This window comes from Micromonospora sp. CA-248260 (assembly GCF_050942205.1).
GTDB lineage: Bacteria > Actinomycetota > Actinomycetes > Mycobacteriales > Micromonosporaceae > Micromonospora > Micromonospora antibiotica.
Map to the genome: position 1 here is coordinate 6,416,967 of NZ_CP192021.1, position 226,439 is coordinate 6,643,405.

Annotated in this window: 207 protein-coding genes, 1 tRNA gene, 9 pseudogenes and 1 riboswitch (2 of these 218 cut by a window edge); of the genes and pseudogenes, 95 read left to right on the top strand and 122 right to left on the bottom strand. The window is 72.9% G+C overall.

The window, feature by feature from the left end:
- The 3 genes from ACQP2H_RS27845 to ACQP2H_RS27855 form a co-directional block, all read left to right on the top strand.
- On the top strand, positions 1-273 hold the 3' portion of the coding sequence (locus ACQP2H_RS27845; RefSeq protein ID WP_433229443.1) for a GNAT family N-acetyltransferase. Its footprint begins 177 nt before the window's first position; the window shows 273 of its 450 coding nt (coding positions 178-450); the start codon falls outside the window, past its left edge; the stop codon is at positions 271-273.
- Between the two features lie 119 nt (positions 274-392).
- The gene (locus ACQP2H_RS27850) at positions 393-773 is read left to right on the top strand and encodes a hypothetical protein (protein ID WP_219464840.1); all 381 of its coding nucleotides are present in this window, start codon (positions 393-395) and stop codon (positions 771-773) included.
- The gene (locus tag ACQP2H_RS27855) at positions 770-1,033 is read left to right on the top strand and encodes a type II toxin-antitoxin system RelE family toxin (RefSeq protein WP_219464841.1); all 264 of its coding nucleotides are present in this window, start codon (positions 770-772) and stop codon (positions 1,031-1,033) included. The genes ACQP2H_RS27850 and ACQP2H_RS27855 overlap by 4 nt, the downstream gene beginning before the upstream one ends.
- A 6-nt stretch (positions 1,034-1,039) precedes the next feature.
- Here ACQP2H_RS27855 and ACQP2H_RS27860 read toward each other — a convergent pair whose 3' ends face one another.
- Both ACQP2H_RS27860 and ACQP2H_RS27865 read right to left on the bottom strand, forming a co-directional pair.
- Positions 1,040-1,294: a Smr/MutS family protein gene (locus ACQP2H_RS27860; RefSeq protein WP_067315484.1), complete on the bottom strand. Its 255-nt coding sequence runs from the start codon at positions 1,292-1,294 to the stop codon at positions 1,040-1,042.
- 68 nt (positions 1,295-1,362) lie between these two features.
- Positions 1,363-1,557 (bottom strand): helix-turn-helix transcriptional regulator, encoded by a 195-nt coding sequence (locus ACQP2H_RS27865; protein WP_205789268.1) that lies wholly within the window; start codon positions 1,555-1,557, stop codon positions 1,363-1,365.
- Positions 1,558-1,786: 229 nt separating this feature from the next.
- Between ACQP2H_RS27865 and ACQP2H_RS27870 the strand changes: the two genes are divergently transcribed.
- Positions 1,787-1,966 (top strand): hypothetical protein, encoded by a 180-nt coding sequence (locus tag ACQP2H_RS27870; RefSeq protein WP_433229446.1) that lies wholly within the window; start codon positions 1,787-1,789, stop codon positions 1,964-1,966.
- A 31-nt stretch (positions 1,967-1,997) separates the two neighbouring features.
- Here ACQP2H_RS27870 and ACQP2H_RS27875 read toward each other — a convergent pair whose 3' ends face one another.
- Complete coding sequence (locus tag ACQP2H_RS27875; protein WP_088644718.1) at positions 1,998-2,366, bottom strand: tetratricopeptide repeat protein; 369 nt, start codon at positions 2,364-2,366, stop codon at positions 1,998-2,000.
- 92 nt (positions 2,367-2,458) lie between these two features.
- Positions 2,459-3,229 carry an ROK family protein gene (locus tag ACQP2H_RS27880; RefSeq protein ID WP_357538510.1) on the bottom strand — a complete coding sequence of 257 codons (771 nt, stop codon included), beginning with the start codon at positions 3,227-3,229 and terminating at the stop codon, positions 2,459-2,461.
- A 262-nt stretch (positions 3,230-3,491) separates the two neighbouring features.
- On the opposite strand from ACQP2H_RS27880, the gene ACQP2H_RS27885 reads away from it, so the two are divergent.
- The 3 genes from ACQP2H_RS27885 (at position 3,492) to ACQP2H_RS27895 (ending at position 6,446) form a co-directional block, all read left to right on the top strand.
- On the top strand, positions 3,492-5,129 hold the full coding sequence (locus ACQP2H_RS27885) for an ABC-F family ATP-binding cassette domain-containing protein (RefSeq protein ID WP_433229449.1): 1,638 nt from the start codon (positions 3,492-3,494) through the stop codon (positions 5,127-5,129).
- Between the two features lie 37 nt (positions 5,130-5,166).
- Positions 5,167-5,481, top strand: coding sequence for a hypothetical protein (locus tag ACQP2H_RS27890; protein WP_208568292.1), 315 nt, complete (start codon positions 5,167-5,169; stop codon positions 5,479-5,481).
- A 239-nt stretch (positions 5,482-5,720) separates the two neighbouring features.
- Positions 5,721-6,446: a methyltransferase domain-containing protein gene (locus tag ACQP2H_RS27895; protein WP_219464845.1), complete on the top strand. Its 726-nt coding sequence runs from the start codon at positions 5,721-5,723 to the stop codon at positions 6,444-6,446.
- 170 nt (positions 6,447-6,616) lie between these two features.
- On the opposite strand, the gene ACQP2H_RS27900 is transcribed toward ACQP2H_RS27895, so the two are convergent.
- The gene (locus ACQP2H_RS27900; protein ID WP_433229451.1) at positions 6,617-7,618 is read right to left on the bottom strand and encodes a LacI family DNA-binding transcriptional regulator; all 1,002 of its coding nucleotides are present in this window, start codon (positions 7,616-7,618) and stop codon (positions 6,617-6,619) included.
- A gap of 137 nt (positions 7,619-7,755) precedes the next feature.
- Between ACQP2H_RS27900 and ACQP2H_RS27905 the strand changes: the two genes are divergently transcribed.
- Positions 7,756-9,267 (top strand): alpha-N-arabinofuranosidase, encoded by a 1,512-nt coding sequence (locus ACQP2H_RS27905; RefSeq protein ID WP_433229453.1) that lies wholly within the window; start codon positions 7,756-7,758, stop codon positions 9,265-9,267.
- A gap of 60 nt (positions 9,268-9,327) precedes the next feature.
- Here the strand turns inward: ACQP2H_RS27905 and ACQP2H_RS27910 are convergent, their stop codons facing one another.
- On the bottom strand, positions 9,328-10,821 hold the full coding sequence (locus ACQP2H_RS27910) for an amino acid permease (protein WP_219464851.1): 1,494 nt from the start codon (positions 10,819-10,821) through the stop codon (positions 9,328-9,330).
- A gap of 410 nt (positions 10,822-11,231) precedes the next feature.
- Here ACQP2H_RS27910 and ACQP2H_RS27915 point away from each other — a divergent pair, with 410 nt between their 5' ends.
- Positions 11,232-12,917 (top strand): family 10 glycosylhydrolase, encoded by a 1,686-nt coding sequence (locus ACQP2H_RS27915; protein ID WP_433233702.1) that lies wholly within the window; start codon positions 11,232-11,234, stop codon positions 12,915-12,917.
- A gap of 171 nt (positions 12,918-13,088) precedes the next feature.
- Positions 13,089-13,631: a phospholipase gene (locus ACQP2H_RS27920; RefSeq protein ID WP_208568298.1), complete on the top strand. Its 543-nt coding sequence runs from the start codon at positions 13,089-13,091 to the stop codon at positions 13,629-13,631.
- Between the two features lie 125 nt (positions 13,632-13,756).
- Here ACQP2H_RS27920 and ACQP2H_RS27925 read toward each other — a convergent pair whose 3' ends face one another.
- Positions 13,757-16,633, bottom strand: a complete 2,877-nt coding sequence (locus ACQP2H_RS27925) for an ATP-binding protein (RefSeq protein ID WP_357538040.1) — start codon at positions 16,631-16,633, stop codon at positions 13,757-13,759.
- A 187-nt stretch (positions 16,634-16,820) separates the two neighbouring features.
- Positions 16,821-17,048: an FmdB family zinc ribbon protein gene (locus ACQP2H_RS27930; RefSeq protein WP_208568300.1), complete on the bottom strand. Its 228-nt coding sequence runs from the start codon at positions 17,046-17,048 to the stop codon at positions 16,821-16,823.
- A 56-nt stretch (positions 17,049-17,104) separates the two neighbouring features.
- Here ACQP2H_RS27930 and ACQP2H_RS27935 point away from each other — a divergent pair, with 56 nt between their 5' ends.
- The 3 genes from ACQP2H_RS27935 to ACQP2H_RS27945 all read left to right on the top strand — a co-directional run bounded on the left by ACQP2H_RS27935 (position 17,105) and on the right by ACQP2H_RS27945 (position 22,971).
- On the top strand, positions 17,105-18,469 hold the full coding sequence (locus tag ACQP2H_RS27935; RefSeq protein ID WP_433229456.1) for a lytic murein transglycosylase: 1,365 nt from the start codon (positions 17,105-17,107) through the stop codon (positions 18,467-18,469).
- 72 nt (positions 18,470-18,541) lie between these two features.
- The gene (locus tag ACQP2H_RS27940; RefSeq protein WP_208568329.1) at positions 18,542-19,558 is read left to right on the top strand and encodes a GNAT family N-acetyltransferase; all 1,017 of its coding nucleotides are present in this window, start codon (positions 18,542-18,544) and stop codon (positions 19,556-19,558) included.
- Between the two features lie 140 nt (positions 19,559-19,698).
- Complete coding sequence (locus ACQP2H_RS27945) at positions 19,699-22,971, top strand: lamin tail domain-containing protein (protein WP_433229457.1); 3,273 nt, start codon at positions 19,699-19,701, stop codon at positions 22,969-22,971.
- 56 nt (positions 22,972-23,027) lie between these two features.
- On the opposite strand, the gene ACQP2H_RS27950 is transcribed toward ACQP2H_RS27945, so the two are convergent.
- From ACQP2H_RS27950 to ACQP2H_RS27980, 7 genes are all read right to left on the bottom strand, one after another.
- On the bottom strand, positions 23,028-23,405 hold the full coding sequence (locus ACQP2H_RS27950; protein WP_308290920.1) for an XRE family transcriptional regulator: 378 nt from the start codon (positions 23,403-23,405) through the stop codon (positions 23,028-23,030).
- A gap of 1,236 nt (positions 23,406-24,641) precedes the next feature.
- Positions 24,642-25,625: a porphobilinogen synthase gene (gene hemB / locus ACQP2H_RS27955; protein ID WP_357019455.1), complete on the bottom strand. Its 984-nt coding sequence runs from the start codon at positions 25,623-25,625 to the stop codon at positions 24,642-24,644.
- 19 nt (positions 25,626-25,644) lie between these two features.
- Positions 25,645-27,225: a uroporphyrinogen-III synthase gene (locus ACQP2H_RS27960; protein ID WP_219464863.1), complete on the bottom strand. Its 1,581-nt coding sequence runs from the start codon at positions 27,223-27,225 to the stop codon at positions 25,645-25,647.
- Positions 27,222-28,190: a hydroxymethylbilane synthase gene (gene hemC / locus ACQP2H_RS27965; protein WP_219464865.1), complete on the bottom strand. Its 969-nt coding sequence runs from the start codon at positions 28,188-28,190 to the stop codon at positions 27,222-27,224. Before hemC ends, ACQP2H_RS27960 begins: the two co-directional genes overlap by 4 nt.
- Positions 28,187-29,572 carry a glutamyl-tRNA reductase gene (locus tag ACQP2H_RS27970; protein ID WP_363819622.1) on the bottom strand — a complete coding sequence of 462 codons (1,386 nt, stop codon included), beginning with the start codon at positions 29,570-29,572 and terminating at the stop codon, positions 28,187-28,189. The genes hemC and ACQP2H_RS27970 overlap by 4 nt, the downstream gene beginning before the upstream one ends.
- A complete protein-coding gene (locus ACQP2H_RS27975) occupies positions 29,569-30,339 on the bottom strand; it encodes a redox-sensing transcriptional repressor Rex (RefSeq protein WP_433229459.1) in 771 nt (256 codons plus the stop codon). The genes ACQP2H_RS27970 and ACQP2H_RS27975 overlap by 4 nt, the downstream gene beginning before the upstream one ends.
- 293 nt (positions 30,340-30,632) lie before the next feature.
- Positions 30,633-30,887, bottom strand: coding sequence for a glutaredoxin family protein (locus ACQP2H_RS27980; protein WP_208568308.1), 255 nt, complete (start codon positions 30,885-30,887; stop codon positions 30,633-30,635).
- A 711-nt stretch (positions 30,888-31,598) separates the two neighbouring features.
- Between ACQP2H_RS27980 and ACQP2H_RS27985 the strand changes: the two genes are divergently transcribed.
- From ACQP2H_RS27985 to ACQP2H_RS27995, 3 genes are all read left to right on the top strand, one after another.
- The gene (locus ACQP2H_RS27985; RefSeq protein ID WP_433229460.1) at positions 31,599-32,675 is read left to right on the top strand and encodes an ECF subfamily RNA polymerase sigma factor, BldN family; all 1,077 of its coding nucleotides are present in this window, start codon (positions 31,599-31,601) and stop codon (positions 32,673-32,675) included.
- A gap of 230 nt (positions 32,676-32,905) precedes the next feature.
- Entirely contained in the window at positions 32,906-33,769 is an 864-nt protein-coding gene (locus ACQP2H_RS27990; RefSeq protein ID WP_219464867.1) for a DUF5667 domain-containing protein, read from the top strand.
- A gap of 109 nt (positions 33,770-33,878) precedes the next feature.
- Positions 33,879-34,751: an HAD family hydrolase gene (locus ACQP2H_RS27995; protein WP_219464868.1), complete on the top strand. Its 873-nt coding sequence runs from the start codon at positions 33,879-33,881 to the stop codon at positions 34,749-34,751.
- 108 nt (positions 34,752-34,859) lie between these two features.
- On the opposite strand, the gene ACQP2H_RS28000 is transcribed toward ACQP2H_RS27995, so the two are convergent.
- From ACQP2H_RS28000 to ACQP2H_RS28020, 5 genes are all read right to left on the bottom strand, one after another.
- Positions 34,860-35,717 carry a lysophospholipid acyltransferase family protein gene (locus ACQP2H_RS28000; protein ID WP_219470394.1) on the bottom strand — a complete coding sequence of 286 codons (858 nt, stop codon included), beginning with the start codon at positions 35,715-35,717 and terminating at the stop codon, positions 34,860-34,862.
- Between the two features lie 239 nt (positions 35,718-35,956).
- Positions 35,957-37,030 carry an NAD-dependent epimerase/dehydratase family protein gene (locus ACQP2H_RS28005; protein ID WP_219464869.1) on the bottom strand — a complete coding sequence of 358 codons (1,074 nt, stop codon included), beginning with the start codon at positions 37,028-37,030 and terminating at the stop codon, positions 35,957-35,959.
- Between the two features lie 120 nt (positions 37,031-37,150).
- Positions 37,151-37,252, bottom strand: a complete 102-nt coding sequence (locus tag ACQP2H_RS28010; protein ID WP_007465623.1) for a 30S ribosomal protein bS22 — start codon at positions 37,250-37,252, stop codon at positions 37,151-37,153.
- A 233-nt stretch (positions 37,253-37,485) separates the two neighbouring features.
- Complete coding sequence (locus tag ACQP2H_RS28015) at positions 37,486-37,698, bottom strand: helix-turn-helix domain-containing protein (protein WP_091242358.1); 213 nt, start codon at positions 37,696-37,698, stop codon at positions 37,486-37,488.
- A gap of 179 nt (positions 37,699-37,877) precedes the next feature.
- The gene (locus ACQP2H_RS28020) at positions 37,878-38,798 is read right to left on the bottom strand and encodes a proline dehydrogenase family protein (RefSeq protein WP_357538051.1); all 921 of its coding nucleotides are present in this window, start codon (positions 38,796-38,798) and stop codon (positions 37,878-37,880) included.
- A gap of 135 nt (positions 38,799-38,933) precedes the next feature.
- On the opposite strand from ACQP2H_RS28020, the gene ACQP2H_RS28025 reads away from it, so the two are divergent.
- The 3 genes from ACQP2H_RS28025 to ACQP2H_RS28035 are packed head-to-tail and all read left to right on the top strand — an operon-like array spanning position 38,934 to position 40,952.
- A complete protein-coding gene (locus ACQP2H_RS28025; RefSeq protein WP_357538053.1) occupies positions 38,934-39,215 on the top strand; it encodes a hypothetical protein in 282 nt (93 codons plus the stop codon).
- Between the two features lie 2 nt (positions 39,216-39,217).
- A complete protein-coding gene (locus ACQP2H_RS28030; RefSeq protein ID WP_219464870.1) occupies positions 39,218-40,384 on the top strand; it encodes a glutathionylspermidine synthase family protein in 1,167 nt (388 codons plus the stop codon).
- Between the two features lie 19 nt (positions 40,385-40,403).
- The gene (locus ACQP2H_RS28035) at positions 40,404-40,952 is read left to right on the top strand and encodes a CGNR zinc finger domain-containing protein (RefSeq protein WP_208568315.1); all 549 of its coding nucleotides are present in this window, start codon (positions 40,404-40,406) and stop codon (positions 40,950-40,952) included.
- 160 nt (positions 40,953-41,112) lie between these two features.
- Here ACQP2H_RS28035 and ACQP2H_RS28040 read toward each other — a convergent pair whose 3' ends face one another.
- Both ACQP2H_RS28040 and ACQP2H_RS28045 read right to left on the bottom strand, forming a co-directional pair.
- Positions 41,113-41,919, bottom strand: coding sequence for a sugar phosphate isomerase/epimerase family protein (locus tag ACQP2H_RS28040; protein WP_219464871.1), 807 nt, complete (start codon positions 41,917-41,919; stop codon positions 41,113-41,115).
- Between the two features lie 76 nt (positions 41,920-41,995).
- On the bottom strand, positions 41,996-42,940 hold the full coding sequence (locus ACQP2H_RS28045; protein ID WP_357538056.1) for a Ppx/GppA phosphatase family protein: 945 nt from the start codon (positions 42,938-42,940) through the stop codon (positions 41,996-41,998).
- 73 nt (positions 42,941-43,013) lie between these two features.
- Between ACQP2H_RS28045 and ACQP2H_RS28050 the strand changes: the two genes are divergently transcribed.
- Positions 43,014-43,826 (top strand): hypothetical protein, encoded by an 813-nt coding sequence (locus ACQP2H_RS28050; protein ID WP_219464872.1) that lies wholly within the window; start codon positions 43,014-43,016, stop codon positions 43,824-43,826.
- An 18-nt stretch (positions 43,827-43,844) separates the two neighbouring features.
- Here ACQP2H_RS28050 and ACQP2H_RS28055 read toward each other — a convergent pair whose 3' ends face one another.
- Together ACQP2H_RS28055 and ACQP2H_RS28060 are read right to left on the bottom strand one after the other, a co-directional pair.
- On the bottom strand, positions 43,845-44,528 hold the full coding sequence (locus ACQP2H_RS28055; RefSeq protein WP_091242387.1) for a response regulator transcription factor: 684 nt from the start codon (positions 44,526-44,528) through the stop codon (positions 43,845-43,847).
- A gap of 21 nt (positions 44,529-44,549) precedes the next feature.
- Positions 44,550-45,833: a sensor histidine kinase gene (locus ACQP2H_RS28060; protein ID WP_219464874.1), complete on the bottom strand. Its 1,284-nt coding sequence runs from the start codon at positions 45,831-45,833 to the stop codon at positions 44,550-44,552.
- 211 nt (positions 45,834-46,044) lie between these two features.
- On the opposite strand from ACQP2H_RS28060, the gene phoU reads away from it, so the two are divergent.
- Entirely contained in the window at positions 46,045-46,698 is a 654-nt protein-coding gene (gene phoU, locus ACQP2H_RS28065) for a phosphate signaling complex protein PhoU (RefSeq protein ID WP_219464876.1), read from the top strand.
- Between the two features lie 70 nt (positions 46,699-46,768).
- On the opposite strand, the gene ACQP2H_RS28070 is transcribed toward phoU, so the two are convergent.
- Complete coding sequence (locus ACQP2H_RS28070) at positions 46,769-47,536, bottom strand: phosphoglyceromutase (protein WP_363819634.1); 768 nt, start codon at positions 47,534-47,536, stop codon at positions 46,769-46,771.
- Positions 47,537-47,687: 151 nt separating this feature from the next.
- Between ACQP2H_RS28070 and ACQP2H_RS28075 the strand changes: the two genes are divergently transcribed.
- Positions 47,688-49,028 (top strand): MDR family MFS transporter, encoded by a 1,341-nt coding sequence (locus ACQP2H_RS28075; RefSeq protein ID WP_357538060.1) that lies wholly within the window; start codon positions 47,688-47,690, stop codon positions 49,026-49,028.
- An 808-nt stretch (positions 49,029-49,836) separates the two neighbouring features.
- On the opposite strand, the gene ACQP2H_RS28080 is transcribed toward ACQP2H_RS28075, so the two are convergent.
- The 3 genes from ACQP2H_RS28080 to mshA all read right to left on the bottom strand — a co-directional run bounded on the left by ACQP2H_RS28080 (position 49,837) and on the right by mshA (position 52,744).
- On the bottom strand, positions 49,837-50,694 hold the full coding sequence (locus ACQP2H_RS28080) for a hypothetical protein (RefSeq protein ID WP_357538062.1): 858 nt from the start codon (positions 50,692-50,694) through the stop codon (positions 49,837-49,839).
- A 76-nt stretch (positions 50,695-50,770) separates the two neighbouring features.
- Complete coding sequence (locus ACQP2H_RS28085; RefSeq protein WP_208567910.1) at positions 50,771-51,286, bottom strand: YbjN domain-containing protein; 516 nt, start codon at positions 51,284-51,286, stop codon at positions 50,771-50,773.
- A 93-nt stretch (positions 51,287-51,379) separates the two neighbouring features.
- Complete coding sequence (gene mshA / locus ACQP2H_RS28090) at positions 51,380-52,744, bottom strand: D-inositol-3-phosphate glycosyltransferase (protein WP_219464879.1); 1,365 nt, start codon at positions 52,742-52,744, stop codon at positions 51,380-51,382.
- A gap of 182 nt (positions 52,745-52,926) precedes the next feature.
- On the opposite strand from mshA, the gene ACQP2H_RS28095 reads away from it, so the two are divergent.
- Positions 52,927-53,694 (top strand): SDR family oxidoreductase, encoded by a 768-nt coding sequence (locus tag ACQP2H_RS28095; RefSeq protein ID WP_219464880.1) that lies wholly within the window; start codon positions 52,927-52,929, stop codon positions 53,692-53,694.
- Positions 53,695-53,746: 52 nt separating this feature from the next.
- Positions 53,747-54,544, top strand: a complete 798-nt coding sequence (locus tag ACQP2H_RS28100; protein WP_357538067.1) for a class I SAM-dependent methyltransferase — start codon at positions 53,747-53,749, stop codon at positions 54,542-54,544.
- A gap of 405 nt (positions 54,545-54,949) precedes the next feature.
- On the opposite strand, the gene ACQP2H_RS28105 is transcribed toward ACQP2H_RS28100, so the two are convergent.
- Entirely contained in the window at positions 54,950-56,041 is a 1,092-nt protein-coding gene (locus tag ACQP2H_RS28105) for a UDP-N-acetylmuramate dehydrogenase (protein WP_363819639.1), read from the bottom strand.
- Positions 56,042-56,111: 70 nt separating this feature from the next.
- On the opposite strand from ACQP2H_RS28105, the gene ACQP2H_RS28110 reads away from it, so the two are divergent.
- The 7 genes from ACQP2H_RS28110 to ACQP2H_RS28140 all read left to right on the top strand — a co-directional run bounded on the left by ACQP2H_RS28110 (position 56,112) and on the right by ACQP2H_RS28140 (position 64,395).
- Positions 56,112-56,873 (top strand): maleylpyruvate isomerase family mycothiol-dependent enzyme, encoded by a 762-nt coding sequence (locus ACQP2H_RS28110; RefSeq protein WP_219464882.1) that lies wholly within the window; start codon positions 56,112-56,114, stop codon positions 56,871-56,873.
- 321 nt (positions 56,874-57,194) lie between these two features.
- The gene (locus ACQP2H_RS28115) at positions 57,195-58,502 is read left to right on the top strand and encodes an ABC transporter substrate-binding protein (RefSeq protein WP_357538071.1); all 1,308 of its coding nucleotides are present in this window, start codon (positions 57,195-57,197) and stop codon (positions 58,500-58,502) included.
- A gap of 96 nt (positions 58,503-58,598) precedes the next feature.
- The gene (locus ACQP2H_RS28120) at positions 58,599-59,585 is read left to right on the top strand and encodes a carbohydrate ABC transporter permease (protein WP_208567903.1); all 987 of its coding nucleotides are present in this window, start codon (positions 58,599-58,601) and stop codon (positions 59,583-59,585) included.
- Positions 59,582-60,415, top strand: a complete 834-nt coding sequence (locus ACQP2H_RS28125) for a carbohydrate ABC transporter permease (protein ID WP_204924754.1) — start codon at positions 59,582-59,584, stop codon at positions 60,413-60,415. The genes ACQP2H_RS28120 and ACQP2H_RS28125 overlap by 4 nt, the downstream gene beginning before the upstream one ends.
- Positions 60,416-60,535: 120 nt before the next feature.
- Entirely contained in the window at positions 60,536-61,915 is a 1,380-nt protein-coding gene (locus ACQP2H_RS28130; RefSeq protein ID WP_357538073.1) for a GH1 family beta-glucosidase, read from the top strand.
- Positions 61,916-61,934: 19 nt separating this feature from the next.
- Positions 61,935-62,942: a LacI family DNA-binding transcriptional regulator gene (locus ACQP2H_RS28135; protein ID WP_219464886.1), complete on the top strand. Its 1,008-nt coding sequence runs from the start codon at positions 61,935-61,937 to the stop codon at positions 62,940-62,942.
- A gap of 439 nt (positions 62,943-63,381) precedes the next feature.
- A complete protein-coding gene (locus ACQP2H_RS28140) occupies positions 63,382-64,395 on the top strand; it encodes a GNAT family N-acetyltransferase (protein ID WP_433229473.1) in 1,014 nt (337 codons plus the stop codon).
- A 36-nt stretch (positions 64,396-64,431) separates the two neighbouring features.
- Here the strand turns inward: ACQP2H_RS28140 and ACQP2H_RS28145 are convergent, their stop codons facing one another.
- Positions 64,432-65,250, bottom strand: a complete 819-nt coding sequence (locus tag ACQP2H_RS28145) for an EI24 domain-containing protein (protein ID WP_208567898.1) — start codon at positions 65,248-65,250, stop codon at positions 64,432-64,434.
- An 84-nt stretch (positions 65,251-65,334) separates the two neighbouring features.
- Between ACQP2H_RS28145 and ACQP2H_RS28150 the strand changes: the two genes are divergently transcribed.
- Positions 65,335-66,327 carry a helix-turn-helix transcriptional regulator gene (locus ACQP2H_RS28150; RefSeq protein ID WP_357538080.1) on the top strand — a complete coding sequence of 331 codons (993 nt, stop codon included), beginning with the start codon at positions 65,335-65,337 and terminating at the stop codon, positions 66,325-66,327.
- Positions 66,328-66,349: 22 nt separating this feature from the next.
- Here the strand turns inward: ACQP2H_RS28150 and ACQP2H_RS28155 are convergent, their stop codons facing one another.
- Positions 66,350-67,267: an SDR family oxidoreductase gene (locus tag ACQP2H_RS28155; RefSeq protein WP_208567896.1), complete on the bottom strand. Its 918-nt coding sequence runs from the start codon at positions 67,265-67,267 to the stop codon at positions 66,350-66,352.
- 76 nt (positions 67,268-67,343) lie between these two features.
- Between ACQP2H_RS28155 and ACQP2H_RS28160 the strand changes: the two genes are divergently transcribed.
- On the top strand, positions 67,344-68,021 hold the full coding sequence (locus ACQP2H_RS28160) for a nucleotidyltransferase domain-containing protein (RefSeq protein WP_219464889.1): 678 nt from the start codon (positions 67,344-67,346) through the stop codon (positions 68,019-68,021).
- Between the two features lie 48 nt (positions 68,022-68,069).
- On the opposite strand, the gene ACQP2H_RS28165 is transcribed toward ACQP2H_RS28160, so the two are convergent.
- From ACQP2H_RS28165 to ACQP2H_RS28190, 6 genes and pseudogenes are all read right to left on the bottom strand, one after another.
- Positions 68,070-68,627: an ester cyclase gene (locus tag ACQP2H_RS28165; protein WP_219464890.1), complete on the bottom strand. Its 558-nt coding sequence runs from the start codon at positions 68,625-68,627 to the stop codon at positions 68,070-68,072.
- 110 nt (positions 68,628-68,737) lie between these two features.
- A complete protein-coding gene (locus ACQP2H_RS28170; RefSeq protein ID WP_433229477.1) occupies positions 68,738-68,980 on the bottom strand; it encodes a hypothetical protein in 243 nt (80 codons plus the stop codon).
- Between the two features lie 109 nt (positions 68,981-69,089).
- A complete protein-coding gene (locus ACQP2H_RS28175; RefSeq protein ID WP_219464891.1) occupies positions 69,090-69,977 on the bottom strand; it encodes an alpha/beta fold hydrolase in 888 nt (295 codons plus the stop codon).
- Positions 69,974-70,288: a DUF2516 family protein gene (locus ACQP2H_RS28180; RefSeq protein WP_091242743.1), complete on the bottom strand. Its 315-nt coding sequence runs from the start codon at positions 70,286-70,288 to the stop codon at positions 69,974-69,976. Before ACQP2H_RS28180 ends, ACQP2H_RS28175 begins: the two co-directional genes overlap by 4 nt.
- A gap of 70 nt (positions 70,289-70,358) precedes the next feature.
- A complete protein-coding gene (locus ACQP2H_RS28185) occupies positions 70,359-71,114 on the bottom strand; it encodes a hypothetical protein (RefSeq protein WP_433229480.1) in 756 nt (251 codons plus the stop codon).
- A 248-nt stretch (positions 71,115-71,362) separates the two neighbouring features.
- A pseudogene (locus ACQP2H_RS28190) lies at positions 71,363-71,995 on the bottom strand (helix-turn-helix domain-containing protein); the annotation flags it as partial.
- A 117-nt stretch (positions 71,996-72,112) separates the two neighbouring features.
- Between ACQP2H_RS28190 and ACQP2H_RS28195 the strand changes: the two are divergent.
- The gene (locus ACQP2H_RS28195) at positions 72,113-72,913 is read left to right on the top strand and encodes an alpha/beta fold hydrolase (RefSeq protein WP_433229482.1); all 801 of its coding nucleotides are present in this window, start codon (positions 72,113-72,115) and stop codon (positions 72,911-72,913) included.
- A 63-nt stretch (positions 72,914-72,976) separates the two neighbouring features.
- Here ACQP2H_RS28195 and ACQP2H_RS28200 read toward each other — a convergent pair whose 3' ends face one another.
- From ACQP2H_RS28200 to ACQP2H_RS28215, 4 genes are all read right to left on the bottom strand, one after another.
- The gene (locus tag ACQP2H_RS28200) at positions 72,977-73,936 is read right to left on the bottom strand and encodes an asparaginase (RefSeq protein WP_219464895.1); all 960 of its coding nucleotides are present in this window, start codon (positions 73,934-73,936) and stop codon (positions 72,977-72,979) included.
- A gap of 183 nt (positions 73,937-74,119) precedes the next feature.
- A complete protein-coding gene (locus ACQP2H_RS28205; protein WP_357538087.1) occupies positions 74,120-74,947 on the bottom strand; it encodes a 3-keto-5-aminohexanoate cleavage protein in 828 nt (275 codons plus the stop codon).
- A 303-nt stretch (positions 74,948-75,250) separates the two neighbouring features.
- Positions 75,251-76,363 (bottom strand): YgfZ/GcvT domain-containing protein, encoded by a 1,113-nt coding sequence (locus ACQP2H_RS28210; protein ID WP_219464900.1) that lies wholly within the window; start codon positions 76,361-76,363, stop codon positions 75,251-75,253.
- Complete coding sequence (locus tag ACQP2H_RS28215; protein WP_219470400.1) at positions 76,360-76,764, bottom strand: Fur family transcriptional regulator; 405 nt, start codon at positions 76,762-76,764, stop codon at positions 76,360-76,362. Before ACQP2H_RS28215 ends, ACQP2H_RS28210 begins: the two co-directional genes overlap by 4 nt.
- Before the next feature lie 139 nt (positions 76,765-76,903).
- Between ACQP2H_RS28215 and ACQP2H_RS28220 the strand changes: the two genes are divergently transcribed.
- Positions 76,904-77,746 carry an aminotransferase class IV gene (locus ACQP2H_RS28220; RefSeq protein ID WP_219464902.1) on the top strand — a complete coding sequence of 281 codons (843 nt, stop codon included), beginning with the start codon at positions 76,904-76,906 and terminating at the stop codon, positions 77,744-77,746.
- A gap of 69 nt (positions 77,747-77,815) precedes the next feature.
- Here the strand turns inward: ACQP2H_RS28220 and ACQP2H_RS28225 are convergent, their stop codons facing one another.
- Positions 77,816-78,403, bottom strand: coding sequence for an FABP family protein (locus ACQP2H_RS28225; RefSeq protein ID WP_208567886.1), 588 nt, complete (start codon positions 78,401-78,403; stop codon positions 77,816-77,818).
- Positions 78,404-78,517: 114 nt separating this feature from the next.
- Positions 78,518-78,622 (bottom strand): small membrane protein MtfM, encoded by a 105-nt coding sequence (gene mtfM / locus ACQP2H_RS28230; RefSeq protein ID WP_067315095.1) that lies wholly within the window; start codon positions 78,620-78,622, stop codon positions 78,518-78,520.
- 12 nt (positions 78,623-78,634) lie between these two features.
- On the opposite strand from mtfM, the gene ACQP2H_RS28235 reads away from it, so the two are divergent.
- The 3 genes from ACQP2H_RS28235 to ACQP2H_RS28245 all read left to right on the top strand — a co-directional run bounded on the left by ACQP2H_RS28235 (position 78,635) and on the right by ACQP2H_RS28245 (position 81,552).
- Positions 78,635-79,009, top strand: coding sequence for a DsrE family protein (locus tag ACQP2H_RS28235; RefSeq protein ID WP_208567885.1), 375 nt, complete (start codon positions 78,635-78,637; stop codon positions 79,007-79,009).
- Positions 79,010-79,120: 111 nt separating this feature from the next.
- Positions 79,121-79,498 carry an SCP2 sterol-binding domain-containing protein gene (locus ACQP2H_RS28240; RefSeq protein ID WP_219464904.1) on the top strand — a complete coding sequence of 126 codons (378 nt, stop codon included), beginning with the start codon at positions 79,121-79,123 and terminating at the stop codon, positions 79,496-79,498.
- Entirely contained in the window at positions 79,498-81,552 is a 2,055-nt protein-coding gene (locus ACQP2H_RS28245) for an amylo-alpha-1,6-glucosidase (protein WP_219464905.1), read from the top strand. Before ACQP2H_RS28240 ends, ACQP2H_RS28245 begins: the two co-directional genes overlap by 1 nt.
- Before the next feature lie 180 nt (positions 81,553-81,732).
- Here the strand turns inward: ACQP2H_RS28245 and ACQP2H_RS28250 are convergent.
- Positions 81,733-82,568 (bottom strand): annotated as a pseudogene (locus tag ACQP2H_RS28250) (hypothetical protein).
- Positions 82,569-82,580: 12 nt separating this feature from the next.
- A complete protein-coding gene (locus ACQP2H_RS28255; RefSeq protein ID WP_308290922.1) occupies positions 82,581-83,081 on the bottom strand; it encodes a winged helix-turn-helix domain-containing protein in 501 nt (166 codons plus the stop codon).
- Between the two features lie 304 nt (positions 83,082-83,385).
- Here ACQP2H_RS28255 and ACQP2H_RS28260 point away from each other — a divergent pair, with 304 nt between their 5' ends.
- Positions 83,386-87,768 carry a S8 family serine peptidase gene (locus ACQP2H_RS28260; RefSeq protein WP_363819663.1) on the top strand — a complete coding sequence of 1,461 codons (4,383 nt, stop codon included), beginning with the start codon at positions 83,386-83,388 and terminating at the stop codon, positions 87,766-87,768.
- A 638-nt stretch (positions 87,769-88,406) separates the two neighbouring features.
- Here the strand turns inward: ACQP2H_RS28260 and ACQP2H_RS28265 are convergent.
- A complete protein-coding gene (locus tag ACQP2H_RS28265) occupies positions 88,407-88,646 on the bottom strand; it encodes a winged helix-turn-helix domain-containing protein (protein ID WP_433229486.1) in 240 nt (79 codons plus the stop codon).
- A gap of 306 nt (positions 88,647-88,952) precedes the next feature.
- Between ACQP2H_RS28265 and ACQP2H_RS28270 the strand changes: the two genes are divergently transcribed.
- Positions 88,953-89,435, top strand: coding sequence for a DivIVA domain-containing protein (locus ACQP2H_RS28270; RefSeq protein ID WP_433229488.1), 483 nt, complete (start codon positions 88,953-88,955; stop codon positions 89,433-89,435).
- Positions 89,432-89,680, top strand: a pseudogene (locus tag ACQP2H_RS28275) (hypothetical protein); the annotation flags it as partial. The gene ACQP2H_RS28270 and the pseudogene ACQP2H_RS28275, both read left to right, overlap by 4 nt.
- A gap of 170 nt (positions 89,681-89,850) precedes the next feature.
- Here ACQP2H_RS28275 and ACQP2H_RS28280 read toward each other — a convergent pair.
- From ACQP2H_RS28280 to ACQP2H_RS28300, 5 genes are all read right to left on the bottom strand, one after another.
- Positions 89,851-90,171: a DUF1416 domain-containing protein gene (locus ACQP2H_RS28280; RefSeq protein WP_208567878.1), complete on the bottom strand. Its 321-nt coding sequence runs from the start codon at positions 90,169-90,171 to the stop codon at positions 89,851-89,853.
- A 3-nt stretch (positions 90,172-90,174) separates the two neighbouring features.
- Entirely contained in the window at positions 90,175-91,023 is an 849-nt protein-coding gene (locus ACQP2H_RS28285) for a sulfurtransferase (RefSeq protein WP_208567877.1), read from the bottom strand.
- A gap of 204 nt (positions 91,024-91,227) precedes the next feature.
- A complete protein-coding gene (locus ACQP2H_RS28290) occupies positions 91,228-91,356 on the bottom strand; it encodes an Ms5788A family Cys-rich leader peptide (protein ID WP_357538098.1) in 129 nt (42 codons plus the stop codon).
- A 64-nt stretch (positions 91,357-91,420) separates the two neighbouring features.
- Positions 91,421-92,200, bottom strand: coding sequence for an LmeA family phospholipid-binding protein (locus ACQP2H_RS28295; protein ID WP_219464911.1), 780 nt, complete (start codon positions 92,198-92,200; stop codon positions 91,421-91,423).
- 163 nt (positions 92,201-92,363) lie between these two features.
- Complete coding sequence (locus ACQP2H_RS28300; protein WP_433229491.1) at positions 92,364-93,410, bottom strand: hypothetical protein; 1,047 nt, start codon at positions 93,408-93,410, stop codon at positions 92,364-92,366.
- 274 nt (positions 93,411-93,684) lie between these two features.
- On the opposite strand from ACQP2H_RS28300, the gene ACQP2H_RS28305 reads away from it, so the two are divergent.
- The 7 genes from ACQP2H_RS28305 to pstB all read left to right on the top strand — a co-directional run bounded on the left by ACQP2H_RS28305 (position 93,685) and on the right by pstB (position 100,866).
- On the top strand, positions 93,685-94,401 hold the full coding sequence (locus ACQP2H_RS28305) for a winged helix-turn-helix transcriptional regulator (RefSeq protein ID WP_088643167.1): 717 nt from the start codon (positions 93,685-93,687) through the stop codon (positions 94,399-94,401).
- Between the two features lie 164 nt (positions 94,402-94,565).
- The gene (locus ACQP2H_RS28310) at positions 94,566-95,456 is read left to right on the top strand and encodes a polysaccharide deacetylase family protein (RefSeq protein WP_433229493.1); all 891 of its coding nucleotides are present in this window, start codon (positions 94,566-94,568) and stop codon (positions 95,454-95,456) included.
- 48 nt (positions 95,457-95,504) lie between these two features.
- Complete coding sequence (gene mshD, locus ACQP2H_RS28315; RefSeq protein WP_433229495.1) at positions 95,505-96,428, top strand: mycothiol synthase; 924 nt, start codon at positions 95,505-95,507, stop codon at positions 96,426-96,428.
- A gap of 315 nt (positions 96,429-96,743) precedes the next feature.
- Positions 96,744-97,847, top strand: a complete 1,104-nt coding sequence (pstS, locus tag ACQP2H_RS28320; RefSeq protein ID WP_219464916.1) for a phosphate ABC transporter substrate-binding protein PstS — start codon at positions 96,744-96,746, stop codon at positions 97,845-97,847.
- Between the two features lie 45 nt (positions 97,848-97,892).
- A complete protein-coding gene (gene pstC / locus ACQP2H_RS28325) occupies positions 97,893-98,987 on the top strand; it encodes a phosphate ABC transporter permease subunit PstC (protein ID WP_219464917.1) in 1,095 nt (364 codons plus the stop codon).
- Complete coding sequence (pstA, locus tag ACQP2H_RS28330) at positions 98,984-100,072, top strand: phosphate ABC transporter permease PstA (RefSeq protein WP_208567871.1); 1,089 nt, start codon at positions 98,984-98,986, stop codon at positions 100,070-100,072. Before pstC ends, pstA begins: the two co-directional genes overlap by 4 nt.
- Positions 100,073-100,089: 17 nt before the next feature.
- Positions 100,090-100,866 (top strand): phosphate ABC transporter ATP-binding protein PstB, encoded by a 777-nt coding sequence (pstB, locus tag ACQP2H_RS28335; RefSeq protein ID WP_208567870.1) that lies wholly within the window; start codon positions 100,090-100,092, stop codon positions 100,864-100,866.
- A gap of 558 nt (positions 100,867-101,424) precedes the next feature.
- Here the strand turns inward: pstB and ACQP2H_RS28340 are convergent.
- Positions 101,425-102,318 carry an NUDIX hydrolase gene (locus tag ACQP2H_RS28340; protein WP_433229498.1) on the bottom strand — a complete coding sequence of 298 codons (894 nt, stop codon included), beginning with the start codon at positions 102,316-102,318 and terminating at the stop codon, positions 101,425-101,427.
- A gap of 234 nt (positions 102,319-102,552) precedes the next feature.
- On the opposite strand from ACQP2H_RS28340, the gene ACQP2H_RS28345 reads away from it, so the two are divergent.
- On the top strand, positions 102,553-103,521 hold the full coding sequence (locus tag ACQP2H_RS28345) for a Gfo/Idh/MocA family protein (protein ID WP_433229500.1): 969 nt from the start codon (positions 102,553-102,555) through the stop codon (positions 103,519-103,521).
- A 53-nt stretch (positions 103,522-103,574) separates the two neighbouring features.
- Here the strand turns inward: ACQP2H_RS28345 and ACQP2H_RS28350 are convergent, their stop codons facing one another.
- The 3 genes from ACQP2H_RS28350 to ACQP2H_RS28360 form a co-directional block, all read right to left on the bottom strand.
- On the bottom strand, positions 103,575-104,579 hold the full coding sequence (locus tag ACQP2H_RS28350) for an inorganic phosphate transporter (protein ID WP_208567867.1): 1,005 nt from the start codon (positions 104,577-104,579) through the stop codon (positions 103,575-103,577).
- Between the two features lie 4 nt (positions 104,580-104,583).
- The gene (locus ACQP2H_RS28355; protein WP_067311399.1) at positions 104,584-105,210 is read right to left on the bottom strand and encodes a DUF47 domain-containing protein; all 627 of its coding nucleotides are present in this window, start codon (positions 105,208-105,210) and stop codon (positions 104,584-104,586) included.
- Positions 105,211-105,329: 119 nt separating this feature from the next.
- Positions 105,330-106,331: a PPK2 family polyphosphate kinase gene (locus tag ACQP2H_RS28360; RefSeq protein ID WP_219464920.1), complete on the bottom strand. Its 1,002-nt coding sequence runs from the start codon at positions 106,329-106,331 to the stop codon at positions 105,330-105,332.
- 140 nt (positions 106,332-106,471) lie between these two features.
- On the opposite strand from ACQP2H_RS28360, the gene sigJ reads away from it, so the two are divergent.
- On the top strand, positions 106,472-107,428 hold the full coding sequence (gene sigJ, locus ACQP2H_RS28365; RefSeq protein ID WP_433229502.1) for an RNA polymerase sigma factor SigJ: 957 nt from the start codon (positions 106,472-106,474) through the stop codon (positions 107,426-107,428).
- A gap of 48 nt (positions 107,429-107,476) precedes the next feature.
- Here the strand turns inward: sigJ and ACQP2H_RS28370 are convergent, their stop codons facing one another.
- Complete coding sequence (locus ACQP2H_RS28370) at positions 107,477-107,983, bottom strand: DUF402 domain-containing protein (RefSeq protein ID WP_219464922.1); 507 nt, start codon at positions 107,981-107,983, stop codon at positions 107,477-107,479.
- 108 nt (positions 107,984-108,091) lie between these two features.
- On the opposite strand from ACQP2H_RS28370, the pseudogene ACQP2H_RS28375 reads away from it, so the two are divergent.
- Positions 108,092-110,317 (top strand): annotated as a pseudogene (locus ACQP2H_RS28375) (ATP-dependent DNA helicase); the annotation flags it as partial.
- A gap of 64 nt (positions 110,318-110,381) precedes the next feature.
- Here the strand turns inward: ACQP2H_RS28375 and ACQP2H_RS28380 are convergent.
- The gene (locus ACQP2H_RS28380) at positions 110,382-111,800 is read right to left on the bottom strand and encodes an AI-2E family transporter (protein ID WP_433229504.1); all 1,419 of its coding nucleotides are present in this window, start codon (positions 111,798-111,800) and stop codon (positions 110,382-110,384) included.
- A 114-nt stretch (positions 111,801-111,914) separates the two neighbouring features.
- Here ACQP2H_RS28380 and ACQP2H_RS28385 point away from each other — a divergent pair, with 114 nt between their 5' ends.
- Positions 111,915-112,262 carry a GroES family chaperonin gene (locus ACQP2H_RS28385; RefSeq protein ID WP_208567861.1) on the top strand — a complete coding sequence of 116 codons (348 nt, stop codon included), beginning with the start codon at positions 111,915-111,917 and terminating at the stop codon, positions 112,260-112,262.
- A gap of 158 nt (positions 112,263-112,420) precedes the next feature.
- Complete coding sequence (locus ACQP2H_RS28390; protein ID WP_208567860.1) at positions 112,421-112,588, top strand: hypothetical protein; 168 nt, start codon at positions 112,421-112,423, stop codon at positions 112,586-112,588.
- Positions 112,589-112,639: 51 nt separating this feature from the next.
- On the opposite strand, the gene ACQP2H_RS28395 is transcribed toward ACQP2H_RS28390, so the two are convergent.
- Genes ACQP2H_RS28395 through ACQP2H_RS28405 form a run of 3 tightly spaced genes read right to left on the bottom strand, consistent with a single transcriptional unit; the run spans position 112,640 to position 114,755 of the window.
- On the bottom strand, positions 112,640-113,905 hold the full coding sequence (locus ACQP2H_RS28395) for a glycosyltransferase (protein ID WP_208567859.1): 1,266 nt from the start codon (positions 113,903-113,905) through the stop codon (positions 112,640-112,642).
- Between the two features lie 8 nt (positions 113,906-113,913).
- Positions 113,914-114,540 carry a tetratricopeptide repeat protein gene (locus ACQP2H_RS28400; RefSeq protein WP_219464927.1) on the bottom strand — a complete coding sequence of 209 codons (627 nt, stop codon included), beginning with the start codon at positions 114,538-114,540 and terminating at the stop codon, positions 113,914-113,916.
- Positions 114,537-114,755, bottom strand: coding sequence for a hypothetical protein (locus tag ACQP2H_RS28405; RefSeq protein WP_219464929.1), 219 nt, complete (start codon positions 114,753-114,755; stop codon positions 114,537-114,539). Before ACQP2H_RS28405 ends, ACQP2H_RS28400 begins: the two co-directional genes overlap by 4 nt.
- Positions 114,756-114,770: 15 nt before the next feature.
- Between ACQP2H_RS28405 and ACQP2H_RS28410 the strand changes: the two genes are divergently transcribed.
- Entirely contained in the window at positions 114,771-115,907 is a 1,137-nt protein-coding gene (locus ACQP2H_RS28410; protein WP_433229507.1) for a hypothetical protein, read from the top strand.
- Between the two features lie 348 nt (positions 115,908-116,255).
- On the opposite strand, the pseudogene ACQP2H_RS28415 reads toward ACQP2H_RS28410, so the two are convergent.
- Together ACQP2H_RS28415 and ACQP2H_RS28420 are read right to left on the bottom strand one after the other, a co-directional pair.
- Positions 116,256-117,734, bottom strand: a pseudogene (locus tag ACQP2H_RS28415) (PrsW family intramembrane metalloprotease); the annotation flags it as partial.
- Positions 117,735-117,801: 67 nt separating this feature from the next.
- On the bottom strand, positions 117,802-119,067 hold the full coding sequence (locus tag ACQP2H_RS28420; RefSeq protein ID WP_433229509.1) for an FUSC family protein: 1,266 nt from the start codon (positions 119,065-119,067) through the stop codon (positions 117,802-117,804).
- A gap of 52 nt (positions 119,068-119,119) precedes the next feature.
- On the opposite strand from ACQP2H_RS28420, the gene ACQP2H_RS28425 reads away from it, so the two are divergent.
- A complete protein-coding gene (locus tag ACQP2H_RS28425; protein ID WP_219464935.1) occupies positions 119,120-119,755 on the top strand; it encodes an HD domain-containing protein in 636 nt (211 codons plus the stop codon).
- Positions 119,756-119,879: 124 nt separating this feature from the next.
- Here ACQP2H_RS28425 and ACQP2H_RS28430 read toward each other — a convergent pair.
- A pseudogene (locus ACQP2H_RS28430) lies at positions 119,880-120,047 on the bottom strand (DUF4031 domain-containing protein); the annotation flags it as partial.
- A gap of 35 nt (positions 120,048-120,082) precedes the next feature.
- Here ACQP2H_RS28430 and ACQP2H_RS28435 point away from each other — a divergent pair.
- Entirely contained in the window at positions 120,083-121,483 is a 1,401-nt protein-coding gene (locus ACQP2H_RS28435; RefSeq protein ID WP_357538120.1) for an FAD-binding oxidoreductase, read from the top strand.
- Positions 121,484-121,521: 38 nt separating this feature from the next.
- Here ACQP2H_RS28435 and ACQP2H_RS28440 read toward each other — a convergent pair whose 3' ends face one another.
- Both ACQP2H_RS28440 and ACQP2H_RS28445 read right to left on the bottom strand, forming a co-directional pair.
- Positions 121,522-122,028, bottom strand: coding sequence for a hypothetical protein (locus ACQP2H_RS28440; RefSeq protein WP_219464941.1), 507 nt, complete (start codon positions 122,026-122,028; stop codon positions 121,522-121,524).
- A gap of 116 nt (positions 122,029-122,144) precedes the next feature.
- Positions 122,145-123,986 carry a glycerol-3-phosphate dehydrogenase/oxidase gene (locus ACQP2H_RS28445; RefSeq protein ID WP_374197529.1) on the bottom strand — a complete coding sequence of 614 codons (1,842 nt, stop codon included), beginning with the start codon at positions 123,984-123,986 and terminating at the stop codon, positions 122,145-122,147.
- 539 nt (positions 123,987-124,525) lie between these two features.
- Between ACQP2H_RS28445 and ACQP2H_RS28450 the strand changes: the two genes are divergently transcribed.
- Positions 124,526-127,012 carry a S8 family serine peptidase gene (locus ACQP2H_RS28450; protein ID WP_433229512.1) on the top strand — a complete coding sequence of 829 codons (2,487 nt, stop codon included), beginning with the start codon at positions 124,526-124,528 and terminating at the stop codon, positions 127,010-127,012.
- 105 nt (positions 127,013-127,117) lie between these two features.
- On the opposite strand, the gene groL is transcribed toward ACQP2H_RS28450, so the two are convergent.
- The 3 genes from groL to ACQP2H_RS28465 form a co-directional block, all read right to left on the bottom strand.
- Positions 127,118-128,740, bottom strand: coding sequence for a chaperonin GroEL (groL, locus tag ACQP2H_RS28455; protein WP_208567850.1), 1,623 nt, complete (start codon positions 128,738-128,740; stop codon positions 127,118-127,120).
- 280 nt (positions 128,741-129,020) lie between these two features.
- Positions 129,021-129,779, bottom strand: coding sequence for a hypothetical protein (locus ACQP2H_RS28460; RefSeq protein WP_363819700.1), 759 nt, complete (start codon positions 129,777-129,779; stop codon positions 129,021-129,023).
- A gap of 495 nt (positions 129,780-130,274) precedes the next feature.
- A complete protein-coding gene (locus tag ACQP2H_RS28465; RefSeq protein ID WP_067305333.1) occupies positions 130,275-130,478 on the bottom strand; it encodes a cold-shock protein in 204 nt (67 codons plus the stop codon).
- A 223-nt stretch (positions 130,479-130,701) separates the two neighbouring features.
- Between ACQP2H_RS28465 and ACQP2H_RS28470 the strand changes: the two genes are divergently transcribed.
- Positions 130,702-131,232: a GNAT family N-acetyltransferase gene (locus tag ACQP2H_RS28470; protein WP_219464947.1), complete on the top strand. Its 531-nt coding sequence runs from the start codon at positions 130,702-130,704 to the stop codon at positions 131,230-131,232.
- Between the two features lie 544 nt (positions 131,233-131,776).
- Here the strand turns inward: ACQP2H_RS28470 and paaN are convergent.
- The 3 genes from paaN to thrC all read right to left on the bottom strand — a co-directional run bounded on the left by paaN (position 131,777) and on the right by thrC (position 136,056).
- A complete protein-coding gene (gene paaN / locus ACQP2H_RS28475; protein WP_219464949.1) occupies positions 131,777-133,450 on the bottom strand; it encodes a phenylacetic acid degradation protein PaaN in 1,674 nt (557 codons plus the stop codon).
- A 52-nt stretch (positions 133,451-133,502) separates the two neighbouring features.
- Positions 133,503-134,522, bottom strand: coding sequence for an N-acetyltransferase family protein (locus ACQP2H_RS28480; RefSeq protein ID WP_433229515.1), 1,020 nt, complete (start codon positions 134,520-134,522; stop codon positions 133,503-133,505).
- A 247-nt stretch (positions 134,523-134,769) separates the two neighbouring features.
- Positions 134,770-136,056 carry a threonine synthase gene (gene thrC / locus ACQP2H_RS28485; protein ID WP_357536368.1) on the bottom strand — a complete coding sequence of 429 codons (1,287 nt, stop codon included), beginning with the start codon at positions 136,054-136,056 and terminating at the stop codon, positions 134,770-134,772.
- 9 nt (positions 136,057-136,065) lie between these two features.
- Positions 136,066-136,201: riboswitch (SAM riboswitch) on the bottom strand.
- 291 nt (positions 136,202-136,492) lie between these two features.
- Between thrC and ACQP2H_RS28490 the strand changes: the two genes are divergently transcribed.
- A complete protein-coding gene (locus ACQP2H_RS28490; RefSeq protein ID WP_219464954.1) occupies positions 136,493-137,221 on the top strand; it encodes a hypothetical protein in 729 nt (242 codons plus the stop codon).
- Positions 137,222-137,276: 55 nt separating this feature from the next.
- Here ACQP2H_RS28490 and ACQP2H_RS28495 read toward each other — a convergent pair whose 3' ends face one another.
- Complete coding sequence (locus ACQP2H_RS28495; protein WP_219464957.1) at positions 137,277-137,726, bottom strand: DoxX family protein; 450 nt, start codon at positions 137,724-137,726, stop codon at positions 137,277-137,279.
- Between the two features lie 868 nt (positions 137,727-138,594).
- On the opposite strand from ACQP2H_RS28495, the gene ACQP2H_RS28500 reads away from it, so the two are divergent.
- The gene (locus ACQP2H_RS28500) at positions 138,595-140,409 is read left to right on the top strand and encodes a hypothetical protein (RefSeq protein WP_433229517.1); all 1,815 of its coding nucleotides are present in this window, start codon (positions 138,595-138,597) and stop codon (positions 140,407-140,409) included.
- Positions 140,410-140,485: 76 nt separating this feature from the next.
- Here ACQP2H_RS28500 and ACQP2H_RS28505 read toward each other — a convergent pair whose 3' ends face one another.
- The 4 genes from ACQP2H_RS28505 to ACQP2H_RS28520 all read right to left on the bottom strand — a co-directional run bounded on the left by ACQP2H_RS28505 (position 140,486) and on the right by ACQP2H_RS28520 (position 144,135).
- The gene (locus ACQP2H_RS28505; RefSeq protein ID WP_208567933.1) at positions 140,486-141,661 is read right to left on the bottom strand and encodes an ABC transporter permease; all 1,176 of its coding nucleotides are present in this window, start codon (positions 141,659-141,661) and stop codon (positions 140,486-140,488) included.
- Between the two features lie 77 nt (positions 141,662-141,738).
- Positions 141,739-142,425 carry an ABC transporter ATP-binding protein gene (locus ACQP2H_RS28510; protein WP_208567932.1) on the bottom strand — a complete coding sequence of 229 codons (687 nt, stop codon included), beginning with the start codon at positions 142,423-142,425 and terminating at the stop codon, positions 141,739-141,741.
- 28 nt (positions 142,426-142,453) lie between these two features.
- The gene (locus ACQP2H_RS28515; RefSeq protein ID WP_308290925.1) at positions 142,454-143,512 is read right to left on the bottom strand and encodes an efflux RND transporter periplasmic adaptor subunit; all 1,059 of its coding nucleotides are present in this window, start codon (positions 143,510-143,512) and stop codon (positions 142,454-142,456) included.
- Between the two features lie 77 nt (positions 143,513-143,589).
- Positions 143,590-144,135, bottom strand: coding sequence for a hypothetical protein (locus ACQP2H_RS28520; protein ID WP_208567841.1), 546 nt, complete (start codon positions 144,133-144,135; stop codon positions 143,590-143,592).
- A gap of 125 nt (positions 144,136-144,260) precedes the next feature.
- On the opposite strand from ACQP2H_RS28520, the gene ACQP2H_RS28525 reads away from it, so the two are divergent.
- On the top strand, positions 144,261-144,917 hold the full coding sequence (locus ACQP2H_RS28525; RefSeq protein WP_208567840.1) for a response regulator transcription factor: 657 nt from the start codon (positions 144,261-144,263) through the stop codon (positions 144,915-144,917).
- Positions 144,914-146,086, top strand: a complete 1,173-nt coding sequence (locus ACQP2H_RS28530; protein ID WP_357536372.1) for a sensor histidine kinase — start codon at positions 144,914-144,916, stop codon at positions 146,084-146,086. The genes ACQP2H_RS28525 and ACQP2H_RS28530 overlap by 4 nt, the downstream gene beginning before the upstream one ends.
- Positions 146,087-146,127: 41 nt before the next feature.
- Here ACQP2H_RS28530 and ACQP2H_RS28535 read toward each other — a convergent pair whose 3' ends face one another.
- The gene (locus tag ACQP2H_RS28535; RefSeq protein WP_357536374.1) at positions 146,128-146,358 is read right to left on the bottom strand and encodes a winged helix-turn-helix domain-containing protein; all 231 of its coding nucleotides are present in this window, start codon (positions 146,356-146,358) and stop codon (positions 146,128-146,130) included.
- Between the two features lie 244 nt (positions 146,359-146,602).
- Here ACQP2H_RS28535 and ACQP2H_RS28540 point away from each other — a divergent pair, with 244 nt between their 5' ends.
- From ACQP2H_RS28540 to ACQP2H_RS28550, 3 genes are read left to right on the top strand one after another with little or no spacing between them, the layout of a single operon-like run.
- On the top strand, positions 146,603-147,199 hold the full coding sequence (locus tag ACQP2H_RS28540; RefSeq protein ID WP_219464969.1) for a hypothetical protein: 597 nt from the start codon (positions 146,603-146,605) through the stop codon (positions 147,197-147,199).
- Positions 147,196-147,459, top strand: coding sequence for a DivIVA domain-containing protein (locus ACQP2H_RS28545; protein ID WP_219464972.1), 264 nt, complete (start codon positions 147,196-147,198; stop codon positions 147,457-147,459). Before ACQP2H_RS28540 ends, ACQP2H_RS28545 begins: the two co-directional genes overlap by 4 nt.
- Positions 147,447-147,707, top strand: coding sequence for a hypothetical protein (locus ACQP2H_RS28550; RefSeq protein ID WP_219464973.1), 261 nt, complete (start codon positions 147,447-147,449; stop codon positions 147,705-147,707). The genes ACQP2H_RS28545 and ACQP2H_RS28550 overlap by 13 nt, the downstream gene beginning before the upstream one ends.
- Positions 147,708-147,813: 106 nt before the next feature.
- On the opposite strand, the gene ACQP2H_RS28555 is transcribed toward ACQP2H_RS28550, so the two are convergent.
- Entirely contained in the window at positions 147,814-148,785 is a 972-nt protein-coding gene (locus ACQP2H_RS28555; protein WP_363819711.1) for an ABC transporter permease, read from the bottom strand.
- Positions 148,785-151,655, bottom strand: a complete 2,871-nt coding sequence (locus ACQP2H_RS28560; protein ID WP_219464974.1) for an alpha/beta fold hydrolase — start codon at positions 151,653-151,655, stop codon at positions 148,785-148,787. Before ACQP2H_RS28560 ends, ACQP2H_RS28555 begins: the two co-directional genes overlap by 1 nt.
- Before the next feature lie 368 nt (positions 151,656-152,023).
- Between ACQP2H_RS28560 and ACQP2H_RS28565 the strand changes: the two genes are divergently transcribed.
- The 7 genes from ACQP2H_RS28565 to ACQP2H_RS28595 are packed head-to-tail and all read left to right on the top strand — an operon-like array spanning position 152,024 to position 160,646.
- Positions 152,024-153,211 (top strand): hypothetical protein, encoded by a 1,188-nt coding sequence (locus ACQP2H_RS28565; protein ID WP_357536379.1) that lies wholly within the window; start codon positions 152,024-152,026, stop codon positions 153,209-153,211.
- The gene (locus tag ACQP2H_RS28570; RefSeq protein WP_363819717.1) at positions 153,198-155,948 is read left to right on the top strand and encodes a sensor histidine kinase; all 2,751 of its coding nucleotides are present in this window, start codon (positions 153,198-153,200) and stop codon (positions 155,946-155,948) included. Before ACQP2H_RS28565 ends, ACQP2H_RS28570 begins: the two co-directional genes overlap by 14 nt.
- Positions 155,945-156,415: a roadblock/LC7 domain-containing protein gene (locus ACQP2H_RS28575; protein WP_208567835.1), complete on the top strand. Its 471-nt coding sequence runs from the start codon at positions 155,945-155,947 to the stop codon at positions 156,413-156,415. The genes ACQP2H_RS28570 and ACQP2H_RS28575 overlap by 4 nt, the downstream gene beginning before the upstream one ends.
- Positions 156,412-156,885 (top strand): DUF742 domain-containing protein, encoded by a 474-nt coding sequence (locus ACQP2H_RS28580; protein WP_208567834.1) that lies wholly within the window; start codon positions 156,412-156,414, stop codon positions 156,883-156,885. Before ACQP2H_RS28575 ends, ACQP2H_RS28580 begins: the two co-directional genes overlap by 4 nt.
- Positions 156,863-157,621 (top strand): GTP-binding protein, encoded by a 759-nt coding sequence (locus ACQP2H_RS28585; RefSeq protein WP_363819721.1) that lies wholly within the window; start codon positions 156,863-156,865, stop codon positions 157,619-157,621. The genes ACQP2H_RS28580 and ACQP2H_RS28585 overlap by 23 nt, the downstream gene beginning before the upstream one ends.
- A 44-nt stretch (positions 157,622-157,665) precedes the next feature.
- Positions 157,666-158,277, top strand: coding sequence for a hypothetical protein (locus tag ACQP2H_RS28590; protein WP_219464978.1), 612 nt, complete (start codon positions 157,666-157,668; stop codon positions 158,275-158,277).
- 41 nt (positions 158,278-158,318) lie between these two features.
- The gene (locus ACQP2H_RS28595) at positions 158,319-160,646 is read left to right on the top strand and encodes an AAA family ATPase (protein ID WP_219464980.1); all 2,328 of its coding nucleotides are present in this window, start codon (positions 158,319-158,321) and stop codon (positions 160,644-160,646) included.
- A 658-nt stretch (positions 160,647-161,304) separates the two neighbouring features.
- Here the strand turns inward: ACQP2H_RS28595 and ACQP2H_RS28600 are convergent.
- The 5 genes from ACQP2H_RS28600 to ACQP2H_RS28620 form a co-directional block, all read right to left on the bottom strand.
- A complete protein-coding gene (locus tag ACQP2H_RS28600; RefSeq protein ID WP_208567931.1) occupies positions 161,305-161,817 on the bottom strand; it encodes a GNAT family N-acetyltransferase in 513 nt (170 codons plus the stop codon).
- Positions 161,818-162,160: 343 nt separating this feature from the next.
- A complete protein-coding gene (locus ACQP2H_RS28605) occupies positions 162,161-162,691 on the bottom strand; it encodes a DUF3263 domain-containing protein (protein WP_219464981.1) in 531 nt (176 codons plus the stop codon).
- A gap of 173 nt (positions 162,692-162,864) precedes the next feature.
- The gene (locus ACQP2H_RS28610; RefSeq protein WP_357536391.1) at positions 162,865-163,878 is read right to left on the bottom strand and encodes an ABC transporter permease; all 1,014 of its coding nucleotides are present in this window, start codon (positions 163,876-163,878) and stop codon (positions 162,865-162,867) included.
- Positions 163,875-164,885 carry an ABC transporter ATP-binding protein gene (locus tag ACQP2H_RS28615; protein ID WP_433229523.1) on the bottom strand — a complete coding sequence of 337 codons (1,011 nt, stop codon included), beginning with the start codon at positions 164,883-164,885 and terminating at the stop codon, positions 163,875-163,877. The genes ACQP2H_RS28610 and ACQP2H_RS28615 overlap by 4 nt, the downstream gene beginning before the upstream one ends.
- A 119-nt stretch (positions 164,886-165,004) precedes the next feature.
- Complete coding sequence (locus ACQP2H_RS28620) at positions 165,005-165,790, bottom strand: DeoR/GlpR family DNA-binding transcription regulator (RefSeq protein ID WP_208567828.1); 786 nt, start codon at positions 165,788-165,790, stop codon at positions 165,005-165,007.
- Between the two features lie 197 nt (positions 165,791-165,987).
- On the opposite strand from ACQP2H_RS28620, the gene ACQP2H_RS28625 reads away from it, so the two are divergent.
- Genes ACQP2H_RS28625 through nagA form a run of 3 tightly spaced genes read left to right on the top strand, consistent with a single transcriptional unit; the run spans position 165,988 to position 169,024 of the window.
- The gene (locus ACQP2H_RS28625) at positions 165,988-166,917 is read left to right on the top strand and encodes an SIS domain-containing protein (protein WP_219464984.1); all 930 of its coding nucleotides are present in this window, start codon (positions 165,988-165,990) and stop codon (positions 166,915-166,917) included.
- The gene (locus ACQP2H_RS28630; protein WP_433229525.1) at positions 166,914-167,915 is read left to right on the top strand and encodes an ROK family protein; all 1,002 of its coding nucleotides are present in this window, start codon (positions 166,914-166,916) and stop codon (positions 167,913-167,915) included. Before ACQP2H_RS28625 ends, ACQP2H_RS28630 begins: the two co-directional genes overlap by 4 nt.
- Positions 167,915-169,024, top strand: a complete 1,110-nt coding sequence (gene nagA, locus ACQP2H_RS28635) for an N-acetylglucosamine-6-phosphate deacetylase (RefSeq protein ID WP_433233710.1) — start codon at positions 167,915-167,917, stop codon at positions 169,022-169,024. Before ACQP2H_RS28630 ends, nagA begins: the two co-directional genes overlap by 1 nt.
- A 496-nt stretch (positions 169,025-169,520) precedes the next feature.
- On the opposite strand, the gene ACQP2H_RS28640 is transcribed toward nagA, so the two are convergent.
- Positions 169,521-171,017, bottom strand: coding sequence for a DUF4032 domain-containing protein (locus ACQP2H_RS28640; RefSeq protein ID WP_433229526.1), 1,497 nt, complete (start codon positions 171,015-171,017; stop codon positions 169,521-169,523).
- Here ACQP2H_RS28640 and ACQP2H_RS28645 point away from each other — a divergent pair.
- The 3 genes from ACQP2H_RS28645 to ACQP2H_RS28655 all read left to right on the top strand — a co-directional run bounded on the left by ACQP2H_RS28645 (position 170,929) and on the right by ACQP2H_RS28655 (position 173,705).
- Positions 170,929-171,699 carry a phosphatase PAP2 family protein gene (locus ACQP2H_RS28645; protein ID WP_433229528.1) on the top strand — a complete coding sequence of 257 codons (771 nt, stop codon included), beginning with the start codon at positions 170,929-170,931 and terminating at the stop codon, positions 171,697-171,699. The genes ACQP2H_RS28640 and ACQP2H_RS28645 overlap by 89 nt on opposite strands.
- Before the next feature lie 205 nt (positions 171,700-171,904).
- On the top strand, positions 171,905-172,420 hold the full coding sequence (locus ACQP2H_RS28650) for a peptidoglycan-binding domain-containing protein (protein ID WP_219464991.1): 516 nt from the start codon (positions 171,905-171,907) through the stop codon (positions 172,418-172,420).
- Positions 172,421-172,472: 52 nt separating this feature from the next.
- The gene (locus ACQP2H_RS28655) at positions 172,473-173,705 is read left to right on the top strand and encodes an APC family permease (RefSeq protein ID WP_363819739.1); all 1,233 of its coding nucleotides are present in this window, start codon (positions 172,473-172,475) and stop codon (positions 173,703-173,705) included.
- On the opposite strand, the gene ACQP2H_RS28660 is transcribed toward ACQP2H_RS28655, so the two are convergent.
- A complete protein-coding gene (locus ACQP2H_RS28660) occupies positions 173,706-175,496 on the bottom strand; it encodes an NAD-binding protein (protein WP_433229530.1) in 1,791 nt (596 codons plus the stop codon). It lies immediately after the preceding gene.
- A 111-nt stretch (positions 175,497-175,607) separates the two neighbouring features.
- On the opposite strand from ACQP2H_RS28660, the gene ACQP2H_RS28665 reads away from it, so the two are divergent.
- Positions 175,608-176,129, top strand: coding sequence for an MSMEG_6728 family protein (locus tag ACQP2H_RS28665; RefSeq protein ID WP_219464992.1), 522 nt, complete (start codon positions 175,608-175,610; stop codon positions 176,127-176,129).
- Positions 176,130-176,187: 58 nt separating this feature from the next.
- Positions 176,188-177,714, top strand: coding sequence for a hydroxysqualene dehydroxylase (locus tag ACQP2H_RS28670; protein WP_433229532.1), 1,527 nt, complete (start codon positions 176,188-176,190; stop codon positions 177,712-177,714).
- A 55-nt stretch (positions 177,715-177,769) separates the two neighbouring features.
- On the opposite strand, the gene adhE is transcribed toward ACQP2H_RS28670, so the two are convergent.
- Positions 177,770-180,343, bottom strand: a complete 2,574-nt coding sequence (gene adhE, locus ACQP2H_RS28675) for a bifunctional acetaldehyde-CoA/alcohol dehydrogenase (RefSeq protein ID WP_433229534.1) — start codon at positions 180,341-180,343, stop codon at positions 177,770-177,772.
- Positions 180,344-180,563: 220 nt separating this feature from the next.
- Between adhE and ACQP2H_RS28680 the strand changes: the two genes are divergently transcribed.
- Positions 180,564-181,532 (top strand): hypothetical protein, encoded by a 969-nt coding sequence (locus tag ACQP2H_RS28680; RefSeq protein ID WP_357536408.1) that lies wholly within the window; start codon positions 180,564-180,566, stop codon positions 181,530-181,532.
- A 444-nt stretch (positions 181,533-181,976) separates the two neighbouring features.
- The gene (locus tag ACQP2H_RS28685) at positions 181,977-182,420 is read left to right on the top strand and encodes an HNH endonuclease (RefSeq protein WP_219464999.1); all 444 of its coding nucleotides are present in this window, start codon (positions 181,977-181,979) and stop codon (positions 182,418-182,420) included.
- Positions 182,421-182,537: 117 nt separating this feature from the next.
- Here ACQP2H_RS28685 and ACQP2H_RS28690 read toward each other — a convergent pair whose 3' ends face one another.
- Positions 182,538-183,308, bottom strand: a complete 771-nt coding sequence (locus tag ACQP2H_RS28690) for an enoyl-CoA hydratase/isomerase family protein (RefSeq protein ID WP_433229535.1) — start codon at positions 183,306-183,308, stop codon at positions 182,538-182,540.
- Positions 183,309-183,423: 115 nt separating this feature from the next.
- Positions 183,424-185,811, bottom strand: a complete 2,388-nt coding sequence (locus ACQP2H_RS28695; RefSeq protein ID WP_363819748.1) for a M4 family metallopeptidase — start codon at positions 185,809-185,811, stop codon at positions 183,424-183,426.
- Between the two features lie 168 nt (positions 185,812-185,979).
- Between ACQP2H_RS28695 and ACQP2H_RS28700 the strand changes: the two genes are divergently transcribed.
- The gene (locus tag ACQP2H_RS28700; RefSeq protein ID WP_363819751.1) at positions 185,980-186,567 is read left to right on the top strand and encodes a hypothetical protein; all 588 of its coding nucleotides are present in this window, start codon (positions 185,980-185,982) and stop codon (positions 186,565-186,567) included.
- A gap of 187 nt (positions 186,568-186,754) precedes the next feature.
- Positions 186,755-187,495 carry a hypothetical protein gene (locus ACQP2H_RS28705; protein WP_219465004.1) on the top strand — a complete coding sequence of 247 codons (741 nt, stop codon included), beginning with the start codon at positions 186,755-186,757 and terminating at the stop codon, positions 187,493-187,495.
- Positions 187,496-187,505: 10 nt separating this feature from the next.
- On the opposite strand, the gene ACQP2H_RS28710 is transcribed toward ACQP2H_RS28705, so the two are convergent.
- The 5 genes from ACQP2H_RS28710 to ACQP2H_RS28730 form a co-directional block, all read right to left on the bottom strand.
- The gene (locus ACQP2H_RS28710) at positions 187,506-187,928 is read right to left on the bottom strand and encodes an ASCH domain-containing protein (protein ID WP_219465006.1); all 423 of its coding nucleotides are present in this window, start codon (positions 187,926-187,928) and stop codon (positions 187,506-187,508) included.
- Positions 187,929-188,118: 190 nt separating this feature from the next.
- Positions 188,119-188,538: a VOC family protein gene (locus ACQP2H_RS28715; RefSeq protein ID WP_091247537.1), complete on the bottom strand. Its 420-nt coding sequence runs from the start codon at positions 188,536-188,538 to the stop codon at positions 188,119-188,121.
- Positions 188,539-188,573: 35 nt separating this feature from the next.
- On the bottom strand, positions 188,574-188,978 hold the full coding sequence (locus ACQP2H_RS28720) for a helix-turn-helix domain-containing protein (RefSeq protein WP_433229538.1): 405 nt from the start codon (positions 188,976-188,978) through the stop codon (positions 188,574-188,576).
- A gap of 110 nt (positions 188,979-189,088) precedes the next feature.
- Positions 189,089-190,186 (bottom strand): hypothetical protein, encoded by a 1,098-nt coding sequence (locus ACQP2H_RS28725; protein ID WP_219465009.1) that lies wholly within the window; start codon positions 190,184-190,186, stop codon positions 189,089-189,091.
- A 169-nt stretch (positions 190,187-190,355) separates the two neighbouring features.
- Positions 190,356-190,432: transfer RNA gene (locus tag ACQP2H_RS28730), tRNA-Thr, on the bottom strand.
- Positions 190,433-190,798: 366 nt separating this feature from the next.
- On the opposite strand from ACQP2H_RS28730, the gene ACQP2H_RS28735 reads away from it, so the two are divergent.
- Positions 190,799-191,890 (top strand): ABC transporter ATP-binding protein, encoded by a 1,092-nt coding sequence (locus ACQP2H_RS28735; RefSeq protein WP_219465011.1) that lies wholly within the window; start codon positions 190,799-190,801, stop codon positions 191,888-191,890.
- Between the two features lie 184 nt (positions 191,891-192,074).
- Here the strand turns inward: ACQP2H_RS28735 and rlmB are convergent, their stop codons facing one another.
- Together rlmB and cysS are read right to left on the bottom strand one after the other, a co-directional pair.
- Positions 192,075-193,241, bottom strand: a complete 1,167-nt coding sequence (rlmB, locus tag ACQP2H_RS28740; protein WP_433229539.1) for a 23S rRNA (guanosine(2251)-2'-O)-methyltransferase RlmB — start codon at positions 193,239-193,241, stop codon at positions 192,075-192,077.
- Positions 193,241-194,656 (bottom strand): cysteine--tRNA ligase, encoded by a 1,416-nt coding sequence (gene cysS / locus ACQP2H_RS28745; RefSeq protein ID WP_219465014.1) that lies wholly within the window; start codon positions 194,654-194,656, stop codon positions 193,241-193,243. The genes rlmB and cysS overlap by 1 nt, the downstream gene beginning before the upstream one ends.
- A 62-nt stretch (positions 194,657-194,718) precedes the next feature.
- Between cysS and ACQP2H_RS28750 the strand changes: the two genes are divergently transcribed.
- Both ACQP2H_RS28750 and ACQP2H_RS28755 read left to right on the top strand, forming a co-directional pair.
- Positions 194,719-195,393, top strand: coding sequence for an IclR family transcriptional regulator (locus ACQP2H_RS28750; protein ID WP_208567805.1), 675 nt, complete (start codon positions 194,719-194,721; stop codon positions 195,391-195,393).
- Between the two features lie 299 nt (positions 195,394-195,692).
- The gene (locus tag ACQP2H_RS28755; RefSeq protein ID WP_433229541.1) at positions 195,693-196,844 is read left to right on the top strand and encodes a hypothetical protein; all 1,152 of its coding nucleotides are present in this window, start codon (positions 195,693-195,695) and stop codon (positions 196,842-196,844) included.
- A gap of 197 nt (positions 196,845-197,041) precedes the next feature.
- On the opposite strand, the gene ACQP2H_RS28760 is transcribed toward ACQP2H_RS28755, so the two are convergent.
- The 3 genes from ACQP2H_RS28760 to ACQP2H_RS28770 all read right to left on the bottom strand — a co-directional run bounded on the left by ACQP2H_RS28760 (position 197,042) and on the right by ACQP2H_RS28770 (position 200,662).
- Positions 197,042-198,733 carry a S8 family serine peptidase gene (locus ACQP2H_RS28760; RefSeq protein ID WP_219465017.1) on the bottom strand — a complete coding sequence of 564 codons (1,692 nt, stop codon included), beginning with the start codon at positions 198,731-198,733 and terminating at the stop codon, positions 197,042-197,044.
- Between the two features lie 89 nt (positions 198,734-198,822).
- Positions 198,823-199,512 (bottom strand): HAD family hydrolase, encoded by a 690-nt coding sequence (locus tag ACQP2H_RS28765; RefSeq protein WP_357536424.1) that lies wholly within the window; start codon positions 199,510-199,512, stop codon positions 198,823-198,825.
- A gap of 187 nt (positions 199,513-199,699) precedes the next feature.
- On the bottom strand, positions 199,700-200,662 hold the full coding sequence (locus tag ACQP2H_RS28770) for an EamA family transporter (RefSeq protein ID WP_219465019.1): 963 nt from the start codon (positions 200,660-200,662) through the stop codon (positions 199,700-199,702).
- A 77-nt stretch (positions 200,663-200,739) separates the two neighbouring features.
- Here ACQP2H_RS28770 and ACQP2H_RS28775 point away from each other — a divergent pair, with 77 nt between their 5' ends.
- Positions 200,740-201,288, top strand: coding sequence for a CGNR zinc finger domain-containing protein (locus ACQP2H_RS28775; protein ID WP_208567801.1), 549 nt, complete (start codon positions 200,740-200,742; stop codon positions 201,286-201,288).
- Here the strand turns inward: ACQP2H_RS28775 and ACQP2H_RS28780 are convergent.
- The 3 genes from ACQP2H_RS28780 to ACQP2H_RS28790 all read right to left on the bottom strand — a co-directional run bounded on the left by ACQP2H_RS28780 (position 201,245) and on the right by ACQP2H_RS28790 (position 202,571).
- The gene (locus ACQP2H_RS28780; RefSeq protein ID WP_363819768.1) at positions 201,245-201,826 is read right to left on the bottom strand and encodes a GNAT family N-acetyltransferase; all 582 of its coding nucleotides are present in this window, start codon (positions 201,824-201,826) and stop codon (positions 201,245-201,247) included. The two genes, ACQP2H_RS28775 and ACQP2H_RS28780, sit on opposite strands and share 44 nt — an antisense overlap.
- Before the next feature lie 93 nt (positions 201,827-201,919).
- A complete protein-coding gene (locus ACQP2H_RS28785; RefSeq protein ID WP_433233713.1) occupies positions 201,920-202,129 on the bottom strand; it encodes a DUF397 domain-containing protein in 210 nt (69 codons plus the stop codon).
- A 94-nt stretch (positions 202,130-202,223) separates the two neighbouring features.
- Complete coding sequence (locus tag ACQP2H_RS28790; RefSeq protein WP_374197530.1) at positions 202,224-202,571, bottom strand: helix-turn-helix domain-containing protein; 348 nt, start codon at positions 202,569-202,571, stop codon at positions 202,224-202,226.
- A 683-nt stretch (positions 202,572-203,254) separates the two neighbouring features.
- Between ACQP2H_RS28790 and ACQP2H_RS28795 the strand changes: the two genes are divergently transcribed.
- Entirely contained in the window at positions 203,255-203,518 is a 264-nt protein-coding gene (locus ACQP2H_RS28795) for a hypothetical protein (RefSeq protein WP_433233716.1), read from the top strand.
- A 106-nt stretch (positions 203,519-203,624) separates the two neighbouring features.
- Here the strand turns inward: ACQP2H_RS28795 and ACQP2H_RS28800 are convergent, their stop codons facing one another.
- The 10 genes from ACQP2H_RS28800 to ACQP2H_RS28845 form a co-directional block, all read right to left on the bottom strand.
- Positions 203,625-205,025 (bottom strand): class II fumarate hydratase, encoded by a 1,401-nt coding sequence (locus tag ACQP2H_RS28800; RefSeq protein ID WP_374197531.1) that lies wholly within the window; start codon positions 205,023-205,025, stop codon positions 203,625-203,627.
- A 162-nt stretch (positions 205,026-205,187) separates the two neighbouring features.
- Positions 205,188-205,430 carry a type II toxin-antitoxin system RelE family toxin gene (locus tag ACQP2H_RS28805; RefSeq protein ID WP_219465025.1) on the bottom strand — a complete coding sequence of 81 codons (243 nt, stop codon included), beginning with the start codon at positions 205,428-205,430 and terminating at the stop codon, positions 205,188-205,190.
- Positions 205,427-205,726: a type II toxin-antitoxin system Phd/YefM family antitoxin gene (locus ACQP2H_RS28810; RefSeq protein ID WP_219465027.1), complete on the bottom strand. Its 300-nt coding sequence runs from the start codon at positions 205,724-205,726 to the stop codon at positions 205,427-205,429. Before ACQP2H_RS28810 ends, ACQP2H_RS28805 begins: the two co-directional genes overlap by 4 nt.
- A 282-nt stretch (positions 205,727-206,008) precedes the next feature.
- On the bottom strand, positions 206,009-206,251 hold the full coding sequence (locus tag ACQP2H_RS28815; protein ID WP_219465028.1) for a hypothetical protein: 243 nt from the start codon (positions 206,249-206,251) through the stop codon (positions 206,009-206,011).
- A 608-nt stretch (positions 206,252-206,859) separates the two neighbouring features.
- Positions 206,860-207,573, bottom strand: coding sequence for a hypothetical protein (locus ACQP2H_RS28820; protein WP_219465029.1), 714 nt, complete (start codon positions 207,571-207,573; stop codon positions 206,860-206,862).
- A gap of 1 nt (position 207,574) precedes the next feature.
- Entirely contained in the window at positions 207,575-207,844 is a 270-nt protein-coding gene (locus ACQP2H_RS28825) for a DUF1778 domain-containing protein (protein ID WP_157746987.1), read from the bottom strand.
- A gap of 117 nt (positions 207,845-207,961) precedes the next feature.
- Positions 207,962-208,525: a GNAT family N-acetyltransferase gene (locus tag ACQP2H_RS28830; RefSeq protein ID WP_219465031.1), complete on the bottom strand. Its 564-nt coding sequence runs from the start codon at positions 208,523-208,525 to the stop codon at positions 207,962-207,964.
- A gap of 38 nt (positions 208,526-208,563) precedes the next feature.
- A complete protein-coding gene (locus ACQP2H_RS28835) occupies positions 208,564-210,231 on the bottom strand; it encodes a fumarate hydratase (RefSeq protein WP_357021260.1) in 1,668 nt (555 codons plus the stop codon).
- A 67-nt stretch (positions 210,232-210,298) separates the two neighbouring features.
- Entirely contained in the window at positions 210,299-211,741 is a 1,443-nt protein-coding gene (locus ACQP2H_RS28840) for a PQQ-binding-like beta-propeller repeat protein (RefSeq protein WP_374197532.1), read from the bottom strand.
- 172 nt (positions 211,742-211,913) lie between these two features.
- The gene (locus ACQP2H_RS28845) at positions 211,914-212,402 is read right to left on the bottom strand and encodes an Lrp/AsnC family transcriptional regulator (RefSeq protein WP_219465032.1); all 489 of its coding nucleotides are present in this window, start codon (positions 212,400-212,402) and stop codon (positions 211,914-211,916) included.
- A 140-nt stretch (positions 212,403-212,542) separates the two neighbouring features.
- Between ACQP2H_RS28845 and hppD the strand changes: the two genes are divergently transcribed.
- The 4 genes and pseudogenes from hppD to hisC all read left to right on the top strand — a co-directional run bounded on the left by hppD (position 212,543) and on the right by hisC (position 216,668).
- Positions 212,543-213,748 carry a 4-hydroxyphenylpyruvate dioxygenase gene (gene hppD / locus ACQP2H_RS28850; protein WP_219465033.1) on the top strand — a complete coding sequence of 402 codons (1,206 nt, stop codon included), beginning with the start codon at positions 212,543-212,545 and terminating at the stop codon, positions 213,746-213,748.
- An 11-nt stretch (positions 213,749-213,759) separates the two neighbouring features.
- Positions 213,760-214,497, top strand: a complete 738-nt coding sequence (locus ACQP2H_RS28855) for an RDD family protein (protein ID WP_219465034.1) — start codon at positions 213,760-213,762, stop codon at positions 214,495-214,497.
- Positions 214,498-214,537: 40 nt separating this feature from the next.
- A pseudogene (locus ACQP2H_RS28860) lies at positions 214,538-215,568 on the top strand (RDD family protein).
- Positions 215,565-216,668 carry a histidinol-phosphate transaminase gene (gene hisC / locus ACQP2H_RS28865; RefSeq protein ID WP_433229545.1) on the top strand — a complete coding sequence of 368 codons (1,104 nt, stop codon included), beginning with the start codon at positions 215,565-215,567 and terminating at the stop codon, positions 216,666-216,668. The pseudogene ACQP2H_RS28860 and the gene hisC overlap by 4 nt, the downstream one beginning before the upstream one ends.
- Positions 216,669-216,738: 70 nt before the next feature.
- Here the strand turns inward: hisC and ACQP2H_RS28870 are convergent, their stop codons facing one another.
- The 5 genes from ACQP2H_RS28870 to ACQP2H_RS28890 form a co-directional block, all read right to left on the bottom strand.
- Complete coding sequence (locus tag ACQP2H_RS28870) at positions 216,739-217,986, bottom strand: PQQ-binding-like beta-propeller repeat protein (protein WP_219465035.1); 1,248 nt, start codon at positions 217,984-217,986, stop codon at positions 216,739-216,741.
- A gap of 161 nt (positions 217,987-218,147) precedes the next feature.
- Complete coding sequence (locus ACQP2H_RS28875; RefSeq protein WP_219465036.1) at positions 218,148-218,630, bottom strand: SRPBCC family protein; 483 nt, start codon at positions 218,628-218,630, stop codon at positions 218,148-218,150.
- A 108-nt stretch (positions 218,631-218,738) separates the two neighbouring features.
- Complete coding sequence (locus ACQP2H_RS28880; protein ID WP_208567785.1) at positions 218,739-218,948, bottom strand: DUF397 domain-containing protein; 210 nt, start codon at positions 218,946-218,948, stop codon at positions 218,739-218,741.
- A 201-nt stretch (positions 218,949-219,149) separates the two neighbouring features.
- Positions 219,150-220,346, bottom strand: a complete 1,197-nt coding sequence (gene fahA / locus ACQP2H_RS28885; RefSeq protein WP_433229548.1) for a fumarylacetoacetase — start codon at positions 220,344-220,346, stop codon at positions 219,150-219,152.
- Complete coding sequence (locus ACQP2H_RS28890) at positions 220,343-221,269, bottom strand: hypothetical protein (RefSeq protein ID WP_433229550.1); 927 nt, start codon at positions 221,267-221,269, stop codon at positions 220,343-220,345. Before ACQP2H_RS28890 ends, fahA begins: the two co-directional genes overlap by 4 nt.
- Positions 221,270-221,364: 95 nt before the next feature.
- On the opposite strand from ACQP2H_RS28890, the gene ACQP2H_RS28895 reads away from it, so the two are divergent.
- Entirely contained in the window at positions 221,365-222,546 is a 1,182-nt protein-coding gene (locus ACQP2H_RS28895) for a homogentisate 1,2-dioxygenase (protein ID WP_357536443.1), read from the top strand.
- 93 nt (positions 222,547-222,639) lie between these two features.
- On the opposite strand, the pseudogene ACQP2H_RS28900 reads toward ACQP2H_RS28895, so the two are convergent.
- The 5 genes and pseudogenes from ACQP2H_RS28900 to ACQP2H_RS28920 all read right to left on the bottom strand — a co-directional run.
- Positions 222,640-223,491 (bottom strand): annotated as a pseudogene (locus ACQP2H_RS28900) (tetratricopeptide repeat protein); the annotation flags it as partial.
- 399 nt (positions 223,492-223,890) lie between these two features.
- A pseudogene (locus tag ACQP2H_RS28905) lies at positions 223,891-224,064 on the bottom strand (tetratricopeptide repeat protein); the annotation flags it as partial.
- On the bottom strand, positions 224,045-224,527 hold the full coding sequence (gene ispF / locus ACQP2H_RS28910) for a 2-C-methyl-D-erythritol 2,4-cyclodiphosphate synthase (protein ID WP_208567781.1): 483 nt from the start codon (positions 224,525-224,527) through the stop codon (positions 224,045-224,047). The pseudogene ACQP2H_RS28905 and the gene ispF, both read right to left, overlap by 20 nt.
- 16 nt (positions 224,528-224,543) lie before the next feature.
- Positions 224,544-225,239, bottom strand: a complete 696-nt coding sequence (gene ispD, locus ACQP2H_RS28915) for a 2-C-methyl-D-erythritol 4-phosphate cytidylyltransferase (RefSeq protein ID WP_208567780.1) — start codon at positions 225,237-225,239, stop codon at positions 224,544-224,546.
- A gap of 54 nt (positions 225,240-225,293) precedes the next feature.
- Positions 225,294-225,779 carry a CarD family transcriptional regulator gene (locus ACQP2H_RS28920; RefSeq protein ID WP_013288937.1) on the bottom strand — a complete coding sequence of 162 codons (486 nt, stop codon included), beginning with the start codon at positions 225,777-225,779 and terminating at the stop codon, positions 225,294-225,296.
- Between the two features lie 328 nt (positions 225,780-226,107).
- Between ACQP2H_RS28920 and ACQP2H_RS28925 the strand changes: the two genes are divergently transcribed.
- Positions 226,108-226,439 carry the 5' end (the start) of a hypothetical protein gene (locus tag ACQP2H_RS28925; RefSeq protein WP_208567779.1) on the top strand. The gene runs 400 nt beyond the window's last position, so the window shows 332 of its 732 coding nt (coding positions 1-332); it begins with the start codon at positions 226,108-226,110; the stop codon falls past the right edge of the window.

Consider the following 226,439-nt stretch of genomic DNA (forward strand, 5'->3'; position numbering starts at 1 on the left):
ATGGCCTTCCTCGACTACGCGTGGGGCGACAACCCCGATGACGTCCGGTCCGGCCTCTGGAAACTCAACATCGCGGCCGACGCCCAGGGCAAGGGTTACGGGCGGTTCGCCGTCGAGGCGGTGTGCGCGGAGATCCGCGCCCGGGGCGGCAACCGGGCGTACGTCACCTGGGTGCCCCGCGAGGGCGGGGCGGAGGGCTTCTATCTGAAGCTGGGCTTCCGGCCGACCGGCGAGCAGAGCGAAGGGGAGACGGTCGCCGTCCTGGATTTCTGACAGTGCTGATGTGGGAACGGGCCACCCAGCCGGCCCGCGTCAATCTCTGACGGATCCTGGCCGACACCGCCTCAGCTGGTTGTCCGGCTGCGGGATTCTTCAGCGCTAACATGACCCTCATGACCGCCGCACACGCGTTCGAGTATGAGGTTCCGCCTCATGCCGGTCCGCCGCCTGAAGCTGTCGAGGCGGCTGAGGAAGGCAACGTCGTCTACCTGACTCGCCAGGGGCAGCGGGTGGCGGCGATGGGACCACCGACGTCGCTCGATCCGCAGGGTCTGGAGAAGATCAGGCAGTCGCTGGAAGCGATAGCCAGAAACCCGAACCGGACGGACGCTTCCCGCGCCTTGGCTCGTGAGCAGCTGACGCGGCTTGACGAGATCATGGAACAGGTGATCAACGAGGAGGACGCCCAGGCGTGCGACGACGCACTGGCGTCGATGCGTGCTGGTGAGTCGACGCAGCCGTGGAGCGCGGTCAAGCGGGAGCTGGACCTGTGACATGGAAGGTTGAGCTCACCAACGCTGCGGCGCGCGAACTGGCCAAGCTTGATCGCTCCACCCAGGTCCGCATCGGTAACGCGATCGATCAGCTGGCAGTCGACCCTCGGCCTGCTGGCTGCGTGAAGCTGTCCGGTGGGGATACCAAGTGGCGAATCCGGGTGGGTGATTTCCGGATCGTCTACCTGATCCTGGACGACCAGGTCCTGATCGCAGTCGTGCGAATCGCTCACCGCAGAGAGGTGTACCGGTCCTTTTAGGGAACGTCACTTCCAGCGGAAGTGGACGAAGAGGCGGCCGAAGTTCTTGGAGTCCTTCTCGACCCGGTGATAGAGCTGCTTGACGTCCTTCTGATCGAGGAAGCGCAGCACCTTCTTCTTGAGCTGGCCGGACCCCTTACCGGGGATGATCTCGACCAGGGTGGCCTTCTTCGCCACCGCCTCGTCCATGATCCCGCGCAGGGCACGGTCGATGTCGTGGCCCTTGTTGAAGATGTCGTGCAGGTCCAGCTTGAGCTTCATCCCGCCTCCCCCACCTGCGCAGCCGCCATGGCAGGCCCATCGTAGGCCGACAGGCGTCGGGGCGAGGCTCAGGCTTCGTCGGGCAGGTTCGGCCGGTGCTCGCGGATCCAGGCCTCGATGTCCTCGGTACGCCAGATCCGACCGGTGGCGAGCGACTCATAGGGCTTCGGCCAGTCGGGGCGCTTCATCAACTGCTCGACGCGTTGCCTGCTCACGCCCAGCCTCATCCGGATCTCGTACGCGCCCATGAGATTCCGGCCCATGAACGGGAGGCTAGACACGTCCCCACTGGGCGAGGCCCTAGTTGGGCGACACCCTACTAGGGCCTTGACTAGGGGGTAGCGTAGCGGCCACTCTGAGACGGTGAAACCGCTGAACGTTTCCCGGGTGCATGCCCGCCCCGGCGGGGCCGTGCGGCCACACGTACCGATGCGGCCGCTCTGGTTGTGCCGGGTGTGCGCCGCTCCCTGGCCGTGTCAGCCCGCCCGCCTGATGCTGACCATGGACTACCGGGGGGACCGCGTCGGGCTGTCCGTCTACATGGCCGGGCGGCTGTACGACGCCACCGGCGACCTGGTCACCCTCAACCCGAACGCCGTCCCGGCCCCGGCGGAGCTGTTCGACAGGTTCCTGGCCTGGACCAGACGCGGACCCGGGCCGGGAGAAGGGTAGGAACCCGCCCCCGGCCCGGCGTGATCAGGACTCAGCGACCGTTGCCGACCCGGCTCTCCACCCGGCGCAGCGCGGTCACGTAGTCGTCGTTGGTCGAGTGCATGGCCGCCGCGATGCGCAGGTGCCGCAACGCGTCCGGGTAGCGGTTGAGCCGCTCCAGCGTCCGGCCCAGCACGTGGTGGGCGTAGTGGTCGCTGGGGTCCCGGTCGACCAGCTCCCGCAACTGCTCCTCGGCGCGGCCGAGCTGGGCGGTCTGGAAGTACGCCCGGGCCAGCAGCTGACGTACGGAGGAGTTGCCGGGCTCGGCCGCCACGATCGGCTCCAGCAGCCGGACCGCTCCGCTCGGGTCACCCATCTCGAAGTACATGGTCGCCCGTCGGTACTCCGCCAGAAGATCCATCCCGACCCACCCCCTCGCGTCACGTCGCCATTGCTCCGACGCTGGCACAACACCGGGCGTACCGCGAGTGTTCCTGGGGGTGGACTTGTGGCTCAGGAGGCCGGGTCGTCCCGTTCGCCGGTCAACTGCCAGGCCCGGACACCGCCGACGATTCCGGCCGTGTTGGGCACGATCACCACGTCGTCGCCCATCCGGGCCACCTGCTCGGGCCGGATCAGCCGCGAGTTGCCGCCACCGAGATAGAGCCGGTCCCAGCGGAACACCGGGCGCAGCCCGTCCACCACCTGCCGGATGCGCCGGGACCAGAAGGCGTCGCCGAGCCGCCGCCGCTCCGGCTCCCCCACGTACGTGTCGTAGGTGGTGCCCCAGCGGACCGGGGCGTGCGACAGCTCCAGGTGCGGGGCGAGCCGCCCACCGTCGAACAGCGCGCTGCCCAGCCCGGTGCCGAGGGTCAGCACCAGCTCGCAGCCGGTGCCGGCGACCACCCCCGCACCGTGCACCTCGGCGTCGTTGAGCACCAGCGCCGGCATCCCGAACGCCTCGGTGACCGCCCGTCGGGCGTCGTACCCGGACCACTCGGCGAGCAGGTCGGGGTCGACGCGGCTGCGCGGCCCGGAGCGGGTCACGTAGTGCGGCGTGGCCACCACGACCCCGTGCCGGATCATGCCCGGCATCCCCACCGTGACCCGGTCGGCCGAGGGCAGCCGCCCGGCCAGCTCCACCAGCGTCTTGACGAACAACTCGGGCGGCAACGGGTACGGGGTGTCCACCCGGATCACCGGTGCCCGCAGGTTGCCACCCCCGTCCAGCACCGATCCCTTGATGCCTCCGCCACCGCAGTCGACCGCCAGCGTCAATCCCACCCCCTCACCTTGCCCCACCCGCCCCGTTCCTCCCGCCCCTCCCCCACCTTTCGCCGACCGGTGCCGACAGCCCGCCCCCCGACCACCGACCCAGCCCCGACCCGACCACCGGCCCGGGAGACCCGACGACGGTGGTGACGGGCGGCGGGAGCGGCGGGAGCGGCGGCGGTGGGCCGGTCACCGGGGTCGGCAGGCGGGCCCGACGTGGGCCGGGCCGCGTGGCGTCCCCGCCCGGATCGACGGGCGATAGGCTCGGGGCCTCATGAGCGCCACGATGATCGCCAAAGGACTTGCCGCCGGGCACGGGGAGCGGATGCTCTTCAGTGACCTCGACCTGGTGGTCGCACCCGGGGACGTGGTGGGGCTGGTCGGGGTCAACGGGGCGGGCAAGTCGACGCTGCTGCGCACGCTGGCCGGGGTGCAGCCGGTGGAGGAGGGCAGCCTCACGCTGAGCCCGCCGGGGGCCTCGGTGGGCTACCTGCCGCAGGAGACGGAACGGCGGGCGGGCGAGACGGTCCGCGACTTCCTGGCCCGCCGGACCGGGGTGACCGGGGCGCAGGCGGCCCTGGACGCCGCCGCCGAGGCGCTCACCGCAGGCACGGCCGGGGCTGACGACGCGTACGCCGGGGCGTTGGAGCGGTGGCTCGACCTCGGCGGGGCGGACCTGGAGGAACGCGCCGAGCAGGTCGCCTCGGAGTTGGGACTGACGGTCGACCTGGACCACCCGATGACCGGCCTGTCCGGTGGTCAGGCGGCCCGCGCCGGGCTGGCCTCGCTGCTGCTCAGCCGGTACGACGTCTTCCTGCTCGACGAGCCCACCAACGACCTGGACCTGGCCGGTCTGGACCGGCTGGAACGGTTCGTCACCGGCCTGCGTGCCGGCACGGTGCTGGTCAGCCACGACCGGGAGTTCCTGACCCGGACGGTGACCCGGGTGCTGGAGCTGGACCTCGTGCAGCAGCAGGTGCGGCACTACGGCGGCGGTTACGGCGCCTACCTGGAGGAGCGGGAAGTGGCCCGCCGGCACGCCCGCGCCGACTTCGAGGAGTACGCCGACACCCGGGCCGCGTTGGAGAACCGCGCCCGCACCCAGCGGGCCTGGATGGAGAAGGGTGTGAAGAACGCCCGCCGCAAGGCCACCGACAACGACAAGATCGGCCGGAAGTTCCGGGCCGAGGCGACGGAGAAGCAGGCGGCCAAGGCGAAGCAGACCGAGCGGCTGATCGAACGCCTCGACGTGGTCGAGGAGCCCCGCAAGGAGTGGGAGCTGCGGATGGAGATCGCCGCCGCGCCCCGGGCCGGTGCGGTGGTGGCCTCGCTGCGCGACGCGGTGGTCCGCCGGGGCGACTTCACCCTGGGGCCGGTGAACCTCCAGATCGACTGGGCCGACCGGGTGGCGATCACCGGGGCGAACGGTTCCGGCAAGACCACCCTGCTCGGCGCGCTGCTGGGTCGGCTGCCGCTCGACGCCGGGCACGCCGCGCTCGGGCCGGGGGTGGTGGTCGGCGAGGTGGACCAGGCCCGGGGGCTGTTCCTCGGCGACCAGCCGCTACTGGAGGCGTTCGGGGCCGCCGTACCGGAGATGGCACCGGCGGATGCGCGGACGCTGCTGGCCAAGTTCGGTCTGCGGGCCGCGCACGTGCTGCGGCCGGCGGCGACGCTGTCGCCGGGCGAGCGGACCCGGGCGGCGCTGGCGCTGCTGCAGGGCCGGGGGGTCAACCTGCTGGTGCTCGACGAGCCGACCAACCACCTCGACCTGCCGGCCATCGAGCAGTTGGAGTCGGCGTTGGCCGGCTATCCGGGGACGCTGCTGCTGGTCACCCACGACCGGCGGATGCTGGAGGCGGTCAGCGTGCACCGGCGGCTGCGGGTCGCCGACGGGCGGATCGCCGAGGACTGATCCGTGCCGCCCGACGACCGCCGGGTGACAATGGGTCATGCTCAGATGGGAGTACGCGCTGCTGGTGCGCCGTCGCCAGCCGACCGCCTCCGACCTCAGCTGGGAGGTCGTCTTCGTCTGGTACGGCCCGGACGGCTCGATGACCGACGTGACCGCCTACGGCGACACCGCGCTGGCGCACCTGAACCGGGCCGGTGACCAGGGCTGGGAACTTGTCGGGATGAGCGAGGACCCGTCCCTGGAGGGCCACAACGAGCTGCACCGTTACCACCTCAAGCGGCCGAAGGCGGCCGGTGCGCCCCGGCAGCGCATCCGGGCCGTCGGCCGGCCCACCCGCCGCACCGGCGGCTGACCCACGGGTACGCGCTCCGCGCGCGGAGCCATCGCCCGGCTGGACGGTCACGGTCACGGTGGGGTCCGCCCCGGGCACCGGCTCGGCGATGGGCAGCAGAGCGGCGATGGGCAGCAGAGCGGCGATGGGCAGCAGAGCGGCGATGGGCAGCAGAGCGGCGATGGGCAGCAGAGCGGCGAGAGTTGGCGGCGACTGGTGTGCGGGACCGGAGAGCGGGTAACGGCCGGCGGGAGGTGGCCATGGTCGCGTTGGCGCAGGCACCGCCCTCGGCCGAACGGCTGCGGGCGCTCGACGGGTTCCTCGAAGCGGCCTGGGCCGAGCAGGCCCGCCACGACGAGCGGTTACGTGGGCTCCCCGTCGAGGTGCGGTTCGACCGGGGGGTCGCCCACCTGAGCGGGGAGGTGGCCGAACCGGATCAGTTGCGGCTGGTCCGCGAGCTGGTCGGCCGGCTGGCCGGGGTGTACGGCGTGTGGGGGCGGGTGCGGGTCGACGGCCGGGACCCGGTGGTGGTGGACCTGGGCTGCGGCGGCCAGAAGCAGTACCCGACGAACCTGGGGTTGGACATCTTCCCGGCCCCCGGGGTGGACGCGGTGGCGGACCTGTCCGGGTCGCTGCCGCTGGCCGACGACTCCGTCGACGTCATCTTCACCGTGCACATCCTGGAGCACCTGATCGACTTCCTGCCGCTGCTGGACGAGTGCCACCGGGTGCTCCGCCCGGGTGGCGTGCTGCACGTGATGAGCCCCTGGTGGGGGCACGTCAACGCGGTGGCGGACCCGACCCACGTCCGGCTGCTGGACGTACAGACGATCAAGGGGGTCTGCGGTCAGCGCCCGCCGGGCACCCCGCGCTGGCATCCGCTGCACGCCGGCTGCGACGGCGCGTCCATCTTCGCCGATCTGACCCCGCTGCCCGCCGACGCCCCACCGCCGGCACCGGCCCACCTGGCCCGCTTCTTCGACTGACAGCCGGCCGGGCCACGGCTCCGGCCAGCGGCCCGTTCCTGCCCAACGGGCAGATCCGGCCTCAGCGGACCGGTCCGGCCCAGCCGGCAGGTTCGGCCCGGACGGCAGGTTCGGCCCGGACGGCAGGTTCGGCCCGGACGGCAGGTTCGGCCGAGCGGGCAGGGCGGGCGTCAGGCGGTGCTCTCCCGGGGGGTCAGGCGGTGCGGGGCGGTGAGTTCCCGGGGTGGCGCGTCCCGGTCCCCGCCCAGCCGGCCGGCGAGCAGGTCCACGGCGAGCCGGGCGATCCGTTCCTTGTCCGGGGCGACAGTGGTCAGGGTGGGGACGCTGAACCGCCCGTCCTCGATGTCGTCGAAGCCGGCGACGGCGACGTCGGTGGGGACCCGCAGGCCGGCCTCGTGCAGGGCGCGCAGCGCGCCGAGGGCGAGGGTGTCGCTGAAGCAGAACACCGCGTCCGGGCGGGTTCCGGAGGCGAGCAGGTGGCGCAGGGCGGCGGCGCCGTCGGCGCGACGCCAGGCCGGGGTGGCGGCGACGAGGCGTTCGTCGTACCCGATGCCGGCCTCGGTCAGGGCGGCGGTGTAGCCGGCCAGCCGCAGGCGGGCGCCGGCCCCCTCGGGGGTGGGTTGCGCGCCGACGGCGGCGATCCGGCGACGGCCGAGGCCGATCAGGTGGGCGGTCACCTCCCGGGCGGCGGTCACGTTGTCGATCACCACGTGGTCGGCGGGGCCGTGGTCCACCCGCTCGCCGAGCAGCACCATCGGTACGCCGTCGAGGTCGGTGAGGTCGTCGGCGGTCAGCGACAGCGGGCTGAAGATCAGACCGTCGATCAGGTGGTCGCCGATGCCGGCGGCGGCGACCCGTTCCCGTTCCCGGCCACCGCCGGTCTGGTCGATGAGCACGGTCCAGCCGTGGTCGGCGGCGGCGGCCACCACGTGCCGGGCCAACTCGGCGAAATAGGGGATGTCCAGCTCCGGCACGGCGAGGGCGATCACGCCGGTACGACCCTTGCGCAGGTTGCGAGCCGACAGGTTGGGCCGGTAGCGCAGTTCGGCGAGGGCCGCCTCGACCCGGGCCCGGGTGTCCGGCCGGACGTGCTGGTAGCCGTTGACCACGTTCGACACGGTCTTGACCGACACCCCGGCCCGTTCGGCCACGTCCTTCAGTCGGTGCCGCACGTGGGCTCCTTCCCGCGTCCGCCACCGGACCGAATCGCGCGAGAGATCCTTTACAACGTTGGCGACAACGGTATACAAACGCGGAGCAGCGCATCGACCGTAGTCGCTCCGAGCAGCTCAGGGGAAGAGGTGGGCCCGTGCGTGCAGCACGGTTGACGATCGACCCGGCCTTCACGGTCGGCCCGGTGGACCGCCGGCTCTTCGGCTCCTTCGTCGAACACCTGGGCCGCTGCGTCTACGGCGGCATCTACGAGCCGGGGCACCCTGGGGCCGACCCGCTCGGCCTGCGCCGCGACGTGCTGGAGCTGACCCGGGAACTGGGCGTCTCGATGGTCCGCTACCCCGGCGGCAACTTCGTCTCCGGCTACCGCTGGGAGGACGGTGTCGGCCCGGTCGACGACCGCCCCCGCCGGCTGGACCTGGCCTGGAAGACCATCGAGACCAACGCGTTCGGCCTCGACGAGTTCATGGCCTGGGCCACCGCCGCGCAGGTCGAGCCGATGATGGCGGTCAACCTCGGCACCCGGGGCGTCCAGGAGGCGTGCGACCTGCTGGAGTACGCCAACCACCCGGGCGGCACCCGGCTGTCCGACCTGCGTCGCGCACACGGCGCGCAGCAGCCGTACGGCGTGCGGTTGTGGTGCCTCGGCAACGAACTGGACGGCCCGTGGCAGGTCGGCCACAAGACCGCCGAGGAGTACGGCCGGCTCGCCGCCGAGACCGCGCGGGCGATGAAGCTGATCGACCCCTCGATCAGCCTGGTCGCCTGCGGCAGTTCCGGCCGGGGCATGCCCACCTTCGCCTCCTGGGAGGCGACCGTGCTGGAACACACCTACGAGCAGGTCGACTACATCTCCGCGCACTCCTACTACGACCCGACCGACGGCGACCGGGCCAGCCTGCTCGCCTCCGCCGTCGACATGGACCAGTTCATCACCGAGGTCGTCGCCACCGCCGACCACGTGGCCGCCCGGCTGCGCCAGACCCGCAAGCTGAAGATCTCCTTCGACGAGTGGAACGTCTGGTACCAGTCCCGCGTCCAGGGCGACCTGGACGCGCGCGGCTGGGTCGAGGCACCCGCACTGCTTGAGGACGACTACACCGCCGTCGACGCGGTGGTGGTCGGCGACCTGCTGATCACCCTGCTCCGGCACGCCGACCGGGTCGGTGTCGCCGCCCAGGCGCAGCTGGCCAACGTGATCGCCCCGATCCGTACCCGCACCGGCGGGCCGGCCTGGCGGCAGAGCATCTTCCACCCGTTCGCCCTGACCGCCCGCCACGCCACCGGCACCGTGCTGCGCACCGAGCCGGTCTCGCCGCACTACGCCACGAAGCGGTACGGCGACGTGCCGGTGTTGGACACCGTCGCGCTGCACGACGAGGAGTCCGGCGGGCTGACCGTGTTCGCGGTCAACCGGGGCACCGACGCCCTCCCGGTGGAGATCGACCTGCGGGGCCTGTCCGGGCTGCACCAGGTGCAGCACCTCAGCCTGGCCGCCGGGGACGACCCGGACGCGATCAACACCGAGGCGGAGCCCGACCGGGTGACGCCCCGGGAGTTGCCCACCGTCACCGTCGACGGCGACCGCTGCTCCGTACGCCTGCCGGCGATCTCCTGGAACCTGCTGCGCTTCGCCCCCCGACCCTGACCACCCCGGGCCACCGGAACGACCGACCGGCGGCCCGGGGTGGCCGGCACCCCCGGGTCGTCAGGCCGGAGCACGCTCCTTGGCCCGGTCCTCGGCTTCGCCGGTGGCGAGACGGTTGCGGCGGTAGCCGTAGCCGAAGTAGATGATCCCGCCGAGCGCCATCCAGATGAGGAACCTGATCCAGGTCTCGATCGACAGGTTGAGCGTGAGGTACAGGCAGGCCAGCGCGGTGAAGATCGGCAGCACCGGGGAGAACGGGACCCGGAACGGCCGCTCCAGGTCGGGGCGCTTACGGCGCAGGATCGGCACCGCGATGGCGACGATCATGAAGGCGCAGAGCGCGCCGATGCTGACCAGATCGGCCAACGCGGACAGCGGCAGGAACCCGGCGAGCAGCGCCACCACCACCGTCATCACGGCGGAGATCCGGTACGGGGTCCCCCAACGCGGGTGGATCTTGGCGACGGCGGGCGGGATCAACCCGTCCCGGGAGATGGCGAACCCGATCCGGCCCATGGCCACCAGGTCGACCAGGATCACGCTGGTCAGGCCGGCCACGGCCGCGATGGAGACCAGCACCCCGGCCCAGCTCGCACCGACCGCGTTGAAGGCTGCGGCGATCGGGGCACCCCGGTCGATCTCGCCGTACGGCACCATGCCGACCACGACCAGCGAGACGCCGACGTAGAGCGCGGTGGAGATCAACAGCGTGCCGAACAACCCCAGGGTCAGGTCCCGCTTGGGCCGCCTGGTCTCCTCACCCAGGTTCGCCACCGCCTCGAACCCGGTGTACGCGAAGAAGACCACGGCGGCGGCGCTGAGCACCCCGACGAAACCGAAGACGGACGGCTCCAGCCCGAAGAACGCCTGCACGACCGGCTGCTTGATGCCGTCGTCACCGGCACCGGCCGGCTCGGCCGGCGGGATGAACGGGCTGAGGTTGGCGGACTTGACGAAGAACAGCCCGGCGACCACGACGAAGATGCAGATGGCGACCTTTACCAGCACCAGGATGTTGGTGATCCGGGCGGACTCGCGGATGCCGATGATGGCGACCACACCGAGCAGCAGCACGATGCCGATCGCGCCGAGGTTGACCACGCTGCCCTCTTCGGCGAACCAGGTGCTCGGCAGGCCGAACAGCTCGGCCAGGTAACCGGACCAACCCCGGGCCACCACCGCCGCGCCGAGCGCGAACTCCAGCAGCAGGTCCCACCCGATGATCCACGCGACGATCTCACCCATCGTGGCGTACGCGTAGGTGTACGCGCTGCCGGCGGTCGGCACGCTGGACGCCAACTCGGCGTAGCAGAGGGCCGCGAGCAGGGCGACCACCCCGGCGATGGCGAACGAGATCACCACGCCCGGCCCGGCGCTGTCGCGTGCCTCGATGCCGGTGAGGGTGAAGATGCCGGTGCCGATCACGATGCCGATGCCGAAGCCGGTGAGGTCGCGGGCACCGAGCCGGCGTTTGAGACCGGGGCTGCCGTCGCTGCCGTCCGCGTTGCCCTGGGCAACCACATCCTTGATCGGTTTGGTTCGCAGCACAGACACCGTACTCACCCCTCCCACCACCGCGACCGCCCTGCTGGCGACCGGTGCCGCGCGTTGCTACCCACCCACACCGACCACCAATCGCCCCCTCCCCACCACCAAAACATCAACCCCGTGTCCCCCAACGACCGCTTTCGGTCACCCCACCCCCATCACCCAACCGCCCCACCCACCACCCGCCACCCCTTGCGCCCACCCACCCCAATATGAAACTTTCCCCCCACCCCCACCCCCACCCACCCCACCCCTCGCCCCGGTGATCAAGAGGTTTACGTCAACTTTCGCGCGCTGGATGACGCAAACCTCTTGATCACCGGGGCGGGACGAGGTGGGACGAGGCGAGCCGGGACGAGGCGAGGTGGGGGTGGGGGTGGGGGGTGGGATGGGGAGATGGTGAAGGGATGTGGAGTGTGAAGGTGGCTCGGGTCGGTGTGGTGGGGTTGATACTGGGGCTGGTCGGCGGAGTGGGGTGGGGCGGGCCGGTGGGGGCGGTCGACGCGGCCGGGGCCGGGTTCGGCGGCGGGGGCGGCACCGTCGGCGGGGGTGGTGTCGTCTGTGCGGTCGATCCGGCGGTGCCGAAGCGGCAGTTCCGGGCGATGTGGATCTCGTCGGTGGTGAACATCGACTGGCCGAGCGCGGCCTCCCGTACCGCCCCGGACCGGATCGCCGCCCAGCAGGCGGAGTACCGGGGCTGGCTCGACCTGGCGCAGCGACTGCACCACAACGCGGTGGTGGTGCAGGTCCGGCCGACCGCCGACGCGTTCTGGCCGTCGCCGTACGAGCCGTGGTCGGAGTACCTGACCGGGGTACGGGGGCAGGACCCGGGCTGGGATCCGCTGGCCTTCCTGGTCGCCGAGTCACACCTGCGGAACCTGGAGTTCCACGCCTGGTTCAACCCGTACCGGATCTCCATGCCGGCACCCGGGGGCGCGGGTGCCGACCTGGGACAGCTCGCCCCGGACCATCCGGCCCGGCAGCATCCGGAGTGGACCTTCGCCTACCCGCCGGCCGGCGTCGCGGGCAGCCGGCTCTACTACGACCCGGGCGTCCCGCAGGTCCGTGAGTTCGTCCAGACCGCGATACTCGACGCGGTCCGCCGGTACGACATCGACGGCGTGCACTTCGACGACTACTTCTACCCGTACCCGAGCGGCACGTACCCGGTGCCGGACGATGCGACGTTCGCCGCGTACCACCGAGGGTTCACCGACCGGGCGGCCTGGCGGCGGGACAACATCGACCTGCTGATCCAGGAAATGGGGGTCAGGGTCAAGGCGGTCAAGCCGTGGGTGAAGTTCGGGGTGAGCCCGTTCGGCATCTGGCGCAACGCCAGCGCCGACCCGGACGGCTCGGACACCACCGGCAGCCAGTCGTACGACATCATCTCGGCCGACACCCGCAGGTGGGTCAAGCAGGAGTGGATCGACTACGTCGTGCCGCAGCTCTACTGGTACATCGGCCAGTATCCGGCCGCCGACTACGCCCGACTGGTGCCCTGGTGGGCGCAGACGGTACGCGGCACCCGGGTGCAGCTCTACATCGGCCAGGCGGACTACAAGAGCGGCGACCCGGCCTACGGCACGTACTGGATGAACCCGCAGGAACTGTCGGACCACCTGACGCTGAACCGGGCGTACCCGGAGGTGCTCGGCAACGTGCACTTCTCGGCGGTGCAGGTGCGGGCCGACCGGCTCGGCGCGACGAGCCGTTACGCCGCCGCGCACTACTCCCGTCCGGCGCTGGTGCCGACCATGGCGCACCTGCCGGCCAAGCCGCTGCTGCGTCCGGCACTCACCCGGGCCGAGCGGACCACCGAGGGGGTACGTCTGCGTTGGCGGCAGCCGGCCGACGGGACGGGCCAGCTCGGCACCGCCACGTCGTACGCGGTCTACCGCTTCGACGGGCCCGGCCCGGTCGAGGGGTGCGGGCGGGCCGACGCTGCACACCTGGTCGGCACGGTCCGGGCCGCCCCGGGGCAGCCGCAGTCCTGGGTGGACGGCACCGCCGAGCCGGGTCGGGCGTACACCTACCAGGTGACCGCGTTGGACCGGTCGTGGAACGAGAGTGCCGCCTCGTCGGCGCGGGTGGTGCGCTGATCGTCCTCGGACGCCCCGGGTGCTCCGGCACCCGGTGCATTCGTCTGTTTCGACGTATGTCACCAATACGTCGCCTCCACCACGCCCCACCGACGGGACATTGATCGAGACTGATCTAACTCCGGTGACCAACCGGTGACACACCGTACCGCCCATCCCGCGGAGGAAAACTTGTCCCGTCGTCTCGCCACCGCCCTCGCCGCCGGCACGTTCGCCCTGCTCAGCGTGCTCGGCGTCGGCTCACCCGCATCCGCCGCGGTGAGCACCTCGCAAAAGCTCAGCGTGCTGAGCAGCTGGACCCAGACCAGCGCCAGCAGCTACAACGCCTGGAACTCCGGTCGCCTCAACCAGGCCGCCTGGGCGGACTACGGCTTCGACTGGTCCACCGACTACTGCTCGTCCAGCCCGGACAACCCGCTCGGCTTCACCTTCAACCTCTCCTGCTACCGGCACGACTTCGGCTACCGCAACCACAAGGCGATGGGGATCTTCTCGGCCAACAAGGCCCGCCTGGACAGCGCCTTCTACGAGGACCTCAAGCGGGTCTGCGCCACCTACAACTCAGTCGTCCGCCCGGCCTGCACCAGCCTCGCCTGGACGTACTACCAGGCGGTCAGCATCTTCGGTTCGGTCGCCGCCGTCTCGCAGGCCGACCTCGACCGGGCCGCCCGGATGAAGGCCGACGCCGAGCGGGCCGCCGCCCGACGCGGCTGACCCACCGGCAGCCGGGCGTCCGGCGGCGCGGGCCGCGCCGCCGGACGCCCACGCCCACCGGTCGGTCTGTGCGCCGCGCTCATGTCCGCCGGATCGCCGCCGCGTCCGTCGGACGGCGCGGCGGGTCAGGCCCACTCCTCCCGACGTTCCGCATCGCGGCGGGCCAGCGGTCGAGGGGTGACCGCGCCGGCCGGTCGGGGGGTGGCCGTGCCGGTCGGTCGCGGCGTCACCACACCGGTCGCCCGGAACCGGACCGAGTCCGCCGCCAGATCCGGGTGCTCCACGGCGAACGCCAACGCCGCCGCCTCCTCCAGACCCAACTCGCCGCCCTCGCCGTAGGCCGCGTCGAAGGCCGCGTCGCCGAGGGTGCGCCGCAGCTCGACCTGCCGCTCCTGCCAGTACGTGGCGAAGATGCCCGGAGTGCCCCGCAACCGGGCCCGGGTGGCCTGGGCCGCGCCGAACAACCGGGCCGCCGTCACCGGCTCCCCGCCCAGCGCACACCGCACCGCCACCGCGTTCACCGTGTCGCAGGCCCGCCCGTGGTAGCCGTGCCCCATCCGGGCCCGCAGCGCCACCAACAGGTGGTCGTGCGCGGCCACCAGGTCGTGCCGGGCCAACGCCACCATGCCCAGCAGCATGTCCACCGACCGGTAGCCCCGCTCCACCGGCCGGGCCGCCTCCGCCGGGCGGGCCGCCCCGAGCAGCTCCGCCGCCTCCGCCAACGCACCCCGCCGCCACAGCAGCTCCGCCAGGTTGTAGACGGCCAGCAGGGCGTCCCCGCTGACCTCCAACTCGCCCGCCCAGTCGATGACCTCCCGGCAGACCCGCTCCGCCTCGGCGAACTGCCCCATGTCGACCAGCGGCGCGGCCCGCCCGGCGAGCACCCGGGCCAGCAGCCCCGCGTCACCGGCCTGCCGGGCCGCCGCCTCCGCCCGCTGCGAGAACCGCAGCTCCTCGGCGAACTCGCCGTCCGCACCGGCGTGCAGCGAGTGCAGGTGGTACGCCGCCGCCAGCTCCGCCTCGGGGATCGCCTCCCCGGTCTCGGCGATCCGCCCGTACAGCCGGAACAGCCACAGCCGGGCCTCCCGGGACAGCCCCCGCTCCCGCCACCACTGGTCCAGCCCACCGGCCAGCAGCAGCCCGGCCCGCGCACTGCCCCCGGTGGCCGACCAGCGCAGCGCCGCCCGCAACTCACGGGCCAGCGGGTCCACCGCGTACAGCGACAGGGTGACCGGCCGGCCGTCCGCCCCGAGGTGGGCCCGGTGCAGCGCGTGCTGGGCCCAGGCCACGTGCCGGTCCCGGGCAGCCTGCTCCTCGCCGGTCTCGACCAGCCGACGCGCCGCGTACGCCCGGATCGGGTCGAGCATCCGGTAGGTGCTGCCGGAGGCGTGCGGCTCGGCCAGCACCATCGACTTGTCCACCAGCACCGACAGCGGATCGAGCGGGTCGTCGGCGAACAGCCACTCCACCGTGGCCAGGTCCACCGGCCCGGCGAAGACCGCCAACCAGCGCAGCAACCGGGCGGACCGGGGCCCCAACGTCCGGTACGACCAGGTGACCGTGGCCTGCATGGTGAGGTGCCGCTCGGTGGCGGAACGCTGCACCGCCCGGTGCGCAGGGCTCGGCGGCGTCTGCCCGGAGGCTGCTGCGACCAGGTCCACGGTGTCCTGCTGGTTGCCCGCCCAACCCCGCTCGGCGGGTGGCTCCGGGGCGTCCCGCCCGGCGTCGAGAGTGCCCAGCATGTCGTCCAGCCGGGCGGCCAACTGACCGGCGGAGAGCACCCGCAGCCGGGCCGCGGCCAACTCGATCGCCAACGGCAGCCCATCCAGCCGCTGCACCACCCGGCGCAGGTCGGCGGCCTCCGTCCACTCCGGCGGGCGACCGCCCCGGGCCGCCGCCGTCCGGTCCAGCAGCAACGCCACCGCGTCGCTCTCGGTACGCCCCGGCTGCGGGTCGACCGCCAGCGGCGGAATCCGCCACACCACCTCACCGAGCAGGCCGAACGCCTCCCGACTGGTGGCCAGCACCCGCAGTCCGCTGCCACCGGCGAGCAGCCGGGAGATCACCTCGGCACAGGCCGCCGGCTGGGCGTCACAGGTGTCGAGGACCACCAGCATCCGCCGGACGGCCGCGTACTCGACCAGGGTGTCCAGGATCGGGCGGCCCGGTTCCGGACGGGCCCCGAGCACGGCGGCGATCGCGAACGCCACCAGCCCCGGGTCGGTGACCGTGGCGATGTCGACGAACCACACCCCGTCCGGGTACGCCTCCACCTGGCCGGACGCCACCTCGACGGCGAGCCGGGTCTTGCCGGCGCCACCCGCACCGACCACGGTGACCAGCCGGTGCCGACGGATCAGCAGATCCAGCTCGACCCGTTCGGTCTCCCGGCCGACGAACGAGGTGACCTGGGTGGGCAGGTTGTGCGCCAACGCCTCGGCGGTACGCGGGCGGGGGAACTGCCGCCCGAGCCCCGGCGCGACGAGTTGGAACAGCCGTTCCCGGTCGTCGAAGCCCCGGAGCCGGTGCAGGCCCAGGTCGATCAGGGTGGCCCCGGTGGGCAGCGGTTCGGCCAGCCGCGCGGTCGACGCCGAGCAGAGCACCTGCCCACCGTGCGCGGCGGCGGCCACCCGGGCGGCCCGGTGCACCTCGGGGCTGGCGTACTCGCCGTCGCGGGGTTCCGCGTAGCCGGTGTGCAGTCCCATCCGCACCTTCGGGGCTGCCTCCGGGTTGGGCCACTCGTGGGTGGACAACGCCCGCTGCGCGGTCAGGCAGGCGGTCAGCGCCGCCGACGCGTCCGGGAAGGCCAGGAAGAACGAGTCCCCCTCGGTCAGCAGCTCCGCGCCGTCGGTCTCGGCCAGCGTGTCGCGCAGCAGGCGACGGTGCTCCCAGAGCACCGGGCGATAGTCCGACCCGAGCAGTTGGGCCAGCCGGGTGGAACCCTCGATGTCGGTGAACACGAAGGTCACCCAACCGCTCGGGAGGTGGATCCGTGGCGACATTCGTGGCACCTCCGCCCTGACGTCGGGGTTCATGCTGCCCTATGGTCAACCGGTCACGCATCGTGAGAACGGTTGGGCGATATCGGACCCAAGGGGGTCACTGACCCTGGCGCACCGACGCGCCGCACCGTTACATCGGGTCGTTTCCGACCCGGTCACCAGCCGGTCCGGTCACCGGACGATCCGGTCAGCAGCCGCAGCCGCCCCCGCAACAACCGCCACCGGAGGCGGGACCCGCAGGGGCGCCACCGGCGCCGGAGCCGCCACCACGGCCGGTGACCGCCACGGTGGACAGGAGCTTGACCGTGTCGGCATGCCCCTGGGGGCAGTCGGCCGGCGCACCGGCCTCGGCCATCGGCCGGTTGACCTCGAAGGTGTCGCCGCAGGCGCGGCAGCGGAACTCGTACCGGGGCATGCCCCCACCCTACGGCCGGACCTGACTCCCTGGCCGACATGGGTGATACTCAAACAGTGGTGAGCGGCGAAGATTCGACGGTACGGCCCCTGCGGGCGGCGACCCCACCCGAGGACGTACCCCCCGCTCCGCGGCGCGGCTGGATCCCCCGGCCCCGCCGACCCCACCGGGCCCCCTCGTCCACGCCGGCCCCTACGGCCCCCGCCTCCCCGACGGCCGACGCCGCCGCTCAACCCCGGACCCCCGAGGTCCGGCCGCAGCCGACGACGCCCGAATCGCAGCCGACGACGCCCGGGTCGGAGCCGACCCCGACGACCGGCACCGACGGCACACCCGAACCGGCCGTGAAGACCGACGCCGAACCGGCCGCGAAGACCGGTCCCGGTGACGAGGGCGGGTCGGCCGCGAAGGGCGACGGGGACGACGAGGCCACGCCGGGTACGAAGCCGCCGGCGGGTGGCGGTGCGGTGGCGGGTCGGCGGCGGCGGATCCCGTTCGCGCACGCCGTCCGCCTGCCGCCACCACGGCAGGCGGTGGGCGCCGCGACCCGGGCCACCCGGGCCTGGTCCCGTCGTCCCAGCGGCCGGCTGACGTTGCCCGCCCTGTTCCTGTTCGCGCTGGTCGCGGCGACCGCCGCCGTCGGCGCGGTGGTGGTGCCAGGCGCGGTCCGGGCACCCCGACCGGTGGCGGTGGACGACCCCGCCACCACCGGCTCCGGGTTGCCGTCGGTCGCCACGACCACCGGGATCCCGGTGCTCCCGGGCGGAGGCGTCCCCTCCCTGCCGCCGGCCGGCTTCCCACCGGGCGGGGTCGCGCCGACCGGACCGGTCGCCCCCACCGCCGCCGGCCGGCCCGCCGACGCGCTGGGTGACTGGGCCCGGGTCACCGGCACCAAGGTGGCCGTCTCCCCGATCGCCATGCAGGCGTACGGTTACGCCGAGCTGGTGCTCGCCCGGACGAACCCGAGCTGCCGGCTGAGCTGGACCACACTCGCCGCGATCGGCTACGTGGAGTCCCGGCACGGGCAGGCCAACGGCGCGACGCTCGGACCGGACGGCCGGGCCGTACCGGAGATCATCGGTGATCCGCTCGACGGCAAGGGCGGGCGGTCCCTGATCCGGGACACCGACGGCGGGCTGTTCGACCGGGACACCGTCTACGACCGGGCGATCGGACCGATGCAGTTCATCCCCACCACCTGGGAGCAGGTCGGGGCGGACGCCGACAACGACGGCCGCAAGGACCCGCACGACCTGGACGACACCGCGCTCGCCGCCGGCAACTACCTGTGCCAGGGCGGCCGGAACATGACCATCCCCGGCGACTGGTGGGGGGCCATCCTCTCCTACAACGACGTCCGCCGGTACGCACAGGACGTCTTCGACAAGGCCCACGAGTACGGGCGCGCAAGCCGTACGTGAGGTGATCGTTCGCATACATTGGCGGACCGGACACTTCCCCCGAAGAGCCGTTGACGGCAAGCTAGACGCGTGATGGTGCGCGAGTGGGATCCCCGAACCGCGTCGTCCGCCGAGATCGGCTCCGTACTGGACACGCTGAACGCGGTCCTCGCCGCCGATCTCCCGCAGGACCCGCCCTGGCGGGAGGATTCCCTGCGGGAGTACCTCTCCGAGGTGATGCCCGGCGAACGACGCATCTCCTGGGTGGCGGAGGACGATCCGCCGGCCGGGGGCGGCCACGGCACCATCCTCGGGCACGTGCACGTGCTGCTGCTCGGGGACATCGGCGTGCTGGAGGTCCTGGTGCACCCGGCGGTGCGCCGCAGCGGGCTCGGCCGGGAGTTGGTGCGCACCGCCGCCCGACGGGTCTACCAGGAGGGCTTCCAGTCGATCGGGGTCGAGGTCGTCGGGGACACCCCCGCGATCGGCTTCTACTCGTCGCTGGGCTTCACCCGCGAGTACGTCGAGACCCGCAGCGTGCTCGACCTGGGCACGGTCGACTGGACGGCGCTCACCGAGATGGCGGCCGGCGTCGACCCGGGTTACCACCTGGAGTTCTACCCGGGTGGGCCGTCCGACGACCTGATCGAGGCGTACGCGCGGGCCAAGGCCGAGGTGCGCGACGTCGACGACGGCGAACTGCGCCCCAGCTCGTACGATCCGCAGCGGCTGCGGGACAGCCTCGACACGCTGCACCGCCGGGGCATGAAGCCGTACATCGTGCTGGCCCTCCAGGAGCGCACCGGCACGGTGGCCGGCCTGACCGAGGTAGTGGTGCCGGTCCAGCACCCCACCCGCGCCGACCAGTACGACACCATCGTGGTGCGGGACCACCAGGGCTACGGCATCGACCGGGCGATCAAGGCGCGGATGCTGCTGGAGCTGCGGTCCGCCGAGCCGGAGCTGACCGAGGTGCAGACCTGGAACGCCCAGGCCAACGAGGCGATGCTGAAGGTCAACGCCGAGTTGGGCTACCAGGCCGACCGGGACTGGTGCGAATACAGCGTGGACGTCGCCGAACTGGTGCACCGGCTCGACGCCCAGCGCTGAGCAGGGCGGCCGGCGGCGTCCGATCGGGGGCGTCGGGCGGCACTGTCGCGAATTCACCACATCGCCCCCGGGGGGATGGACGGCGGACAGCGACGCACCTTAACGTGCGTTGGTTCCCGTCCACCCATCGTGGAGGCCCCATGCGCCTGCGCCGCAGATTCGCCGCGCTCGCCACCGTCGCCGTCGTCGCCGTACCGGTGCTCGGCGTCGCTCCCACCGCGGCCACCGCCGCGCCCACCGACCTGTTCATCTCCGAGTACGTCGAAGGCTCGTCCAACAACAAGGCGATCGAGCTGTACAACGGCACCGGCGCGGCGGTCGACCTGACCGCCGGTGGCTACCAGCTCCAGCTCTATTTCAACGGGGCCACCACGGCCACCACCATCGCCCTCGCTGGCACCGTCGCCGCCGGGGACGTCTTCGTCTTCGCCGCCGCCTCGGCCGGGCCGGCGATCCTCGCCCAGGCCGACCAGACCACCGGCGCGAGCCTGTTCAACGGCGACGACGCGATCGTGCTGCGTCGGGGTGCCGTCGTGCTCGACGCGATCGGGCAGGTGGGCGTCGACCCGGGCAGCGAGTGGGGCAGCGGGCTGACCAGCACCGCCGACAACACGCTGCGCCGGCTGCCGGCGGTGTCCAGCGGGGACACCGACCCGTCGGACGCGTTCGACCCGGCCGCCCAGTGGGCCGGGTTCGCCACCGACACCTTCGACGGGCTGGGCGCGCACACCCTCGACGGCGGCGGCCCGGTGGATCAGCCGGCCGTGCTGACCTGCGGCGGGACGTTGACCATCGAGGCCGGCGCGACCGGCACCCGGGAGGTGACCGGCACCGACCCGGACGACACGATCGTCGACCTGGCGGTCACCGCGGTCACCCCGGCCCCGGCGAGCGGCTCGATCAGCCGTACCGCGTTCACCCCGGCGACCGCGCCGGGGGGCACGGCGACCGCAACGGTGACCGCCACCGGCCTGCCCGCCGGCACCTACACGGTCACCGTGACCGCGACGGACGCCGACGGCGGCACCGCCAGCTGCCCGCTCACCGTGCAGGCCAACGGGGTGCTGTCGGTGGGCCAGGTGCAGGGCCCGACCCGCGACGACGAGAACCCGCGCACCGACCGGTCGCCGCTCGCCCCGCCCTCCGGCACCGGCACCAGCCCGCTGCTGTACGACGTGCGGGGCGTGATCACCCAGAAGTCGCTGACCCGCACCTCGGCCGGCGCCGACCAGTACGGCTTCTACCTGCAGAGCCGTACCGGCACCGAGGACGGCGACCCGCTCAGCTCGGACGGGATCTTCGTCTTCATGGGCGCGTTCACCACGCTGATCGGCGGCTACGCGCCGACCGTCGGCGACGAGGTGGTGCTGCGCGGCCGGGTGTCGGAGTATTTCGACCAGACCCAGCTCTCCGGTGCCTCGCTGGTCCGCCGGCTCGACACCGGACTCGACGTGAACACCGCCGTGACGGTGGACGACGCGGTCCCGCCGGCCGACGCTTCGGCGGCCGACCGGTTCTGGGAGCGGCACGAGGGGGCCCGCCTGCGGGTCCGCAGCGGCTCCGGCGTCACCGGCCCCCGGGACGTGTTCGGCTCCACCGCCGACTCCGAGGTGTGGGTGGTGGACCGGGCGGATCCGCTGCTGAAGCGGGCCGACCCGTACGCCCGCCGGGTCTTCCGGGACGCCCACCCGCTGGACGACGTGCCGGGGCAGCTCTTCGACAACGGCAACGGGCAGCGCATCCTGCTCGGCGGTGGCGGCGTGAAGGCCACCGCCGGTGACTCGACGGCGCTGCTCCCGCCCGCGCGTACCTTCGACACCCTCACCGCCGACGCGTTCGGTGCGGTGTCGTACGGCTTCAGCAAGTTCAGCGTGCAGCCGGAGTCGCTGGCCCTGACCGCCGGGGTGGACCCGGCGACGAACAACCCGCCGCGCCCGGCGGACCGGGCCCGGGAGGTCGCGGTGGCGACCTACAACGTGGAGAACCTGTACGACTTCCGCGACGACCCGTTCGACGGCTGCGACTTCACCGGCAACGCGGGCTGCCCGGGGGTGTCCCCGCCGTTCGACTACGTGCCGGCGGGCGAGGCCGACTACCGGGAGCACCTGTCGGAGCTTGCCGCGCAGATCCGCACCGACCTGCACGCCCCGGATCTGATCCTGGTGCAGGAGGCCGAGGACCAGGACATCTGCTCGGTCTCCGGCACCAGTCTGGTCTGCGGCACCACCGACAACGCCGACGGCGCACCGGACACCCTCCAGGATCTGGCGCTGGCGATCCGGGCCGCCGGTGGTCCCGCCTACGCGGCGGCGTACGACCGCACCGGCGCGGACGCCCGGGGCATCACCTCGGCGTTCCTGTACCGCACGGACCGGTTGTCGCTGGCCGGGGCGACCGCCACCGATCCGCTGCTGGGTTCCGCGCCCACGGTGCAGTACCGGTCGGCGGGGCTGGCGTCCAACGCGGACGTGCAGAACCCGAAGGCGCTCAACGCGGTGCTGCCGGCCGACACCGACACCTCGACGGGCAAGGACGGCAACAACGTCTTCACCCGGGCCCCGCAGCTGGGCAAGTTCGTGGTGAAGTCGACGCCCGGCGGCTCGGAGTCCTACCTGCTGTACGCGCTGAGCAACCACTACTCGTCCGGGCCGGACAGCCGGGTCGGGCAGCGCACCGAGCAGGCCGCGTACGGCGCGGCGATCGTCACCGCGATCGAGGCGGCCGACCCGGACGCCCGGGTGGTGTACGGCGGGGACCTGAACGTCTTCCCCCGCCCGGACGACCCGATCGCGACCGGCGCGAACCCGACCCCGTCGGACCAGCTCGGGCCGCTCTACCGGGCCGGCCTGCACAACCTCTGGGACGACCTGGTGGCCGACGTACCGTCGGCGGCGTACTCGTACAGCTTCCAGGGGGCGGCGCAGACGTTGGACAACCTGTTCGTCAACGACGCGCTGCACGCCGACCTGGTGCAGATCCGGGCGGCGCACGTCAACGCGGACTGGCCGGCGGAGTTCACCGGGGACGGCACCCGGGGGGCCAGCGACCACGACCCGCAGGTGGCCCGGTTCCGCAGCCAGCCGTCGCTGCGGGTGGCCGACGCCACCGTGGTGGAGGGCGACCAGGGTGGCAGCACGATGACGTTCCAGGTCACCGTGTCCCGTCCGCTGTCCCAGCCGACCACGCTCTGCGCCGCCACGGTGGGGCTGACCGCGACGGTCGTGCTGGACTTCACCCCGTACGTCGGCTGCCGGACCCTGCCCGCCGGGCAGACCTCGCTGGCGTTCCCGGTGACCGTGCGCGGTGACCGGAAGCGGGAGGCGGACGAGAAGATCGCGTTCGCGGTGGCCGGCCCGTTGAACCTGCGGTTCGCCGATCTGCTGGCGACGGGCACCATCACCGACGACGACTGACGGTTGCACACCTCCGACGGCCCGTCGGTCCGGCTTCCCGCCGGATCGGCGGGCCGTCACCATTGTGGGCGCACCACGCGGGGCGGCGGTGGCACGTTGCGGTACTTCGCCACCCGCACCTCCCACTGGCTCCGGCGTCGCATCGCGTCCCGGACGGCCCGGTTACGGCGGAACGTCTCCGGCGGTCGGGCGAGCCCGTAGACGTCCGCCCACCACTCCCCCGGTTCAGGGTCGAGAATCGTGTCGAGGTGCGACGGGTAGCGGCGCTCGGCACCGTCCCGGGTGTCGTCGCGGTCCCGCATCGGGGTGAGCACCCGGCCGAACTCGTCGACCACGGCCAGCCGGAAGCCGGCCGCCGCGATGATCCGGCGTAGCAGGGCGATGCTCGGGGTGAGCGCACCCGCCTCGATCCGCCCGACCGTGCCGTGGTGCACCCCCGCCCAGCGGGCCAGTTCCCGTTGACTCGCGTCGGCACGCCGCCGGACCGCCCGTACGATGCCCGCCGCCGGCCAGGGCAGGTCGAACGGCCTGCTGAGGAAGGTCGGCGGCTCGTCCCCTTTCCCCTCCGGAGCGGGAGAGGGGGCCGCAGCCGGGGCGGACGGAGCTGCAAGAGCCGGAGCGGACGGGGCCGGAGCGGGCGACGCCGGAGCGGACGGCGCCGGAGCGGACGGGGCCGGAGCGGACGGGGCCGGAGCGGAGCCCAGGACGGGGTGGGACGCCGAAGCCGGGCCAGAGCCCGAGGTGGGATGGGCAGCGGGTTCGGGCGGCAGTGCGGGGTCGGTCATGGCGCCACCGTCGCGCCCGGCCAGGCCCTGCCGCAACCCCGCCGTCGTCACCTGTGGACAACTCCGCGACCTGTGGAAAACCCGCATCCTCCACAGACCCCTTCCGATCACGCTGGGTTACTCGGTCGCCTCATCGCCTCAATTACTTTGGGTAACGCAAGCCTGGACGACCCCACCGCCCCCCCAAGATCCATCAGAACACCGTGAACAGCAAGAACGTCTAACCCCTCTCCACCCCGCCCCACTGCCCCACCGACGCTTTGCTCTGCCGCCCCATCCGCGACAGGCACCCAGAGCGAGCGTCGCGCGGATGGCAGCAGAGCAAAGTGCGCGAATGAGGGTAGGTGGAGGGAGGCCAGAAAACGCGGAGAGTAATCAAGACGGCTGCCCGCCGACCGGACGGTGCCGCCGAATTTAGACCCAGCATCGCCAGCGACAGCAGCTCACCGACGGCAGGGCGGGGGACCTTGGGCCGGGGACCTTGGGCCGGGGACCTTGGGCCGAGGGCCGGATCCCGGACGGGGCGGGGTGTGGACCGGGGTCGAGGCCGGAGCGGGGACCGGGTCAGGAGAGCGGGACCGGGTGCCGTGGCGAGGACCGGGAGGCCCCAGGTCAAGGAACGAGGGGCCAGATCAGGGAACGGGAGGCCAGGTCAAGGAACGGGGGCCGGAGCAAGGAACGGGGGCCACAAGCCCAGAGGTCAGGGCAGGGAACGAGGAGCCAGGGCAGGAAACAGGGGGCCAGGTCAAGGAACGGGGGCCGGAGCAAGGAACGAGGGCCACAAGCCCAGAGGCCAGGGCAGGGCACGGAGGGCGGACCGGGGGCGGGGGACGCCGACGAGGGTGGGCCACGGCGCTCGCGGCACGGACCAAGCCGCCCCGGGAGTCAGTAACGCTGACGGAGCAGCGTCGCGGCTTCCACCGCCCAGTAGGTGAGGATGACCTGCGCGCCGGCCCGCCGGATCGAGGTGAGCGTCTCCAGCATCACCCGCTCGCGGTCGATCCACCCGTTCGCGGCAGCCGCCTCGACCATCGCGTACTCGCCGGAGACCTGGTAGGCGGCGACCGGGACGTCCACGGCGGCCCGGACCGCCGCCACCACGTCGAGGTAGGGCAGCGCGGGCTTCACCATCACCAGATCGGCGCCCTCGGCCACGTCCAGCTCGACCTCGCGCAGGGACTCCCGCAGGTTGGCCGGGTCCTGCTGGTAGGTGCGCCGGTCGCCGTCGAGCGCCGACTCGACGGCGTCGCGGAACGGACCGTAGAAGGCGGAGGCATACTTCGCCGCGTACGCCAGCACCGCCACGTCGGCGTGACCGGCGGCGTCGAGGGCCCGGCGGACCACGCCCACCTGGCCGTCCATCATCCCGGACGGGCCGACCATGCCGACCCCGGCGTCCGCCTGCGCCACCGCCATCTCGGCGTACGCGGCCAGGGTCGCGTCGTTGTCCACCCCGCCGTCGGGGGTGAGCAGCCCGCAGTGCCCGTGCGAGGTGAACTCGTCGAGGCACAGGTCGCTCATCACCACGGTGGCGTCGCCGACCTCGGCCACCACGTCGCGGATGGCGACGTTGAGGATGCCGGCCGGGTCGGTGCCGCCGGAGCCGGTCGGGTCCCGCTGCTCGGGCACCCCGAACAGCATGATCCCGCCGACCCCGGCCTGGACCGCCTCCACCGCCGCCTTGCGCAGCGAGTCCCGGGAGTGCTGGAGCACCCCCGGCAGCGACGCGATGGCCCGTGGCCCGGTCAGCCCCTCCTTGACGAACATCGGCACGACCAGCTCGGCCGGGTCGACGCGGGTCTCGGAGACCAGCCGCCGCACGGCCGCGTTACGGCGCAGCCGGCGGGGCCGGATCTCGGGGTACGGCATGAGGGGCCTCCCAGTACGACTAGCGGAACCTGAGCGCGGTCGGCCCCTGCACCTTCGAACCCCGACGCTGCTTCGCCGGCATCGCGGCGAGCTTCTCGCGCAGTTCGACGGCGTAGGCGGCGAGCGCCTCGACCAGGTCGGGCACCGAGGCGTGCGGCGGCTGCACGTCGACCCGCAGGCCGAACTCCGTCGCGGTCTCCGCCGTCTTGGGCCCGATGACAGCGACAACGGTACGCGCGTGCGGCTTCCCCGCGATACCGACGAGGTTGCGCACCGTGGAGGAGGACGTGAAGAGCACCGCATCGAACCCGCCCGACTTGATCGCGTCGCGGATCTCGGCGGGCGGCGGGGCGGCCCGGACCGTCCGGTAGGCGGTCACGTCGTCGACCTCCCAGCCGCGCTCGGTGAGCCCGGCGGCGAGCGTCTCGGTGGCGATGTCGGCGCGCGGCAGCAGCACCCGGCCGACCGGGTCGAGGATCTCGTCGTGCGGGGAGAACTCGGCCAGCAGCCCCTCGGAGGACTGCTCCCCGGCGGGCACCAGCTCCGGCTGGATGCCGAAGGCGCGTACCGCGTCGGCGGTGGCCTCACCGATGCAGGCGATCTTGACGCCGCCGAAGTGCCGGGCGTCCAGCCCGTGCTCGGCGAACTTCTCCCAGACCGCCCGGACCGCGTTGACCGAGGTGAAGATCACCCAGGCGTACCGGCCGTCGACCAGCCCCTTGACCGCCCGCTCCATCTGCGCCGGGGTACGCGGCGGCTCGACCGCGATCGTCGGCACCTCGCACGGGATCGCCCCGTACGCGCGCAGCCGGGCGCTCATCGCCCCGGCCTGCTCCTTCGTCCGGGGGACCAGCACCTTCCAGCCGTACAGCGGGCGGTTCTCCCACCAGCTCAGCCGGTCCCGCTGGCCGACGCCCTCGCCGACGGTGAGCACCACCCGGCCGGTGAAGCCGAGCGCCGCCGCGACGAACGAGTCCACGCTCGACGTGGTGGTGTACTGCGTCTCGCCGGTGCCGTCGCCGGTCACCCCGACCCCGGTGGTGCCGTCCACCCCCGCGGCCAGCAGGCCGTCGCGCACCGCGGCCAGGTCACCGGCGTCGACCGCCAGGGCCAGCGAGCCCCGGGCGACGGCGGCGGCGAGCGCGTCGAAGTCCAGCGTGCCGACGTCCTCGACGTCTGCGGCGGTGCGTACCCCGGGCAACGGCACCCCGGCGTAGGTGGCGACGCCCTCGGCCTGGCCGACGCCCGGCACCACCTCGAAGTGCGCGGCGGTCCGCGCGACGGCCTGCACCTCCTTGACCACCGAGTCGTGGCCGAACGGGTCACCGGCGACCAGGTGCACCGCGTTGAGCCCGGAGCGGGCCGCGCTGATGAGCATCTTCGCCACGTCGCCCGGTACGCCCTCGGCGGGGCTGAACTGGGCGTCGGCCCGGGCCTGGGCGCGCACGACGTCGAGCAGCGACTCGGGGACTCCCCGGTCGTACACCACCTGGTCGGCGTCGGTCAGGGCGTCGTGGGCCCGGCGGGTCAGTAGGCCCGGGTCACCGGGTCCGGCGCCGACGAACGCGATGCGGCCGACGGGCTTACGGGTGCGGGTCATTCTGTGCTCCCAAATTGCTGGGTCCCCGGGCCGGTGCTTCCTTCGTGGCCGAGGATCGAGTCGGCGCCGAGTTCGAGGAGTTCGGCGGCGAGTGCCTTGCCGATCTCCGCCGCGTCGGCGGGCGTTCCGGTGCGGGACAGCCGGAGGTCTCGGGAACCGTCCGGGCTGATCACCGCCCCGCGCAGGTAAATCTCGTCACCGTTCTCACCTTCGGCGAGTTCGGCGTAGGCGGCGACCGGGGCGGAGCACCCGGCCTCCAGGGTGGCCAGCAGCGCCCGTTCCGCGACGACCGCGGCCCGCGACGGTGCGTGGTCGAGCACGGCGAGCAGCTCGACCAGGTCGGAGTCGTCGGCCCGGCACTCCACGGCCAGCGCGCCCTGGGCGGGCGCGGGCAGCATCAGCATCGGGTCGAGCGTTTCGGTGATCACGTCGGTCCGGCCGAGCCGGGCCAGCCCGGCCCGGGCCAGCACGACCGCGTCGAGGTCGGCGTCCGGGCCGAGCACCCGGCCGAGCCGGGTGTCGACGTTGCCCCGGATCGGGGTGACCTCCAGTTGCAGGCCGAGGGCGTGCAGCTGGGCGATGCGGCGCAGCGCGCCGGTGCCGACCACAGCCCCGGGCGGCAGCTCCGCGAGGGTACGACCACCGGTGGCGACCAGCGCGTCACGCGGGTCCTGCCGGGGCGGCACCGCCGCGACGTGCAGCCCACTCGCCTCGGCGGTGGGTAGATCCTTGTAGGAGTGCACGGCGAGGTCGATGGTGCGGGCGGTCAACGCGTCGCGCAGCGCCGAGACGAAGACGCCGACGCCGAGGCGCTGCACCGGCGCGGACGACCGGTCCCCGGCGGTGACCACCTCGACCAGCTCGACGGCGCGGCCGGTCGCCGCGGTGATCGCCTCGGCGACGTGGCCGGACTGGGCCATCGCCAGGGCGCTGCCCCGGGTGCCGAGGCGCAGGGGGGTACTCATCGCTCACCTCCGGTGGGCGGCTGGTCGGAGTCGGTCGTCGGCACGTCGGCGACCTCGAACGATCCATGGCCGGTCTCGACCACGTCGGGCACCGAGTCGACCGGCGAGGTCTGCGGCACCTGCAGGTCGAACAGCTCGCGCAGCAGCGCGGCGTACTGGTCGCCACCCGGTTCGGCGGCGAGCTGGCGGACCTTGACGGTGGGCTGGTGCAGCAGCCGCTGCACCACCCGGTGCACGGTCCGGGCGACCTCGGCGCGCTGCTCGTCGCTGAAGTCCGGGCGACGCTGGGTGAGCCGACGCAGCTCGGCGGTCACCACGTCGTCGGCGCGTCCGCGCAGGGCGGCCACGGTGGGTGCCACGTCGGCGCCGCGCAGCCAGCTCAGGAACGCCTCGACCTCGGTGGCCACGATCCGGCCGACCTCGGCGGCGTCGGCGGCGGCCGGGCCGTCGGCGAGCAGGGTGGCCATCCGGTCGATGTCGATCACCTCGACGCCGGGCAGCCCGGCCACCTCGGGTGCGACGTCGCGGGGGACGGCGAGGTCGAGCAGGACCAGCGGCCCCCGGTCGGGGTCGCGGCGGGCGAGCGCACCGGTCACCACGTCGACGGTGAGGACCGGTTCGGTGGCGGCGGTGGCGGCCACTACGATGTCCACTGTGGAGAGCGCGGGGACGAGTCCGGCGATCGGGACGGCGTTCGCCCCGTACGACTCGGCCAACCGGACCGCCCGGTCGACGCCCCGGTTGGTGACGGTGAGCGGGCCGGCGTCCCGGCGGGACAGCGTCGCCACGCTCAGCGCGCCCATCGCACCCGCGCCGACCACCAGGGCCGGCCGGCCGGTGAGGCCACCGTCGAGCAGCTCGGCGGTGAGGTCCAGGGCGGCGGTGACGACGCTCTGCCCGGCCCGGTCGATGTTGGTCTCGGCGTGGGCCCGTTTGCCGACCCGCAGCGCCTGCTGCATCAGCTCGTGCAGCAGCCGCCCGGCGGTGTCCGCGCCGGAGGCCCAGTGGTAGGCGTCGCGGAGCTGGCCGAGGATCTGCGCCTCGCCCACGACCATCGAGTCCAGTCCGGCGGCGACCCGGAAGACGTGGTCGACGGCGGCGGCGTCGTAGTGCACGTAGAGGTGGTTGGCGAACGCGGCGGGTGGGGCGCCGGCCTGCTCGGCGAGGACCGCGCAGATGTCGCCCAGGCCGCCGTGGAAACCGGACACGGCGGCGTAGACCTCCACCCGGTTGCAGGTGGAGACGAGCACCGCCTCGGCGACGTACGGCTGGGCGACCAGGCGGTCCAGGGTGCGGGTGAGGTCGGCGGGGGCGACTGCCAACTGCTCCAGGGTAGCCACGGGAGCGGTGCGGTAGGACGCGCCGACGACGAGCAGCTTCACGTGCCGATCGCCTCCTGGGTGTCGGGGGTCGTGAGCCCGCCGGGCAGGGCGGTGAGGGCGGAGCCGCCGGTGGCGGGCAGCGCGGTCAGCGACGCCTTGCGGTGCTCGTGGAAGGACAGGATCTGCAGCTCGATGGCGAGGTCGACCTTGCGCACGTCGACCCCGTCCGGCACCGAGAGTACGCACGGCGCGAAGTTGAGGATGCTCGTGACGCCGACGGCGACCAGTTGCTCGGCCACCGCCTGGGCGGCCGGGGCCGGGGTGGCGATCACGCCGATCGAGATGGCCTCCTCGGCGGCGACCCGGGGCAGCTCGTCGACGTGCCGGACGACCAACCCGTTGATCATCTCGCCGACCCGGGACGTGTCGGCGTCGAAGAGGGCCGCGATCCGGAAACCCCGGCCGGCGAAGCCGGCGTAGCCGGCCAGGGCGTGACCGAGATTACCCACCCCGACCAGGGCGACGGCCCGCCGTTGGGTGAGCCCGAGCACGAACTCGATCTGGTCGATCAGCAGGACGACGTCGTAGCCGACGCCCCGGGTGCCGTACGAGCCGAGGTGGGAGAGGTCCTTGCGGAGCTTGGCGGAGTTGACCCCGGCCGCCCCGGCCAGGCCCTCGCTGGAGACCGTCTCGTGGCCGGCGTCGGCGAGGTTGTGCAGGGCGCGGAGATACTCGGGGAGCCGCGCGACGGTCGCCTCCGGGAGGTCCGGGAGCGCCGGTACGGCACCGGCGCGGCCGGGCGCGCCAGGGTGACGGTGCTGACTCATGAGACTCCGTGCGGTGCGATCCTCGGCCGGCTCCGGTGCCCGCCCGTTGGGGGACCCCCGCCGGTGGCCGGGTGAGCCGGCCGTGCTAGCAGGGCGCGTCGAAACTACAGAGTAGGCGCTTGTGAAGACGTGCACAAATCGCGATCTTGCTGAATCGCGGCGCTCCTCCACCAGCTCCCCCATCCCGCAAGATCGATCCGGCACGCCAAGGGTGCCGCCGCGCGATTATTGCGCAATCCCGACTTCCCTCACCAATCGCGCGCGACTGCTGACCCACCGTGATCCGCGCCACCCTAGAGCTGGGGAGTGGTCAGATCCTTGAGCAACCGCTCCTCCTCCACCCGCCAGTACCCGTGCTCCTTGCCGTCGAGCAGCACCACCGGCAGCCGGTCGCCGTACTCGCGCTCCAGCTCGACGTCGCCGGTCACGTCCTTCTCGACCCACCGGTCGCCGGTGACCGCCACCACCCGCTCCAGGGCGGCCTTGGCGTCCTCGCACAGGTGACAACCGGGTCGGGTGATCAGGGCGAGCCGGGCGGCAGTGGACATCGGGACCTCCGGGTACGGGGCGGCCGAACTCGGCCGCGACGGGGATGCGCGCGGTGCACGGACCGGTGCGCACGGGTGCCGGATGCCCGGCGACACACGCCGGGCACGCCCGCCCAGTCTCGCCCGTCCACCGGTGCGCCACACCCGGGACGGCCGAGCCGGTCGCGCGGTGGCTGAGTCTGGCACGCCCCCGACCGCCCGGCCAGGCCCACACACCGTACGGTCACGCAGCGTCAGCGGGCCCGCCCGAACGGAGGGCCGATCCGGGTCCCCGACCGCGCCGGGACGGGGCCGGGAACACCGGTGGACGGACCGGCGCCGCGGCGTGTCGTCGACCGCCAACCACCCCACTGAGCTGCAATTTCCACCCCGGATCAAGTCGCGACGTGAAAGTCAACCGACCACGACGGACAACCGGTCCGCCAAGGCTGTGCGGCCCCGGCAAATACTTTGGCCCTGTGTAACGGACTTGGCACACACGGGTGACGTTGGCCCTATCATCACTCGGGTCGGCTCACCCCATTTGCCGTGAGTCGACACCCCTCAGCCCGAGGAGGCCCCCGTGCCTGTGCGCGCATTGGACCAGCACCTCAAGGGGATCTGCCGCGCGTCGGCACCCCACCACACGGCCCTGTCCGACAGGGACAGACCCGGCGCGGCGGCTGCCCGCCGCCGTCCGGACCCGGCCGTGCCGCGCCCTCGGGAGGCCCGATGACCGCCTTCGGCTACCCGGATCATCCCACCGGGCTGACCGGGCCGACGCCCCGCGCATCGGTGAACGAACGGTTGGACCCGGCCCGCCCGGAGGCGGCGTCCCGCCGGGTGCACCAGCGTCCACACCCCAACGAGGCGGCACCCCGGCCCGCCGCGCCCGGTGGCAACGCCACCCCGGCCGGGCGGGTGACCTCACCCGCCCGGCCACCCACCATGCCCACGCAGAGCCGGCGGGTCGGCGACCCCCCCGCCGTGACCGATCCGACCGGCGGGGAGACCGCCGTCATCCCGGCCGTACCGGCCGACGACACCGCACTGATCCCGGCCGTACCGACCGACGACACCGCACTGATCCCGGCCGTACCGACCGACGACACCGCACTGGTCCCGGCCGTACCGACCGAGGGCACCGCACGCCCGACGGCCCCGGCCCCCGCCCCGACCGGCACCACCGCGACGCCCACCGGCACCCCGCCCACCGGCTTTCCGAGCCGACCCGACCCGTCCGACCCGGCCACCGAGGTCTGGACGCTGGTCGAACGGGCGCAGGCCGGCGAGGCCGAGGCGTTCGGACTGATCTACGACCGGTACGTGGACACGGTCTTCCGGTTCGTCTACTTCCGGGTCGGCAACCGCCAACTGGCGGAGGACCTCACCTCGGACACCTTCCTGCGCGCCCTCAAACGGATCGGCAGCTTCACCTGGCAGGGTCGCGACCTGGGCGCCTGGCTGGTCACCATCGCCCGCAACCTGGTCGCCGACCACTTCAAGTCCGGCCGCTACCGGCTGGAGGTGACCACCGGTGACGTACTCGACGCCGACCGGGAGGACCGCGGACCGGAGGGCAGCCCCGAGGCGGCGGTGGTCGAGCACATCACCAACGTCGCGCTGCTCACCGCCGTCACCCGGCTCAACCCGGAACAGCAGGAGTGCATCGTGCTCCGCTTCCTCCAGGGCCTCTCGGTGGCGGAGACGGCCCGGGCGATGGGCAAGAACGAGGGAGCGATCAAGGCGTTGCAGTACCGCGCGGTCCGCGCGCTGGCCCGTCTGCTACCCGACGGTTTCCAGCCCTGACCTGCGGCAACGATCACTCTTCGTGATTTCGCTGCCGGCCGCCCCGTAACCGGTGCCCGGCACGGAGCGTTTCTCCGGGTGCGGCCGGTGGTTGTCCCGGCGCCCCCGGATCCGTCCCGGTCCAGGGCAGCGCCGCCGACCACGACCCTGGTACGACGGTGCACGCCGCCGCCGGTCGCTGGGAACCACCGCGGCCGACCGGCCGTGACCAGCGAGAGGGGGTGCCTGCGGTGGACAGCGACCTTTTCTCCCGTCGTCGGGCCGTACGCTTCGCCCAGCTTCTCGACGAGGCCAACGGCGGCCGACGCCACCACGTCCGATCCCGCGCCGACGACCAGCTCACCAGGCTCGTGGCGGTCGGGCAGCGACTCGTCGCCGAGCGACCTGACATCCACGTGGACGTTGAGTTCCGCGCCGGCCTGCGGGCCATGCTGGTGGCCGCCGCCGAGCGGGAACACACCACCGACCCGGCTGCGGCCGGCACCCCGCAGGCCACCGGCCGGAGTTCGCTGCTGGGCGGGGCGACCGCCCGCCGGGCCCGGGCCCGGGGCGCCATCCTGGTGGGCATCGCGGCCGGGGCGATCGCCGTCTCCGGCATCTCCGCCGCCAGTGAGAACGCGGTGCCCGGCGACGCCCTGTACGGCATGAAGCGTTCCACCGAACGGGCCCAGCTAGCCCTGGCCAAGTCGGACCTCAGCCGCGGGCAACTCTTCCTCGACTTCGCCCGGACCCGGCTCGACGAGGCGGCGACGCTCCGCGACGACGCGACCGGGTTCAGCGCGGTCCTCGACGACATGGACGCCGACACCCGGCAGGGCGTACGGCTGCTCACCACCGGTGCCGCGCAGCACACCGATCCGGCGGCGCTGGACGCGGTGAACACCTTCGTCACCGGGCAACGTCGGGCGGTGGCCGGCCTGCTCGACGGGGCCGGCTCCGCCGAGCGGGAACGCACCCGGCAGTCCCTCGCCCTGCTCGACGCGATCCGCAAGCGCTCCGACGCGCTGCGCGCCGCGATCAGCTGCGCGTCACCCGCCCCGGTCGACAGCGACGCCCTCGGCCCTGTCCCGGCCGGCTGCCCGATCGACCGCTGACCGGCGGCAGAGTCACCCGCCACAGTTCCTGCGTGGACCGGTCGACCGGCGTCCCGGCCCGACTAGGCTCGTCAACGAAGGCACGCTCGACGGCGCGGGAGGAGGTGCGATGGCCGACACCCGCAAGGTGACCGTCAGCACCGACGCCCACGGGCACACCGCCGGCTGGGCGGACGCGACGCCGACGCTCGGGCCCGCCCCGGCGGATTCCCTCGCCGCTGCGTTCTTCGACGTCGACAACACCATGATGCAGGGCGCGTCGATCTACTGGTTCGCCCGTGGGCTCGCCGCCCGCCGCTACTTCACCACCGGTGACCTGGCCCGGTTCGCCTGGCAGCAGGCCCGGTTCCGGTTGCTGGCCACCGAGCACGCCGGTGACATGTCGAAGGCCAGACAGGCCGCCCTCGCCTTCGTCGAGGGTTGGCGGGTCGGTGACGTCGAACGGCTGGCCGAGGAGATCTTCGACGAGTTGATGGCACCACGGATCTGGGTCGGCACCCGACGGCTCGCCCAACGCCACCTCGACGCCGGCCAGCGGGTCTGGTTGGTCAGCGCCGCGCCGGTGGAGATCGGCCGGGTGATCGCCGCCCGGCTCGGCCTGACCGGCGCGATCGGCACCGTCGCCGAGGTGGTTGACGGCGCGTACACCGGCCGGCTGGTGGGTGACCTGATGCACGGGCCGGCGAAGGCCGAGGCGGTCCTCCAACTCGCCACGGTCGAAGGGCTGGAGCTGGCCCGCTGCACCGCCTACAGCGACTCCTGCAACGACCTGCCGATGCTCGACGCGGTGGGCCGGGCGGTGGCGGTCAACCCGGACGGCGCGTTGCTGCGTACCGCCCGGGAGCGGGGCTGGGAGGTCCGGGACTTCCGCACCGGGCGCCGGGCCGCCCGGATCGCCGTACCGTCGACGGCGGCGCTGGGGCTGCTGGCCGGCGCGGTCTCCGCCGGCCGGGCGCTGCACCGACGCCGCCACCCGGCCTGACCCCGGCGCCACCCGGACCGCAGCCGACCCGCCGGGCCACCGCGCCGCACCCTCCCCGGACCGGGCCACCGCGCCACACCCCCGCGCCGGGCGGCCGGAGACGCAGGCTCAGGGGCCGAACGGGTCGGGGCGGCGTTCCAGCAGCTGGTGCAGGGTCTGCTGAATGGTCTCGCGGACCTGGTCGGCGAGGTTGAACACGACCAGCGGGTCGTCCGCCGAGTCGGTCAGGTGGGCGGTCGGGATCGGCGGGCAGAACTCGATCAGCCACTTGCTGGGCAGCGGCACCATGCCCAGCGGCCCCAGCCACGGGAACGTCGGGGTGACCGGGAAGTAGGGCAGCTTGAGCAGCCGGGCCAACGGTTTGATGTCGGCCAGCATCGGATAGATCTCCTCGCCGCCGACGATGGCGACCGGGACGATCGGGGTGCCGGTGCGCAACGCCGCCGAGACGAAACCACCCCGGCCGAAGCGTTGCAGCTTGTAGCGGTCGGAGTAGAGCTTGCCGATGCCCTTGAACCCCTCGGGGAAGACGCCCACCACCTCGCCGTTGCCGAGCAGCCGCTCGGCGTCCGGGTTGCAGGCGACCGTACCGCCGGTCTTGCGGGCCAGCTCGGAGACGACGGGCATCCGGAAGACCAGGTCCGCGCCGAGCAGCCGCAGGTAGCGGCGGGCGGGGTGCTGGTCGTGCAGGGCGGCGGAGAGGATCAGCGCGTCCAGGGCCACCGTGCCGGAGTGGTTGCCGACCACCAGGCCGGCCCCGTCGGTGGGCACGTGCTCCAGGCCGGTCACCTCGGTGCGGAACCAGTCGCGGTAGAGCAGCCGCAGCAGCGGATGGAAGACCGCCCCGGTCAGCTCCGGATCGAACCCGAACTCGTCCACCTCGTACTGGCCGGAGAGGCGGCGGCGCAGGAACGCCAGGCCGGAGGCGACCCGACGGTCCCACTGGTCACCGGGCCGGTCCGCCACCGAAGGGCCGGCCGCGTCAGGCTCGGCGGGCGCGGGCGCGGGCGCGGACTTGGGCGCGGGCGCGGGCGCGGACTTGGGCGCGGGCGCGGGCGCGGGCGCGGACTTGGGCGCGGGCGCGGGCTCGGACTTGGGCGCGGGGCGGGCCAGGTCGGGGGCGGTGGGCTCGGGCCGGGCCCCGTTGCGCGACGGCGGGGCGGGGACGGGCGGCGTGGTGAGCCGACGGTGGCCGTTCTGCTCGGTCACGTACGGTCCCGGACCGCGGAACGGACCTGCCGGATGCTCTCCAGCACCATCTGCTCGGCCATGGCGAGCTGGTCCCGGCTGAGGACGGCACCACCGTGGTGGGCGCGGATGAAGTCGTCGAACGCGACGGCGGTGGAGCGCGGGGTGAAGCCGTACTCCCGGGTCAGCCGGCGGGTGTCGACCACTCGGCCGTGCACGATCAGGTCGACCTGGTCGAGGCCGTAGCGGCCGAAGCCGAGGTTACGGGCGATCGCGGCGGCCCCGGACAGCCCCGGCTCCCACACCGGCACGGCCACCCGACCGGCCCGGCGGATCGCCTGGGACAGCGAGAGCACCCCCGGCCCGGCGACGTTGTACGTGCCCGGGTGGTCCTCGGCGACCGACCGGTGCAGCACCTCCAGGGCGTCGTCGAAGTGCACGAACTGGAGCCGGGGATCGCGGCCGAAGACCGTGGGCACCACCGGCTGGGAGAAGTACCGGGTGAGTGTGGTGTCGGCGGTGGAGCCGATGAACGGGGCGAAGCGCAGCACCGTCGCGGTCACGTCGGGTCGACGGCGACGGAAGCCGCGCACGTACCCCTCGATGTCGAGGATGTCGCGGCCGAAACCGCCGCGCGGCACCTCGCGGGGCTCGGTCTCCTCCGTGAAGACCGCCGGGTCGCGGAAGGACGCGCCGTAGGCGGCGGTCGACGACCGGACCACCAGCTTGCGCAGCCGGGGTGCCCGCTGGCAGGCGGCGAGCAGCTGCATGGTGCCGATGACGTTCTGTTCCTTCATCCCCGACCGGCCGCCCTGCTGCGGGTCGGGGGCGGTGACCAGGGCGAGATGGACCACGGCGACGACGTCGAGGTCGGCCAGCAGGCCGCCGAGCGAGTCGAGGTCCAGCCGGATGCGTTCCACCCGGTCGAGCAGGCCGGCGAACTCGGGGCCGGGAGTGGCCGGGTCGACGCCGATCACCCGTTCGATGCGGGGGTCGGCGGCGAGCCGGGCGGCGACGTGCGCCCCCAGATAACGACCGACCCCGGTCACGACGACGACCCCCGGAGCACCTGGGGTGCCACCGGGGGTCATCGCGCACGCCCTGACCGGCAGGCGAGATCGAGCCGGGATGTCCGCGGCCTGATCACCTGAGCCTCCGGGGGTCGACAGATGGCAAGTGGTGCCGGACGCCGGGTGGTGACCCGGCGTCGGTCACTTGCCGAGACGGCGACGCTGGACGCGGGTCTTGCGCAGCAGCTTGCGGTGCTTCTTCTTAGCCATGCGCTTGCGGCGCTTCTTGACCACCGAGCCCATACGACAGCCTTTCGATGCAACGTTCGGCACGGACGCCCGGCGTCGAGATGGTGACGCCGGTGGCCGCTCTGCGGACAACGGACCTGGACCCAGCCTGGTGGCGGCGGGGCACACCGGCGCACGGTTCAGGATCGGCTCCAGGGTAGCCGGAGAGCGTCAGCAGGACCAACGCGCCCCCAGCCGATGCCCGTTACGTCGCGATCGGTGCGGTCGTACGGCCGCGACCGGCGCGATCAGGCGGTCTCCTGGAACGCCCCACGCAGATAGTCGTGTACGGCGTGCTCGGGCACCCGGAACGAACGGCCCACCCGGACGGCGGTGAGTTCACCGCTGTGCACCAGGCGATAGACCGTCATCTTGGACACCCGCATCACCGCGGCGACCTCGGCGACCGTGAGGAACCTGACATCCGACAGCCGACCGTCGGAGGACTGCGACCCGGCCATGGCTCACCCGACCCATCCCATGCCCGGCGCGCGCCACCCGACGGAGCTTCCGCACGGGCCGGCAACGCGCGTGTTACCAGTACGGTAGCGGGGCGGCTGTGACCTGCGCGATCCCTTCCCACAACTCATCGCGCACCGGGCGTCGTTCACCCGGTCGTGACCTGGTGTTCCCGGATGGCCTACTTCTTCGAGGCCAGGGCCCGACCGAAGAAGACCAGGTTCGCGGGGCGCTCGGCGAGGCGGCGCATCAGGTAGCCGTACCAGTCCTCCCCGTACGGCAGGTAGGTGCGCACCGTGTAGCCCTCACCGGCCAGCCGGGCCTGCTCGTCGGGGCGGATGCCGTACAGCATCTGGAACTCGAACTCGCCGGGGCCCCGGTCGAACCAGCGGGCCCGGTCCTCGCCGATGGCGATCAGGCGCGGGTCGTGGGTGGCCAGCATCGGGTAGCCCGCCCCGGACATCAGCACGTTGAGGCAGCGCACGTACGACTTGTCCACCTCGCGGGCCGACTGGTACGCCACCGACTCCGGCTCGGCGTACGCGCCCTTGCACAACCGGACCCGCGACCCGGCACCGGCCAACTCCCGGCAGTCCGACTCGGTCCGCCGCAGGTACGCCTGGAGCACCGCCCCGGTCGACGGGTGGTCCTTACGCAGCTTGACCAGCGTGTCCAGGGTCGAGTCGGTGGTGGTGTGGTCCTCCATGTCCAGGGTGACCGTGGTGCCCGCCTCGTCGGCCGCCGCGCAGATCGCCCGCGCGTTGTCGTAGGCCAACTGCTCGTCGAAGCGCTGACCGAGGGCGGAGAGCTTGACGCTCACCTCGGCGGCCGGGGTGAGCCCGGCGGCGTCGAGTGCCCGCAGCAGGGCGAGGTACTCGTCCCGGGTGGCGGTGGCCTGGTCGGGGGTGACGGTGTCCTCGCCGAGGTTGTCGAGGGTGACCGTCAGGCCGTCGGCGACGAGTTCGCGGGTCGCGCGCAACGCGTCGTCGGTGCCGGTGCCGGCGACGAACCGGCGGACGACGTCCCGGGTGAGGGGGGCCGTCGCGACGAGCCGCTCGACCTGGGATGACCGGGAGGCGGCGAGGATGACGGAACGGAGCATGAGCCGAGCGTAACGCCCGACCGTGGGACCGCGCCCGGCGGCGGGGCGGACCGTGCCCGGCGGCGGGGCGCACCGGTTCCGGCCACGGTACGGGCCGGTCAGGGGACGCGCCGGTGGCGTGGATCAGTTACAACCATGAGCGTGGAACGACACCCCCGCCGCCGGCTGCGGTCGGCCTCCGTGCAGATCGGCGCGCTCACCGCGCTGGCACTCGCCCTCTCCGGCTGCAACCTCACCTCCGACGACGACGATGACGACTGCGCCCTCGGGCCGGTCGGCGGCGGGGACACCGTGGCACTCGCCATGCAGGTGCCGACCGTCGGCATCGACCCCCGGGCCGCCGCACCCGACCCGGTGGCCGGCGCGCTGCCGGAGCGCGGCGGCTTCGGCACCCATCTCGCCTCCTGCGGCGGCTGACGGTGCGCCGGGAGCGGGTCACCCCCCGCCCGGAGTTCGACGCGGTGATCCGCACCCAGGGCCTGGTGTACGTCGACACCGAACTGCCCGACGGCGAGATCATGTCGTACTGGGACGAGTCCGCCGCGTACGTCTTCGACCTCGACGAGGTGCTCCGGCTGGAGGAGGCGACCGAGGAGTTGCACCGGATGTCGGTGGCCGCCGCCGAGCACGTGGTGGCCCGCAACCGGTACGCCGAGTTCGGCATCCCCGACTGGGCGGCACAGGCGGTGGCCCGGTCGCTGCACGAACGCCCACCCACCCTGTACGGCCGGTTCGACCTGGCCTACGACGGCTCGTGGCCGCCGAAGCTGCTGGAGTACAACGCCGACACTCCGACCGCCCTGGTCGAGGCGAGCATCGTGCAGTGGTACTGGCTGGAGGACACCCGCCCCGACGCCGACCAGTGGAACAGCCTGCACGAGCGGCTGGTCGGGGCGTGGGCCAAGATCGGAGCGGGGCTGCACGACCGGCGGGTGCACGTGTGCTGGTCCAACGAGGAGGAGTCCGGCGAGGACCAGATCACCGCCGGTTATCTGGCCGAGACGGCCCGGCAGGCCGGGCTCGACGTGACGCTGCTGCCGATCCAGCACGTCGGCTGGGACGGCCGGCGCTTCGTCGACGCCGCCGACCGGCCGGTCACCACCTGCTTCAAGCTCTACCCGTGGGAGTGGATGCTGGCCGAGCCGTACGGCCGTCCGGCGTTGGAGCCGGGCACCCCGACCACCTGGATCGAACCGGCCTGGAAGCTGCTGCTGTCGAACAAGGCGCTGCTGGCGGTGCTCTGGGAGCTGTACCCGGGGCACGAGCTGCTGCTCCCGGCCTACCTGGACTCACCGCGCGGAATGCCGGAGTACGTGGCGAAGCCCTTGCTCGGCCGGGAGGGCGGCTCGGTACGCATCGTCACCGGCGACACGGAGATCAGCAATCCGGGGATCTATGGTGACGAGGGCTTCTGCTATCAGGAGTTCCGGGCGTTGCCGCAGTTCGACGGGGGTCGGATGGTGCTGGGCAGCTGGATCGTCGACGGCGGGTCCGCAGGCGTCGGCATCCGGGAGAGCGAAAGTCTGATCACCGACGGTTACGCGCGCTTCCTGCCGCACTACATCGACGCGCCGCGTGCCGCATGAGTCGTCTACCGTTGGTCGGGTGAACTTCGACGCGTACGCCAGGACCGGGGTTGACCTAGTCAACGCCCACCTGGACGACCTCGACGACCTGCGGGCCCTCTTTCCGGACGACAACGCGTGGATGCGCGACGAGGTCGCCGACCGGGACCTGGCAATCTTCCGGCGGGCGCAGAAGCGGTTGCGCGACGTCTTCGAGTACGGCACCTCGGGGCGCGACGCCCAGGCGGTGGCCGAACTGAACGCCATGCTGGAGGCGTTCCCGGTGCAGCCGCGCATCTCGGGTCACGACTCCAGCGACTGGCACATGCACGTGACCAGCCGGGGCGCGTCGGTCAGCGCCGAATACCTGGCCGGCGCGGCGTGGGGCCTGTCGGTGTGGCTCTGCGAGTACGGCAGCGCCCGGTTCGGGGTCTGCGCCGACGAGCGCTGCCGCAACGTCTACCTGGACACCTCGTCCAACTGCTGCCGCCGGTTCTGCTCGGAGCGCTGTGCCACCCGCTCCCACGTCGCCGCCCACCGCGCCCGCAAACGCGCCGCCGAGCAACCCACCCTCACCCCGGTCCCCTGACCCCTCTCCCCCCTTCCGCCTCGCTCGCCCCGCCCCGCCCCGGTGATCAAGAGCTTTGCGTCAGTTGACCAAGAGCTTTGCGTCAGATTCGGGCTCGGACATGACGCAAACCTCTTGATCACCGGGGCGAAGTGGGGGTGGGGTGGGGGGAGGGGGTGGGTTAGGCGTTTAGGGGGGTGGGGGCGGTCAGGTGGGCGCGGGCGAAGGTGAGGGAGTCGCGGAGGTCGGCTTCGCGGACGGCGCGGCTCTTGGCGCCCCGGGTGGTGACCTCCACCGCGACCGAGCCGGTGAAGCCGCGGCCGGCCAGGGAGCGGAGCAGCTCGGCGCAGGGTTGGGTGCCCCGGCCGGGGACCAGGTGCTCGTCGCGGCCCTCCCCGGTGCCGTCGCCTAGGTGGACGTGGGCCAGGCCGGTACCCATCCGGTCGGCCATCGCCAGCGGGTCGCTGTGCGACGCGGCGCAGTGCGACAGATCGAGGGTGTACGCGGGATAGCCGACGTCGGTCGGGTCCCAACCGGGCGCGTACGGGACGAACTGCCGACCGGCCATCCGCACCGGGTACATGTTCTCCACCGCCAGGTGCAGCCCGGTGAACCGGGCGGCGATGGTGCCCAGCCCGTCGGCGAAGGTCCGGGCGTAGTCGCGTTGCCAGGTGAACGGCGGGTGCACCACCACCGTCGGGGCCTCCAGCGTGTCGGCCAGCTCGGCGGCCCGCCGCAGCCGCTCCCACGGGTCGGGGCTCCACACCCGCTGGGTGACCAGCAGGCAGGGGGCGTGCACCGACAGCACCGGGACGCCGTAGTGCTTGGCGAGGCCACGCAGCGCGCCGGCATCCTGGCTGACGGCGTCGGTCCAGACCATCACCTCGACCCCGTCGTAGCCGAGTGCCGCGGCGAGCTGGAACGCCGCCGCGGTCCGCTCAGGAAAGACCGAGGAACTGGACAGGAGCACCGGGACGCGGGAAGTCACATCCCCGAGGGTAGCCCGGCCCGCCACCACAGTTCCGGACGAGCAACCGCAAAAGCCGCGCAACCGCCGGTGTACGTCACATCGGTGCCAGCTGATCCAACCGTCTGAGGATGACGCCCTCACGCAGCGCCCACGGGCAGATGTCCACCGCCGGCACGTCGAACCGGCGCAGCACCGCCTCGGCCACCACCGCCCCGGCCAGCAGTTGGTGGGCCCGCCCGGCGCTGACCCCCTCCAGCTCGGAGAGCTTGCCCGGTGGGATGTGCCGGACGAACCCCAACACCTGCCGCAGCCCCGTCCGGGTGAGGCTGCGCCGCGCCCACAGCCCTGCCGAGGAGGGGGCCGCCCCGGCCAACCGGGCCAGCGTCCGGAAGGTCTTCGAGGTGGCGACCGGCCGTTCCCAGCCCACCCCGGCCAGTTTCTCCACCACCGGGTCGAGCTGCGCGTCGACGTACTCCCGTAACTCCTCCACGGCCTCGGCGGTCGGTGGGGTCAGCCCCGACGGGTCGACGTGCAGCCGGTCCCGGCTCAACCGGCCGGCCCCCAACGGCAGCGACACCGCCACCTCCGGGTCCTCGTCGATGCCGGCCGCCAACTCCAACGAGCCGCCGCCGATGTCCATCGCCAGCAACCGCCCCGCCGACCAGCCGAACCACCGTCGCACCGCGAGGAACGTCGCCCGCGCCTCGTCCGCACCGGAGAGCACCTCCAGCCGTACGCCGGTCTCCTCCCGCACCCGGGTCAGCACCTCGGCCGCGTTGGTGGCCTCCCGCACCGCGCTGGTCGCGAAGGCCAGCAGGTCGTCGGCGGCCAGCGCGGTGGCCGACGCGCGCGCCGCGCCGACCGCCTCGACCAGCCCGTCGGCGCCGGCCCGGGTGAGCGCGCCGTCCGGGCCGATCTGCTCGGCCAGCCGCAGCACCACCTTCTCGGAGTGCGCCGCCCACGGGTGCGCGCCGTGGTGGGCGTCGACCACCAGCAGATGAACCGTGTTGGAACCGACGTCGAGCACACCCAGCCGCATGGGAAGACCCTAGGGCCACCGGGTTTCGGTGGCACGCCGGCCGGCCGCATCGGGCGCGCGTACGCTGGTCCGGGTGACGAGCCAGGTGGAGCTGCACGTGCTGGTGGACGACCCCGGCGACCCCCGCAGCCGGGAGGTCGGGCTGGACTTTCCCCGGGAGTGGATCGAGTTCGTCGACCCGGCCGACGAGCGGCACCTGGTCCGCGCCGACCTCACCTGGCTGCTGTCCCGCTGGACGTGCGTGTTCGGCCAGGGCTGCCACGGCATCGTCGCCGGCCGGGCCGCTGACGGCTGCTGCTCGCACGGCGCGTTCTTCACCGACACCGACGACGAGAAGCGGGTCCGCGCGGCCGTCAAGCGGCTCACCCCGCAGACCTGGCAGCACTTCCGCAAGGGTACGAAGAACTGGACCGCGACCGACACCATCGACGGCAAGAATCCGGCCCGGCGTACCGCCACCCGGGGTGAGGACGCCCCGTGCGTGTTCCTCAACGACGCCGACTTCCCCGGCGGAGGCGGGTGCGCCCTGCACGGCCAGGCGTTGCGCGACGGCGTGCACCCGCTGGAATACAAGCCGGACGTGTGCTGGCAGTTGCCGATCCGCCGGGACCAGGAGTGGACCAAGCGGCCCGACGACACCAAGGTGCTGGTGTCGACGCTCGCCGAGTTCGACAGGCGGGGCTGGGGTTCCGGCGGGCACGACCTGGACTGGTGGTGCACCTCGTCGACCGACGCGCACGTCGGCACCGAGCCGATGTACCTGTCGTACGGCCCGGAGCTGACCGCGCTGATCGGCGCACCCGCGTACGCGAGGCTGGCCGAGCTGTGCGCGGCCCGGCTGGGCCAGGGTCAGATCGCCCCGCACCCGGCCAGCCCGCAGGGGTGAACGCCGTGCACCGCCGGCCTACGGCTCGAACTTGTAGCCCAGCCCGCGCACGGTGACGATGAACCGGGGCGCGGACGGCTCCGGTTCGATCTTGGATCGCAGCCGCTTGACGTGCACGTCCAGGGTCTTGGTGTCACCGACGTAGTCGGCACCCCAGACCCGGTCGATGAGCTGCCCCCGGGTGAGCACCCGGCCGGCGTTGCGCAGCAGCAGCTCCAGCAGCTCGAACTCCTTGAGCGGGAGCTGCACGGTCGTCCCGTCGACGGTCACCACGTGCCGCTCGATGTCCATCCGGACCGGGCCGGCGGCCAGCGTCGGCGCACCCGACTCGGTCACCTCGGGGCTCTGCCGGCGCAGCACCGCCCGGATCCGGGCCACCAGCTCCCGGGGCGAGTACGGCTTGGTGACGTAGTCGTCGGCGCCGATTTCCAGCCCGACCACCTTGTCGATCTCGCTGTCCCGGGCGGTCACCATGATGATCGGCACGTGCGAGCGCTGTCGCAGCTGCCGGCAGACCTCCGTCCCGGACATCTCCGGAAGCATCAGGTCGAGCAGCACGATGTCCGCGCCGGTCCGGTCGAACTCGGTGAGGGCGGAGGTGCCCGTCGCGGCGACGGAGACCTCGAAACCCTCCTTGCGGAGCATGTACGACAAGGCGTCGGAGAACGACTCCTCGTCCTCGACCACCAGTACGCGGCTCAACGGGGTGTTTCCTTCCTACGGTCAGGACCGGCGCAGTTCGGCCGGGCCGGGCTCGATCCCAGCGGACGGCAGTATCGTCTCCAGGGCGTCCGGCGGGCCGGCGGGTAGCCGGAGGGTGAACGTCGAGCCCCCTCCCAGGGTGCTCGCCACCTCCACCCGGCCGCCATGGTTGCTGGCGATGTGTTTGACGATGGCCAGGCCGAGGCCGGTGCCACCGGTGGCGCGGGACCGGGCCTGATCGGCCCGGTAGAACCGTTCGAAGATCCGGTCGACGTCGGTGGGGGCGATGCCGATGCCCTGGTCGGTGACGGAGACCGTGACGTGGTCGTCGTCCGCCCGGGTGGTGACCCGCACGGTGGTGTCCTCGCCGGAGTAGGTGATCGCGTTCTCCACCAGGTTGGACACGGCGGTGGCGAGCTGGCTGTCACTGCCGTACGCGGTCAGCCCCCGCTGTCCTTCGGTGATCACCTGGACCCGGCGGGCGGCGGCCGAGGTGCGGGTCCGGTCGAGCACTTCGGCGATCACCCAGTCGACCGCGACGGGTTCCGGCGCGGGTTGCGGCTCGGCGCCCTGGAGCCGGGTCAGTTCCAGCAGCTCCTGCACCAGCCGGCCGAGCCGGGTCGACTCGTGTTGGATGCGTTCGGCGAACCGGCGGGCGGCAAGCATGTCCTCGGAGAGGTCGGGTGCGCCGTCGGCCGGTTCGGTGGCGTCGACGAGGGCTTCGGCGAGCAGTTGCAGCGCCCCGATCGGGGTCTTCAGCTCGTGGCTGACGTTGGCCACGAAGTCCCGCCGCACCCGGGCCAGCCGGTGCGACTCGGTGACGTCGGCGGCTTCGACGGCGATGTACCCGCCGCCGATGCCCATCGCCCGCAGGTGCACGCCGAGCGGGTTCTCCCCGGCGTTGTCGCGACCCCGGGGCAGGTCCAGCTCGATCTCGCGCCGCACCCCGGTCCGCCGGACCTGCCCGGCGAGGGTACGGATCAGCGGATGGGCCGCGATGGTGCCGGGGGTGGCGCCGGTACGGAGCAGTCCCATCGCCCGGGCGGCCGGGTTCACCAGCACCGGCACGTCGTCCGGGCCGAGCACCACGACACCGGCGCGGAGTGAGTCGATGGTCTTGCGGCCGAGCCCGGTCAGCCCGCCGGACTGGTCGTCGGGAATCGCACGCCTCCCCAGGTTCCAGCGGGAGCCCTCGCTCCCGGACGACGCCGCACGGCGTCGCCAGTCGTGGACGGTTCGCGACAGCAGCAGCCCGGCGACCAGTCCGGTCCCCAGGGCCACCACGATCGCCACCGCCCACTCCACCCGGCGATCGTAGGGTCATTGTTAACCTGGCTATCGCCCATAACAGGACGAACCACACTCGCTTTGGGAGAAATTCACTCCCGGGCCCCGCGTCGTTCACCCGGGTTCATCTGCGGTCCGTCGCCCCCGCCTACGGTGGGTCCCGCACCTGCTCAACCCGTACGCCGACGGTCCTCGGGGCTGCCGGCGGCACCGACCCCAGGAAGTGACGATGCGCGACGAGTTCCGGGCCGACCTGCAGATTGTCAGCCAACTGCTGGTGGACATGGCGGAGGGGGTGCGCGCCGCGATGCGCCAGGCCACCCGCGGGCTGCTCACCGCCGACCGCGAGGCGTCCGAGACCGTGATCGCGCGGGACGCCGAGATCGACGACCTCTACCAACACGTCGAGGAGCGGGTCTGCGACCTGCTCGCCCGGCAGGCGCCGGTCGCCTCCGACCTGCGCGCGATGATCACCGCCCTGCACGTCGCGGCCGACCTGGAGCGGATGGGCGACCTGGCCGACCACGTGGCGAAGACCGCCCTGCGCCGGCACCCGTCCCCGGCGGTGCCGGCCGAGCTGCGACCGGTCTTCACCGACATGGCGTCGGTCGCCGACCGGATGGCCGAGAAGATCGGCAAGGTGCTGGCCAACCCCGACGCCGACATCGCCGCCGAGTTGGACCGCGACGACGACGTCATGGACGACCTGCACAAGAGCCTGTTCGGCATGCTGCTCGGCGACGGGTGGCCGTACGGGGTGGAGACGGCGATCGACGCCACCCTGCTCGGCCGGTTCTACGAGCGGTTCGCCGACCACGCGGTGAACGCCGGCGAGCGGGTGGTCTACCTGATCACCGGGGAGACCGTCCCCGCCACGAGCTGACCCGCACCGCGCGACGGGAAGTGCTCCCCGCCCGGCGACCTCCGCCGGGCGGGGAGCACTTCACTGCGGGTCAGCGGCCCTGGTTGGCGACCGCGGCGGCGGCCTCCTTGGCGGCCGTCGGGTCGAGGTAGGCCCCGCCCAGGGTGATGGGGCGCAGCTGCGGGTCGAGGTCGTAGCGCAGCGGGATGCCGGTGGGGATGTTCAGCTTGGCGATCGCCTCGTCGGAGATCTGGTCGAGGTGCTTGACCAGGGCGCGCAGCGAGTTGCCGTGCGCCGCCACCAGGACGGTGCGGCCGGCGAGGATGTCCGGCACGATCGAGTCGTACCAGTAGGGGAGCATCCGCTCCACCACGTCCTTGAGGCACTCGGTGCGCGGCATCAGCTCGGTCGGCAGCAACGCGTACCGCGGGTCGCCGACCTGGGAGAACTCGTCGTCGTCGGCGATCGGCGGCGGCGGCGTGTCGTACGAGCGACGCCAGAGCATGAACTGCTCCTCGCCGTACTCGTCCAGGGTCTGCTTCTTGTTCTTGCCCTGCAGGGCGCCGTAGTGCCGCTCGTTGAGCCGCCACGACCGGCGCACCGCGATCCAGTGCCGGTCGGCGGCGTTCAGCGCCAACTCGGCGGTGCGGATCGCCCGGCGCATCACGCTGGTGTGCACCACGTCCGGCAGCAGGCCGTGCTCCCGCAGCAGCTCGCCGCCACGGCGGGCCTCCGACTCGCCCTTGGCCGTCAGGTCGACGTCCACCCAGCCGGTGAAGAGGTTCTTCGCGTTCCAGTCGCTCTCGCCGTGCCGCAGCAGGACCAGCGTCCCGACGGTGGGTCCCTCGCTCGCAGTCATGCCGATCATCCTGCCGCACGCGGCGCGGGGACACGCGGGCAGTGGTGGTGACGACCACCACGTGGAAAACCGGGTGACCGGTGTCAGACCCCGGAACTAGGTTGTAAGGCGCTACGAGGGCAACAGTCATTACCTGAGCGGGGGCGCGGGCGTGCGGACGGTACGGAGTTGGTTCCGGGACACCACAGGTGGACTACCGAGGACCTTCTGGTACCTCTGGACCGGCACCCTGATCAACCGGCTCGGTTCGTTCGTGCTGGTCTTCCTTGCCATCTACCTGACCCAGGCCCGCCACTTCTCCGCCGCCCAGGCCGGCCTGGTGATCGGCCTGTGGGGGGTCGGCGGCGCGGTCGGCACCACCGTGGGCGGCACCCTGGTCGACCGGTGGGGGCGGCGGCCGACCCTGCTCACCGCCCACCTGGGCGCGGCCACCATGATGCTGACGCTCGGCTTCGCCCGGCCCCTCTGGGCGGTGGCGGTGGGTGCGCTGCTGCTCGGCACGTTCGCCGAGGCCGCCCGGCCGGCGTTCGGGGCCATGATGATCGACGTGGTGCCGGAGCGGGACCGGTTGCGCGCGTTCTCGCTCAACTACTGGGCGATCAACCTGGGCTTCGCCTGCGCCGCAGTGCTCGCCGGCCTCGCCGCCGAGGCCGGCTACCTGCTGCTGTTCGTCGTCGACGCGGCCACCACCCTGGCCACCGCGCTGATCATCTTCGTCAAGGTCGGCGAGACCCGCCGCGCCCCGGCGACCAGCGCCGTCAAGGGTGCGACGAGCGGCCCGCCCCGGGCGGGTGCGCTGCGCACCATCGCCGCCGACCGGGTGTTCCTGGGGTTCGTCGTGCTCAACCTGTTCGGCGCGCTGGTCTTCCTCCAGCACATCTCGATGCTGCCGATCGCGATGGGCGACGCCGGGCTCTCCCCCGCCACCTACGGCTCGGTGATCGCGCTCAACGGGGTGCTGATCGTGGCGGGCCAACTCTTCGTCCCCCGGCTGATCCGGGGCCGGAGCCGCTCGCACGTGCTCGCCCTCGCCTCGGTGGTGATGGGCGTCGGCTTCGGGCTGACCGCGTTCGCCGACGCCGCCTGGTTCTTCGGGCTCACCGTGCTGATCTGGACGCTCGGCGAGATGCTCAACTCCCCGTCCAACGCCACCCTGATCGCCGAACTCTCCCCGGCCGAACTGCGGGGCCGCTACCAGGGTGTCTTCTCGCTGTCCTGGCAGGTTGCCGGGGCGGTCGCCCCGGTGCTCGGCGGGGTGGTCCGGGAACACGCCGGCAACGGCGCACTCTGGCTGGGCTGCGCCGCGATCGGCATGGCGACCGCGCTGGCCCACCTGCTCTCCGGGCCGGCCCGGGAACGTCGGGCGGCCCGCCTGCGCCACCCCGGGGCCCCGGTCGTGCCGGTCACCGCCGTCCAACCGCCTCCCCCGCAGTCGGCCGAGGCCGCCGCGACCGCACCCGCCGAGCCGGTCGGCGCCCGCACCCCCGCCTGAGTACGACACCAGCGCGCCCACCCGAGCCGGCCCGAACACGGCGGCTCACCCGGGTCGACGGCCCGGACCCGCCCGGGACCGCACACCGGGCAGTCGCGAGAGCGTGGGCATACCCCATCAGCGTCCTGTGGAGCTGATGACGCAAACGACTCACCTCACCGGGAGGTGTGTACCCGCATCGGGCAGGCGGACCACGTGGGTGAGGTGCCACCGCCCCTGAATCGTCAACGGCATCAGCTCGAAAGGACGCACCCGGGGCTACCCGCACCCGGGCGACGGCCCGGCAACACAGGCCCAGCGATCTCGGGGGGCAGGTCATCTGCCCGCTACCCGCTCCGGACCTGGCACCGCCCGCCCACACGGGTCCGGCGGACACTACGACGTGGCGCTACCCGCCCACCCGGGCCTGGCACCGCCCGCCCACGAAGGAACCGGCAACGGCAGAGCGCCCACCGCGACCGGAAGTCGCGGTGGGCGCTCGTACCGCCTGCCCGGCGGCGGCGGGCGACCCTCACCCCCGTAAGCGTCGCCCGCTCGCGCCGCCGGTTCCCGGGTGGCACCGTCCCCCAACGGTGTGCTCCACCCGATGCGCGCCTCGCCCGGTGCACGGATCTGATCGATCCGCCGCTCCCCCGAACGTTTCCGAGCGTGACGCGGTGCAATAAAGTTAGTTCGCCCAGATTCCGGATTCAACCCGCGAGCACTGTTCCGCCGGTCACAACACCGGCCGTCCCAGCTGCGCTGACGCCGTTTCCGGGTCTCGTGACTGCCAACACGCGGCTACCCGGCAGCGATTCCCGCAAACCCCTCAGCCGTCTTCCCGATCGGGTGATTCGGTGCGGAAGAAGTTGCTCTGCCGGCCGTCCCGCAGCTGCTCCTGGAAGATCAGGTTCAGCCTGCGGCTGTCGAACGTCCGGAACCAGTCGTCCCAACTGACCACCCGCACCTGCCGGCTCTGCCGGTAACCCGGGAGGTCGAACGTGAGCACCCCCGGCCGGCCCGCCCGCTCGGTGCCGACGATGGTGGCCGGCCGGGCCCCGCGTGCCGCGGCCCAGTTCCGGATCACCTGGTGGTTGGTGGTGACCAGGCTGCGCCCCGGGCGTTCCGGCCGGTCCGCCGGGGAGGTGATGAGCTGCGAGGACCGTACCGACCGCGAGGTGGCCCGCCCGGTACGCACGCCCGCAGCGCGGGTGGCGGCCCTTGCCGGTGCCGCCTTCGCTCCCGGCCGCGACAGGGCGGCTCGTCCCGACCGGGACGCCGCCGTCGCCTTCGCCCGGGACGCGGCGGACGTCTTCACCCGGGACGCCGCCGACGTCTTCGCCCGTGCCGAGGTCCCCCGTCGGGTGGAGGTGCCCTTACCGGCACCGGTCGCCCCGGCGCTCTTCCTGGCCGGCGCCCGGCCGGACGGGCCGGTGCTGCGTCGGGCGGCACCGCCGGCCCGACCCTCCGCGCGCAACGTCCGCGCGAGCGTCTTCACCAGGTCCGGCTTGCGCAACGCGGAGATCCCGGAGACTCCCCTGCGGCGCAACTGACCCCGGATGTCGTCGACCCTCATCCGGGAGATCTCCGACTCGGAGATGCCCGGCGTGTTCGGGGTCTGATTGCCGGCCTGACGCGTGGTCCTGGTCGCCGACGCGCCGCGACCTGAGCTGTTCCGCTGAGCCATGACACGCTCCTCGACAGTCCGTCCTCGGCCTGCGGCGGGTCCCACACTGCCGCACCGCAGCGGTGCGGCATACCCGTCAGGACCGGTCCGAACCTCCCGAGGACGGGGTGAAGAGGTGGGCGAAGGCGGCGAGGTTAGCGGTCGACTCGCCCCGCTTGACCCGCCACTCCCACTCCCGGCGGATCGAACTGCCGAAGCCGATCTCCAGCATGGTGTCGAAGGACTCGTCGGCATAACTGAGCACCGCACCGAACAACCGGTCCAGCTCGTCGGCGTCGACGCCGGACGGGTTGACCCGGCCGGTGAGGTAGACGTCCCCGACCGCGTCGATCGAGAACGCGACGCCGTACATCCGGGCGTTGCGTTGCAACAGCCACGCCCACAGCTCCTCGCGCCGCTCGTCGGGCTGGCGCATCACGAACGCCTCGACCCGCAGCGCGTGCTCGCCGACGATCAGGTTGCAGATCGTCTTGAGCTTGTGGGTGCCGGGCAGGGTGACCGCGTACGACCCCTCGCCGGTGGCCTCCCACTCCAGCTCCCGCTCGGTGCAGACCGCCTCGATCAGGGCCGCCAGCTCGCTCTTCGCGCTCATCGGACCCACTCTACGGCCGGGGTGACGAACCCACCGGACAGCGCCCGGTCACCGCACCCCCGGTCCGGTGACCGCGCCACGGATCCGGCCCGGTCACCAGGATCCGGTCAGGGCCGGCCCCTCGGCCAGCCGGGCCGCCAACCGTGCCCGGTGACCGGTGACCGCCTCGCCGTACACGGCGAGCAGCCCGGACACGGTGCGTTCCCAGGAGAAGCTGCGGGCGTGCCGGGCCGCCCCCCGACCCAACGCCTCCCGGCCCACCCGGTCGGGCAGCAGCCGGGCCAGCGTACGGGCCCAGTCGGTCGGGTCGTGGCCGTGCACGAGCACGCCGCTGACCTCGTCCCGCACAGCGGTCACCAGGCCACCCACGGCGGCGGCCACGACCGGGGTGCCGCAGGCCTGCGCCTCCAGGGCCACCAGCCCGAAGGACTCGTTGTGCGAGGGCACCGCCACCAGGTCGGCGGCCCGGTAGAGGGCGGGCAGGTCGTCCCCGGTGCGCGGCGGCAGGAACCGGACCCGGTCGGCGACCCCCAACGAAGCGGCCAGCTCGATCAGCGAGGTGGGCCGGTCCAGGCCGCTGCCGCTCGGGCCACCACAGATCACCACGGTCACCTGCTCGGCGAGGGCCGGATCGCGCTCGCGTAACGCCGCGACCGCACGGACCAGCACGTCGGGGGCCTTCAGTGGCTGGATCCGGCCGACGAACGCGACGACGTACCCCTCGGTGGGCAGGCCCAGCTGGCGGCGGGCGGCGCGGGTCGCGGCGGCCCGGTCCCCGACGGCGGGACGGAACCGGTCCAGGTCCACCCCCGGTTCGACGACCGCGACCCGGGCCGGGTCGGCGGCGTAGCGGTCGATCAGGTCGGACGCCTCCACCCGGGTGTTCGCCACCAGCCGGTCGGCCTCGGCGACGACCTGCTCCTCACCGATCACCCGGGCCTTCGGCTCCGGCCGGTCACCGGCCGCGAGCTGGGCGTTCTTCACCTTGGCCAGGGTGTGCGCGGTGTGCACCAACGGCACCCCCCAGCGCTCCTTGGCCAGCCAGCCGACCTGCCCGGACAGCCAGTAGTGCGAGTGGATCAGGTCGTAGTGCCCCGGTGGGCGGGCCGCCTCGGCACGCAGCACCCCGGCGGTGAAGGCACACAGCTGACCGGGCAGCTCCTCCTTGGTCAGCCCCTCCAGCGGGCCGGAGGTGACGTGCCGGACGTGCACGCCGGGGGCCATCTCCACCACCGGTGGCAGGTCACCCGAGGTGGCCCGGGTGAAGATCTCCACCTCGACGTTCGCCTCGGCGAGCCGCCTGGCGACCTCCAGGATGTAGACGTTCATGCCGCCCGCGTCGCCGGTGCCCGGTTGGTGCAGCGGCGAGGTGTGCACCGACAGGGTGGCGATGCGACGGGGCCGGGGCCACGGCAGGGCACCTCGCTGACGACCGACACCGATGTGCTGATCCGCCACGTCCGCTCCCTCTGTCACGGTTGATGCCGTCCCGCACGACCGGCGCTCCTCGGTCAACCTTCACGCCGGATGCAATCTTCCCCATCGGGCTTCGGAAATACCTCGCCCCGGGTCGCGGGCGTGACGGACCTCATCACGGGACCCGGGGCGGCCAGCCCCGCTGCCAGGGTGAGAATGGCCGGATGACCTCTGTCGCGATCGTCACCGGGGCGTCCAGCGGGATCGGCGCGGCCACCGCCCGCCGGCTCGCCGCCGAGGGTTTCCACGTGCTCGCCGCCGCCCGCCGCACCGACCGGCTCGCCGACCTGGTCGCCGAGATCGCGGCGGCCGGCGGCAGCGCCACCGCCGTGGCCTGCGACGTCACCTCCGACGAGTCGGTGGCCGGGCTGGCCCGCGCCGCCGCCGACGCCCCCGGGCCGGTCACCCTGCTGGTCAACAACGCCGGTGGGGCCCGTGGGCTCGACCCGGTGGAGTCCGGCTCGGTCGCCGACTGGCAGTGGATGTACGACGTCAACGTGCTCGGCACGCTGCGGGTCACCCAGGCCCTGCTGCCGGCCCTGGAGCGCTCCGGGACCGGGACGGTCGTGGTGGTCTCGTCCACCGCCGGTTTCACCGTCTACGAGGGTGGGGGCGGCTACAGCGCGGCCAAGCACGCGCAGACCGCCGTGGCGGGCACCCTGCGGCTGGAGCTGTGCGGCCGACCGGTCCGGGTGGTCGAGATCGACCCCGGGATGGTCCGCACGGACGAGTTCAGCCTGAACCGGTTCGGCGGGGATGCCGGGAAGGCCGACGCCACCTACGCCGGGGTCGCGCAGCCGCTGGTGGCCGAGGACGTCGCCGAGTGCATCGCCTGGTGCGCCACGCTCCCCCACCACGTCAACGTGGACCGGTTGGTGGTCCGCCCGCTGGCCCAGGCCGCCCAGCACAAGGTGCACCGGGTCGGGCAGTGACCCGGGATGGCTGACCGGGGCCGGCAGCGGCCGGTGGGGTTGGTGACCCGGGATGGCTGACCGGGGCCGGCAACGGCCGGTGGGGTTGGTGACCCGGGGGACGACGAACCCGAACCGGCTCCGCCGGGTCGACAACTGGATCGTCGAGACCTGCGGCGACCGGTTACGGGCCGCCGCCGACCCGCTGGTGGTGGACCTCGGTTACGGTGCCACCCCGGTCACCGCCGTCGAGCTGCGCGACCGGCTGGCCGCCCGGGTCCGCCCCGACGTCCGGGTGGTCGGCCTGGAGATCGATCCGGTACGGGTGGCCGCCGCCGCGCCGGCCGCCGACCCACCGGGGTTGACGTTCGCCCGGGGCGGCTTCGAACTGGCCGGGTTACGGCCCACCGTGGTCCGGGCGTTCAACGTGCTCCGCCAGTACGACGAGCGCGAGGTCGCCGACGCCTGGCGGACGGTCACCGACCGGCTCGCCCCCGGCGGGGTGCTGGTCGAGGGCACCTGCGACGAGTTGGGCCGGCTGGCCGGCTGGCTGCTGATCGACTCCACCGGCCCCCGGACGCTGACCCTGGCCGCCCGGCTGGCCACGCTGGAGAGCCCGGCCCGGTTGGCCGAGCGCCTACCGAAGGCGCTGATCCACCGCAACGTGCCGGGTGAAGGCATCCACGCCCTGCTCCGCGCCCTGGACGACGCCTGGCACGCCGCCGCCGGGCTGGCCCCGTTCGGCCCCCGCCAACGCTGGCTGGCCGCCGTCCACACCCTCCGGTCCACCGGCTGGCCCGTCCTAGACCGCCCCCACCGCTGGCGCCACGGCGAACTAACCCTCCCCTGGCCCGCCATCACCCCCACCTGACCACCCCACCCGCACCCCCACACCCCGCACCCCACCCCGCCCCCCCGCCTGCCCGTGTTGATCAAGAGCTTTGCGTCAAAATCCGCCAACGGCATGACGCAAACCTCTTGATCACCCGACCAGTCGGCCCGGCCCGCCCCGCCCCGACGGGGGCGGCACCGGTGATCAAGAGGTTTGCGTCAGCCGGCCGCCCGAGAACGACTCCAACCTCTTGATCACGCCCACCGGCACCGGCCACCCGCAACGCGCGCCGCCCCCGCGGGGATGGGCTCGGTGATCAAGAGGATTGCGTCACGGGGGCGGGCGAGGATGACGCAAACCTCTTGATCAACACGGGCAGAGCGGGCGGGGGTGGGGGCGGGGTGGGGGCGGGGGCGGGGTGGGGGTGGGGGTGGGGCAGGGGGGTCAGAGGGTGCAGTTGATGAGGACGGGTTCGGGGTGGAGGGGGACGGCGAAGCGGGTGTGGACGCCGTCGCGGATCTCGCGGGCGAGGGCGATCAGGTCGGCGGTACGGGCGGTGCCGCTGTGGTTGGTCAGGGCCAGGGTGTGCTTGCCGGAGATGGCGGTGCCACCGGGGCCGGGGTGGCCCTTGGCGAAGCCCGCCTTGTCGATCAGCCAGGCGGCGCTGACCTTCACCAGGTCGCCGGGGCAGGGCCAGGAGGGGGGGTCACCGAGGTCGGCGGCGCGCTCCCGCAGCAGGTCGTACGCCGCCCGGTCGAGCACCGGATTGGTGAAGAACGAGCCGACCGACCAGGTGTCCGGGTCGGTGGGGTCGAGCACCATGCCCTTGCCGGCGCGCAGGGTCAGCACCGTGTCCCGGGCGGCGGCCAACGGCACCCGGTCACCGACGTCGACCCCCAGCGAGCGGGCCAGTTCGGCGTAGCGGACCGGCCCGGACAGCGGCGAGCGGTCCAGCCGGAAGTCGACCGAGAGCACCACCCAGCGGTCGCTGTACTTGAAGATGCTGCCCCGGTAGGCGAACCCGCAGTCCGGGGCGGCGACGGTGGTCAGCCGGTCCTCGGCGCGGTCGTACACCTGAACGGCGGTGATCCGTTCGGCGACCTCCTGGCCGTACGCGCCGACGTTCTGGATGGGGGTGGCACCGGCCGAGCCGGGGATGCCGGAGAGGCACTCCAGGCCGGACCAGCCGTTGCCGACGGTCGCGGCGACGAGGTCGTCCCAGGGTTCGCCGGCTTCGACCCGTACGGTGACGGTGTCGGTGTCCTCGGCGACCACGGTGTAGCCCCGCGACCGGATCAGCACGACGGTGCCGGGGAAGCCGGCGTCTCCGACGACCACGTTGCTGCCGCCGGCGAGGACCAGCACCGGTTCGTCGCGGCGGTGCGCCTCGCGGACCCGGCGGACGATCTCGTCGGCGCTGGTCGCGGTCTCCAACCGGGCGGCGGTGCCACCGAGGCGCAGGGTGGTGTATTCCGCGAGGGCGGCCGGATCGGCGGGTTCGGCGCTCGTTGTCGGTTTGGCGTAGACGTCTGACACGCCTTTCACCCTAGGCTGAGGGGTAGCCACGGCACCCACTGGTCGCCGGGTCACCCCGGGGAGGATTGCGATGAGCAGACTGCACGCCACGAAGGACTTCTGGTTGGGAGCGCTCCGGGTCGACGGCCCGGCGTTCGCCGCGGCCGTGGCCGAGGCCCCGCCGGAGACACCTGTGCTGTCCTGCCCGGGGTGGACGGTGTCCGATCTCGCCCTGCACCTGGCCGGCCTCTACCACTGGGTGCACTCCTTCGCCGGTGCCGGTGACACCGCCCAGCCGGCCCGCCGCGACGAGACCGCCGAGCTGCCCGCCGGGGTGTCCCCGCTCCAGCTCTGGCAGCACGAGTACGACCAGCTGGTGACCCTGTTCGACGCGCTCGACCCGGAGGCTCCGGCCTGGAACCCGATGCCGCAGCCCAAGAAGGCCGGTTTCTGGCCGCGGCGGGTGGCGCACGAGACGGCGGTGCACCGGTGGGACGCCCAGCTCGCCATCGCCGCCGGTGACCCGATCGAGACGAAGCTCGCCGCCGACGGGGTGAGCGAGGTGCTGGACACCTGGCTGCCGTCCGGCCGTCGGCGCAACCGGGGGCAGTGGCAGGGGGTGGTGCACCTGACCGCGACCGACGCCGCCCAGGACTGGTACCTGCGGATGCGCGGCGAGGGGGTGGCCCTGCTGGACACCGCGACGGTCTTCGGGCACGACGACCACCACGCCCGGGTGCAGGTCACCGGCTCGGCCAGCGACCTGCTGCTGGCGTTGTGGGGCCGGGTCAGCTTCGACACCCTCGGGGTGGCGGGGGACCGTTCCCTGCTGGAGGGCCTGCGCGTCGGCTGACGCCCGCCACCACATGCCGTGTACCGAGAGCGGCCGTTCCGACTGGGACGGCCGCTCTCGGCGTTCCCGGCGTAGATCGGGGTCGGTTGCGCACGGCGTAGCTGCGGGACGGCCGCTCTCGGGGTCCCCGGTGTAGCTCGGGCGGTCGGCCCTGCGGTTCGGCGACGATCCGAGAGAGCGCTCTCTTGACAGGAGTCCATCGACCCACCACCCTGTCGGGAGAGCGCTCTCTCACAGAGATCGAATCCGGGCCGACGATCCGTACGGCCCGCTCATACGCAGGTCCACACCCCACCACCCGACCTGAGAGGGGTCCGACCCATGGGTGTCTTCACCCGCCGCCGTCTCGCGGCGATCGCCCTGGTGGCCACCACCGCACTGCTCACCACCACCGCCTGCGGCGGCGACGACGAGGCCGCCGACGGCGGACCGGTCACGCTGACCGTCGACGTGTTCGGCCAGTTCGGCTACGAGAAGCTCTACCGGCAGTACGAGGCCGACCACCCCGGCATCAAGATCGTGGAGCGGGGCACCGGCGGCAACCTCGACGAGTACTCCCCCAAGCTCACCCAGTGGCTCGCCGCCGGCAAGGGCGCCGGTGACGTGGTCGCCATCGAGGAGGGGCTGCTGGTCGAGTACAAGGCCAACCCGCAGAACTTCGTCAACCTGCTCGACCACGGCGCCGCCGACCTCAAGGGCAACTTCCTGGAGTGGAAGTGGAACGGCGGGCTGACCGCCGACGGCAAGCAGCTCATCGGGCTCGGCACCGACGTCGGCGGGATGGCGATCTGCTACCGCAAGGACCTCTTCGCCGCCGCCGGCCTGCCCACCGACCGGGAGGCCGTGTCCAAGCTCTGGCCCACCTGGCAGGACTACGTACGGGTCGGCGAGCAGTTCAAGGCCAGGAACACCGGCGCGGCCTTCCTGGACGCCGCCACCAACACCTTCAACACCATCCTGTTGCAGACCGCCGGCAACACCACCGGCTACAGCTACTACGACACCGCCGACAAGCTGGTGGTCGACAGCAACCCGGCGGTACGCCAGGCGTACGACACCACCGTCGACATCATCGACTCCGGGCTCTCCGGCCGGTACGGGGCCTGGTCGGAGGAGTGGGTGTCGGCCTTCAAGCAGGCCAAGTTCGCCACCATCGCCTGCCCGGCCTGGATGACCGGGGTGATCGAGGGCAACGCCGGGCCGGACGCCAAGGGCAAGTGGGACATCGCCCAGGTGCCCGGCAGCGGCGGCAACTGGGGCGGCTCCTACCTGGCGGTGCCGAAGCAGAGCCGGCACCAGGCCGAGGCGATCGAGCTGGCCAAGTTCCTGACCAGCGCCAAGGGCCAGATCGGCGCGTTCCAGGAGAAGGGGCCACTGCCGTCGTCCCCGCAGGCGCTCGACGACCCGGCGGTCGTCAGCTCGACCAACGCGTACTTCTCCGACGCCCCGGTCGGCAAGATCTTCGCCGCCGGTGCGAAGAGCCTCAAGCCGGTCTACATGGGCCCCAAGAACCAGGCCGTCCGCACCGAGGTGGAGAACGCCGTGCGCACCGTCGAGCTGGGTCAGCGCAACCCCACCCAGGGCTGGACCGACGCCACCACCAACGCCCGCAAGGCCGCCGCCAAGTAACCCCGTGCGGGGCGGGGTCACGGGTTCACGCCGTGGCCCCGCCGCCGGACAGGCGGGCAGGTGCAGGCCGGGACCACGAGAGGAAGAGCACGGGAGATGGTTGTTCAGGTCGACGGTCCGCCGCCGGGGGCGGTACGGACCCGGAGCAGACGGCCCGAGCGGGAGCACCGGTTGGCCCGGCTCGACGTCAGGTACTCGCCCTACCTGTACGTGACGCCGTTCTTCCTGCTCTTCGCGATCTTCGGGCTCTATCCGCTGGCGTACACGTTCTGGGTGTCGCTGCACGACTGGGACCTGTTGGGGGTGGACCCGGCCTTCGTGGGCGCGCAGAACTACACCCAGTTGCTGGCCGACGCCGACTTCTGGAACTCGGTGGTGAACACGCTTGGCATCTTCGTCCTCTCCACGGTGCCGCAGCTGCTCGCCGCCCTGTGGCTGGCCAACCTGCTCAACCGCCGGCTACGGGCGCGGACCACCTGGCGGATGGCGGTGCTGGTGCCCAACGTGACCTCGACGGCGGCGGTGGCGATCGTCTTCGCGGTGCTCTTCGGCCGCGAGTTCGGCATGATCAACTGGCTGCTCGATCTGGTCGGCGTCGACGCGATCGACTGGAAGGCGAACCGGTTCGCCGCCTGGACGGCGATCTCCGCCATGGTCGACTGGCGGTGGACCGGCTACAACGCGCTGATCTTCCTGGCCGCGATGCAGGCCATCCCCCGCGACCTGTACGAGTCCGCCTCGATCGACGGGGCCGGCCGGGCCCGGCAGTTCTGGTCGATCACCGTGCCACTGCTCAAACCCACGATCATCTTCGCGGTGATCATCTCCACCATCGGTGGGCTGCAACTGTTCACCGAGCCCCGGCTGTTCAACTCCGGCACCAACGCGATCCGGGGCGGGCCGCTGCGCGAATCCCAGACGATGACCATGTACATGTTCGAGAACGCCTTCGCCCCGCACTACAACTTCGGCTACGGCTCGGCCGTCGCCTGGCTGCTCTTCGCCCTGATCGCGGTGGTCGCGGCGATCAACGTACTGATCCTGCGCCGGCTCGGCGGCGGCGCCCGCAAGGGGGACCGATGACCCGCATCTGGTCGGCCGGCCGACTCACCTACCCGGCATTGACGCTCACCGCCCTGCTGTCGATCTTCCCGATCTACTGGATGTTCGTGGTCGCCAGCCGCAGCAGCGACGCGATGGGCCAGGTGCCGCCACCGCTCACCCCCGGCGGCAACCTCGGCGCGAACATCACCCGGCTCTTCGCCAACCCCGACGCGCACTTCCTCACCGGCCTGGTCAACTCGACGATCGTCGCGGTCAGCGTCACCTTCTCGGTGGTGCTCTTCTCCACCCTGGCCGGGTTCGCCTTCGCCAAGCTGCGGTTCCGGGGACGCAACGCGCTACTCATGATCATCATTGCCACCATGATGGTGCCCACCCAGCTCGGGGTCATCCCGCTGTACCTGCTGATGACCAAGCTGAACTGGAACGACCGGCTGCCGGCGGTGATCGTCCCGGCCCTGGTCACCGGATTCGGCGTGTTCATGATGCGCCAGTACGCGGCCCAGGCGGTCAGCACCGAGCTGATCGAGGCGGCCCGGGTCGACGGCTGCCACACGCTGCGGATCTACTGGAACGTGGTGCTGCCCGCGCTGCGGCCCGCCGCCGCCGTGCTCGGCCTGCTCACGTTCATGACCACCTGGAACGACTTCCTCTGGCCGTACGCTGTGCTCAACGACCCGGAGAACCCGACCGTGCAGTTGTCGCTGCGGGCCCTCTCCGACGGTTACTACCAGGACATGTCGCAGGTGTTCACCGGCACGGCGATCGCGACGCTGCCGCTGCTGCTGGTGTTCGTCGTGTTCGGCCGCCAGATCATCGGCGGCATCATGGAAGGTGCGGTCAAAGCGTGAGCGCGAGGAGTGAGCCGGTCTTGCGAGCCCCGCAGTCGCGAACGAAAGGAAGCACCGCGTGAGCGCGAGGAGTGAGCCGGTCTTGCGAGCCCCGCAGTCGCGAACGAAGGAGGTAGCCGCGTGAATGAGGTTCGATTTCCGGAGGGCTTCGTGTGGGGCGCGGCGACCGCCGCATACCAGATCGAGGGCGCGGCCCGGGACGACGGTCGCGGCGAGTCGATCTGGGACACCTTCAGCCGTACGCCGGGCAAGGTGTTCGCCGGGCACACCGGTGACGTCGCCTGCGACCACTACCACCGGTACGCCGACGACGTGGCGCTGATGGCCGAGCTGGGCCTGGCCGCGTACCGGTTCTCGGTGGCCTGGCCCCGGATCAGGCCGGACGGCACCGGCCCGGTCAACCCGCGCGGCCTGGACTTCTACGACCGGTTGACCGACGCGCTGCTCGACCGGGGCATCGACCCGATCGTCACGCTCTACCACTGGGACCTGCCCCAGGGTTTGCAGGACCGGGGCGGTTGGACCAGCCGGGAGACCGCCGAACACTTCGCCGACTACGCCCTGGCCGTGCACGCCCGGCTCGGTGACCGCATCCGCACCTGGACGACGCTCAACGAACCGTGGTGCTCGGCGTACCTCGGGTACGGCAACGGGGTGCACGCCCCCGGTGAGCAGGACGCGGGGGCGGCGTTCCGGGCCGTACACCATCTGTTGCTGGGGCACGGCCTGGCGGCGCGGGCGCTGCGGTCGGCGGGCGCGCAGACGGTCGGGATCACCCTCAACCCGGCGGACGTCGCACCGGCCGACCCGGACAGCGCCGCCGACGCCGCCGCGGTACGTCTCGTCGACGGCCTCCAGAACCGGATCTTCCTGGACCCGCTGACCGGGGCCGGCTACCCCGCCGACGTGCTCGAACACGTCGCCCGGATGGTGGAGCCCACGTTCATCCGGCCCGGCGACGAAAAGATCATCGCGGCGCCGCTGGACCTGCTCGGGATCAACTACTACGCACCGACCTATGTCGCGGGACGCCCGGACGGGGGCGGCAGCAGCGCCTACCCGGGCACCGAGGGGGCGGTGGAGTTCCTGCCGGCCACCGGCCCGGTGTCCGACATGGGCTGGCAGATCGAGCCGGCCGGGCTGACCCGGCTGCTGGTGCGGATCGGCACCGACTATCCCGGGCTGCCACTGATGATCACGGAGAACGGCGGCGCGTTCCCGGACGACAGTGCCGGCCACGACGCCGACGGATCGGGCCGGATCGACGACACCGACCGGATCTCCTACCTTGACGGGCATCTGCGGGCCGCGCACGAGGCCATCTCCCGCGGCGTCGACCTGCGCGGCTATCTCGTATGGTCGTTGCTGGACAACTTCGAGTGGGCCGAGGGCTATCGGAAGCGGTTCGGGATCGTCCACGTCGACTACCTGAACCAGCGGCGCACGCCGAAGTCGAGCGCCCGGTGGTACCAGGAGGTGATCTCCCGGAACGGGCTGTGACGAGGCGGTGGTAACGGGTATGACGGCGGCACAGCGGCCCACCCTGGAGGAGGTCGCCCGGCAGGCCGGCGTGTCCCGGGCGACGGTGTCCCGGGTGGTGAACGGCTCCACCACGGTCGCCGAGCCGATCCAGGAGGCGGTCCGTCGGGCGGTGGCCGAGCTGGGGTACGTGCCGAACCTGGCCGCCCGCAGCCTGGTCACCCAGCGGACCGACTCGATCGCCCTGGTGCTGCCGGAGGCCGCCACCCGGGTCTTCTCCGACGACCAGGTCTTCCCCGGGCTCATCCGGGGTGCGGCCCAGGAGTTGGAGGCCGCCGACAAGCAGCTGGTGCTGATGCTGGCCGGCTCGCCCGCCGGGCACGACCGGGTCACCCGGTACACCACCGGCCGGCACGTCGACGGGGTGCTCTTCGCCTCGCTGCACGGGGAGGACCCACTGCCCGGCCGGCTCGCCCGGCTGGGGATACCGGTCGTGTGCAGCGGCCGACCGCTGGACGCGGCCGACGTGCCGTACATCGACGTGGACCACATCGGCGGGGTGGCCGCGGCGACCCGTTACCTGATCGACAACGGTCGCCGCCGGATCGCCACCATCGCCGGCCCGCAGGACATGGTCGCCGGCATCGAACGGCTCGCCGGCTACCGGGACACCGTGGTCGCCGCCGGCCTGCCCCAGATGATCGAGTACGGCGACTTCACCCGCGAGTCGGGGACCATCGCGATGCGTCGGCTGCTCGCCGCGTACCCCGATCTGGATGCGGTCTTCGCCGCCTCCGACCTGATGGCGCACGCCGCCCTGCGGGCGTTGCACGAGGCGGGCCGGCGGGTACCGGAGGACGTCGCGGTGATCGGTTTCGACGACATCGAGACGGCTGCCTACACCGAGCCGCCGCTGACCACCGTGCGGCAGCCGATCGTCGAGTTGGGCCGGAAGATGACCCGGCTGCTGCTGGCCCTCGCCGACGGTGCGGAGGTGGAGCGGGCGGTGGTGTTGCCGACGGAGCTGGTGATCCGACAGTCCGCCTGACCCCTGCACCGGCCTGCCCCGCCCGGTTTCCGGCCTGGCCGCACGCCCCGGCCACGTGAGCCGGGCCGCCCCTGCCCACCGGGCACCCACACGCGACGGCTGAACGTCGACCGCGACCGTCACCCTCAGCAACATTTCGTCGACCCCACCCCACCCAGGTTCACCCCCTTTGCTCTGCTGCCATCCACGCGACAGGCACCGAGGGTGACCGACTTGACGCCACATCCGCCCGAGCCATAAATGTGCATTAGCAGCTCAAATGCCTGTCGCCTCCATGGCAGCAGAGCAAAGGGGGCGAGGGTGATAGGGCAGGGGTCGACCGTGGATTACGGAGAGTGGGAAAGTCGCAACCAGAGAGAGGCGTTACCCAGAGTCATCGGCATGGCGGTTGGGGAAAAGGTGTGGCTGTGGACTCCGGCCGGTGCCTACGCTCGCGGGCATGCCTGACGCCGTTGCACCGCAGCCCGTGCCGACCAGCACCGAGCGGCAGCGCCGGCACCAGTTGCCGCCCGCCCGCGACCACACCGCGCGGTCCACCGGCCAACCGGGGGTGGGGTGGCGCATCCGCACCGCCCGGCCCGACGACGCGCCCGGGGTGGTGGCGCTGCGGTCCCTGGTCCATCCGTACCTGGTGCGGGGCATCGCGTCGACCCGGCAGATGATCGCCCAGCCACCACCCGAGGAGAAGTGGGCGGCCTGGGTGGCCGAGGCGGACGGCCAACTCGTCGGCTGGGCCTCGGCGTACCGGAACACGCAGACCTCAGTGCCCGACTTCGGGGACATCTCCATCCTGCACGTGCATCCGGATCACCGGGGCCGGGGCACCGGCACCGCACTGCTCGCCGCCGCGCTGGCCCACCTGGAATCCCTCCGGATCCGCCGGGTGCGGACCTGGGCGCAGACCGACTCGCTGCCGTACGCCCGCCGGCACGGGTTCGCCCCCAGCCGGGAGCTGCGCTACTCGGCGCTCGACCTGCACCCGGCCCCACCGATGCCCGAGCCGCCCGCCGGGGTACGGCTGCTCCCGCTCGCCGGGATCGATCCGTACCAGGTCTACCTCCTCGACGCCGTCGCCTCGACGAGCGAGCCGGGCGACGTGCCGGTGGACGCGATCAGCTACTCCCACTGGCGCTCCGAGTGTTGGGAGAACCCGGGATTGGACCGGGACGCCAGCACGGTCGCCGAGGTCGACGGCACGTTGGTCGCGCTCAGCCTGGTCAAGCGGGACGGCGACCGGATGTGGTCCGACTTCACCGCGACCCGGCCGGAATACCGGGGTCGGGGGCTGGCCCGACTGACCAAGCAGGTCGCGCTGCACCGGGCCGCCGGTCGCGGAGTACGCACGGCCTACACCTCCAACGACGAGGCCAACGCGCCGATGCTGGCGGTCAACACCCGCCTCGGCTACCGGCCGGTGGCCACCGCCTGGTCCTGCCTGCGCGAGCTGCGCTGAGAGGCTCGACCACGACCGGCGGGCCGCCCACCATGGTCACGCCGTCGGCCGGCCGCCGGCTCGGCTCTCCTCGATGTGCTGGCCCAGCGAGCGGCGGGCGAGCAGCGCGGCCCCGGCGACGGCGGCCGGCATCACCAGCACCGCACCCAGCGGGATCAGGAAGCACAGGAAGACCGCCACACCGAAACCGAGCGAGGTGGCCCGGTCCGCCTTCAGCCTGGCCCGCCGGTCCGGCAGCCGCAGCCCGCGCCGGGAGAACGGCGCACCGACCAGCTCCACGGCGAGCAGCCAGCCGCCCACCGCCGCGCCGACCACCGGCACCACGGTCTGCCCGACCACCGGGATGAACCCGGCCGCGAAGAGCGGAATGCCGAACAGCACCGAGAGCCCGACCAGCCGCAGCGAGTCGACGATGCTGCGCCGCAACGACGCCCCGAACGGCACCTCCACCGCGCCCGGGGTGCCGCCGAGCCGGTCCTCCACCCGCTCGGAGATCTTCTCGTAGAACGGGTCCCCGATGACCAGGGTGACCGCGGTGAAGCCGACCACGGTGAGCAGCCCGCCCAACCCGAGGAAGGCCAACCCGGCGATCACCCGGACCAGGCTGCGCGGGGTGTCCGACCAGTCGTCGGCGAACGGGGTCACCCACGCCGCCAGCTCGTCCACGAAGTAGACCAGGGTGGCGAACGCGGTGACGAAGAGCGCGGCGGACAACAGCGCCGGCACCACGCCGAGCAGCATCAGCCCCGGGCTGCGGACATACAGGCCGAGGCCACGCACGAGCAGGCCCACGCCGCCGAAGAAGCGGCGGGTGGCACCGGTGACCGGCGCGGCGAGGGTACGGGGTCCGTTCACGACCGCAGAGCCTACTGGCCGGGGGCCACCGCCACCGGGCACCCGACGGCACCGCCCGACGGGTCGGGCCGGCAGGATACGGGGGTGCGCGCCGCCCGGTTGATCTCCCTGGTGCTGCTGTTGCAGTCCCGCGAGACGATGACCGCCGCCGAACTCGCCCGTGAGCTGGAGGTTTCCGAGCGGACCGTCTACCGGGACGTGGTGGCGCTCTCCGCCGCCGGGGTGCCGGTCTATGCCGACCGGGGGCGGGCCGGGGGTTACCGGCTGCTCGGCGGCTACCGGACCCGGCTGACCGGGCTGACCCGGGACGAGGCGGAGGCGCTCTTCCTCACCGGACTGCCCGGCCCCGCCGGTGACCTGGGACTGGCCGACGCGGTGGCGTCCGCCGAGCTGAAGATGCTCGCCGCGTTGCCACCGGGCCTGCGTGACGCCCCGGCCCGTACCGGCCAGCGGTTCCACCTGGACGTCCCGGGCTGGTTCCGCGAGTCCACCCCGCCGCGCTGGCTGGCCGAACTGGCCCGGGCGGTGTGGCGGGACGGGGTGGTCGCCCTGCGGTACCGGCGCGGCGACCGGGAGGTGACCCGCCGGGTCGAGGCGTACGGGCTGGTGCTCAAGAGCGGCACCTGGTATCTCGTGGGCCGGGTCGACGACACGATGCGCACCTACCGGGTGGACCGGGTGCTCGACGTCGTCGCCGACCCGGCGACCTTCACCCGGCACGACGGCTTCGACCTGGGCGGCTACTGGCGGGAGCAGGCCGAGGCGTTTCTGCGGGACATGCTCGCCGCACGGGTCACCGTGCGACTCAGCCCCGCCGGTCTGCGCCAGCTCCGCTTCCTCGCCGACACCCCCTTCGCGTACGACGAGGCAGTGGCCGCCGCCGGCACACCCGACGGGCAGGGTTGGGTGGTGACCGAGCTGCCCGTCGAGTCCGTCGAGGTGGCGTACCCGCAACTGCTCGGCCTCGGCCCCGAGGTGGAGGTGCTCGACCCACCGCAGCTGCGTGCCCTGCTCGCCGACGCGGCGGCCCGCTCGGCCGCCCGATACGGCGTCGGCCCGGACCACCCGACCCGCTGACGGCGACCGGGCCGACGAGCCGTCAGCGGTAGCCGGTGACGTCGGCGGGCCGGTCCGTCTCGACCACCTCGGTGAGGTAGCGGAAGGCGTCCGGCCGGCTGCCGTCGAGGTCGGTGAAGCCGTACACCCGGGCCAGTTCGCCGGCCGAGACGGACGCCTGGTTCCAGCGGGCCCGGTCCTCGTCGGCGGCCAGTGCGGCGACCGCCCGCCCGACGAAGGCCGGGGTTTCCGAGATGAGGAAGTGCGGGTCCGTCGCCGCGCCGTCGCGCCAGGTCTGCTCGGTCACCCCGAAGTGCTCCAGCATCGCCTCGGAGCGGATCCAGCCGGGGGTGAGCGCCACGGCGGTGCACCCGTGCGGCGCCAGCTCGTGCCCCCAGCTGTACGCGAGCCGGGTCACCGACACCTTCGCCAGGTCGTAGAAGACGGACAGCCGGTAGTGCGTGTCGTTGTACGCCCGGGTGCCGTCGCCGATCTCGACGACCAGGCCGCCGGGGCGGCGGATCAGCAGCGGCAGCGCGAAGTGGCTGGTGACGATGTGGGTGTCCACCGCCAGCCGCAGGGTGCGGAACCCGGCGTCCAGCGGCTGCTCCCAGACCGGCTTCTCCCAGGTGATCAGCGGGTCGGCGCCCCACACGTCGTTGACCAGCACGTCGAGCCGGCCCTGTTCGGTGTCGATCCGGGCCACCAGGTCGCGTACCTGCTCGGGCACCAGGTGGTCGACCCGGACCGCGATGCCGGTGCCTCCGGCGGCGGTGACCAGCTCGGCGGTCTCCTCGATGGTCTCGGCGCGGTCCAGCTCGGAGCGGCCGGCCCGGCTGCTGCGGCCGGTGGCGTAGACCGTCGCCCCGGCCGCGCCGAGCTGGACCGCGATCTGCCGGCCCGCGCCCCGGGTCGCGCCGGCCACCAGCGCGACCTTTCCTTCCAACGGTGTCGTCGTCATACCGTCGAGGGTGGCAGTGATACCTGACAACCGAAGTCCGGTTTCGCGGAGCGGTTCGGTCCGGCATGCTCCCGGCATGCACCTGCTGCTCTCCGGGATCGTCGGCTCGGTCGCCTACGGGCTGGCCGGCCCCGGCTCCGACGTGGACCGGATCGGCGTCTTCGCCGCCCCGACGGTGGCCTTCCACGGCCTGCGGCCGCCCCGGGAGTCGGTGGTCACCACCGACCCGGACGTCACCCTGCACGAGGCCGGCAAGTACGCCCGGCTGGCGTTGAGCGGCAACCCGACGGCCACCGAGCTGATCTGGCTGCCCGACGACTGCTACGAGACCCGTACGGAGCTCGGTGACCGCCTGATCGCCATCCGGTCGGCGTTCCTCAGCGCACCGCGTGTCCGCGACGCCTACCTCGGCTACGCGAGCCAGCAGTTCCGCAAGCTGACCACCCGCGACTCGACGGTGGGCGGCCGGCGCCGCTCGGCCAAGCACGCCCGGCACCTGGCCCGGCTGCTGCACCAGGGGCGGACCCTCTACGCCACCGGCGTGCTGGAGATCCGGCTGGCGGACCCGGCGTGGTTCCGGGCGTTCGGTGAGCGGGTCGCGGGCGGCGCGCTCACCGAGGCGGAAGCGCTGGTCGCCGAGGCGGAACGGGACTTCGACCGGCTCCGCACCCCGCTGCCCGACCGGCCCGACGAGGCGACGGTGGAACGCTGGCTGCGTGCCGTCCGCGCCGCCCACCTGCCGCCGCCTGACTGACCCACGGCAGCCGTTGCCGGGGTCCGTGCCGGGCCCGCGACGAGGCGATCAGACTGCTTCCACCCCGAGCTGGGTGGTGAGCAGCAGGGTGTCGGCGTTGAGCCAGTAGTCGGTGATCAGGCCGTGCCTCGTCCGCAGCGTGTCGGTGCCCGTGAAGCGGACCGTGGTGCCGGGCGCGGCTGTCGCCCCGGGGAATCCTCCGCCGTACGTGCCGTCGGCGACCCACCGCACGACCACGTGGCTGCCGTCGATGATCGGGCCGACCTCGACGGTGAAGCGCAGGTCGGGGAAGGCTCCCCGGATCTGGCCGATCAGGTCGACCATGCCGGCCGGGCCGTGCACGGCACTGCCGTCGCCGCCGTCGAGCAGCGCGGCCCGGACCCGGACGTCCGGCGCGATGAGGTGCTCGGCCAGCGCGTAGTCGCCGTTCCAGAGCTGGACCCAGTCGCGGGTCACCTGCTGCTGCGTCCGGCGGGTGTCGTCGGGCCCGTCGGGCCGCGTGTGGGTGGTGGCGGTGCCGCCAGCCAGCGCGGGAACGCTGCTGCCGGTCAGCACGCCACCGGCGATCAGGAGCGCGGTGAGGGTGACGGTGGACCTGCGGTTCATGATGACTCCTCCATGAATGAGATCAGCTCGCTTTAGTTATAGCCTATAACTACAGTGATTTGACGTCAACACGAGCGGAGTAGCGGAGTGGTGGCGGGGCGATCGCGGGCCTACCGGTCCGGGCAGACGGACGGCAACGGCGGCAGGCGGGGCCGCACAGGCGGCAGGCCGAGCCGGGGGCAGCCGGGCCGGGGGCAGCCGAGCCGGGGCGGGCGGGCCGGGGGCAGCCGGGCCGGGGCGGGCGGGCCGGGGCGGGCGGGCCGGGGCGGGCGGGCCGGGGCGGGCGGGCCGGGCCGGAGGCGGGCGGGCCGGAGGCGGGCGAACGCCTGGAACGAGTTTGCCGGGGCCGGCACCGGGGACATCCGTCCACACCGGACTGCCAGCTCGGATCCGGCGGTCCGCCGGATCCCGACCGGGCGGAGGCCACGGGCGGACAGGACGCGTCCCGGGCCCGGCCCGGGGCTAGTCGTTGAGGAAGGTGGAGATCCGGTCCCGCAGGTCGGCGCGGTCGGTCCAGGCGAACCCGGGACGGTCGTAGACGTGCAGTGTCGCCTGCGGCAACGCGTCGGCCAGCTCGGCGGCGATGTGGGTGGGGTGCAGGTCGTCGCCGACGCAGCCGATCACCAGGGCCGGTGCGGTCACCCCGGCCAGGGCGGCGAGGTCGGCCAGCGGGGACTGCTCCGGCAGGTCGGACAGACCGGCGGCGAGCCCGTCCCGCAGCAGCTGGTCGAGTCGCTGACGCAGGTAGGCCCAACCGGCCGGGGTGTTGCGGACCGACGGCGGCAGTTCCAGGGCGACCACGTCCGCCACGGCCGAGGCGTCGCCCCCGGCGACCGCGTCGAGCAGGTCGGCCAGTCGTTGCCGGGCGACCGGGCCACGCGGCCGGTCGAGGACGGCGGGCAGCAGGAAGACCAGTTTCTCGAACCGGTCCGGGCTCTCGACGAGCAGCCGGCAGAGCGCGCCCGCGCCGAGGCTGGCGCCGAACGCCCGGGTGGCGCCGCTGAGGTCCGCCACCGCCCGCAGGTCGCGGGCCAGGTCGAGGTAGCTCCACGGGCCGGGCGGGGCGTCGGAGCGGCCGTGCCCCCGGAACTGGAAGAAGACCCGTCGGCCGGTGACGGCGCTGCCGAACGGGCGGGTGGTGGCGATGCCGTTGCCGAATCCGTGGGCAAACACGGTGACCGGGTCACCGACGCCGGTGACCAGCCGTTCCAGCTGTACGTCGTGCGGGGTGGCGACCAGCTCGGTCTCCGGTTCCGGCAGGGCGGGTCGCCCGGTACGCGGTGCGCCGGGCCCGGGCCCCCAGGTGCGGGGTCCGCCGTCCGGCGGTGGCGGCCAGCGGAAACCCCTCACCAGAACCCTTTGCCGTCGTGCAGGTCACGCAGCCCGACCCGGACGTCCAGCAGGTAGATCAGGCCGGCCGCGATGCCGATCAGCCCGAAGATGCTCAGCGCGCCGAAACCAAGCAGGGTGAGCAGCATGCAGACGGCCAGGATGGCGATCCAGCCGCCCTTGGGGAGGGTGCCGATGGCCGGGAAGGCGTCCGAGCGCTGGGTGAACGCGTGCACCAGCGAGATGCCCTGCACAGCCAGGGCGAACACGAGCAGGATCAGATCGATCACGTAGACGAGGTGGAACACGAAGATCGGCGCGGCGATGGCCATGCCGGCCAGCATATGCCGACGGCCCCGGAAACGTCCGTCAGGACGCCCCCGGGGCCGGTGTCGGCGACGGTCACTCGGCGGCCGGGCGGGTCCGCTTCGTGGTCTTCGGCTGCTTCGCTGTCGGGTCGGTGGCGACGGGCTTGGCGGCGGCCTTGGTCGCGGCCGGCTTGGTCGCGGCCTTGGTGGCCCGGGACCGGGTGACCTTGGCTGCGGCCGGCTTGGCCTCGACGACCTGCGCCACGTCCGCCGGGGTCGGCGGGTGGTCCGTGTCGGCCTGCGCCACGGCAGCCGGGGTCGGGGTGCGGTGCTGGTCGGTCCCGGCCTGCGCCCCGGCCGGGACGGTGGCGTCGGTCGCCTCGATGTCGGCGTTGACGGTCTCGGCGGCCTCCAGCACCCCGGCACCGACCACCCGCTCACCCCGGGCGATCAACGCGCCGTACGCGGCCAGTGCCCGTTCCTGGGCCGCCTGCGCCCCGGCGAGCACCACGGCGGCGTTGCGGGTGGCGGCACCGCGCAGCTTGTCGAGGTCCAGCTCGGCGCGGAGCTTGTCCAGGTTCAGCTCGGTGGGCGTGGCCTTCTCGCGCAGGCCGGTGGCGGTCAGGTTGGCGGTACGGAAGGTCTCGGTGGCCTTCTGGCGTAGCTCGAACCCGGTCACGACGGCCTTGCCGCCCCACTCGGCGGCGACCTTGGTGCCGTCGGCGACGACCCGGTTGCCCAGCTCGCTCACCACGGTCGGCAGCTTGCGCAGCTGCTGGATGGCCAGTTCCCCGGCACCGGCGGCGGCGTAGACGGGGGCCGGAATGCGGTTGGTCTTCGGCTGGGTCATGACAACTCCTCCTCGGCCGCTCCGGCGGCCTTGTCGTTGCTGGTCGTGGGCGCGGCATCCGCCGTGCCGTCATGGGTGCCGGCGGTGGGCGCGGTGCGCGTCCCGCTGGCGGTGGGCGCGGTGCGCGTCTCACCGGTCGCGGGTGGGGTCCCCACCCCACCGGTGGTGGGTGCGGTGCGCGTCTCACCGGTCGCGGGGGCGGGGGCGGTGCCCGCCTCGGTGACGGCGACCGATTCGAGGACGGCCTCGGTCGGGGTGCCTTCCGGGGTGACCGGTCCGGTGGCGGCCGGCGTCACCGTGGCCGCCGCCTCCGTCGGCCCGGTCGGCGTCGGTACGGCGTACGCGGAGGTCGGCGCGGCCGGTCCGGGGCCGGCGTCCGGGCGGTCCACCGCGGCGGCGGTCCGATCGGTGACGACCGGTTGATCCGTGCCGGCGACCCCATCGGGGACCGTCTGGTCGGTGCCGGGGCGGTTCGTGCCGGCCGGCTCGTCCGTGCCGGGTTCCGCCGGGGCGGAGTGGTCGGCGGTGGCCTCGGACAGCCGGGTGTTCTCCCGCCGGAAGGTCTCGTATATCTGGCTGAGCGACTGTTTCTGCGCCATGGTCAGGTCGGGGTCGACCGCGATGGCGGCGAGCACTCCCTGACCCTCCTTGTCGTCGAGCAGCCCGGCCCGCAGGTACATCGCCGGGGTGGAGACCCGCAGCGCGCTGGCGAGCTGCTGGAGCACCTCGGCGCTGGGCTTGCGCAGGCCCCGCTCGATCTGACTGAGGTAGGGGTTGCTCACGCCGGCCTGCTCGGCGAGCTGGCGGAGCGAGATCTTGGCGTTCCGCCGCAGGTCACGGATGAATCCGCCGACGTCGGGTAGATCCTTGGGTGCGGCCATACCCCAACGGTAGTCCGCGCTGCTAGCTCCAGCAAGCAAAACGCTAGCCAGAGTTAGCAAGGTAACAGGAGGCAAAGTACGTTGCGGCCCGGGATGTCCGGTCGTAACTTGCACGGCGTGACCCAACAGATCGCTGTCAACGGCACCACCCTCGGCTACGACGAGGTCGGCACCGGCACGCCGGTGCTCCTGCTGCACGCGGGCATCGCCGATCGGCGGATGTGGCGCGAGGTGTGCGCCGCCCTCGCCGACCGGCACCGGACGATCGCGCTGGACCTGCGCGGCTATGGGGACTCGGCGCTGCCGCCGGAGTCCTTCGCCCACCGCGACGACGTGGTGGCGGTGCTGGACGCGCTCGACATCGACCGGGCCGCCCTGGTCGGCTGCTCCTTCGGCGGGGCGGTGGCGATCGACACCGCGCTGGCGTACCCGCAGCGGGTGTCGGCCCTGGCGCTGTTCGGCACCGCCGTCTCCGGGCACGAGTGGTCGCCGGACACCGAGGAGTTGTGGGACCGGCTGGTCGGTGAGATCGACGAGGAGGACCTGGCGGCGAGCGCGGCCGGTGAGGTCCGGTTCTGGGTGGTCGGCCCGCACCGCCGTCCGGAGGATCTCGACCCGGCGCTCATCGCCTTCGCCGAGGAGTCGGACCGGCGGGCCCTCGCCGCCGAGCAGGCGTTGAGCGCGGTCGACGTCGTCGACCTCGACCCGCCCGCCATCGGCCGCCTCGACGAGTTGGACCTGCCGGTCCTCGTCACCGCCGGTGCCGTCGACATCCCGGACATCATCCGGCTGGCCGACCGGATCGCCGCCGAGGCCCCCCGGGCCGTCCGCCTGCCCGACATCCCCGAGGCCGCGCACCTGATCCCGGTGGAACGCCCCACCGAGGTGGCCGAGGCCCTCCGCGCCTTCCTGCCCTGACCGGCCCCGCACCCCGGGCCCGTCCCGCACCCTGGTGCGGCCCGGCCACGGATCGCCCGCAGCTCACCAGACGGGACGCACTCCACCGACCGGAAGAGCACCGCCGAGCAGGGGAACCTCCGCGTACTCGGTGAGGACGGGGGCCCGCACACCGAGCCGGCGCAGCGCGGAGACCAGCACCGGCATCCGGGCGCGGGTGGCACCGTCGTCGATCTTGAGGGTGACCGCGCCGACGCCGGGCAGCGCCGCCGCGATCACCCCCTCCGCGCCGATCTTGGCCAGCATTCCGGGTACGCCGCGCATCAGGCGGGTGTCGTCCGCCACGGTGCCGCCGACCACCTCCGGGTACGCCCGCATCGCGTCCGCCACCGTGCGCTCCGGGGAGCCGGGCTCGGCGGCCACCAGCCGCAGGTAGGCCCGGGCCAGCCCGGTCAGCGAGACCGCCAGCACGGGCGCACCACAACCGTCCACGCCGACCGCCGCCGCCGGCTCGCCGGTGAACTCCTCGATCGTGGCGGTCAGCCGCTGCTGCAACGGGTGCTCCGGCCGCCAGTACCCGTCCACCGGCCAGCCGGCCGCCAGGCAGGTCAGCAGCATCCCGGCGTGCTTACCGGAGCAGTTCATCGCCAACCGGCTCGGGCCACCACCGGCCCGCAGCACGGCCTCCCGGGCCGCCTCGCCGAACGGCAGGTCGGGCGGGCAGTGCAGGGCCCCCGGGTCCAGGCCCGCGGAGCCCAGCAGCGCCGCGACCCGGGCCAGGTGGAACTCCTCACCGGCGTGGCTGGCCGAGACCACCGCGACGTCGGCGGGGTCGGTCACCGCGAGCCCGGCCCGGAGCATCCCGAGCGCCTGCAACGGCTTGCTGGCCGAGCGGGGAAAGATCGGCGGGACGCCGTTCCCGGCACCGGCCACCGGCGCACCGGCGGCGTCGAGCACCACCACCGAGCCCCGGTGCACACCCTCCACGAACCCGGACCGGACCACCTCGGCGAGCGGCTCGCCACCCTCGTACGTCTTGGACACCTGGCGAAGGTACCGACGGGGGCCGGCACCCCGACACCCGGGTGACCTGCGACGTCGACCACCGGCGTACAGGAGTGCCGGGGCAGGCGCGGCTTACCGGGCGGACCTGCCCCGGCCGGGCCCACGGCGGGCCCCGACCCGGAACCGCAGCACCGGCCGGACCGGTCCGGCCCGCCGGGCGGGCTAGCGGAACAGCAACTGACGGGCTTCGGTGGTGGTCAGCGGGGGGCGCTGGGCGAGCTGCGCGAACCCGACCGCGCGGGCCACCAGCTGCATGTTGGACTCCACCGGGCGACCCTTGGCGTACGTCACGGTGTCCTCCATACCGACCCGCAGGTGACCGCCGGTGGAGAGCGAAGCCAGCAGCACCGCGATGGTGCTGCGACCGACGCCGGTGGCCGAGAAGGTGGTGCCCGCCGGCAGGTCACGCAGCATCTGCTGGGCGGCGACCAGGGTGGCGGTGGTGCCCGGCATCCCGCCCGGCACCCCCATCACGAAGTCGACGTGCACGTGCCCGCCGTACGGCAGGCCGTGCCGGTCCAGCAGGCGTTGCAGGGCGGTGAGGTGACCGAGGTCGAAGATCTCGTACTCGGGGAGGATGCTGCGCTCCTGCATCCGGGTGTGCAGGTCGACGATGAACTCCCACCGGTTGAGGAAGACGTCGTCGCCGAAGTTGACCGTGCCCATGGTGCAGGAGGCCATGTCCGGCGCGGCGTCCAGCACGGCCAGCCGGTCGGCCTCCGGATCGGTCACCGCCCCACCCGAGGAGAGCTGCACGATCAGGTCGGTGCTCTCCCGCAGCGCCGCCACGGTCTCCCGCAGCCGCCCCTGGTCGAGGGTGGGCCGGGCCTGGTCGTCGCGGATGTGGACGTGGATCACGGAAGCGCCGAGCGCCTCGCACTCCTTGGCGGTGAGCAGCAACTCGTCGAGGGTCACCGGCAGCGCCGGCACCTGCTCCTTGGCCGACTCCGCGCCCGTCGGGGCAACCGTGATCAACGTCCCTGTCGTCATGCCGGCGATGGTAGCCGCCCCGGCCGCCCCCGGTCGACGCCGCAGGCCGGCCCGACAGGAAGAACCGCACATCAGGAGAGAGAGACGCGAAGAAATTCCCGCCGAATCGGCTAGCGGTAGGCATCCTTACTTCGCCGACGAGCACAACCGGAGGCGAACCCACCGCCCGGGCGACGCCGGGAAGCACGGACCCACCGCCCGGGCCACGCCGGGAAGCACGGACCCACCGCCCGGGCGACGCCGGGAAGCACGGACCCACCGCCCGGACCATGCCGGAAAGCGCCACCCACCGGCCGGGACGGGCTACTCCGGGTCGATGGCCGCGGCGGTGTCGCCCACCGACAGCCGGGCGTCGTCGGCGAGGTTGCGTTTGACCACGGCGAGCGCGACCTGACCCAGCTCGTAGTGGTGCACGGCGGTGCCGACGAAGCCGACCGTCCGGCCGTCCAGGGTGACCGGGGTGCCGGACGCCGGCAGCTGGTCGGTGGTCACCCCGTCCAGGTGCAGCAGGACGAGCCGACGCGGCGGCCGGCCCAGGTTGTGCACCCGGGCGACGGTCTCCTGCCCCCGGTAGCAGCCCTTGTCCAGGTGCACCGCCGGGGCGATCAGGCCCGCCTCGGCGGGGATCGTCCGGTGGTCGGTGTCCACCCCGACCCGGGCCCGTCGGGCGGCCACCCGCACCGCCTCGTACGCCCACAGGCCGGCCGGGGGGACGCCGTGCTCGCGCAGCGCGGCGACGACCTCGTCCAGGGCGGGCCGGGGCACCAGCAGGTCCACCCCCAGCGGGACCCGACGGGCCCAGCCACCACCGGTCAGCGGCTGGACGTCGTACGAGACGGTGGGGCGGGGGGGCAGCTCGCCGGAGCGGAACTTCGGACCCGGCACCGCGAGCACCTCGGGGGCGGTCAGGCCGGTGACGCCCAGCGTGGCGACGGCCTCGGTGGCCTGCGGCCCGACCAGCGACAGCAGCGCGTGGCCGGCGGTGACGTCGCGCGGCTCGACCTGGCTGAAGAACCGCATCTTCTCCAGGTACGTCAGCAGGTCGGCGGTCATCCCCGGCTCGGTGTCCAGCCAGGTGGTCGTGCCGTCCTCGGCGACCATGGCGTGCTGCTCGACGTGCCCGTGCGGGCTGAGCACCAGCAGCTCGGTGCCCTGGCCGGGGCCGAGCGCGGCGAGGTGCTGGCTGGTCAGGGTGTGCAGCCAACCGATCCGCTCCGGGCCGGTGACGGCGACGACACCCCGGTGCGAGCGGTCCACCAGGCCGACCCCGGTGGCCAGGGTGCGCTGCTCGCGCATCGGGTCGCCGTAGTGCGCGGCGACGCCCCGCACCCCGGCCGCCCGGTGCCCGGCGTCCGGCTGGTCCCGGCTGGCCTCGTCGATCGCCTCGACGGCCACCGCTCCCGCGATGTCGATCATGTTGGTTCCCCGTCCTCACAGTTGCCGCAGACGCCGAAGAGCGCCACGTGCCCGATGTCCACCTGGAAGTTCCGCTCGGTGGCGAGCCGGTCGGCCAGCGGGCGCATCAGCTCCGGGTCGATCTCGTCGACCGCGCCGCACTCCCGGCAGACCAGGTGGATGTGCTGGTGCTCACCCGCCGCGTGATAGGTCGGCGAGCCGTGCGACAGGTGGGTGTGGGTCACCAGGCCGAGCCGTTCCAGCAGCTCCAACGTCCGGTAGATGGTGGTGATGTTGACCCCGGCGGCGACCTCCCGGACCGCCGTGTGCACCTGCTCGGGTGTGGCGTGCCCCAGGTCGAGCACGGCCTGCAGGACCAGTTGCCGCTGCGCCGTCAGTCGCAGCCCACGCGAGCGGAGCATTTCCGCCAGGGAGGATTCGGACACCGTCCGATCATAGTTCGGCCCGCGCCGGTCACCGCCCGCCCGCCACCGGGCCGCCGGGCGGGTCACGTCACCGGGCTCGGGGGTGCGACGGGTCACGCCGTTAGGCTCGGCGGTCATGGTGGCATCGAGGGTCGCCGTGCTCGGTCGGGGCGTCGTCCCCGCGACGGAGCCGGTGCTACGCGGGAACGACCTGGGTGTGCTGCGCGGGGACGGGCTGTTCGAGACCATGCACCTGCGCGGCGGAAACCCCTGGTTGCGTACCGCCCATCTGGCCCGGCTGCGGGCCGGGGCCGCCGCCCTGGAACTCCCGCTGCCCCCGGACGGGGCGCTTGTGGAACTGCTGGACGGCATCGCCGCCGGCTGGCCCACCGAGGTCGAGGGCGCATTGCGCCTGGTCTGCACGCGGGGGCCGGAGGGGGGTGGGCTGCCCACCGTGTACGCCACCCTGACCGAGGTGCCGGCCGCCGCGAAACGGCTCCGCGACGTCGGGGTCACCGTCGCCACCCTGCCCCTCGGGGTGCCGGCGACCGCCCGCCCCGAACTGTCCTGGCTCCCGGCGGGCATCAAGTCGATCTCGTACGCGACCAACAGCGCCGCCCGCCGCTGGGCCGCCCGCAGCGGGGTGGACGACGTGCTCTGGGTCTCCACCGACGGCTACGTGCTGGAGGGGCCCAGCGCGAACGTCGTCTGGCTGGACGGCGACACGCTCTGCACCGTCCCGGCCGCGCGTACCGGCATCCTGCCCGGCACCACCTGCGGCTGGCTGCTCGACCACGCCGCCGGGCTGGGCCTGGGACGGGCCGAACGGATGGTCACCCCGACCGGGCTGCACGCCGCCGCCGGGATCTGGCTGACCTCCTCGGTACGCGGTCTGGTCGAGGTCAGGTCCCTCGACGGCACCGGCCGCCCACCCGCCCCGCACACCCCCCGCCTCCAGGAACTGCTGGGCTTCGCCTGACCGGCCCGACCGGCGGGTTAGCGGAGGTCAGCCGCCGGTCGGCTGAGTCCGGTGGCCGGTGGCGGAGGGTCAGCCGGCGACCCGGACCAGGCGGGCCGACAGGTGCGGGGAAAGGCTGTGACCCACACCCGCCATCTCCTGGGCGTAGAGCAGTGCCCCCTCCACGATGCCGAAGAGCCGGGCGCCCGCCGTCACCTCCTTGGCCGTGGCGGTACGCACCACCGCGTCGGTGGCGAACTCGATCTGGGTGCCCGTGCGCTTGCCGATGTGCAGCTCCATGATCCCCGTCGGGGTGGTCATCAGCGCTTCCAACTCGTCGGTGACCCGCTCACCATCCAGCACCGGACGCCACCAGCCCACCTCGCGCCCGGCCGGACGGATCGGACGGCTCTCCTCGTCGAGCAGCCACGCCCGCGACTCGTAGAACAGGAACGGCCGGCCGTCGTGGCTGATCCGGATCTCCTGGGCGTAGTCGAAGTCCTCGATGGTGGGGAACCCGCCCCGACCCCGGCCCCGCCACACCCCGACGTACGGCAGCAGGCCGTCCAGCGCCGGGTGCAGCTTCGGACCGACCCGCAGGTCGTGGCTCTCCTGGTAGGGGTACTCCTCGACCGGCGGCGCGTTCAACCACGGCGGCTGAAGGGGATTCTCGCTCACCGGCTCTCCTTCGTTCGCGACTGCGGGGCTCGCAACCCCGGCTCGCTCCTCGCGCTCACCCGGCCACCTTCGTTCGCGACTGCGGGGCTCGCAACCCCGGCTCGCTCCTCGCGCTCACCATTTACCTCTCGACAGGCGTACGGCCAGGTAGACCAGGCCACCGGCGAGCGCGCCGAGGCCGGCGACCAGCAGGCTGACGAACCCGATCTCGGTAACCATCATGGTCATCCTATGCTGGGTCCCATGGGCCGCACTCTCGTCGTCAAGGCCACCGCCGGAGCGGACGCCCCGGAGCGGTGCGCGCAGGCGTTCACGGTGGCCGCCACGGCCGCCGCCGCCGGGGTGCCGGTGTCGCTCTGGCTGACCGGTGAGTCCGCCTGGTTCGCCGTGCCCGGCCGGGCCGAGCAGTTCACCCTGCCGCACTCCGCGCCGCTGGCCGACCTGCTGGGCGTCATCCTCGCCACCGGGCAGGTCACCGCCTGCACGCAGTGCGTCGCCCGGCGGGACATCGGCCCGGACGACGTGCTGCCCGGCGTCCGGATCGCCGGGGCGGCCGTCTTCGTCGAGGAGGCGATGGCCGAGGGCGCGCAGGCGCTGGTTTACTGACAGCCGGCTGCGGAACGCACCCGCCTCCACCGTTCGGCCACACCGTTCGCCCGTTGTACGCGCACTGCCGATCCTGAACCCAATTGTCGTTTTGCTGCCTACCATTCGGGGGTGAGCCAGGCGACGGAGGAGTTCTTCGCATCGTTGCCGGCGCGCGCCCCGGCGATCCTGCGCGCCCCGGTCACCGGCACCCTCCAGATCGATCTCACCACCGACAACCGCACCGACCACTGGCTGGTACGGCTCAGCCCCGGCAGGGCCGTGGTGGACCGGGCCCGGGGCCCGGCGGACGCGGTGTGGAGCAGCAGCGCCGACCTCTTCGAACGGCTGGCCACCGGCACCGCCCAGAGCATCTCGGCGGTGCTGCGCAACGAGTCCACGTTCAGCGGGAACGTGATGCTGTTCCTGGTCTTCCGGCAGTTCTTCCCCACCCCGCCCGGCGTCCGCGACCCCCGGGAGACCGCCCGCGAGCAGACCGGGCGGGCCTGATGCAGCAGCGGGTGAGCATCCTCGACGGCAACACCTTCCTGGTCTGCGACAGCAGCGGGGACGTCGAGCCGTCGTTCGACTTTCCCACCGGGATGTTCTCCTTCGACACCCGGTTCCTCTCCACCTGGCTGCTCACCCTCGACGGGGAGCGCCTGCACGCCCTCTCGGTCGACGACGCGCACTCCTACCAGACCCGGTTCTTCCTCGTCCCCGGCGAGCCGACGCACTACCTCGACGCCAAGGTGTCGATCATCCGCAGCCGGTCGATCGGCGGCGTCTTCACCGAGGAACTCACCGTGCTCAACCACTCCGGCCGGGAGGCGCGGTTCCAGTTGCGGCTGGAGATGGGCTCGGACTTCGCCGACCTGTTCGAGATCAAGCACCAGCGGCCGAAGAAGGGTCGGACCAGCGCGGAGGCCGGTGAGAACAAGCTGCGGCTGACCTACCGCCGCGAAGCCTTCCACCGGGAGGCGCTGATCGTCAGCAGCACCGACGCCCACGTCGACGAGCGCGGGATGACCTGGTCGATCACCGTCGAGCCGCACTCCGGGTGGAGCACCTGCGTGACCGTGACGCCGATCATCCACGGGGCCCGGGGCGAGGACGTCCGGGCGATCACCGCGCTGGGCGCCGCGCGCGGCCCGGCCGTCATCCGTGACGAGCAGGAGGCGCTGGTCGGTCGGGCCCCGCAACTCGGCTGCGACTGCGAACCGCTCGCCGGGGCGTACCGGCAGAGTCTGCACGACCTGGCGGCGCTGCGGTACGAGTCGATCACGTTGGGCGTCCGGCTGCTCGCCGCCGGTCTGCCCTGGTTCATGACCCTTTTCGGGCGGGACAGCATGCTCACCTCGTTGCAGGTGCTGCCGTTCCTGCCGGAGCTGGTCCCGCCGACGATCCTGATGCTGGCCGGGCTCCAGGGTTACCGGCTCGACGACTTCCGCGACGAGGAACCCGGCAAGATCCTGCACGAGCTGCGGTACGGCGAGACCGCCGGCTTCGAGGAGCAGCCGCACTCCCCCTACTACGGTGCGGCCGACTCGACCCCGCTGTTCGTCATCCTGCTCGACGAGTACGAGCGCTGGACCGGGGACGCCACGCTGGTCAAGCAACTGGAAACCCCGGTCCGGGCCGCGCTGCACTGGATCGACACCTACGGCGACCTGCTCGGCACCGGTTACGTCTGGTACCGCAGCCGCAACCCGGAGACCGGCCTGGAGAACCAGTGCTGGAAGGACTCCTGGGATGCCATCTCCTACGCCGACGGCCGGCTGCCCGGCTTCCCCCGCGCCACCTGCGAGATCCAGGGGTACGCCTACGACGCCAAGCGGCGCGGGGCGCGGATGGCCCGGCTGTTCTGGAACGACCCGGAGTACGCCGACCGGCTGGAACGGGAGGCGAAGGCGCTCAAGGAACGCTTCAACCGGGACTTCTGGATTTCCGAGAAGAACCACTACGCCCTCGCCCTGGACCCGGACGGCCGGCACGTCGACTCGCTCACCTCCAACATCGGTCACCTGCTGTGGAGCGGCATCGTCGACGAGCCCCGGGCCGCCCTGGTCGCCGAGCACCTGCTCGGCCCGAGGCTCTTCTCGGGTTGGGGGGTCCGCACCCTGGCCACCGACGAGGGCCGCTACAACCCGATCGGCTACCACGTGGGCACGGTGTGGCCGTTCGACAACGCCTTCATCGCCTGGGGTCTGAGCCGGTACGGCTTCCGTGAGGAGGCCGGCCGGATCTGCGAGGCGATGATCAACGCTTCGCGGTACTTCGATGGGCGGCTGCCCGAGGCGTTCGCCGGTTTCGACCGCACCCTCACCGACTATCCGGTGCAGTACCCGACGGCGTGCAGTCCGCAGGCGTGGTCGGCCGGCACCCCGCTGCTGCTGTTGCGGGTGATCCTCGGCCTCGAACCGCAGGGCGAGCATCTGATCATCGATCCGTTGGTGCCGGAGGGGATGGGCCGGGTCGAGCTGCTGGACATCCCGGGCCGGTGGGGTCGGGTCGACGCCCTGGGCCGCAGCCGCACCCCGCACGACCACGATCACCGCGACTGACCCGGCAACGGACGGACCGGCGGGCGGGGCGGGCCACGGCCCGATCAGGTGGGGCAGGCGTCGGTCCGATCAGGCGGGGCGGGCGTCGGCCCGATCAGGTGGGGCAGCCGGGCAGGGGTCGACCGGATCAGGCGGGGCAGCCGGGCGGGCGTCGACCGGACCAGGCGGGCAGCCGGGCGGTCAGGCGGGGCAGCCGGTGGAGACGGAGAGCCGCAGCTGCGCGCCGGTGCCGTCGGCCAGCACGGTGGTCGGGCCGCTGCGGTAGGCGTACACCTCGGGGAGGTCGACCACCGGAGGGCCGGCGGCCAACGGACGCAGGCCGGTCAGCGCGGCCGGTGCGGCCCCGGCCGTGACGGCGACGGTACGGGCGGTGCCGCCGCCCGGGCAGGGGGCGGTGACCGGTTGCGGGGCGGTCTGCGCCGCGCGGCCCAGGGCCGCCAGCGCGGCGTCCAGCGTCGGATCGGCCGACGCAGCCGGGGTTGCGGATAGCCGGCACCGACCGGGCGGCAACCGGTGTCGGCGGTCAACCGGACCCGGCCGCCGCTGGTGACCCGCCCCTGCACGGTGACGAACCCCCGCGTCGGCGCGCAGCCGGGCCCCGCCGAGCCGGAGCGCACCCCGGCCCGCCAGTCGGCCGGCAGCCGGTCGGCGACCCGGTCCAGCAACGCCCGCTCGCCACCCTCGGCCACCAGCACGTCCAGCCCCCGGCTCAGGGTCGCACCGGCGGACATCGGGGTGATCCGGCAACCGCGCTCGACCTGTGGCCCGGTCAGCGCCCAGGCCCCGTCGCCGACCGCCGCGACGAGTCGACCGAGGGCCCGGTCCACCACCGGGCCGGCTTCGGCGAGGGTGCGCTGCTCCCGCACGGTCGGCGCGTCGTTGCGCGCCGACCACCAGGTGAGCACACCCAGCAGCACCGCCCAGGCCACCGTCACCACCAGCAGCCAGCGCAGCCGGCGGCGCGGCGCGGACGGGCCGGGCGGTGGGGCGTACCCCGGATGGACGGCACCACTCACCGGATCATCGTGTCACGGCCCCACCGCAGGCCGGCCGGGCGGTACGCCGAGCCGGTAGCCGACACCGCGCACGGTCTGCACCTGCGGGCAGCCCGGCACCGCGCGCAGCTTGCGGCGCAGCCGCTTGACCGCCGAGTGCAGGATCGCCGCGTCGCCCAGCCAGGCACCGCCCCAGACCGAGCCGAAGATCCGTTCGTAGCTCCAGACCGCCCCCGGGTCACCGGCCAGCCGGGCCAGCAGCTCCCGCTCCAACCGGGTCAGCGCCAACGGCTCCCCCCGCCAGGTGACCAGGTGACCGGCCGGGTCGACGACCAGGTCGCCGCAGCGCACCGGGGTCGGCCCGGTCGGTGGCGCGGCGGACGCCGGCGGGGTCGGGAAGAGCATGGCGCGTAGTTCGGCCAGGTCGGCACAGATCACCACCGGGCCGAGGTCGTCGAGCCGGCGGACCACCCGCTCCCGGACCGAGACGTCGGCGCTCACACAGACCACGAACGGGATGTCGACACCGGTCACACGTCCTCCCCAGGAGCGCACCTGCCGCCCGCTGCCGACGGTCCCGTCCGCCCACGACAGGTGCCGACGCGGCTGGAGTCAGCCTAACGGTCAGCGTGGCGCCTGGTTACTGACCAAATACTGACCGACCCGATCCATTGATCAGTATGGTTCTCCGGCTGAGCATGATGCACAGCGGCCGTGGGGGGCCGGCCCTCCAGCACCCACCACCGGCCGTCTCCCCCAGCCGCTCCGCGTGGCCACCACCACGGCACACGCGGCCGGGTCCGAACCGATCGGGCCCGACGACGTGGGGAGGAACAGCGTGCTCAGACGACCGACCGGACGACCGTCCCGGTGGCGATTGGTGGCCGCGCTCGCGGCCGGACTGTTGGGTCTCACCGCCCAGCCCGCACTACCCGCCGGTGCCGCACCGGCCGCGCCCCGGGCCACCGTGGACCAGCAGGTCCTCGACGGGCTCGCCGACGGCACCGAAACCTTCCTGGTCTACCTGCGCGAGCAGGCCCCGCTCGCCGACGCGGCCCGGCTGCGCAGCCCGGACGCCCGCGCCGGTGAGGTGCACCGACTGCTCACCACCACCGCCGAGCGGACCCAGCGCGACCTGCGCGCGGTGCTCGACGACCGCAAGGCCACCTACACCGCGTACTGGATCGCCAACGCGCTACGGGTGACCGGCGACCGGGCGCTGCTGGACGTCGTCGCCGCCCGTCCCGAGGTCGCCCGGATCTCCCCGACCCGCAGCTACCCGCTGATCCGCCCGGTCCGCAGCACTGACGCGCGGGCCGGCACCGACGCCGTCGAGTGGGGGTTGACCAACATCGGCGCACCCCGTGTCTGGGACGAGTTCGGCGACCGGGGTGAGGGCCTGGTCGTCGCCAACATCGACAGCGGCGTCCAGTTCGACCACCCGGCGCTGGTCAACTCCTACCGGGGCAACCTCGGTGGCGGCACCTTCGACCACAACTACGACTGGTACGACCCGGCCAACGTCTGCCCGCAGGACGCCCCCTGCGACAACAACGACCACGGCACCCACACCATGGGCACGATGGTCGGCACCGACGGGTCCGCCAACCAGGTCGGGGTCGCCCCCGGCGCGAAGTGGATCGCCGCCAAGGGCTGCGAGTCCAACAACTGCTCGGACGCCTCACTGCTGGCCGCCGGCCAGTGGGTGCTCGCCCCGACCGACCTCAACGGCCAGAACCCCCGCCCCGACCTGCGCCCCGACATCGTCAACAACTCCTGGGGCGGCGACGGCGGCGACCTGTGGTACCAGCAGACCGTGGCCGCCTGGCGGGCCGCCGGGATGTTCCCGGTCTTCTCCGCCGGCAACGACGGCCCGGCCTGTGGCAGTGCCGGCTCCCCCGGTGACAACTCCAACGCGTACGCGGTCGGCTCGTACGACGTGAACAACAACATCTCCGGCTTCTCCGGTCGGGGCAACGCCACCGACCCGGCCGGCTTGAAGCCGAACATCGCCGCGCCCGGCAGCAACGTGCGCTCCAGCGTCCCCGGCAACGGGTACGCGTCGTTCAACGGCACCTCGATGGCCGCCCCGCACGTGGCCGGCACGGTCGCCCTGGTCTGGTCGGCCGCGCCCAGCCTGCGCGGTGACATCGCCGCCACGGAGGCACTGCTCGACCGCACCGCGACCGACGTCGACGCGACCACCTGCGGGGGCACCGCCGCCGACAACAACGTCTTCGGCGAGGGCCGGCTCAACGCGTACGAGGCGGTCCGGCAGGCCCCGCGCGGGCCGGTGGGCCAGGTCAGCGGCCGGGTCACCGACGCGGCCGGCGGCGACCCGGTGGCGGGTGCCACCGTCGCCACGGGCGAGCGCAGCGTCACCACCGGCACGGACGGCCGGTACACGCTGACCGTGCCGGCCGGCGAGACCACGCTGACCGTGTCCGCGTACGGCTTCCGGACCGCGACCGGCACCGTGACCGTCCCGGAGGACGGCACGGTCACCCGGGACTTCGCCCTGACGGCGACCCCGACGGTCACCGTCTCCGGTCGGGTCACCGACGGCTCCGGGCACGGCTGGCCGCTGTACGCCAAGATCGAGGTTGCCGGCCGCCCCGGCGCACCGGTCTTCACCGACCCGGTGACCGGCCGGTACTCCTTCACCGTGGCCGGCAACACCGACTACAAGCTCACCGTCACCGCGAAATACCCGGGCTACCGGACGGTGACCAAGGACCTGACCGTCGGCGCGACGGCCACCACCGCGGACATCCCGGTCCCGGTCGAGGCGGCCTGTGTCGCCGCCGGTTACACCGGCAGCCTCAGCGCGCCGCTGTTGTCGCAGAGCTTCGACGGCACCACCGCACCGGAGGGCTGGTCGGTGCGCAACCGCACCGAGAAGGGCGGCTGGGTCTTCAACGACCCGGGTGCGCGGGGCAACCTGACCGGCGGCACCGGCGGGTTCGCGATCGTCGACAGCGACAAGCTGGGCACCGGCAACACCCAGGACACCGACCTGATCGCCCCGCCGGTCGACCTGTCCGCCTCGGCCGCTCCGCTGCTGCGGTTCCGCAGTGACTGGCGGGCGGTCGGGATCAGTGACACCGCCGACGTGGACGTCTCCACCGACGCCGGGGCGAGCTGGACGAACGTGTGGCACCAGACCGCCAGCCGGCGGGGCCCCCGCGTCGAGGAGGTGCCGCTGACCCCGGCGGCCGGCGCGACCGGGGCGCTGGTGCGCTTCCGGTTCAAGGGCACCTTCGCCTGGTGGTGGCAGGTGGACGACGTCCAGCTGGTCAACCGGGACTGCACCCCCGTGCCGGGTGGCCTGGTGGTCGGCAACACCACCGACCGCAACACCGGCGCGGCCGTCAACGGGGTGACGGTGACCAGCGTCGACCGGCCCACCGACACGGCCGTCTCGGCGGCCACCCCGGACGACCCGAACCTGCCGGACGGCTTCTACCACCTCTTCTCGGGGCTGACCGGCGCCCACCCGTTCACCGCGTCCCGGCCGCCGTACACCCCGGTCACCCAGCAGGTGACGGTGGTGGCCGACAGCACCCGCCGGGCCGACCTGGCCCTGGCCGCGGGGCGGCTCACCGTCAGCACCACCACGATCGAGGCCCACCAGCCGTACGGCAGCACCCGCAACGCCAAGGTGACGGTCCGCAACACGGGCTCCGCCCCGGCGACCGTGGAGCTGCTGGAACGCGGTGGCGGGTTCGAGGTGCTGTCCACCGGCGGCGCACCGCTGCGGGAGCAGGTGGTCAAGGGGATCAGCACCGGCCGTACCGGTGCCCGGTACGGCGGCGGGAACGCCGACGCCGCGCCGCAGGCCGACGACGCCTGGACGCGGATCACCAACCTGCCCGCCGCGATCTACGACAACGCGGCGGCCAACCTGGACGGCAAGGTCTACTCGGTCGGCGGCGGTGGCGACACCGGCAACGAGCGCAAGGCCTGGGTGTTCGATCCGGCTACCGGCGTCTGGACGGCGCTGCCCGACCTGCCGCACGCCCGTTCCAAGCCGTCCGCCGTGGGCATCAGCGGCAAGCTGTACGTGCTCGGCGGCTGGGGCGACGGCACCGGTGCCGAGCCGACGGTGGACGTCTTCGACCCGGCCAGCGGTTCGTGGAGCACCCTGGCCGGGGCGGTCAACCCGGCCCCTGCCGCCGCAGCCGGCACCGCCGTGGCGGGTGGCAAGGTGTACCTGGTCGGTGGCTGCGTCGACACCACCTGCACGGAGAGCAACAAGCTGGTGGTGTTCGACCCGCGTACCGGGACGTTCCGGGCCGGAGCGGCCTACCCGCACCCGGTCTCCTGGCTGTCCTGTGGCGGGATCGGTGCCCAGGTGTACTGCGCCGGTGGCGTCGCCGACGACGAGTACACCGACGCCTGGCGGTACGAGCCGGCGTCGGACACCTGGAGCCCGCTGCCGAACCTCCCGGTCGACCTGTGGGGCTCCCAGTACGCGTCGGCCGGCGGCATGCTGGTGCTGGCCGGCGGGGTGACGGGCGGCTCGACGTCGGTCACCAACCGGACGGTCGGCTTCGACCCGGTCGCCGGGGCGTGGCGGAACCTGCCGAACGCCCAGTTCAACAGGTACCGGGGCGCTGCCGCCTGCGGGGCGTACAAGATCGGTGGTTCGCCCAGCTCGTTCGTCGGCTCGGCGGACAGTGAGCGGCTCGGTGGGCTGGAAGGCTGCGCCGACGCCAGTGACCTGCCGTGGCTGTCCACCGCACCGACCAGCTTCACGCTGGCTCCGGGGGCGTCCCAGACGGTCACCGTCACGCTGACCGCCACGGCGGCGGCCGGGGTGCTCCAGCCCGGGGCATACTCGGGTGAACTGGGGATCACCTCGGACACGCCGTACCCGGTGTCGTCGGTCGGTGTCGAGATGAACGTCTCGCCGCCGAACAACTGGGGCAAGATCCAGGGCACGGTGACCGGGGTGACCTGCGGCGGCCAGACCGTCGGCGTCCCGGCCACGATCCGGCTGAACCTGGTCGGCTCGACCACCGGCACCACGCTCACCGCCGACGCCCAGGGCCGCTACGCCTGGTGGCTGCCGAAGGGCAAGTACGAGGTGATCGTGGCGAAGGACAGCTGGGTGCCCCAGGTCCAGCGGGCCGTCGTGGAAGCAGGCATCGTCGGCACGCTCGACTTCCGCCTGGCTCCGACGTCGACCTGTGCGGGCGCACGGGCGTCCGGCCTCTGACCGGACAGCCGCACTGACGGTGGCCGTCGACCCCTCCCGGGTCGGCGGCCACCGCCATCCCCGCCCCCGCCTCGGCCGCCCCCGCCTCGACCGGGCCGGGATCGACCGGGCCGGGATCGACCGGGCCGGGCCGGGCCGGGTTGGGCCGGGCCGGGCCGGGCCGGGTTGGGCCGGGCCGGGCCGGGCCGGGTTGGGCCGGGCCGGGCCGGGCCGGGCCGGGCTCGGTCGGGATCGCTATTTCCTCACGGGGACCCACCCCTCTCGGCCAGGTCGGGGCGCCCACCACACGAATCAACCCTTCGACCGCCACCGAAATCGCCGGGGCCGCCCTCTCGGTCAGCCCGGGGTAGCCACACTATGCTCTGAACCGGTTATGCCTGTGGGTCATAAATATGACGGACAGGCATAACCGCCTCTGGGGACACATAGTCCCCCCGCCGGGTCAGCAGAGTGGCAGGGCAGCAGAGCAGCACCAGCCTTGCCCTGAAGCGCCGGCACACGACGGCCACCGAGGACAGGCCACTCAGCGGCAAGCGCGCAGCGACAGCGACAGCGACAGCGACAGCGACAGCGACAGCGACAGCGACAGCGGAACGTAAGCAGACCGGCGCAGCTCCGAAAGCACCGTCAGATTCAGTTCAGGGCTTGCGCAGCCAGGTTTCCGGGTCGGTCACATAGACACCCTTGCCCTGATGGCGGTCGATCACTTCAAGCGCCTCAAGGCGCACGAAAACCATCCTGATCGTCGATGCACTCACCTTGTGCAGTTCACACAGCTCAGCGATCGACGGCAGCTTGTCCCCCGGCTTGAGGCGACCGCTCCGCGTGTCCGACATGATCTCGTTGGCGATCTTGAAGTAATCAGGCAAAGCAGGCATAGCACTCCTCGCGTGGCACCTCCGATTCGATCACAAAACAAGTGCACTGAACAAGCGGAAGACACAAGACAACTGGAGGTTGCCTTAGAAGACTTCCGTGACTAAGTTGGTCGGCGAGCGCTCCTCGCGTGGCAACGAGCAGGGCTCTCCCCGGCCGGGGTGGGTGCAGTGGAAGGGAAACCGCCCGCCCCGGTCACCTTCCACGGCAGCACGATCCCCCGCTGCCCCCTGCGGAGAGGTGGTCCCATCGTGTTCAGGTTCCTCCGGCTGTTCCGCCGGAGCCGGTCGACGGCAACCGACCGGCCCGTGACAAACGACCGGCCCAAGACGGCCGAGCAGCCCAAGACGGCCGAGCAGCCCAAGACGGCCGAGCAGCCCGAGGCGGCCGAGCGGCCGTCCGCCCGACACCGGGTCACCAACCGGCCCCCGGCCAACCAAGCCCCGGCCAGCCGGACCGGCAACCGTCCCGTCAGGCGGTCCGGGCCGCCGGGGCGGCAGAACACCGGGCACCACCACGGGCCGGCGGCACACCACCACCAACCCGTGGCACACCACCACCAACCGGTGGGGTACCGGCCGCTCTGCACGAGCCAGGTGCGGCAGCAACGGTTCCGGCGGTCCCGGTACGGGCTGGACCCGGGCGAGGTGGACGGGTTCCTGCACCGGGTCGCCGACGAGCTGACCGTGCTGCACGCCGAGCTGGCCCGCACCCGGGAGGAGAACGCGCGGATCAAGGGTGCGCTGCGCGACTGGCAGTCCCGGTTCGCGCCCCGGGTGGTGCGGGCGTGACCACCGCGACCGAGCGGGAGCGGTACGTCGTACACCTGACTGTCGCCGCCGACGACCTGCCGGCGGCGCGGCTGCTGGCCCGTGCGATCGGCCGGTCGCTGGCGTTCCTGCCGGAGCTGGTGCTCGGTGAGACGACCGTCTCCGAGGAGGGTGGATCGCAACCGCAGCATCAGGTCTTCTGCGACAGGCGGCTCGGTGGGCGTCGCCGCTGCGTCCGGCGGATCGATCACCAGGGCGGCTGCACCTCGTGACACCGGGCTGCCGGGCGACGGCCCGGTGGGTTGCCGGGCGACGGGCACCTCGCGCCTGCCGGGCGCGGCCACCCGGGTTGCCGGGCGGGCCGCCGGAGGGCGCAACGGCCCGGGGCCGGTCACCCCGGGTGGGGTGACCGGCCCCGGGCCGATCGATGCGTGGGTCAGGCCACCGTGACGGAGACCTCGTTGATGCCCCGGTTGGCGGTCACGGCGGTGTCGCCGTTGCCGTGCCGGGACAGCGCCCGCAGGGTCCAGTTGCCCGGCGCGGCGAAGAACCGGAACTGCCCGGTCGGCGAGGTGACGACCTCGGCGGTGAACTCACCTGTCGAGTCCAGCAACCGGACGTACGCGCCGGGCACGACGTCGCCCGACTCGGCCAGCACCTGGCCGGTGATGACGGTTTCCTTCTCCAGGTCCAGGCTGGCCGGCAGAGGCGCGGACTGGTCCGGCGCGGCGCAACCGGCGGCGGTGGGAGCGGTCATGGCTCAGGCCTCCCCGGGCTCGTCGCCGAGCGCCACCGGCACACCGACCAGCGAGCCGTACTCGGTCCAGGAACCGTCGTAGTTCTTCACGTTGGGGTGGCCGAGCAGCTCCTGCAGGACGAACCAGCTGTGCGAGGAGCGCTCGCCGATCCGGCAGTAGGCGATGGTCTCCTTGCCGTCGTCCAGCCCGGCGTCGGCGTAGATCTTGCGCAGCTCGTCGTCGGACTTGAAGGTGCCGTCCTCGTTGGCCGCCTTGGACCACGGCACGCTGATCGCGGTCGGGATGTGCCCGGCCCGCTGCGCCTGCTCCTGCGGCAGGTGGGCGGGGGCCAGCAGCCGGCCGGCGAACTCGTCGGGGCTGCGCACGTCGACCAGGTTCTTGGTGCCGATCGCGGCGACGACCTCGTCGCGGAACGCGCGGATCGAGGTGTCCGGCTCCTGCGCGACGTACTGGGTAGCGGGGCGGGTCACCGCGTCCTTGACCAGCGGACGGGCGTCCAGCTCCCACTTCTTGCGACCGCCGTCGAGCAGCTTGACGTCGCGGTGGCCGTAGAGCTTGAAGTACCAGTACGCGTACGCGGCGAACCAGTTGTTGTTGCCGCCGTAGAGGACCACGACGTCGTCGTTGCCGATGCCCCGCTCGGAGAGCAGCGCCTCGAACTGGGCCTTGTTGACGAAGTCCCGGCGGACCTGGTCCTGGAGGTCGGTCTTCCAGTCGAGCTTGATGGCACCGGCGATGTGGCCGGTGTCATAGGCGGAGGTGTCCTCGTCGACCTCGACGAAGACGACGCCCGGGGCGTCGAGGTTCTTCTCGGCCCATTCGGCCGAGACGAGTGCGGTGTCGCGACTCATCAGATCACTCCCTGGTGAGGATGGGTGGTGAGCCAGCGCGGGTGGTGGAGATCGGTGATGTCGCACCATGCGCGGGACCCATAGAGGAACGGATCACGGGTTCGTGCGACGGCGCCGCTGCCGGGCGTTTCGGAGGGTGGGCACCGCAGGATCAGTGGGACCCCGGGTGCAGTGGCCGCTGGGCGGCCGGAGACAGCCCCGCCGTCAGATGACGGAGCGACACAGGCAGGTGGCCACGCGGCACAGGTCGACCGCGCGCCGTTTGGTGAGGTGCGTCCCCATGGTTTCGGAGCCTACCAGCCGTCCCGGAGAGTGCCAGGGGCCGACCACCATACGGGACGCGACCCGGCCGGCAAGGGACCCCGGGGCCGGGCCGCGTTCAGAACTGAGCGGTGGGTCAGCTTGCCGAGTTGATCGGGACGTCCTTCGCGTCGGCGGTCACCGTCAGCCCCTCCGGGCGCGGCTCGACCTTGCGCACGTTGAGCTGGAACGGCAGCGCCGGCAGGGGCACATCGACCGAGATACCCCGGGCGTAGTTGTTCAGCAGGGTCCGGGCCAGCGCCACGTTCGGCAGCCCCTGGGCATTCAGGTCGCTGAACTTCAACGCCACCTTGCCGCCGTCCGCCACGGTCACCTCGGCGGTACCGGTGACGGTGAGCTTCTGGCCGAGGATGTCGACCGGCGCGGTGACGGCCAGCTTGCCGTTCTGCTCACCGAGCTTGAGCCCCGGCCGGTCCAGCAGCTTGGCCAGGCTGTCGTAGGTGACCGTGCCGGTGCCGGCCACCGTCTCGGCCACCACCTCACCCTGCCCCGAGCGGATGGTGTCCAGCGAGGCACGCACGTTGCGGGCGTCCACGTCGAGCCGGGGCAGGCTGACCGCGTTGCCCTCCACGGAGCCCTTGACGTCGGTCAGCACGATCGAGATCCGCTCGTACCGGCCGTCGACCACCTGGGTGAGGAACGGGAACCCGCCCACGTCCACCTGGGGCGGCGCGGAGCTGGCGTTCTGCTTGGCGACCTCCTGGGTGACCTGGTCGGCGATGGCCCGTTCGGCCAGGCCGGCCGCCACCCGGTCGGCCACCACCAGCAGCCCGCCCAGGATCAGGACCAGGACGACCAGTACGACGAGCCACCTGCGCCCGCGCCGCCGGGGCCGCTCCTCGTACGTCTGCGCCACGCCCGTCTCCGTCCGTCGTCGCCGTCGCCGTCGCGCGACGTGCCGTCGTGGCCGTCGCGGTCCCGCGACGTGCCGTCATCGATGCCGCCGCCCGCGGCGCACCGCTACTACCCGAGCGCCGTCGCGCCCAACCGCGCCGCGCGCCCACCGCCGTCGACCGGCGTCAGAGAAAGAGCACACACATGGCGTACGCCGCAGGAGCGGCCAACGCGAAGCCACCCAGCGGGCCCTGCATGTGCCGGGCGATCCACATGGTGGGTGGTTCGCCCGCCATCAGCCGGCCCGCCTCGGCGTAGCCGACGGCGAGGTCGGCCAGCACGGCGGTGGCTGCGGTGACCAGCCCGATCAGCGCGGCGCTGGTCGGGGTGAAGCCCACCAGGTAACTGCCGAGCAGGGCGCTGGTGAGGGTGCCGGCCATCGCGCCGACCACCACCCCGGCGGCACCCCGGGGCACCTGCGGCGCCAGCCGGGGCCAGGCCAGCACGGCGTCGGTGAGCCGCCCCACGGTGAGCGCGACGCCGGTGGCGACCAGGCAGACGGTGATCGCCTGGGTGCCGGCGGGAATCCGGCTGAGCGTGATCAGGGTGGCGAACGCCACCACGCCGACCACGATCAGCAGCGTGGTGCCGAGCGAGTCGGTCACCCGGACCCGGTCCACCCGGCGGACGAGTTGACCGAGCACGCCGAGCAGGAACCCGCCCAGCGCCACGAACCCGAGCGGGGCCAGCCCGGCGACGTCGGTCTGCACCGCGGCGACGTCGGCCGCCGCGGCGACCACGCCGCTGGTCAGCGCGACCAGCAGCAGCGCGGGTGGGCGCATGGCCATGGTCCAGGCCAGCACGAAGAGCAGTTGAACGCCGAACACGATGACCGCGAACGGCAGCCGGTGTCCGGGCCCGGCGGTCTGCGCACCGAGCACCAGGCCGACGCCGAGCAGCGCCGCGAAGCCGGCGACGGTCAGCGAGAGCGGCCGGTGCACCTCGACCGGCTCGATCGGCTCCTCGTCCGGCTCGACGTCGTCGTCCTCGCTCCGGCGCGGGGCACCGCCCTTACGGAACCGGCGCGGGCCACGCTCGCGGCGGCTCCCGGTGTCGTCGTCCGGGGCGGGGCGCGGCCCGGGTGCGGGTCCGCCGGCCGGGCCGGCGGGCCCGTCGGGGGCGCCGTCGGCCCACGGGTCACGGCCGGTGTCGGGCGAGGTGGAGGGAAACACGCCCCGATCGTGCCAGACCGACGGGGTCCGGCGGGGATCACGGGGCGTCCGGCGGGGGATCACGGTTTCGGCGACGTTAAAACCTGGGCGGTGATCACGGGCAGATCCGACAAACAGGAAAGGACGCCGGGGCGACGACGGGGCGATCGGTTACGCTCAAGCCGTTACCCGCCCGTCAGCGACGCCGGGACCCACGCAAGTTCTCAGCGCCCCGCCCACCGGCGGGTCAGCTGGTCGCGTGCGGCCATTGAGCCGCCGGGACGGAGGTGATCGTGTGGAGCTCCTGCTGCTGGTGACCGCGCGTGCAGGTGAGCCCTCGGCGGTGCTGCCGGCACTCGACCTGTTGCCGCATTCGGTGCGTACCGCGCCGCGCGACGTGCGCACCCTGGTTTCCGGGCCCAGCCCGGACGCGGTGCTGGTCGACGCCCGGTCGGAGTTGAGCGAGGCCCGTGCCACCTGTCGTATGTTGCACGCCACCGGCCTGGGTGTGCCGCTGGTCGCGGTGGTCACCGAGGCCGGCCTGATCGCCCTCAACGCCGACTGGGGCGTCGACGACGTGATCCTGGCCGGTGCGGGCCCGGCCGAGGTGGAGGCCCGGCTGCGGCTCGCGGTGGGCCGGCTGAGCAACGCCACCTCCGGGGCCGGCGGTTCGATCCGGGCCGGCGAGCTGAACATCGACCCGGACACCTACGCCGCCAAGCTCAAGGGCCGGCCGCTCGACCTCACCTACAAGGAGTTCGAGCTGCTGAAGTTCCTGGCGCAGCACCCGGGCCGGGTGTTCACCCGGGACCAGCTGCTCCGCGAGGTCTGGGGCTACGACTACTTCGGCGGCACCCGCACGGTGGACGTGCACGTCCGACGACTGCGGGCCAAGCTCGGCTCGGAGTACGAGTCGATGATCGGCACCGTGCGCCAGGTGGGTTACAAGTTCGTCGTCCCGCCGTCGTCCCGGTCCCTGCCGGAGTCCGAGCCCGCGCCGCTGCCGGTCTGATCCCGGTCCGCAGCACCACCGGCCGAGCGCACTGTTTCCGATACGCCCCTTTTGCACCTGTTGTCGGCTCTATTCTTATTGCCGTAATCAGCAGGAGTGAAAGGGGCGACGGTGCGTGCACTGACCACGGGGGCGACGAGAGGGCCGTCCCGTCATCCTGACCGGTGGGGGCACTGATGCGCCCCCGGTCCACCGGCGGGACCGTCGGCGTCGTCACCCTGGTGCTGGCCGCCCTGCTCGGGTCCACCTACGCCCTCGGGCGCAGCATGACCCCGGGCCCACCCCGGCAGCCGACCGGCGCGTCGACGCAGATCGCCGGCGCCCAGTACGGCGAGCAACCCGCCGACCCGGACGCTGCACCGACCGGCCCGGACGGCACCGGCCCCACCGGCGCCCCCACCGCCGACGGGACCGATCCGGACTCGGCCCAGCCGGCCAGCGGCGGCGACGGCCCGTTCGGCAGCCACGCCAGCACCGGCACCGGCGAGGTCGCGCTGACCTTCGACGACGGGCCGGACCCGACGTACACACCGCAGGTGCTGGACGTGCTCCGCGCGTACGGGGTCAAGGCGACGTTCTGCGTGGTCGGCGAGAACGCCCAGGACCATCCGGAGCTGCTCCAGGCGATCGTCGCCGACGGGCACACCCTGTGCAACCACTCGTGGCACCACGACGTGCTGCTCGGCAAGCGCTCCCCCGCCCTGATCCGGGCCGACCTGATCCGGACCAACGAGGCCATCCACGCCGCCGTGCCGGACGCCCGGATCAGCTACTTCCGGCAGCCCGGCGGGGCCTGGACGTACCCGGTGGTGTCGGTCGCCGAGGGGCTGGGGATGACCCCGCTGCACTGGACCGTCGACCCCAACGACTGGCAGGTCCCCGGTGCCGCGAAGATCACCACGGTGGTCACCCGGGACACCGGGCCGGGCGCGGTCGTGCTCATGCACGACGCCGGTGGTGACCGGCAGGGCACCGTGGACGCGCTGCGCCGGATCCTGCCCGACCTGCTCGCCCGGTTCCGCCTGGAGGCGCTGCCGCCCGGCGGGGCCAACTGAACCGATCGACGGGCGGGACGATCGGGCGGATCCCGCTACGGTGATCAGATGAGCAGCGGCGAGTCGACGACCGACCGGTTGACCCAGAGCGACCGGCTCACCCCGGCCGAGGTGACCGAGGTGCTGGCCCTGGCCCGCCTCGCGGGCGACACCGACGGAGCCGACCCCTTCGACGAGCACACCCTGCTGCGGCTGCGCGACCCGCAGGCGGCAGCCCGGCACCTGACCATCCACGCCCTCGACGGCACCCTGACCGGGTACGCCCACCTGGACACCACCGACCCGACGTCCGGTGTCGGGGTGGAGCTGGTGGTGCGCCCGGGTTTCCGGCGGCGGGGCACCGGACGGGCGCTGGCCCGGGGCGTACTCGCGGCGACTCCCGGACCACTGCGGGCCTGGGCGCACGGCGACCACCCGGCCGCCGCGGCGCTCGCAGTCGACCTGGGCTTCGCGCGGGCCCGGGTCCTCTGGCAGTTGCGCCGCTCGTTGACCGACCCGGTGTCGGAACCCCACCTGCCCGCCGGGGCGACGCTGCGTTCCTTCCGCCCCGGCGAGGACGACGACGCCTGGCTCGCGCTCAACGCCCGCGCCTTCGCCGGGCACCCGGAGCAGGGCCGGTGGACCACCGACGACCTGCGGGCCCGACTGGCCGAGCCGTGGTTCGACCCGGCCGGTTTCCTGCTCGCCGTCGACGCCGCCGGGCGGCTGCTCGGCTTCCACTGGACCAAGGTGCACGAGCGGCCCGGCTCGGCCCGCATCGGCGAGGTCTACGTGGTGGGGGTGGACCCGGACGCGCACGGTGGCGGCCTGGGCCGGGCACTCACCACCGCCGGGCTGGCCTACCTGCGGGACCGGCGCGGGCTGGACCGGGTGATGCTCTATGTCGACGAGTCGAACACGGCGGCCGTCTCGCTCTATGAGCGGCTCGGTTTCGCCCGCTGGTGCGGGCACGTCAACTACCACCGGGGCTGACGCTCTCCCGTCCGCTCCGCCCCGGCCGGGGCACGACAGGTGCGGTCTCCGTGCGGTAACGGCGGGGCCACGCCCGGATAACGGCTGCCCGGATATATCGCATCAATGCGGATACCGGGACGGCAGTTCACCTAACGGACAACCCTCCCTCAGGCAGCGGTCACCTTCCCGGCCGGGGCTGTTCATGCCCCGTTCACTTCCGACCGGCGAACCGTCTACCTGGCACTTCTAGCTTTCGTGTCAGCCGGTCAGCGCGCCGGCACTCGGGCCCCAATCCGGGCGACCTGACCAAAGACGTGAAGGGAAACCCCTCAGGTGAAGCTCCAGCGGCACGGCGCCATTGCCTGCCTCGCTCTTACCGCGGTCCTCGGCCTCAGCGCCTGCGGCTCGGACAACAACGAGCCGGCCAGCGCCTCCGCCTCCGGCTCGGCCAGCGCGGCCGACTGTGGCAAGGGCACCCTGAACGCGCAGGGCTCCTCCGCGCAGAAGAACGCCATGGCCGAGTGGATCAAGGCCTACCAGCAGAAGTGCGCCGGCACCACGATCAACTACGAGGCCAGCGGCTCCGGCGCGGGCATCCAGGCGTTCATCGCCGGCACCGCCGACTTCGCCGGCTCCGACTCCGCCCTCAAGCCGGAGGAGCAGCCGCAGGCCGACGCCAAGTGCACCGGCGGCGCGGCACTCAACCTGCCGATGGTGATCGGCCCGGTCGCGGTCGTCTACAACGTCGGCGGCCTGGACAACCTCCAGCTCAAGCCGGCCACCCTGGCGCAGATCTTCGCCGGCAAGGTCACCAAGTGGGACGACCCGGCGATCAAGGCCGACAACCCGAACGCCACGCTCCCCTCCACCGCGATCCAGACGGTGCACCGCTCCGACGAGTCGGGCACCACCGACAACTTCACCAAGTTCCTGTCGAAGACCGCCGCGACGGACTGGACCTTCGGCAACAACAAGGCGTGGAAGGCCCCGGGCGGGCTCGGCGCCCCCAAGTCCGACGGTGTCGCCGCCAAGGTCAAGAGCACCGAGGGCACGATCAGCTACGTCGAGTGGTCGTACGCCGAGAACTCCGGCCTCAAGAAGGCCAAGGTGCAGAACGGTGCCGGCGAGTACGCCGAGCTGACCGCCGAGTCGGCCGGCAAGACCATCGCCGGGGCCAAGATCGAGGGCCAGGGCGACGACCTCAAGATGTCGATCGACTACGCCACCAAGGAGGCCGGGGCGTACCCGATCGTCCTGGTGACCTACGAGATCGTCTGCAGCAAGGGCCTCGCCGCCGACAAGCTGCCGCTGGTCAAGGGCCTGCTGGGCCACGCCGCCAGCACCGAGGGCCAGGCCGAGCTGGTGGAGCTGGGCTACGCCCCGCTGCCCGACTCGGTCCGCACCAAGGTCGAGACCGCAGTCAAGAACCTCGGCTGACCCTCCCGAGCGACAACACCTCCTCAAGTCGAAGCGAGCGAGCAGATGGGTGAAACCCCTCACCGCTCGGCACACGCCGGCACCGGTGGGCATGCCGTGACCCAGGGTCACGAGCGGTCCGCCGGTGCCTCGGCGCGTGTGGCCGAGGCACCAGTCAGCACCCGTACCCCCCACGACGACGACCACGGCCTGGGCGGGGGCGGCGGGCTGCCCCGGGCCCGCGCGTTCGGCGCGGAACGGGCGTTCCGTGGCGTGACCCTGGCCGCCGGTGTCACCGTGCTGGTCGTCATCGCGGCCATCGCGGTCTTCCTGGTCGCCAAGGCCGTGCCGGCGCTGCGGGCCAACAGTGCGAACTTCTGGACCTTCGAGGGCTGGTTCCCCAACGACGATCCACCCACGTTCGGCATCGGCGCGCTAGCCTTCGGCACCCTGCTCACCGCGCTGCTGGCCCTGCTGGTCGCGGTGCCGGTGGCGCTGGGCATCGCCCTCTACCTGTCGCACTACGCGCCGCGGCGGCTCGGCACCGCCCTGGGCTTCGTGATCGACCTGCTGGCCGCCGTGCCGAGCGTGGTGTTCGGCCTGTGGGGGCGGGACTACCTGGTCGGGCCGGTCGCCGACCTGTCGGCCTGGCTGAACCGGTACTTCGGCTGGATCCCGATCTTCGGTGACGGCCCGTACGGCAACTCGATCCTGCTCGGGTCCCTCGTCCTGGCGATCATGGTGCTGCCGATCATCACCTCACTCTCCCGCGAGGTGTTCCTCCAGACCCCGACCGCCAACGAGGAGGCCGCCATCGCGCTGGGGGCCACCCGCTGGGAGATGCTGCGCACGGCGGTCCTGCCGTACGGCCGGCCCGGCATCATCGCCGCCGTCATGCTCGGCCTCGGCCGGGCGCTCGGCGAGACCATCGCGCTCGCGCTCACCCTTGGCTCGACGTACGCCATCTCGTTCAACATCCTCGCCAACGGCGGCAACAGCATCGCCGCGAACATCGCCAACCGGTTCGCGGAGGCCAACGAGACCGGCCGGGGTGCGCTCATCGCGTCCGGCCTGGTGCTCTTCGCCATCACGCTGGTCGTCAACATCACCGCGCGGGCGATCATCTACCGCCGCCGCGAGTTCACGGAGTCGGCCGCATGACCACCACGCTCACCCCCCGCCGTTCCCGCCCACCGGCCCAGCCGGACAGCCTGCGGGCGAAACGCCTGCCCGGGTACGCCGCCCCCGCCCTGGCGGTGCTGGCCCTGCTGGTCTCCGCCGGCCTCGTCTACGGCGTCGACCTCGGCGGCCCCGTCCTGGTCGTGGTGCTCGGCGCGCTGCTCTACCTGGCCGGCCTGTTCGCCGCCGCCAACGCGGTGGAGGGCCGCCGGTCGGCCCGCAACCGGTTCTGGAGCGCCCTGATCCACTCCGCCCTGGTGCTGGCCGTGCTGCCGCTGGCCTCGGTGGTGTGGACGCTGTTCAGCAAGGGCACCGCCCGGCTCGACGGCGACTTCTTCGGCAGCTCGATGAACAACATCGGCGCCCGCGACGCCAACGGCGGCGCGTACCACGCCATCGTCGGCACCCTGGAGCAGGTCGGCATCGCCACCGCGATCACCGTCCCGCTCGGCGTGCTCTGCGCGATCTACATCGTCGAGTACGGGCGGGGCCGGTTCGCCTTCACCATCCGGTTCTTCGTCGACGTGATGACCGGCATCCCGTCCATCGTCACCGGCCTGTTCGTACTGGCCTTCTGGGTGCTGATCGTGTCCCCGTGGTTCAACGACGGCCAGCCCGGTTTCTCCGGCTTCGCCGCCGCGCTCGCGTTGAGCGTGCTGATGCTGCCGACGGTGGTCCGCTCCACCGAGGAGATGCTGCGGCTGGTCCCCGCGCCGCTGCGCGAGGGGGCGTACGCCCTCGGCGTACCCAAGTGGAAGACCATCCTGCGGGTGGTGCTGCCCACCGCGCTGCCCGGCATCGTCACCGGCATCATGCTCTCCATCGCGCGGGCCGCCGGGGAGACCGCCCCGGTGCTGCTCGTCGCCGGTGGTGGTGCGGCGATCAACTTCAACCCGTTCGAGAACAACCAGTCGTCGCTGGCCCTGTTCGTCTACCAGCAGGCCGGCGAGGCGTCGAAGTACTCACCGGCACGGGCCTGGACGGCGGCGTTGACCCTGGTCGTCCTCGTGCTCGTGCTCACCGTCGCCGCGAAGCTGCTGGCCCGCCGCAACCGGCTCGGCCGATGAACCCCGGAGGTACCACCATGGCCAAGCGCATCGACGCCACCGACGTGACCGCCTACTACGGCGGTTTCAAGGCGATCGAGAACATCAACCTGACGGTCGAGCCGAAGACGGTCACCGCCCTGATCGGCCCGTCCGGCTGCGGCAAGTCGACCTTCCTGCGGTCGATCAACCGGATGCACGAGGTGCTGCCGGGCGCCCGGGTCGAGGGCAGCCTGACCATCGACGGTCAGGACGTCTACGACCGCGACGTCGACGTGACCGCCGTCCGCCGCATGATCGGCATGGTGTTCCAGCGACCGAACCCGTTCCCCACCATGAGCATCTTCGAGAACGTGGTGGCCGGGCTGCGGCTCAACGGGGTGCGCAAGAAGTCCATCCTGGACGAGGCCGCCGAGAAGGCGCTGCGCGCGGCGAACCTGTGGGACGAGGTCAAGGACCGCCTCGGCAAGCCCGGCGCGGGCCTGTCCGGTGGTCAGCAGCAGCGGCTGTGCATCGCCCGGACCATCGCGGTCGAGCCGCAGGTGGTGCTGATGGACGAGCCCTGTTCGGCCCTGGACCCGATCTCGACGCTGGCCATCGAGGACCTGATGTTCCAGCTCAAGGACAAGTTCACCATCATCATCGTCACCCACAACATGCAGCAGGCGGCCCGGGTCTCCGACCGCACCGCCTTCTTCTCGATCGAGAAGACCGGCGACCCCGGCCGGCTCATCGAGTACGACAACACCCAGAAGATCTTCAGCAACCCGAGCCAGAAGAAGACCGAGGACTACATCACCGGCCGCTTCGGCTGACCCCGGCCGCTCCGCTACGCCGGCCGCTCCGGCTGACCCCGGCCGCTCCGCTGCGCCGGGGCGTGCGGGGGTGGGGCATGCGGGGTGGGGCGTGCTGCGGGGGTGGGAGTCCCTGCGGGGGGCGACCGCCGGAGCAGGGGGGCGGGGTTTCGGAACACTCCTTCGGGCCCTGTCGAGCTGATGACGTCGACGATTCACCCGCCCGGCGACGTCACCGGTACCACCGTCCTGACGAGGGTCCCGCCCCGGTGCCATGGCGAAGTGCCCGCACCGGCGGTGCTGGTGAGCCGCCAGCGTCATCAACTCGAAAGGGCCCGAGGTGGACCTACACGGGTGGAGGCGCAGCGGCACCAGCTGCGGCGGGAACCGGCTGCGGCGGGGGCACAGCGGCACCGACCCGCACCGGCCGGCCCACCGCGACTCACACCGGCCGGAGCAGGCTGGCCCACACCGGCCCGACCACCGCGACTCACACCGACCGGAGCAGGCTGGCCCAGACCGACCAGCTGCGGTGGAGGCCGGCAGCCGCTGGACCGCCCGACGCGGAACGTGGCCGGGTCAGGCGAGGGTGAAGTGCGGGGTACCGTCCTCGGGGACGTGGAGGCGGGGGGTCACCGGGGTGGCCGCGTCCCGGGCCGCCGAGGCACGCGCCACCGCAGCAATGCAACGGGCACCATCACCGGCGGCAACACCGGCGCCGGCACCGGCAGCGCCGTCGGCAGCAGCAGCGGCGGCGGCCACTTCGGCCAGGGTGACCAGGGTGGGCGGGAGCATGGTCAGCTCACCGGCCCGTGCGCGGGCTAGGGCATCCGCCGGGCGGACCCACATGGTGTGGTCGGCCTCGCCGGAGACGTCCCGGGTCCGCTGCCCCTCGGGCAGCAGAGCAACGAAGAAGTACGTGTCGAAGCGGCGCGGCTCGAACTCCGGGGTGATCCACCGGCTCCAGGGCAGCAGCAGGTCGGACCGGAGGGTGAGCTGCCGCTCGGCGAGCAGCCCGGCGAAGCCCCGTCGACGTGCCTCCAGGTCCTGCCGCGCGGTCTCCCAGTCGTCCCCGCTGACGTCACCGACCACCGTTCCGCCGCCGGGCCCGGCCAGCAGCACGCCGGCCTCCTCGAAGACCTCCCGCGCGGCGGCGCACACCACCGCCTGCGCGGCGTCGGGAGCGACACCCAGCCGTTCCGCCCAGGCCGCCAGATCGGGACCGGCCCAGTCCAGGTGCGCCTCGGAGTCCGACGGGTCCACGCCACCGCCGGGGAAGGCGTACACCCCGCCGAAGGCCATCGCGGCGACCCGGCGGATGACGTACACCTCGAAGTCGGTGCCGGCCGGGCGGAGCAGCAGCACGGTGGCCGCGACCCGGGGCGACACCGGGGTGGCCCCCTCGGCGTGGAACCGACGGGCGTGCTCGACCAGGGCCGGCGGGGCGGGAAAACCGGGACTGTCGATCGTCATGGGCCGAGCCTAGCCCCGACACACCGACCACCCCGGGGCCGACGACCCCGGTGGTACGCCGCCGCCGGGCGGACCAGCGACCGGGCCGCAGCCGGGGTGACGGTTGGGCGGACAGCGACCGGACCAACGGCGGCGAGCGGGCAGACGACGGCCAGCGGGCAGGCCCGGGCGACAGCGGCGGGCCGGCCGGACAGTGGCGGCGGGCCGGCTTGGGCGGCGGGTTAGCGTGAACCCATGACACGTTGGGGGATTCTGTCCACCGGCCACATCGCCGGCCGGTTCGCCGAGGACCTACGGCTGGTGCCCGGGGCCGAGCTGGTCGCGGTCGGCTCACGGACGACGGAGAGCGCCGAGCGGTTCGCCACCCGGTACGGCGCCGGCCGGGCGTACGGCTCCTGGGCGGAGCTGGCCGCCGACGACGAGCTGGACGCGATCTACGTGGCCACCCCGCACGCCGCCCACCACGAGGCCGCCCGGATCTGCCTGGAGGCCGGGCGGGCGGTGCTGCTGGAGAAGCCGTTCACCCTCGACCTGGCCACCAGCACCGAGCTGGTCGACCTGGCGCGGGCCCGGGGGGTCTTCCTGATGGAGGCCATGTGGATGCGGACCAACCCGCTGATCCTGCGCCTGGTCGAGCTGGTCCGGGCCGGGGCGATCGGCGAGGTGACCGGTGTGCGGGCCGACTTCGGGGTGGCCGGGCCGTTCCCGCCGGAGCACCGGATGCGCAATCCGGCGCTGGGCGGCGGTGCCCTGCTGGACCTGGGCGTCTATCCGGTGAGCCTGGCCCACCTGCTGCTCGGTGCGCCGCAGCACGTGCATGCCTGGGCGAAGCTCAGCCCGGAGGGGGTGGACGAGAACACCGGCATCGTCTTCGGGTACGACTCGGGTGCGGTCGCCACACTCGGCTGCGGCATGGTGGGGGCGACCCCGCTGACCGCCGCGATCACCGGCACCACCGGCCGGATCGAACTGCCCGAGCCGTTCTTCCGCCCCGGGTCGGCGGTGCTGCACCGGGCCGGGGCCGAGCCGGAGACGCTCACCGACGACCCGGCCGGCGGCGGCTACCAGTACGAGGCCGCCGAGGTGCAGCGTTGCCTGGCCGCCGGGCTCACCGAAAGCCCGCTCGTGCCGCACGCGGTCACCCTGGAGGTGATGGCCCTGCTGGACGACATCCGGACCCGGATCGGCGTCGAGTACGCCTGAGCACGGCGTCGCCGAGGGGCGCCCCGGGACCGGGGCGCCCCTCCCGACGGCGGTCAGAACAGCGGGCGGACCACCAGGTAGGTGAGGCAGGCGATCAGCGCGGCGGCCGGGAAGGTGATGATCCAGGCGAGCACGATGTTGCCGGCCACGTTCCAGCGCACGGCGGAGAGCCGCTTGGTGGCGCCTACCCCCATGATCGCCGAGGTGATCGTGTGGGTGGTGGAGATCGGGGCCTTGAGCACCAGGGCGTTGAAGTAGAGCACCGCGCTGGCCACCGTCTCGGCGGCGAAGCCCTCCGGCGGGCCCAGGTCGATGATCTTGCGACCGAGGGTCCGGATGATCCGCCACCCACCGGCGTACGTGCCGAGCGCCAGCATCGTCGCCGAGGTCCAGAAGACCCAGCCCGGGATGTGCGTCTTGTCGTCCTGGAAACCGCCCGTGTAGAGGGCCAGCACCACGATGCCCATGGTCTTCGCGGCGTCCTGCATGCCGTGGCCGACCGACATGGCCGCCGCCGAGGCGGTCTGCGCCCAGCGGAAGCCCCGGTTGAGCTTGCCGGGCTGCCCCTTGCGGAACGCCCACAGGATGGCCAGCATCAGCAGGTAACCGAGGGTGAGGCCGACGATCGGCGACAGGACCATCGGCAGGATGACCTTCTCGCCGATGGTGACCCACTGCACCACACCGCCGGTGGAGAGCAGGGTCGCCCCGACCAACCCGCCGAACAGCGCGTGCGAGGACGACGAGGGCAGGCCGAAGTACCAGGTGATCAGGTTCCAGGCGATGGCACCGAGCACCCCGGCGAAGACCACTCCGAGGCTGCCCACCCCGGTGGGCAGGGTGACCAGGCCGTCGCCGACGGTCTTGGCCACGCCGGCACCGAAGTGCGCGCCGACGAAGTTGCCGACCGCGGCCAGGCCCAGGGCGAGCCGGGGGGTCAGCGCCCGGGTGGAGACGCTTGTCGCGATCGCGTTGGCGGCGTCGTGGAAGCCGTTGGTGTAGTCGAACGCCAGGGCCACCGCGATCACCGCCAGCACGGCGATGAGTTCGGGACTCACAGGATCAGGACTCCTTGACCGCGATGGTCTCGACGGTGTTCGCCACGTGCTCGAAGGCGTCGCAGGCGGCCTCCAACTCGTCGGCGACCTCCTTCATCTTCAGCACGGTCAGCGCGTCGTACTCGCCGGAGAAGAGCCGGACCAGCAGCATCCGGTACGCCTGGTCGCCGTCGTTCTCCAGCCGGTTGCACTCGATCCAGTAGTCCTCCAGATCCTTCATCGACTTGAGCCGGGGCATCGCCTCGGCGGTCAGCTTCGCCTGGAGGTCGAGCACGTTGACCAGCTCGTGCAGCTCGCGCGGCAGCGACGGGAGCTTGGTGAGGCCGTAGAGGTAGAGCAGGTTGCCGACCGCCTCCAGGTGGTCCATCACGTCGTCGAGCAGCGAGCCCAGCCGGTAGATGTCCTCCCGGTCGAACGGGGTGATGAAGGTGGAGTTGATCTTCTTGTAGAGATCGTGGGTGATCTGGTCGCTGTCGTGCTCGACCTCGGTCAGCCGCTCGCTGACCGACTGCACGTCGACGCCGGGCAGGGCCAGCTCGTTGAGCAGCTCGGTGCCCTTCACCAGATTCTGCGCGGCCCTGGTGAAGAGCTCGTAGAAAGCGCCCTCGGTGGGACGGAAGGAAAACTTCACAGCACGGACCTCGTCGTGTCGGTGGAAGGGTGGCCGCCGCCCCAGGGGGCGCCCGCTGAAGCATGCTAGGTACCCCACCGGAGTGGGCCTCCGTCGGCCCACCCCTGGTCAGACCCGATTCACCGCTCGTTCATCTGCTGTTCACCTCGGCCGCCACCGCCGCCACTCGCCAACCGCTGGCGCTCCCGCTCCACGTCGAAAGCCGCAGCGGGATACCCCAGATCAAGACCCTCGAACGTCTCCCGCAGCAGATGCGCCACCGCCCAGTCCCGGTACCACTTACGGTCCGCCGGCACCAGGAACCACGGCGCGGCATCCGTGTCGCACCGCCCCAGCGCCTCCGCGTACGCGGCCTGGTAGTCGCCCCAGCGGGCCCGGGAGTCGAGATCGCTCGGCTGGTACTTCCAGAACTTCGTCGGGTCGGTCAACCGATCCGCCAACCGCCGCGCCTGCTCCTGCGGGGAGATGTGCAGCATCACCTTCACCAGGGTCACCCCGCCGTCGGTCAGCTCCCGCTCGAAGGCGTTGATCCGGTCGTACCGGGCCCGCCAGGTCTCCTCCGGCACCAGGGCGTCGACCCGGGCCACCAGCACGTCCTCGTAGTGCGACCGGTTGAAGACCCCGACGTACCCGGGTGGGGGCAGCGCCCGGCGGATCCGCCACAGGAAGTCGTGCCGCAGCTCCTGCCGGGTCGGCGGGCCGAAGGACCGGATGTGCAGGCCGAGCGGGTTCATCGCGCCGGCCACCCGCTTCACGGTGCCGTCCTTGCCCCCGCAGTCCATCGCCTGGAGTACCAGCAGCAGCCGCCCCGGCCGCCCCGGCCGCAGCTTCGACCCGCCACCGGTCGGAGCCGAGGTGGGCGCGTCCGGCTCACCGGCCGCCTTGGCGGTGGCGAAGAGCATCTCCTGCTGCCGGGCCAACCCGGCACCGATCAGCTCGACCTGCCGGCGGGCCCAGGGCTTACGGTCCTTCCCCCCGCCCGCCGCCGCCGGCAGACCCGGGGTGGACCGGGGGTCGACCGCCCCCAGGTCGACCGGTCCGTCGCCGGAGGGCACCCGCAACAACTCCCGCACCGTCCCACCCTCGGGTGCGACGATCTCCGTCTGCTCGTCTGCGCGCATCCCCCGATCCTCGCCCACCACCGCACCCACCGCCTCCCGGGCGTGGCCGGGGGCGGTGTCACATCCGCCGCCGCCGGCCCGTCCGGTGGGTGGGGGAGAATCCGCTCGACCCCGGGGAGGTTGTGGTGACGGTGGACCTGGTGACGGAGTTCGAGGCCGAACGCGGGCGGCTCACCGCGGTGGCGTACCGGATGCTCGGCAGCCGCAGCGAGGCGGAGGACGCCGTCCAGGAAACCTGGCTGCGGTACTCGGGGGCGCTCGCCGACCCGGCCGACCGGGCCGAGATCAGGCACCTGGGCGGCTGGCTCACCACCACCTGCGCCCGGATCTGCCTCGACGTGCTCCGCTCGGCCCGGGTCCGCCGCGAGACGTACCCGGGGCAGTGGTTGCCGGAGCCGGTGGTCACCCCGCTGGGCGGTGGCGTGCCGGGACCGGACGGTTTCGCCCCCGACCCGGCCGACCGGGCCGTCCGGCGCGACCAGCTCGGCACCGCCCTGCTGGTCGTCCTGGAACGGCTCAGCCCCGAGCAGCGGGTCGCCTTCGTCCTGCACGACGTGTTCGCGGTGCCGTTCGCCCGGATCGCCGAGGTGCTGGCGAGCACCCCCGAGGCGGCCCGCCAGCACGCCTCCCGGGCCCGCCGGGCGGTCACCGCCGACGACGTGCCCCGGCACACCGCCGACCCCGCCGAGCAGCGCCGGGTGCTCGCCGCCTTCGCCGCCGCGACCGAATCCGGCGACCTCGACGCGCTCGTCCGGGTCCTCGCCCCGGACGTGGTGCTGATCGGCGACAGCGGCGGGCACTTCCCGACGGCCCGGCGACCGATCGTCGGCGTCGACCCGGTGGCCCGCTTCCTGCTCGGCCTCTTCGCCCGGGCCGGCCGGTACGGCCAACGCCTGCGCGCCGCGCCGGTGCTGGTCGACGGGGTGCTCGGCCTGCACCTGGAGACGGTCCAGCCCGACGGCCGGCTGCTGCGGATGGTCACCGGGTTCGCCGTGCACGACGGCCGGGTCACCGGCCTGTTCCACCAGCTCAACCCGGACAAGCTCCCCCGGCTGCCCAAGCTGGCCCCCGACGCCACCTGGCCACCGCGCTGGTGACCCGCCCCCGTCGACCGACCGGCCCCGGGCGGACCAGCCCGCCCCGGATCAGACCACCAGGGCCAGCCACTTCCGGTACGCCGAGGCGAACGGCTCGGTGCCGTCACCGAGAGCGGTGAGCAGCCGGGCCGCCGCCGCCTGGGCCTGCGCCACCACCTCGTCCGGATAGCCGAACCGGACCCGGTGCTCGGCGAACTCGTCCTCGTCGCGCAGCTCCACCAGCCCGGTGCCCCGGCGGCGCACCACGTCCAGGTCGAGGTCGATCAGGTGCACGGTGTCGTCGCCCTCCCAGCGGGCCGGGGTGGCGATGTCGCAGTAGACCTCGCTGGTCCGTGGCGGCGGGTTGAACATCCCCGTCCACCAGGCCCGGTGCGGCACCAGCAGGACGAAGGGGATCCGCTCCACCGAGGGGCGGCCGTGGTAGACCGACTCGGTGCCCTCGGTCACCCCCAGCCACACCCCGAGGTCGTCCTCGGCCAGCCGGCGGGCCGGGTAGTCACGGTGGGCGCTGCCGTCGTACTTGCGGTAGATCACACGGATCGTGTCGCTCGGCATGAGTCGCACCCTAGCCGATTCCACCCACTCGTCGCCGTAGGGAATTGACCGGTACGGGGTGGCGACAATCCGGACGGTGACCGCGCCACGCGGGGGGGCAGCGGCGCGTCCACTGTCGGCGGCGGCGGGTACCGTCGCACGGTGACTCCGCCCCGTACCGCCGCCGGCCCCAGCACCCCGTCGGCCCGCTCCGGCCGACGGCGCGGTGGCCGACCGAGCGGCACCGAACTGCTCGCGGCGGCGGTCGGCGCGGTCCCCGGCGGCGCGACCCGGCCGGGCCAGCAGCAGATGACCGAGGCGATCGAGCGCAGCGTCGCCGCCCGCGAGCACCTGCTGGTGCAGGCGGGCACCGGCACCGGAAAGTCGCTTGCCTACCTGGCCCCGGCGTTGACCGTGGACGGGCCGGTGGTGGTCTCCACCGCCACCCTGGCGTTGCAGTCCCAGCTGGTCGAGCACGACCTGCCCCGGCTCGCCGACGCGGTCGAGCCGCTGCTCGGTCGCCGTCCCACCTTCGCCGTGCTCAAGGGCCGGCACCACTACCTCTGCCTGGCCCGGTTGGACAACTCCACCGAGGACGAGCCGGAGGACACCCTCTTCGACGCCCCCGCCGCCCGTCCCGCCGGCGGGACGAAGTGGCTCGGCGAGGCCGGCCGGATGGGCAAGCAGATCCAACGGCTGCGCGACTGGGCCGAGAAGACCGACACCGGCGACCGGGACGAGCTGGACCCGGGGGTCGACGACCAGGCGTGGCGGCTGGTCTCGATGCCCGCCCGCGAGTGCGTGGGGGCGTCCCGCTGCCCGTTCGGCCAGGAGTGCTTCGCCGAGGCGTCCCGGGCCCGCGCCCGGGAGGCCGACGTGGTGGTCACCAACCACAGCCTGCTCGCGGTGGACATGCTGGCCGGCCGGCACATCGTCCCGCCGCACAAGCTGCTGATCGTCGACGAGGCGCACGAGCTGGCCGACCGGGTCTCCTCGGCCGCGCAGGCCGAGCTGGTGCCGGAGCTGATCGACCGGTCCGCCCGGCGGGCCCGCCCGCTGCTGCGACCGGACGTCGCCGACCGGCTCACCGAGGCCGGTGACGCGCTCGCCGTCGGGCTGGCCGAGGCACCCGCCGGTCGGCTCACCGGTGGGCTGCCCGGCCCGTTGCGCGAGGCGTGCACGTTGCTCGACGCGGCCACCCGGGCCGCGCTCGACGCGATCGGCGACGTCAAGGCCGACGACCCGGACCCGGTCCGTAAGCAGCAGGCCAAGGCGGTGCTCGACGAGCTGTCGACCACCGCGCAGCGGCTGCTGGAGGAGGGTGACCACGACGTGGCCTGGGTGGAGAAGCCGGACAACGGCAGCCGCCGGGCGCTGGTGGTCGCGCCGCTGTCGGTCGCCGGCACCCTCGCCACCCACCTGTACGACGAGCGCACCGTGGTCGCCACCTCGGCGACCCTGGCGCTGGGCGGCCGGTTCGACACGGTGGCCCGGGCGTTGGGCCTGGACGCGCCGCCGCCCGCCCCACCGTCCCCGGCCGCCGCCGCGTTGGCCACCGCCGCCGCCGGCCGGTCGACCGGCGTCGTCCCGGGGGGCACCGCGTCCGCCGCACTCCAGGCCGGTGGGGTCGCCACCACACCGGGCAGCCGGGCCGCCACCGGCGTCGTACCGGCCACGTCGGGGCCGGGCTGGTCGTCCCTCGACGTCGGCTCACCGTTCGACTACGCCCGGCAGGGCATCCTGTACGTCGCCGCGCACCTGCCCCGGCCCAGCGTCTCCGGGCTGCCCGAGGCGGCCGGCGAGGAGTTGCTGCGGCTGGTCGGCGCGCTCGGTGGTCGTACCCTCGGATTGTTCTCCTCCCGGCGGGCCGCGCAGCAGGCCGCGGAGCTGGTCCGGGCGCGCACCGACCTGCCGGTGCTGCTCCAGGGCGAGGAGGCGTTGCCGCTGCTGGTGCGCCGGTTCCGCGAGGATCGGTCGAGCTGCCTGTTCGGGGTGATGTCGCTCTGGCAGGGGGTGGACGTGCCGGGCGACGCGTGCCAGCTCGTGGTGATCGACCGGCTACCCTTCCCGCGCCCCGACGAGCCGCTGGCGGCGGCGCGGGCGGCGGCGGTGGACGCGGGCGGCGGTTCCGGCTTCTCGGCGGTCAGCGTGCCGATCGCCGCGGTCCGGCTGGCCCAGGGCGTGGGTCGGCTGATCCGGGCCACCGGCGACCGGGGGGTGGTGGCGGTGCTCGACTCGCGGCTGGAGACGGCGCGCGGCTACGGCCCGTTCCTGCGCCGCTCCCTGCCACCGTTCTGGTACACCACCCGGCCCGAGGTCGCCCAGGGCGCCTTGGAGCGCCTCGCCAAGCTCTGACCACGCGACAGCCGCCCGCCCCCACAGGGGAACGGGCGGCTGCCGGGGTGTCGTCGGTCTGTGGTCAGGGAGCCTGGGCGGCGACCACCACGGCGTCGGGCGGGGTGTCCGGCACGCTGCGGGCGGCGAGCCGGCGGACGGCGGTGTTGAGCACCGCGATCAGCGGCACCGCGACCAGCGCGCCGGTGATGCCGGCGAGCACCACCCCGGCGGCGATCCCGATGATCACCGCGAGCGGGTGGATGGCCACCGCCCGACCCATGATCAACGGCTGGAGCAGGTGCCCCTCGACCTGCTGCACACCGATCACCACACCCAGGATGATCAGGGCGGTCACCGGGCCGCTGTCGACCAGCGCCACCAGCACCGCCACCACCCCGGAGAGGAACGCGCCGACGATCGGAATGAACGCCCCGAGGAACACCAGGGCGGCCAGCGGGAACGCGAACGGGACGTCGAAGACCACCAGGAAGATGCCGATGCCCACCGCGTCGATGAACGCCACCAGCACGGTGGCCCGCACGTACGCGCCGAGCGTCGCCCAGGAGGCCCGACCGGCGTCGTCGACCTTCCACCGGGCGGCGACCGGCAGCAGGCGGACCAGGAACCGCCAGATGCGGCTGCCGTCACGCAGGAAGAAGAAGGTGGCGAAGAGCACCAGGACGGCACCGGTGAGCAGCTCGGCCAGGGTGGTGGCGGTCGCGAGCGCCCCGCTGGTGAACTTCTCGGTGTTGCCGTTGATCCAGGTCTGCGCCTCTTCGATGTAGCGGTTGAGCTGGCTGTCGGACAGGTGCAGCGGGCCGGTCTTGAGCCAGTCCTGGATCTGCCGCACCCCCTGCGACGACTTCTCACTCAGCTCCGGCACACCCTGGATGAACTCGTTGACCACCAGGGTCAGCGTGCCGAAGACCGCGACCAGCCCGCCGACCATCACCACGGCGGTGGCCAGCGAGCGGGGGAACCGGGCCCGCAGCAGCCAGCCCACCGCCGGGGCGAGCAGCGCGGAGAGCAGCAGCGCCACCGCCAGCGGGATGACCACGATGCTGATCGTCCCGACGATCCTCAGCAGCGCCCAGGTGACCACGCCGATCACGATCAACCGCCACGACCAGGCGGCGGCGATCCGCAGCGCGTGCGGCACGTCCGCGTCGTCGCGGCTGGAGGTGGAGTTGTGCATGGCCGCCGGAGGCTCGACCCCGACCACCGTCGCCGACGGGGCGGCCGGCGGGCCGGGCGACGCGGGGGTGGCCACTGCGGCGCCCTCGGGTACGTCGACCGGGTCGGCACGCCCCGCGCGGACCGACTCCCGTCCGGACTCGTACGCGCGGCGGAGCCGGCCGCGTACCCGCTCGAAGCGGCTCAAGCGCACCTCCTGAAGAACGACGCCGGATCGCCGACGGCGACGGCCCGGACAGGGTACGCCCGGATGCCCGCCACCGTAGGGCAGTTCCGCCACCCAATGCCCCGCGCGGCACCGGCTCAACCTGCCCGAACCGCACCATCTCCAGCCACCCGCGCCCGCCTCGACCCCACCGCCCGCACCCCGTCGGCTCCACCACCAGGTGGACGCCGCCGCAGCACACGGTAGCGTCTTGGCGTGACCGTCGACCCGAACCTCGACACCGGCCTGCCGATCCGCCTGCTGCACGACCGGGTGCTGGTGAAGGTGGACGGCAGCGAGGGCGAACGCCGTTCCACCGCAGGCATCGTCATCCCGGCCACCGCCGCCGTCGGAAAGAGACTGTCCTGGGCCACCGCCGTGGGGGTCGGCCCGCACGTGCGGGCCGTGGTGGCCGGCGACCGGGTGCTCTTCGACCCCGACGACCGCTCCGAGGTCGAACTACACGGCCGGGGGTACGTCCTGCTGCGTGAGCGGGACGTGCACGCGGTCGCCGCCGAGCGGGTGGAGAGCGAGTCCACCGGCAGCACCGGCCTCTACCTGTAGGACGGCCCACCGGCTCGACCGGCCTCCCCGGTTCGTCGCGGCCCCCCGACCCGGCCTGCTTCCCGGTTCGTCGCGCTCTCCCCGACCCGGCCTGCTTCCCGGTTTGTCCGGCTTCCTGGCGGGAAGCCAGGCACATCCAGGTGCCCTGGGGAGGGACGATGCCGGTTCTCGTGAAGAAGGTGCTGCTCTGGGGCAGCGTCGCCTTCCTGATCTACTTCATGGCGTTCCGCCCGGACGGGGCGGCGCAGTTGTTCAAGGGGATCGGGGCGGCCCTGATGGCGATGGCCCAGGGCCTCGGCGACTTCCTCACCACCCTGATGACCTGACCTGACCGGTCCCGGCCGGGCACGACCCGATCGCCGGCGCGGGACGCGGGGTCAGATGTTCAGCAGGCCGCCGTTGCGCAGGGCGTCGTCCTTGATCGCGATGAGGTTCGCCGAGACGTACGGGATGTTGTGCGCCTGGTGCCATTCGCTGGGGAAGTACGTGACCAACCGCGACGCCTGGAATCGGCACCGGATCTCCGGCACGAAACGGGAGTAGTTGGCGTCCGTGAAATACCAGAACGAGTTCTCGTTGTAGAACGCCACGTGTGTCGGGTCCTGGTAGGCACCCCGGCCGTCGGTGCTGGGGGTCAGCGACAACAGCATCCCGTTCGGGGCGAGCAACCGGTACAGCTCGTTGAAGAGCGCGATCTTGTCCGGGATGTGCTCCAGGAAGTCCACGGCCCGAATGACCCCGACGCTCCCGTCCGGCAGGTCGACCCCCTTCGTCACGTCGCCAACCAGGTCGACGCCCGGCCCGTCGCGACAGTCCAGGCCGAGATAGCCCTCCGGCTTGTTGTGGGCCGCACCCAGGTCGAGTGCCAGAAGTCCTTGTCGCCGCGACCAGGCCAACGCGTTGTGTTGGACGTTCCGGTCGTAGATCTCGACCGTACGCTGCTGGATACGGGCATTGAACTCCGGCATGCGCTGCGTGTTCTTGGCGTGCATGCGCTGCAGGTAGAGACACTTCTGGATGTGGTGGAACTCGCTCACCTGGTAGATCCGAGCCATCAGGTCGGCGTCGTCCGCGACGTCGAGCGACTCGTCGTATCCGCCGACCTTCTCGTAGATGTCCCGACGGAAGGCCCGCACGTGGTTCGGCGCGTACCAGATGTAGCTCACGTTGTGCGGCGTCGGCGGCAACGCTCGGCAGACCAGCACCTCGCGGCCATCCACCTTCTCGTCGTAGTGCCGCCAGCCGAACGAACTCGCGAAGCGGTCCTCACAGCGACCACCGTCCTCCTGGATCTGGGCGGTGTCGCTGTAGACGAACCCCACCTCCGGGTGGGAGTCGAAGGCCTCGACGATCTCCTGCAGGCAGTCGCTGCTGAGCAGATCGTCGTCGTCGAGTTCGACCAGGATGTCCCCGACGGCCTCGGCGCAGGCGAACCCCTTCACGGCACCCACACCATTGAGGTCGTCCTGGACGATGAGCCGGATGCGATCGTCGTGAGTCTCGGGCCGCCACCGGGACCCCTGGTTGAGAACGACAACCCACTCCCAGTCGGTGAAGGTCTGCGCCACCAGCGAACGGAAGCACTCGTCGATGAACCGGGTACGGTTGCTCCCGGTGAAGACCGTGACGCGCGGTGTGTGCATCGGGTCAGTCACCTGCCCGCCGGCGTGGAGGCCCGAGCCGTCGGGGCCGGCCGGTACTTGGCCGGAACGGCAGAGGTGAGCCGCTTGTCCAGCCGGATGGCCGCCTTGAAGGCATCCCGCGCCGCCGCGTCGTCACCGGACTTGGACAGCAGCACGCCCAGTCGGAGATAGGCGGTCGACGCCTTGTCGTCGATGGACACGACCTTGCGGTAGATCTCCATCGACGTCGTCGGCGCACTGCCCTCCAGGACGATGGCCTTGTTGTAGAGGGCCGGCTTGTATTCGCCGTCGGCCGACAACGCCTTGTCGTAGTTGCTGATCGCCTCGTCGGCCTGGTTGCGCGACTGGGCGATGAAGCCCAGGTTGAACCAGGCGAACTTGTTGTCGGCCTCGGCGGCCAGCACCTTCTCGAAGCTGGTCTTCGCCGCGTCGTAGTCACCGGCCTGGCCCTGCTCGACACCGAGTTTCAACAGATCAGCCGCAGTGGTTCCGGTGGGGGAACCGCCGTTCGCACTGTCGCTGCTGCCGGAACTGCTGACCTGCGGCTTGTCGTCGGGTTTCGCACTGCATGCCGGGACTCCGGCGAGCAGGACCGCACCACAGGCGAGTGAACCCAGGATCTGACGTGTGCTCATTTCTCCTCCTTGACGGAACCGGGGCGGTCCGACTTGCGGTTCGGCCGGCTGGTACGGCTGCTGTCCGCCGTTGCCCGATCCGACCTGTCGGCGGTAGGGGCAAACGCCAGCGGGGTGCTGGGCGAGATGCAGGACACCCAGATGTCGGCACCCCCGCCGGTGAAGGTGAACTGGTAGCCACTGATCGAGAGCGGCTGGATCAGCACCGGATTCACGCCCGCACCCGACAGTTGGTATCCGGTGCCGACAGCGATGTCTCCGGGCACACACCCGAAGTCAACGGGCGTGTCCGCGATCACGGTCAGCGGGCCCTGGATGTAGGCCGCCTGAATTCCGTTACCCGCCGTTCCCTGCGCGCCCTGCGCGCCCTGGACGCCCGCGTCGCCCTGCGGTCCCTGAGCACCCTGCGGGCCCACGTCGCCCTGGGCACCCTGAACGCCCTGGGGGCCCTGGATACCCTGTGGACCGATATCGCCCTGCGGTCCCTGAGCACCCTGCGCGCCGGCGTCGCCCTGGAAACCCTGCGCACCCTGCGCGCCTGCCGCACCCGCGACACCCTGCGGCCCCTGGGCACCCGTCTCGCCCGCGACACCCTGCGGACCCTGCACACCCGCGACACCCTGCGGACCCTGCACACCCTGCGGCCCCTGCACGCCCGCATCGCCCTGCGGCCCCTGAGCACCCTGCGCCCCTGCATCACCCTGCGGCCCCTGAGCACCGGTCGCACCCTGAGCACCGGTCGCACCCTGAGCACCGGTCGCACCCTGAGCACCGGTCGCACCCTGAGCACCTGCGTCGCCCTGAGCACCCTGGAAACCCTGTGCGCCCTGCGCACCAGCCGCGCCCTGAGGCCCCTGAGCACCGGTGTCACCCTGAGCACCCTGCGCCCCCGCATCACCCTGCGGACCCTGAGCACCGGTCGCACCCTGAGCACCGGTCGCACCCTGAAAACCCTGAGCACCCTGCGCACCAGCCGCACCCTGAGGCCCCTGAGCACCAGTGTCACCCTGAGCACCCTGCGCGCCGGTGTCACCCTGCGCCCCCGCGTCACCCTGGGGGCCCTGGGGGCCCTTCTTCGGGCCAGGCGGGTAGTGGCCCTTGCCCCCGTCGTGCCCACCCCACGGTCCCTGCCAGCCCTGCGGGCCGCAGTCCGCCGGATCGTCGGGGTAGCTCTCCCAGGAATCATCAGGTCCGACACCGTCCTGGCGGACCGTCGACCGGGACGCCGGCCACCCGCCGTACTGGCCCAGCGGACCGGGCGTGCCGGTACGCACGCCCTGCGCGGACGGCGTGGTCTCCAGGGGTGGCGCCGCGACCGCGGGCCCACCCGTCATCCCGACCACGATCAGGGCGGAACTCAGCCCTGAAGCGGCGCGACCACGCTTCAGTCCTCGCCGCAGCCGTCGGCTGTTACTCATGAACCCCTCCAGAGAGCCACCCAGATACCCAGAGTTGCCCTTCTGCGACCTAAGGACGCTTACGGGCGAGTTGTAGCTTATTCGACCGATTCGTCCAATAAGAGGGGTTTCCGCTAAGGCGGGAGGCATTCAGGAAAGGCGGACATTCTTCGTGAAGCTACGGCACGATCCCCGCACCCGAACGTGCCCCGATCGTGGTGCGGCCGGCGGTGGCAACCGGCGGCGATGCGCACACGCCGACGGAACCGTCCGCCTCCGGCGATCGAGGGCGGGTCGGTCTCGACCGGAGTTGGCCGCTCAGTACCGGCCGGGCGGCCACGGGGCGGCCGGGCGGGGGCCGTACCAGCCGGGCGGGCCGTAGCCCGCCGGGTAGGCCGGGGGCGGCGGTGGGGTCAGCACCACCGGGATCGGCACCACCGGCGAGTCCGGGGCGTCGACCGTCCGCTGGCTACCGTCCGGGAACCGCAGGTGGTAGCGCTGACCGTCCCAGACCCCCACCGGCGTCTGCGGGTCCCGGCCGACGAAGAACGACCGGTACGCAGCGATCGTCTCCAGCAACTGCCGTTCCTCCCGCAGGGTGCGCTCCCGCTCCGCCGGCTTACGGTCCAGCCCGCGCCGCATCCCGTCGCGCAACAACGCCAGCCGGGTCGCGGCGAACTGGTAACCGCGCATCGCCCGCAACCCGGCGTCCCCACCCACCCGCCGGGCCCAGGTCCGGGCGGCGTGCCGGCGGGCCAGGCTGCCCAGGGCGGCCACCTCGGGCGGGCTCAACCAACCCGCCCGCACATAGTCCGGCAGGGTCCGCTCGGTGAGCCGCCCCTCCCAGGCCCGCAACCAGACCGCGAAACCGACCATGCCGAAGAAGATCGGCACCATCACTGCGACCATGCCGTAGAAGAAGATCACCGCCTGGCCGGTGGCCTGCACGAGCGTCGGGATGAGGTTCCAGGTGCCGTGCAGCATCATCGCCAGCAGCAGGCCGGCGATCGGGGCGAGCACCCGGATCCGCCGGTCGGCGGTACGGGCGGCGATGCCCAGCCCCACCCCGGTCATCGAGGTGAACAGCGGATGGGCGAAGCCGAAGAAGAGGATCCGGGAGATGAAGATGACGATGACGTTGCGGACGCCGGTGGCCGGCCCCCACTGGTCGACGCCCGAGGCGTAGCCGAGGCCGCCCAGGTAGAGGATGTTCTCCACCATGGCGAACCCGACGGCGGAGAGCCCGCAGTAGACCAGACCGTCGGTGATCCCGGACCACTCCCGGCGGCGGAAGATCAATAGCAGGATCGGGCCGAGCGCCTTGGTCAGCTCCTCGATGAACGGGGCCACCAGCACCCCGGTCAGCGACGACGACACCCCCCACTCCTTGAACAGGGCGGCGAAGCTGTTGTTGACGGTCAGCGAGGCGGCGGTGGAGACGAACGCGCCCCAGGCGAAGCAGAAGATCAGGTACTTCAGCGGCTCAGGTTCGTACCGGTCGAGCCAGAGGAAGCAGGCCACCAGGACCGGCACCGGCAGGATCGCCGCCGTCACCCCGACCAGCAGCGCGTCCAGGCCCAGGTTGGAGCCGAGCGTGTAGAGCATGTAGACCGCGCAGGCCGCGATCAACAGCACCACCCCGGCCAGCGCCAGGACCCGCCGCCAGCCGAGGCGGCGCAGCGGCATCCGGGGCGCGGCGGCGTCCGGCGACGGTACGGCGGGCGCGGGCAGCGGGGCCCGCCGGGCGGGGTGTCGGCCATGCGGATCAGCGTAGTCATCCCCGGCCCGTTCGGCCGGGCTCTCCCGGTGCGCGGTGGGCGGTCCGGCCGGCGCTGCGGGCGGGTCGGCCCGGTCCGGGGCCGGGTCAGCCCAGCGGCGGCGCGGTCGGGGGTTTCGGGGCGGCGTGCTGCTCGGCCGGACTACCGCCCGGTTTCTCCTTGTCGCCGAACGCCTGCCGGATCAGCCGGTTGGCGTCCTCCTGCTCGATCCCCGAGGCGACCAGCAGGTCACTGGCGGTGGTCCGTACCTGGGCGATCACCACGCTGCCGGAGAACCCGACCCCCTGGTCGTACGCCCGGCCGGCCTCGCTGACCGCGCGCAGCGACCGCTCCCGGGCCCGCTCCGGCTCGTCCCCGACGGCGAACTCGTGCCGCAGCAGGCGGACCGCCTCGGCCAGGTGGGCGACCGCGTCCGGCATCGGCTCCGGCACCGGCTCGTCGTCCTCGATCATGGTGACCGACCGGCGGATCAGGGTGCCGCTGTTGCGCATCGCCCGGTCGATCGGGTCGGCCGCCTCGGCGTAGTGGGTCAGTTCGCTGCGCCGGTGCCACCGGGCCGGGGAGAGCGTGCTGGTCTCCTTGGCTCCCTCGATCGCTTCGGTGAAGGTGGCCAGTTCCTCCTTGTTCTCCCGGAGCCGGTCCAGCGCCCGCTGGGCGGCGCCCCGGTCCCGGTCGCGGAGCGCCTGGGCGCAGACGTCGAGCTGGCCGGCGAGCAGGTCCAGCGCCGGCCGGGCCGCCCGGTTGATCACCCGGAGCGGGTTGAGCGGCAGCAGGATAGCGGTGACCAGGAGGGCGATGCCGCCGCCGACGAACGCGTCGACGAACCGGGGCAGTTCCAGATCCTCGGTGGACGGGCTCAGCGTGACGATCAGCACGGCCGTCGCGGCGGCCTGGATCACCACCGCGACACTGGCCCCGAAGAAGGTGGTGAGCACGATGGCCGCGGTCACCACCAACCCGAGCTGCCAGCCCCCGGTGCCGAGGAAGTAGATCAGCACGTCGCCGAGGAACACCCCGACCGCCACCCCGACGATCAGCTCCACGGTCCGGCGCAGCCGCTGGCCCACCGAGGCGGCCAGGGTGCCGACCGCCGAGATCGGCGCGAACACCGGTTGCGGGTTGCCCAGCAGGTGGTGCGACACGATCCAGGCCAGCGCGGCGGCCAGGCCCGCCTGCACGGCCAGGCCCAGGGCCAGGTGCACCTGGTGCAGCCGGTCGTGCAGGGTGGCCCGGCCCCGGGTGCGCAGGTAGGCCATGGCACCGGCGATCCGCGCGGTGTCGACGTCGTTCCCGGCGTCACGCAGCCCGGCCCGACGCAGCAGCGACGGTTGTCGGTCCCGGGCCAGCGCCATGGCGGGGACTACCCACGTCGCACCGGTTCATCCCTGCGGCACAATCGTCCGGGTGACCGGACTGATCGACAGGTGGGTGGCGGCGGCGCTCGCCTGCGGGGCCGTCGACGGGCCGGCGCTGACCGCCGCCGGGGTCGACCTGCTGGCCCGCTGGCGGGAACCGCACCGGCGCTACCACACGGAGCGCCACCTGCGGGCGGTGCTGGACGTGGCCGACCGGCACGCCGACCTCGCCGACCGGCCGGAGCGGGTCGCGCTCGCCGCCTGGACGCACGACGCCGTCTACGACCCACGCGCGGCCGGGGACACCAACGAGCAGGCCAGTGCCGCGCTGGCCGGCACCCTGCTCACCGGGCTGGGGGTGCCGGCCGCCACGGTGGCCGAGGTCCGCCGGCTGGTGCTGCTCACCGCCGGGCACCGGGTCACCCCGGGCGACCGCGACGGCGCGCTGCTCTGCGACGCCGACCTGGCGATCCTGGCCACACCCCCCGAGGTGTACGACGGGTACGCCGCCGCGATCCGCGCCGAGTACGCGCATGTGCCCGAGGCGGACTTCCGTACCGGCCGGGCGCGGGTCCTCGACGGGCTGCTCGCCCTGCCCGCCCTGTTCCGGCTGCCCCCGCTGGCCGCCCACTGGGAGGAACCGGCCCGCGCCAACCTCCACCGCGAGCTGGCGTCTCTGCGCTGATTAACCGTCCGGCGTCACCGGCGCCCCGGGGGGGGTTGAGGTGTTTGGGGCGGCGCAGGCCGGCGGCGTACAGCAGGCGGACGATCTCCCGGCTGGGCACCACCCGGGCGCCGAGCCACACCGCCACGGCGAACCGGTCGGCGGGGATGTCGTAGTGGTCCCGGTCGAACCCGCGCCGGGGCACCCCCAGCGTCTCGGCGAACACGTGCAGCTCGGCCGGGGAGACGTCGCTGATCAGGTGCGACCAGAGCCGGCCGCGCCACGGCCAGGCGGGCCGGTCCAGGTAGAGCATGGCGGCCAATCTAGCCGCCGGTTAGCCTCGGCCGCATGGCTGGCTCCCCCCTCCTCGACGACCTGCGGGCGGCCCTCGGCGACGAGGCCGTCCTCACCGACCCGGACCTGCTACGGCTGCACCGGCGCGACGAGGCGGACCTCTGCGCCGCCGGTACGCCGCTGGTGGTCGTCCGCCCCCGGGACACCGCACAGGTGGTGGCCGTGGTCCGGGCGGCGGCCCGGCACGGCGTACCCGTGGTGCCGCAGGGGGCGCGGACCGGCCTGGCCGGCGCGGCGAACGCGGTGGACGGCGCGGTGGTGGTGAGCACCGTCGCGATGACCGCGATCCGGGAGATCGACCCGGTGGCCCGCATCGCCGTGGTGCAGCCGGGCGTGGTGAACGCCACACTGGCCCGCGCCGTCCGGCAACAGGGCCTGTACTACCCGCCCGACCCGGGTTCCTGGGAGTCCTCCACGATCGGTGGCAACGTCTCCACCAACGCCGGCGGGATGTGCTGCGTCAAGTACGGGGTGACCACCGAGTACGTCCTCGGGCTGGAGGTGGTGCTCGCCTCCGGCGAGGTGCTGCGCACCGGCCGGCGTACCGCCAAGGGGGTTGCCGGGTACGACCTGACCCGGCTCTTCGTCGGCGCGGAGGGCACCCTCGGGGTGATCACCGAGGTCACCGTGTCGCTGCGGCCGGTGCCCGAGGAGTCACTGACCATGGTGGCGGTCTTCGCCTCGACCGCCGGGGCGGGTACGGCGGTGGCCGGGATCGCCGCGCGGGGGCTCACCCCGAGCCTGTTGGAGCTGCTCGACCGGACGCACCTGCGGGCGATCGAGGCGTACCGGCCGATGGGGTTGCGGACCGACGCCGAGGCGCTGCTGCTCGCGGCCGCCGACACCGGCCCCCGGGCGGCGGCGGACCTGGCCCGGATCGCCGAGGTCTGCACGGCGGCCGGCGCCGCGGAGGTGTATGCGGCCACCGACGCGGTGGAGGCGGCGGCGCTGCTCCAGGCCCGGCGGCTGGCCCACCCGGCGATGGAGAAGTTCGCCGCCGACACCTACCCGGACGGCAACGGCGGCCTGATCATCGACGACGTGGCGGTGCCCCGGGGGGCGCTCGCCACCCTGCTGGACGGGGTGGCCCGGATCGCCGTCGAGTGCGGGGTGCCGATCGGGGTGGTCGGCCACGCCGGGGACGGCAACCTGCATCCGAACATCGTGGTGGACCGGGCCGACCCGGCGAGCCTGGAGCGGGGCCGACTGGCCTTCGACGAGATCATCCGGCTCGGCCTGGAGTTGGGCGGCACCTGCACCGGTGAGCACGGCGTCGGGCTGCTCAAGCGGGACTGGCTGGCCCGGGAGATCGGCCCGGTCGGCGTCCGGGTGCACCAGGCGATCAAGGCGGCGCTCGACCCGGCCGGGCTGTTCAACCCGGGCAAGGTGCTCTGAGCCGACCCGCCGGACCGGGCGTGGCGGGCCCGGATCGCTCAGCGGGTGGGTTCGGCGGGGGTGGCCTGGGTGAGCAGGAGCAGGATCTCCCCGGCCACCGCCGGTCGTTCCTCGCCCGGGCAGTCCTGCGAGGTGACCAGACCGGTCGTGGTGAGCAGGCTGGAGGTCAGCGCGTCGATGCAGCTCGCCCGGTATCTGCGGGCCTGGTCGGTCTCCTGGGCCAGCCGCGGGTCGGCGAGCAGCTTGTGCAACCGCTGCACCTGCTCGGCGTCGAGGGAGCCGGTCGAGGTGACCCCGTCGCCCGCACAGTCGTCACACTCCCACCGGCCGTCCGGCTCGACGGTCAAGGACCGCAGTGGACCGTCGTCGCCGAGTTTCTGCACCAGGCTGACCCGGTTGGCGGTCACCCCCGGGGATGTCGTCCCGCCCCGGCCCTCCGCTGTGGAACCGCCGTCCCGGTCGGCCATCGCGCAGCCGGCCAGGGTGACCGTCAGGGCGGCGACGGCGGGGACGGTGAGCGCACGCGACCACTGAGGGGGAACCACGCGCGGAACCTATCCCACCCCGGGTGCCGTCCGGAACCGGCCGACCGGACCGCCGCCAGCGGGTGGGACCGCCCACCGCCGGCCCGGCATCGACGGGTGCCGCCGCCCGGGACCGGTCAGCGGGTGGACGTCGGGAGTCCGACGTGGCCACCCTCGACGCCGTCGACGCCCCGGTCGGCGGCGAAACCCCGGACGTCGGGCGCACCCAACCGGGCCGCGTCGGCGGTCGCGTCGTCCGGCATGAGCTGGGACTCCCGCTCCGCCTCGACCCGGGCCCGGTAGTGCGCGATCTCCCGGTCCCGGGTGGCCGCGTCCCAGCCGAGCACCGCCCCCATCAACTCCGCCGTGTGCCCGGCCGAGTCGAGCCCGCGGTGGGTCGTCTCGAAGGAGATCCGGGTACGCCGGGTCAGCACGTCCTCCAGGTGCAACGCCCCCTCGGAGCGGGTGGCGTAGGTCACCTCGGCGGCCAGGTACTCGGGGGCACCGGCCAGTGGTGAGGCGAGCAGCGGGTCGGCGGCGATCAGCGCCAGCAGTTCCAGGGTGAGCGTGCCGTACCGCTCCAGCAGGTGCTCGACCACACCGACGGGGACCCCGTGCCGGCGGGCCAGGTCGGCCCGGTCCCGCCACATCGAGGCGTACCCGTCGGCGCCGAGCAGTGGCAGGTCGGCGGTGCGCGAGGGGCGTACGCCGCCGAGCCGGTGGGCGGCCCGGTCGACCACGTCGGTGGCCATCACCCGGTACGTCGTGTACTTGCCGCCGGCGACCAGCAGCAGCCCGAGCATCGGCTCGAAGACCGCGTGTTCCCGGGAGAGCTTGGAGGTGGAGTCGGCCTCACCGGCCAGCAGTGGGCGCAGCCCGGCGTAGACGCCCTCGATGTCCGCACTCGACAGCGGCCGGTCCAGCACCAGGTTGACCTGGTCGAGCAGGTACTGGATGTCGCGGGCGGAGGCGGCCGGGTGGGAGCGGTCCAGCCGCCAGTCGGTGTCGGTGGTGCCGATGATCCAGTGCCCGCCCCAGGGGATGACGAAGAGCACACTGGTCGCGGTCCGCACGATCAGCCCGGTCTCGCCGGTGATCGCCGAGCGGGGCACCACCAGGTGCACCCCCTTGGACGCCCGGACCCGGATGCCGGGGCGCAGCCCGACGTCGTTGAGCATCCGGGACATGTCGTCGCTCCACACGCCGGTGGCGGCGATGACGGTGCGGGCGCGTACCTCGAACTCCGCATCCGGGCTGCCGGGGGGTGCCTCCAGGTCGCGGACCCGGACCCCGGTGACCTCCCGGGCCTGCCGCACCAGCCCGACGGCGCGGGCGCTGGTCACCACGGTCGCGCCGAGGCTGGCGGCGGTGCGGGCCAGGGTCACCACCAGCCGGGCGTCGTCGACCTGGCCGTCGTAGTAGCGGATCGCCCCGGCCAGCGCGTCGGCCCGCAGGCTGGGGAAGACCCGGCGGGCACCCTCGCGGGTCAGGTGCCGGTGCAGCGGCATTCCCCGGCCGGTGCCGAAGAGGCCGGCGAAGGCGTCGTAGGCGGCCACCCCGGCCCCGTAGTAGGAGCGGCGGAACAGCCGGGCCGGCAGGTCGCGCAGCCCCCGGCCGGCGGGGAGCGGGATGAGGAACGGGACCGGTCGGACCAGGTGCGGGGCGAGTCGGGTGGCGAGCAGCCCTCGCTCGGTCAGCGCCTCGTGGACCAGGTGGAACTCCAACTGTTCCAGGTAGCGCAGGCCGCCGTGGATCAGCTTGCTGGACCGGCTGGAGGTGCCGGCGGCGAAGTCGCGGGCCTCGACCAGGGCGACCTTGAGCCCCCGGGAGGCGGCGTCCAACGCGGCACCGGCACCGGTCGCCCCACCGCCGATGACCAGCACGTCGAATCGCTCGGACCGCAGCCGGCGCAGGTCGGCGGCACGGCGCTCGGGCGAGAGTTGACCAGCGGCGGATCGGGTCACATTGGGGTCACGCACCCGTCCACCGTAACCCGCCGGGTCCCACCCGCAGCAGGCCTGGAGCCCGCCGAGATCCGCACCGCCGATCCGGTGACACTGAGCAAGACTCCTCCGGATCGCCTCGATGACTCTCCGTAATCGGCTTCTCGCCGGCCCCTTCGCCCCTCACGCCACCTCTCCATCGCCGTGACCAGCCCGATCGCCGCATCCCCCGCCCATCCCCCACATCGCTCCCTCGGATCCTTTGCTCTGCTGCTCTCCACGCAACGCGCACGTTCCGTGACCGGTGCGTCCAGGGCAGCAGAGCAAAGGATCCGAAGGTGGAGGTCCACACCCCCACCTTCCGTCACTTTCCGTGACCACGGAACGGTGCCGGCGACCTGGGAGAAGCGACGGAACGCGGGAGGTGGACGCAGCGGCGGACCGGGCGGAGCCGAGCCCACGCGAGGGCGGGGACCGCGCAGGTCCGCGTTTCCCCGGGTCCACCGGCGACGGGCGGGGACGGTCGTCGGACCGGCAAAGCCGTCGGACGGCGACGTGCGTCGTACTGTTTCCGGATGTTGGCCGACACACCACCTCCGCCGGGCTACGGCCCACCATCGGCCGCCGGCCGTCCGTCGAGCCCGTGGCCGGTGGTGGCGGCCGCACTGGCCGGCGGCTGGACGGTCGTGCTCGCCGTCCTGCTCCAGGCGGTCGGCTGGTCGGTCGAGCAGTTGCAGGTGGCCGCGGGATGGGACCGGCAGGCGTGGCTCTGGCCGGCCCTCAGCCTGGCCACCGCCCTGCTGGTCGGCCTACCCGCCCTGCTGCTGGCCCTGCTCCCCCGTTCACCCCGGGTACGGGCCACCGGGTGGGGTTGGCTCGGCGCGGCGCTCGCCCTGCTCGCCCTCGGCTCCCTGCGGGCGCTTCCCCAGGTACACCACGAGCTGTACCTGGCCGCGCTGGCCGTCACCGCGACCCTGCTCGCGCTGCTGACCGCCCGACTGTCCGGCCCGGCCGCCACCACCCCACCCCAGCCCACGGGCACCGCCACAGCCACGGCCACGGCCACGGCCACGGCCACGGCCACGGCCACGGCCACGGCCACGGCCACGGATCGTGCCGGCCGACCCAGGGCGGTCACCCTGTTGGCCATCGCGGCCGGACTGGCCCTGCTGCTGCCGTGGGTGCGGTTCGGCGCGCTGGGCGGTCTGCTGGAGACCGCGCTCGCCGCGCTCGCCGCGACGGCGGTCGGCCTGCTGGCCGCAGCGCTGCTGGGCGACCGGTTCTGGTCCCCCTTCACCGGCGACGGGCCACCCCGGGCCGCCCGTACCGTGCTGGTCGGCGGCCTGGTCGCCGGGGTGGTCCTGCTGCTGGTCGTCGCGGGCACCGGCCACTCCGGCGCCCAACTGCCCGGGTTGCTGTTCGTCCCGCCGCTCGGTTTCGTGCTGGGCGCGTGCCAGGTGGCGGCCCGCCGGGCCGGCGCACCGGCCGGTGCCGCGCCGGTCCGGTGGCTGGTCGGTCTGGCGGCGTTCGGCCCGTTGGCGCTCGCCGACCCGGAGGAGATCTCGGTCCTGCTGGCCACCACCCGCGACGTCCCCTACTGGGTCGCGGTCGCATCCGGCGTCGGGTTCGCCGTCGCGGTCGTGCTGGCCATCGGGTACGGGGTGCTGCTCGCCCGGCCACGCGGGCGCGCACCACGCCGGCTGGTCGCCGCGTCGAGCGCAGCCGTCCTGCTGCTCACCGTCGGCGTGGTCGACGTGGTCGCCGGCCAGCCCGGCCTGCACGGCGAACGGCTGCTGGTGGTGCTCCGCGAGCAGGCCGACCTCACCGGCATCCCCGCCGGTACGCCAGGTCGCGCCGGCCGGGAGGCGCGGACCGCCGAGGTCTACCGCCGACTGGTGTCCACCGCCGAACGCACCCAGGGGGCGTTGCGCCGGGACCTGACCCGGCTACACCTCGACCCGACGCCGTACTACCTGGTCAACGCGATCGAGACCGACGGCGGGCCAGCGGTGCGGGCGTGGCTGTCCGGGCGGCCGGAGGTGGCCCGGGTGCTGGTCAGCCAGCGGCTCCGACCATTGCCCGCGCCGGCACCGGCCAGCCGGGGTGACCGGCCCGCGCCGACCGGGCCGGAGTGGAACATCCGGATGCTGGGCGCCGACCGGGTCTGGTCGGAGTTGGACGTCACCGGGGCCGGGGTGGTGGTCGGCAGTTCGGACTCCGGGGTCGACGGCACCCATCCGACCCTGGCCGCCAACTTCCGGGGCGGCGACGACTCCTGGTACGACCCGTGGGACCACACCCGCGCCCCCACCGACTCCGGCGGTCACGGCACCCACACCACGGCCAGCGCGGTGGGACGCGACGGCATCGGGGTCGCCCCCGGAGCCCAGTGGGTGGGCTGCGTCAACCTCGACCGCAACCTGGGCAGCCCCGCGCACTACCTGGACTGCCTCCAGTTCATGTTGGCCCCGTTCCCGGCCGGCGGTGACCCGTTCACCGACGGTCGGCCGGAGCGGGCCCCCGACGTGCTCACCAACTCGTGGGGGTGCCCACCGGTCGAGGGCTGTGATGCGGGTGCGCTGCGCCCGGCCACCGCCGCGTTGACGGCCGCAGGCATTCTGGTGGTGGCCGCCGCAGGGAACACCGGACCCGACTGCGGGTCGATCGTCGACCCGCCGGCGCCGTACCCCGATGTGCTGACGGTGGGTGCCGTGGGCCGCGACCGGCGCGTCACGGAGTTCTCCAGCCGGGGGCCCGCCGCCGGTGGGGCGGCCAAGCCGGACCTGGTCGCCCCCGGCGCGGAGGTCCTCTCCGCGATGCCCGGCGGCGGTTACGCCGCCCTGGACGGCACTTCGATGGCCACCCCGCAGGTGGCGGGAGTGGTGGCACTGATGTGGTCGGCGAACCCGGCGCTGGTCGGTGACCTGGACCGGACCCGGAACATCCTGCGGGACACCGCGCAACCCGCCGGGCCCGCCGACCTCAGCTGCGGCCCGGTGGCGGCGTCGACCGGGGCCGGTCTGGTCGACGCGTACGCTGCGGTGCGGGCGGCCCGCCGCTGACCGCCCCGGTCGCCGGGGTGAGCCGGCCCGGCTGGGTACGGTCCTCGGACACGGAACGGGGCGGACCGCTCGCGCGGCCCGCCCCGTTCGGCGTTGGAGCTGGACTCAGAAGTCCATGTCCCCGCCACCCGGGCCAGCCGGGGCGGCCGGGGTCTTCTCCGGCTTGTCCGCCACGACGGCTTCGGTGGTGAGGAAGAGCGCCGCGATCGACGCGGCGTTCTGCAGCGCGGACCGGGTCACCTTGGCCGGGTCGATGATGCCCGCGGCCAGCAGGTCGACGTACTCACCGCTGGCGGCGTTGAGGCCGTGACCGGCGTCCAGGTTGCGGACGCGCTCGACGACCACGCCACCCTCCAGGCCGGCGTTGACGGCGATCTGCCGCAGCGGGGCGTCCAGCGCGATCTTGACGATCTGCGCGCCGGTCGCCTCGTCGCCGGCCAGGTCCAGCTTGTCGAAGGCGGTCTTGCCGGCCTGCACCAGCGCGACGCCACCACCCGGGACGATGCCCTCCTCGACGGCGGCCTTCGCGTTGCGGACGGCGTCCTCGATGCGGTGCTTGCGCTCCTTCAGCTCGACCTCGGTGGCCGCGCCGACCTTGATCACCGCGACGCCGCCGGCCAGCTTGGCCAGCCGCTCCTGCAGCTTCTCGCGGTCGTAGTCGGAGTCGCTCTTGTCGATCTCGGCCCGGATCTGGTTGACCCGGCCCTGGATCTGGTCGGCGTCGCCGGCACCGTCGACGATGGTGGTCTCGTCCTTGGTCACCACGACCTTGCGGGCCCGGCCCAGCATGTCGAGGCCGACGGCGTCCAGCTTGAGGCCGACCTCCTCGCTGATGACCTGGCCACCGGTGAGGATGGCGATGTCGGCGAGCATGGCCTTGCGGCGGTCACCGAAGCCCGGCGCCTTGACGGCGACCGACTTGAAGGTGCCCCGGACCTTGTTGACGACCAGGGTCGCCAGGGCCTCACCCTCGATGTCCTCGGAGATGATCAGCAGCGGCTTGCCCGACTGCATGACCTTCTCCAGGATCGGGAGCAGGTCCTTCACCGAGGAGATCTTGCTGTTGACGATGAGCAGGTAGGGGTCGTCGAAGACGGCCTCCATACGCTCCGGGTCGGTCATGAAGTACGCGGAGATGTAGCCCTTGTCGAAGCGCATGCCCTCGGTGAGCTCCAGCTCCAGCCCGAAGGTGTTGCTCTCCTCGACGGTGATGACGCCTTCCTTGCCGACCTTGTCCATCGCCTCGGCGATGATCTCGCCGACGGTGCTGTCACCGGCGGAGATGGAGGCGGTGGAGGCGATCTGCTCCTTGGTCTCGACGTCCTTGGCGAGCTTGGACAGCTCCTCCGAGACGCTGGCCACGGCAGCCTCGATGCCCCGCTTCAGGGCCATCGGGTTGGCACCGGCGGCCACGTTGCGCAGACCCTCGCGCACCAGGGCCTGGGCCAGGACGGTCGCCGTCGTCGTGCCGTCACCGGCGACGTCGTCGGTCTTCTTGGCGACCTCCTTGACCAGCTCGGCGCCGATCTTCTCGTACGGGTCCTCGAGCTCGATCTCCTTGGCGATGCTCACACCATCGTTGGTGATGGTGGGGGCACCCCACTTCTTCTCGAGCACCACGTTGCGGCCCTTGGGGCCGAGGGTCACCTTTACGGCGTCGGCGAGCTGGTTCATGCCCCGCTCGAGGCCGCGGCGAGCCTCTTCGTCGAACGCGATCATCTTGGCCATACGGCGTTGTCCTCCTGGACACTCACGGGCCACCCGGGGGTTTGTGTCCCCGGACGGGCCGCCTGGTGTACGCACCTTGGGGACGTCGCCACCTGGCGACGACGACGTCCTCCTCGGTCGGGCCGGACAGCCCGCGACGACCGGCCATGTGCCACCCGACGCCATCGAGACGCCGATGTGACCGTGGCCCTACCGCCCCGACCATTGGCACTCACCGTATGCGAGTGCCAATGACCTGTTTAGCACTCTCCCCTGCCGAGTGCAAGCACGATGGGGCCGGTCAGCCGAGTTCCGCCACCAGTCGCGCGACGTTCACCGGCCCCTCCTGCGCGCGCTGCTCGGCGTACGTCACGACCAGGCCGACCAGCTGCACCAGGTAGACCGGCACGACCAGCACGGCGCTCACCAGGATCACCGCCACCGCACCCACGGCGGTGCCGGGCGCGGTGAACGGGTCGGTGCCGAACGGCACGGTGCCGACCGACTCCACCACCCCGCCGAGCACGCTGCCGAGCAGCACCGCGAGTGCGACCAGCGCCACCCGGCCGAGCACCATGCCCAACCGGTCGTGGAACATGCGGAACGAGCGCCCGATCGGGTTCTGCCCCTCGAACAGGTAGACCGGGCCGGCGAGGGCGAGGGCGAACGCCAGGTAGATGCCCGGCAGCAGGCACAGGCAGAAGCCGACGCCGATGAGCAGGCCCAGCACCAGCATCCAGCCCCACAGGCCGAGGCAGCGGCGCGCGCCGTAGCGCAGCGCGCCGGGCAGGTCGGCCGGCTGGCCGGCGGCCTGCCGGGCCACCACCCAGGTGCCACCCGCCCAGCCGATGCCCTGCACCACCCCGAAGGCCAGCGCGACCAGGAACACCGAGACCCCGTAGATCACCAGGTCACTGAGGTAGCCGTCGGGAATCGAGCCGTCGGCGGGCAGCGGGGCGGCGTCGGGCCCCGTGCCGAGGGAGAGCAGGGACACCGCCACCGCCGGCACGACCTGGGTGAGCAGCATCAACGGCAGCAGGGTCCGCCAACTTCGACGCAACGCTCCGGTGCACCGGGCGAACCAGCCTTCCAGCCCGGCGTACGGCGGATTGACCAGCGGGTCCGCCGGCCCCCAGGAGCCGCCCCCGGCGACCGGCGGATGACCCCCGAGCGGCGGATAGCTCCCGAGCGGCGGGAAACCGCCGTCGGCACCCGGGGGATAGCCCGGGTACGGGCCACCGGGAGCCGGATAGCTCCAGCCCGGCGGCCCCGCTGCGGACGGATCCCACGACGGCGGACCCCACGAGGGTTGGCCCGACGGCGGCCCCCCGGGCGGCGGACCCCACGAGGGTTGGCCCGACGGCGGGCCCCCCGGCGGCGGGCCCCATGGTCCGCCCGGCGACCCGGCAGCGGGGCCGGGTGGACCCGGAGGTGACTGGTCGGACATGAACCCTCCTCAGCGAGGACGCCTGGACGGTTCACGATCTTTCCCCGCACCGACCCCCGCCGCCAACCGTCCCACGGGTGGCCCGGCGGGTGGGACCCGCAGGACAGGTCAGGCGATGACGCGGACCCGTTCGGCCTGCGGCCCCTTCTGACCCTGGGCGATCTCGAACTCCACCCGCTGACCGTCGTCGAGCGCCTTGTAGCCGTCCATCTCGATGGCGGAGAAGTGGACGAAGACGTCCTGCCCGCCGTCGACGGCGATGAAGCCGTAGCCTTTTTCGGAGTTGAACCACTTGACGGTGCCCTGTGCCACGGTGCACTTCCTCACTCTGCGCGGCGTTCCACAACCCCGGGATGCCGGCGGGCCGACAGCGGAGAACCACCGTTTCGGCGATCGGTGAAGGCCGCTGAATCGGTGACCGAAATCGCACGCTACACGAGGAGTGACGACCGCGCACGACCTCAAATCGGCCTAAATCGGACGGGTATCGACCCGGTTACCCATCGGCGTTCATCGCTGCGGTATGCATGCGCACATGACATCTGCCCCGGCCCCACCGGTGACCCGGACGGCACCCGTGCACCGGGTGCGCCCGCAGGACGCCGCCCGGATGCGGGCGCTGCGGTTGGAGATGCTCGCGGATGCGCCGCTGGCCTTCCTGGAGACCGTCGCCGAGGCCGCCGCCCGCCCGCACGCCGACTACGCGGCCCGGATCGCGTACGTGTCCCAGGGGTGCCACACCGCCCAGTTCGTGGCCGATCCCGGCGGCCGGCTGGTCGGCCACGCGGGCGGCACCGTCGCCCCCGACGAGCCGGACCTGACGGTCGTCTACGCGGTCTACGTGAACCCCTCGTGGCGGGGCACCGGCCTGCTCGGCGCGCTGATCGACGAGGTCGCCGCCTGGTCGCGCGCCTGCGGCCGACCACAGCTCATGCTCGAGGTGGTGGTCGGCAACGACCGTGCCTACCGGGCCTACCACCGTCTGGGCTTCACCGACACCGGCGTCCGCGTCCCGCACCCCAAGATCCCCGCCCTCACCGAACTCCAGATGCGCCGCCCCGCCTGACCCCCACCCCAAACCCCAGGCCGGGCCGGGCCGCGCCGGGCCGCGCCGGGCTGGGCCGCGCCGCGCCGGGCCGCGCCGGGCTGGGCCGCGCCGCGCCGGGCCGCGCCGGGCCGGGCCGCGCCGCGCCGGGCCGCGCCGGGCCGGGCCGCGCCGCGCCGGGCCGCGCCGCGCCGCGCCGCGCCGCGCCGCGCCGGGCCGCGCCGCGCCGGGCCGCGCCGCGCCGGGCCGCGCCGCGCCGCGCCGCGCCGGGCCGCGCCGCGCCGGGCCGGGCCGCGCCGGGCCGGGCCGGGCCGGTGATCAAGAGGTTTACGTCAAATCAGCCACTCAGGCTGACGTAAACCTCTTGATCACCGACCACGGACCACCGACGGCCGACCACCGACCACCGACCACCGACCACCGACCACGGACCACGGACCACCGACCACGGACCACGGACCACCGACCACGGACCACCGACCACGGACCACCCCCGCCCGCAGCCGGAGCGCGGACGGGGGTGGGGGTGGTGGGAAGGCGGGGGTGGGGGAAGGGGACGGTGGGGTCAGGCGGGGCGGCGGGACTGGACGATGCGGAAGCGGTTGGCGACGTAGGCGCCGTCGGTGAGGGCGGCGTTGGCGGCCGGGTTCGCGCCGCTGCCGTGGAAGTCCGAGAAAGCGGCGGACTGGTTCACGAAGACCCCACCGGTGAGGTTGGCCGACAGGTGCACCCCGACGTCGATCGCGGCGGCCTCGACGGCGTCCAGCACCGCCTCGTCGGTGGAGTAGACGGCGGCGGTCAGCGCGCCGGACTCTCCGACGGTGGACCGCAGGATCTCGATGCTGTGCGCGGTCGAGTCGGTGGCGATGACGAAGGAGATCGGCCCGAACCACTCCCGGCCGTAGACCTCGGTGTCGGTGGCGGCGAGCTTGACGATGGTCGGCGTCCGGACCACCGCGTCGGTCAGCGCGGGGTGCGTGACGGTACGCGACTCCAGCACCGCCTCGCCGACCTTGGTGACCTCGTCGAGGCGTTCCAGCACTCCGTCGTTGACGATCGCCCCGGTCAGCTCGACGCCCCGGGCCGGGTCGGCGGTGAGCTTGCCGACGGTGGCGGCGATGCCGGCGGCCACCTCGTCGAAGCTCTTGTGCCCCTGGTCGGTGGTGATGCCGGCGGCGGGGATGAGGATGTTCTGCGAGGTGGTGCACATCTGCCCGCTGTAGAGGGTCAGCGTGAAACCGAGGTTGCGGCACATGCCGGCGAAGTCGTCGGTGGAGTCGATGACGACGGTGTTCAGGCCGGCCTTCTCGGTGTAGACCGTCGCCTGCCGGGCGTTGGCCTCCAGCCAGTCGCCGTACCCGGTGGAGCCGGTGAAGTCGACGATCTTCACGGCGGGGTGCAGGGCGAGGGTCGAGGCCAGCTTCTCGCCGGGGGCCTCGGGGGCGAGCAGCACCAGGTCGGGGTCGAAGCCGGCCTCGGCGAGCACCTCCCGGGCGTACCGCACGGTGATCGCCAGGGGCAGCACCGCGCGGGGGTGCGGCTTGACCACGACCGGGTTGCCGGTGACCAGTGAGGCGAACAGCCCGGGGTACGAGTTCCAGGTCGGGAAGGTGTTGCAGCCGATCACCAGGGCCACCCCACGCGGCACCACGTGGAACGTCTTGGTCATCCGCAGCGGGTCGCCCTTGCCGGCGGCCTTCTCCCAGCTGGCCGTCCCGGGGTGCCGGGTCATCTCGGCGTACGCGTAGGCGATCGCCTCCAGGGCCCGGTCCAGCGCGTGTGCGCCGCCGGCCTGGAAGGCCATCACGAACGCCTGGCCGCTGGTGAACTGCACCGCGTTGGCCAGTTCGAAGACGTGCTTGTGCAACCGGTCGAGGATCTCCAGGCACACCCCCGCCCGGGTCTGCGGGCCGGCGTCGCGCCAGGCCGGCAGGGCGGCGGAGGCGGCGGCGACCACCTCGTCGGCGCCCGGGTGCGGGTAGCGCACGTCCAGGGCCACCCCGAACGGGCTCGTCTCGGTGGCGACCCGGTCGGCCGTGCCGGGCTGGTCGAGCGGAAAGTCGCCACCGAGGTACGCCTCGAAGGCGGCCTTCCCGTCGGCGGCGGCGGTCTCGCCGTACACCCGGGGGCTGGGCGATTCGGGGTAGGCGGACCAGTACCCGCGTTCGGTGATCGCGGTCAGCGCGCGGTGCAGGGTGTCGGCGTGCCTGTCGTACAGCGGGTGCGGGGTCTCCGTCATGCCCGCCATCATGCAACAGATGCTGACCAGATCAGTAGGGGCGTGTCACAGATCAGATGGTCGACTGCCACTCCGTGGACCCGGCCACCGGCCGGAACCCGAGCAGCTCGTTGATCGCGATCATGTGGGTGTTCGCCGCCGCGTTGTAGGTGTCGACCACGCTCAGCTCCGGCTCGTACGTCAGGGTGTGTTCGAGGTTCTCGGCCTTGCAGAGCAGGCCGAGCCGGTGCCCCCGGTGGGCCGGGTCGACGATGGTGAGCTGCTGCCAGGCGTGCCGGGTGGTGTTCGCGGCCAGGCTGAGCACGGTCCACGCGACCAGCCGGCCGGACGCCTCGTGCACGGCGGCGACGCTGTAGCGGCGGACGCCCCGCGCGTCCAGCGCCCGCTCCATGCCCTGGATGCGCTCGGCGTCCATCCGCTCGGGTTCCCACTCCAGGTCACCCAGGGGTGCGTCGGTCATCATCCGGCCCTCCAGGTAGGCGAGGTCGGCGAGGTGCTCCGACGGCGGGTGCCCGTGCCAGCGGACCGTGCGGTAGCCGGCGACGGCCGAGCGCGCCCCGGCCCGCAGCGCCGCCAGCCGGTCCCGGTCGAGCGCGGTGACGTCGAGTCGACGGCGGACGTCGACCAGCGCCGCCTTCGCGCCGAGCGCCGCCGCGAAGGCCGCCCCGGGCAGTTGTCCACCCGGCTCGCCGGGCAGCGCGGCCACGGCGGAGCCGACCATCCGCTTGCCGCCGGCCGCCCGCAGCTGCTCGCGGGCGTGCGTGAACAACGCCCGCCCCACTCCCACCCGCCGGTGCGCCGGGTCCACCACCAGCTCGACGCTGGCGTTGTCGGTGTTGTCCAGGAGGTGGAGGTTGAGCCGGACCCAGCCGGCGACCACGCCGTCCAGTCGCGCCACCGACCAGCGGGTGTCGATGCCGGGCATCGGGTGCCGCAGCGGCGCCTCGAACCGGCGACGGCACAGCGGCGGCAGGTCGGGTGACTCCGTCGCTTCGACCGTGGCCGCGATCCGGTAGGCCGCATCGAGGGCCGGCTGGTCGGTCGGATCGATTGCTGCGATGTCCACGGTCACGCCGGGAGTCTTCCTGTCGACGACGAAGGGGGCCAGCGGATTTCCGCTGGCCCCCTTGCACGTTGGTCGGGAGGGACGTTCGCACAACGCCTCCGGCGTTGGGTCGCAAGAACTTGAAAAGTCTCCGGCGAAAGCCCTCCCGCACGGAGCATCTTGCGCCGCCCGGTTCCTGCCGTCAAGTCCTTCCCGGCGGGTTTTCGCCACTCACCGCGAAATTCCGGTCACTCGGAGATCCACTCCCCGGGGATCAGGAGAGGAGGCCGGCGTCGCGGGCGGCCCGCAGGGACGGCTTGATCCGGTGGGTGGGGCCGACCTGGCCGGCGACGGCGTCGATGGTCTTCAGGCCCTCGCCGGTGTTGAAAACGACCGTCTCGGCGGTCGGGTCGAGCCGGCCGGACTCGACGAGCTTGCGCAGCACCGCAACGGTCACCCCGCCGGCCGTCTCGGCGAAGACCCCGGTGGTGCGGGCCAGCAACCGGATGCCGGCGCGGATCTCCTCGTCGTCGACGTACTCCATCCAGCCGCCGGTCCGCCGCACCGCCTCCAGGGCGTACAGGCCGGCGGCCGGGTCGCCGATGTTGAGCGACTTGGCGATGCCGGTCGGCCGGACCGGGGTGATGGTGTCGGTGTCCGCGTGCAGGGCGGCGGCGATCGGGTTGCAGCCGGCCGACTGGGCGCCGAACACCTTCCAACCCCCGGCGGGCGCCTCGACCAGCCCGATCTCGACCAGCTCGGAGAACGCCTTGTCGATCTTGGTGAGCAGCTCGCCCGAGGCCATCGGGACGACCACCTGGGCCGGGATACGCCAGCCGAGCTGCTCGGCCACCTCGTACCCGAGGGTCTTGGAGCCCTCGGCGTAGTAGGGCCGGACGTTGACGTTGACGAACGCGGTGTCCTCGAACTCGTCGGTCTCCACCAGCTCCCCGCAGAGCCGGTTCACGTCGTCGTACGAGCCGTCGATGGCGACCAGGTCGCCGCCGTAGACGGCGGTGGTGATCACCTTGCCCTGCTCCAGGTCACCCGGGATGAAGACCACCGAGGGCGCTCCGGCGCGGGCCGCGTGGGCGGCCACCGAGTTGGCCAGGTTGCCGGTCGAGGCGCAGGCGAACCGGGTGAAGCCGAGCGCCTTCGCGGCGGTCAGCGCCACCGAGACGACCCGGTCCTTGAACGAGTGGGTCGGGTTGGCGCTGTCGTCCTTGACCCACAGCGGCGCGCTGATGCCCAGTTCGGCGGCGAGGTTCGAGGCCGCCACCAGCGGGGTGAGCCCCGGGTCGAGGGTGACCCGGGTGGCCGGGTCCTGGCCGGCGGGCAGGAGGGCGGCGTACCGCCAGATGTTCTGCGGGCCGGCCTCGATCTGCTCCCGGGTGACGGCGGCCAGTGCGGCGGCGTCGTAGTCGACCTCCAGCGGGCCGAAACACTCGTAACAGGCGTGCTGCGCGGCGAGCGGGTAGCGGGCGGAGCAGGCGCGGCAGACCAGGGCGCGGGCCGGGCTGGCGGTGGTGTCGATACCGGGGGCGGCGAGCGTCGACGTCATGGCGGATTCCTCTCATCTTTCCCCGCATCGCACCCTGCGGCGGGGACGGAATTGGCACCTGCCCCGCGGGACGCTCAGCGATGAGCGCGCGGGGTGGTTGCCGGGGCGTCGTCGGGCCGTATCCCTCAGCCCCTCTGGATGAGGTATGCAGTTGTGCCGTCGAGTCTAGGCAGCTTCGCCGCCATCGCCCAGTCTGCTTCCCACGGTGTGAACCACCTGCCGGCGGGGCGTGCGCCGGCCGCACCGGAAGCCATTGATGTTTCGGGCAAGTTTCCAGCTCAGTACGCCCTTGTGCGGATCCGCGCACCGGCCCTCCGGTCGGCCCCTGACCGCGCTCCGACAGGCCGGTGGGGGGCCGGCCGACGAGCCGATGACCGACATTGCCATCGATCAGTACGGTGCGGGAGACCTGACGTCGAGAGAGGACCCCCCGCCCATGCGACGGATTCCGTCGAGCCTTGCGACCCTCACCATGGTCTGCCTACTGACCGCCGCCTGCGGGGGTGAGCAGGGCGGGACGGACGAGGCAGCGTCCACCGTCGGCCCGTCCACCGGGCCCTCCACCGCCTCGGTGCTGAGTCAGGTCTCCCCCGAGGCGACTCCCACCAGCGAGGCTCCGTCGCCGGAGGTGAAGAAGGCCGCCCCCACCACCCCGCCGGCCGCCGCCCCGACCACCACCGCCGCCGCGCCGGTCAAGGCACCGTTGACCTGTGCCCATCTGGCGGAGGCCCGGCTCGGCAGCAGCAAGACGCCCTACAACGGCTACCCGGACTACCTGCCGCTGGCCGGGGGGCAGTGGTCGGGCGAGGACGGGGCCACCGTGACGCTCCAGAAGCCCTGCGGCATCGGTGACCTCGACGGCGACGGCGCGGAGGACGCGGTGGGCGCGGTGGCGATCAAGACCGGAGGCAGCGGCACCTTCTACACGCTCGCGGCGTGGCGCAACAGCGGTGGCCTGCCGGTGTTCCGCGCGCTGACCGACCTCGGCGACCGGACCCCGGTCGTCTCGATCAGCGTGGCCGGGCGCAAGGCCACCGTGGTCTGGCTGACCCGCAGCCCCAGCCGGGGCATGGCCGAGCTGGACATCAAGCGGACGTCGGTCTACAAGCTCTCCGGCAGCACCCTCGCCGAGGTGAGTCACACCGACGCGCCGTACAACCCCTGACCGCACGCGTCGCCGGAGCCGCCTCGTTGCGGCTCCGGCGACGCCGGTCAGTGCGTCAGGCAGGCACCGAGCTTCGCTCCGCCACCGGTGCCGACGGGGCGTCGGCGCTGCGGCGGGCGAGCAGCGTGTCCAGCGCCCAGGAGCCCGGGCCGAGCACCGCGATCAGCAGGAACGACCAGCAGAAGAGCGCCGACAGCTCGCCTCCGTTGCGCAGCGGCAGCAGCCCTTCCGGCTGGTGCACCACGAAATAGGCGTATGCCATCGAGCCGGACGCGAGGAGCGCGGCGGGCCGGGTGAAGAGCCCGGCCAGCACCAGCGCACCGCAGACGAGCTGGATCAGTGCGGCCCACCAGCCGGGCCAGGCACCGACCGGGACAGCCTTGCCGGTCACGGGGTTGCCGCCGAACAACCCGAAGACCGAGGACAGGCCGTGCAGCATGAACAGCAGGCCGATGACGATGCGGTACAGCGAGAGGGTCGGCCCGCCGAGCCGAGACACGTTCATGGGAACCTCCATGGAAGGGATTACGTCCCCTCATGATGAGGCATCGAAGCAGTTAAATCGATAAATTCTTTGTTACTGGGAAGGTCTCGGTGCGAGACATTACCCCACCCCGACGTCCCGGTGTCACCCCTACGTCGCGTCGGGAGCGACGCCGGGCCCACGCACCCGCGACCACCACCGGCCGACCCCGACCACCTCCCCGCCGCGAGCCGGAGCGGCTCGGAACGTAATGATTGTTAACTATGAATTAACTGTCACGAAGTTCATACGCCGCGTTTATGGAAAATGAATATGCACGCAATTCGCGCGGGAAGCCACCGGGAGGTCACCGGGAAACCCCGACCGGGCCCGGCCCACCCGACCAGCGGCGAGGGGCCTGGCCCCGACACCGCCGCCAGCGCTAGGTGTCCGCACTGTGCGCCAACTTCGGACGACAGCAGGCGGTTGGCGCGGTTTACCCGCGACACCCGGAACGCCCCACCCGTCAGCAATTTTCACGAGGCCCGGCCGCGGCACCCAGCGCCGCACCTCGACATCGACTCACGGCAGTAGCCGGCACGGCCGCCAGTTCAAAAATCCTTAACAATTTTTCCGGTGATAACGGGCTGCGTAATACGTTAGCCTCGGCACCACGTTGCCCCCGGATCTGCGACAACCACCCTCGGAATCACCCGCCAAAACCACCCCACCGAGCCGGCCCGTAACCTCGCGCCGGCAATTTGCCATTCCCGTCGACCGACGCGATCCGGCAACCTGCACCACCCCTCCGGGTGCACCAACGATTACCCATCTCCCCTGGTCGAGAGCGATCCAGCCCACCCGTCCCGGCTATCGCCAGCCCGACCGTTTGTTCACGGAAAGGACCACCGTGCGACGTCGACCACCCCTACCGGGACGACTGCTGCCCGCATTTGCCACCCTGATCCTGCTGCCCTTGCTCGCCACTCCGGCCCACGCCGACATTCGCCCCGAAACGGTACGACTGCTCGCCAAGGCAGCCGCTGACGAGTGTTTTGCCGGCGTCGGCGTCGACTATCCACCCGGACCGCCCTGCACCGTGGGACAGCCCAAGGTCAACCAGTCGTACGTCTGGGGGCTCGCCCAGGCCGGCCGCCGGCTCTGGTTCGGCACCGGGGCGAACGTGCTCTGCCTGAAGCCCGAGGGCTACCAGGTCCGCGAACCGATCCTCAACGACGACTACGTCTGCGAGTTCGGTCAGAGCCAACCGGCCCGGGGCAACCCCGCCCTGCCCGCCACCCTCGGTGACCACCGCACCCCCGAGGTCTACACCTACGACCTCGCCACCGAACGGCTCACCGAACGCACCGGCGACATCACGTCCGCATCCCCGGCGGACGCGAACCTGCTGAACACCACCGCCGGCCTGCGTAGCGCCGCCGCCCACCAGGGCGTCGTACTGCTCGGTGGCCCCAGCGTGGTCGGCGGGGTGAACGTGTTCGCCTTCGACACCGTCACCGGCCGTTACCTCGGCTCGACCAACCTCACCGCGTACGAGAACATCCGGCACTGGGTGGTTGCCGGCGGCGTGCTCTACGCCGGGGTCGGGCTGGGCGCCAACGGTGGCGAGGCCGGCCGGGTGCTGCGCTGGACCGGCGACCGCACCGACCCGTTCGCCTTCACCGAGGTCGCCGACCTGCCCACCCAGGTCGCCGACCTCACCGAGCACCAGGGGCGGCTCTACGTCTCGACCTGGCCCAAGGCGATCGTCGACGGCTCGGTGGCCGAGCGCGCCGCAGCCGGCATCCTCCCGACGCCGCCCCCGGTCGGCCCGTCGTACTCCGACGTGGGCGAGCAGGCACCGCGCGCCGTCGGCGCCGCCCCGGCGGCGGACCCCGGTGACGGCACCGACCCGGCCGACCTGGCCGGCATCTGGATGAGCCCGCCGCTGGCGGCCGGCGCACCCGGACTCAACCCGGAGGACGCCGGCAACTGGTCGCAGGTCTGGTCCGCCGCCGACTACGAGCCCGACCCGGTGGTCCGCCGGGCGTACGCCCTCGGTGGTCTCGCCTCCTACGGCGGCCGGCTGCACTGGGGGACCATGCACGTGCCGTTGCAGGCGACCGCCCTGCACCTGTCGGTGTACCCGCCGCGCAGTCAGGCGCAGCTCCAGGCCACCGTGCAGAACACCCAGCGGGCGTTCGCCGTCTTCCGCGGCCAGGACCTCGGTGGCGCACACGAACGGATCGAGACGCTCTACGGCGAGTCGACGCTGCCGGCGTACGACCCGACCGCGAACAACGGCGTCGGCGCGTGGGCCCCGGCCCCGACCGGGGCGACCCCGGTCTACGGCGGCTCCGGCTTCGGCGACCCGTTCAACCTGTACGCCTGGAAGATGGCGGTGGCCGGCGGCCGGCTCTACGTCGGCACCATGGACTTCGCCTACATCTCGCTGGAAGGTGAGATGCCGACGCCCCCGGCCGGCACGGCGCCCAGCCCGCCGACCTTCGGGGCGGACCTCTGGTCGTTCGACGCGCCCGGCCGGCCGGCCCGCGCCGTCGACACCGGCGGCTTCGGCAACCCGCTCAACCAGGGTGTCCGCACCATGGTCGTGGACGGCTCCACGCTCTACCTCGGGATGGCGAACCCGATGAACCTGCGCACCGACCCGACGCCCGGCGTCCCGAAGGGCGGCTGGGAACTGATCCGGGTGAGCCGACGTTGAGCCGGCCCGGCTGATCGTGGTCCGGCGGCCGGTGAGGTCCCCCACCGGCCGCCGGGCCACCCGTCGGGCGGGGCGGTCAGGGGGTGGCGAGAGCCTCGGTGGGGGCCAGCCGGCTGGCCCGGATCGCCGGGTAGAGCCCGGCCAACGCACCGATGCCGATCGTCGCCCCGATGCCGCCGGCCACCACCCACAGCGGCACCACCGTCGGCCACCCCTGTGAACCGGCGTAACCGGCGGTGACCAGGCCACCGAGCAGAACCCCGCCCAGCCCACCCAGGGCGGACAACAGCAGCGACTCGGCGAGGAACTGGGTGCGGATCTGCCCCCGGGTGGCACCCAGCGACCGCCGCAACCCGATCTCGGCCCGCCGTTCGATCACCGAGATGACCATGGTGTTGGCCACCCCCACCCCGCCGACCAGCAACGCCACCGCACCCAGCCCGAGCAGCAGACCGGTGAACGCCTCGTCGGTGGCCTGCTGGGCGGCGAGCGCATCGGACGGCCGGGAAACCTGGATCTCGTTGGACTGCTCCGGGTTGGCCGTCGCCGCCAGCACCGCCCGGACCGCCTCGACGTGCTGCTCGGCCGAGCGGGTGTAGATCCGGGTCGGGTGCCCGTCCAGGCCCAGATAGGTGGTCGCGGCCGACCAACCGACCAGGGCCGACGAGTCGAGTTCCGGGGCGAGCGGGACCGGTCGCAGGATGCCGATCACGGTGAACCAGCGGCCGTCGAGGTAGACCCGGATGTCCGGCCCGGCCGCGCCGAGGCCGAGCCGCTCCGCGGCCACCGACCCGAGCACCGTGGCCGGATACCGCCCGGTGGCCTCGTTGAGCCAGGTCCCGCTGGCCAGTGAAGCGCCGACGGTGTCGAGCAGGTCCAGCTCCACCGCCTGGGTGCCGAGGCCACCGGTCTGCGCCGCCGGGATCCGGTCCGACCGGTAGACCGGCATGTCGGCCAGTTGGGCGGTCGCCGACACCTGGCGTACCGGGCCGATCCGGCTGATCATGCCGACCGCCTCGACCGGCAACTGGGCGTCCGCACCGAAGAGGGTGCTCCCCGGCGCGACGGTGAGCAGGTTGGTGCCCAGGGCGGCCAGCGTCCGGTCCAGGTCGGCCCGGGACGACGAGGAGATGCCGACCACGCTGATCATCGCGGCGATGCCGATGGCGATGCCCAGAGCGGACAGGAACGCCCGCAGCGGCCGGGTCCGCAGCCCCACGCCACCGACCCGCAGCACGTCCTGCGGGCTCATCCGGGCCGGTCGCAGCCGCTCCGGTCGCCCCGCACCGCTTCGCCGGGCCGCGCCCGTCGACCGCAGCGGCGTGGTGGTCATCGCAGCACCCCCTCGGTCAGGGCGGCGGAGTCCGCCACGATCAGCCCGTCGCGCATCTGCACCTGCCGGGGCAGGCTCGCCGCGATCTCCCGGTCGTGGGTGATCACCACGATGGTGGTACCGGCCGCGTGTAGCTCGTGCAGCAGCTCCATCACCCCCGCGCCGGAGCTGGAGTCGAGGTTGCCCGTCGGCTCGTCGGCCAGCAGCAGCGGCGGTTCACCGACCACCGCACGGGCGATCGCCGCCCGCTGCCGCTCCCCGCCGGAGAGCTGGTGCGGCCGGTGGTCCAGCCGGTGTCCCAGGCCGACCCGTCGCAGCGCCGCCTCCGCCCGCCGCCGCCGCTCCCGCCGGGGCACCCCGGCATAGAGCAGGCCGTCCGCCACGTTCTCCACCAGGGGTACGCCGGCAGCCAGGTGGAACTGCTGGAACACGAAGCCGATCCGGCTGGCCCGCAGCGCGGACAGTTCCCGGTCGGACAACCGCGCGGCGTCGTACCCGTCGATGTGGACCGCGCCCGAGGTGGGCCGGTCCAGGGTGCCGATCACGTTGAGCATGGTGGACTTCCCCGAGCCGGACGGGCCGACGATGGCCACCAGGGCCCCCCGGTCGACGCTCATCGACACCCCACCGAGGGCGGCGACCGTGTCGCCGTAGCGTTTCGTCACGTCACGCAGCTCGACCACGTGGTCCGGGTGGTCGGCCCGGGGCGGCTCAGTCACCGGGCATCCCCACGGTCAGCCCCTCGGTGACCGCGTCGCCGGAGACCTCCACCCGGCCGTCGGCGAACAGGCCGGTACGCACCGCGACGATCCGGGTGCCACCCTCCTCGACCACCTCCAGCCCGTAGCCGCCCTCGGCCAGGTTGAGCAGTGCCGCGACCGGCACGGTGAGCACGTCGGCGCGTTCCGAGGCGACGAGGCCGACGTCCACCGCCGCCTTGTCGTAGCCGGCCAGCGCCTTGGCGTCGTCCCCGGTGACGGTCACCTCGATCTTGGTGTCGGTCTCCGACTCCTTGCCCGTCGTCGCCGCCGAGGTCTGCACCACCGTCTCGACCGTGTCGACCTTGCCGGTGCTGCGGGTGCCGTCGGGCAGCGTGATGGTCACCTCCGCGCCCTTGCGGGCCAACCGCTGGTCCTCCACGTCGAGGGTGCAGGTGACCAGGCGGGTGGTACCGGTGGTCGAGAGGACCACCTTGCCCGCACCGACGGTGTCGCCCACCTCCACGCCGTGGCTCTCCACCCGGACCTCACCGGGGGCGTAGACGATCCGGCCCGGCTCGACCTGCCCGGTCTCCGGCAGACCCAGGTCCTCCTGCCAGTCCCGGACCGCGTCGGCGGTCGCCGAGGTGAAATCCTCGTCGACGGTGAAACCGTCGTGCCCGAGCGCGGCGAGGTTCTGCTCGAACTGTTTGACGTCGGTGCCGCTGACCCCGGAACGCAGCACCCGGTACGCGGGCAGGCCACCGTAGAGCAGCACCACCGGTTCGTCGTCGATCCGGTAGAGCGTCTTACCCCGCTTGACCGTCGCGCCGCCCTCGGCGAGCCAGGTGACCGTCCCGCTCAGCCGGCTGTCCCGGGCGCGCGGGGTGCCGTACCCCAGCTCGCCGTTCTTGGTCTCCCGGTCGACCAGGGTCTGCCGGGTGACCTTGGCGGACGACGGCGGCCTGCGGTCGGACGACGTCGCACGGTCGGCGTGGCCGTCACTGGCGAAGGTGACCGCCGTTGCCGCCACCGCCACCACGAGCAGCCCCGCCGCCCCGAGCAGGAACACCGGTCGCGGGCGTCGCCGCCGGACCGCAGACGCAGCCGGGCCGGTGACGGACGGGTCAGCGGATCGGGATGCGCCGGTCATGACGTCCCCCGACGTTCACCGAGGTTGGGCACGGTCTCCCGGCACTTGTCGAACGCGGTCCGCACCGCCGGGTCCTTCAGGTCGATGTCGGCCCGACCGGGCTGGATGCGGCCGTCGGCGGCCGGGTCCGGGAAGTTCGGCACGCCGTTCTCCCGCATGCACCGGGCCAGCTTGCGGACCTGCTCGACCTGGCCCGCGTCGAGCTGCCGGGGCTGCCCGCCGTTGGGGGCGAACTCGCGGCACTGCTGCAGCGCCGACTGCACCTTGGCCGGGTCCACGTCCGACCCGCCGTTGAACCGGGGCCCCTTCTGCCCCGGCTGCGGGTCCGGCACGTCGAGCCCCTGTTCCCGCAGACACGTGGTGAACTTGAGCTGGCGTTCCTCGTCGCTCATCGCCGCAGCGGCGGAGAGCGAGGGCTCCGCGCCGCCACCACCGGCGCTGGCCACCCCGGAGTCGTCGGCGGCATCGGACTGACAACCGCTCAGGGCGAGGACCGCCACCACGGGCAGGGCCAGGAGCAGGCTCAGCTGATTTCGTCGCATCGTTGGTCTCCCTTCCGACCGGCAGACAGCCGGCATTAGGGATAACTCAACTCCTGAGGCGGTATCCAGGGCGTAAACGGCAACGTTAACGCGGTGGTTATCCCGGCATAGGCGAGGATGGAACGGTGCGCGTACTGGTGTGCGAGGACGAGAAACTGCTCGCGGACGCGATCGCCGAATGGCTCCGCCGGGAGTCGTTCGCGGTCGACGTCGCCTACGACGGCGACGCCGCCCTGGAACGCATCGGCGTCAACGGGTACGACGTGGTCGTGCTCGACCGGGACCTGCCGGTCGTGCACGGCGACGACGTCTGCCGCGCCCTGGTCAGTGCCGAACGGGACACCCGGATCCTGATGCTGACCGCCGCCGCCGCCGTCCGGGAACGGGTCGCCGGCCTGGCCATCGGCGCTGACGACTACCTCACCAAACCGTTCGCGTTCGTCGAGCTGAGCGCCCGGGTGCACGCGTTGACCCGACGCACCCGCCCCGCCGCCCCACCGCAGCTGACCCGGGCCGGGATCGTCCTCGACCCGTCCCGGTTGCAGGTCACCCGGGACGGGAACTTCGTGCCGCTGTCCCGCAAGGAGTTCGGCGTGCTGGCCGAGCTGCTACGCGCCGACGGCGCGGTGGTCTCCGCCGAGGACCTCCTCGAACGGGCCTGGGACGAGCACATCGACCCGATGACCAACGTGCTGCGGGTCACCGTGATGAAGCTGCGGCGCAAGCTCGGCGACCCACCCGTCATCGAGACGGTGCCCGGGGTGGGATACCAGATCCGATGAGGAAACCGACCATCCGGGCCAGGCTGACCCTCATCTACGGTGGCCTGTTCCTGCTCGCCGGCACGGTACTGCTCGCCGTGACGTACGTGCTGGTGGACCAGCGGCTCGCCCACGGTCTCGGGTTCAACCTGCGCGGGACCGGTGGCAAGGAGTCGATCTCGCTGCCCCAGGGCACCCAGATCAACGCCAACCAGGCCGAACACCTGCGCGCCATCGTCCGCCAGGTGCAGGACGACGCCCGCCGGGACGCCCTCGACTCGCTGCTCACCCAGGGCGGAGTGGCCCTGGCCGTGGTGACCATCGCCGCGGTCGCGTTCGGTTGGCTGGTCGCCGGCCGGGCGTTGCAGCCGTTGCAGCAGATCACCGGCACCGCCCGTCGCATCGCCGGAGCCGACGGGGCCGGCCGGGGACTACACGAACGGATCGCCCTGGCCGGGCCGACCGACGAGGTGAAGGAGCTGGCCGACACCTTCGACCTGATGCTCGAACGCCTCGACCGGTCCTTCGACGGGCAGCGGCGCTTCGTCGCCAACGCCTCCCACGAGCTGCGTACCCCCTTGGCGATCAACCGGTCCCTGGTCGAGTTGGCGATCACCCGCCCGGACGCCCCGCCCGAGCTACGACAGCTCGGCGAGACCCTGCTGGCCGTCAACGAACGCCACGAACGACTGATCGACGGGCTGCTCACCCTCGCCGACTCGGAGAACGCGCTGGCCGAACACACCGAGGTGGACCTCGCCGAGGTCGCCGGTCACGTCGCGGAACAGACCGGCCGGTCCACCACGCTCGCCGTCACCCGCGAACTGGCCCCGGCGCGGACGGCCGGCGACCCGGTCCTGCTGGAACGGCTCACCCAGAACCTGGTGGAGAACGCCGTCAGGCACAACGTCGACACCGGCGGCTGGCTCTCGGTCGCCACGGCCGTGGTCGACGGTCGGGCCACCCTGACCGTCAGCAACAGCGGGCCGGTGGTGCCCGGGTACGAGATCGAGACGATGTTCCTGCCGTTCCGCCGGCTCAACCGGGAACGGGTCGCCGGTCAGCGGGGCTTCGGCCTGGGGCTGTCCATCGTCCGGGCGGTGGCTCGCGCCCATGGTGGGACCGTGCGGGCGGTCCCCCGCCCCGACGGCGGCCTGGTGGTCACCGTCGCCCTGCCCACCACCGGCTGAACCGGCCCCAAAGCTCCCAACCCGTTCCCTCGTGTCAGGCATCACGCGTTGCCCGTGTCGCGGACGAACACTCCCCGACCGGGCGCACCGACGACCACACCCCGGTCACGCAGCAGCGCCACCGCTCGCGCAGCCGTGGAGAACGAGACGGAGTAGAGATCCGCGAGCTGCGAGTAGGAGGGCAGCTTGGCCCCCGGCTCATACTCGCCATCCCTGATCCGGCTGGTGATGTCGGCGGCAATGTCGGTGTAGCTCAGCGGAATCGCGGGCATGGTGATCCTCCCGGGTTGGCAATCCCATCTGATCACGTTCTGCGACTTCACCTCAAGCGCTTGGTTGACCTATGTCACTAGGCGCAATAGCATGGGACCGAGCCACCCGGGTTGGCACCAGGGCCGGTTCACCCTCCGGGAGAACACCCGGACAGGGCCGGGGCAGCGCGTACGGATCGGCTGGAACCCCCTTCCAGGTTGGTCGGCGCGCTGCCCCGGCACCCACGTAGGCAGAGGAGACACGGTGGAGACAAGTACGGAGGTGCCGGTCGCCAGCGCGATACGGGCGGCCGAGCAGGTCGCCGCCGAGCTGCGGGAGACGTACCTCGAGGTGGCCGCCGGGATGGTGCTGCTGGAACGCGTCGGCGGGGGATGCACCCACCCGGCGCTCCGGCTGGCCCGACGCAGCGGCGGTGACGCCCTCGACCTGGCCGCCGAGGTCGATCAGCAGGTCACCGACGGGGTACGCCGGCTGCGGGTCGCCGCCGGGCACGTCGAGCCGGGCACCATCGGCGACCTCGTCGAGACGCTGGATACCGTCCGTGGCCGGTGGAGTGCGGCAGCCGGTCGGATTCGGCAGCTCCCGGGCCGGGTCACCGCCGCCGGCCAGCAGCTCCGCGACGCGGCCCCCGCCGAGGCCGCGCCGACCGACCCCACCGGGGTCACCACCCCACCGGGGCGGCACGACACCGAGACGACCGCGCGGCAGTGGCGGTGCGCCGCCGAGCAGCTCGACCTGATGGCCGAGTGTCTGGCCGCTGCCGTCGCCGCACTGGGGTCGTACACCGACGGGTTGTCAGGTGCGGCACCCCGACCGGCCAGGAAGGGCGAGACAGGATGATCTATCGAGCCGGGCGGCGGCTGCTGCCGCAGCACGTCCGCACCGTCACCTTCGGCACCCGTCGGTGGCGCGGCCTCGACCCCGAGCAGGTGTACGCCTTCCTCGACCAGGTCGCCGACGAGCTGGAACGGGTCACCCGTGACCTGGCGACCGCCACCACCGAGGGTGAGCGCATCCGGGTGGCGCTGCGGCGGTGGGGATCGGGGCACGCCGACTGCCGCCGGACGAGAGCGGCCCGGAACAGGTGGTGGCCACGGTGACCGACCCGTGCTGGATCATCCACCTGCCGACCAGGCTGACCAGTGTCGACGAGGTCGCCGCCCTGGCGATGGCGTTGCGTCGTTCGCTCGGGCACGTGCTCGCCGTCGACTTCGGCGAGACGACCCTGTCGCCGGAGGACCGGCAGTCCGTGCGTACCCGGATCTGGTGCGACGCCCCGCTCGGCGGCCCCGGCCGCTGCGGTCGCACCGCCGGCCACGACGGCGGGTGCGCCCTGACGACGGAATGATCGACTCAACGGGGCCGATGGTGCGGTGTCCGACAGCAGTGATGGCGCACTATCGGCCCGCGAGCCGCCCGACTGCCCCGCCCGCCGGGCCGGGTCAGACCGGCCGTCAGCTCGTGACGTCCTTGCGGGTGAAGCGCCAGAAGGCCAGCCCCCAGAACAGGGTGGCGTAGCTGATCGCCGAGATCGCGCCCCGGACCACGTCGTCGGTCTGCATCGGGGTGGACAGCAGGCCCAGCCAGGCGCTGCTGTAGTGGGTCGGCAGGAAGTCGCGCAGCGCCCCCAGCGCGGTGATCTGATCCAGGATGCTGGACAGGATCCACAGCAGCACCGCGCCGCCGACCGCGCCCAGCGCAGCATCCGTGATCACCGACAGCAGGAACGCCAGCCCGGCCACCACCAGCAGGACCACCGCCAGGTAGCCGAGCACCGCCAGCAGCCGTACCAGCCCCTCGGTCGGGGTCAGCTCGGCGGCGACCTGGCTGGTCAGCGGCGACCAGCCGTAGCGCAGGGTGCCGGCGAGCAGGGCCGTGCCGGCCAACAACAGCAGGGCCAGCCCGGAGTACGCCAGCGCCACCAGCAGCTTCACCGTCAACAGTCGGGCCCGGGGCACCGGCACCGCCAGCAGGTAGCGCAGGCTGCCCCAGCTCGCCTCGCTGGCCACCGTGTCACCGCAGAACAGCGCCACCACCACGACCAGCAGGAACGACGCCGACACCAGGATCGAGAAGAGGGTGAAGTTGAGCCCGCCCGAGGTGGCCAGGTCGGCGAGGCTGGAGAACTCGCCGCGCCCGCTGCCGTCGTCGTCCCCGGACTCGAACTGGAACGCCACCAGAATGATCAACGGCAGCAGCACCATGAAACCGAGTGCCAACTGGGTACGCCGCCGCGACGCCTGCCGGCGGAACTCCGCCCCGAACGGCAGGGTCGCCCCCGGCCGGTACCCGACCGCCGCCCCACCCGGCCCGAACGATCCCCGCCCGGACCCGCCCGGAGCCGTGCCGACGGAGGCCGAGCCGCCCGCCGTCGTGCCGCCGTCCGGTCCCCGGCCCGACGCCGAACCCGCCGCAGAACCTGCCATCACCGGTCACCGCTTCCCCGAGAGTTCTCGCCCACCAGGGCGAGGAACGCGTCCTCCAGGCGACGCCGTGGCACCACCCGGTCCACCCCGATCCCGGCCCGGACCAGCTCGGCCACCACCTCGCTGCGGGCGGTCCCGTTCGTGTCCACCACCAGCCCACCGGCGTCGTCGGCGGTCAGCACCTGCACCGCGTCGAGGCGACTCAGCACCGCCCGCGCGGCGGCCTGGTCGGTCACCTCGAACAGGGTGCTCGGCGACTCGCCGACGATCTCCTCCACCGGGCCCGAGGCGACGATCCGGCCCTTGTTGACCACCACCGCGTGCGTGCAGGTCTGCTCCACCTCGGCCAGCAGGTGACTGGAGACCAGCACCGCCCGGCCGTCGGTGGCGTACCGCTGGAGGACCCGGCGCATCTCGGCGATCTGCGGCGGGTCGAGCCCGTCGGTCGGCTCGTCGAGCACCAGCAGCTCCGGCAGGCCCAGCATGGCCTGCGCGATGGCCAGCCGCTGCCGCATGCCGTGGCTGTAGTTCTTGGTCCGCCGGTGCACCGAGTCGCCCAGGCCGGCGATCTCCAACGCCTCGTCGAAGTGCGCGTCGGCCCACGGCCGCCCGGTCGCCCGCCAGTACGCCCTCAGGTTGTCCAGGCCGGACAGGTGCGGCAGGAAACCGGGCCCCTCCACCAGCGCGCCGATCCGCGACAGCACCGGCGAGCCGGGCACCAGCCGGTGTCCGAAGACGTAGATTTCCCCGGCGGTCGGCTGGGTCAACCCCATCAGCACCCGCAGGGTGGTGGTCTTGCCGGCGCCGTTCGGGCCGAGCAGGCCCATCACCTGGCCGGGGTGCACCTCGAAGTCCACCCGGGACACCGCGACGAACCCGTCCGCGTACTCCTTGCGCAGATCACGGACGGCGAGCGGGATGCCCGCGTACTCGGGATGGACGGAGTCGTCCTGGCGGCGGTGCCGGCGGCGGACCACGGCGACGACCACGACGAGCCCGATCAGGATCGCGGCCAGCAGGCCGACCAGCACCCAGCGCCACACCGTGGCGGTGGTCGGGATCGGGGTGGCGGTGACCGTCGGCAGGCTCACCGCCCCGTCGACCGCCACCGTGTAGACGGCCGGCTCGGCAGGTGTGGTGTACGCCTGGTCGGCGGTGGCCAGCACCACCCGCAGCCGGTGCCCGGCCTCGACCCGGCGGACGATCGCCGGCAGGGTCACCTGGACCGGCTGCGCGGCATCGATGGTGGCCGGCAGGCCGGTCAACCGGATCGGGGCGACCAGCCCGTCGGGCAGCGTCGCCGCACCGGCCGGGTCGACGTCGTAGAGCTTGGCGAACAGGACCGCCTCGCCGGTCGCCGACGCGGCCCGGACGGTGACGGTGGGTGCACCCACCACGTCCACCGCCTCGGTCAGCGGTGTCGACTCGAACCGGGCGTGCTGGCCGGGTACGTCGCCGGCGACCCCGTCGAGCAGGGAGCCGAGCGACCCGGCGAACGGGATCGCCGAGATCGCCGCCGGGTTGCCGTTGGGCGGGTTGGCGACCGGTTGGGCCGACCCGGTGACCGGCACCTCGCGCCGGGCGTCCCCGGTCACCCCGGGATAGTCGGCGGTGCGGTAACCGGTGGCGACGAGGCCCCGGTCGAGGGCGTCGAAACCGGCGATCCGGGAGAACGTGAAGTCGTCGCCGGGGGCCGCGCCGGTGCCCTTGACGTAGTGGTCCAGCCACTGCACGGTCAGGTACTTCACCCGGTCGGAGTCGCTTGTCGGGCCGGTGCCGCCGTCGTGGCCGCCGGTGAACCAGGCCACCCGCACGGGGGTGCCGGCGGCGGCGATGCCGCGTGCGTTGGCGTCCGCCTCGGTGAGCGGGAAGAGGGTGTCCGCCTCGCCCTGCACCAGCAGGGCGGGGGCCTTGATCCGGCCCAGCACGTCGGCCGGGGAGGAACGCCGGAGCAGGTCCACCGCCGCCTGGTCGGCCCGCCCGGTGGTGGCGATCCGCAGGTACGCGGCGCAGACGTCGGCGGCGAACCGGCCACAGGACGGGTCGGCGGCGGCCCCCGGGGCGCGCGACGATCCGCTGCCCGGGCCGCCACCGGGCCGAGGGCTGGGCGCACCGGCCGACGCGGGTGCCCCTTCCGGCTGGGCCGCGGCGGTGTTGCCGGACAGCCCGGCCGGCCCGGAACCGGCGCTGCCGCCACCGCCGAAGAAGATGCCGGCCCAGCCCTTCTTGAACACGCCCTCGGTGGCCGGCTTGCCGGTGTTCTCCGGCAGGAAGGCGCGGGACAGGTCGTTCCAGGTGATCATGGGGACGATCGCGTCGACCCGGGGGTCCTGCGCGGCCAGCAGCAGGGCCAGCCCGCCGCCGTACGAGCCGCCGACCACCCCGACCCGGGGGTCACCGGCGGCGTCGGTACGCACCTCGGGGCGGGCGGCCAGCCAGTCCAGCAGCCGCTGGGCGTCGCGCACCTCGTAGTCGGGGCTGTCCAGGTGGATCTGCCCGCCGCTGCGGCCGAAGCCCCGCGCCGTCCAGGTCAGCACCGCGTAGCCCTGCCCCACCAGGTCCTCGGCGTCGGCGCGGACGGAGTCCTTCGTACCGCCGAAGCCGTGCGCCAGCAGCACGGCCGGGACCTTCCGGTCGGCCGTAGCGCCGCGCGGCAGGTAGAGCGTGGTGTCCAGGTCGACGGGCTCGTCGCCGCCGGGCCCGGAGCGCACGGTGAGCGCGGTCGACTCGGTGCGGAAGTCCGGCCGGTCCGGCCAGACCGCCCAGCCGACGACCCCCGCCAGCAGGACGACGCCCACCGACGCGGCGACCGCGCGGCGGCCGGTGGGCAGGGCACGGCGGAGCCGGGCAGCCGACAGCGGCGATTTCATTCGGCTCACGGTACGGCCCGGAACCTGAGCGTTGGCTGAGATCCGCCGTACGTCCGTCCTGGTCGGCCAATCGTCGGCCGGACAGGTCAAACGCACAAGGTCACCCGGCGTTCACCCAGAACGAGTTCGGACTCCGTGAATTCACGCTTAATGCGCTATATCACAATGGAAACGAGCATGTCACTCCGACAACAGTACGGAGCGTGTCGGGAAGGTTGATGTCGCGTCACATCACTCGAAGTGACGCAAAACTGACCGGTGCAGACCTCCGGCCAGGGATCGCCCTTCGATTAGGTTCCGGTCCGACGCACGGGACCGAAGTTCCACGCCATCCCCGACCCCCTGCGCCGCCGCCGGAGGAGACCACCATGACCGTTCCCGCCTCGCGGGTCCGTCGACGGCCCAGGACACCGGGCCGCCTGTTGCCGTTGCTACTCGCCACCGCGCTGCTGCTGCCGGTGGCGTTCCTCGTCGTACGGGGTCACCAGTTGGTGGACGCCGACCGGGAGCTGGCCGAACGGGAACGCCTCGGCGTCGAGTACCTGCGCGTCCTCGGCCCGGTCACCGAGGCGCTGGTGAACGTGCAGACCGCCGCCGTCGCCGGCCGTTCGGTGCCCCGCGACGCCCTGGACCGGGCGGTGGAGGCGGCCGCAGCGGTCGACACCCGCATCGGCGGCGAGCTGCGCAGCACCGAGCGGTGGGCCGGGCTGCGGGCCAAACTGGAGGGACTGCCGAGCCGGTCACTCACCGACCCGGAGGTCGCCTTCACCGCGTACGGCGAGGTCACCGATCTGCTGTTGGCCCTGCACGGCAAGATCCGGGAGACCTCCGGCCTGATCCGGGACCCCGGCTCCGACTCGTACTTCCTCCAGGACGGCGTCGGCGAGGAGATGCCGGAGGCCGTGGTCGCCGCCGGCCGGCTCGTCGACCTGGCCGTGCTGATGCCACGACGACCCGCCGCCGAACAGGCCCGTTCCCTGGGCCAACTGGCGACCCTCCGGTTCGCCGCCCTGCAACCGGCGGGCGACCTGGTCGACGACCTCCAGACGGTGGTGGAGACCTCGGAGAGCGCCGGCATCGGCGCGGACGTGCTCACCCCGTTCGACAACTACCAGCGGGCGGTCGAGGCGTTGGCGGCGCTGTCCCAGCCAGACAACCGTACGCAAGCGGTCGACCTGACGAAACTCACCGCTGCCCGGAGCCAGGCGCAGACCGCCGCCCGGGAACTCCAGCCGGTCATCCTCGACGAACTGGACCGGCTCCTCCGCCAGCGCATCGACCAGCTCGACCGCGACGCCCTGCTGATCCTCGCCGCCGGCGGGGTGGCCGTGCTGCTCCTGGCGGCGCTCGGCGCGAGCGGTTGGCTGCCGCGCCGCACCGGCACCCCGCCCGGCCGGGACGCCGCACCCGGCGACCCGGCCGAAACCACCGCCGCCACCCGGTGGGAGCCGCCGACGCGGTCCGGTCGGCCACCGGCCGGACCGGTGCCGGTGCTCCAGCCGGTGGGCCAGAGCTCCGAACCCGACCGGTGGAGGCCCTTCGATGCTGCTCGGTAGGCTCCGGATCCGGGGCAAGCTGGCCCTACTGCTGATGGTCCCCCTGCTCTGCATGGTCGGGCTCACCGTGCCGGTGGTCTGGGACCGGGCCACCGTGGCGCAGCGGGCCGGCGACCTCGCCGACCGGGTCCGGATCGCCAGCCGGGTCGGCACGATCCTCCAACACCTCCAGCAGGAACGCCTGCTCGCCATCGGCCTGCTGCTCAAGCAGGTCGAGCGCACCGACCTGGTGCAGAAGGTCGCCGAGGTGGACGACCGGATCGCCGACCTGCGCGCCGAGTTCGGCGACGCCCTGCCGGCAGAGGTCGACACCGCCCTGGACGGGGTACGCCAACTGGCCGCCCTGCGGACGGCGGCGGTGGCCGGGCAGACCGGCCCGGACCAGCTCATGGCCGGATACGGGCCGGTGAACACCGCCCTGATCAACTCACTTCAGCTCCGCCTCAACGCGGACACCCGCACCCCGACCGGGCGGCAGGTGCTGGCCCTGGACGGCCTGCTGCGCACCGGTGAGAGCCTCAGCGCCGGCGCCACCCTGATCGTGCTGGTCGCCGCCCGGCCCAGCGCCCAGACCGTCACCGCCTACGTGGCGAACTTCGCCGTCCTCTCCGACGAGAGCGCCCGGCTCCAGGCCCTGGTCACCCCCGAGCAGCTCGACCTGCTCACCCTGGAGGAAGTGGCGGTCGCCAACCGCACCGGCCCGAACTTCATCAACCAGAGCGCCCTGGACCCGGCCACGGCGATCGGCTCGCTGGACGTGGCGACCCTCTTCCCCACCGTCTCCTCGATGATCACCCTGGGCCAGTTCGTGGAGAAGAAACTGGCCGCCGACGTCACCGCCGAGGTGCGCGCCGACCGGCAGGTGGCGCTCGCCGGGGCGTACTGGGTGACCCTGCTGATCGTCCTGGTCCTGATCGCGGTCATCCTGCTCACCATCGCGGTCGGCCGGGCGGTGGCCCGGCCGCTCACCCGGCTCACCCGCTCCGCCGACCGGGTCGCCCGGGTCGCCGAGTCCGAGCTGGTCCGGGTCGCCGACGACGAGTCGGAGACCGTCCCACCGGTCCGCCTCGACCCGGTCGACGTGGGTGCCCGCGACGAGATCGGCGACCTGGCCCGCGCCTTCGAACGGGTGCAGAACACCGCCGCCCGGCTGGTGGAACGGCAGGTGGCGAGCCGACGCAACGTGGCCCAGATGTTCGGTCACGTCGGCCGACGTACCCAGAACCTGGTCGGCCGGCAGATCGCCCTGATCGACCGACTGGAGCAGCAGGAGACCGAGCCGGGCCGGCTGGAGCACCTGTACCGGCTCGACCACATCTCCAGCCGGCTGCGCCGTAACGCGGGCAGCCTGGTGGTGCTCTCCGGCGCGGCGGGCGACGACGCACACGTCGCACCGGTCCCGGTGGCCGACGTGGTCCGGTTGGCGCTCGGTGAGATCGAGGACTACACCCGGGTGGACGTGCGGGTCCCCCCGGAGGTGGTCGCCGTACCGGCGATCATCGGCGACCTGGTGCTGGCCCTGGCCGAGCTGATGGAGAACGCCACCGTGTTCTCCCCGCCGCACACCCGGGTCGTGGTCACCGCCGAACCGACCGACGACGGTGCCCGGTTGGCCGTGATCGACCAGGGCATCGGCATGAGCGAGCAGCGGCTGGCCGAGGAGAACGCCAGGTTCACCCGCCGGGAACGGCTGGACCTGGCCCCGTCCGAGGTGCTCGGGCTCTTCGTGGTGGGTCGGCTGGCCCGCCGGCACGGCTGGGCGGTGGAACTCACCCCGACCGCCGGTGGTGGGGTGACCGCCAGCCTGGTGCTCCCCGGTTCCGCCCTGGTGCGCGCCACCACCGGGCGTCACGGGCAACCCGTCGCCCGCGCCGCCCTGTCCTCCCGGGACCGGCCCACCACGGCCGGCCCCGCCGTACTCCCGTCGCGGGACCGGGCCGGGACCACCGCCGCGCCCGGTGTCGACGGACCGGCCCGGACCGGCCGGACACCGGCCGTGCTCGACGCGACGCCGACCCGGCCACCCGTCGACGCGGCGCCGAGCCGGCCGCTGGTGGAGGCGGGGCCGACCTGGCCACTGGTCGACCCCACGGCATTGCCCGGATTCGATCCGACGCTGCTCAGCAAGGCGACCCGCAGCATGGAATCCGCCGGCCCCTGGGACGCGTTCGGCACCGTGCCGGCCGACCCGCAACCGGCCGCGCCCGCCGACACCGACCCGGTCGTCGCCGGGGCGGCCCCGCCGGTCCGGGGCACCGCCACGGTGACCCCGGCAGACGCCCAGCCCCGTACGACGGTCCCGCAGGCCACCATGCTCCCCACGGTCGCGCAGGCCACCCCGCTCCCCACGGACCGGCCCGCCCCGCCGCCCGGGATCCGGCAGCGGGTTCCCGGGGCCAGCCTGCCGCACACCGCCCCCGTCGTCGGCCCGGTGGACGGCACCCGGGCCGACCCGGCCGCCGCCCGCGCCCTGGTCGAGCAGTTCCAGTCCGGGGTGCAGCGGGCCGAACAGGCAAGGCCCGCCGCCGCACCCCCAGCCGAGCCGGCGACACCCCGCCTGACCCGACGGGTACCGGGCGCCAACCTGGCCGTCTCACCCCCTCGGCAACCGCCCAGCCAGCATCCGGGAGATCCCGGCGAGGTCCGCGATCTCATCAACGCGTTCGAGACGGGCGTCGCCCGGGCTCTACGCGAAGTCCGTCCCGACCACCGCACTGAAGAAGGAACGACACGGTGACCAGCCCGCACGTACACGAGAACGTCGACTACCAGAACCACCCGGCCGGGGATCTCAGCGCGGAGGCGCGCACCTTCAACTGGCTGTTGGACTCGTTCACCTCCAGCACCGCCGGTGTCCTGGAAGCCATCGCGGTCTCCTCCGACGGGCTGCTGATGGCCATGTCGTCGATCAAGGACCGGTCCAACGCGGAACGCCTCGCGGCCGTCGTCTCCGGCATGACCAGCCTGGCCGGCGGTGCCGCCAGCTGGTACGCCCTCGGCGGGCTCAACCGGGTGATCGTGGACATGGCCGACGGTTACCTGCTGATCACCGCGATCAGCAGCGGCTCGGTACTCGGCGTGATCGCCGACCGGTCGGCCAACCTGGGCACCGTCGCGTACGAGATGACGCTCTTCGCCGGCCGGGCCGGCGGGGCACTGACACCGAGACTCATCGCCGAGCTGAAGAACGCCGTTCAGCAATGACCCGGGACGCCGCCGGTGCGGAACCGGAACCCGAACCGTCGGTCCGGGTCCGCCCCTACCTGCGCGCCCCGACGGGGGACGGGACAGCGACACCGGTCCCCGCCCCCGAACCGCAGACCGACCGACCGGCCAGCCCCCGCCCGTTCGTACTGACCGCTGGACGGGTGGCCGGCGCGGACCCGGCCATCGGCCTGGAGACCCAGGTCACCGCCCGGTCCGAGCCGGCCCGGGCGGCGCTGCTGTCGGCCCTGCTCGCCCCCGAGCTACAGGCGATCGTCGCCCTGTGCGCTGAACCGATCTCGGTGGCCGAGATCTCCGCCCGGATGCGGCTACAGCTCGGCGTGACCCGGGTGCTGGTCGGTGACCTGCGGGCCGCCGGCCACCTCGACGTGCACGTCGGCGCCGTCGACGACGCATTTGACCCCGACCTCATCCTGCGAGTGATTGATGGACTCCGTGCGATCTCCTGAATGGCCGGTCGCCCCGCTCGGCGGGCTCGCCGCGAACAGTGCCTCCGCCCGCTACGGGCAGCCGGTGGGCGGCCCCCCGACGGCACCGCCGCACCCGTCGCCGCCACCGGCGTACCGACCGGCGGCGGCGACCGTGCCCGCGCCGGACACCCGTACCGGGACCGGGCCGGCCGTCGCCCCACCGATCCCGGTCAAGCTCCTGATCGCCGGCGGTTTCGGGGTGGGCAAGACGACCACGGTCGGCGCGATCTCCGAGATCGCCCCGCTCACCACCGAGGCCGAGATGACCAGCGCCGGCATCGGCGTGGACGATCCGGGGACCCGCAGCACGAAGACCACCACCACGGTGGCGATGGACTTCGGCTGCGTGACCATCGACCGGAGCCTGAAGCTCTACCTGTTCGGCACACCGGGCCAGGACCGGTTCGGCTTCATGTGGGACGACCTGGCCCGGGGGGCGCTCGGCGCGCTGGTGGTGGTGGACAGCTCCCGGCTGGACGACTGCTACCCGGCGATCGACTTCTTCGAGCGGGCCGGCCTGCCCTTCGTGGTCGGGGTGAACACCTTCGACGGTCGGCTGACGCACGAGCTGGGCGCGATCCGGTGGGCGCTGGCGATCGGTGACCACGTACCGCTGGTGCAGTTCGACGCCAGGGACCGGCTCTCGGTGCGGGACGCCCTGCTGGTCGTCCTGGACCGGGCACTGGACCGGGCGGTGCGGGAGAAGGGCATCTGAACGAATCGGCGCTCGGGGCCGTTTCCACGGGAGAGGGGGACGTCATGAGAGGTGGTCTGGACGAGACACTGGCCCGGCTGGCACGCCGTGAGGAGGCCCGCCGTCGCCGGTCGGCCGACCAGGGCGCGGAGGCCGACGACGGCGGGTCGACCCTGGCCTTCACGACCACCGGCCGGGCCACGACGGAACCGGTGCACCCGGCGACGGCACCGACCGGACCAGCGCACCCGGTGGCACCTGCCGGTCCGGGGCGCCCCGGTGCCGCGCCGGCGGAACTGGTCCGGGCCGGGCCCGGTTGGACCGGGCCGGGGGAGCCCGCCGCCGGCGGGTCCGACCCGGTCGAGGAGGTGGCCGAGGCGGTACGTCGGGTGGTCGCCGCCCACCCCGGGCTGACCGTGGCGCTGCGGGTCGAGTACGCCGGGCGGACGTACCCGCTGCGGATCGAACGGACCGAGCCCGGTGCCCGCAACGAGCGGGCGGAGCCCGGGGTGCAGGGCGGCAGCGACCCCCGGAACACCCCACCGCCTGCCTGGCCGCTGGCGGAGCGGACCCCACCGGCCTGGACGCCGGCCCGGGAGATGCCCGGTGTCGACCCGGCGGCCCGGCTGGCCGAGCTGATCCGTCGCGACCCGACGTTGCTCGACCACGACGGCTGACCAGCGGACCGTCCGCTGCGGCGGGCGGCTACTGTCGGGCGATGCCCGAACCGGACCTGACCCTGACCGCCAGCCTGCGCCCGGCCGCGCTGGACGCCCGACGCGGCATCGTCCGGCTGCACCCGGAGGTGCTGACCGCTCTGGCGCTGCGCCCGGGTGACCCGGTACGGCTGGCCGGCAGGCGGGTGACCGCCGGGATCGTCGCGCCCGCCGAACCGACCACGAGCGCCGCCCTGCTCTACGCCGACGATCTCACCCTGGGCAACCTGGGGCTGCGCGACGGCGGCCAGGTGACGGTCGCGCCCGCCCCGGTCACCCCGGCCCGGCGGGTGACCCTGGCCGGCCCGGTGGCGGTGGTCGCCGCGGTGTCCCCGGAGATGCTGCGACTCGCCCTGCTCGGCAAGGTCGTCACCGAAGGTGACAACGTCTCCCTGCTGCCCCAGGACGTCCTCCCCGACGCCTCGGTGCGCGGCCTGGTCGAGGCCGCCCGGCGCAGCCTCGCCAACACCGTCGGGTACGCCTGGACGAGCACCCTGCTGACCGTGGTCGCCGCCGAACCGGAGACCGGCGCCCTGGTGACCATGGACACCGTGGTCGGCTGGGAACACGGCCACGTCACGCACGGCTCCTCCGGCCCGGCCCGACCGCACCGGGATACCACCGCAGGTGCCGACCGTCCCCGGCCCGGCGGCCGGACCACCGACACTTCGGCGGCGGAGACCTCCGTTTCGGCGGCGGGGACCCCGACCGGTCCGACGGCCGGTGGGCCGACGGCCGGCACCGTCACCGAGGCGGCGGACGACGACGTGCCACACGTGGACGAGCTGCCCGGGTTACGCGCCCAGGCCGAGGAACTGACCGAACTGCTGGACCTGGGTTTCCACCACGGTGAGGTGCTGGGCCGGCTGGGCACCACGGTCTCGCTCGGTGTGCTGCTCAGCGGGCCGGCCGGATCGGGCAAGTCGGCGCTGGTCCGGGCGGTGGCCAGGACGGTCGGGGCCCGGGTCCGCCCGCTGTGGGCCCCGGAACTCGCCGCGCTGACCAACGACGCGGCGGCCCGCCGGTTGCGCGAGACCGTCGCCGACCTGGCAGACGGCGGGCCGGCCGTGTTGCTGGTCACCGACGTCGAGGCGCTGGCCCCGGCGGAGGACGCCGGCCCGTTGGCCACCGTGTTCCGGCAGGTGCTCGCCGGGGCCGTCCGATCCGGTACGGCGGTGGTGTGCACCACGTCCCGCCCGGAGTCGGTCGACCCGGGGTTACGCGCGCCCGACCTGCTGTCGCTGCGGATCACGGTGCCGTTGCCCGACCCGGCGTTGCGCCGGGAGCAGTTGACCGTACTGACCCGGCAGGTGCCGCTGGCCGAGGACGTCCGGCTCGACGAGGTGGCCGGGCGTACCCCCGGGTTCGTCGCCGCCGACCTGGCCGCGCTGGTCCGGGAGGCCGGGGTGCGGGCGGCGCTGCGGCAGAAGACCGCCGAGACACCGACGGTGGCGATGGCGGACTTCTCGGCGGCGCTGGAGGTGGTCCGACCGACCACCATGGCGGCGTCCACGCTGGAACTGGCCACGGTCACCCTCGACGACGTCGGCGGCCTCGGTGAGGTGAAGCAGACCCTCACCGAGTCGGTGCTCTGGCCGTTGACCTACCCGGACACCTTCGCCCGGTTGGGGGTGCAACCACCCCGGGGGGTGCTGCTCTACGGGCCGCCCGGGTGCGGCAAGACCTACCTGGTGACCGCCCTGGCCGGGACCGGCCGGGCGAACGTGTTGTCGGTGAAGGGCGCCGAGTTGCTCTCCAAGTGGGTCGGGGAGAGCGAGCGGGCGGTCCGGGAGCTGTTCCGCCGGGCCCGCGAGGCCGCGCCGACGCTGGTGTTCCTCGACGAGATGGACGCGCTGGCCCCGGTGCGCGGCCAGGCCACCGACGGCGGTACGACCGACCGGGTGGTCGCCGCCTTGCTGACCGAGTTGGACGGGGTGGAGGCGCTACGCAACGTGGTGGTGATCGGGGCGACCAACCGGCCGGACCTGGTCGACCCGGCCCTGCTGCGCCCCGGCCGGCTGGAGCGGCTGGTGTACGTGCCGCCGCCGGACGGCCCGGCCCGCGCGGAGATCCTCCGGGCCGCGTCCCGCGCCGTGCCACTCGCCGAGGACGTGGACCTGGCGACGCTCGGCGAGGAGCTGACCGGATTCTCGGCGGCGGACTGTGCGGCGCTGGTGCGGGAGGCGGCGCTGGCCGCGATGCGGGAGTCGCTGTCCGCCGCCACGGTCACCGCCGCGCACGTGGCCACCGCCCGCGACCGGGTCCGCCCCTCCCTGGACCCGGCGCAGGTCGCCTGGCTCGCCGCCTACGCCGACAAACACGCGGGCTGAACAGGGCCTGCTCCGGGTCGGCGGGCTTGGCGTGGTGGGCCGGGGCCGGCGGGCTTCGCACGGTGGGCCAGGCCGGGGGCCTGCGGGCGGTGAGCCGGGCCGGCGGACTTCGCACGGTGGACCGGGCCGGGGCCTGCGGGCGGGAAGGTGCGGACCTCCGGGCTGGACAGCCGGCCGCCAGCCTGGCCGACCGGGTGATGCCTGGCGGCTTGGGTGTCTGGGCCACCCGTTCGGGCGTGTCGCCGCGGACAAGTAGATCCTGCCGTTCGGGCGTGTCGCTGCGGACAAGTAGATCCTGCACTGAGCGGTATGCCTGAGCGGCATAAGTATGCCAGCCTGGCATATCACTGATCGTGGGAAGCATGGGTGTCGTGCAGGCCGCACCACCGCTTCACCACACCACCGCTTCACCGCACCGCCGCACCGCCGCACCGCCGCACCGCAGCTTCACCGCACCGCCGCACCGCCGCTTCGCCGCCTCGCCGCACCGCCCCTCCGGCGCTTCGGCGCTCCGGCTGACGCATTCCGTATGCCACAAAGACCACGGGCCGCAATCGAAGCGCTCCGTCGTCGCCCGGTGTGACACACCGGCCGCGTCGCGTTCGCCCGCGACCAGCGCTCCGCTGCCCGCGCCGATGGTGCTCCCGACGGAAGCGGGTCAGCCGGCGGCGGGCGGGGTCGCGTCGAGCGAGATCTCCGCGTACACCTTGCCACCGCTCTCGCGCAGCTGCGCGCCGCAGTTGCGCAGCACCGCGATGGCTCCCCCGTTGTCCGGGGTGGTGTCCGCGACGACCGAGTGCATACCAGCGGCCGCCGCGACGTTGAGCAACTCCCGCAGGGCCGCCGCGCCGAGGCCCTGGCCCCGGGCCGACCGGCCGAGCCACATCCCGGTCTCCGCCACCCCGGGGGTGTCGCAGCGGGCCATCCGCACCATGCCCACCACCTCGCCGCCGACGCACACGGCGAACATCAGGGTGCGGGTCGGCCCGTCCAGGCCACCGAAGCTGGCCCGGTGGAACTCCCGGAACGCCTCCCGACGAGCGTGCGACCAGCCGGCAGGGGCGTCCACCGGGGGCATGACATCACTCGGCTCGGCCTCGGCCGCCGCTACGGATAGCAACGACTCCAGGTTCGTCTCGTCGACCGGTTCCAGTCGTACCGCGCCTACCACGTGCCGCAGTCTGCCGCCCCTGCCGGCTGTCGTCCACCCCTTTGGGAGGTGACTGTCGGTCTGGTCGTAGGTCTCGGCCGGTCGTCCCATCAGCGCAGCTCACCTCACGCTCCGCTGTCAGGAGCGTCCGCCACACCCCTTCCACGCACCGGTCGACGAAGCGGCGTCACACCGCCGCGCGACCCGGCAGGCGCGACCCCGACCCGTGCGGCCCGGGAGCGGGGACCGGCCACCATGCGGCCGGGTGGCGGGACCGACCGCCGTGCGGCCCGGGGGGCGACGGGACCGACCGCCGGCCGGTGGGGCGTTACGCCGTCTCGATGGGCCATCGGTGTCCCGGGGTTCAGCGACGTCGGTTGCGGGCCCGGGAGGCGCGCAGTCGACGCAGGCGGCCGATCAGCAGCGGCTCGGCGACCAGGGCGGCAGGGCGGTCCAACAGCCCGTTGAGCAACTGGTAGTAGCGAGTGGCGGAGAGCCCGAACGTGTCCCGGATGGCCTGCTCCTTCGCTCCAGCGTGCCGCCACCACTGCAGTTCGAAGGCGAGGATGCGCAGCTCCCGCTCGGACAGCTCGTCGACATCGACCGACGGTCGCGCACCGGCACGCACGGCACCGGCCGGCTCGTCGCCGTCAACCGACGCTTGCCCACCAGTCGGCTCGGCGGCCGGGGCCGACGCCCGCTCGGCCGTCGGGGCCAACGCCCGTTCAGCGGCCGGGGCCAACGCCCGCTCGGCGTCCGGGATCGACGCCCGTTCGGCCGTCGGGGCCAACGCCCGCTCGGCGGCCGGGGCCGACCGCGGCGAGGGCACCTGCGGCGGCGTGTCGACCGGCTCCGGTGACGGGTCGGACCGGGGAACGGCATCGGCGGGCGGCATGGCGCTCCTCGGCAGGGTGGGCGGCTGGGCGGGGTAAACCCAGCTTAACCAGGGTGGGTGACGCTCCACCCGCAACGGGCGAGGCACCGCAGACGACGGGCGGGCCCGTGTCGACCGTCGGTCGACACGGGCCCGCCGCGTCGGGATGCCGCCCGAACCGGGCGGCACCCGGCTCAGGTGATGTCGCGCCGACGCATCATCCAGAACGCGGCCACCATCACCACGGCGGTGCCGATGCCGAACACCAGGGCCGAGTCCTGCCAGGTCACCAGCATTTCCTTCGGCGTGCACTCGCCCTGGACGAGCTCGCAGGAGCGGTAGTCGACCAGCGTCCACTTCTTTTCGAACCAGGCGAGCGCATAGGTGGACAGCACCCAGCGGTCCCCGAACCGGACCCCGGCGATCGTCATGGCGATCCGGATGCCGATCTCGCTGACCACTCCCACGCCGACGGCCACGCCGAGCGCCATCGCGGTGTGCCGGCCCAGCGAGGCCAGCGCGAAGGCCACCGCGCCGACGGCGAGGATCAGCCCCCATGCCCGCAGACCGCTGATCCCGGCGGACTGCCACACCCCGGAGGTGACCTTCTCGGTGGTCCCCCGGTTGGAGGCGATCAGCCAGAAGGCCAGGGTCCACAGCGCGCCGAGCACCACGGTCACCCCGGTCAGGGTGGTGAGCACGGCGGCCAGTTTGGTGCCGAGCACGGTGAGCCGTTTCGGCCGCCACAGCAGCAGGTTCATCATCCCGCCGGTGCTCCACTCGGCCCCCACGAAGGAGGCACCGATCAGGAAGGCGAACAGCGCCACCGCCCCGGCGAAGACGGCGATGAAGACCCCGAACTCGGCCCGGAAGTCGAACTGGTAGGGCAGGTTCCACTTCGGGTCGAACATCTCCGGGGTGGGCTTCCAGTCCCGGCCGCAGTTCGGGCCGTACCGGTCCTCGGTCTGCTCGCCCCGGGCCTTGGCCGCGTCGCAGTCGGCGATCGAGCGTTCCCATTCCTTGACGGCGTCGCGGAAGTTCGCGTCCGACTCTGCCTGCGCCTGGGCGATGACCGCAGGCGAGAGCTTGTGGCTGGAGAAGGCGAAGGCGGTGACGATGCCGGTCAGGCCGAGTACGAGCAGGACCAGCATGACCCGGGTGAGCCGGCGCTTGGCCAGCCGACGCAGTTCGGTGACGTACAGGCTCATGCGCCCCACCCTCCCGTGGTGCCGCCGGCGTGGCCGGGCTCGCCGATCTTGGCGGACTGGTCGACCTGCCGGTGCTGACCGGGGACCGGCGCGGTGGCGGTGATCTCCAGGAAAACGCTCTCCAGGTCCACCGCGACCGGGGCCAGTTCGCTGACGTACAGGTGTTGTTCGGCGAGCAGCCGGCTGACCGCGGCCGGCTTGTCCACGCCGGCCAGCATCAGGTGGTCGGGGTGACGGGTGACCGCGACACCGGCCCGGCCGAGCAGTTCGGCGGCGGCGGCGAGGTCCTCGGCGGTGTCCAGGCGTACCCGTACGCCACCGTGCGAGTGTTGGGCCAGCACCTGCTCCACCGGACCGGCGGCAACCCGACGGCCCAGCGAGATGATGGTGACCTCGTCGCAGATGAGCTGGATCTCGCCGAGGATGTGGCTGGACAGCACCACGGTCATCCCGGATTCGGCGAGGGTGCGCATCAGGGTGCGCATCTCCCGGATGCCGCCCGGGTCGAGGCCGTTGGCCGGCTCGTCGAGGATCAGCAGTTTGGGGTTCTTGAGTAGGGCGGACGCGACGGCGAGCCGCTGCTTCATGCCGAGCGAGTACGTCTTGACCCGCTCACCGGCCCGGTCCCGCAGCCCGACCAGTTCGAGCACCTCGTCGACCCGTACGGCGGGGACGTCGCCGGCCCCGGCCAGCAGGGACAGGGTGTCCCGGGCGGAGAAGTGCGGGAAGAACTGCGGGCTCTCCACGATCGCGCCGACCTGGCCGGCGACGGTGGGCAGTGCGCCGGGCACCTCGTGGCCGAGGATGGCCATCCGCCCGCCGTCGGGCTGGATCAGCCCGAGCAGGGTACGCAGGGTGGTGGTCTTGCCCGACCCGTTGGGGCCGAGGAAGCCGTGTACCTGACCGGCCTCCACCCGCATGTCGAAACCGTCCAGCGCGTTGCGGACACCGCGCCGACGGCTCTTGTACGTCTTACGTAGACCTTCGATCTCCAGGACAGCCGACAAGCTGCGCCTCCCCCGATGGTGGCTGATGACAGCGGTCACCATACTCGGTATACCCGCCAGGGCAATACCCGGTATGCATCGGTGCGCAATTCACTACCGACGGTGTATCAACGGGCCACTCAGGCGCAGATGACGGCCACTCCGGCGGCGCGGAACGCATCGACCAGTTCGGGGGCCGCCCCGGAGTCGGTCACCAGGGTCTCCACCCGCTCCACCGGGCAGATCCGGGCGAACGCGTGACCGCCCAGCTTGGACGAGTCCGCGATGATCACGACCCGCTTGGCCCGCGCCACCATCAGGTTGTTCATCGCCGCCTCCCCCTCGTGGTGGGCGGCGGCACCCAGCTGCGGATCGAGCGCGTCCACGCCCAACAGGGCGACGTCGAGGGTGACCTCGCGCAGCAGCGCCCCACCCAGCGGCCCGACCAGCTCGAACGACTTCGGCCGCACCACACCCCCGGCGACCACCACCTTCATCCGGGAGCGGACCAGCAGCTCGTTGGCGATGTTCAGCGCGTTGGTGACCACGGTGAGCTGGGCGCCCTCGGCGCTGGTGTTCAGGTCGGGGCGGACGGCCAGGGCGCGCGCCACCTCGGTGCTGGTGGTGCCGCCGTTGAGGCCGACCACGGTGCCCGGGGAGACGAGCGCGGCGGCGGCGGCCCCGATCCGCTGCTTCTCGGCGGAGTGCTTGGCCGTCTTGTACCGCAGCGGCAGGTCGTAGGAGACGCCGTTGGCGACCGCGCCACCCCGGGTCCGGGTGATCATCTGCTGCTGGGCGAGCTGGTCGAAGTCGCGTCGGATGGTGGCCTGCGAGACGTCGAGCCGCTCGGCGGCCTCCTCGACGCTGACCCGCCCGCTGCCGGTGAGCATTTCGAGCAGAGCGTTCCACCTGGCGTACCGGTCCACGGGGGGCCTCCGACTCTGCACGAAGGGTGATCGATGGCGTGCACAGTAGTGCGCGAAACTCCCGGTGCGCAAAACCCGCCTCTGCGCGGTCCCGGGGCAGGTTGCCACGCGCACCCCGTTTCGCGCAGAATAACGCGCGAAAGACGGTAGTAATGAGCCGTATTGCGCACCTCCCTCCCCTGTGCGAGGAGTTCCCCATGGCGTACGTCGACGCGGAGATCGCCAGCCAGCCCGACTGCTGGCGGGAGGCCGCCCGGCTGGCCGGCACCGTCGCCACCAGCCTCCCCCGCCCCGGCGAGCGGGTCGCCGTCGTCGGTTGCGGCACGTCGTGGTTCATGGCCATGGCGTACGCCGGGCTACGCGAGCGCGCCGGCCACGGCGAGACCGACGCCTTCCAGGCCAGCGAGTTCCCCGCCGACCGCCACTACGACCGGCTGATCGCGGTCACCCGCTCCGGCACCACCACCGAGGTCCTCGACCTGCTCGCCGCGCTGCGCGACCGGACCCCCACCACCGTCCTGGTCGGTGACCCCGCCTCGCCCGCCGCCACGCTGGCCGACACGGCCGTGCCGATGCCCTTCGCCGACGAACGTTCGGTGGTGCAGACCCGGTTCGCCACCAGCGCCCTGGCGCTGCTGCGCGCCCACCTCGGCGACAACGTCGAGGCGCTGGCCGCCGACGCCGAGGTCGCCGTGCGGGCCCCGCTGCCGCTCGACCCGGCCCGCATCGACCAGGCCACCTTCCTCGGTCGCGGCTGGACGGTCGGGCTGGCCCAGGAGGCCGCGCTGAAGTGCCGCGAGGCGGCCACCTTCTGGGCCGAGGCGTACCCGGCGATGGACTACCGGCACGGCCCCATCTCGATCGCCGGCCCCGGCCGGCTGGTCTGGGCCTTCGGTGAGCTGCCCGACGGGCTGCCCGAGGACGTGGCGGCCACCGGGGCGGCGTTCGTGCACAGCCGGCACCACGGGTGCCACACCGTGCTGGGCAGTTGGGCGGCCGGCCGGACCCCGGTCGACCCGATGGCCGACCTGATCCTCGCCCAACGCTTCGCGGTGGCCCTGGCGACCAGCCGGGGACTGGACCCGGACGCGCCCCGGCACCTGACCCGCTCAGTGGTGCTGGCATGACCGACGGGTCGACGGGCGACGACCGGGTCGTCGTCGCGTTGGACGTCGGCGGCACCGGCATGAAGTGCGCCCTGGTCCGCCCGGACGGCAGCGTGGCGCACGCCGAACGGCACCCGACCGACGCCGGGCGCGGCCCGGACGCCGTGGTGCAGACCGTCCTGGCCGTCGCCGAAGGGCTGGCCGACCGGGCCCGCGCCGCCGGGTCGACCCCGGTGGCCTGCGGCGTCGCCGTGCCCGGGGTGGTCGACGAGGCCGCCGGGGTGGCGGTCTGGTCGGCCAACGTCGGCTTCCGGGACGTACCGCTGCGCAAGCTGGTGGGTGCACGGCTCGGGCTGCCGGCGGCGCTCGGCCACGACGTGCGGGTGGGCGGAATCGCCGAGGCCCGGCTCGGTGCCGGCCGGGACGCCCGGCACGTGCTCTTCGTCGCGATCGGCACCGGCATCGCCGCCGCGCACGTGGTTGCCGGGTCGGCCGCCGTCGGCGCACACGGTGCGGCCGGCGAGATCGGCCACATCCTGGTACGCCCCGACGGCCCGCGCTGCGGTTGCGGCCGGCCCGGCTGCCTGGAGGCCGTCTCGTCCGCCTCGGCCATCGCCCGCCGCTACGCCGAACTGGCCGCCGGTACACCCCCCGACCCGCCCGCGACCGACCCCGTGGCAGTCCCGACCGGCACCATGCCGGCCCGGGGCGCGGCGAGTGCGGCCGACGTGGCCGGGCGCGCGGCGGCCGGGGAGGAACTGGCCGGGCGGGTGTGGCGGGAGGCCGTCGAGGCGCTCGCCGACGGGCTCGCCACCGGCCAGGCCCTCTACGACGTGGACACCATGGTCATCGGTGGCGGCCTGGCCCGGGCCGGCGAGCAACTGCTCGGCCCGCTCCGCGCCGCCCTGCACGACCGGATGACCTTCCATCGGGAGCCGCGCCTGGTCGCGGCGGCCCTCGGCGACGAGGCCGGCTGCCTCGGTGCCGCCCTGCTCGCCCTCGACACTCTGGAGAGATGATGACCCAGCGGGTGACCGGCAAGGTGGTGACCCCGACCGGCGTGGTCCGACAGGGGTGCGTGGAGCTGGACGGCGAGCGGATCACCGCGGTCGCCGAGTACCCGGCCAAACGCGACGGGCACTGGATCGTGCCGGGTTTCGTGGACATGCACACCCATGGCGGGGGCGGGTACACCTTCACCACCGGTGACGCCGACGCCGCCCGGGAGGCCGCCGCGTTCCACAGGCGACACGGCACCACCACCCTGCTGGCCAGCCTGGTCAGCTCCCCCTTCGACCTGATGCGCACGGCGACCGCCGCCTTCGCGCCGCTGGTCGGCGAGGGTGTGCTGGCGGGCGTCCACTTCGAGGGCCCGTACCTGTCGGCGGCCCGGTGCGGCGCGCAGAACCCGGAGTTCCTCCGCGACCCGTCCACCGAGGAGCTGGAGCAGCTCATCGCCGAGGGGGCGGGGACGGTCCGTATGGTCACCCTGGCCCCGGAGCGCCCCGGCGCGCTGGACGCCATCAAGCTGCTCACCTCGCACGGGGTGGTCGCCGCCGTCGGCCACACCGACGCCACCTGGGAGCAGACCCGGGCCGCCGTCTCGGCCGGGGCGAGCGTCGGAACCCACCTGTTCAACGGGATGCGCCCGCTGCACCACCGCGAACCGGGCCCGGTGGTGGCCCTGCTGGAGGCCCCGAACGTGGTCTGTGAGCTGGTCGCCGACGGGGTGCACCTGCACGACGGGATGCTCACCTTCGCCACCGCCGTGGCCGGCCCGGAACGGGTCGCGCTGATCACCGACGCGATGGCCGCCGCCGGCATGCCCGACGGCGACTACGAGCTGGGCGGCCAGGCCGTCGCCGTGGCCGACGGGGTGGCCCGGCTGGCCCGCGACGGGGCGATCGCCGGCAGCACCCTCACCATGGACGCGGCGCTGCGGCACGCCGTCACCGCCGGAATCCCGATCACCGACGCGGTACGCATGGTCGCCACCACCCCGGCCCGCGCCATCGGCCTCGGCGACCGGGTCGGTGCCCTCCAGGCGGGTCTGCGCGCCGACCTGGTGGTGCTCGACGACGAGCTGAACGTCGTCCGGGTGATGCGCGCCGGCACCTGGCTCGACTGACCGCTCCGCCGCGCCCGCCCAGCTGGTGCGACACGGCGACGCGACGGGCCTGGGCGGGGACCCCGGTCATCCGCCACCCCGTGACGCGGCCCGCTGGCTCCCCGGCGACCTGCTCACAGGTGCGGACCGGCGAGCACCGGGGGTGCGGTGCACGTCCTTTCGAGCTGATGACGTCAACGGTTCACGGGGCACCCGAAGACGCCGGTGCCCGAAGGCGCCGGTGCCCGAAGGCGCCGGTGCCCGAAGGCGCCGGTGCCCGAAGGCGCCGGTGCCCGAAGGCCGACGACAGCGGACCGACGCATCGAACCCGGTGCGGCGAACGCGCCGCACCGGGTACCCGAGTCGTCTACGTCATCAGGTCTAAAGGACGCGCAACACACATCCTGACCGGCGGAGGTGTTGGCGGCGGAGGTGTTGACGGAGCCGGTGTTGCGGTGCCAGCCGGCCGGTCATCCGGTCGACGCAGTACCGTCCCCCGGCCGGAACGCGGGACGGGTCAGGCGGTGGGGACCTCGACGCCCAGGACGGCCTGCTCGTCGGGGCGGTGCACCAGCACGTCGGCCAGGTACGACTGCACCGCCGGGCCCATCCCCACGTCCCGGCGGGCCCGCTCGGACAGCAGCCACTTGTGTTCGATGATCTGCGCGAAGATCTCCTGCGGCTCCAGCTTGTGCCGCAGGTGCGCGGGGACGGCCCGGACGACCGGCTCGAAGACCTCGGTCAGCCAGCGGTGGGCCGCCTGCTGCTCGTCGGTGAGGTCGCTCTCCACCCGGTAGGCGTCCAGGTCGTTGAGGAGCCGACGGGCCTGGTTCTCCTCGGCGTCGAGGCCGGTGAGCCGGATCAGCCGCCGGGTGTGGTAGCCGGCGTCGACGACCTTCGGGCGGACCAGGTAACGCCCGTCGTCGACCGTCGACAGGGCCACCTCGGCCACGTCGAAGCCCAGGTCGTTGAGGCGGCGGATCCGGCCCTCGATGTCGTGCCGGGCCTCCCGCTCGACCTGCTGCTCGTAGGTGATCTCGTGCCAGAGCCGCTCGTAGCGCTGCACGACCTCCTCGCACACCACCTCCGGGTCGATCGACTCGTGCAGCAGCCCGGCGGCCTGGAGGTCCAGCGCCTCACCGAAGATGTTGACCCGGGCGATCTCCAGGTCCTCACCGCGCTGCCCGTTGGACAGCGTGCGGTGCAGCGCACCGGTCTCCGCGTCGACCAGGTAGGCGGCGAACGCCCCGGCGTCCCGCCGGAACAGGGTGTTGGACAGCGAGCAGTCGCCCCAGAAGAAGCCCGTCAGGTGCATCCGGACCAGCAGCACGGCGAGAGCGTCGAGCAGCCGGCCCATCGTCTCCGGGCGCAGCGTGCGGGAGAACAGCGCCCGGTAGGGCAACGAGAACTGGAGGTGCCTGGTGATCAGCACCGGGTCCAGCGGGGTGCCGTCGTCGGCCTGCCGGTCGGCCACGATCGCGATCGCCTCCACCGACGGGAAGTCGATCCGTTCCAGCGCCCGCAGCAGGTCGTACTCGCGTTCGGCGACCCGCTCCCCGGTCTCCTTGACGGCGTACACGTAGTCGCCGAGGCGGACGAACCGGACGATGTGCCGGGAGATGCCCTGCGGCAGTGCCACCAGGTGCCGGGCAGGCCACTGCTCCAGCGGGGTCGACCAGGGAAGGTCGAGCAGCGCCGGGTCGACGAGGGCCGAGGTGATCCGCACGGGGACAAGTGTGCCGGGTGCTCCCCGGCGTGCGCCTCCCTTCGTGGTTCGACACACATCGACCGGGGCCGCGCCACCACCCGCCGGGGGCCGTACCACCACCCGCCGGGGCCGCGCCACCGTCCCACGCGGGGCCCCGGCGGGGCTGGCCACGCCCCTTGCCACCACGGCCCCGGTGGTCGGCCGGTAGCGTGATCGCGTGCGGGAGCGAACCACGACGGTACGCGGCGGGGTACGGCTGCGGCCGGTCCGCCCGGCCGGCTGGTGGTTCGACCTGCTGCTGCTCACCGCCCTGGTCGGCCTGACGTGGGCGCTCGCCACCGGCCACCTGTTCGGTGTCGACCGGGCGGTCGCCGACTGGGCCGACGCGCACCGGCCGACCGCCGCGTACTGGGTGGCCCGGGTGCTCAACCTGCTCGGCCAGGGCACCCCGTTGACGCTGTTGGCCGCCGCCCTGGGGGTGCTGCTGGCCGTCCGGCTCCGCTCGGTGCGCCCGATGCTGCCCCCCGTGGTCGCCTTCGCGCTCACCAATCTGACCATCGGGCCGCTCAAGGTGTGGACGGCCCGCCCGGCCCCGAGCGCCAGCGTCAAGGAACCCTTCCTGTCACCGGAGCAGACCCTGCCGCTGTTCCAGCACGACCTGCCGGTCCGCTACGCCCAGTCGTACCCGTCGGGGCACGTGGCCAACGCGATCGTCTGGTACGGCGTGCTCGCCCTGCTGCTCGTCCCACTGCTGCGCACGGTGGGCCGGCGGATGCCCACCCGACTGGTCACCGCCGTGCGGGTGGTGCCGCCGCTGGTGGTCCTGTGCACCACCACCTACCTGGGCTGGCACTGGTTGACCGACTCGGTGGCCGGGCTGCTGCTGGGGCTGCTGCTGGACCGGCTGCTGCGCCGCGTCCCCTGGGACGACCTGCCGTTACCGGCCCGGTTGCGCGGCCGGGACCGTCCGTTCACCGCCGACGCCTAACTGGGCCGCGCTGTCGTCCGGTTGCGGACCCGACGCCTCGCCCCGGCAGAGCGGAGCGGGGGATACGAGGATGGTCGCCCCACCCGGCCCCGGGCCAGCTGTCCGCTTCCCGCCTTCCTGACGACGGAAGGCTGCCTGACAACGGACGAGAAATCGTCAAGCCTGTGTCCAGCGGAGCCCGTCCGGCAGTCAGAGGGGGATACCCATGTTTCTGCGCATCAGGGTCGTCGCGACGGCGGTGGTCGTCGCCGTGCTCGGCGCTCTCGCCATTTCCGCAGCGCCGGCGTCGGCTTCCGTCAGCCAGGGGTACGTCGCGGGTGCGGGGGCATGGGCGGACGACTGGGCGGATGAGGGCCCCGTCTCCGCCTCGACGCGCCCGCACAGCAACGTCGTCGCCATGTGGCAGATGATCCTGTGGGCCGACGGCTATCTCGACCGCTCCGGAATCGACTGTCGGTTCGGGCCGGTCACGACCTCCGCCACGACGAAGTGGCAGAGCGACCGGGGCCTACGCAGCGACGGCGTGGTCGGCTCCGGGACCCTGGCCAAGGCGGCAACCCGCCTCAGCGTCTACGAGTCGTGGTTCTACTACGACGGTGCCGGCACCAACTTCATCTACTTCGATCGCCGCGCCGACGGCAGGTGGGACATGAGCCTCGGCCCCGACCTGGAGTGGCAACTCCTCTCGTACACCTACGCGAACTTCAGCATCTGCTCCTGACCGGCTGCGCGCCGGGTACCACCCGTTCACCTCCGGTCTCTAACCTGCGCTGGTGGATCGACTGAGCCGGCGGTTGGGCGTACCCGATGCGGTGGTGGTCGGGCTCGGGGCGATGCTCGGCGCGGGCGTGTTCGTGGTCTTCGCCCCGGCCGCCGCCGCAGCCGGTGGGGCCGGGCTGCTGGTGGCGCTGGCGCTGGCCGGGTTCGTCGCCTACTGCAACGCGACCAGTTCGGCCCGGCTGGCGGCCCGCTACCCGGAATCGGGCGGCAGCTACGTCTATGGCCGGGAGCGCCTCGGCCCGTTCGCCGGGTTCCTCGCCGGTTGGGGTTTCGTGGTCGGCAAGACGGCGAGCTGCGCGGCGATGGCGTTGACCATCGGGGCGTACCTGTGGCCGGGGCAGGCCCGGCTGGTCGCGGTCGGCGCGGTGCTCGCGGTGACCGGGGTGAACCTGCGCGGCGTCACCCGCACGGTCGCCGCCACGAAGGTGCTGGTGGTCGTGGTGCTGGCGGTGCTGGCCCTGGTCGCGGTGACCGGCCTGACCGCCGGGGACGTCCGGTTCGACCGGCTCGCCGAGGGCGGCGGTACGGCCCGGGGCGTGCTCACCGCCGCCGGGCTGCTCTTCTTCGCCTTCGCCGGGTACGCCCGGATCGCCACCCTCGGTGAGGAGGTCCGCGACCCGGCCCGCACGATCCCCCGGGCGGTGCCGCTGGCCCTCGGGGTGGTGCTGGCGGTCTACCTGGTCCTCGCCGTGGTCGCCGTCGGCGTGCTCGGCCCCGACCGGCTGGCCGCCTCCGTCGCGCCGCTGGCCGACGTGGTGACCGTCGCGGGGCTGCCCGGCCTGGCCTGGGTGGTCCGGGCCGGGGCCACGGTGGCGGTGACCGGGGTGCTGCTCTCCCTGCTCGCCGGGGTGGGTCGCACCCTGCTGGCGATGGCCCGCCGCCGGGACGTGCCGGGGGCGCTGGCCGCCGTACACCCGGTGCACTCCGTCCCGCACCGCGCGGAGCTGACCGTGGCCGCCGTGGTGGTCGCGGTGGTGGCGCTCGGCGACGTCCGGGGCGCGATCGGCTTCTCCAGCTGCACGGTGCTGGTCTACTACGCGATCACCAACGCCGCCGCGTGGACCCTGGGCCCGGACCCGACCCGACGGGTGCCCGTCCGGGCGCTCGCCGCGCTGGGGCTGGTCGGCTGCCTGCTGCTCGCGGTCAACCTGCCGGCCGCCAGCGTCCTCGCCGGTTTCGGGGTGCTCGCCCTCGGCGCGCTCTGGTACGCCCTGCGCCCCCGCTAGTCACTCCTGCGGATCACGCGAGGCCGGCACCCCGGCGGACGGCGGCGGGGCCGGTGGCGGCGGGGTGGTCTCGCGGAGCAGGGCGGCCAGCCCGGCCCGGCGGGCCACCACGGTCAGCCGGTCCCCCGCCGAGATCACCATCCGGGGGTCCGCCCGCCAGTCGGTCTTCTGCCCGACCCGGGAATGGGCCAGCAGGCGCACCTCGCCGGGGCGGGCCACCGCGCCGAGCGGGCGGCCGTCCAGCGCGGCACCGGCCACCACCGGCACCTCCACCACCAGCAGGGCGTGCCGGTCGACCGGGATGGTGGCGATGACCGCCCGGTCCAGCAGGGCGGCGGCGAAGGACGGGGCAGCCAGGTAGGACACGCTGCGTGAGATGCCGATGCCGAACGCCCGCTGGATGCGTTCGGCGAAGTCGCCGTCGAAGAGCCGCAGCACCACCCGCAGCTCCGGGTTGAGCGCCCGGCCGTTGAGCGCGGCCCGCAGGTTGACCCCGTCGTCGGTGGAGACCACCACCAGCGCCTGGCAGTGTTCCACCGAGGCCGAGAGCAGCGTCTCCTCGCGGGCGGCGTCCCCGACGATCAGCGGTACGCCCAGCCGCCGGGCCAACGCCGCACCCCGCGCCTCGGCACTGCGGTCGATCGCCACCACCTCGACGCCGAAGTCGTGCAGTTGCGCCATCACCCGGGTACCGATGTTGCCCAGCCCGACGACCACCACGTGCCCGGTGCGTTCCGGCTGGATGCGCCCGGCGTGCAGGGCCAGCCGGGCGTTGACGATGCCGTCGACCACCACGGCGGTGATCAGCGGGATCAGCGCCAGCCCGGCCAGGTTGAGCACCACCTGCATGATCTGGGCGGCGGCCGGTTTGGTGACGTCCGGGTCCTGGCCGCTGAGCGTGGTGACCAGGGTCAGGTAGAGCGCCTCCGTCCAGCTCACCGCGACCGCACGGGCGTTGAGCCAGCCGAGCAGGGCGATCACCCCGAGCAGGGTCAGCACCGCGATGCCGATCTTGCGGGTGGCGAAGCTGCGGACCGCCCGCAGCAGCACCGCCAGGGGTCGGCGGCGACGTCGGGCCCGGACCAGCCGGCGGGCCGCCAGCTCGGTGCCGGCGGGCTGCCCGGTCGCCTCGGCGAGCACCACGTCGGCGGCCTTCTCGTCGGCGGGCAGCACCCGGACCAGGTCCGGATCGGTGGTGACGGCCAGCCCGCAGACCACGTCGGCAGGGCGGACGTCGGCGCGGCGGGCCACGTAGAGGGTGCGACCGCCGTGCCGGAAGTGGGTCGGGGCCACCTCACCGAGGGCGGCGGCGACGAACGCCGGGGCGGCCATCGAGGCGTCGGAGAGGACCGCCGAGTCGGGGAAGAGCTGCCGCAGGCCGTTGGCGAGGCTGGTGTTGAACATCCGGACCACCAAGCGCAGCCGGGGCTCCACCTCCTGCGCGCAGAGCGCGGCGTGCATGTTGCCCACGTCGTCCTGGTGCAGCAGGGCCAACCCGTCCGCCCCGGCCAGGCCGGCCCGGTGGAAGGTGGCCTCGTCGAGCCGGTCGGCCCGGATCACCTGCACCCCGTCGACGTCCCGCCCGTCGGGCCCCTCCGAGCGGCGGCGCTCCGGCACCACCAGGGTGATCCGCACCCGGCCGTGGGCCAGCTCGGTGCCGAGCAGCGCCCGGACCACCCAGTACGCCAGCGGGTCGTTGCCGCAGACCACGTAGTGCGGACGGGTGTCGCCGTTCATCCGTAACCGCCAGCCGGTCGCGCGCCGGGCCCGGTCCCGCAGGGGTTCGGCCATGCCCGGATGGTAGCCAGCCGGTCGCCGGGGACGCAGCCCTGGTGCGCGCACCGGACGGTACCGGTCGGTCAGGCAGGCATGGTGGGCGTGGCGGCGGGTAGAGCAGCGGGCGTGCAGACGTTCCTGCCGTACCCGGACTTTCTGGCCAGCGCGCGGTCCCTCGACCAGCGGCGGCTGGGCAAGCAGCGGGTGGAGGCGCTCCAGGTGCTGCGCGGGCTGACCCGGCCGGGGTACGGCTGGCGCAACCACCCGGCGGTGAAGATGTGGGCCGGCTACGAGGAGGCGCTGACCCGGTACGGGCTGGACGTGTGCGCGGTCTGGGCGGCGGCGGGCCGGGCGGACACCTGCGCGTCGACCCTGGTCACCGACCTGACCGCCGCCCGGGGCGACGGCCGGGTCCGCAGCCAGGCCGAGCTGGCCGCCGCCGGTGAGTTGCCACCCTGGCTGGGTCGTGAGGACCTGCACCGCAGCCACCGGTCGGCGCTGCTGCGCAAGGACCCGGAGCACTACCGCCCGCAGTTCGGCGACGTGCCGTCCGATCTGGAGTACGTCTGGCCGCCGTCCGACCGTCCCCCGCTCGCCGCCGCCAGCCGACCCGCCGACGCCTCCGGTGGCGGTGCCGCACCGTCCTGACCGGGCCGGATCGGGCCTGGTCGGGCAGACTGGGGGTCCCTCGGGTCGGAAGGTGCACATGGCGCTGTCGCAGAAGCTGGGCCGGCTCATCGGCGTACGCGAGCATGTGGTGGACCCGGGCGGGGGTGGCGCCCCCCGGGTGGTCCGGCCGACCACGGCCGTGGTGGTGGGCGGCGGGATCGCCGGCATGTCGGCGGCGGTGGTGCTCGCCGAACGCGGGGTGGACGTGACGGTGCTGGAGGCCGCGCCGACGCTGGGTGGCCGGCTCGGCGCGTGGCCGGAGGCGCTCGCCGACGGCAGCCAGGTCAACGAGCACGGCTTCCACGCGTTCTTCCGGCAGTACTACAACTGGCGGTCGATCCTGCGGCGGGTCGATCCGACGCTCGGTTTCCTCAAGCCGATCCCCGGCTATCCGATCCTGTCCGCGCAGTGGCCCACCGAGGAGTTCGGCCGGCTGCCCCCGGCCCCGCCGGCCAACCTGCTCGCGTTACTGCTGCGCAGCCCCAGCCTGCGCCTGGCCGACCTGCGCACCATGGACCGGGACGCCGCGCTGCCGCTGCTCAGCTACGACCCGGTGCGCACCTACGCCGAGTTCGACGACACCACCGCCGACGCGCTGCTCGCCTCGCTGAAGCTGCCGGACCGGGCGCGGGCGATGCTGTTCGAGGTCTTCTCGCACTCGTTCTTCAACCACGAGACCGAGATGTCGGCCGCCGAGATGATCGCCCAGTTCCACTTCTATCTGCTGGGCAACCCGGAGGGGTTGGCGTTCGACTGCCCCGACGAGGACTACGCCACGGCGATCTGGCAGCCACTGACCCGGTACGTGGAGCAGCACGGCGGCCGGGTGCACACCGCTTCGGCGGTCGCCCGGCTGGACCGGGAGCCGGACGGCTGGCGGGTGACCACCGCCGACGGCACGGTCCACCCCGCCGGGCAGGTGGTGCTGGCCGTCGACCCGCCCGCGTTGGCGGCGCTGGTCGACGCCTCCCCCGGCCTGGTCGCGGTGGCGCCCGAGCTGGTGGCGCGGATGCCCGCGTTCGGTCGGCCCGGCCCGCCGTACGCGGTGGCGCGGTACTGGCTCGACGGGGACGTCCGGGCCGACCGGGCGGTGTTCAGCGGGGTGTCCCGCCAGCCCACCCTGGACTCGGTGACCCTCTACCACCGGTTGGAGAACGAGTCCCGGCGGTGGGCGCAGCGCACCGGCGGCGCGGTGGTGGAGCTGCACGCGTACGCCTGCGACGAGGGGGTGCCGGCCGAGGAGCTGGCCGAACGGATGCGCACCGAACTGGTCACGCTCTGGCCGGAGGTCGCCGGGTTGGGCGTCCGTGAGCTGCGTGCCCGGGTCGAGGCGCAGGCCCCGGCGTTCACCCCGGGCAGCCACCCCGGCCGGCCGGGGGTACGCACCGACGCCGAGGGCCTCTACCTGGCCGGGGACGGCATCGGCACCGACTTCCCCAGCGCGTTGATGGAACGGTCGGCGGCGACCGGGATCATCGCCGCCAACCACATCCTGCGCGCCGCCGGGGTCGCCACCGAGCCGGTCCGCTCGATCCGCCCCCGGGGACTGCTCGCCGGGAAGTGAACCGCCCGCCGAACCCGCCCGGCCCCCTGGCCGGGCGGGCTGTCGGGCCACCCGGTCAGCGCGACGTGCCCTGGTAGGCGTCCCGCATGAGCTGCTGCATGTCGTCGAGCATCGGCATCCGGGGGTTCGCCGGGGCGCACTGGTCCTCGTAGGCGTTGAGGGCCTGCTGTGGCAGCGCCGCCTCGAACGCCGCCCGGTCGACGCCGATCGCGGCGAACGACGGTTCGATGCCGACCGCGTCGCGCAACCGTTCCACCGCCTCGGCCAGCGACGCCACCCCTTGCGCCGGGGTGCCCGCCGGCAGGCCGAGCTGGGCGGCGATCTCGGCGAAGCGTTCCGGTGCCCGGTAGCTCTCGTAACGCGGCCAGCCGGACAGCTTCGCCGGGACGGTGCCGTTGTAGCGGATCACGTGCGGCAGCAGCACCGCGTTGGTCCGCCCGTGGGCGATGTGGAACGTCGCGCCGAGGGTGTGCGACATGGCGTGCACGATGCCGAGGAAAGCGCTGCCGAACGCCATACCGGCGATGGTGCCCGCGTTGTGCATCCGTTCCCGCGCCTCGGGGTCGGCGTCGACCACCGCCCGTTCCAGGTTGCCGAAGATCAGCCGGATGGCGTGCAGGGCGAGCCCGTCGGTGAAGTCGTTCGCGTACACCGACACGTACGCCTCGATGGCGTGGGTGAGGGCGTCGAAGCCGCTGTCGGCGGCGATGGTCGCCGGCATGCTGGCGGTCAGCACCGGGTCGACGATCGCCACGGTCGGGGTGAGCGCGTAGTCGGCCAGCGGGTACTTCTTGCCGGTCCGGTGGTCGGTGATCACCGCGAACGGGGTCACCTCCGCGCCCGTGCCCGACGTGGTCGGTACGCAGACCAGCCGGGCCAGCGCGCCGAGGGTGGGGAAGGTGAAGGCGCGCTTGCGGATGTCGAAGAACTTCTCCCGCATGTCGTCGAAGACCACGTCCGGGTGCTCGTAGCGCAGCCACATCACCTTGGCCGCGTCCATCGCCGAGCCGCCGCCGAGGGCGACGATGGTGTCGGGGCGGAAGGCCCGCATCAGCGCGGCCCCCCGGTCGACGGTGTCGACGCTCGGCTCGGGTTCCACGTCGTCGATGATCTGGAGGGCGATCCGCTCGGGGCGGCGTTGCAGCACCCGGTTGATCCGGTCGACGAAGCCGAGCCGGGTCATGGTGGCGTCGGTGACCACGGTGACCCGGTGCACGTCGGGCATCTCGGCGAGGTAGCGGATCGCGTTCGCCTCGAAGAAGATCTTCGACGGGACCTTGAACCACTGCATGTTGTTGTTCCGCCGGCCGATCCGCTTGATGTTGAGCAGGTTCACCGCCGAGACGTTGTCCGACACCGAGGTACGCCCGTAGCTGCCGCAGCCCAGCGTCAGCGACGGCAGGAACGCGTTGTACATGTCGCCGATGCCGCCCTGCGAGGCCGGCGAGTTCCAGATGATCCTGACTGCCTTGACCCGGCGGCCGAACTCCTCCACCAGCTCCTCGTCGGCGGTGTGGATGACCGCGCTGTGCCCGAGCCCGTGGAACTCGACCATCTGCTCGGCGTACCGTAGGCCCTGCTCGCGGCTGTCGGCGCGCAGCACGGCCAGCACCGGGCAGAGCTTCTCCCGGGTCAGCGGCTCGTCGGGGCCGACCCGGTCGACCGCGACCAGGATGATCGAGGTGTCCGGGGCGACGGTGATCCCGGCGGCGTCGGCGATCCAGGCGGCCGTCCGGCCCACCACGTCGGGGTTGAGCTTCCCGGCGGGGAACAGCAGCGCCTCCAGCTTCTCCTTCTCCGCCGGGGTCGCCAGGTGGGCGTGCAGGGTGCGGAACTCGTCGATGGCGGCGTCGTGGATCGCCGCGTCGAGGATGACGGCCTGCTCGGAGGCGCAGATCATGCCGTTGTCGAACGACTTGGACAGCACGATGTCGTTGACCGCGCGCTTGAGCTTGGCGCTCGCCTCGATCCAGGCCGGCACGTTGCCCGCGCCCACACCGAGCGCCGGCTTCCCCGCCGAGTAGGCGGCCCGGACCATGGCGTTGCCGCCGGTGGCGAGGATGGTGGCGACCCCGGGGTGGTGCATCAGCGCGGTGGTCGCCTCGACCGACGGCTCCTCGATCCACTGTATGCAGTGCTCGGGCGCTCCGGCGGCGACCGCCGCGTCGCGTACCGTGCGGGCGGCCTCGACGCTGCACCGCTGCGCCGCCGGGTGGAAGGCGAAGATGATCGGGTTGCGGGTCTTGAGCGCCAGCAGCGCCTTGAAGATGGTGGTCGAGGTGGGGTTGGTGACCGGGGTGATCCCGGCGACCACGCCCACCGGGTCGGCGATCTCGACGATGCCGCTGATCTCGTCCCGACTGATCACCCCGACGGTACGGGTCTTCGCCATGCTGTGCGTGACGTGTTCGCAGGCGAAGATGTTCTTCACCGCCTTGTCCTCGAACACCCCCCGACCGGTCTCGGCGACGGCGAGCTGGGCGAGGGCGGCGTGCCGGTCCAGCGCGGCCACCGACGCCTTGCGGACGATGTGGTCGATCTGCTCCTGGTCGTACCGGTCGTAGTCGGCCAGGGCTTTGAGGCCGGCGGCGACCAGGGCGTCGATCGTGGTGGCGAGTTCGGTCGACATGTTTCACCTCGGCGGTTGGCGGCGTCTCGGACACCCTCAGCATCCATCGACGGCCGTCTCGGCGGTGGGGCGCAAGGACCCGTCCGACGGTGGCCAAAGGTCCCGTCGTCACGCCGTCCCGGGTGCCTCCGGTCGGCCGAAGGTCCCGATGTCACCCGGCGAGCACGCAGCGTCGCCTACCCGACACCGTGTCCCGTCGCCCCCGGCCACCATGATTCGCATGACGGGACCGCGAAAGGCCTACACGTTGCTCACCGTGGCCGCCATCGGGGTGGCGGTGCTGGCCTGGCGGATCGGGGTCGACAAGGCCAATGCCCTGGTGGGCCTGGCCGGCGTCTTCGCCGCGAGCGCGCTCGGGCTGTTGTCCCTGTTCAGCGCGATCGACCCACGGCTGTCCCGGGCGGCGGCGGACGCCGCCGCCCTGCCGCCGGGGCCGACCCCGCCCGCGTCCGACGCACCGACCGGAGCAGACGCCACTGCGTCGGCACCGGGGTTGCGCCGCCGCTGGCGACGCTGGCGGCTGCCGGCGGGGATCGCCGCGCTGCTGCTGGTGATCGTCGGTACGGTGGCCGTGTTCTCCTGGCCGACGGACCGCACGCCGGACGCGCGCAGCGCCTCCCCCACGACCTCCGTCGACGCCTCGTCGGCCGACCCCAGCGTCACGGCGACCCCGGTCGGGCCGACACCCACCGTCGATCCGTCCGGGGCGACGCCCACCACCACCCCGGCGATCCCGACCCCCGGGCCGGACGGGCCCACGGCCGGCCCCGGCCCGACCCCCACGACCCGGCCGGCGCCCACCCCCGGGCCGGTCGGGCCGGACTGGGTGCCGCCGAAGGACGCGCCGCACTGGAAGCTGCTCGACGGGGACTCGGTCTACTTCCTGCCGAAGCCCCGACTGGCGAAGGGCACCGGTGCGGGCACCCTGATCTTCCAGGGGAAGGACCACCAGCTCGCCCTCTACAACTGGACCGACGACCCGACCGACCTCAGCTATGAGGGCTGCCGCAACCCGAAGGCGCAGCGGTATTCGAGCATCGACCTCGAACAGCTCGAACCCACCCCGGTCACCTACTGCCAGCCGGACCCGGGCGACCCGACGGTGGTCAACTACGTCCGGATCGACCACAACCGCTACCAGGCGCAGCCGGCCTCGGTCGACGTCACCGTCTGGTCGGTCCGCTCGTAACCTGCCCACGGCATCGACCGGTCTGCACATGGCCGCCCCGGCACCGCCCGGTCGACCTGCCCGTAGCCGTCGGCGGGGTCGCCGCGTGGGCGCGCGGCCGCCCCACGGCGGGGTGGCAGCAGGGCGGGGCTCCGGTCGACCCGCGTCGGGTGCGGGGCCTGGAGCAGCCTGGGCATCGAAATGCGTTGCCCGCCCAAAGCGCCACGCCTACCGTGGTCCGCGCAAGGTCAACCAGTCGAACCGGGAGCACGCCATGACGTCGCCGCACCACACCAGCGCGTGGTCGACGCTACCCATCGACGGTTACCGAGCCGAACACCCCCGGGACGGGAATCCCGACTGACGCGTGCCCGTACGCGCCGGCCGCCCCGTCCCACCTGAGGACCGGGCGGCCTTCGTCGTCCGGGCCCACCGATCGACCGCCGACCGTGAGGGGAGAGCCCGGTGGACGCCGTCCTCGTCATCAACGCCGACCTCGGCCCGCTGCACCGGGTCACCGTCCAACATGCGATCCGGATGCTGTGCCGTCGGGTCGCCGAGATCCACGAGGCCGAGCCGGACCGGGTGATCGGGGTCTTCCCCGTCCCCCGGGTGGTCCGCCTCGTCCGGTACGTCGTCACCCGTTGGCGGTTCAGCGCCGGGCCGGCCTGGTCCCGGGCGGGGGTGTTGCGCCGCGACGGTGGGCGGTGCGCGTACTGCGGCGGGCTGGCCGGCACCGTCGACCACGTGCTGCCCCGCTCGCGCGGCGGCCGGAACACCTGGCGGAACACCACCGCCGCCTGCTACGGGTGCAACCAGCGTAAGGGGGACCGGACGCCGGCCGAGGCCGGAATGCCGCTGCGGCGGGAGCCGGCGACGCCGAGCTGGGCGAGCCTCGCCGGGCGGTGACGGGACCGGCCGGCGGGCACAGGGGGTCGCGTCGGGTACGCCCCGGCGCGACGCCCGCCGGCCCTCACCATCCCACCGGCCTCACCACCCGCCGTTGGCAGTCGGGGTGACTGACGGTCAGTGAGCGCCCGTCGGGGACCAGGGGAAGTCGGGTGGGCGGCGTTCGTGGTGGGCGGCGACGCCCTCCCGGGCCTCGCCGCTGTCCTGCACCTTGCGGTGCCACCAGGCGATCCTGGCCGGTCCGGCCCGGTCGTCGATGATCTCCTTGGCGGCGGCGACGCTGAGCTGGGAGCGCGCGGCGATGGCGGCGGTGATCGCGGTGACCCGGCCGGTCAGGTCGTCGGCCACCTCGTCGGCCAGGCCGACCCGCAGCGCCCGTTCGGCGTCGATCAACTCGGCGGTGAAGATCAGGAACTTGGCCGTGGACGGGCCGACGAGCCGGGTCAACCGTCGGGTGCTGGGTGCCGGATAGACCAGCCCGAGCCGGGCCGGCGGCACCCCGAAACGGGCGTCCGGGGCGATGATCCGCAGGTCACAGGCGACCGCGAGCAGACAACCACCACCCACACAGGGGCCCTGCACCGCCGCGACGGTGGGCTTGGCGAACGCCGCCAACCGCTCCTCGGCGGCGACCGCGATGCCCGCGTCCCCGTGCTCGTCCAGCAGCTCGTCGAGGGCGCCGAGGTCGGCACCGGCGCAGAACGCCCCGTCGGCACCGGTGAGCACCAGGGCGCGCACGGCCGGGTCGGACTCCAGCCCGTCCAGCAGCACCGGCAGCCGACGCCACATGGCCGGGGTCATCGCGTTGCGCCGGCCCGGGTTCCGGATCGTCACCGTCGCCACCGCGCCGGTCACCCCGACGGTCAACTCCGCGTCCGACACCGCCACCACCCCTCTCGTCGCCGCACCGGCACGTGCCGCGTCGGTGCGGCGACCATAACGGCGCGGGCCCGACGACCACCCGGGAGGGGTGGCCGTCGGGCCCGCTGGCACGACGATCAGGTCAGGAGACGTCGAGCGCGGTGTCGTCGACCACGAAGGACGTCCGCAGCGAGGCGTCCTCGGTGCCGGTGAACTTCAGGGTCACGCTCTGGCCGGCGTACGCGGCCAGCGAGAACGAGCGCTGGGTGTACCCGGTGGCCTTGTTCAGGTTCGAGTAGGTCGCCAGGGTCGCCAGCACGGTGCCGGAGGAGTTGAGCACCTGCACGGTCAGCTTGTCGTACGCGGTGGTGGAGCTGACCTCCCGGGTGTCGATGTGCAGCCAGAAGCTGAAGTTGTACGTCGAGCAGCCGGCCGGCACGCTCACCGACTGGGAGAGCGTCTCGGTCAGGGTGCCACCGGTGCCGCCCAGCCAGGCGTTCCAGGTGCCACCGTGGGTGGGCTGGCTGGCGCCGTTCTGCCCGATGACGCCCGTGCTGGCCGCCCAGACCGTGTTGCCCGACTCGAAGCCGGGGTTGCCCAGGAGCTGGCCGGCGGTGCAGCTGCCACCGACGCTGCTCACGATCAGCGTGTAGCTGGCCGAGTGGGCCACCGCGCCGGTGCCGGTGACCGTCACCGGGTAGCTGCCGGCCGGGGTGCTGGCCGAGGTGGCGATGGTCAGGGTCGACGAGGCGCCCGAGGTCACCGAGGCCGGGCTGAACGACGCGGTCGCGCCGGTCGGCAGGCCGGACGCGGAGAACGTCACGGTCTGCGCGGTGCCGCTGGTGGTCGCGGTGGCGACGGTGGTGGCGACCGAACCGCCCGCGGTCACCGAACCGGAGGTCGGGGAGAGCGAGACGGAGAAGTCGTTACCGGTGGAGGAGCAGGGGGCGTCGCTGCCGGCGACGTTGACCGCGGTCCACGCCGCCTGGACGGCCTTGTACTCCGTGGAGCAGCTGCCGTACAGGTCGGTCGCCGCCTTGAGGCTGTACGCGCGGGCGGTGTTGGCCGGGGTGCTGGTGTTGACGTACGACGTGTTGGAGGTGAAGTACACGTCCAGGGCGCGGAACCAGATCTTCTCGGCCTTCTCCCGGCCGATGCCGGTGACCGCCGGGGCGGAGCCGCAGACCGGCGAGGTGCCGTACGACGTGGCACCGGTGCCCTCGGCGAGGTTGAAGAAGAAGTGGTTGCCGACGCCGGAGGAGTAGTGCACGTCCTTGTTCTTGGTGCTGGTGCTCCAGCACGAGTCGGACGAGCCGTCCAGCGACGGGTTGTACATGTAGCGCAGCGGGGTGCCGTTGCCGTTGATGTTGATCTTCTCGCCGACCTGGTAGTCGCCCGGGTCGCTCGGCGCGGCGGCGTAGAACTCGACCATGTTGCCGAAGATGTCGCTGGTGGCCTCGTTGAGGCCGCCCGACTCGCCGGAGTAGACCAGGCCGGAGACGGCCTCGGTGACGCCGTGGCTCATCTCGTGGCCGGCCACGTCGAGGGAGACCAGCGGCCGGGAGTTGCTGGCGCCGTCGCCGTAGGTCATCTGGGCGCCGTCCCAGAAGGCGTTGACGTAGTTGCGGCCGTAGTGCACCCGGCTGGGCACACCCGTGCCGTTGCCGAAGATGCCGTTGCGGCCGTGCACGTTCTTGAAGTAGTCGAACGTCTTGGCCGCACCGAAGTGGGCGTCGACGCCGGCGGACTGCCGGTTGGTGTTGGTGCCGTCGCCCCAGGCGTTGTCGGCGTCGGTGAACGTGGTGCAGGTGCTGGTGCCGTTGTTCATGTCGCAGGTGCGGCCGTTGCCGTGCGACGGGTCGATCATCTGGTAGGTGCTGCCGGAGAGCGTGGTGTCGATGCTGACCGAGCCGGTGTAGATGCCCTGGCCGCTGCCGACCACGGACTCGATCTCGTCGTGCGCGCCGATGACCCGGCCGGTGCTGGCGTCGGTGATGACGTGCAGCTTCGACGGGGTCTGCTGGTCGGCCTTCCAGCCGGACAGCACGGTCTCCCAGGCGAGCCGGCCCTTACCGGAGGTGGCGTCGACGAACAGTTCCGGCGTACCCACCTCGGTGATCTTGCCGGAGAACGCCTTGCGGGCCGTCGCCTTGGCCGCCGCCGGGCTGATCTTGGCGGTGGTGCCCAGGGCGAGCGGAGCGGACAGGCCGACCGAGGTGCCGGCAAGGGTCCCGTTGGGCGCGGTGTGGATGACGAAGTCACCGCCGTACACCCGCAGACCCTGGTAGGTGCGGGTGTAGCGGACGTGCGCGGCGCCGTTGGCGTCGACCTTGGTGCGGACGGCCTGGTAGGCCTCTCCGCTGGCGCCCTGCACGGCACCGGGGTTGCTGCGCAGCAGACTCTCGGCGCGGGCGGCAGGGGCGGTGTCCGGAGCGGGGGCGGCCGGGGCCGCCTGCGCTGCGGTGGCGACGCAGGTCAGCAATCCGCTGGTGAGCAGAGCTGTGCTGACGGCGGCGAGGGGTCTTTTCACGTGCCCTCCTGGCAAGGGAAAGATGTGACGGGGGTGGTCACGCATGTAGATATAGCGATACATCGAAGAAAAGAGAAGGGATGGAACGGTTCCATGACACGACACTGGCCGAACGGAGGAGGCACCTTGCCCAGGGAACCGATTGACGTCGATGCGCGTCGGAACGGCATGAGATCATCCGCCCTGGTCCTGACCACGATCACGGTTTCCCTCGGCCTGCTGACCGGCTGCTCAGCGAGTGACCCGGGCTCACCCGCGACGCCGTCCACCGCCCCCACCGGGACGGCCACCACCCCCGGCACCCCGACCACCACCACCCCCGCCGCTCCGACCGCCGCAGCCGGTGGCGTCACCCCGGGCGCGACGACCCAAGCCGGCACCACGCGGGGCCCCGGGGGCACCGGGTCCGCCACCACCGTCGACCGGGTCACCCTGACCCGCTCCGGAGGTTTCGCCGGGAACCGCGACACGGTGACCGTCGAGCCCGACGGTCGGTGGACCACGACCGACCGGGCCGGCACGACCCGTACCGGCCAGCTCACCCCGGCACAGCTCGACCAGCTCCGGACGCTCACCGGCCCGGCCACCCGCAGCCGCGGCGGCCCGCCCGACGGCCGCTGCGCGGACACCTACTCCTACCAACTCACCGTCGGGACCCGCATCGTCGAGTGGTCCGACTGCCCGAGCGGTCCGCAACCGCCGGCCGCCGCACCCCAACTGGCCGCCCTGCTGCTGAAGACCACCACGACCGGCTGACCACCGACGCGGTGGCCGTCGACCCTCCGAGCGGGCACCGCACCCGACCCCGGGTGCGGTGCCCGACCACACCCGATTCCGCCGCCCCGGACCGGAGAACCGCCCACCGCGAAATCGGGGGACCGACGACAAACCGGGGCGACACTGGTCGGATAACCTACCCGCTCCGATTCCCGCGAGGAGCGTTGTGCCGAAGAGACGACCCGCCGGTCCGCGCCGCCCGCTCGACCCGGCCGATCCGCGCCGCCCGGCCAGCCCGGCCGGTGCGCGTCGACCGGTCGGCCCGGCCGAGGTGCGCCACCAGGCCGGCCCGCGTCGACCGGTCGGCCTGGCCGGGGTGCGTCACCAGGCCGGTGCGCGTCGACCGGTCGGCCTGGCCGGGGTGCTGCCGGCGGTGGTCGCCGCCGTCCTGGTCTCCGGTTGCGCGGTGGCCGACGCCGGGCAGCCGGCGGACCCCGCCCCGACAGCGGCGGCACGGACGCTGCGGACCCCGGACACCCTGCTCGGTCTGCCCCGCTCGGGTGCCCCGCTGCCGGCCGGACTGCCCCGGTTCCGGCTGAACGAGTTGGCCCAGGAGGCCAGCCCGGCCACCAGCACCGTCGAGAGAACGTACGGCCGGGGCCGGAACGGCCCCGAGACGATCATCGTGAGCGCCGTCTCGGGCCGGATCACCGACCCGCAGGCCACCCTGGCCCGACTACTCAAGCCGTACCGGATTCCGAAGCTCAGGACGGTGGAGTTCGGCCGGTTCGGCGGCGAGGCCCGCTGCGGGCGGGGCCGGACCGCCGACGAGGGTCATCTCACCGCCTGCGCCTGGGCCGACCCGGAGATCGCCGGGGTGGTGGTCTTCCTGACCGCCACCAAGCAGCCCGACCGCAAGGAGGACTTCCTGGCGGTACGCGACGAGCTGGAACAGCCCACCGGCTGACCGGCCAGCCTCACCCGACCACCCGGAAACGCTCGGCCACGGCGACGGTGTCGTCGTCCACCCGGAACCCGGGGTCACCGAGCCAGCCCAGATAGTCCGACCCGTGCCAGTACCCCTCATGGCCGGCCCGCCAGGCCGCCACCGAGTCGTACCCCTCGCCCTCGTCCCGGGCGTGATCGAGGTCGACGTCACCGAGCCGGACCAGCCGTACCTCGGTCAACTCGATCACCGCGACCGGACGGTCGGCGGAGTCGACCACCACCGCCCGGTCACCCACGACGGGCAACGGCTCACCGTCACGCTCGTAATCCTGGAGCAGCCCGGTGGTGGAGGTCTTCTCCCCGCTGAGCACGGCGGCGACGAGCTGGTCGCGCAGCGGACCGGGAAAGGCGAACTCACACTTCGGCAGATCGGGAAAACTCGGCGTGGTCATCGGGCGACGGTAGCCGCCGACCACGCCGCCCACACCCGGTATTCCGGCGGCCCCGGGCGCAGAGCCCACCGTCGGCCGCACGACCCTCCTGCTCGCCGTGCCGGGCCAGGTAGAGCAGCCGCACACCCGTCGCCACCTCGTCAGGCTCGGGAGGCGCGAGCGTAACCCGCGCTTCCCGACCACGCCGCCCTCAGGCCCGGGGGAACATCTGGCCGATGCGGATCCGGTTGCCGAACGGGTCCCGGATGCCGAAGTCGATGCCGTACGGGCGCTCGGTCGGCTCGTCGGTGATGTCGACGCCCTTGCCGACCAGATCCTCGTACGTCTTGTGGGCGTCGTCGGTGGTGATGCTCAGCCACCCGCCGATCGCGCCCTTGGTCAGCAGCTCCCGGACCTGCTCGGCGGTCGCCGGGTCCAGCGCGGGCGGGCCGGGCTTCTCCAGCAGCACCTCCCGCTGCGGATCGCCGGGCACGTTGACCGTCAGCCACCGCATGAAGCCCAGATCCTGGTCGGTATTGACCTCGAAGCCCAGCTTGCCGACATAGAAGTCGAGCGCCTCGTCCTGGTCGAGGACGTAGAGCTGGGACCGGGTGATCGCGTTCATCGTCATGCCGGGAACGCTATGCCAGGCCCCTGACCTGCTGCTTATCCAAAACTGCTGGGCCTGGTCCAGGCCTTGGCGAAGCAACTCGGCACCGGCCCGTCGCCCGCCGACCGGCTGCTGCGGTATCCGGTGGGCGACTCGCCGACGATCTGCCGGAAGGTACGGCTGAACGAGCCGAGACTGCTGAACCCGACGGCGTAACAGATCTCGGTGACGTCCCGGTCGGTCTCCACCAGCATCGACATCGCCCGTTCCACCCGACGTCGTTGCAGGTAGCGGTGCGGGGTCTCGCCGAAGGTGGCCCGGAAGGTGCGGATGAAGTGCGCCTCGGAGACCAGCGCGATCCGGGCCAGCGCCGGGATGTCCAGTGGTTCGGCGTACACCCGGTCCATCGCGTCCCGGGCCCGCAACATGGCCCGGTTCGACTGCTCCACCGCACGACTCATCGGCCCCCGCCCGTCGTCCTAGCCCCGCGCCGACCAGGCTACCCAGCCGGACCGACCGGCGGGGCCCCGCCGCGACCGGCGACGATGCGTCCTGCGGAGATCCGGACCGCTCAGCAGCCGCTCCACCGGACCGGGAAGGAGACCTGCCGGCCGGCGGCCCGGCCGACGACCAGACCGTTGTCGGCGATCGCCTCGGCGACGACGCGGGTCACCGGGTCCGAGACGACGCTGCGCAGCGGCACCCGACGGTCAAGGTGATCGACCACCGAGTCGGAGAGCAGTCCACCGGATGCGTTGACGCCCGTCATTGCGATCAGTCCCGGTCTGACCGGCGTCGCCACCCCGGTGCGCAGGTCCCAGCGCACCATCTGCCCGTACTGCCCGTCCGCCGTGTCGGCGACCTGGCCGACCGCCCAGTTCCCCCGGGCCACCCGCACCGTCGACTTCACCGCGCCGGGCGCGGTGAGCCGGTCGACCCGTCCGTCGGGACGACGCACCCAGGCGACGGGCGGCGGGGCGACCCCGCGCTCCCCGCCGGCACCACGCGCACCGGGACCACGCACTCCGGGACCGTGCGCTCCGGGACCGTGCGACGAACGGTCCTCCTCGCCGGGGACCTCGCCGACGATGGTGCCGTCGTCGAGGATCGCCACCGGGAGGCCGCCGGGCTCGAGAACCTCGACGGTGTCCGGCCGGTCGACCGGCCAGCGCAGGGTCACCGGCTCCTCCAGGTAGCCGCCGAAGCCGACGATGTCCCCCCGGCTGTTGACGGCCGTGACATAGCCGCCGATCCCGCTCGGCGGCAGGGGCAGCCACTCCACCCGGCCGTCCCGGAAACGCCACGGTCGGTTGCCGGCGCCGGTGGAGCTGTCACCGACCAGGACGCCGTGCCGGTTGACGGCCACCAGCAGCCCGGGTGATCTCGTCAACACGGTGACGCGGGGACCGTCCCACCGCACCAGCACCGGCTCCTGCCCCTGGTCGGTGGCCCGCCGACCGGTGCCGACGATGAACCGGCCGGCCGGGTCGACGAACATCGCGTCCCAGGCCAGGCCCCCACCGGCCGGCAGGGGCAGCGGATGCATCAGGCAGGCCGGGACACTGCCCGTCCTCGGCGCGGCCATGGCGACGCCGGGCGCGAGCAACGTCGCCGCCAGCAGACCGGCGGTGAGGATGGTGCACAGTCGACGCGGGGCGATAAGGATCATGAGGCAGCCCGTCTCAGCCGGTGGGGTGGGTCCTTCCACTCAACCAGCTCGATTCATCCACCGGAAGTGACCATTCGGTCACGCAGGGCGGAGGTGGCGGCAGGAGCGTGCCCGGCGGGTGTCGACGGATCGACAGGCGGCAACGCCAATGGCGGCCGTGCTGTGGAATTGGAGCCCCCGGCCGGGATCGAACCGGCGACATCTCGCTTACAAGGCGAGTGCTCTGGCCAGCTGAGCTACAGGGGCGCGTGGTGCGACGTCAGCATAGCGACTGACGTCGGGAAATCCCGGCCGGCAGGGTCCCCGAGCATGGAAAACGTCAATCTTCTGCCCGTCCCACCGACGAATCGGCGTACCGCACGCCCGTCAGGCGAGGGGATTGATGCCCGGCCGTGCCCGCCTGACCGAAATGCGTATGCCGTCCGTCCCACTCGATGTATCCCGTCTTGGCACGGCTGGAAATCCCGTTTACCGTGCAGTGACACGGATGACACCCGGGGTCGGCTGCGGCTGCCTCCCGGAGGTGGTCCGTGGGTCGGCACCGTGGGTGCCGACAGCTCCTTCACTCGGATCGTCCGGCACGTTCCTGCCGGTGAAAGGAAGCGCACCACCATGGCTACGGTCACGTACGCGAAGGCCTCCCGGATCTACCCGGGCACCGAACGCCCCGCGGTCAACCAGCTCGACCTCCAGATCGGCGACGGGGAGTTCCTCGTCCTGGTCGGTCCGTCGGGTTGCGGCAAGTCCACCAGCCTGCGGATGCTCGCCGGCCTGGAGGACGTCGACGACGGCGCGATCTACATCGACGAGCGGGACGTCACCCACCTCCCGCCGAAGGCCCGCGACATCGCGATGGTCTTCCAGAACTACGCCCTCTACCCGCACATGTCGGTGTACGAGAACATGGCGTTCGCCCTCAAGCTGCGCAAGACCCCCAAGGCCGAGATCGACCGTCGGGTCAAGGAGGCCGCCGGCCTGCTCCAGCTGGAGGAGTACCTCAGCCGCAAGCCGAAGGCGCTCTCCGGTGGTCAGCGCCAGCGCGTCGCGATGGGCCGGGCGATCGTCCGCGAGCCGCAGGTCTTCCTCATGGACGAGCCGCTGTCGAACCTCGACGCCAAGCTCCGCGTGCAGACCCGTACCCAGATCGCCTCGCTCCAGGCGAAGCTCGGCATCACCACGGTCTACGTCACCCACGACCAGGTCGAGGCCATGACCATGGGCCACCGGGTGGCGGTCATGCTCGACGGCGTCCTGCAGCAGGTGGACACCCCCCGGGCGCTCTACGACACCCCGGCCAACGTCTTCGTCGCCGGTTTCATGGGCTCCCCCGCCATGAACATCAAGACCGTTCCGCTCAACGAGCGGGGCGCGGCCTTCGCCGAGCTGCACATCCCGCTGACCCGCGAGCAGGTCGAGGCGGCCCGGGGCGAGGGTGGCAACGACAAGGTCACCGTCGGCTTCCGGCCGGAGGACTGCGACCTGGTCAGCCCGACCGAGGGCGGCATGCCGGTCGTGGTCGAGCTGGTCGAGGACCTCGGCTCGGACGCCAACGTCTACGGTCACGCCGCGCTGGAGGGCCACGAGGAGCGTTTCGTGGTCCGCACCGACCGGCGGACCATGCCGAACATGGGTGACACCGTGTTCGTCAAGCCGCGTGCCGGCCGCAACCACGTCTTCAACGCGGCCACCGGCCAGCGCATCTGATTCCACCACGCGAAAGGGGCGGTCCGCTTCGGCGGACCGCCCCTTTCTTCGTCTGTCGTCCCCCGGCCGTGCCGGCGCGTGACCGCCCCGGGACGGCCGGGTTCGCACCGGAGCCAGCGGCCGGTCTACCCGGCCGGGTTCGCACCGGTGCCGGCGGCCGGGTCGCACCGGTGCCAGCGGCCGGTCAGCCTTCCGCAGCGCGGCGGCGGGCCACCTCGGCGAGGGTGACGGCGGCGGCGACGCTGGCGTTCAGCGACTCCACTTCGGAGATCATCGGGATGCTGACGGTCAGGTCGCAGGTCTCCCCGACCAGCCGGGACAGGCCACGCCCCTCGGAGCCGACCACCACGACCAGCGGACCGACGGCCGCCTCCAGGTCGTACAGGTCGGTGTCGCCGTCGGCGTCCAGGCCGACCACCATGAAGCCGGCCTCCTGGCACGCCTTGAGCGACCGGGTCAGGTTGGTGACCTGGGCGACCGGCACCCGCGCCGCCGCACCGGCACTGGTCCGCCAGGCGGTCGCGGTGATCCCGGCGGCCCTACGCTCGGGTACGAAGACACCCTGCGCACCGAACGCGGCAGCCGACCGGATCACCGCACCCAGGTTGCGCGGGTCGGTGACCCCGTCCAGCGCGACCAGCAGCGGAGCAGCCTGCTCCAGCGCGACGGCCACCAGGTCCTCGAAGGTCTCGTAGGCGAACGGCGGCACCTGGAGGCCGACGCCCTGGTGCAGCACACCGCCGGTCATCCGGTCCAGCTCGGCTCGGCTGATCTCCAGGATGGCGATGCCCCGGTCGGCGGCCGTCCGGGTGATCTCGTTGATCCGGTCGTCGGCGTCGATGCCCTGCGCGGAATACAGCGCGGTCGCCGGCACCTGGGCGCGCAACGCCTCCAGCACCGGGTTCCGGCCGACGAGCAGCTCCGGGGTGTCCCGGGACGGGTTCGACTTACGCCCCGGCGCGACCCGGGGACCACCACGGCCCGTACCCGCGCCGGCCCGACCGCCTGCGCCACCGCGACCCGTACCCGCGCCACCGCGACCGCCCGCGCTGGCCCGGACCGGGGCCATCCCCCGGGTGCCCTTGCCCCAGGTGGTGTCCTTGGTGCCGGGCTGGCCGATCTTGGGGGCCCGGCCCTCCTCGACCGCCGCCCTGCGCTCCTTGTCCTGCTTCCAGGCGGTGCGCTGGGGCAGCTTCTCGGTGCCCGAGTACGCCTTGTGCCAGGGTCGCTCGTCGGCGGGCAGGGTCTTGCCCCGACCCGCGAGGGAGTCCTTGTTCTTGCCACCGGAGCCCTTGGGGGCACCCGCCTTCGGCGTCAGTCGCCGGCCACGGCGCTGCGAGTTGCCGGCCATCAGTCCTGCTCTCCAATAGTCCAACGGGGGCCCTGGGGGGTGTCCTCGACGACCACGCCGGCCAGCTTGAGCTGGTCGCGGACAGCGTCGGCGGCAGCCCAGTCCTTACGGCTGCGGGCCTGCGCGCGCTGCTCCAGGGCCAGCGCGATCAGGGAGTCCACCACGCCGCGCAGGTCGTCGGCACGGCCGCCGCCGGCCCAGGCCGGGTCGAGGGGGTCCACACCGAGGATATCCAGCATCGCCCGGGTGGCGGCGAGGGTGGTGCGGACGGTCACATCGTCCCCCTCGGCCAGCGCGGTGTTGCCGTCACGCAGCGTCGCCTGGAGGACGGCCAGTGCGGCGGAGGTGTTGAGGTCGTCGTCCATCGCGGCGACGTAAGCCGCCGGCAGCTCCCCGAACTGCCCCGGGCCGACCCGCTCGACGGCCCGCTGGACGAACCCCTCGATCCGCCGGTAGGCCACCGCCGCCTCGCGCAGCGCGTCCTCCGAGTAGTCGATCCGGGACCGGTAGTGCGCCGCCGCGTAGTAGTAACGCAGCTCCACCGGGCGCACCCCGAGCGAGTCGACGTAGCTCAGGTCGAGGGCGTTGCCGAGCGACTTGCCCATCTTGGCGCCGCCGATGCTGAGCAGCCCGTGGTGCACCCACCAGCGGGCGAAGGGCAGCCCGGCGGCCTGCGACTGGGCGATCTCGTTCTCGTGATGCGGGAAGATCAGGTCGAGCCCACCGCCGTGGATGTCGAACTCGGCCCCGAGGTAACGCTGGCACATCGCCGAGCACTCGATGTGCCAGCCGGGGCGGCCCCGGCCCCACGGGGACGGCCAGTAGGCGTCGGCCGGCTCGTCCGGCTTGACGCCCTTCCACAGCGCGAAGTCCCGGGGGTCCCGCTTGCCCCGCTCGGGGGCGTCCCCGGCGGACTGCATGTCGTCCGGCGACTGACCGGACAGCGACCCGTACGCCGGCCAGGAGGCCACGTCGAAGTAGACGTCGCCGGAGCCGTCGGTGGCCGGATAGGCGTGCCCGGTCTCGATCAGCCGGGCGATCAGCTCGTGCATCTCCGGGATGTGCCCGGTGGCCCGCGGCTCGTACGTCGGCGGCAGCACGTTCAGCGCCCGGTAGGACCGGGCCAACGCCAGCTCGTTGGCGTACGCGATGGACCAGAACGGACGGCCCTGCTCCTGCGCCTTGACGAGGACCTTGTCGTCGATGTCGGTCACGTTGCGGATGAAGGTGACCTCGAAGCCGGCGGCCGACAGCCAGCGCCGCAACACGTCGTAGTTGACACCGGAGCGAAGGTGACCGATGTGCGGCGGGGCCTGGAGGGTGAGACCACACAGGTAGACCCCCACCTTGCCGGATTCCCGCGGGACGAAGTCCCGCACCGATCGGGTGGCGGTGTCATACAGGCGTAGCGTCACCGTACAAGGGTAGCTGTCCGTGCTCCCCGGGGTCTGCCCGAGCCGGGTCGTACGCTCCTGCTGTGGAGACGACGGCCCCCGGCGAGCCGGGCAACCAGACGCCTGCGGGTGGCGAGACGGCGCAGACCCTGGACCGGGGCCTGCGCCTGCTGCACCTGGTCGCCGACGCGTCGGCCGGATTGACCGTCACCGAGGCCGCCCACCGGCTCGGCATCGGCCGGGCCGCCGTCTACCGGCTGGTCGGCGCGCTGACCGGGCACGGGATGCTGCGCCGGGGCGGTGACGGTCGGTTGCGTCTCGGTGTCGGCGTGCTGCACCTGGCCCGGCGGGCCCAACCGCTGCTCGCCGAAGGGGCGCTGCCCGCGCTGCGGCGGCTCGCCGAGCAGACCGGGGCGACCGCGCACCTGACCGTGGTGGAGGGCGGCGAAGGGGTGGCCCTGGCCGTGGTCGAGCCGAGCTGGACGTCGTTCCACGTGGCGTACCGGCCGGGGACCCGGCACCCGCTGGAACGCGGGGCCGCCGGGCGGGCCGTCCTCGCCGGGCGGGCCGGCCTCACCGCCCCGGTGAGCACCGCCGGGGAACTCCAGGCCGGGGCGTACGGGGTGGCCGCGCCGGTGCTCGGGGTGCCCGGCCTGGAGGCGAGCGTCGGGGTGATCTCGCTGGCCCCGCTGCCGGTCGACACCGTCGGCCCGCAGGTCACCACCGCCGCCCGGACGATCGCCACCGCCCTGTCCTGACCGCCCGCACCGTCGGGAAGAGCGAGGATGATCGACTCACGTGGGCCTTGGTAGCGGTCTCCCGCCGAGTCTCACCCCGCAACTTCGGCCCAGGTGAGTCGATCAAGACGCGCCATCGCCGGCCGCCCACCTGTCCGCGCGACGGAAGGGGGCGGCTGGATCGTGGGCGGCGGATCGGTTGCGCCGCCTTACCACATGGCACGGTGTGAGGGGGCTTGTCCACAGGGGCGGGGGGCGCGGGCGGGCGCGGTTGTCCACAGGGGTGTCGCCGGACGGCCGGGCGGCCCGAGGCTGGTGTCATGCCACCTCAACCGCATCGGCCGGAGGCCCTCGCCTGGCAGGTGTTCCGCGGCTCGGACGCGATCCGGCGTGGCCTGCTCACCCGACACCAACTACGCGGGGCAGCCTGGCTCCGCCTCGGTCACGACGTGTACGCCGACGCCCGCCTCGACCGGGACCACGCCCTGATCTGCCGCGCCGCCATCCTTCGGATGCCCGCCGGATCGGTCATCGCCGGCCCGTCGGCGGCGTATCTGCACGGGGTGGAGCACGCCGCCGGCTTCGGTGACGAGGTGCACGTGCTCGTGCCCCGGGCGGCGCGGGTCGGCTCCCAGGGAGCCACCACGGTCACCTCCCCCGGTGGGGTCCGGCTCGGCTCCCCCGGTGGGGTCCGGCTCGGCTCCCCGGGTGGTATCCGGGTGCACTCGGTAGCCGACCCCGGCGGACCGGCCGGGTCCCGGCGACCGCCCCCGTCCGACCATCACCCTGAAGCCACCCCACTCGACCTCCCCGGGACCGCCAGGCACGACCTCCCTCGGACCACCAGGCTCGACCTCCCTCGGACCACCAGGCTCGACCGCTCTGCAGCCGTCCCACCCGGGCTGCCTGCGGCCACCACGCTCGGCCCGCCTCCGATGCCGCTCAGCCCGCCCCGGTCGTCTCCTGCGCTCGCCGCCTGGGAGACAGCGGCGTGGCTGGAGCCGGTCCGCGCGGTGGGGATCGTCGACGCACTGCTCGGTGGCGTCCTGACCAGCCCGGCCGCGCTCGCCGAGATCGCGCAGCGGTTCGCCGACCGGCGGGGCGGTCGACGGGCCAGCCGGGTCTTCGCCCTGGCCGACCCGGCCGCACAGTCGCCACCCGAGTCGCACCTGCGGGTCCGGCTCGTGCTGGCCGGCCTGCCCCGGCCGGTCGCCCAGCATCCCGTACGGCTGCCGTCCGGTCTGGTGTTGCATCCCGATCTGGCGTGGCCGGAGTTCGGGGTGGCGGTGGAGTACGACGGCCACTGGCACACCGACCCGGACCAGATGCACCGGGACCGCCGCCGGCTCAACCAGTTGATCGCTGCCGGCTGGGTCGTGCTGCATGTGACCAGCCGTCGCCTGCGGGACGACTTCCCCGCCGTGCTCCGCGAGGTGCGCGACGTCCTCGCCCAACGGGGTTGGCGCCGATGATCCACTCCCTTGGGCCGATGTTGCGGTATCCCGCCCACCCCGAAACCGCAATATCGCCCCCCTTGAGTCGATCATCGACGGACCACGACCGGCCAGGGCGGGACGCGGAGGGGCCCGGACGACCTCCGTCGTCCGGGCCCCTACTGGGAACGTCGAGCGTCAGCCCAGGTGTCGGGCGTCAGCCGGGGTGCCGCGCGTCAGGGAGCGACGTTCGGCTTGAGCGGGCTGCGCACCGCGGCGTTCGCGTCCACGATGCCGTACCCGTAGAAGCCGTTGAAGTTCAGCGACCCGGCGCAGTACGCGTCGAACTCGGTCGACCGGCCCTCGTTGGCGTAGCTCTGCAGGCGCGGCTCCGGGCAGGCGTGCTCGGCGGCGGTCCGGTAGAGGTGCTGCTCCACCTTGGCCGGCGCCAGGCCGTAGCCGTCCTTCCCCTCCTTCTTGCCCCACTTGCTGACGATCAGCGCGGCGACCCCGCTGACGTGCGGCGACGCCATCGAGGTGCCCTGCAGGTAGGTGTAGTAGCCACACTCACCGGCGGTGGTGCACTGCTTGAACACCGAGTTCTCGAAGCCCGGCACGACGTTGCCGTTCTCGTCGACCGAACCCTCCTCCTGGAGCACCTTCTTCGGGTACGTGGAGAGGATCATGTTGGCGTCGGTGCGGTAGGTGTCGGTGCCGAAGCCGTCGCGGAACCAGCCACCCGGCGCGGCGACCGAGATCTGCTCGGTGCCGTAGTTGGAGTAGTCGGACTTCTTGCCGGACGGGCCGACGGCGGACACGCCGATCACGTGCGGACCCTCCACCGGGAAGTCCCAGCAGCTGTCGTTGTCGATCGGGCGCGGGTACGGGTCGGCGCCGTAGTCCGGGCTGGACACGTCGGTACGGGGTGCGCCGAGGTCCTCGTGGTTGTTGCCGAGCGAGCCGACCAGGGTGACGCCCTTGTTGTGGGCGAAGTTCAGGGCCCGCTTCATCGCCTTGATGACGGCCCGCTGCTCGGCCTGCGACTCGGGCGAGTCGGCCGGGTTGGCGGTGCAGTTGTAGAGCCACGGGTCGACGTAGAACGACATGTTGACCACGTCGAGGCCGGACTTGCCGGCGTGCACCAGGGCGTTGACGACCGGGTTGAGGAAGAAGTATCCCGAGTCCTGGCCGCCCTTGAGCTCCACCAGCGAGACGTTCGGGGCGACACCGGACAGGCCGAAGCCGTTGGCCGCCGCACCGATGGTGCCGGCGACGTGGGTGCCGTGCCCGCCGTCGTCGGTGCCGACCGGGTCGAGGCAGCTCGCCACCTCGCACGGGCCGTCGACGTCGGCGATGTCCGGGGCGAAGTTGCGCGACAGCGCCCAGTTGAAGTTGGGCGCGAGGTCGGGCTGGCTGGCGTCGACGCCGGTGTCCAGGATGCCGACGGTGACCCGCTTGTCGCCCGGCATGACCTTGCGGGCCTTGTCGGCCCCGATCATGCCGAGGCCCCAGAGCTTGTCGTCGAGCGGGTCGAGCTTCTTGCCGTTGGCGTTGCCCTTGGCCTTGACCGCCTGCTTGGTCTGGGTCAGCAGGTTCTCCTGCGCGACCCGGTCCAGCTTGGGCTTACGGCCGATGGCCCGCTGCTCGGCCGCGCCGACCAGCGCGGAAGCGGCGGTGACCCGGCCGGCGAAGTCGGCCCGGTCGCTGGTGACCTGGAACAGACCGACGTCGTCCGTACGGGACACGACGGTGCCACCGGCGGCGCGGATCGCGGCGATCGCCGCGTCCGCCGAGACGCCGTCCTCGGCCACCACGGTGAACGTACGGCTGGTGGTCGGCCCGGCGTTCGCCGGGACGGTCAGGCCGGTCACCGTAAGTGCCAGGGCCGCCGCGGTCGCGACGGCTCCGGCGGTGAAGCGCTTGCTCACCACATCAGATCCTCTCGTTGAGGGACGTGGCAGCCATCCCATAGCACCGGCGGCAATTCCGCCAGATACAAGTCGGATTTGGCCTCGCATCAGGCATTCGTCGGTTGCAGGCTGCGCAGCGCCGCCGGCAACTCGGTGAGCGTGCCTACCTCGGCGTCGGGGCGCACCCCTTCGGGGAGAGGAAGTCCGAGCCGGTTGAGCCAGATGCCGCGCATTCCGGCCTGCTGGGGGCCGAGCACGTCGTGGGAGATCGAGTCGCCGACGTACGCGATCCGTTCCGCCGGCACCCCGGCGGCGGCGACGACCGCGGCGTAGAACGCCGGGTCGGGCTTCTTGGGCAGGCCGCCCTCGTGGGCATACAACTCGAAGGCGAACTCCCCGGGCAGGCCGCAGCGTTCGGCCCGGCTGTTGCCGTTGGTGGCGTACCCGAGGGTGAAGTCGGCGCGCAGGGCGGCCAGCGCCGGCAGGGTGTCGGGGTACGGGTGGCTGAGCGCGTAGCGCCTGGTGAAGAAGAGTTCGGCGAACTCGTCGAGCTGGCCGACCAGCCCGGCCCGGTCGAGGGACCGGGCCAGCGCGGCCCGGCGGATCTCCATCACCGGTGCGGCGGTCATCGACCCGAAGACCGCCTGCCAGTCGGACTCCACCTCGGCGAGGGTCACCCCGGCCGCCACCGGGGTCCGGCGACGCATCTCCTCCAGTACGGCCACCAGGGCGCCGGTGACCGCCGGCCGCAGGTCGATCAGGGTCTCGTCGGCGTCGAACACCACCACGCTGAGCATGCCCGACACCCTCTCACGTCGTCGTACCCGGCCACGCCGAGCAGGTCGCCACCCGGTCACGGCAGCGCCGATCCACCCGACTCAGTTCAGCGCCGCGTGACCGCCCCGGCCCAGGTCATCGCCGCGTGACCGCCCGGCCCAGGTCAGTGCCGGCTCGCCCACCCGGATCAGGGCCCGCTCGTCCGGCTCAGGTCAGGGCCGGCTCGTCCGTCCGCTCCGCCGCCCGTTCGATGCGGCCCTCGCGCAGCTCGTCGAGGCGGACCAGCGCCACCCCGGCGACGATCAGCGCACCCCCGGCGAGCTGCACCGGCACCGGCAGCTCACCCAGCACCAGCCAGGCGATGAGCACCGCGAACATCACCTCGGTCAGCCCGACGAACGACGACAGCCGGGCCCCGAGGATGCGGGTCGCGGCGATCCCGGTCAGGTAGGCCACCACGGCGGCGATCAGTGACAGCCCGGCGATCGGGACGAGCCAGCTGGTGCGCTGCCCGGCGAAGTCGACCGCGCCGAAGGTGGCCCGCAGCGGCAGCACCCCGACCAGGCCGAGCAGGGCCAGCACGGCTGCGCCGACGGCCATCCCGCCGCTGGCCATGGTGACCGAGGGCAGGTCGGCGTCGACCCGCGCGGCGAGGACGAAGTAGCCGGCCAGTCCGACAGCCGCGCCGAGACCCCAGAGCACGCCGACCGGGTCGAGCCGGCCCGCGCCGGTCAGGTCGAGCACCAGGACGAGCCCGGCCAGGGCGGCCAGCGAGCCGACCACGGTGAGCCTGCGGGGGCGCTGCCCGTGCACCAGCCACAGCCAGCCGACCACGAGGATGATGCCGAGGTATTCCAGCAGCAGGGCCACCCCCACCGGCAGGTAGCGGACGGCGTTGAAGAAGCATGCCTGGGCGGTGGCGACGCCGAGTAGACCGAAGACGGTGACCGGGCCGAGGTTGCGGCGCAGCACGCCGGCCCGGCCGCGCAGCGCGAGCACGGCGGGGACGGCCAGCACCAGGGCGGCCAGGCCGACCCGGGCGACCACGACGGCCTCGGCCGACCAGCCGGCCTCGATCAGCGAGCGGGCAAAGGTGCCGGAGGTGGCGAACGTGACGGCGGAGAGCAGGGCGAGCGCCAGCCCGGTGCCGGCGGTGGATCGGTGCGGCATCGGGGCTCCTCGGGCGTGACATCAGCAAAGTAGGATTACGCCGGTGACGCTAGCGGCCGACTACGACAGGGGTCAAGTTGCTTTTCGCTCATGACACGGAGTGCGGGCTGACCGCCGCTGCCGCACTGGTCAACACCGACAACCGGGACGGCGAAGGGTTGCCCGACATCGCCGCACTGGACCGCTTCGTCGCCGCGAACCGGTGGACCGGGCGACACGACCGCACCGGGGCCGAGCTGCGCGCCGTCCGGGCGTTACGCCCCCGACTGCGCCGGCTCTGGGACGACGACCCGGACACCGTCGTCACCGTGGTCAACGACCTGCTCCGCGAGTCCCGGGCACTGCCGCAGCTCATCCGGCACGACGACCAGCCCTACCACGTGCACGCGGTGCCCCGGGACGCCCCGCTGGCCACCCGGATGGCCGTCGAGGCGGCGATGGCCGTCGCCGACCTGGTCCGCGGCGACGAGCTGGGCCGGCTGCGGCACTGCGCCCACCCGGAGTGCGCCAACGTGCTGGTCGACCTGTCCAAGAACCGGTCCCGCCGATTCTGCGAAGCAGGCTGCGGCAACCGGGTCGCGGTCAGCGCCTACCGGGCCCGGAAGGCGGCTGGTAGTCGCCCCTGAGCAGCTCGTACTCCACCTCGCCGTGCTCCGTTCCGGCGATCGGGTCGGGCCAGTCGGCGTGGAAGGTGCGGACGTACCGCAGGCCGGCCTTCGCCAGCACCGCCCGGGACCGCACGTTGACCGCCATCGTCTGCGCCCACACCCGGCGTACCCCAGGGGTGTCGAAGGCGTGGCCGACCAGCGCGCGGGCCCCCTCGGTGGCCAGGCCCCGCCCCCAGGCCGCCCGGCGCAGCCGGTAACCCAACTCCGGCCCGGTGCCGTCGTCGGACGGGTCGAGCGCGAACCAGCCCAGAAAGGTGCCGTCGACAGCATCCTCGGCAGCCCACCGACCCTGCCCCGGGTAGCGGTCGTAGCCGGCGAGAAGCCGGGGCAACTGCTCGTCCCGCACGGTGGCGAGGGGGGTGGGCCGGCCGCCGGTGAGGAACCGCATCACCTCCGGGTCGCTGTCCAGCTCGACCAGGCGCGGCACGTCGTCTTCGGTGAAGCGGCGCAGCCGCAGCCGTGCCGTCGTCAGCAACACCCCGCCCAGGCCCGTCACGACCCGCATCATGCCGCCCGCGAGCCGCCCGGTCGACCGGTTATCCCGGCGGTGACCGGGCCAGCGGCGACCGTCCACCGCGAGCCGGTCCCGTCAGCGCGGCGGCGCCGCCACGAAGACCCGCCAGGAGTACGCCGGGAAGGTGAGCACCGGGCCCGCCGGGTCCTTGCTGTCCCGCACCCCGACCATGCCGACCAGATTCGTCGCCACCTCGACACAGTCGTGGTTCTGACTACTCCGGGTGCTCTTGCGCCAGACCGGGCCGGTCGGCCCGGGAACCGCGCGACCTGCCGCGCCGGTCAGTTCCACGACTCCGCCACCTGCCGCATCAACTCGATGGACTCCGCCGGGGGCAACGCCTCACCGAGAGTCGACTCCCAGACCTCCCGCATCCGGGTCAGGACGTCGGGCTCGCTGAACTCCTGGGTACGGACCTGCCCGCCGACACATCCCAGCTCCATGCCGTCGGGCAGGGTCGCCAGCCGAGTTGCCACACCCGGGCCCGGTCGAGGGCGACCAGATCGGTGAGCATCCGGCTGAAGATGCCGCCGGTGTCGAGGGCCCTGTCGGCCAGTTCGAGGTATTTCGCGGTGGGTGGCTGCTGGCCCAGCTCTATCGCGCTGACCATCGACGCCGAGTAGTTCACCGCCTTGGCGAGGTCGTCCTGACTCCAGCCCCGCCGGGTCCGGGCCCGCCGTAGCTCCGCGACGAGGAAAGCCGCCGCCGTCATCCGCCCGTCCGTCATCTCCAGCAGCCCTCCACCGCCCCGACGATCGACTCCGACACCACGCCGACCAGGAAAGTCGCAGACACAGGACAAGACCGGAAGCCGACAACAACCCTTCACACCGTAGTGGTTTCATCAGCAGACTGTGAAGTGCGACATCGACCGCCCACCCCTCCGGGCGGGCGGTGTCGCGGTGGGACAGCCCGCTCCCCGGCCGGCGGTCCCACCGCCGGGGGAGACGACCAGCCGACCCACCATGGAGGCGACGCGATGCCCCGGCTCACCTGGCGACACCGGCTTGCCCGCAGGCTCTGCTCCACCCGACGCCCCGACGCAGCCCCACCCGAGATGCCCCACCCCCTCGGCCGGGCCGACGAACCCATCCTCGGCCCGAGCGGGAACCCGGGCGACCGGCGAGCCGCCGGCCACCACCCGGCCCGGCCCGGAACCCACCCGGGCGGAACACCCGCTATCCGCCCTGACGCCGGGTCGGCCGCACCACCCACCGCCGGGTCGGCTCCGCCCGGGTGGGAGGACACCACGGTGTCGTTTCCGCGAGTGGGCCGGGTCGGTTGGCTCACGCTGGCCCAGGAGTGGCGGGCCAACCGGGGACGCCGATGAGCCCGGCGGTCACCCCGGGCGGATCACCCCGTCCCGGCGGACCACCTGACCCGGCCGGCCGGAGTGGGCCGCGCCAGGGGATACCGCGCCCGCACCTGCCGCTGCGCCCACTCTGGCTGTGTCGGGTGTGCGCCGCGCCGTGGCCCTGCGGGGCCGCCCGACTCACCCTCGTCTCCGAGTACGCCCACGACCGGGTCGCGCTCAACATCTACCTGTGCACCGTGCTGCACGACGCCGCCGCCGACCTGTACCGGCTCTATCCCGACACCGGCCCCGACCCGGCGACCCTCTTCGCCCGTTTCCTCGCCTGGGTTCCCCGCGCCCGCCCACCGACCGAGCCATGATCCACTCATGGGGGCCGATGTAGCGCTGTCGAATCCGTCTGACACCGCTCCATCGGCCCATAGGAGTCGATCAAGCCGGGCCGGGCCGGGCAGGGGCCGGGGTGGGTCAGGGGTGGGTCATCCGGAGCAGGTCGAGGGCCTCGTCGAGCTGGGTCTCGGTGAGTTTGCCGGAGTCGACGTGCCCCCGGGAGAGCACCACCTCGCGGATGCTGACCTGCTTCGCCAGCGCCTCCTTGGCGATCGAGGCGGCCTCGTCGTACCCGAGGTGGCGGTTGAGCGGGGTGACGATCGACGGCGACCCCTCCGCGTACGCCAGGCAGACCTCGGCGTCCGCGACCAGGCCGGCCACCAGGCGGTCGGCGAAGATCCGGCTGGACGCGGAGAGCAACTTGATCGATTCGAGCAGGTTGCGGCCCATCACCGGGAGCATCACGTTCAGCTCGAAGTCGCCCTGGCTGCCGGCGAACGCGACCGCCGCGTCGTTGCCGATCACCTGGGCGCAGACCTGCCGCACCGCCTCGGCGACCACCGGGTTGACCTTGCCCGGCATGATCGACGAGCCGGGCTGGAGGTCGGGGATGTGCAGCTCCCGCAGGCCCGCCCGGGGGCCGGAACCCATCCAGCGCACGTCGTTGGCGATCTTGTAGAGCCCGACCGCGACGGTACGCAACTGGCCGGACGTCTCGACCAACGCGTCCCGCGCCCCCTGCGCCTCGAAGTGGTTGCGGGCCTCGGTCAACGGCAGCCCGGTCGAGGCGCGCAGCTTCTCGATCACCTTGCCGGCGAAACCCAGCGGGGTGTTGATGCCGGTGCCCACGGCGGTGCCGCCCAACGGCAGCTCGGCCAGCCGGGGCAGCGCCGACTCCAACCGCTCGACGCCGTAGCGGACCTGAGCGGCGTACCCGCCGAACTCCTGCCCCAGGGTGACCGGGGTGGCGTCCATCAGGTGGGTACGCCCCGCCTTGACCACCGTCTCGAACTCGGCCGCCTTCGCCTCCAGCGCCTCCGCCAGGTGGCGCAGCGACGGCAGCAGGTCCTCCACCACGAACTGGGTGGCGGCCAGGTGGATCGACGACGGGAAGACGTCGTTGCTGGACTGCGAGGCGTTCACGTCGTCGTTCGGGTGCACGTCCCGGCCCAGCTCCCGGGTGGCGAGGGTGGCGATCACCTCGTTGGTGTTCATGTTCGACGAGGTGCCCGAGCCGGTCTGGAACACGTCGATCGGGAACTGGTCGTCGTACCCGCCGTCGGCCACGTGCGCGGCGGCGGTGGCGATCGCCTCGGCGACGTCCGCGCCGATCACCCCCAGCTCGCTGTTGACCAGGGCGGCGGCCCCCTTGATCTGGGCGAGTGCCTTGATCTGGGCCGGTTCGATGCCCCGGCCGGAGATCGGGAAGTTCTGCACCGCGCGCTGGGTCTGCGCCCGCCACAGCGCCTCGGCGGGCACCTCCACCTCGCCCATCGAGTCGCGTTCGATCCGGTAGCCCGCTGCCTCTGGAGTCGTCACCCGTCCCATCCTGCCCCGCGCTCCCCCTGCTCGCAGCGGGGCTCGGGAGAAAACGGGCGGTAGGGCAAGATCGTGCTCGATCAGGGAAAGAGTGGTGTCACCCGCCGCCCCAGGTTGGCCACTTGACTGTTGCAGCCGGGCAAGGTCGCCGGAGCTGGGTGCTTACGAGTAGACGTCCTTGCGATGCCCGACGTCGTGGACGGTCAACTCGTCGCCGTCCAGGCGGTAGAGGACCCGGTAGTCCCCGACACGCAACCGACGCCCGGACCCATCGCGCATCTCGGTCGAACTCTGCGGCACCGGGTCGGAAACCAGGCCGAGGATCGCGCTCAGGACAGTCAGGAACACGTTACGCGGCTGTTTGTGCAGCCAAACCAACACATCCCGGTCGATCTGAACCTTCACGCCGCCGCACCGCCGGCCCGGTCGGCCAACAGCGCTTCCACCTCGAGGGGATCAACTCCGAGCGACTCCAGAGCCGCCGACAGCGGCACGAACTGCCCCTCGGCACGAGAACGAGCGATCACCGCCGAGTCCCTGCGGTCTCGGAACGCCTCGATCTCCTCCCACTCGTCGATTCCGAGCAACACGGCGACGGGCCGCTCGTACTTGGTGATGATGACCGGCTCCCCGGTGCGCTCGACCCCGTCCAACACTCGGCCCGCGCCATCGCGGAACTCCCGCAGGGTAATCTTCATCATGTACCAACCGTACCACGCGGTACCCCGCTGCGCAGGGAGCAACTCCATACCCCCGAGGGGATCTCCACCCCGGGTGGTGCACGCAGGAGTACGCCACCAGCCATCGACCGGTCTTCCATGACCACAGGCCCGACGGTGCGCCAGAGCAGGCATCAGAGTTGTTCGAGGTAAGGGTCAACTACAACTCGGGCAGGCCGACCTCGATCGCCTTGCGCAGGATCACGGCGAGTTGCCGGTATCGCGGCACCGGCAGCACCGGGTCGATCTCGGCGGTCATGCCAGTCAGTCTTCTCCGTTGCGGATGATCTGCCGGATTCGCTCCCGGCTGTAGCCGGTGGCCGTCACGATGTCGACCTGGCGTGTGCCGTCCCGGTCAGCGGCCCGGATCGCCTCGGCCAGCTCGACACGCGCAGCTTTCACCTGGGCGCGGGCTTCAGCGATGAGCTTGGCCGCCCGCTCCTCGGCGCGGGGCACGCCAGCCTGCGCCGCGCGCAGCTTCCGTACCGCTGACTCCAGGTTGGCCACTCATCCATCGTCCCTGGCCGGAGAGTAGGCCAACCTATGCATCCAGCAACTAGGCCAATAGAATGACTTGAAGTTGTGCCAACTTTATCGTCTACCGTTTGGCATGAAGACGCATGCTGCAGGAGGAGCCTCCATGCCAAGATCCGAAGTTCTGGCGGTGGGACCGCGTGAGCTACCCGAACACGGAACCGTGCAGGTCTGGGTAGACGCCGGCAGTGGCGCAACCGGACAGCACGTCGTGGTCGCCGTGAAAGATCTCCGAATTGCCGGGCAGGACCGAGGGGAGGGCGCGACCGCGCTCTACGCAGTCCGGACGCGCTACCGCCAGGGCTGACCCGCATGCCCGGCGCCTCTACTACCGGGCATGCGTCCGCGAGTCGGCTAGCGCAGAAGAGCCTGCGGCACCACCTGTAGGAAGTGAGCCCGGCAGCCTTCCGGACGGTGGGTGGGCCGGGTTTCGCGCTACGCAAGACCCGGGGCATCGACCCGACTCGCGACTGCTGTAGCAACTGCACCGAAACGAGAACCGGTGAGGCTCGCCCCCCGCCACATGGGCACTCAATCACGACTGCCGGGTCCCTGCCTGGCAGCATACGAGGAACCAGTTCTCAGACCTCGCTGAAGGGATCCCTACCGAGCGCCACCTTGATGGCCTGTCGCAGGGAATCCATGGTGAAGGGTTCCGTGAGGTCGGCGCGATTCTCCAGCTCGCTGGCGATCGCCCGTAGTTCGTCTGGCGAAGCGACGACCGACGCCGCCTCACCGCGCGGGGTGGACAGGACGATTCCTGCCACACCCAGACCGCCACCGGCGCTCACCGTCATCTTGCCCGTGCTCAGTGCCCGCTTGGCTGTCTCGACCTTCATGACCAGCCGCAGGGCGTCGCCCTTGATCGGTTGAAAGCCCCGCTGCTGATAGTAGGCCGCCACCCGGCTGTTGATCGCGTCGACAACGATCAGACGACCGCCGGCTACACTCGTCGCCCTGATGATGACCTCTACGGCGTCCAGCAGAAGATCATCGCTGAGGCCCTGTCCCTGAATGGAGCGATCAAGGGCGAACCGGGTCAGCAGGTAGGCGGGAACGACGCTGAAACCGCCCGCCTGCCCACCGGTCAAGCCGGCCCGTTCGACCTGCGTCGGCGCAATCGAGTAGTAGGCCACCACGTCGTCGCTGCCCTCCGGGGTCCAGACATAGGTGCGGGACGTCCCGGCGCGCTGAGCACGGCGGGCCTGCTCGGCAAGCCAGATGTTCAGCGACGGCTCGCCACAGTCGAAGCAGGCGAGCTGGTGTTGGTCTTTAAGCCGGCCGGAAAGAAACAACTCACACCCGCCGGAAACGCCGGGGGCGGTTGGCGATCTCGGTAAGCACCGGCGCCTCGTCAGGTTCGTCGAGTGCCGCGATGAGCAGGTCAAACTGCTCTGCGGGCATAATGGTCCGTTCCGCCCTTGCGAGTACTTTGTCCGCCTCCGCACGGGCAGAACGCACCATGAAGGCCGACACTGGTTCGCCGAGCATCTCGGCCGCCTCGGCGATTCGCGACTTACTGGCCTCGTCCGCTCTCACCTCGATGCGCTCAGTCTTGGCGCTCATCTGAGACTCCATCCGGTCGTGTGCCGCTCCCGAACCTACTGTACGGCGAATGTACGGCATCGCACACCAGGTGCGGCAACCTCGCACATCACGGCGAAGAAGTCGTCAGCAGTCCCATCAGCCCCGTAGCGCACGTAGGCTCCACTCGCGCGCCAGGATGGCGTAGACGAGCTGGTCGGCCCACTCGCCTCGGAACAGATAGCTTTCGACGTGGTGCGCCTCCTGACGCATGCCGAGCCGGGCCATCAGACGGGCGGACGCAGCATTGCGCCCGTGACACCGGGCATAGATCCGGTGCAGTCCGAACTCGGTGAACCCCCAGTCCAACAGCGCCGTGGCGGCCTCCGTAGCCAACCCGCGACCTCCCCGGTCGGGATGGAAGACGTACCCGAGTTCAGCCGTGCGGTCGGTCTGGCTGCGCCAGACCAGCTCCACCGTCCCGATGACCTCGACGTCGGTGACCACGGCCAACGTCAGGCAGTCCCCCTCGGCGCGGAGCGCGTCCTCGCCCGCCATGGCGACCACCGACGATCGCGACTCCTCGCGGGTACGCGGCCCGCTGAGCGTCCAGCGGAAGACCTCCGGTCGACACTGCCAGGAGCACACGTCATCGAGATCGTCCAGCGTGACCGGACGCAGGGTGAGCCGCGCAGTACGAATCGGGTACGTCGGTCGGAACATCAAGCGATGTTAAGGCGTGTGCGTGGCGAGTTGACTCGTCAGCGGCGGCCCACGGTCAGCACCGGCTTGGTGACCTCGGCGAAGAAGTCGTTGCCCTTGTCGTCGACCACGATGAAGGCCGGGAAGTCCTCCACCTCGATCTTCCAGACCGCCTCCATGCCCAGCTCGGCGTACTCCAGCACCTCGACGTGCTTGATGCAGTCCTGGGCCAGCCGGGCCGCCGGGCCGCCGATCGAACCGAGGTAGAAGCCGCCGTGCTGCTGGCAGGAGCGGGTCACCTGGCCGGAGCGGTTGCCCTTGGCCAGCATCACCTGGGAGCCGCCGGCCGCCTGGAACTTCGCCACGTAGGCGTCCATCCGGCCGGCGGTGGTCGGGCCGAACGAGCCGGAGGCGTAGCCCTCGGGGGTCTTGGCCGGGCCGGCGTAGTAGACGGCGTGGTCGCGCAGGTACTGCGGCATCGGCTCACCGGCGTCGAGCCGCTCGGCGATCTTGGCGTGGGCGATGTCCCGGGCCACCACCAGCGGGCCGGTCAGCGACAGCCGGGTCTTCACCGGGTACTTCGACAGCTCGGCCCGGATCTCGGCCATCGGCCGGTTGAGGTCGACGCGCACCACCTCGGAGGCGTCGAGGGTCTCGTCGGTGACGTCCGGCAGGAAACGCGCCGGGTCGGTCTCCAGGCGCTCCAGCCACACCCCCGACGGGGTGATCTTGGCGACCGCCTGCCGGTCGGCCGAGCAGGACACGGCGATCGCCACCGGGCAGGACGCGCCGTGCCGGGGCAGCCGGACCACCCGCACGTCGTGGCAGAAGTACCGGCCGCCGAACTGCGCGCCGATGCCGAAGTTGCGGGTCAGCTCCAGCACCTCGGCCTCCAGCTCCAGGTCCCGGAAGCCGTGCGCGCTCATCGAGCCGGAGGTGGGCAACGTGTCGAGGTACTTCGCCGAGGCGTACTTGGCGGTCTTGAGGGCGTACTCGGCGGAGGTGCCACCGATGACGACCGCCAGGTGGTACGGCGGGCAGGCCGAGGTGCCGATCAGCCGCAGCTTCTCCTCCAGGAACTGCATCATCCGCGTCGGATTGAGCAGCGCCTTGGTCTCCTGGTAGAGGTAGGACTTGTTGGCCGAACCGCCGCCCTTGGCCATGAACAGGAACTTGTACGCGTCGGGGTGGCCGTCCGGGTCCTCGGCGTACAGGTCGACCTGGGCGGGCAGGTTGCTGCCGGTGTTCCGCTCGTCCCACATGGTCAGCGGGGCGAGCTGCGAATACCGCAGGTTCAGCCGCGTGTACGCCTGGTAGACCCCACGCGAGATCGCCTCGGCGTCGGAGCCGTCGGTGAGCACGTGCCGGCCCCGCTTGCCCATCACGATCGCGGTGCCGGTGTCCTGGCACATCGGCAGCACGCCACCGGCGGCGATGTTGGCGTTGCGCAGCAGGTCCAGCGCGACGAACCGGTCGTTCGGGGAGGCCGCCGGATCATCGATGATCGACCGGAGCTGGGCCAGGTGCGCCGGCCGCAGGTAGTGGGCGATGTCGTGCATCGCCTCGGCGGTCAGCGCGGTCAGCGCCGCCGGCTCCACGGTCAGGAAGCGGCGCCCCCCGGGCCCGTGGACGACGTCGACGCCCTCGTCGGTGACCAGGCGGTATTCGGTCTGATCCGGACCGGTCGGCAGCAAGGGGGCGTACGAGAACGCGGCGGCACTGCTCATGTCGGAAAAGCCTAGGGCAGACCGGTCGATCGGTGACACCCGCCGGGTGGGTCGTGGGACGCCGCTCTCACCCGTCGCCGTTGGCGCAGAGTTCCCGCTTCGGTCCGCAACTGTCCTCGACGTCCGGTACGCCACCGGTACGCCCCGGGCCGGGCCCGCCTTGACCGTCCGACCCGGCCGGTGGCGCGGCGGGTGGCGGCGCACCGGCACCCGCGCCGAACCGGACGTACCCGATCTCCCGCCCCTCGCCGACGACCATGCCGTTGCGGCCGACCGCGAGCGCATTGGCGCTGGTCCGCAACACCACCAGTTCCTTACCGGTACGCGGGTCCACGGCGACCAGCCGACTCGGCTTGTCCCCGGTCAGCACCGCCGCGTACGGGGTGAGCGCCGCACCCGCCTTCGCCCCGGCCGGCCGGGTCCAGCGGGCCTTGCCGGTGCCCAACTCCCGGGCGATGACCGAATCCTTGTCGGCGCTGCGCACCAGGGCGTACCGGTCGTCGACGGCGAGCAGCTTCTCCCCCTCGGCGTTCACCAGCAGCACCCGGCCGTCGTAGCCGTCGAGGACCGTCTCCCGCCCGTCGGGGCCCACCCCGATCAGCACGCTGCGGGCCCCCTGCGGGTCCTCCCGCTGCACACACCCGGCACTGTCGGCGGTGCGCAGGTTGAGCCCGGTGCGCCGCCACACCTCCTGCCCGGTGGCCGGGTCCCGGGCCGAGACGGCGTACTGGCAGCTGCCGTCGACCGACACTGCGGTGATCTTGAGCATCCGGCCGCCGACGACGGACAACCGCTCGTCGCGGCCCGGCTCGACGTTCTGCACGACCCGGCCGGTGGCGGTGTCCACCACGTGCACCCGGCCGTCCACCGGGAACCCGAGCAGCGGCGGCACCGCCTCCGGCCCGGCCACCCCCTCGTCGATCCGCAGCGCGGTAAACCGCCGGGTGCCGAGCAGGCCCGGGTTGTCGGCGAAGAGCCCGGTGCTGACCCCGGGCAGGAAGGCCGTCCACAGCGGGCTGTTACCGCGCGGGTCCCAGGCGCTCAGCGTGCAGTCGGTGGCGGCCACGCACCGGGCGTCCAGCAGCATGTTCCGGTACGTCCAGACGGCCACCGCGTCGCCGTCACGCCGACGTACCGCCCCGGTGGTGGGATCGAGCAGCTCGTACCCCTTGACCAGGAGCTTGCCCACGGCGACGACGGCGTCGCGGTCGCCGCCGGCCACCGCCGACCAGTCCGCCTTGCGCTCCCACAGCGGGGCGCCGGTGGCGAGGCTGCGCACCTCCGTGCGGGTACGTTGCTCGACCACGACGGTGTCACCGACGATCGTGACGCTCTTCGGGGTGCCGCCGACCCGCTGCTGCCACAGCACGTCCGGTTCGGAGATCGGCTCGCTGCGGTCGACCCAGTCCCACACCCCGGGGAAGGGGTTCCACACTCCGGTGACGGCGAGCGCGATCACGACGACGAGCCCGAGCAGCAGCCCTCCCCGCACCCCGCCAAGGCCCTTCACACCGCACACCGTAGCGACGTTCACCTCCCCGCCCAGCCCCCGCGCCGGAGTGTCGCCCCGCTTTCTCCCTGGCGGGGGACGCACCCGGCGGGCAGACCGGACGCATCACAACATCGCCGAAATAGCGTCCACAGAGCCTTCGAATACCGCTATATCAGCCCAATTGCCCTGATCACGACCCGGCGGCGGACCGCAGCAACGGCAGCGTGCGGTAGGGGATCTGCTCGGCGAGCGCGATGATCGTGGAGGCCCGGCGGATCGCCTCGGACGAGACGATCTGGTCGATGACCCGTTGCAGGTCGGTGTTGGAGCGCGCCACGATCCGGCAGAGCAGGTCGCTCGCCCCGGTGATGGTGTGCGCCTCCAGCACCTCGGGGATCGCCGCCAGGTGCGCGGTGACCGTGTCGTGGCCGTGCCGCTGGCTGATCTCCAGCGTGACGAAGCTGGTCACCGCGAAGCCGATCGCCGCCGGGCGGATCTCCGGCCCGAACCCGCCGATCACCCCCCGGTCGACCAGCTTGTCCAGCCGGGCCTGCACGGTGCCCCGGGCCACCCCGAGCCGACGGGAGCATTCCAGCACCCCGATCCGGGGTTCGTCGGCGAGGAGCTGGACCAGCCTGCCGTCCAACGCGTCGAGCTGTGCACCCTGTGCAGCGTTCATGGCTTGACACCCTACCGATTGCGCAACCTGACCAGGGTAAAACGTGAGTGTTGCCCAGTGGACGGGCCCACCGCGATGCTGCCTGCAAGAGCTGACGGACCACCGGCCCACGACGCCGGCCACAACCGAGGGAGGCCACCGTGACCCAGGCGATCGACCGACCCCAGTCGACCGAGGACATCGACGTCGACACGCTCGTCGGCGCAGTCGACCACGACATCACCCGTGACCCGTTCCCGGTCAAGGGCCTCGACCACGTGCACTTCCTGGTCGGCAACGCCAAGCAGGCCGCGCACTACTACTCCACCGCGTTCGGCATGACCTGCGTGGCCTACCGGGGGCCGGAGCAGGGCTACCGCGACCACGCCGAGTACGTGCTGACCAGCGGCTCGGCCCGGTTCGTGCTGACCGGCGCGGTCCGCCCCGACGCGGCCGGTGCCGAGCACGTCGCGAAGCACTCCGACGGGGTCAGTGACATCGCGCTGGAGGTGCCGGACGTCGACGCCGCGTACGCGCACGCGCTGACCCAGGGCGCCACCGGCCTGGTCGAGCCGCACGACGTGACCGACGCGTACGGCACCGTCCGGCTCGCCACCATCGCCGCGTACGGCGACACCCGGCACAGCCTGGTCGACAGGTCCCGCTACACCGGCCCGTTCCTGCCCGGCTTCGTGGCCCGGGGCCCGATCGTCGACCGGCAGCCGATGATCGCCGCCGGCCTCCAGCCGAAGCGCTTCTTCCAGGCCGTCGACCACGTGGTCGGCAACGTCGAACTCGGCCGGATGGACGAGTGGGTGGAGTTCTACAAGCGGGTGATGGGCTTCTCCAACATGGCGGAGTTCATCGGAGACGACATCGCCACCGACTACTCGGCGCTGATGAGCAAGGTCGTCGCCAGCGGCACCCGGAAGGTGAAGTTCCCGCTCAACGAGCCGGCGGTGGCCCGCAAGAAGTCGCAGATCGACGAGTACCTGGAGTTCTACCAGGGCCCCGGCGCACAGCACATCGCGGTCGCCACCAACGACATCCTGGCCAGCGTCGACGCGATGCGGGCAGCCGGCGTCGAGTTCCTCGACACCCCGGACTCCTACTACGACGACCCGGAGCTGCGGGCCCGGATCGGCAACGTACGGGTGCCGATCGAGCAGCTGAAGTCCCGCAAGATCCTGGTCGACCGGGACGAGGACGGCTACCTGCTCCAGATCTTCACCAAGCCCGTGCAGGACCGCCCGACGGTCTTCTTCGAGCTGATCGAGCGGCACGGCTCGCTCGGTTTCGGCAAGGGCAACTTCAAGGCGCTGTTCGAAGCCATCGAGCGCGAGCAGGAAGCGCGCGGCAATTTGTAACACTGTCTCGCGTGACGCAACCTCCGAGCTACCCGACACCGCCGGCCGGTGGGCCTGGGCCCGCCGCCGGCGGCTTCGCCCCGCCCGCCGGCCCACACCCGCAGGGGTACGCCGTGCCGCCGCAACCCGGCCCCTACGCCGCCCCGCCCGGCGGCTACCCGCGACCCGGCCCGTACGCCGGGATGCCCGGGTACCCGCCGCCGGGACCCGGCATGCCGCCGCCCGGTTTCCCCGGGATGTCGCCGCGTGGGCTGCCGCTGGCCAGCTTCGGTGACCGGCTGCTCGCCCTGCTCATCGACGGGGCGGTGCTCGCCGCGGCCAGCATGGTCTTCATCGTGCCGGCCTTCATCGTCTTCTTCCAGATGGTCCTGCCCGACCTGACCACCACGGCAGACGGCACGCCCACCTCCGACCCGTTCACCAACTTCCTGATTCCGATGCTGGTGTTGCAGGGCGTGATCTTCGTGGTGGCGTTCGCCATGAGCTACGTCTACCAGGTCGAGATGATGTACAAGACCGGGCAGACCATCGGCAAGCGGGTGATGAAGATCCAGGTGGTGCCGCTCGACCCGGCCGCCACGCTGACCCGTACGGCCGCGGCCAAGCGGTGGGCCGCCGCCCAGATCGGCGGGGCGATCATTCCCGTCTTCAGCTACCTCGACGGGCTGTGGCAGCTCTGGGACAAGCCGTGGCAGCAGTGCCTCCACGACAAGTTCGCCGGCACCATCGTCGTTAAGGTTGCCGGGTGAGCGAGCAGAGCGACCGTACCGGACAGCGCAGGGCGAAACCGTGAGCGTGCAGCCAGGGTGGTACGTCGACCCGGCCGAGCCGACCACCCGACGGTGGTGGGACGGTGAAGGCTGGATCGGTGCCCCGATCCCGGTCGACGCCACCCCGCCGGACGGCCCGCCACCGCCCGAGCCGGAGCCCGCGGCCGAGCCGCCCGCCCCGACCTCCCCCGCCGACGCCCCGCCGACGGCCGGCCGGCACCCGTCGGCCCCGGCCGCTCCCGGCACCTCACCGGGCACCCCGGCCCGCCCTGGACCGGGCAACCCACCGCAGGCCAACCCTGGACCGGGCAACCGGGAGCGGGCCAGCCCGGACACCCGTGGGCCGGGCAGCCGGAGGGTCACGGGGCCGGGCAGCCCGGCGGGCCGCCGCCCGGCTGGCCGTACCCGACCTGGCCGGGGCGTCCGCCGGAGCCACGCCCACACGGTGTGCCGCTGGCCGGCTACGGTGCCCGGCTGCTCGCCCGGCTGATCGACTTCGGGGTCGTCTTCGGGCTCAACGCGGTGGTCAACGGCTGGTTCGTCTGGCGGTACTTCGAGGAGACCGCGCCCTACCTGCGGGAGGCGGTCCGGCGGGCGATGGCCGGCGACTCCTCCCGGGATGGGCTGCCCGCCATCGGTGAGCAGGCCGGCGGCCTCCAGATCGCCATCCTGGTCATCGCGACCGCGCTCTGGTTCGCCTACGAGGTGCCGACGATGGCCTCCGGTGGGCAGACCCTGGGCAAGCGGCTGCTGCGCATCCGGGCCGTGCCGGTCGACGCCGACCAGCCGCTCGGCTTCGGTCGGGCCACCCGGCGGTGGAGCACCATGGGCATGCCCACCCTGCTCTGGTTCTGCTGCGGCTTCGGTCTGCTGCTCCAGTTCGTCGACGCGGTATCCGCGCTGTTCGACCACCCGCTGCGCCAGGCGCTGCACGACAAGCGGGCCCAGACCGTCGTGGTGCAGGTGCCGCGCGCCGACCACCCCGACACCCCCACCGACGACACCGCCACCGACCGCACCGACCCCGAGCCCCCGGGAGACACCCCATGACCGACACCGGACGTCACCAGCCCCCGCTGCGGCTGACCCGCGCCGACCTGGACGCCCTGCCGACCTACGTCCCCGGGCGCAGCCCCGCCGACCTGGCCCGCGAGCTGGGGCTGGCCGAGGCGATCAAACTCGCCAGCAACGAGGTGCCGTACGGGCCGCTGCCCGGAGTGGTCGAGGCGGTCACCGAGGCGGTCACCGGTTCGCACCGCTACCCGGACATGGGCGTGGTGGCGCTACGCACCGCACTCGCCGAGCGGTACGGCGTGGACCCCGACCGGATCGCCACCGGCTGCGGGTCGGTGGCGCTGGCCGAGCACCTGGTCCGGGCCACCTGCCTGCCCGGTGACGAACTGCTCTACTCGTGGCGCTCGTTCGAGGCGTACCCGATCATCGCGGCGACCAGCGGCGCGAGCAGCGTGCGGGTGCCCAACGACGCCGGCCACGGGCACGACCTGGCGGCGATGGCCGCGGCGGTGACCGACCGGACCCGGATGGTGCTGGTCTGCAACCCGAACAACCCCACCGGGACGGCGGTGCGCAAGCCGGAGCTGGACCGGTTCCTCGACGCCGTGGGCGACGACGTGCTGGTCGTCATCGACGAGGCCTACCGGGAGTTCGTCACCGATCCGGCGGTGCCGGACGGCCTCACCTACCTGGACCGGCCCAACGTGGTGGTGCTACGCACCCTGTCCAAGGCGTGGGGGCTGGCCGGGCTGCGGATCGGGTGGCTGGTCGGCGCCCCCGAGGTGGCCGCCGCCGTGCGCAAGGTGGTCACCCCGTTCTCCACCAGCACCGCCGCCCAGGCGGGCGCACTGGCCGCGCTGGCCCAGGCCGACGAGGTCGAACGACGCTGCACGCTGGTCGTCACCGAGCGGGACCGGGTCACCGAGGCGCTGCGCAAGTTCGTCCCCGACGTGCCGTCCAGCCAGGCCAACTTCGTCTGGTTGCCGCTGGGTGAGCGGGCCGTGGCGTTCGGCCGGGCATGCGAGGCCCGTGGCGTGATCGTCCGGCCGTTCGCCGGGGACGGGGTGCGGGTCACCATCGGTACCCCGGCCGAGAACGACGCCTTCCTGGCCGCCGCGGAGGCCGCCCTGTCCTGAGTTCGCCGGGGCGCGGGGCGGGGCGGTCCCGCCGGGCCCGCAGTCAGGTCAGGGCCCGCCGGGGCCGGGGTCAGGTCGCGGCGAGCACCACCGGCTCGGCCGTCAGGAAGTACGCCTGGTCGTCGTCGTCCGGGTCGGCGCGCTCCCGCAGCCGCTCCACCGCGACGTAGCCGCCGGCCGCGTACGCCCGGCCGGGTTTCCAGCCGATGCCGTCCCGGCCGGGGGTCATCGGGAACCGGGAACGCTGGGCGCCGGTGACCGGGTCGAGGGTGACCAGTTCCCGGCGTTCGGTCAGCACGTAGAGCCGACCGGCCTCGGTGGCGAGGACGGTCACCGGGCCCAGGTCACCACGCTGCCAGCGGCCCTTGCCGCTGCGCGCCTCCCAGCCCTTGAGCACCCCGCCGTCGTCGCCGACGGCCAGCTCACCGACCAGGGTGGTGCCGGCGGCGTCCAGGGCGGGGGCGGCCATCGGCGCACCCGGGCCGACCTGCCAGCCCCGACCACCGGAGCCGCCGTCGGTGCGCAGTGCCCGACACTGCGACCGGGGGGTGAGGCAGCCGACCGGGGTGACGGTGAACCGGTCGGGGGCGTCCGGCGGTCGCCAGCGGGTGGTGACCGTGCCGGTGGACACGTCCCGGAACTCGACCGTCGTCGGGCCGGCGCAGGAGTCGACGGAGAAGACCTGCCCGGCGGCGGTGGTGCCCAGGTCGGTGCGGCAGTCCCGGTCGCCGTCGACCCGCCAGAGCGCGCGCCCGTCGGCGAGGTCGTAGCCGCGCAGGCCGCCGACCCCGGAGACCACCAGGACCGTCCGGCCGCCCGGGGCGGGGGCGACGGAGATGCCGCGCGGGTCCCAGACGGTGGCCGCCCCGGTGCGCCGGGCGGGTGGGGTGTCGGCCGGCGTCGGCCCGTCGGCCCGCCAGGCGACCCGGCCGGTCAACGCGTCCAGGGCCACCAGCTGCCCGTCCGACCAGTGGCTGAGCACCGTCGTGCCGGCCGCCAGCATCCCGTCGAGGGTGGCCGGCCAGCGGCGGTACGACCAGAACGGGGTGACCCGGTTGCGGCCGTCGGCCGGCTGGTCGGCGTAGAGCTGACGCTCGGCGGCGTAGACCCGCAGCCGTCCCGCCACCACCAACGGTGCGGCCGGCAGCCGACCCACCACCCCGATCGCGGGGGTGCCGGCGGGCGGCGGTGCGCCCCGGGCGGGCGTGACGACCTCGGCGGGGGCGAGCACCCGGTAGCCGATGCCGGCGACCGCCGCGAGGGTGAGCAGCGTGGTGGCCGCGACCACGAGTCGCCGCCGTCCCTTCGGGAATCCCATGCCCACCTCCGCCCGGCACCCTACCCAGGCGTCCCCCCTCGGGACCGGTCAGGTCGCGTCGCGTCGTGCGAAGGATTCCGCCGACCGGTTCCGGTGCGGCGCCACCGCCCCCGGCCTGCGGACGGCGCGGGACGCGCCACGCGGGGCGGGCGGGAACGGGGTCAGGCGGCGGTGGCCCGGCCGGTGCTGTGCACGGTGGTGGCCAGTGCGGTCAGGTCACGCCGGATCGCGCCCTCCACGGTGCGGGCCGCCAGACCGCCGAAGAGCAGCGCCATCATCCGACCGTACGGGGCGGTCGGCACCGCCCGGTGCTCGACGGTGACGGCGGTGCATGCGCGGCGACGGCGCTGGACGGCGCGCAGGGTCCAGGTGATCCGGTAGTCCACCCCGATGCCGGGGGAGCTGAGCACCAGCCGGTGCGGTGGCTCGGCGGCCAGCACGAGGAACTCCTCCGCCTGGTCGCCGCCGTCCGGCCGGGTGCGGGTCTCCCGCCACGCGGTCCCCGGGCCGAACGGGCCCGGGGTGAGCGGCTCGACGGCGCTGACCGTGCAGAGCCAGTCGACGCGGACCGGCAGGTCGGTCAGGAGCGCCCACACGTCGACGACCGGCGCCTCGATGAAATCGGTGACCGCAACCGTCGACATGACACCTCCCGTGTCGTCCACCGTACGGCGGGTGAGCGGCCAGCGGGGGGCCGGACGATGAAATTTCCGTCACCGGTGCCCCTGTCGAGGCACCGGTGACGGGGTTGATCAGGGCCGCAACAGCCCCGCCCGGACGGCGTCGACGAACGCCGTCCAGCCCGGGGGGCCGATGACCAGGGCCGGGCCCGACGGGTCCTTGGAGTCGCGTACCCCGACCACTGCTCGGGTACGGACGAGATTGTCCGCCACCTCCACGCAGAGCCCCTGGTCGTTCGAGCGGCTGCTGGTGCGCCACACTGCGCCGACGAGATCGTTCATGCTCCTACCTCCTGTCCGCTGGGACGTTTCACGCCGACGCACGCCGCGCCGCCGACGGGGGCGGGCGGCGCGGGGTGTGCCGACGGAATCCGGTGGAACAAACGCGGCAGGAGACGCCGAAGATCGGACAGCCGGTGCGACCGGCGCGACCCGGTGCCGGGCGGCCGGTCGGTGCCCGGCGGTCCCGACCCGGACCGGGGCTCAGCGGGCGGGCAGGATCTGCCCGGTGACCTCGCCGAGGGCGATGGTGGTGCCGTCCGGCCCGGGGGCGGTGGCCCGCAGGGTGACGGTGTCGCCGTCGGCGAGGAAGGTGCGGGTCTCCCCGCCGACGCTGACCGGTTCGGCCCCACCCCAGGTCAGTTCCAGGAACGAGCCGACCTGCCCGCGCTGGGGGCCGGAGACGGTGCCCGAGGCGTACAGGTCGCCGGTCCGCAGGGACGCGCCGTTGACGGTGAGGTGCGCCAACTGCTGGGCGGGGGTCCAGTACATGCCGGCGAACGGCGGCTCGGTGACCTGCTCGCCGTTCCACTCGACCGAAAGCCGAAGGTCGAGGCCCAGGTGCGGGGTCTGCCGCAGGTAGTCCTGCACCGGCGGGTCCTGCTGCGGGGCCGGCACGAACGCGTCGGCCAGGGCGTCCAGCGGGGTCACCCAGGCCGAGACGGAGGTGGCGAAGGACTTGCCGAGGAACGGCCCGAGCGGCTGGTACTCCCAGGCCTGGATGTCACGGGCCGACCAGTCGTTGACCAGCACCACCCCGAATACGTGGTCGGCGAAGTCGGCGGTGGGCACCCGGTCGCCCAGCGCGCTCGGCACCCCGACCACGAAGCCCACCTCGGCCTCGATGTCGAGGCGTACCGACGGGCCGACGGTCGGGCCCTGGCCGGTGGCCCGTTGCCCGGTCGGGCGGACCACGGGGGTGCCGGAGACCACCACCGTGCCGGCCCGGCCGTGGTAGCCGATCGGCAGGTGCTTCCAGTTGGGCAGCAGCGGGGGCTGGCCGGGGCGGAAGATCTGCCCGACGTTGCCCGCGTGGTGCTCCGAGGAATAGAAGTCGACGTAGTCGGCCACCTCGAACGGCAGCAGCAGCTCGACCTCGGCCAGCGGCACCAGCAGCGGCTCCACGGCGGCCCGGTGCGCCGGGTCGGTGAGCAGCTCGACGAGGCGCTGCCGGACCGACGTCCACTGCGGGCGACCGAGCGCCATGAAGGCGTTGAGGGTGGGCCGGCGCAACGCCCCGGCGGCGAGCACCAGCCCGGCCGACTCCGCACCGGCCAGGTCGAACACCAGGTCGGCGACGCGTACGCCGATCCTGGGCGGCTGCCCGTCGTGCCGGAACACCCCGTACGGCAGGTTGGTCACGCCGTACGGCGAGCCGTCCGCGCCCGTCACCCAGCTCATCGGTCGAATCCCCCGTTCACCAGCCCCAGCCGGATCAGATCGGTCAGTGGTTCCCGGACGCTGCACGAGCCGAACCCGACCCACAGCGGGCGGTCGGCGTCACGGGCCGCGCGGGCCGGCTCGACCAGCCGCAGCGCGTCGGTGTCGGCGAGCAGCGCGGCGACGACGTCCACCTCGGCGTCGGCAGCGGCGGCGAGGGTGGCGGCCAGCACGTTACCGAAGCCGTGGTGGGTGAAGCCGGTCTCCGGGTCGAGGTGGCGTACCGCGTGGTGCAGCCCGGCGGTCAGCTTGAACGGCAGGTCCCGGTCCCGGCAGGCGCAGATCACCGCGGCCAGTTCGACGGGGGTGGGGAAGAGTTCGGCGGCCAACCCGCCGGTGCGGAACTTCGCGGCGATCGGCACGTCGGCCGCGCGGGCCTCGGCGAGGGTGTCCAGCGCGGCGCTGAGGCCGAAGGTCAGCGGTAGCTCGGCGTACCAGGCGACGGCCGGCCCCTCGGAGCGGGCCGGCTCCCGGTCGGGGTGGTCCCCGGCGATCCGGAGCAGCTCGGTCAGGCCGGGCTGCGGGTCCTCGCCACGTCGGGCGACCGCCACCTCGACCTGCCGGACCACGAGGCCACCGGCGGCGAGGCGGGTCAGCGCGGCGGGCAGCCTGGCGATGCCGGTGTCACCGATCAGCCCGACCTCGAAGCCCGCAGCCTGGTCGGCCTGATCGGTCTGATCGGTCTGGCCGGTCTGGCTGGTCAGGTCGGTCAGCGTGTCGGCGGCGGAGGCGGGCACCAGCAGCGGGCCGACCAGGTCGGCGTACCAGGAGGCGCGGTGCTGGTGGTGTGCGGTGACCGCGTCGGGCAGCGACGCGCTGCCGGGCGGGAAGACGGCGGCGTCGTCGACGAGTCCGGCGAGGAGGCGGGGGACCTGCGTTGACACGAGACAAGAATCTACGGGACGCTGTCAAGGAGCGGACAGCAACGTCCGACTATCGGACGCCGCCGGCCGAATATCGGGACAATACGGGAGGCGACATGCCGTACTACCGCAGCGTCGGCGAGGTGCCCCGTAAGCGGCACACCCAGTTCCGCCAGCCCGACGGCACCCTCTACACCGAAGAGCTGATGGGCCAGGAGGGCTTCTCCGCCGACTCGTCCCTGCTCTACCACCGGCACCCGCCGACCGCGATCGTCGCCGCCGAGGCGTTCACCCCGCCCGGGTACACCCGGCTGCCCAACCACCCGCTCAAGCCGCGCCACCTACAGACCCACAAGCTCGACGGCGCGGGGGCCGACCCGGTGCTCGGCCGGCGTCACCTGCTCGCCAACGACGACGTCCGGATCGGGTACGCGCTAGCCGACCGGCCGTCCCCGCTCTACCGCAACGCCACCGGCGACGAGTGCCTCTACGTCGAGGCGGGCACGCTGCGGCTGGAGTCCACCTTCGGCGCGCTCGACCTGGTCGCCGGCGACTACGTGGTCATCCCCACCTCGACGGTCCACCGGCTGGTGCCCACCGGCGACACCCCGGTCCGGCTGCTGACCATCGAGGCCACCGGACACATCGGCCCACCCAAGCGCTACCTGTCGGTGCGCGGCCAGTTCCTCGAACACTCCCCCTACTGCGAGCGGGACGTCCGGGGGCCGGACGCGCCGCTGCTGGTCGACGACACCGACGTGGAGGTACTGGTCCGGCACCGGTCCCGGGCCACCGGCACCGCCTGGACCCGGCACGTCTACGCCCACCACCCGTTCGACGTGGTCGGCTGGGACGGCCACCAGTACCCGTGGGCGTTCTCCATCCACGACTTCGAGCCGATCACCGGCCGCCTCCACCAGCCGCCGCCGGTGCACCAGACCTTCCAGGGCCCCAACTTCGTGATCTGCTCGTTCGTGCCCCGCAAGGTCGACTACCACCCGGATGCGATCCCGGTGCCCTACCACCACCACAACGTCGACTCCGACGAGATGCTCTTCTACACCGGCGGCAACTACGAGGCCCGGCGCGGCTCCGGCATCGGGCAGGGCTCGATCTCGCTGCACCCGTCCGGCTTCACCCACGGCCCGCAGCCCGGCGCGGCGGAACGCTCGATCGGCGTCGACTTCTTCGACGAACTGGCCGTCATGGTCGACACCTTCCGCCCCCTCGACCTCTGCGACGCCGCCGTCGAGTGCGAGGACCCGGGCTACGCCTGGACCTGGAACCGCCAGCCCTGACCCGCCGGGTGCCGCGATCAGGCACCGCTGAGCAGCGGCCTTCCCGGCGCGTCGGGTCGCCCAGCCGTCGCCGGTCGGAGGTGGGGCGCGAGGCTAGGCGACGCCCGCACGGGTGGCGGCGATCAGGGTGGCCGGCACCGCGAGGGCGATCGCGAGCACCAGCGGCCACGGGCTGCCCACCAGGGCGAACAGCAGGAGCAGGGCCGGCCCGGCCGGGACGGCGTACACGGCGAACGCCAACGCGCGGTCCTCGCGGCGCAGCGCCGGCAGGACCACCCGACCCAGCTCGGGCACCCGCCGGGACAGCTGCCAGGCCAGCAGCGCGCCACCGGCCGCCGCCAGCACCGCCACCACCCGGCTCGCCCCCGCCCCGCCAGCGGCCAGGAACGCGAGCAGCAGGCTGGCGACCAGCGACCAGCCGCTGCCGACCAGGACGAGCCGGCGCAGCCCGGTCCACAGCGGCAGCTTCTCCGCCCGCGCCGGCTGCACCGGCGCCAACGCGGCCACCTGCTCCAACGCCAGCACCCAGCGCCGCCGCTCCAACCGCAGCACCCCCGGGTCGTGCCGCGCCTCAGCCAGCTCCGGATCGAGCCGTAACGCCTCCCGGTAGGCCCGTTCGGCCAGGTCGAACAACTCCAGCCGGCCGGCGACCAGGGCCAGCACCAGGTGCGCCTGCGGCTCGTCGGGGGCCAGCTCCACCCCACGCCAGGCCGCGTTCAGCGCCGGCTGGCCGTTGCGCGCCTCGGCCAGGATCGCCGCCGCGCTCCGCTGGGCGTACGCGTCGGTCGGCCCGGCCGCCAGGATCCGATCGGCGGTACGCGCCGACTCGGCGTACTCCCCCAGGTCGGCGAGGGCGATCGCCCGGACGACCAGTGCGGCGGCCGGCACCCTCGCCGGGGCCTCCCCCGACGGGCCGAATTCGCCGGCCGGGGCGGGTGCACCGGCCGGGCCGGGGAAGGAGGGTGCCCCCGGCTGGTCGGAGCCGAGAGGCGGTCCGGGCCGGTCCGGCGACGATCCGGACGGGTCGGGCAGCGTCGGAGGGCCCGCCTGTCCCGGCGCCGCCCATGATCCGGTAGGGCCGGCCGGTGCCGGCCCACCTGACCGGTCAGCCGGGCCCGAGGGCGCAGCCGGGCCTGGGGGCGCAGCCGTACCAGGCGGCACAGCCGGGCCTGGGGACACGGGCGGGCCCGAGGACACAGCCGCACCAGGCGGCACAGGCGGGCCTGGGGGCACAGGCGGGTGCGGCGGTCCGGGGAGCGGTGGGGTGTGGGGGCGGGGTGGGGCGATCGCCGCGTCGGCGGCGGCGAGCGCCTCGCCGGGGCGGCCGGCGGCGAGGTGCAGCCGGGCCAGCAGCGTCAGCGCGGCCGGGTCGGCGGGGGCCAGGGCGAGCGCGAAGCCCAACTCCTCGGTGGCCTCGTCGTGGCGGCCCAACTCTGCCAGGAGTTGGGCCCGCTGCCGGTAGCCGTCGAGGGGCGACTCGTCGTCGGTCATCGCGGCCCTACCCGGCCGCCGCGTCATAGACCAGGGCCACCGCGATACCGGCGAGGCCCTCGCCGCGCCCGGTGAAACCGAGGCCGTCGCTGGTGGCGGCGGTGACGGTGACCGGTGCGCCGACCGCTGCGGAGAGCACCCGCTGCGCCTCGTCGCGCCGTGGCCCGATCCGGGGCCGGTTGCCCACGACCTGCACCGAGACGTTGCCGATCGCGTACCCGGCGGCGCGGACCCGACGGGCGGACTCGGTGAGCAGCGCCACCCCGGAGGCGGCGGCCCACTCCGGCTCGGCCACCCCGAAGTTCGCCCCGAGGTCACCGAGCCCGGCGGCGGAGAGCAGCGCGTTGCAGGCGGCGTGCGCGACCACGTCGGCGTCGGAGTGCCCGGCCAGGCCGTCCTCACCGGGCCAGTGCAGGCCGGCCAGCCAGCACGGCCGGCCGGCGGCGAAGGCGTGGATGTCGGTGCCGACGGCGACCCGGGGAACGATCATGGATCGAGGGTACGCGTCAGTGGCCGGCGGCCAGCAGGTGCTCGGCCAGGGTCAGGTCGAACGGGCGGGTGACTTTCAGCGCGTACTCGGAGCCGGGGACGCAGAACACCGGCACCCCCTGCTGCTCGACCAGTCCGGCGTCGTCGGTGAGCGGGTCACCGGCGGCGGCGTGTGCGGCGGCGAGCACCTCCCGGCGGAACCCCTGCGGGGTCTGCACGGCCCGCAGGGCGGACCTGTCGACGGTGGCGAGGACGACGCCGGCAGCGTCCACCTGCTTGATCGTGTCGCTGACGGGGAGGACCGGGATCACCGCGTCGTGCCCGGCCCGGACTGCTGCCGCCACCGCCTCGACGAGCGCGGGTGGGGTGAGCGCCCGCGCCGCGTCGTGCACCAGCACGATGTCGGGGCCGGACGGCACCGCCGCCAGCGCGTTCGCCACCGACGCCTGGCGTTCGGCACCGCCCGCCACCACCAGGACCGGGGCGACCGGGGTCAGCAACTGCCGGACGGCGTCGACCTCGGTGGCCGGCGCGGCGACGACGACGGTGTGCACCGACGGGGCGGCGGCGATCCGGCGTACCACGTGCACCAACAGGGGTTCACCGCCGAGGAGCCGGAGCGCCTTGGGACCGCCCGGACCGAGGCGTACCCCGGCACCGGCCGCAGGAACGAGGACCGCGACGTCACCGCGCGGATTGAGCTGCGCGGTCACGTCGCGGTCCTCGGGAATTCTTCGCTGCGGGGTGGGTACGACGATGCGGTCGGATCAGGCCTCGGTGAGGACCTTGTCGAGCAGCGTCTCCGCCTCGTCCTTGGTGCTCTTCTCGGCCAGCGCGACCTCGCCGACGAGAATGTCGCGGGCCTTGGCGAGCATGCGCTTCTCACCTGCGGAAAGGCCCCGCTCCCGCTCCCGACGCCACAGGTCGCGGACGACCTCGGCGACCTTCAGCGGGTTGCCGGAGGCCAGCTTTTCCAGATTCGCCTTGTAACGCCGCGACCAGTTGGTCGGCTCTTCGGTGTGCGGTGCACGGAGCACGTCGAAGACCTTTCCCAGGCCCTCTTCGCCGACCACCTCGCGCACACCCACGATCTCGGCGTTCTCGGCGGGCACCCGGACCGTCAGGTCACCCTGTGCGACCCTGAGGACCAGGTATTCCCTGGGCTCACCCTTGATGACCCGAGTCTCGATTGCCTCGATGAGTGCGGCCCCGTGGTGGGGGTAAACAACGGTCTCGCCGACGCTGAAAACCATAGGTTCGAAACCCCTTTCGCTGTGTCTAGGGTAACACGCTCAGGCACCAATGTCCCGCTGCCGTCCTGACCGTTGGCGCAGCTCAGGGGCCCTGTGAGAGGTGTTGCTTCGGCTTGACAGGCGGCCAAACCAGTGGTTCAAACACGCTCCGTGAGCAGCAGATGACAACCCGGTACGGGTGATCGGAGCGTGGATTTCTCGGGCTATGCGCTCTTCCCATGGTAGCCCGCGGGCGTCCGCACCGCCCAGGTCTAGCGGCAGGAGGGTCCGTGCGGGACGCTGGAGGGGTACCGCACACCGCTCGCCGCACCGCTTACCGGGGGGTCCGATGGGCAAGCCCGACGCCGAGGGACAGGGTCCGTCCGAGGAACTGCCCGACCTGCCGCCGGAGTGGGGCCGGGTGGTCGTGCCGGACGACGCGTCGGCGCTGGCCGAGGAGGCCGCCCAGCTCCGTCGCGAGCTGCGCCGACGCACCTCGGCCACCCGCTGGCGACGCCGGCTGGGGCTGACCGCCCGCCCCGACGGCCGGCCACCGCTCGGGCTGCCCCTGCTGTTGCTGCTGGTGGCGGTGCTCGCCACCAGCGTCGGCCTGGTCACCGTCACCTGGCCCCGGTCGTCGCGGGGCACCGACCGCCCCACCGTCCTGCCGCAGTCGGCTAC

Coding starts and splice junctions, on each gene's coding strand:
- ACQP2H_RS27850 (WP_219464840.1), top strand. CDS start 393: ATGACCGCCGCACACGCGTTCGAGTATGAGGTTCCGCCTCATGCCGGT.
- ACQP2H_RS27860 (WP_067315484.1), bottom strand. CDS start 1,294: ATGAAGCTCAAGCTGGACCTGCACGACATCTTCAACAAGGGCCACGAC.
- ACQP2H_RS27865 (WP_205789268.1), bottom strand. CDS start 1,557: ATGGGCCGGAATCTCATGGGCGCGTACGAGATCCGGATGAGGCTGGGC.
- ACQP2H_RS27870 (WP_433229446.1), top strand. CDS start 1,787: ATGCTGACCATGGACTACCGGGGGGACCGCGTCGGGCTGTCCGTCTAC.
- ACQP2H_RS27875 (WP_088644718.1), bottom strand. CDS start 2,366: ATGGATCTTCTGGCGGAGTACCGACGGGCGACCATGTACTTCGAGATG.
- ACQP2H_RS27885 (WP_433229449.1), top strand. CDS start 3,492: ATGAGCGCCACGATGATCGCCAAAGGACTTGCCGCCGGGCACGGGGAG.
- ACQP2H_RS27890 (WP_208568292.1), top strand. CDS start 5,167: ATGCTCAGATGGGAGTACGCGCTGCTGGTGCGCCGTCGCCAGCCGACC.
- ACQP2H_RS27895 (WP_219464845.1), top strand. CDS start 5,721: ATGGTCGCGTTGGCGCAGGCACCGCCCTCGGCCGAACGGCTGCGGGCG.
- ACQP2H_RS27925 (WP_357538040.1), bottom strand. CDS start 16,633: ATGTCGCCACGGATCCACCTCCCGAGCGGTTGGGTGACCTTCGTGTTC.
- ACQP2H_RS27930 (WP_208568300.1), bottom strand. CDS start 17,048: ATGCCCCGGTACGAGTTCCGCTGCCGCGCCTGCGGCGACACCTTCGAG.
- ACQP2H_RS27940 (WP_208568329.1), top strand. CDS start 18,542: ATGGTGCGCGAGTGGGATCCCCGAACCGCGTCGTCCGCCGAGATCGGC.
- ACQP2H_RS27945 (WP_433229457.1), top strand. CDS start 19,699: ATGCGCCTGCGCCGCAGATTCGCCGCGCTCGCCACCGTCGCCGTCGTC.
- hemB (WP_357019455.1), bottom strand. CDS start 25,625: ATGCCGTACCCCGAGATCCGGCCCCGCCGGCTGCGCCGTAACGCGGCC.
- ACQP2H_RS27960 (WP_219464863.1), bottom strand. CDS start 27,225: ATGACCCGCACCCGTAAGCCCGTCGGCCGCATCGCGTTCGTCGGCGCC.
- hemC (WP_219464865.1), bottom strand. CDS start 28,190: ATGAGTACCCCCCTGCGCCTCGGCACCCGGGGCAGCGCCCTGGCGATG.
- ACQP2H_RS27975 (WP_433229459.1), bottom strand. CDS start 30,339: ATGAGTCAGCACCGTCACCCTGGCGCGCCCGGCCGCGCCGGTGCCGTA.
- ACQP2H_RS27980 (WP_208568308.1), bottom strand. CDS start 30,887: ATGTCCACTGCCGCCCGGCTCGCCCTGATCACCCGACCCGGTTGTCAC.
- ACQP2H_RS27985 (WP_433229460.1), top strand. CDS start 31,599: ATGACCGCCTTCGGCTACCCGGATCATCCCACCGGGCTGACCGGGCCG.
- ACQP2H_RS27995 (WP_219464868.1), top strand. CDS start 33,879: ATGGCCGACACCCGCAAGGTGACCGTCAGCACCGACGCCCACGGGCAC.
- ACQP2H_RS28005 (WP_219464869.1), bottom strand. CDS start 37,030: ATGACCCCCGGTGGCACCCCAGGTGCTCCGGGGGTCGTCGTCGTGACC.
- ACQP2H_RS28010 (WP_007465623.1), bottom strand. CDS start 37,252: ATGGGCTCGGTGGTCAAGAAGCGCCGCAAGCGCATGGCTAAGAAGAAG.
- ACQP2H_RS28015 (WP_091242358.1), bottom strand. CDS start 37,698: ATGGCCGGGTCGCAGTCCTCCGACGGTCGGCTGTCGGATGTCAGGTTC.
- ACQP2H_RS28020 (WP_357538051.1), bottom strand. CDS start 38,798: ATGCTCCGTTCCGTCATCCTCGCCGCCTCCCGGTCATCCCAGGTCGAG.
- ACQP2H_RS28025 (WP_357538053.1), top strand. CDS start 38,934: ATGAGCGTGGAACGACACCCCCGCCGCCGGCTGCGGTCGGCCTCCGTG.
- ACQP2H_RS28045 (WP_357538056.1), bottom strand. CDS start 42,940: ATGCGGCTGGGTGTGCTCGACGTCGGTTCCAACACGGTTCATCTGCTG.
- phoU (WP_219464876.1), top strand. CDS start 46,045: ATGCGCGACGAGTTCCGGGCCGACCTGCAGATTGTCAGCCAACTGCTG.
- ACQP2H_RS28070 (WP_363819634.1), bottom strand. CDS start 47,536: ATGACTGCGAGCGAGGGACCCACCGTCGGGACGCTGGTCCTGCTGCGG.
- ACQP2H_RS28080 (WP_357538062.1), bottom strand. CDS start 50,694: ATGGCTCAGCGGAACAGCTCAGGTCGCGGCGCGTCGGCGACCAGGACC.
- ACQP2H_RS28085 (WP_208567910.1), bottom strand. CDS start 51,286: ATGAGCGCGAAGAGCGAGCTGGCGGCCCTGATCGAGGCGGTCTGCACC.
- ACQP2H_RS28095 (WP_219464880.1), top strand. CDS start 52,927: ATGACCTCTGTCGCGATCGTCACCGGGGCGTCCAGCGGGATCGGCGCG.
- ACQP2H_RS28100 (WP_357538067.1), top strand. CDS start 53,747: ATGGCTGACCGGGGCCGGCAACGGCCGGTGGGGTTGGTGACCCGGGGG.
- ACQP2H_RS28110 (WP_219464882.1), top strand. CDS start 56,112: ATGAGCAGACTGCACGCCACGAAGGACTTCTGGTTGGGAGCGCTCCGG.
- ACQP2H_RS28115 (WP_357538071.1), top strand. CDS start 57,195: ATGGGTGTCTTCACCCGCCGCCGTCTCGCGGCGATCGCCCTGGTGGCC.
- ACQP2H_RS28120 (WP_208567903.1), top strand. CDS start 58,599: ATGGTTGTTCAGGTCGACGGTCCGCCGCCGGGGGCGGTACGGACCCGG.
- ACQP2H_RS28125 (WP_204924754.1), top strand. CDS start 59,582: ATGACCCGCATCTGGTCGGCCGGCCGACTCACCTACCCGGCATTGACG.
- ACQP2H_RS28135 (WP_219464886.1), top strand. CDS start 61,935: ATGACGGCGGCACAGCGGCCCACCCTGGAGGAGGTCGCCCGGCAGGCC.
- ACQP2H_RS28140 (WP_433229473.1), top strand. CDS start 63,382: ATGCCTGACGCCGTTGCACCGCAGCCCGTGCCGACCAGCACCGAGCGG.
- ACQP2H_RS28155 (WP_208567896.1), bottom strand. CDS start 67,267: ATGACGACGACACCGTTGGAAGGAAAGGTCGCGCTGGTGGCCGGCGCG.
- ACQP2H_RS28160 (WP_219464889.1), top strand. CDS start 67,344: ATGCACCTGCTGCTCTCCGGGATCGTCGGCTCGGTCGCCTACGGGCTG.
- ACQP2H_RS28165 (WP_219464890.1), bottom strand. CDS start 68,627: ATGAACCGCAGGTCCACCGTCACCCTCACCGCGCTCCTGATCGCCGGT.
- ACQP2H_RS28180 (WP_091242743.1), bottom strand. CDS start 70,288: ATGGCCATCGCCGCGCCGATCTTCGTGTTCCACCTCGTCTACGTGATC.
- ACQP2H_RS28185 (WP_433229480.1), bottom strand. CDS start 71,114: ATGACCCAGCCGAAGACCAACCGCATTCCGGCCCCCGTCTACGCCGCC.
- ACQP2H_RS28205 (WP_357538087.1), bottom strand. CDS start 74,947: ATGACGACAGGGACGTTGATCACGGTTGCCCCGACGGGCGCGGAGTCG.
- ACQP2H_RS28210 (WP_219464900.1), bottom strand. CDS start 76,363: ATGATCGACATCGCGGGAGCGGTGGCCGTCGAGGCGATCGACGAGGCC.
- ACQP2H_RS28215 (WP_219470400.1), bottom strand. CDS start 76,764: ATGCTCCGCTCGCGTGGGCTGCGACTGACGGCGCAGCGGCAACTGGTC.
- ACQP2H_RS28220 (WP_219464902.1), top strand. CDS start 76,904: ATGGTGGCATCGAGGGTCGCCGTGCTCGGTCGGGGCGTCGTCCCCGCG.
- mtfM (WP_067315095.1), bottom strand. CDS start 78,622: ATGGTTACCGAGATCGGGTTCGTCAGCCTGCTGGTCGCCGGCCTCGGC.
- ACQP2H_RS28235 (WP_208567885.1), top strand. CDS start 78,635: ATGCTGGGTCCCATGGGCCGCACTCTCGTCGTCAAGGCCACCGCCGGA.
- ACQP2H_RS28245 (WP_219464905.1), top strand. CDS start 79,498: ATGCAGCAGCGGGTGAGCATCCTCGACGGCAACACCTTCCTGGTCTGC.
- ACQP2H_RS28265 (WP_433229486.1), bottom strand. CDS start 88,646: ATGCCTGCTTTGCCTGATTACTTCAAGATCGCCAACGAGATCATGTCG.
- ACQP2H_RS28280 (WP_208567878.1), bottom strand. CDS start 90,171: ATGACCGCTCCCACCGCCGCCGGTTGCGCCGCGCCGGACCAGTCCGCG.
- ACQP2H_RS28285 (WP_208567877.1), bottom strand. CDS start 91,023: ATGAGTCGCGACACCGCACTCGTCTCGGCCGAATGGGCCGAGAAGAAC.
- ACQP2H_RS28290 (WP_357538098.1), bottom strand. CDS start 91,356: ATGGTGGTCGGCCCCTGGCACTCTCCGGGACGGCTGGTAGGCTCCGAA.
- mshD (WP_433229495.1), top strand. CDS start 95,505: ATGAGCAGCGGCGAGTCGACGACCGACCGGTTGACCCAGAGCGACCGG.
- pstC (WP_219464917.1), top strand. CDS start 97,893: ATGGGTGAAACCCCTCACCGCTCGGCACACGCCGGCACCGGTGGGCAT.
- pstA (WP_208567871.1), top strand. CDS start 98,984: ATGACCACCACGCTCACCCCCCGCCGTTCCCGCCCACCGGCCCAGCCG.
- pstB (WP_208567870.1), top strand. CDS start 100,090: ATGGCCAAGCGCATCGACGCCACCGACGTGACCGCCTACTACGGCGGT.
- ACQP2H_RS28340 (WP_433229498.1), bottom strand. CDS start 102,318: ATGACGATCGACAGTCCCGGTTTTCCCGCCCCGCCGGCCCTGGTCGAG.
- ACQP2H_RS28345 (WP_433229500.1), top strand. CDS start 102,553: ATGACACGTTGGGGGATTCTGTCCACCGGCCACATCGCCGGCCGGTTC.
- ACQP2H_RS28360 (WP_219464920.1), bottom strand. CDS start 106,331: ATGCGCGCAGACGAGCAGACGGAGATCGTCGCACCCGAGGGTGGGACG.
- ACQP2H_RS28370 (WP_219464922.1), bottom strand. CDS start 107,983: ATGCCGAGCGACACGATCCGTGTGATCTACCGCAAGTACGACGGCAGC.
- ACQP2H_RS28390 (WP_208567860.1), top strand. CDS start 112,421: ATGCCGGTTCTCGTGAAGAAGGTGCTGCTCTGGGGCAGCGTCGCCTTC.
- ACQP2H_RS28395 (WP_208567859.1), bottom strand. CDS start 113,905: ATGCACACACCGCGCGTCACGGTCTTCACCGGGAGCAACCGTACCCGG.
- ACQP2H_RS28400 (WP_219464927.1), bottom strand. CDS start 114,540: ATGAGCACACGTCAGATCCTGGGTTCACTCGCCTGTGGTGCGGTCCTG.
- ACQP2H_RS28420 (WP_433229509.1), bottom strand. CDS start 119,067: ATGGCGCTGGCCCGGGACCGACAACCGTCGCTGCTGCGTCGGGCCGGG.
- ACQP2H_RS28435 (WP_357538120.1), top strand. CDS start 120,083: ATGGCTGGCTCCCCCCTCCTCGACGACCTGCGGGCGGCCCTCGGCGAC.
- ACQP2H_RS28450 (WP_433229512.1), top strand. CDS start 124,526: ATGTTGGCCGACACACCACCTCCGCCGGGCTACGGCCCACCATCGGCC.
- groL (WP_208567850.1), bottom strand. CDS start 128,740: ATGGCCAAGATGATCGCGTTCGACGAAGAGGCTCGCCGCGGCCTCGAG.
- ACQP2H_RS28470 (WP_219464947.1), top strand. CDS start 130,702: ATGACATCTGCCCCGGCCCCACCGGTGACCCGGACGGCACCCGTGCAC.
- paaN (WP_219464949.1), bottom strand. CDS start 133,450: ATGACGGAGACCCCGCACCCGCTGTACGACAGGCACGCCGACACCCTG.
- thrC (WP_357536368.1), bottom strand. CDS start 136,056: ATGACGTCGACGCTCGCCGCCCCCGGTATCGACACCACCGCCAGCCCG.
- ACQP2H_RS28490 (WP_219464954.1), top strand. CDS start 136,493: ATGCGACGGATTCCGTCGAGCCTTGCGACCCTCACCATGGTCTGCCTA.
- ACQP2H_RS28495 (WP_219464957.1), bottom strand. CDS start 137,726: ATGAACGTGTCTCGGCTCGGCGGGCCGACCCTCTCGCTGTACCGCATC.
- ACQP2H_RS28505 (WP_208567933.1), bottom strand. CDS start 141,661: ATGAGCCCGCAGGACGTGCTGCGGGTCGGTGGCGTGGGGCTGCGGACC.
- ACQP2H_RS28520 (WP_208567841.1), bottom strand. CDS start 144,135: ATGCGACGAAATCAGCTGAGCCTGCTCCTGGCCCTGCCCGTGGTGGCG.
- ACQP2H_RS28530 (WP_357536372.1), top strand. CDS start 144,914: ATGAGGAAACCGACCATCCGGGCCAGGCTGACCCTCATCTACGGTGGC.
- ACQP2H_RS28535 (WP_357536374.1), bottom strand. CDS start 146,358: ATGCCCGCGATTCCGCTGAGCTACACCGACATTGCCGCCGACATCACC.
- ACQP2H_RS28545 (WP_219464972.1), top strand. CDS start 147,196: ATGATCTATCGAGCCGGGCGGCGGCTGCTGCCGCAGCACGTCCGCACC.
- ACQP2H_RS28555 (WP_363819711.1), bottom strand. CDS start 148,785: ATGGCAGGTTCTGCGGCGGGTTCGGCGTCGGGCCGGGGACCGGACGGC.
- ACQP2H_RS28560 (WP_219464974.1), bottom strand. CDS start 151,655: ATGAAATCGCCGCTGTCGGCTGCCCGGCTCCGCCGTGCCCTGCCCACC.
- ACQP2H_RS28565 (WP_357536379.1), top strand. CDS start 152,024: ATGACCGTTCCCGCCTCGCGGGTCCGTCGACGGCCCAGGACACCGGGC.
- ACQP2H_RS28570 (WP_363819717.1), top strand. CDS start 153,198: ATGCTGCTCGGTAGGCTCCGGATCCGGGGCAAGCTGGCCCTACTGCTG.
- ACQP2H_RS28580 (WP_208567834.1), top strand. CDS start 156,412: ATGACCCGGGACGCCGCCGGTGCGGAACCGGAACCCGAACCGTCGGTC.
- ACQP2H_RS28585 (WP_363819721.1), top strand. CDS start 156,863: ATGGACTCCGTGCGATCTCCTGAATGGCCGGTCGCCCCGCTCGGCGGG.
- ACQP2H_RS28590 (WP_219464978.1), top strand. CDS start 157,666: ATGAGAGGTGGTCTGGACGAGACACTGGCCCGGCTGGCACGCCGTGAG.
- ACQP2H_RS28595 (WP_219464980.1), top strand. CDS start 158,319: ATGCCCGAACCGGACCTGACCCTGACCGCCAGCCTGCGCCCGGCCGCG.
- ACQP2H_RS28605 (WP_219464981.1), bottom strand. CDS start 162,691: ATGCCGCCCGCCGATGCCGTTCCCCGGTCCGACCCGTCACCGGAGCCG.
- ACQP2H_RS28610 (WP_357536391.1), bottom strand. CDS start 163,878: ATGAGCCTGTACGTCACCGAACTGCGTCGGCTGGCCAAGCGCCGGCTC.
- ACQP2H_RS28625 (WP_219464984.1), top strand. CDS start 165,988: ATGGCGTACGTCGACGCGGAGATCGCCAGCCAGCCCGACTGCTGGCGG.
- ACQP2H_RS28630 (WP_433229525.1), top strand. CDS start 166,914: ATGACCGACGGGTCGACGGGCGACGACCGGGTCGTCGTCGCGTTGGAC.
- nagA (WP_433233710.1), top strand. CDS start 167,915: ATGACCCAGCGGGTGACCGGCAAGGTGGTGACCCCGACCGGCGTGGTC.
- ACQP2H_RS28650 (WP_219464991.1), top strand. CDS start 171,905: ATGTTTCTGCGCATCAGGGTCGTCGCGACGGCGGTGGTCGTCGCCGTG.
- ACQP2H_RS28660 (WP_433229530.1), bottom strand. CDS start 175,496: ATGGCCGAACCCCTGCGGGACCGGGCCCGGCGCGCGACCGGCTGGCGG.
- ACQP2H_RS28670 (WP_433229532.1), top strand. CDS start 176,188: ATGGCGCTGTCGCAGAAGCTGGGCCGGCTCATCGGCGTACGCGAGCAT.
- adhE (WP_433229534.1), bottom strand. CDS start 180,343: ATGTCGACCGAACTCGCCACCACGATCGACGCCCTGGTCGCCGCCGGC.
- ACQP2H_RS28680 (WP_357536408.1), top strand. CDS start 180,564: ATGACGGGACCGCGAAAGGCCTACACGTTGCTCACCGTGGCCGCCATC.
- ACQP2H_RS28700 (WP_363819751.1), top strand. CDS start 185,980: ATGAGATCATCCGCCCTGGTCCTGACCACGATCACGGTTTCCCTCGGC.
- ACQP2H_RS28710 (WP_219465006.1), bottom strand. CDS start 187,928: ATGACCACGCCGAGTTTTCCCGATCTGCCGAAGTGTGAGTTCGCCTTT.
- ACQP2H_RS28715 (WP_091247537.1), bottom strand. CDS start 188,538: ATGACGATGAACGCGATCACCCGGTCCCAGCTCTACGTCCTCGACCAG.
- ACQP2H_RS28720 (WP_433229538.1), bottom strand. CDS start 188,978: ATGAGTCGTGCGGTGGAGCAGTCGAACCGGGCCATGTTGCGGGCCCGG.
- ACQP2H_RS28725 (WP_219465009.1), bottom strand. CDS start 190,186: ATGATCCTTATCGCCCCGCGTCGACTGTGCACCATCCTCACCGCCGGT.
- ACQP2H_RS28735 (WP_219465011.1), top strand. CDS start 190,799: ATGGCTACGGTCACGTACGCGAAGGCCTCCCGGATCTACCCGGGCACC.
- rlmB (WP_433229539.1), bottom strand. CDS start 193,241: ATGGCCGGCAACTCGCAGCGCCGTGGCCGGCGACTGACGCCGAAGGCG.
- ACQP2H_RS28755 (WP_433229541.1), top strand. CDS start 195,693: ATGCCACCTCAACCGCATCGGCCGGAGGCCCTCGCCTGGCAGGTGTTC.
- ACQP2H_RS28765 (WP_357536424.1), bottom strand. CDS start 199,512: ATGCTCAGCGTGGTGGTGTTCGACGCCGACGAGACCCTGATCGACCTG.
- ACQP2H_RS28770 (WP_219465019.1), bottom strand. CDS start 200,662: ATGCCGCACCGATCCACCGCCGGCACCGGGCTGGCGCTCGCCCTGCTC.
- ACQP2H_RS28790 (WP_374197530.1), bottom strand. CDS start 202,571: ATGACGGACGGGCGGATGACGGCGGCGGCTTTCCTCGTCGCGGAGCTA.
- ACQP2H_RS28810 (WP_219465027.1), bottom strand. CDS start 205,726: ATGATGAAGATTACCCTGCGGGAGTTCCGCGATGGCGCGGGCCGAGTG.
- ACQP2H_RS28825 (WP_157746987.1), bottom strand. CDS start 207,844: ATGAGCGCCAAGACTGAGCGCATCGAGGTGAGAGCGGACGAGGCCAGT.
- ACQP2H_RS28830 (WP_219465031.1), bottom strand. CDS start 208,525: ATGTTCCGACCGACGTACCCGATTCGTACTGCGCGGCTCACCCTGCGT.
- ACQP2H_RS28835 (WP_357021260.1), bottom strand. CDS start 210,231: ATGAGCAGTGCCGCCGCGTTCTCGTACGCCCCCTTGCTGCCGACCGGT.
- ACQP2H_RS28845 (WP_219465032.1), bottom strand. CDS start 212,402: ATGAACGCTGCACAGGGTGCACAGCTCGACGCGTTGGACGGCAGGCTG.
- hisC (WP_433229545.1), top strand. CDS start 215,565: ATGACCGACACCGGACGTCACCAGCCCCCGCTGCGGCTGACCCGCGCC.
- ACQP2H_RS28870 (WP_219465035.1), bottom strand. CDS start 217,986: ATGGGATTCCCGAAGGGACGGCGGCGACTCGTGGTCGCGGCCACCACG.
- ACQP2H_RS28875 (WP_219465036.1), bottom strand. CDS start 218,630: ATGTCGACGGTTGCGGTCACCGATTTCATCGAGGCGCCGGTCGTCGAC.
- ACQP2H_RS28880 (WP_208567785.1), bottom strand. CDS start 218,948: ATGAACGATCTCGTCGGCGCAGTGTGGCGCACCAGCAGCCGCTCGAAC.
- fahA (WP_433229548.1), bottom strand. CDS start 220,346: ATGAGCTGGGTGACGGGCGCGGACGGCTCGCCGTACGGCGTGACCAAC.
- ACQP2H_RS28895 (WP_357536443.1), top strand. CDS start 221,365: ATGCCGTACTACCGCAGCGTCGGCGAGGTGCCCCGTAAGCGGCACACC.
- ispF (WP_208567781.1), bottom strand. CDS start 224,527: ATGATCGTTCCCCGGGTCGCCGTCGGCACCGACATCCACGCCTTCGCC.
- ACQP2H_RS28920 (WP_013288937.1), bottom strand. CDS start 225,779: ATGGTTTTCAGCGTCGGCGAGACCGTTGTTTACCCCCACCACGGGGCC.